The organism is Levilactobacillus zymae (genome assembly GCF_032190635.1).
Classification (GTDB): domain Bacteria; phylum Bacillota; class Bacilli; order Lactobacillales; family Lactobacillaceae; genus Levilactobacillus; species Levilactobacillus zymae_A.
Genome location: NZ_JAVLAS010000001.1, coordinates 1,499,033 through 1,729,718, shown reverse-complemented (window position 1 = coordinate 1,729,718; position 230,686 = coordinate 1,499,033). Strand labels below are relative to the sequence as shown.

Annotated in this window: 228 protein-coding genes, 1 other RNA gene, 4 pseudogenes, 1 CRISPR repeat array and 2 riboswitches (1 of these 236 only partly in view); of the genes and pseudogenes, 97 read left to right on the top strand and 136 right to left on the bottom strand. The window is 51.8% G+C overall.

The features are described from left to right. Positions 1-473: the final stretch of an RsmF rRNA methyltransferase first C-terminal domain-containing protein gene (locus RI501_RS08050; protein WP_313821544.1), read on the top strand. The gene continues 898 nt to the left of window position 1, outside the view; the window shows 473 of its 1,371 coding nt (coding positions 899-1,371); the start codon falls outside the window, past its left edge; its stop codon occupies positions 471-473. 134 nt (positions 474-607) lie between these two features. Here the strand turns inward: RI501_RS08050 and RI501_RS08045 are convergent, their stop codons facing one another. The 5 genes from RI501_RS08045 to mvk all read right to left on the bottom strand — a co-directional run bounded on the left by RI501_RS08045 (position 608) and on the right by mvk (position 5,371). Continuing rightward, positions 608-1,171 (bottom strand): hypothetical protein, encoded by a 564-nt coding sequence (locus tag RI501_RS08045; RefSeq protein ID WP_313821543.1) that lies wholly within the window; start codon positions 1,169-1,171, stop codon positions 608-610. A gap of 79 nt (positions 1,172-1,250) precedes the next feature. Further along, positions 1,251-2,285: a type 2 isopentenyl-diphosphate Delta-isomerase gene (fni, locus tag RI501_RS08040; RefSeq protein ID WP_313821541.1), complete on the bottom strand. Its 1,035-nt coding sequence runs from the start codon at positions 2,283-2,285 to the stop codon at positions 1,251-1,253. A gap of 13 nt (positions 2,286-2,298) precedes the next feature. Continuing rightward, positions 2,299-3,372: a phosphomevalonate kinase gene (locus RI501_RS08035; protein ID WP_313821539.1), complete on the bottom strand. Its 1,074-nt coding sequence runs from the start codon at positions 3,370-3,372 to the stop codon at positions 2,299-2,301. Positions 3,373-3,452: 80 nt separating this feature from the next. Beyond that, complete coding sequence (gene mvaD, locus RI501_RS08030) at positions 3,453-4,427, bottom strand: diphosphomevalonate decarboxylase (RefSeq protein ID WP_313821537.1); 975 nt, start codon at positions 4,425-4,427, stop codon at positions 3,453-3,455. Continuing rightward, positions 4,427-5,371, bottom strand: a complete 945-nt coding sequence (gene mvk / locus RI501_RS08025; protein WP_313821535.1) for a mevalonate kinase — start codon at positions 5,369-5,371, stop codon at positions 4,427-4,429. Before mvk ends, mvaD begins: the two co-directional genes overlap by 1 nt. Before the next feature lie 274 nt (positions 5,372-5,645). On the opposite strand from mvk, the gene RI501_RS08020 reads away from it, so the two are divergent. The 4 genes from RI501_RS08020 to RI501_RS08005 all read left to right on the top strand — a co-directional run bounded on the left by RI501_RS08020 (position 5,646) and on the right by RI501_RS08005 (position 11,055). Further along, the gene (locus RI501_RS08020) at positions 5,646-8,489 is read left to right on the top strand and encodes a helicase C-terminal domain-containing protein (RefSeq protein WP_313821533.1); all 2,844 of its coding nucleotides are present in this window, start codon (positions 5,646-5,648) and stop codon (positions 8,487-8,489) included. Between the two features lie 45 nt (positions 8,490-8,534). Beyond that, a complete protein-coding gene (locus tag RI501_RS08015) occupies positions 8,535-9,038 on the top strand; it encodes a cell wall elongation regulator TseB-like domain-containing protein (protein WP_313821531.1) in 504 nt (167 codons plus the stop codon). A gap of 18 nt (positions 9,039-9,056) precedes the next feature. Continuing rightward, entirely contained in the window at positions 9,057-10,238 is a 1,182-nt protein-coding gene (locus RI501_RS08010; protein WP_313821529.1) for a pyridoxal phosphate-dependent aminotransferase, read from the top strand. Between the two features lie 61 nt (positions 10,239-10,299). Continuing rightward, positions 10,300-11,055: a DnaD domain-containing protein gene (locus RI501_RS08005; protein WP_313821527.1), complete on the top strand. Its 756-nt coding sequence runs from the start codon at positions 10,300-10,302 to the stop codon at positions 11,053-11,055. Positions 11,056-11,554: 499 nt separating this feature from the next. Here the strand turns inward: RI501_RS08005 and RI501_RS08000 are convergent, their stop codons facing one another. Then, positions 11,555-12,829 (bottom strand): ISL3 family transposase, encoded by a 1,275-nt coding sequence (locus RI501_RS08000; protein ID WP_313820033.1) that lies wholly within the window; start codon positions 12,827-12,829, stop codon positions 11,555-11,557. 182 nt (positions 12,830-13,011) lie between these two features. Between RI501_RS08000 and cas3 the strand changes: the two genes are divergently transcribed. Next, positions 13,012-15,852, top strand: coding sequence for a CRISPR-associated helicase Cas3' (gene cas3, locus RI501_RS07995; protein ID WP_313821525.1), 2,841 nt, complete (start codon positions 13,012-13,014; stop codon positions 15,850-15,852). Then, the gene (locus RI501_RS07990) at positions 15,845-16,426 is read left to right on the top strand and encodes a type I-E CRISPR-associated protein Cse1/CasA (protein WP_313821523.1); all 582 of its coding nucleotides are present in this window, start codon (positions 15,845-15,847) and stop codon (positions 16,424-16,426) included. Before cas3 ends, RI501_RS07990 begins: the two co-directional genes overlap by 8 nt. An 18-nt stretch (positions 16,427-16,444) precedes the next feature. Here RI501_RS07990 and RI501_RS07985 read toward each other — a convergent pair whose 3' ends face one another. After that, the gene (locus RI501_RS07985; protein ID WP_313820033.1) at positions 16,445-17,719 is read right to left on the bottom strand and encodes an ISL3 family transposase; all 1,275 of its coding nucleotides are present in this window, start codon (positions 17,717-17,719) and stop codon (positions 16,445-16,447) included. Positions 17,720-17,871: 152 nt separating this feature from the next. Between RI501_RS07985 and RI501_RS07980 the strand changes: the two genes are divergently transcribed. The 7 genes from RI501_RS07980 to cas2e are packed head-to-tail and all read left to right on the top strand — an operon-like array spanning position 17,872 to position 24,014. Continuing rightward, positions 17,872-19,053 carry a type I-E CRISPR-associated protein Cse1/CasA gene (locus tag RI501_RS07980; protein WP_313823173.1) on the top strand — a complete coding sequence of 394 codons (1,182 nt, stop codon included), beginning with the start codon at positions 17,872-17,874 and terminating at the stop codon, positions 19,051-19,053. A gap of 9 nt (positions 19,054-19,062) precedes the next feature. Beyond that, complete coding sequence (casB, locus tag RI501_RS07975; protein WP_313821521.1) at positions 19,063-19,680, top strand: type I-E CRISPR-associated protein Cse2/CasB; 618 nt, start codon at positions 19,063-19,065, stop codon at positions 19,678-19,680. Then, complete coding sequence (gene cas7e / locus RI501_RS07970; protein ID WP_313821519.1) at positions 19,680-20,753, top strand: type I-E CRISPR-associated protein Cas7/Cse4/CasC; 1,074 nt, start codon at positions 19,680-19,682, stop codon at positions 20,751-20,753. Before casB ends, cas7e begins: the two co-directional genes overlap by 1 nt. Continuing rightward, positions 20,734-21,459, top strand: a complete 726-nt coding sequence (cas5e, locus tag RI501_RS07965) for a type I-E CRISPR-associated protein Cas5/CasD (RefSeq protein WP_313821517.1) — start codon at positions 20,734-20,736, stop codon at positions 21,457-21,459. The genes cas7e and cas5e overlap by 20 nt, the downstream gene beginning before the upstream one ends. Before the next feature lie 15 nt (positions 21,460-21,474). Continuing rightward, positions 21,475-22,146, top strand: a complete 672-nt coding sequence (gene cas6e, locus RI501_RS07960) for a type I-E CRISPR-associated protein Cas6/Cse3/CasE (protein ID WP_313821516.1) — start codon at positions 21,475-21,477, stop codon at positions 22,144-22,146. Positions 22,147-22,152: 6 nt separating this feature from the next. Continuing rightward, on the top strand, positions 22,153-23,100 hold the full coding sequence (cas1e, locus tag RI501_RS07955) for a type I-E CRISPR-associated endonuclease Cas1e (RefSeq protein WP_313823171.1): 948 nt from the start codon (positions 22,153-22,155) through the stop codon (positions 23,098-23,100). Continuing rightward, positions 23,100-24,014 (top strand): type I-E CRISPR-associated endoribonuclease Cas2e, encoded by a 915-nt coding sequence (gene cas2e / locus RI501_RS07950; RefSeq protein ID WP_313821514.1) that lies wholly within the window; start codon positions 23,100-23,102, stop codon positions 24,012-24,014. The genes cas1e and cas2e overlap by 1 nt, the downstream gene beginning before the upstream one ends. 29 nt (positions 24,015-24,043) lie before the next feature. Continuing rightward, positions 24,044-27,490: a CRISPR direct-repeat array (repeat unit 28 nt; unit sequence GTATTCCCCACATGTGTGGGGGTGATTC). A gap of 41 nt (positions 27,491-27,531) precedes the next feature. On the opposite strand, the gene RI501_RS07945 is transcribed toward cas2e, so the two are convergent. From RI501_RS07945 to RI501_RS07935, 3 genes are all read right to left on the bottom strand, one after another. Continuing rightward, positions 27,532-28,461, bottom strand: a complete 930-nt coding sequence (locus tag RI501_RS07945; protein WP_313819825.1) for an IS30-like element ISLpl1 family transposase — start codon at positions 28,459-28,461, stop codon at positions 27,532-27,534. Between the two features lie 257 nt (positions 28,462-28,718). Continuing rightward, the gene (locus RI501_RS07940; protein WP_313821512.1) at positions 28,719-29,642 is read right to left on the bottom strand and encodes a hypothetical protein; all 924 of its coding nucleotides are present in this window, start codon (positions 29,640-29,642) and stop codon (positions 28,719-28,721) included. A gap of 123 nt (positions 29,643-29,765) precedes the next feature. Next, positions 29,766-30,098 carry a hypothetical protein gene (locus tag RI501_RS07935; protein ID WP_313821509.1) on the bottom strand — a complete coding sequence of 111 codons (333 nt, stop codon included), beginning with the start codon at positions 30,096-30,098 and terminating at the stop codon, positions 29,766-29,768. A 414-nt stretch (positions 30,099-30,512) separates the two neighbouring features. Here RI501_RS07935 and RI501_RS07930 point away from each other — a divergent pair, with 414 nt between their 5' ends. Continuing rightward, positions 30,513-31,355: a metallophosphoesterase family protein gene (locus RI501_RS07930; protein WP_313821507.1), complete on the top strand. Its 843-nt coding sequence runs from the start codon at positions 30,513-30,515 to the stop codon at positions 31,353-31,355. Positions 31,356-31,543: 188 nt separating this feature from the next. Here the strand turns inward: RI501_RS07930 and RI501_RS07925 are convergent, their stop codons facing one another. Then, complete coding sequence (locus tag RI501_RS07925; protein WP_313821506.1) at positions 31,544-33,196, bottom strand: peptide ABC transporter substrate-binding protein; 1,653 nt, start codon at positions 33,194-33,196, stop codon at positions 31,544-31,546. Positions 33,197-33,719: 523 nt separating this feature from the next. Here RI501_RS07925 and RI501_RS07920 point away from each other — a divergent pair. Next, entirely contained in the window at positions 33,720-35,318 is a 1,599-nt protein-coding gene (locus RI501_RS07920) for a cation:proton antiporter (RefSeq protein WP_313821504.1), read from the top strand. Between the two features lie 38 nt (positions 35,319-35,356). On the opposite strand, the gene RI501_RS07915 is transcribed toward RI501_RS07920, so the two are convergent. After that, positions 35,357-36,490, bottom strand: a complete 1,134-nt coding sequence (locus RI501_RS07915; protein ID WP_313821502.1) for an MFS transporter — start codon at positions 36,488-36,490, stop codon at positions 35,357-35,359. A 252-nt stretch (positions 36,491-36,742) separates the two neighbouring features. Here RI501_RS07915 and RI501_RS07910 point away from each other — a divergent pair, with 252 nt between their 5' ends. Continuing rightward, on the top strand, positions 36,743-38,716 hold the full coding sequence (locus RI501_RS07910) for a TetM/TetW/TetO/TetS family tetracycline resistance ribosomal protection protein (RefSeq protein ID WP_313821500.1): 1,974 nt from the start codon (positions 36,743-36,745) through the stop codon (positions 38,714-38,716). A gap of 87 nt (positions 38,717-38,803) precedes the next feature. On the opposite strand, the gene RI501_RS07905 is transcribed toward RI501_RS07910, so the two are convergent. Together RI501_RS07905 and RI501_RS07900 are read right to left on the bottom strand one after the other, a co-directional pair. Continuing rightward, a complete protein-coding gene (locus RI501_RS07905) occupies positions 38,804-39,418 on the bottom strand; it encodes a hypothetical protein (protein WP_313821498.1) in 615 nt (204 codons plus the stop codon). 207 nt (positions 39,419-39,625) lie between these two features. After that, positions 39,626-40,435, bottom strand: coding sequence for a hypothetical protein (locus RI501_RS07900; RefSeq protein WP_313821497.1), 810 nt, complete (start codon positions 40,433-40,435; stop codon positions 39,626-39,628). Positions 40,436-40,713: 278 nt separating this feature from the next. Between RI501_RS07900 and RI501_RS07895 the strand changes: the two genes are divergently transcribed. After that, positions 40,714-41,193 carry a GNAT family N-acetyltransferase gene (locus RI501_RS07895; RefSeq protein ID WP_313821495.1) on the top strand — a complete coding sequence of 160 codons (480 nt, stop codon included), beginning with the start codon at positions 40,714-40,716 and terminating at the stop codon, positions 41,191-41,193. 81 nt (positions 41,194-41,274) lie between these two features. On the opposite strand, the gene RI501_RS07890 is transcribed toward RI501_RS07895, so the two are convergent. Next, on the bottom strand, positions 41,275-43,626 hold the full coding sequence (locus tag RI501_RS07890) for a transglycosylase domain-containing protein (RefSeq protein WP_313821493.1): 2,352 nt from the start codon (positions 43,624-43,626) through the stop codon (positions 41,275-41,277). Between the two features lie 39 nt (positions 43,627-43,665). Next, complete coding sequence (gene recU / locus RI501_RS07885; protein ID WP_313821491.1) at positions 43,666-44,271, bottom strand: Holliday junction resolvase RecU; 606 nt, start codon at positions 44,269-44,271, stop codon at positions 43,666-43,668. Between the two features lie 188 nt (positions 44,272-44,459). Here recU and RI501_RS07880 point away from each other — a divergent pair, with 188 nt between their 5' ends. The 11 genes from RI501_RS07880 (at position 44,460) to RI501_RS07830 (ending at position 51,020) form a co-directional block, all read left to right on the top strand. Continuing rightward, positions 44,460-45,029 (top strand): SLOG family protein, encoded by a 570-nt coding sequence (locus RI501_RS07880; RefSeq protein WP_313821489.1) that lies wholly within the window; start codon positions 44,460-44,462, stop codon positions 45,027-45,029. Between the two features lie 54 nt (positions 45,030-45,083). Then, entirely contained in the window at positions 45,084-45,437 is a 354-nt protein-coding gene (gene gpsB / locus RI501_RS07875) for a cell division regulator GpsB (protein WP_057730074.1), read from the top strand. 18 nt (positions 45,438-45,455) lie between these two features. Continuing rightward, an RNA gene (gene rnpB / locus RI501_RS07870) (RNase P RNA component class B) lies at positions 45,456-45,831 on the top strand. Positions 45,832-45,970: 139 nt separating this feature from the next. Then, positions 45,971-46,183 carry a hypothetical protein gene (locus RI501_RS07865; protein WP_057730072.1) on the top strand — a complete coding sequence of 71 codons (213 nt, stop codon included), beginning with the start codon at positions 45,971-45,973 and terminating at the stop codon, positions 46,181-46,183. Positions 46,184-46,509: 326 nt separating this feature from the next. Further along, positions 46,510-47,658, top strand: coding sequence for a THUMP domain-containing class I SAM-dependent RNA methyltransferase (locus RI501_RS07860; protein WP_313821486.1), 1,149 nt, complete (start codon positions 46,510-46,512; stop codon positions 47,656-47,658). A 2-nt stretch (positions 47,659-47,660) separates the two neighbouring features. Continuing rightward, complete coding sequence (locus RI501_RS07855; protein ID WP_057730069.1) at positions 47,661-48,044, top strand: HIT family protein; 384 nt, start codon at positions 47,661-47,663, stop codon at positions 48,042-48,044. A gap of 142 nt (positions 48,045-48,186) precedes the next feature. After that, positions 48,187-48,309 carry a hypothetical protein gene (locus RI501_RS07850; RefSeq protein WP_313821483.1) on the top strand — a complete coding sequence of 41 codons (123 nt, stop codon included), beginning with the start codon at positions 48,187-48,189 and terminating at the stop codon, positions 48,307-48,309. A 74-nt stretch (positions 48,310-48,383) separates the two neighbouring features. Beyond that, complete coding sequence (locus RI501_RS07845) at positions 48,384-48,611, top strand: hypothetical protein (RefSeq protein WP_313821481.1); 228 nt, start codon at positions 48,384-48,386, stop codon at positions 48,609-48,611. A 191-nt stretch (positions 48,612-48,802) separates the two neighbouring features. Then, on the top strand, positions 48,803-50,149 hold the full coding sequence (locus RI501_RS07840; RefSeq protein ID WP_313821479.1) for an ammonium transporter: 1,347 nt from the start codon (positions 48,803-48,805) through the stop codon (positions 50,147-50,149). A gap of 115 nt (positions 50,150-50,264) precedes the next feature. Next, positions 50,265-50,453: a hypothetical protein gene (locus RI501_RS07835; protein ID WP_313821477.1), complete on the top strand. Its 189-nt coding sequence runs from the start codon at positions 50,265-50,267 to the stop codon at positions 50,451-50,453. Positions 50,454-50,546: 93 nt separating this feature from the next. Beyond that, positions 50,547-51,020 carry an 8-oxo-dGTP diphosphatase gene (locus tag RI501_RS07830; protein ID WP_313821475.1) on the top strand — a complete coding sequence of 158 codons (474 nt, stop codon included), beginning with the start codon at positions 50,547-50,549 and terminating at the stop codon, positions 51,018-51,020. A 642-nt stretch (positions 51,021-51,662) separates the two neighbouring features. Here RI501_RS07830 and RI501_RS07825 read toward each other — a convergent pair. The 3 genes from RI501_RS07825 to RI501_RS07815 all read right to left on the bottom strand — a co-directional run bounded on the left by RI501_RS07825 (position 51,663) and on the right by RI501_RS07815 (position 53,240). Then, positions 51,663-52,049, bottom strand: coding sequence for a hypothetical protein (locus RI501_RS07825; protein WP_313821473.1), 387 nt, complete (start codon positions 52,047-52,049; stop codon positions 51,663-51,665). Beyond that, positions 52,036-52,317 carry an AbrB/MazE/SpoVT family DNA-binding domain-containing protein gene (locus RI501_RS07820; protein ID WP_313821468.1) on the bottom strand — a complete coding sequence of 94 codons (282 nt, stop codon included), beginning with the start codon at positions 52,315-52,317 and terminating at the stop codon, positions 52,036-52,038. The genes RI501_RS07825 and RI501_RS07820 overlap by 14 nt, the downstream gene beginning before the upstream one ends. A 257-nt stretch (positions 52,318-52,574) precedes the next feature. After that, positions 52,575-53,240: a CPBP family intramembrane glutamic endopeptidase gene (locus tag RI501_RS07815; protein ID WP_313821465.1), complete on the bottom strand. Its 666-nt coding sequence runs from the start codon at positions 53,238-53,240 to the stop codon at positions 52,575-52,577. 188 nt (positions 53,241-53,428) lie between these two features. Between RI501_RS07815 and RI501_RS07810 the strand changes: the two genes are divergently transcribed. Both RI501_RS07810 and RI501_RS07805 read left to right on the top strand, forming a co-directional pair. Beyond that, positions 53,429-53,953, top strand: coding sequence for a TetR/AcrR family transcriptional regulator (locus RI501_RS07810; protein WP_313821463.1), 525 nt, complete (start codon positions 53,429-53,431; stop codon positions 53,951-53,953). 102 nt (positions 53,954-54,055) lie between these two features. After that, positions 54,056-54,658, top strand: a complete 603-nt coding sequence (locus tag RI501_RS07805; RefSeq protein WP_313821461.1) for a nitroreductase family protein — start codon at positions 54,056-54,058, stop codon at positions 54,656-54,658. Positions 54,659-54,726: 68 nt separating this feature from the next. Here the strand turns inward: RI501_RS07805 and RI501_RS07800 are convergent, their stop codons facing one another. Beyond that, positions 54,727-54,939, bottom strand: a complete 213-nt coding sequence (locus RI501_RS07800) for a hypothetical protein (RefSeq protein WP_057730052.1) — start codon at positions 54,937-54,939, stop codon at positions 54,727-54,729. A gap of 282 nt (positions 54,940-55,221) precedes the next feature. On the opposite strand from RI501_RS07800, the gene RI501_RS07795 reads away from it, so the two are divergent. Then, positions 55,222-56,346 carry an NAD(P)/FAD-dependent oxidoreductase gene (locus tag RI501_RS07795; RefSeq protein WP_313821458.1) on the top strand — a complete coding sequence of 375 codons (1,125 nt, stop codon included), beginning with the start codon at positions 55,222-55,224 and terminating at the stop codon, positions 56,344-56,346. Here RI501_RS07795 and RI501_RS07790 read toward each other — a convergent pair. Next, complete coding sequence (locus RI501_RS07790; protein WP_313821456.1) at positions 56,322-56,738, bottom strand: ribonuclease HI family protein; 417 nt, start codon at positions 56,736-56,738, stop codon at positions 56,322-56,324. The genes RI501_RS07795 and RI501_RS07790 overlap by 25 nt on opposite strands. A 25-nt stretch (positions 56,739-56,763) precedes the next feature. On the opposite strand from RI501_RS07790, the gene RI501_RS07785 reads away from it, so the two are divergent. The 3 genes from RI501_RS07785 (at position 56,764) to RI501_RS07775 (ending at position 59,900) form a co-directional block, all read left to right on the top strand. Further along, positions 56,764-57,183, top strand: coding sequence for an EbsA family protein (locus RI501_RS07785; protein WP_313821454.1), 420 nt, complete (start codon positions 56,764-56,766; stop codon positions 57,181-57,183). Then, positions 57,183-58,847, top strand: coding sequence for a formate--tetrahydrofolate ligase (locus RI501_RS07780; protein ID WP_313821452.1), 1,665 nt, complete (start codon positions 57,183-57,185; stop codon positions 58,845-58,847). The genes RI501_RS07785 and RI501_RS07780 overlap by 1 nt, the downstream gene beginning before the upstream one ends. Positions 58,848-59,078: 231 nt before the next feature. Beyond that, a complete protein-coding gene (locus RI501_RS07775; RefSeq protein ID WP_313821450.1) occupies positions 59,079-59,900 on the top strand; it encodes a hypothetical protein in 822 nt (273 codons plus the stop codon). An 81-nt stretch (positions 59,901-59,981) separates the two neighbouring features. Here RI501_RS07775 and RI501_RS07770 read toward each other — a convergent pair whose 3' ends face one another. Both RI501_RS07770 and proB read right to left on the bottom strand, forming a co-directional pair. Then, the gene (locus RI501_RS07770; protein ID WP_313821448.1) at positions 59,982-61,226 is read right to left on the bottom strand and encodes a glutamate-5-semialdehyde dehydrogenase; all 1,245 of its coding nucleotides are present in this window, start codon (positions 61,224-61,226) and stop codon (positions 59,982-59,984) included. Positions 61,227-61,251: 25 nt separating this feature from the next. Next, on the bottom strand, positions 61,252-62,049 hold the full coding sequence (gene proB / locus RI501_RS07765; protein WP_313821446.1) for a glutamate 5-kinase: 798 nt from the start codon (positions 62,047-62,049) through the stop codon (positions 61,252-61,254). Between the two features lie 389 nt (positions 62,050-62,438). Here proB and RI501_RS07760 point away from each other — a divergent pair, with 389 nt between their 5' ends. Then, entirely contained in the window at positions 62,439-62,660 is a 222-nt protein-coding gene (locus RI501_RS07760) for a hypothetical protein (RefSeq protein WP_313821444.1), read from the top strand. Between the two features lie 91 nt (positions 62,661-62,751). Here the strand turns inward: RI501_RS07760 and gap are convergent, their stop codons facing one another. Then, positions 62,752-63,771, bottom strand: coding sequence for a type I glyceraldehyde-3-phosphate dehydrogenase (gap, locus tag RI501_RS07755; RefSeq protein WP_313821442.1), 1,020 nt, complete (start codon positions 63,769-63,771; stop codon positions 62,752-62,754). Positions 63,772-63,883: 112 nt separating this feature from the next. Here gap and RI501_RS07750 point away from each other — a divergent pair, with 112 nt between their 5' ends. After that, entirely contained in the window at positions 63,884-64,705 is an 822-nt protein-coding gene (locus tag RI501_RS07750; RefSeq protein ID WP_313821440.1) for a helix-turn-helix transcriptional regulator, read from the top strand. Between the two features lie 79 nt (positions 64,706-64,784). Then, the gene (locus tag RI501_RS07745) at positions 64,785-66,068 is read left to right on the top strand and encodes an APC family permease (protein ID WP_313821438.1); all 1,284 of its coding nucleotides are present in this window, start codon (positions 64,785-64,787) and stop codon (positions 66,066-66,068) included. 76 nt (positions 66,069-66,144) lie between these two features. Here the strand turns inward: RI501_RS07745 and RI501_RS07740 are convergent, their stop codons facing one another. Beyond that, a complete protein-coding gene (locus RI501_RS07740) occupies positions 66,145-66,786 on the bottom strand; it encodes an FMN-dependent NADH-azoreductase (RefSeq protein ID WP_313821436.1) in 642 nt (213 codons plus the stop codon). A gap of 341 nt (positions 66,787-67,127) precedes the next feature. Between RI501_RS07740 and lspA the strand changes: the two genes are divergently transcribed. The 5 genes from lspA to RI501_RS07715 all read left to right on the top strand — a co-directional run bounded on the left by lspA (position 67,128) and on the right by RI501_RS07715 (position 72,880). Then, positions 67,128-67,595, top strand: coding sequence for a signal peptidase II (lspA, locus tag RI501_RS07735; RefSeq protein WP_313821434.1), 468 nt, complete (start codon positions 67,128-67,130; stop codon positions 67,593-67,595). 2 nt (positions 67,596-67,597) lie between these two features. Further along, positions 67,598-68,521, top strand: coding sequence for an RluA family pseudouridine synthase (locus RI501_RS07730; protein ID WP_313821432.1), 924 nt, complete (start codon positions 67,598-67,600; stop codon positions 68,519-68,521). 144 nt (positions 68,522-68,665) lie between these two features. Continuing rightward, on the top strand, positions 68,666-69,199 hold the full coding sequence (gene pyrR, locus RI501_RS07725; RefSeq protein WP_313821430.1) for a bifunctional pyr operon transcriptional regulator/uracil phosphoribosyltransferase PyrR: 534 nt from the start codon (positions 68,666-68,668) through the stop codon (positions 69,197-69,199). A gap of 31 nt (positions 69,200-69,230) precedes the next feature. Then, positions 69,231-70,304 (top strand): carbamoyl phosphate synthase small subunit, encoded by a 1,074-nt coding sequence (locus RI501_RS07720; protein WP_313821428.1) that lies wholly within the window; start codon positions 69,231-69,233, stop codon positions 70,302-70,304. A 2-nt stretch (positions 70,305-70,306) separates the two neighbouring features. After that, a complete protein-coding gene (locus RI501_RS07715; protein ID WP_313821426.1) occupies positions 70,307-72,880 on the top strand; it encodes a carbamoyl phosphate synthase preATP-grasp domain-containing protein in 2,574 nt (857 codons plus the stop codon). 66 nt (positions 72,881-72,946) lie between these two features. Here the strand turns inward: RI501_RS07715 and RI501_RS07710 are convergent, their stop codons facing one another. Next, positions 72,947-74,665: an NFACT RNA binding domain-containing protein gene (locus RI501_RS07710; protein WP_313821423.1), complete on the bottom strand. Its 1,719-nt coding sequence runs from the start codon at positions 74,663-74,665 to the stop codon at positions 72,947-72,949. 263 nt (positions 74,666-74,928) lie between these two features. On the opposite strand from RI501_RS07710, the gene RI501_RS07705 reads away from it, so the two are divergent. The 4 genes and pseudogenes from RI501_RS07705 (at position 74,929) to RI501_RS07690 (ending at position 78,841) form a co-directional block, all read left to right on the top strand. Continuing rightward, a complete protein-coding gene (locus tag RI501_RS07705) occupies positions 74,929-75,360 on the top strand; it encodes a MarR family winged helix-turn-helix transcriptional regulator (RefSeq protein ID WP_313821421.1) in 432 nt (143 codons plus the stop codon). Positions 75,361-75,373: 13 nt separating this feature from the next. Further along, a complete protein-coding gene (locus RI501_RS07700) occupies positions 75,374-76,678 on the top strand; it encodes an alkaline phosphatase family protein (protein WP_313823169.1) in 1,305 nt (434 codons plus the stop codon). Next, positions 76,665-77,912: pseudogene (locus RI501_RS07695) on the top strand (MFS transporter). Before RI501_RS07700 ends, RI501_RS07695 begins: the two are co-directional and overlap by 14 nt. A gap of 62 nt (positions 77,913-77,974) precedes the next feature. After that, a complete protein-coding gene (locus RI501_RS07690; protein WP_313821419.1) occupies positions 77,975-78,841 on the top strand; it encodes a DegV family protein in 867 nt (288 codons plus the stop codon). 211 nt (positions 78,842-79,052) lie between these two features. On the opposite strand, the gene RI501_RS07685 is transcribed toward RI501_RS07690, so the two are convergent. Together RI501_RS07685 and RI501_RS07680 are read right to left on the bottom strand one after the other, a co-directional pair. Next, positions 79,053-79,382 (bottom strand): type II toxin-antitoxin system RelE family toxin, encoded by a 330-nt coding sequence (locus RI501_RS07685; protein WP_313821417.1) that lies wholly within the window; start codon positions 79,380-79,382, stop codon positions 79,053-79,055. A gap of 3 nt (positions 79,383-79,385) precedes the next feature. Next, positions 79,386-79,700, bottom strand: a complete 315-nt coding sequence (locus RI501_RS07680) for a type II toxin-antitoxin system Phd/YefM family antitoxin (RefSeq protein WP_313821415.1) — start codon at positions 79,698-79,700, stop codon at positions 79,386-79,388. A 522-nt stretch (positions 79,701-80,222) separates the two neighbouring features. Continuing rightward, positions 80,223-80,320, top strand: a riboswitch (THF riboswitch). A gap of 33 nt (positions 80,321-80,353) precedes the next feature. Here RI501_RS07680 and RI501_RS07675 point away from each other — a divergent pair. Beyond that, the gene (locus RI501_RS07675; RefSeq protein WP_313821413.1) at positions 80,354-80,893 is read left to right on the top strand and encodes a folate family ECF transporter S component; all 540 of its coding nucleotides are present in this window, start codon (positions 80,354-80,356) and stop codon (positions 80,891-80,893) included. A 354-nt stretch (positions 80,894-81,247) separates the two neighbouring features. Beyond that, the gene (locus RI501_RS07670; protein ID WP_313821411.1) at positions 81,248-81,679 is read left to right on the top strand and encodes a GtrA family protein; all 432 of its coding nucleotides are present in this window, start codon (positions 81,248-81,250) and stop codon (positions 81,677-81,679) included. 67 nt (positions 81,680-81,746) lie between these two features. On the opposite strand, the gene RI501_RS07665 is transcribed toward RI501_RS07670, so the two are convergent. The 4 genes from RI501_RS07665 to RI501_RS07650 form a co-directional block, all read right to left on the bottom strand. Next, entirely contained in the window at positions 81,747-82,802 is a 1,056-nt protein-coding gene (locus RI501_RS07665) for an AI-2E family transporter (protein ID WP_313821409.1), read from the bottom strand. 128 nt (positions 82,803-82,930) lie between these two features. Beyond that, positions 82,931-83,452, bottom strand: a complete 522-nt coding sequence (locus tag RI501_RS07660) for a VanZ family protein (protein ID WP_313821407.1) — start codon at positions 83,450-83,452, stop codon at positions 82,931-82,933. Positions 83,453-83,658: 206 nt separating this feature from the next. Beyond that, complete coding sequence (locus tag RI501_RS07655) at positions 83,659-84,273, bottom strand: NUDIX hydrolase N-terminal domain-containing protein (protein ID WP_313821405.1); 615 nt, start codon at positions 84,271-84,273, stop codon at positions 83,659-83,661. Next, positions 84,266-85,048 carry a DeoR/GlpR family DNA-binding transcription regulator gene (locus RI501_RS07650; RefSeq protein WP_313821403.1) on the bottom strand — a complete coding sequence of 261 codons (783 nt, stop codon included), beginning with the start codon at positions 85,046-85,048 and terminating at the stop codon, positions 84,266-84,268. The genes RI501_RS07655 and RI501_RS07650 overlap by 8 nt, the downstream gene beginning before the upstream one ends. Positions 85,049-85,333: 285 nt before the next feature. On the opposite strand from RI501_RS07650, the gene RI501_RS07645 reads away from it, so the two are divergent. From RI501_RS07645 to RI501_RS07635, 3 genes are all read left to right on the top strand, one after another. Next, a complete protein-coding gene (locus tag RI501_RS07645; protein ID WP_313821401.1) occupies positions 85,334-86,185 on the top strand; it encodes a GRP family sugar transporter in 852 nt (283 codons plus the stop codon). A gap of 327 nt (positions 86,186-86,512) precedes the next feature. Continuing rightward, positions 86,513-87,379, top strand: a complete 867-nt coding sequence (locus RI501_RS07640; protein WP_313821399.1) for an alpha/beta hydrolase — start codon at positions 86,513-86,515, stop codon at positions 87,377-87,379. Between the two features lie 174 nt (positions 87,380-87,553). Then, on the top strand, positions 87,554-87,808 hold the full coding sequence (locus RI501_RS07635; protein ID WP_313821397.1) for a hypothetical protein: 255 nt from the start codon (positions 87,554-87,556) through the stop codon (positions 87,806-87,808). A gap of 9 nt (positions 87,809-87,817) precedes the next feature. Here RI501_RS07635 and RI501_RS07630 read toward each other — a convergent pair whose 3' ends face one another. The 4 genes from RI501_RS07630 to RI501_RS07615 are packed head-to-tail and all read right to left on the bottom strand — an operon-like array spanning position 87,818 to position 90,644. After that, positions 87,818-88,198, bottom strand: a complete 381-nt coding sequence (locus RI501_RS07630) for a helix-turn-helix domain-containing protein (protein WP_313821395.1) — start codon at positions 88,196-88,198, stop codon at positions 87,818-87,820. A gap of 20 nt (positions 88,199-88,218) precedes the next feature. Beyond that, positions 88,219-88,983 (bottom strand): ABC transporter permease, encoded by a 765-nt coding sequence (locus RI501_RS07625; RefSeq protein WP_313821393.1) that lies wholly within the window; start codon positions 88,981-88,983, stop codon positions 88,219-88,221. 25 nt (positions 88,984-89,008) lie between these two features. Next, on the bottom strand, positions 89,009-89,767 hold the full coding sequence (locus RI501_RS07620; protein WP_313821391.1) for an ABC transporter permease: 759 nt from the start codon (positions 89,765-89,767) through the stop codon (positions 89,009-89,011). Beyond that, complete coding sequence (locus tag RI501_RS07615; protein WP_313821389.1) at positions 89,757-90,644, bottom strand: ABC transporter ATP-binding protein; 888 nt, start codon at positions 90,642-90,644, stop codon at positions 89,757-89,759. Before RI501_RS07615 ends, RI501_RS07620 begins: the two co-directional genes overlap by 11 nt. Positions 90,645-91,046: 402 nt before the next feature. On the opposite strand from RI501_RS07615, the gene RI501_RS07610 reads away from it, so the two are divergent. The 8 genes from RI501_RS07610 (at position 91,047) to topA (ending at position 99,647) form a co-directional block, all read left to right on the top strand. Then, positions 91,047-91,967: an IS30-like element ISLsa1 family transposase gene (locus RI501_RS07610; RefSeq protein ID WP_011373852.1), complete on the top strand. Its 921-nt coding sequence runs from the start codon at positions 91,047-91,049 to the stop codon at positions 91,965-91,967. Positions 91,968-92,209: 242 nt separating this feature from the next. Next, on the top strand, positions 92,210-92,776 hold the full coding sequence (locus RI501_RS07605; protein ID WP_313821387.1) for a hypothetical protein: 567 nt from the start codon (positions 92,210-92,212) through the stop codon (positions 92,774-92,776). A gap of 444 nt (positions 92,777-93,220) precedes the next feature. After that, entirely contained in the window at positions 93,221-93,802 is a 582-nt protein-coding gene (locus RI501_RS07600) for a hypothetical protein (RefSeq protein ID WP_313821385.1), read from the top strand. A gap of 343 nt (positions 93,803-94,145) precedes the next feature. Then, positions 94,146-94,289: a hypothetical protein gene (locus RI501_RS07595; RefSeq protein WP_313821383.1), complete on the top strand. Its 144-nt coding sequence runs from the start codon at positions 94,146-94,148 to the stop codon at positions 94,287-94,289. 519 nt (positions 94,290-94,808) lie between these two features. Continuing rightward, the gene (gene ylqF / locus RI501_RS07590) at positions 94,809-95,675 is read left to right on the top strand and encodes a ribosome biogenesis GTPase YlqF (protein ID WP_313821381.1); all 867 of its coding nucleotides are present in this window, start codon (positions 94,809-94,811) and stop codon (positions 95,673-95,675) included. Continuing rightward, positions 95,668-96,465, top strand: a complete 798-nt coding sequence (locus RI501_RS07585) for a ribonuclease HII (protein WP_313821379.1) — start codon at positions 95,668-95,670, stop codon at positions 96,463-96,465. The genes ylqF and RI501_RS07585 overlap by 8 nt, the downstream gene beginning before the upstream one ends. Before the next feature lie 43 nt (positions 96,466-96,508). After that, positions 96,509-97,402: a DNA-processing protein DprA gene (dprA, locus tag RI501_RS07580; protein WP_313821377.1), complete on the top strand. Its 894-nt coding sequence runs from the start codon at positions 96,509-96,511 to the stop codon at positions 97,400-97,402. Positions 97,403-97,535: 133 nt separating this feature from the next. Next, positions 97,536-99,647 carry a type I DNA topoisomerase gene (topA, locus tag RI501_RS07575; protein ID WP_313821375.1) on the top strand — a complete coding sequence of 704 codons (2,112 nt, stop codon included), beginning with the start codon at positions 97,536-97,538 and terminating at the stop codon, positions 99,645-99,647. A gap of 85 nt (positions 99,648-99,732) precedes the next feature. On the opposite strand, the gene RI501_RS07570 is transcribed toward topA, so the two are convergent. Beyond that, positions 99,733-101,016 carry an ISL3 family transposase gene (locus RI501_RS07570; protein ID WP_010620868.1) on the bottom strand — a complete coding sequence of 428 codons (1,284 nt, stop codon included), beginning with the start codon at positions 101,014-101,016 and terminating at the stop codon, positions 99,733-99,735. A gap of 219 nt (positions 101,017-101,235) precedes the next feature. On the opposite strand from RI501_RS07570, the gene xerC reads away from it, so the two are divergent. The 4 genes from xerC (at position 101,236) to RI501_RS07550 (ending at position 105,133) form a co-directional block, all read left to right on the top strand. Beyond that, positions 101,236-102,171: a tyrosine recombinase XerC gene (gene xerC / locus RI501_RS07565; RefSeq protein ID WP_313821374.1), complete on the top strand. Its 936-nt coding sequence runs from the start codon at positions 101,236-101,238 to the stop codon at positions 102,169-102,171. A gap of 21 nt (positions 102,172-102,192) precedes the next feature. Continuing rightward, complete coding sequence (gene hslV, locus RI501_RS07560; RefSeq protein ID WP_057730879.1) at positions 102,193-102,735, top strand: HslVU peptidase proteolytic subunit; 543 nt, start codon at positions 102,193-102,195, stop codon at positions 102,733-102,735. 17 nt (positions 102,736-102,752) lie between these two features. After that, positions 102,753-104,168 (top strand): ATP-dependent protease ATPase subunit HslU, encoded by a 1,416-nt coding sequence (gene hslU, locus RI501_RS07555; protein ID WP_313821372.1) that lies wholly within the window; start codon positions 102,753-102,755, stop codon positions 104,166-104,168. Positions 104,169-104,257: 89 nt separating this feature from the next. Continuing rightward, on the top strand, positions 104,258-105,133 hold the full coding sequence (locus tag RI501_RS07550; protein WP_313821370.1) for an aldose 1-epimerase family protein: 876 nt from the start codon (positions 104,258-104,260) through the stop codon (positions 105,131-105,133). A gap of 50 nt (positions 105,134-105,183) precedes the next feature. Here the strand turns inward: RI501_RS07550 and plsY are convergent, their stop codons facing one another. After that, positions 105,184-105,810: a glycerol-3-phosphate 1-O-acyltransferase PlsY gene (gene plsY, locus RI501_RS07545; protein ID WP_313821368.1), complete on the bottom strand. Its 627-nt coding sequence runs from the start codon at positions 105,808-105,810 to the stop codon at positions 105,184-105,186. A gap of 259 nt (positions 105,811-106,069) precedes the next feature. Here plsY and parE point away from each other — a divergent pair, with 259 nt between their 5' ends. The 5 genes from parE to RI501_RS07520 all read left to right on the top strand — a co-directional run bounded on the left by parE (position 106,070) and on the right by RI501_RS07520 (position 113,009). Beyond that, on the top strand, positions 106,070-108,040 hold the full coding sequence (gene parE / locus RI501_RS07540; RefSeq protein WP_313821366.1) for a DNA topoisomerase IV subunit B: 1,971 nt from the start codon (positions 106,070-106,072) through the stop codon (positions 108,038-108,040). A 20-nt stretch (positions 108,041-108,060) separates the two neighbouring features. Continuing rightward, a complete protein-coding gene (gene parC, locus RI501_RS07535; RefSeq protein WP_313821364.1) occupies positions 108,061-110,511 on the top strand; it encodes a DNA topoisomerase IV subunit A in 2,451 nt (816 codons plus the stop codon). 135 nt (positions 110,512-110,646) lie between these two features. Further along, positions 110,647-111,606: a LysR family transcriptional regulator gene (locus tag RI501_RS07530; RefSeq protein ID WP_313821362.1), complete on the top strand. Its 960-nt coding sequence runs from the start codon at positions 110,647-110,649 to the stop codon at positions 111,604-111,606. Between the two features lie 38 nt (positions 111,607-111,644). Next, a complete protein-coding gene (locus RI501_RS07525) occupies positions 111,645-112,580 on the top strand; it encodes a manganese-dependent inorganic pyrophosphatase (RefSeq protein WP_313821360.1) in 936 nt (311 codons plus the stop codon). 171 nt (positions 112,581-112,751) lie between these two features. Further along, on the top strand, positions 112,752-113,009 hold the full coding sequence (locus RI501_RS07520; protein WP_313821358.1) for a hypothetical protein: 258 nt from the start codon (positions 112,752-112,754) through the stop codon (positions 113,007-113,009). An 89-nt stretch (positions 113,010-113,098) separates the two neighbouring features. On the opposite strand, the gene RI501_RS07515 is transcribed toward RI501_RS07520, so the two are convergent. Both RI501_RS07515 and RI501_RS07510 read right to left on the bottom strand, forming a co-directional pair. Then, on the bottom strand, positions 113,099-113,947 hold the full coding sequence (locus RI501_RS07515) for an alpha/beta fold hydrolase (RefSeq protein ID WP_313821357.1): 849 nt from the start codon (positions 113,945-113,947) through the stop codon (positions 113,099-113,101). A 198-nt stretch (positions 113,948-114,145) separates the two neighbouring features. Continuing rightward, positions 114,146-114,520, bottom strand: coding sequence for a hypothetical protein (locus RI501_RS07510; protein ID WP_313821355.1), 375 nt, complete (start codon positions 114,518-114,520; stop codon positions 114,146-114,148). Between the two features lie 267 nt (positions 114,521-114,787). Between RI501_RS07510 and RI501_RS07505 the strand changes: the two genes are divergently transcribed. Further along, a complete protein-coding gene (locus tag RI501_RS07505; RefSeq protein WP_313821353.1) occupies positions 114,788-115,831 on the top strand; it encodes a zinc-binding dehydrogenase in 1,044 nt (347 codons plus the stop codon). A 69-nt stretch (positions 115,832-115,900) separates the two neighbouring features. Here the strand turns inward: RI501_RS07505 and RI501_RS07500 are convergent, their stop codons facing one another. The 5 genes from RI501_RS07500 to RI501_RS07480 form a co-directional block, all read right to left on the bottom strand. Continuing rightward, positions 115,901-116,668, bottom strand: coding sequence for an alpha/beta hydrolase (locus tag RI501_RS07500; protein WP_313821351.1), 768 nt, complete (start codon positions 116,666-116,668; stop codon positions 115,901-115,903). Positions 116,669-116,824: 156 nt separating this feature from the next. After that, entirely contained in the window at positions 116,825-117,493 is a 669-nt protein-coding gene (locus RI501_RS07495; RefSeq protein WP_313821349.1) for a chloramphenicol acetyltransferase, read from the bottom strand. Between the two features lie 9 nt (positions 117,494-117,502). Beyond that, a complete protein-coding gene (locus RI501_RS07490; protein WP_313821347.1) occupies positions 117,503-117,883 on the bottom strand; it encodes a GIY-YIG nuclease family protein in 381 nt (126 codons plus the stop codon). 2 nt (positions 117,884-117,885) lie between these two features. Next, a complete protein-coding gene (locus RI501_RS07485) occupies positions 117,886-118,128 on the bottom strand; it encodes a DUF2087 domain-containing protein (RefSeq protein WP_313821345.1) in 243 nt (80 codons plus the stop codon). Between the two features lie 5 nt (positions 118,129-118,133). After that, positions 118,134-118,862 carry a DUF2087 domain-containing protein gene (locus RI501_RS07480; RefSeq protein WP_313821343.1) on the bottom strand — a complete coding sequence of 243 codons (729 nt, stop codon included), beginning with the start codon at positions 118,860-118,862 and terminating at the stop codon, positions 118,134-118,136. A gap of 218 nt (positions 118,863-119,080) precedes the next feature. Here RI501_RS07480 and RI501_RS07475 point away from each other — a divergent pair, with 218 nt between their 5' ends. From RI501_RS07475 to RI501_RS07460, 4 genes are all read left to right on the top strand, one after another. After that, on the top strand, positions 119,081-119,653 hold the full coding sequence (locus RI501_RS07475) for a matrixin family metalloprotease (RefSeq protein WP_313821341.1): 573 nt from the start codon (positions 119,081-119,083) through the stop codon (positions 119,651-119,653). A gap of 143 nt (positions 119,654-119,796) precedes the next feature. Further along, on the top strand, positions 119,797-120,270 hold the full coding sequence (msrB, locus tag RI501_RS07470; protein ID WP_313821338.1) for a peptide-methionine (R)-S-oxide reductase MsrB: 474 nt from the start codon (positions 119,797-119,799) through the stop codon (positions 120,268-120,270). Beyond that, positions 120,263-120,790, top strand: a complete 528-nt coding sequence (gene msrA / locus RI501_RS07465) for a peptide-methionine (S)-S-oxide reductase MsrA (RefSeq protein ID WP_313821336.1) — start codon at positions 120,263-120,265, stop codon at positions 120,788-120,790. Before msrB ends, msrA begins: the two co-directional genes overlap by 8 nt. 36 nt (positions 120,791-120,826) lie before the next feature. Beyond that, positions 120,827-121,270, top strand: a complete 444-nt coding sequence (locus RI501_RS07460) for an NUDIX hydrolase (RefSeq protein ID WP_313821334.1) — start codon at positions 120,827-120,829, stop codon at positions 121,268-121,270. 1,898 nt (positions 121,271-123,168) lie between these two features. On the opposite strand, the gene RI501_RS07455 is transcribed toward RI501_RS07460, so the two are convergent. The 6 genes from RI501_RS07455 to RI501_RS07430 all read right to left on the bottom strand — a co-directional run bounded on the left by RI501_RS07455 (position 123,169) and on the right by RI501_RS07430 (position 127,794). Then, a complete protein-coding gene (locus tag RI501_RS07455; RefSeq protein WP_313821332.1) occupies positions 123,169-123,558 on the bottom strand; it encodes a MerR family transcriptional regulator in 390 nt (129 codons plus the stop codon). A gap of 16 nt (positions 123,559-123,574) precedes the next feature. Next, on the bottom strand, positions 123,575-124,198 hold the full coding sequence (locus RI501_RS07450; RefSeq protein WP_313821330.1) for a flavodoxin: 624 nt from the start codon (positions 124,196-124,198) through the stop codon (positions 123,575-123,577). A 138-nt stretch (positions 124,199-124,336) separates the two neighbouring features. After that, positions 124,337-125,362 carry an alpha/beta hydrolase gene (locus RI501_RS07445; RefSeq protein WP_313821328.1) on the bottom strand — a complete coding sequence of 342 codons (1,026 nt, stop codon included), beginning with the start codon at positions 125,360-125,362 and terminating at the stop codon, positions 124,337-124,339. Between the two features lie 215 nt (positions 125,363-125,577). Further along, positions 125,578-126,564 (bottom strand): aldo/keto reductase, encoded by a 987-nt coding sequence (locus RI501_RS07440; RefSeq protein WP_313821326.1) that lies wholly within the window; start codon positions 126,562-126,564, stop codon positions 125,578-125,580. A gap of 97 nt (positions 126,565-126,661) precedes the next feature. Beyond that, complete coding sequence (locus tag RI501_RS07435) at positions 126,662-127,315, bottom strand: NAD(P)H-binding protein (RefSeq protein ID WP_313821324.1); 654 nt, start codon at positions 127,313-127,315, stop codon at positions 126,662-126,664. 2 nt (positions 127,316-127,317) lie between these two features. Then, positions 127,318-127,794 (bottom strand): flavodoxin family protein, encoded by a 477-nt coding sequence (locus tag RI501_RS07430; protein ID WP_313821322.1) that lies wholly within the window; start codon positions 127,792-127,794, stop codon positions 127,318-127,320. On the opposite strand from RI501_RS07430, the gene RI501_RS07425 reads away from it, so the two are divergent. Further along, on the top strand, positions 127,787-127,930 hold the full coding sequence (locus RI501_RS07425; RefSeq protein WP_313821320.1) for a hypothetical protein: 144 nt from the start codon (positions 127,787-127,789) through the stop codon (positions 127,928-127,930). The two genes, RI501_RS07430 and RI501_RS07425, sit on opposite strands and share 8 nt — an antisense overlap. 11 nt (positions 127,931-127,941) lie before the next feature. Here RI501_RS07425 and istB read toward each other — a convergent pair whose 3' ends face one another. From istB to RI501_RS07400, 5 genes are all read right to left on the bottom strand, one after another. Next, entirely contained in the window at positions 127,942-128,679 is a 738-nt protein-coding gene (gene istB, locus RI501_RS07420; RefSeq protein ID WP_048734105.1) for an IS21-like element helper ATPase IstB, read from the bottom strand. An 11-nt stretch (positions 128,680-128,690) separates the two neighbouring features. Further along, positions 128,691-129,908 carry an IS21 family transposase gene (gene istA / locus RI501_RS07415; protein ID WP_048734103.1) on the bottom strand — a complete coding sequence of 406 codons (1,218 nt, stop codon included), beginning with the start codon at positions 129,906-129,908 and terminating at the stop codon, positions 128,691-128,693. 261 nt (positions 129,909-130,169) lie between these two features. Beyond that, a complete protein-coding gene (locus RI501_RS07410) occupies positions 130,170-130,619 on the bottom strand; it encodes a flavodoxin family protein (RefSeq protein WP_313821319.1) in 450 nt (149 codons plus the stop codon). A 25-nt stretch (positions 130,620-130,644) separates the two neighbouring features. Then, positions 130,645-131,373, bottom strand: coding sequence for an SDR family oxidoreductase (locus RI501_RS07405; RefSeq protein ID WP_313821318.1), 729 nt, complete (start codon positions 131,371-131,373; stop codon positions 130,645-130,647). Between the two features lie 35 nt (positions 131,374-131,408). Further along, positions 131,409-132,107: an alpha/beta hydrolase gene (locus tag RI501_RS07400; RefSeq protein ID WP_313821316.1), complete on the bottom strand. Its 699-nt coding sequence runs from the start codon at positions 132,105-132,107 to the stop codon at positions 131,409-131,411. A gap of 26 nt (positions 132,108-132,133) precedes the next feature. Between RI501_RS07400 and RI501_RS07395 the strand changes: the two genes are divergently transcribed. Then, positions 132,134-133,063 carry an IS30-like element ISLpl1 family transposase gene (locus RI501_RS07395; protein WP_313819825.1) on the top strand — a complete coding sequence of 310 codons (930 nt, stop codon included), beginning with the start codon at positions 132,134-132,136 and terminating at the stop codon, positions 133,061-133,063. Here RI501_RS07395 and RI501_RS07390 read toward each other — a convergent pair. Both RI501_RS07390 and RI501_RS07385 read right to left on the bottom strand, forming a co-directional pair. Next, complete coding sequence (locus RI501_RS07390) at positions 133,029-133,364, bottom strand: alpha/beta hydrolase (protein WP_313821314.1); 336 nt, start codon at positions 133,362-133,364, stop codon at positions 133,029-133,031. The genes RI501_RS07395 and RI501_RS07390 overlap by 35 nt on opposite strands. A gap of 111 nt (positions 133,365-133,475) precedes the next feature. Further along, the gene (locus tag RI501_RS07385) at positions 133,476-134,066 is read right to left on the bottom strand and encodes a TetR/AcrR family transcriptional regulator (protein WP_313821312.1); all 591 of its coding nucleotides are present in this window, start codon (positions 134,064-134,066) and stop codon (positions 133,476-133,478) included. 544 nt (positions 134,067-134,610) lie between these two features. Between RI501_RS07385 and RI501_RS07380 the strand changes: the two genes are divergently transcribed. Next, entirely contained in the window at positions 134,611-135,636 is a 1,026-nt protein-coding gene (locus RI501_RS07380; protein WP_043023465.1) for an IS30 family transposase, read from the top strand. A 474-nt stretch (positions 135,637-136,110) separates the two neighbouring features. Here the strand turns inward: RI501_RS07380 and RI501_RS07375 are convergent, their stop codons facing one another. Next, positions 136,111-136,236, bottom strand: coding sequence for a hypothetical protein (locus tag RI501_RS07375; protein ID WP_313821310.1), 126 nt, complete (start codon positions 136,234-136,236; stop codon positions 136,111-136,113). A gap of 146 nt (positions 136,237-136,382) precedes the next feature. Continuing rightward, positions 136,383-136,961 (bottom strand): TetR/AcrR family transcriptional regulator, encoded by a 579-nt coding sequence (locus RI501_RS07370; RefSeq protein ID WP_313821308.1) that lies wholly within the window; start codon positions 136,959-136,961, stop codon positions 136,383-136,385. 142 nt (positions 136,962-137,103) lie between these two features. Between RI501_RS07370 and RI501_RS07365 the strand changes: the two genes are divergently transcribed. After that, on the top strand, positions 137,104-138,585 hold the full coding sequence (locus RI501_RS07365) for a DHA2 family efflux MFS transporter permease subunit (RefSeq protein WP_313821306.1): 1,482 nt from the start codon (positions 137,104-137,106) through the stop codon (positions 138,583-138,585). Position 138,586: 1 nt separating this feature from the next. Then, on the top strand, positions 138,587-139,165 hold the full coding sequence (locus RI501_RS07360; RefSeq protein ID WP_313821304.1) for a DUF4811 domain-containing protein: 579 nt from the start codon (positions 138,587-138,589) through the stop codon (positions 139,163-139,165). 130 nt (positions 139,166-139,295) lie between these two features. Here the strand turns inward: RI501_RS07360 and RI501_RS07355 are convergent, their stop codons facing one another. Beyond that, positions 139,296-140,297 (bottom strand): NADP-dependent oxidoreductase, encoded by a 1,002-nt coding sequence (locus RI501_RS07355; protein WP_313821302.1) that lies wholly within the window; start codon positions 140,295-140,297, stop codon positions 139,296-139,298. A gap of 115 nt (positions 140,298-140,412) precedes the next feature. Here RI501_RS07355 and RI501_RS07350 point away from each other — a divergent pair, with 115 nt between their 5' ends. Beyond that, positions 140,413-140,955, top strand: coding sequence for a TetR/AcrR family transcriptional regulator (locus tag RI501_RS07350; protein ID WP_313821300.1), 543 nt, complete (start codon positions 140,413-140,415; stop codon positions 140,953-140,955). A gap of 201 nt (positions 140,956-141,156) precedes the next feature. On the opposite strand, the gene RI501_RS07345 is transcribed toward RI501_RS07350, so the two are convergent. Further along, entirely contained in the window at positions 141,157-141,852 is a 696-nt protein-coding gene (locus tag RI501_RS07345; protein WP_313821298.1) for a DUF3658 domain-containing protein, read from the bottom strand. 217 nt (positions 141,853-142,069) lie between these two features. On the opposite strand from RI501_RS07345, the gene RI501_RS07340 reads away from it, so the two are divergent. Beyond that, positions 142,070-142,255, top strand: a complete 186-nt coding sequence (locus RI501_RS07340) for a hypothetical protein (RefSeq protein ID WP_313821296.1) — start codon at positions 142,070-142,072, stop codon at positions 142,253-142,255. A 489-nt stretch (positions 142,256-142,744) separates the two neighbouring features. On the opposite strand, the gene RI501_RS07335 is transcribed toward RI501_RS07340, so the two are convergent. From RI501_RS07335 to RI501_RS07320, 4 genes and pseudogenes are all read right to left on the bottom strand, one after another. Next, positions 142,745-143,212 carry a flavodoxin gene (locus RI501_RS07335; RefSeq protein WP_313821294.1) on the bottom strand — a complete coding sequence of 156 codons (468 nt, stop codon included), beginning with the start codon at positions 143,210-143,212 and terminating at the stop codon, positions 142,745-142,747. Positions 143,213-143,251: 39 nt separating this feature from the next. Beyond that, positions 143,252-144,133: pseudogene (locus RI501_RS07330) on the bottom strand (LysR family transcriptional regulator). A gap of 258 nt (positions 144,134-144,391) precedes the next feature. After that, positions 144,392-144,988: an NAD(P)H-binding protein gene (locus RI501_RS07325; protein ID WP_313821291.1), complete on the bottom strand. Its 597-nt coding sequence runs from the start codon at positions 144,986-144,988 to the stop codon at positions 144,392-144,394. A gap of 14 nt (positions 144,989-145,002) precedes the next feature. Further along, positions 145,003-146,040 carry a zinc-dependent alcohol dehydrogenase family protein gene (locus tag RI501_RS07320; protein WP_313821289.1) on the bottom strand — a complete coding sequence of 346 codons (1,038 nt, stop codon included), beginning with the start codon at positions 146,038-146,040 and terminating at the stop codon, positions 145,003-145,005. A 204-nt stretch (positions 146,041-146,244) separates the two neighbouring features. Between RI501_RS07320 and xerS the strand changes: the two genes are divergently transcribed. The 4 genes from xerS to RI501_RS07300 all read left to right on the top strand — a co-directional run bounded on the left by xerS (position 146,245) and on the right by RI501_RS07300 (position 149,766). Next, positions 146,245-147,309, top strand: coding sequence for a tyrosine recombinase XerS (gene xerS / locus RI501_RS07315; protein WP_057730946.1), 1,065 nt, complete (start codon positions 146,245-146,247; stop codon positions 147,307-147,309). Positions 147,310-147,330: 21 nt separating this feature from the next. Continuing rightward, positions 147,331-147,822 carry a GNAT family N-acetyltransferase gene (locus RI501_RS07310; protein WP_313821284.1) on the top strand — a complete coding sequence of 164 codons (492 nt, stop codon included), beginning with the start codon at positions 147,331-147,333 and terminating at the stop codon, positions 147,820-147,822. A 12-nt stretch (positions 147,823-147,834) separates the two neighbouring features. Continuing rightward, a complete protein-coding gene (locus RI501_RS07305; protein WP_313821282.1) occupies positions 147,835-148,068 on the top strand; it encodes a hypothetical protein in 234 nt (77 codons plus the stop codon). Between the two features lie 408 nt (positions 148,069-148,476). Beyond that, a complete protein-coding gene (locus RI501_RS07300) occupies positions 148,477-149,766 on the top strand; it encodes a replication-associated recombination protein A (RefSeq protein ID WP_313821280.1) in 1,290 nt (429 codons plus the stop codon). Between the two features lie 163 nt (positions 149,767-149,929). On the opposite strand, the gene RI501_RS07295 is transcribed toward RI501_RS07300, so the two are convergent. The 6 genes from RI501_RS07295 to RI501_RS07270 all read right to left on the bottom strand — a co-directional run bounded on the left by RI501_RS07295 (position 149,930) and on the right by RI501_RS07270 (position 154,579). After that, complete coding sequence (locus RI501_RS07295) at positions 149,930-150,784, bottom strand: aldo/keto reductase (RefSeq protein WP_313821279.1); 855 nt, start codon at positions 150,782-150,784, stop codon at positions 149,930-149,932. Positions 150,785-150,801: 17 nt separating this feature from the next. Then, positions 150,802-151,404, bottom strand: a complete 603-nt coding sequence (locus RI501_RS07290) for an NAD(P)H-binding protein (RefSeq protein ID WP_313821277.1) — start codon at positions 151,402-151,404, stop codon at positions 150,802-150,804. A 1-nt stretch (position 151,405) separates the two neighbouring features. Further along, complete coding sequence (locus RI501_RS07285; protein ID WP_313821276.1) at positions 151,406-151,846, bottom strand: nuclear transport factor 2 family protein; 441 nt, start codon at positions 151,844-151,846, stop codon at positions 151,406-151,408. A gap of 123 nt (positions 151,847-151,969) precedes the next feature. Continuing rightward, positions 151,970-153,424, bottom strand: coding sequence for an MFS transporter (locus tag RI501_RS07280; protein WP_313821274.1), 1,455 nt, complete (start codon positions 153,422-153,424; stop codon positions 151,970-151,972). A gap of 13 nt (positions 153,425-153,437) precedes the next feature. Then, complete coding sequence (locus tag RI501_RS07275; protein WP_313821272.1) at positions 153,438-153,815, bottom strand: nuclear transport factor 2 family protein; 378 nt, start codon at positions 153,813-153,815, stop codon at positions 153,438-153,440. A gap of 179 nt (positions 153,816-153,994) precedes the next feature. Next, positions 153,995-154,579 carry a TetR/AcrR family transcriptional regulator gene (locus RI501_RS07270; protein WP_045806506.1) on the bottom strand — a complete coding sequence of 195 codons (585 nt, stop codon included), beginning with the start codon at positions 154,577-154,579 and terminating at the stop codon, positions 153,995-153,997. A 225-nt stretch (positions 154,580-154,804) separates the two neighbouring features. On the opposite strand from RI501_RS07270, the gene RI501_RS07265 reads away from it, so the two are divergent. Next, entirely contained in the window at positions 154,805-155,071 is a 267-nt protein-coding gene (locus RI501_RS07265) for a type II toxin-antitoxin system Phd/YefM family antitoxin (RefSeq protein WP_045806507.1), read from the top strand. A 1-nt stretch (position 155,072) separates the two neighbouring features. Beyond that, the gene (locus tag RI501_RS07260) at positions 155,073-155,330 is read left to right on the top strand and encodes a Txe/YoeB family addiction module toxin (RefSeq protein WP_045806508.1); all 258 of its coding nucleotides are present in this window, start codon (positions 155,073-155,075) and stop codon (positions 155,328-155,330) included. A 112-nt stretch (positions 155,331-155,442) separates the two neighbouring features. On the opposite strand, the gene RI501_RS07255 is transcribed toward RI501_RS07260, so the two are convergent. Next, a complete protein-coding gene (locus RI501_RS07255; RefSeq protein WP_313821266.1) occupies positions 155,443-156,270 on the bottom strand; it encodes an NmrA family NAD(P)-binding protein in 828 nt (275 codons plus the stop codon). Between the two features lie 131 nt (positions 156,271-156,401). Here RI501_RS07255 and RI501_RS07250 point away from each other — a divergent pair, with 131 nt between their 5' ends. Together RI501_RS07250 and RI501_RS07245 are read left to right on the top strand one after the other, a co-directional pair. Further along, positions 156,402-156,800 carry a TetR family transcriptional regulator gene (locus tag RI501_RS07250; RefSeq protein WP_313821264.1) on the top strand — a complete coding sequence of 133 codons (399 nt, stop codon included), beginning with the start codon at positions 156,402-156,404 and terminating at the stop codon, positions 156,798-156,800. 3 nt (positions 156,801-156,803) lie between these two features. After that, the gene (locus RI501_RS07245) at positions 156,804-156,959 is read left to right on the top strand and encodes a hypothetical protein (protein ID WP_313821262.1); all 156 of its coding nucleotides are present in this window, start codon (positions 156,804-156,806) and stop codon (positions 156,957-156,959) included. 71 nt (positions 156,960-157,030) lie between these two features. On the opposite strand, the gene RI501_RS07240 is transcribed toward RI501_RS07245, so the two are convergent. From RI501_RS07240 to RI501_RS07210, 7 genes are all read right to left on the bottom strand, one after another. Further along, the gene (locus RI501_RS07240; RefSeq protein ID WP_313821260.1) at positions 157,031-158,437 is read right to left on the bottom strand and encodes a serine hydrolase; all 1,407 of its coding nucleotides are present in this window, start codon (positions 158,435-158,437) and stop codon (positions 157,031-157,033) included. A 155-nt stretch (positions 158,438-158,592) separates the two neighbouring features. Continuing rightward, positions 158,593-158,721, bottom strand: a complete 129-nt coding sequence (locus tag RI501_RS07235) for a hypothetical protein (protein WP_057730965.1) — start codon at positions 158,719-158,721, stop codon at positions 158,593-158,595. Positions 158,722-158,843: 122 nt separating this feature from the next. Then, positions 158,844-161,030: a Tex family protein gene (locus RI501_RS07230; protein WP_313821255.1), complete on the bottom strand. Its 2,187-nt coding sequence runs from the start codon at positions 161,028-161,030 to the stop codon at positions 158,844-158,846. Positions 161,031-161,199: 169 nt separating this feature from the next. Next, positions 161,200-162,084: a proline iminopeptidase-family hydrolase gene (locus RI501_RS07225; protein WP_313821253.1), complete on the bottom strand. Its 885-nt coding sequence runs from the start codon at positions 162,082-162,084 to the stop codon at positions 161,200-161,202. A 53-nt stretch (positions 162,085-162,137) separates the two neighbouring features. After that, positions 162,138-163,058, bottom strand: coding sequence for an IS30-like element ISLsa1 family transposase (locus RI501_RS07220; RefSeq protein WP_011373852.1), 921 nt, complete (start codon positions 163,056-163,058; stop codon positions 162,138-162,140). Positions 163,059-163,142: 84 nt separating this feature from the next. Next, positions 163,143-164,522 carry an APC family permease gene (locus RI501_RS07215; RefSeq protein WP_313821250.1) on the bottom strand — a complete coding sequence of 460 codons (1,380 nt, stop codon included), beginning with the start codon at positions 164,520-164,522 and terminating at the stop codon, positions 163,143-163,145. A 425-nt stretch (positions 164,523-164,947) separates the two neighbouring features. Continuing rightward, positions 164,948-165,541: an NAD(P)H-dependent oxidoreductase gene (locus RI501_RS07210; RefSeq protein WP_313821247.1), complete on the bottom strand. Its 594-nt coding sequence runs from the start codon at positions 165,539-165,541 to the stop codon at positions 164,948-164,950. Between the two features lie 94 nt (positions 165,542-165,635). Here RI501_RS07210 and RI501_RS07205 point away from each other — a divergent pair, with 94 nt between their 5' ends. Further along, positions 165,636-166,226 (top strand): Crp/Fnr family transcriptional regulator, encoded by a 591-nt coding sequence (locus RI501_RS07205; RefSeq protein WP_313821245.1) that lies wholly within the window; start codon positions 165,636-165,638, stop codon positions 166,224-166,226. Between the two features lie 108 nt (positions 166,227-166,334). Here the strand turns inward: RI501_RS07205 and RI501_RS07200 are convergent, their stop codons facing one another. The 6 genes from RI501_RS07200 to RI501_RS07175 all read right to left on the bottom strand — a co-directional run bounded on the left by RI501_RS07200 (position 166,335) and on the right by RI501_RS07175 (position 171,186). Further along, positions 166,335-166,727 carry a type II toxin-antitoxin system death-on-curing family toxin gene (locus RI501_RS07200; RefSeq protein WP_313821243.1) on the bottom strand — a complete coding sequence of 131 codons (393 nt, stop codon included), beginning with the start codon at positions 166,725-166,727 and terminating at the stop codon, positions 166,335-166,337. Further along, a complete protein-coding gene (locus tag RI501_RS07195; RefSeq protein ID WP_313821241.1) occupies positions 166,727-166,978 on the bottom strand; it encodes an AbrB/MazE/SpoVT family DNA-binding domain-containing protein in 252 nt (83 codons plus the stop codon). Before RI501_RS07195 ends, RI501_RS07200 begins: the two co-directional genes overlap by 1 nt. A gap of 213 nt (positions 166,979-167,191) precedes the next feature. Further along, on the bottom strand, positions 167,192-168,184 hold the full coding sequence (locus RI501_RS07190) for a D-2-hydroxyacid dehydrogenase (protein WP_313821239.1): 993 nt from the start codon (positions 168,182-168,184) through the stop codon (positions 167,192-167,194). A gap of 2 nt (positions 168,185-168,186) precedes the next feature. Continuing rightward, positions 168,187-169,386, bottom strand: coding sequence for an aminotransferase class I/II-fold pyridoxal phosphate-dependent enzyme (locus tag RI501_RS07185; RefSeq protein ID WP_313821237.1), 1,200 nt, complete (start codon positions 169,384-169,386; stop codon positions 168,187-168,189). Between the two features lie 357 nt (positions 169,387-169,743). Then, positions 169,744-170,166, bottom strand: coding sequence for a hypothetical protein (locus tag RI501_RS07180; RefSeq protein ID WP_313821235.1), 423 nt, complete (start codon positions 170,164-170,166; stop codon positions 169,744-169,746). A gap of 213 nt (positions 170,167-170,379) precedes the next feature. Next, positions 170,380-171,186, bottom strand: a complete 807-nt coding sequence (locus tag RI501_RS07175) for an aldo/keto reductase (RefSeq protein WP_313821233.1) — start codon at positions 171,184-171,186, stop codon at positions 170,380-170,382. A gap of 319 nt (positions 171,187-171,505) precedes the next feature. Between RI501_RS07175 and RI501_RS07170 the strand changes: the two genes are divergently transcribed. From RI501_RS07170 to RI501_RS07150, 5 genes are all read left to right on the top strand, one after another. Further along, positions 171,506-171,982: an FMN-binding protein gene (locus RI501_RS07170; RefSeq protein WP_313821231.1), complete on the top strand. Its 477-nt coding sequence runs from the start codon at positions 171,506-171,508 to the stop codon at positions 171,980-171,982. Between the two features lie 3 nt (positions 171,983-171,985). Beyond that, on the top strand, positions 171,986-172,645 hold the full coding sequence (locus tag RI501_RS07165) for an FAD:protein FMN transferase (protein WP_313821229.1): 660 nt from the start codon (positions 171,986-171,988) through the stop codon (positions 172,643-172,645). 81 nt (positions 172,646-172,726) lie between these two features. After that, complete coding sequence (locus tag RI501_RS07160; protein ID WP_313821227.1) at positions 172,727-173,575, top strand: iron reductase; 849 nt, start codon at positions 172,727-172,729, stop codon at positions 173,573-173,575. 9 nt (positions 173,576-173,584) lie between these two features. Beyond that, a complete protein-coding gene (locus RI501_RS07155; protein WP_313821225.1) occupies positions 173,585-173,995 on the top strand; it encodes an FAD-dependent oxidoreductase in 411 nt (136 codons plus the stop codon). Positions 173,996-174,057: 62 nt separating this feature from the next. Continuing rightward, the gene (locus tag RI501_RS07150) at positions 174,058-174,483 is read left to right on the top strand and encodes a cytidine deaminase family protein (protein WP_313821223.1); all 426 of its coding nucleotides are present in this window, start codon (positions 174,058-174,060) and stop codon (positions 174,481-174,483) included. A gap of 135 nt (positions 174,484-174,618) precedes the next feature. Here RI501_RS07150 and RI501_RS07145 read toward each other — a convergent pair whose 3' ends face one another. The 18 genes and pseudogenes from RI501_RS07145 to RI501_RS07060 form a co-directional block, all read right to left on the bottom strand. Next, entirely contained in the window at positions 174,619-175,869 is a 1,251-nt protein-coding gene (locus RI501_RS07145) for an ATP-binding protein (protein WP_313821221.1), read from the bottom strand. Between the two features lie 278 nt (positions 175,870-176,147). Then, a complete protein-coding gene (locus RI501_RS07140; protein ID WP_313821219.1) occupies positions 176,148-176,570 on the bottom strand; it encodes a preprotein translocase subunit SecB in 423 nt (140 codons plus the stop codon). Further along, a complete protein-coding gene (locus RI501_RS07135; protein ID WP_313821217.1) occupies positions 176,570-177,130 on the bottom strand; it encodes a helix-turn-helix domain-containing protein in 561 nt (186 codons plus the stop codon). Before RI501_RS07135 ends, RI501_RS07140 begins: the two co-directional genes overlap by 1 nt. Before the next feature lie 44 nt (positions 177,131-177,174). Continuing rightward, the gene (locus RI501_RS07130; protein ID WP_313821216.1) at positions 177,175-177,519 is read right to left on the bottom strand and encodes a hypothetical protein; all 345 of its coding nucleotides are present in this window, start codon (positions 177,517-177,519) and stop codon (positions 177,175-177,177) included. Positions 177,520-177,661: 142 nt separating this feature from the next. Beyond that, positions 177,662-178,126 (bottom strand): annotated as a pseudogene (locus RI501_RS07125) (IS30-like element ISLsa1 family transposase); the annotation flags it as partial. 9 nt (positions 178,127-178,135) lie between these two features. Next, positions 178,136-179,065, bottom strand: coding sequence for an IS30-like element ISLpl1 family transposase (locus RI501_RS07120; protein WP_313819825.1), 930 nt, complete (start codon positions 179,063-179,065; stop codon positions 178,136-178,138). A gap of 96 nt (positions 179,066-179,161) precedes the next feature. Continuing rightward, positions 179,162-179,629: pseudogene (locus RI501_RS07115) on the bottom strand (IS30-like element ISLsa1 family transposase); the annotation flags it as partial. Between the two features lie 110 nt (positions 179,630-179,739). After that, a complete protein-coding gene (locus RI501_RS07110) occupies positions 179,740-180,909 on the bottom strand; it encodes an IS256 family transposase (RefSeq protein ID WP_313819991.1) in 1,170 nt (389 codons plus the stop codon). Between the two features lie 134 nt (positions 180,910-181,043). After that, positions 181,044-181,403 (bottom strand): hypothetical protein, encoded by a 360-nt coding sequence (locus tag RI501_RS07105; RefSeq protein WP_313821214.1) that lies wholly within the window; start codon positions 181,401-181,403, stop codon positions 181,044-181,046. A 54-nt stretch (positions 181,404-181,457) separates the two neighbouring features. Continuing rightward, the gene (locus RI501_RS07100; RefSeq protein WP_313821212.1) at positions 181,458-181,952 is read right to left on the bottom strand and encodes a hypothetical protein; all 495 of its coding nucleotides are present in this window, start codon (positions 181,950-181,952) and stop codon (positions 181,458-181,460) included. Positions 181,953-182,006: 54 nt separating this feature from the next. Beyond that, complete coding sequence (locus RI501_RS07095) at positions 182,007-182,729, bottom strand: hypothetical protein (RefSeq protein ID WP_313821210.1); 723 nt, start codon at positions 182,727-182,729, stop codon at positions 182,007-182,009. A 58-nt stretch (positions 182,730-182,787) separates the two neighbouring features. Continuing rightward, positions 182,788-183,258: a hypothetical protein gene (locus RI501_RS07090; protein ID WP_313821208.1), complete on the bottom strand. Its 471-nt coding sequence runs from the start codon at positions 183,256-183,258 to the stop codon at positions 182,788-182,790. A 115-nt stretch (positions 183,259-183,373) separates the two neighbouring features. After that, entirely contained in the window at positions 183,374-184,159 is a 786-nt protein-coding gene (locus tag RI501_RS07085; protein ID WP_313821206.1) for a CAP domain-containing protein, read from the bottom strand. 190 nt (positions 184,160-184,349) lie between these two features. Further along, the gene (locus tag RI501_RS07080; RefSeq protein ID WP_313821204.1) at positions 184,350-185,402 is read right to left on the bottom strand and encodes a DUF6287 domain-containing protein; all 1,053 of its coding nucleotides are present in this window, start codon (positions 185,400-185,402) and stop codon (positions 184,350-184,352) included. Between the two features lie 486 nt (positions 185,403-185,888). Further along, positions 185,889-186,110 (bottom strand): YozE family protein, encoded by a 222-nt coding sequence (locus RI501_RS07075; RefSeq protein WP_313821202.1) that lies wholly within the window; start codon positions 186,108-186,110, stop codon positions 185,889-185,891. A 14-nt stretch (positions 186,111-186,124) separates the two neighbouring features. Then, entirely contained in the window at positions 186,125-186,742 is a 618-nt protein-coding gene (locus tag RI501_RS07070; protein ID WP_313821200.1) for a YpmS family protein, read from the bottom strand. Positions 186,743-186,757: 15 nt separating this feature from the next. Next, positions 186,758-187,681, bottom strand: coding sequence for a GDSL-type esterase/lipase family protein (locus RI501_RS07065; RefSeq protein ID WP_313821198.1), 924 nt, complete (start codon positions 187,679-187,681; stop codon positions 186,758-186,760). Positions 187,682-187,752: 71 nt separating this feature from the next. Beyond that, positions 187,753-188,604, bottom strand: a complete 852-nt coding sequence (locus RI501_RS07060) for a DegV family protein (RefSeq protein WP_313821196.1) — start codon at positions 188,602-188,604, stop codon at positions 187,753-187,755. A 138-nt stretch (positions 188,605-188,742) separates the two neighbouring features. On the opposite strand from RI501_RS07060, the gene trhA reads away from it, so the two are divergent. Continuing rightward, positions 188,743-189,384, top strand: a complete 642-nt coding sequence (gene trhA, locus RI501_RS07055) for a PAQR family membrane homeostasis protein TrhA (RefSeq protein WP_313821195.1) — start codon at positions 188,743-188,745, stop codon at positions 189,382-189,384. 46 nt (positions 189,385-189,430) lie between these two features. Here trhA and RI501_RS07050 read toward each other — a convergent pair whose 3' ends face one another. The 13 genes from RI501_RS07050 to RI501_RS06990 form a co-directional block, all read right to left on the bottom strand. Beyond that, complete coding sequence (locus RI501_RS07050; RefSeq protein WP_313821193.1) at positions 189,431-189,922, bottom strand: dihydrofolate reductase; 492 nt, start codon at positions 189,920-189,922, stop codon at positions 189,431-189,433. Between the two features lie 11 nt (positions 189,923-189,933). Then, positions 189,934-190,884: a thymidylate synthase gene (locus RI501_RS07045; protein WP_313821191.1), complete on the bottom strand. Its 951-nt coding sequence runs from the start codon at positions 190,882-190,884 to the stop codon at positions 189,934-189,936. Positions 190,885-190,899: 15 nt separating this feature from the next. Further along, on the bottom strand, positions 190,900-192,795 hold the full coding sequence (locus tag RI501_RS07040; RefSeq protein ID WP_313821190.1) for an ABC-F family ATP-binding cassette domain-containing protein: 1,896 nt from the start codon (positions 192,793-192,795) through the stop codon (positions 190,900-190,902). 20 nt (positions 192,796-192,815) lie between these two features. Then, a complete protein-coding gene (locus RI501_RS07035; RefSeq protein ID WP_313821188.1) occupies positions 192,816-194,024 on the bottom strand; it encodes a CCA tRNA nucleotidyltransferase in 1,209 nt (402 codons plus the stop codon). Between the two features lie 303 nt (positions 194,025-194,327). Then, complete coding sequence (locus tag RI501_RS07030; RefSeq protein ID WP_313821186.1) at positions 194,328-195,593, bottom strand: tetratricopeptide repeat protein; 1,266 nt, start codon at positions 195,591-195,593, stop codon at positions 194,328-194,330. 108 nt (positions 195,594-195,701) lie between these two features. Then, positions 195,702-195,977, bottom strand: a complete 276-nt coding sequence (locus tag RI501_RS07025; protein WP_011667553.1) for an HU family DNA-binding protein — start codon at positions 195,975-195,977, stop codon at positions 195,702-195,704. A 239-nt stretch (positions 195,978-196,216) separates the two neighbouring features. Continuing rightward, positions 196,217-197,524, bottom strand: a complete 1,308-nt coding sequence (gene der / locus RI501_RS07020; protein ID WP_313821184.1) for a ribosome biogenesis GTPase Der — start codon at positions 197,522-197,524, stop codon at positions 196,217-196,219. Between the two features lie 116 nt (positions 197,525-197,640). Further along, positions 197,641-198,954: a 30S ribosomal protein S1 gene (gene rpsA, locus RI501_RS07015; protein ID WP_313821182.1), complete on the bottom strand. Its 1,314-nt coding sequence runs from the start codon at positions 198,952-198,954 to the stop codon at positions 197,641-197,643. A 73-nt stretch (positions 198,955-199,027) separates the two neighbouring features. Further along, positions 199,028-199,714, bottom strand: a complete 687-nt coding sequence (gene cmk, locus RI501_RS07010) for a (d)CMP kinase (protein WP_313821180.1) — start codon at positions 199,712-199,714, stop codon at positions 199,028-199,030. Between the two features lie 33 nt (positions 199,715-199,747). Next, a complete protein-coding gene (locus RI501_RS07005) occupies positions 199,748-200,359 on the bottom strand; it encodes an SAG1386/EF1546 family surface-associated protein (RefSeq protein ID WP_313821178.1) in 612 nt (203 codons plus the stop codon). A 60-nt stretch (positions 200,360-200,419) separates the two neighbouring features. After that, entirely contained in the window at positions 200,420-201,859 is a 1,440-nt protein-coding gene (locus RI501_RS07000) for a RecQ family ATP-dependent DNA helicase (RefSeq protein WP_313821177.1), read from the bottom strand. Next, complete coding sequence (locus RI501_RS06995; protein ID WP_313821175.1) at positions 201,837-202,901, bottom strand: helix-turn-helix domain-containing protein; 1,065 nt, start codon at positions 202,899-202,901, stop codon at positions 201,837-201,839. Before RI501_RS06995 ends, RI501_RS07000 begins: the two co-directional genes overlap by 23 nt. Before the next feature lie 101 nt (positions 202,902-203,002). Continuing rightward, positions 203,003-203,581, bottom strand: a complete 579-nt coding sequence (locus RI501_RS06990; RefSeq protein WP_313821173.1) for an ECF transporter S component — start codon at positions 203,579-203,581, stop codon at positions 203,003-203,005. 213 nt (positions 203,582-203,794) lie between these two features. On the opposite strand from RI501_RS06990, the gene RI501_RS06985 reads away from it, so the two are divergent. Next, positions 203,795-205,069, top strand: coding sequence for an ISL3 family transposase (locus RI501_RS06985; protein WP_313820033.1), 1,275 nt, complete (start codon positions 203,795-203,797; stop codon positions 205,067-205,069). A gap of 110 nt (positions 205,070-205,179) precedes the next feature. Further along, positions 205,180-205,300, bottom strand: a riboswitch (FMN riboswitch). A gap of 67 nt (positions 205,301-205,367) precedes the next feature. Here the strand turns inward: RI501_RS06985 and RI501_RS06980 are convergent. From RI501_RS06980 to dnaG, 19 genes are all read right to left on the bottom strand, one after another. After that, positions 205,368-206,093 carry a pseudouridine synthase gene (locus RI501_RS06980; RefSeq protein ID WP_313821171.1) on the bottom strand — a complete coding sequence of 242 codons (726 nt, stop codon included), beginning with the start codon at positions 206,091-206,093 and terminating at the stop codon, positions 205,368-205,370. Next, on the bottom strand, positions 206,069-206,683 hold the full coding sequence (scpB, locus tag RI501_RS06975) for an SMC-Scp complex subunit ScpB (RefSeq protein ID WP_313821169.1): 615 nt from the start codon (positions 206,681-206,683) through the stop codon (positions 206,069-206,071). Before scpB ends, RI501_RS06980 begins: the two co-directional genes overlap by 25 nt. Further along, entirely contained in the window at positions 206,661-207,440 is a 780-nt protein-coding gene (locus tag RI501_RS06970) for a segregation and condensation protein A (RefSeq protein ID WP_313821167.1), read from the bottom strand. Before RI501_RS06970 ends, scpB begins: the two co-directional genes overlap by 23 nt. After that, positions 207,394-207,789 carry an N-acetyltransferase gene (locus RI501_RS06965; protein ID WP_313821165.1) on the bottom strand — a complete coding sequence of 132 codons (396 nt, stop codon included), beginning with the start codon at positions 207,787-207,789 and terminating at the stop codon, positions 207,394-207,396. Before RI501_RS06965 ends, RI501_RS06970 begins: the two co-directional genes overlap by 47 nt. A gap of 57 nt (positions 207,790-207,846) precedes the next feature. Further along, positions 207,847-208,743: a site-specific tyrosine recombinase XerD gene (gene xerD, locus RI501_RS06960; RefSeq protein WP_313821163.1), complete on the bottom strand. Its 897-nt coding sequence runs from the start codon at positions 208,741-208,743 to the stop codon at positions 207,847-207,849. Between the two features lie 20 nt (positions 208,744-208,763). After that, positions 208,764-209,654, bottom strand: a complete 891-nt coding sequence (locus tag RI501_RS06955; protein WP_313821161.1) for a CvfB family protein — start codon at positions 209,652-209,654, stop codon at positions 208,764-208,766. Between the two features lie 184 nt (positions 209,655-209,838). After that, positions 209,839-211,596 carry a pyruvate kinase gene (pyk, locus tag RI501_RS06950; protein ID WP_313821159.1) on the bottom strand — a complete coding sequence of 586 codons (1,758 nt, stop codon included), beginning with the start codon at positions 211,594-211,596 and terminating at the stop codon, positions 209,839-209,841. Between the two features lie 251 nt (positions 211,597-211,847). Beyond that, positions 211,848-212,576: a transaldolase gene (locus RI501_RS06945; RefSeq protein WP_313821157.1), complete on the bottom strand. Its 729-nt coding sequence runs from the start codon at positions 212,574-212,576 to the stop codon at positions 211,848-211,850. A 93-nt stretch (positions 212,577-212,669) separates the two neighbouring features. After that, a complete protein-coding gene (gene dnaE, locus RI501_RS06940) occupies positions 212,670-216,011 on the bottom strand; it encodes a DNA polymerase III subunit alpha (RefSeq protein WP_313821155.1) in 3,342 nt (1,113 codons plus the stop codon). Positions 216,012-216,147: 136 nt separating this feature from the next. Then, positions 216,148-216,843 carry a glycerophosphodiester phosphodiesterase gene (locus RI501_RS06935; protein WP_313821153.1) on the bottom strand — a complete coding sequence of 232 codons (696 nt, stop codon included), beginning with the start codon at positions 216,841-216,843 and terminating at the stop codon, positions 216,148-216,150. Positions 216,844-217,161: 318 nt separating this feature from the next. Continuing rightward, positions 217,162-219,771 (bottom strand): ATP-dependent chaperone ClpB, encoded by a 2,610-nt coding sequence (gene clpB, locus RI501_RS06930; RefSeq protein ID WP_313821151.1) that lies wholly within the window; start codon positions 219,769-219,771, stop codon positions 217,162-217,164. A gap of 139 nt (positions 219,772-219,910) precedes the next feature. Further along, the gene (gene pepT / locus RI501_RS06925; RefSeq protein ID WP_313821149.1) at positions 219,911-221,152 is read right to left on the bottom strand and encodes a peptidase T; all 1,242 of its coding nucleotides are present in this window, start codon (positions 221,150-221,152) and stop codon (positions 219,911-219,913) included. 55 nt (positions 221,153-221,207) lie between these two features. Then, positions 221,208-222,014 (bottom strand): Nif3-like dinuclear metal center hexameric protein, encoded by an 807-nt coding sequence (locus RI501_RS06920; RefSeq protein WP_313821147.1) that lies wholly within the window; start codon positions 222,012-222,014, stop codon positions 221,208-221,210. Next, the gene (locus tag RI501_RS06915; protein WP_313821145.1) at positions 222,001-222,708 is read right to left on the bottom strand and encodes a tRNA (adenine(22)-N(1))-methyltransferase; all 708 of its coding nucleotides are present in this window, start codon (positions 222,706-222,708) and stop codon (positions 222,001-222,003) included. Before RI501_RS06915 ends, RI501_RS06920 begins: the two co-directional genes overlap by 14 nt. Positions 222,709-222,895: 187 nt before the next feature. Continuing rightward, positions 222,896-226,153, bottom strand: coding sequence for an MMPL family transporter (locus RI501_RS06910; protein WP_313821144.1), 3,258 nt, complete (start codon positions 226,151-226,153; stop codon positions 222,896-222,898). Between the two features lie 47 nt (positions 226,154-226,200). Further along, positions 226,201-226,707 (bottom strand): RrF2 family transcriptional regulator, encoded by a 507-nt coding sequence (locus RI501_RS06905; RefSeq protein WP_313821142.1) that lies wholly within the window; start codon positions 226,705-226,707, stop codon positions 226,201-226,203. Between the two features lie 217 nt (positions 226,708-226,924). Then, the gene (locus RI501_RS06900) at positions 226,925-227,329 is read right to left on the bottom strand and encodes a YxeA family protein (RefSeq protein ID WP_313821140.1); all 405 of its coding nucleotides are present in this window, start codon (positions 227,327-227,329) and stop codon (positions 226,925-226,927) included. A gap of 174 nt (positions 227,330-227,503) precedes the next feature. Continuing rightward, entirely contained in the window at positions 227,504-228,634 is a 1,131-nt protein-coding gene (gene rpoD, locus RI501_RS06895; protein WP_371862390.1) for an RNA polymerase sigma factor RpoD, read from the bottom strand. Positions 228,635-228,644: 10 nt separating this feature from the next. After that, entirely contained in the window at positions 228,645-230,480 is a 1,836-nt protein-coding gene (gene dnaG / locus RI501_RS06890) for a DNA primase (protein WP_313821138.1), read from the bottom strand. Positions 230,481-230,686 lie beyond the last annotated feature (206 nt).

Sequence of the window (230,686 nt, the reverse complement as noted above, 5' to 3'; positions counted from 1 at the left end):
GTAAGGCCAAGGGCCGGGCCCAGCTGGGACAGAAATTGTCTAGCGACCAGCGGCAACGCTGGCAGGCCTTTGCCCAGGAAGTCCTGGGAACGGTGCCGGCCGGCGACTTGGTCACGGTCAAGGACCAGCTATTCTTAGCGCCTAGTGACCTGCCGGACCTGAAGCACGCGCACGTCTTTCGACCGGGCCTGCACCTGGGTACCTTCAAGAAAAATCGGTTTGAACCGGCCTACGCCTTGGCCCTGGCCAGCGACCCGCAACACACGGCCCACACGCTGGCCATTGACCTCGACCAGTGGCAACAATGGGTTCACGGGGACGCGTTAACGCTGACTGCGGCCCCGGCCAAGGGCTGGTACCTGCTGACCTGTGACGCCCAACCCGTGGGCTTCGGCAAGGTTGTGGGTTCGACCGTGAAGAACTTCTTCCCCAAGGGATTACGGTTCACGGTGTACCCGGAAGACTTACAATAAAGCAACAGACAACTCATACGATTAAAAATCCGACCAGACTGATGAAGCATCAGTTTGATCGGATTTTTGAGTAACGTGGGCCCCGCTTAATTTGTCAAATGGTGGCATTGCGCGGTCAGTGAAATCGCTAAACGTTAATCCACCTCTTCATCCACCTGCTCTTGGTGAGAGGGTGGTTTGAGCGGCAGCTTGGCTAGGTCGTGTTGGTCCCACAGGGTCACATGTAGTTGGCGGGCGACTGCTCGTAATTCTGGTGAGATTGGGTGAGTAGTGGCAATGATTACCTGGTCCAGTCCAAGTTTCTGGCGGGCCTGGGCGTTTTTTTGCATCTCAGCTAAGCGGAGGTCGCCACAACAACTAAACCCAACCAGATGTTGGCGAACATCCATCATGTGGACGTCTACGAGGAAATTTAGGTTAAAACGAGAAAATGGGCGTGTGTCAGAATAACCCAACCAAGCCAGCTGACGCAGTAGCCGTTTTTCTAGGGCGCGCCCTTTAAGGGTGGTATCAGTATGGTAAGGCGGCATGGGTTTAACCCAGCGAACGTGTTTACGCCAATAGTCAAATGTGAGTCCGCTGACGATGCCGAGGACGATTGTTAGAATAAATTGCCAATGCATGACGGCCAGAATGAAGATGAAGGCGACCGTGAGTGTGCCCAGCAGACTACCGGCTAGTCCAAATAAGTATCCCATTCAATAATTTCCCCCAAAATAGTATTGCAGATAGAAAACGACCAAGGCACCCGGAATGGGCGACCTTGGTCGTGTCGGTTTAGATTAAGTGGCGCTGCTGCCGGTAACTTTCGAGTTCCGGTGAGAACAGTAACGGTTGGCGCTGCAGCTCGCGGATGGTTTTGACGCCAAGCAGCGTCATGATGGTGCGCAGGCCGGTCTGCCAGTCCAAAAGCAACTGCACCGTGGTGGCTTCGTCGGTCTTCAGCAGGCTGTGCAGGATTTGTCCGGCGCTGCCGACCACCGTGGCCCCCAGGGCAAACGCCTTGGCGATGTCTAACGGCTGGCGAATCCCGCCGGTGGCAATCGTGGTCAGGTCCGGTACCCGTTGGGCCTCCAAGAGGGACTCGACGGTCGTTTGGCCCCAACCGGTTAGGTAATCAAATTCCTTGGCAGGTCGGCGGAAATTCTCGATGGTCGCGAAGTTGGTGCCGCCGCGGCCGCCGAGATCGACGTAACGCACGCCCACGCTGACCAGTTGGGCCAACGTTTCGTGCGCCATGCCAAAGCCGACCTCCTTGACGATGACCGGGACGTCTAAGGCCGCCACGGTCTCACCAATGCTGTCGAGCCAGTGGAAACTGCGGTCGCCCTCGGGCATCACCAGTTCTTGCGCGGTGTTAACGTGGAGTTCTAAGGCGTCCGCCGCCAAGAGGTCCACGACCCGCTTGGCTTGGGCCACGGTGTGTCCGGCCCCCAGGTTGGCGAAGACCAGGCCGTCGGGATTATTTTCTCGCAGGGGCGTGAAGGTCGCGATGGCGCTGTCGTCCTGTAAGGCGATGCTTTGCGATCCGCTGGCCACGGCCAGACCGGTTCGAGCGGCGATGCGGCCCAACTGGGCGTTGACTGCGCCCGTGCGGGGACTGCCCCCGGTCATGGCCTCGATCAGCAGGGGCACCGGTAACGTCAACGGTCCCAACCGAGTGGTCAGGTCCGTGTCCGCCACGGCCATTTCGGGAAGACTTTGGTGCACGAACCGTAATTGGTCAAATTGACTGGTCGCTTGCGGCGTATAGAATTTCTCAGCTAAAGAGAGGTGTTCGTCCTTGCGGTGGGCGTGGCGTGACAGTACCATAGCGGTTTGCTCCTTATTCGATAACGTGGTGGACGTTTAATTTTAGCGGTTCAATGCCGCGTTGTTCCCAGTCGTGTAAGAGGTGCGCGAGGTCCTTGGCGGCGTCGATGATCACGATGCCGCAATCGCCACCGCCGGCCCCGGAAGACTTGGCCGCGCCGCCGAGTTCGACGGCCGTGTCACACATGGTTTTGAGTAACTTGGTCTCAATGGTGACGTGGCTGAGGTGGGCCAACTGGTTCAAGAGTTGTCGGTTAACGGTGATTTCGTGTTGGATGGCGGTTAAATCACCATCGTGAAACCCTTGGATCATTCGGTGCAAGCAGGCACGGCTGTCTTCCAGAAAGGCGTGGTAACTGCGGCGCTGCGTGGCCTTGAACAGGGCGATGCGGTCGACTAGGTGGGAGGTTGACGCGGGGGTGCCCGTCCAACCAATCATGAGCCGCAGGGGGGCGGGCGGCGTCAGGAGCTCAATCTGTAAGCCGGGCCAATCGGTGTTTAACAGCTCGGTCAAACTGAGTTCACGCCGTGCGGAGGCTAACCAGTCGCGGTCAAAGGCGCGGTAGGCGATCCAGCCGCCATAGACGGAAGCCGCGATGTCGCCCAACGAGCCGTTGCCCTGAACGTCCAAGTGCGCGATGGCGGCCAGCTTGAAGAGTTGGTCCTTGCTTAATCGGATGTCGTAGAACTGGCAGAGAGCCTTGACGGTGGCCACGGTCACCGCGGCCGAAGAGCCCAGCCCGTATTTTTTACCGTCGGCACTATCCAGATCACTGTTGACGTTTAAATGGTAGATGCCCAGCGGCTTGCCCAGTGATTGGGCGTATTGTTCGGTCAGGTGAATGGCCGATAAGATGTAGTGGAAGGGATTGTCCCGGTTGTCAAAAACCAGTTCGCTTCCCTGGCGTTGCCAGTAGAGGGAATTCTCTTGGTATTGTTTGGAAGCGATGCGGCCGTAGTCGTGGCTGGGTTCGATGGTCACCGTGACGAATTGGTTCAAGGCAACGATAATGGCCGGATATCCCGGCTCGACAACGGCGTATTCGCCGGCAATATAGAGTTTTCCGGGTGCTTGGGCGGAAATCAAAAAATCAGGTCCCTTCTGCCTGCGACACAGTGTCGCCAATAAATAGATAAGTTTGGAAATTTTTATGGAGCTGACCGGCATTACCGCCAGCTGAGTCCCGGGCCGGGATGGGCCACGATGACTTGCTCGGCGCCTAGATCTTGGCGGAACCGGGCGGTAATGGCGGGGAGGTCGGCGACCTGACAGAAAATCTTGAGGTTGGGACCGGCGTCTAACGTGTAGTAGCAGGCCACCCCGGTCGCGCGTAGGTCGCGTACCGTTTGCATGGCCTGGAGGGTCGCCCCGTTGAAGTAACTGTAGGCGGGGTTGGCACTCAGGGTTAACGCGTGCATCCGCATGGCGTTAGTCTCTAAGATTTCCCCGACCGTGGTGAAGTCTTGGTCTAAAATCGCGGGCTTGATGACGGCTAAATCGTGGGCCACGACTTGCTTCCAAGCGGGGTAGTAGGGCGACGTGACCACGCTAGTTTGCATGCCCTGCCGCGAGCTAACCTTCTTGCGGTGGGGATCTAAGACCAACGCGACCATGGCAATCGGCCAGGTCACCGGATCGATCAGGGGTTCGGCGTACGAACTGGCATCGTCGTGACCGGCGTGCCATTCAACGAACCCGCCAAAAATCGACCGGGTAGCCGAACCAGACCCCCGGCGCGCGAGCCGGGAAAGGTCGCGGGAACTCAGGTCTAAGCCGGCCGCACGACTGGCGGCCCCGGCTAACGCGGCAAAAGCGGAGGCCGAAGAGGCGAGGCCCGCCGCCATGGGCACGTGGTTGGTAGAACTGACCCGCGCGAAGTCGGCGCGGTTGGCCTGAGCGCGCACTAAGTCGAGCACGTGGCGGACTTTGCGGCTCGCGTGCTCGTCGAGGCGGACTTGGTTGACGGTGACCTGGTCGGCCGTTAAGGTCGGGTCAAAGGCCACCGTGGTGTCCGTATAAAATTGATCAAGGGTTAAGGATAAACTGCTGGTTTGGGGCAACATCAACGTGGCGTCGGCCTTGCCCCAGTACTTGACCAGTGCAATGTTGGTGTGGGCCCGTGCGGTGACGGCTGTGGTCATCATGCTTCCTCCTTATGGTGAAAGGTTTCGGTCCAGGTGGCCGTGGCCCCGGCCGCTAAAACGGCTTGTTGGACGCGCACGGCACTGGCCTTGGTGGCACACAGGGCGATGAGGCAACCGCCCATACCGCCCCCCGTCAGTTTAGCGCCTAAAGCACCAGCTTGCAACGCAACTTGAATCAAATGGTCCAGTTCGGGCGAACTGACACCTAACCCGGCTAATTGGGCCTGCGCCTGGGTCAGCGCGCCACCGAGTTCGGTGATGGCCCCGGTCGCCAGGTAATCACGCGCGGCGTAAGTCAGTTCACCTAACCGTTCAATCTGATGAGTGGTGACCTGCGGAAAGACCGTCTTGCGCCGGGCGACGGCGGCGACAGCCTGGCCGGTTTGACCCTTGACGCCACTATCGGCGATCACCAGGTAGCCGTCGAGGTTAAAGGGAATCTGACTGATGACCTGGTGCGGGAGCAACCAAATCGGGGTGGCCGAGCTGGCCGTGGCCGCATCGATGCCGCTGGGATGACCGTGGGTGATCTTTTCGGCAATCGCCGCGGTGTCCAATAGCGTTTCTCGCGTTAAGGGATGGTCAAAGAAGTCGTACATGGCCCGGGTGATGGCCACCGCCACGGCGGCCGAAGACCCCATGCCCCGTTCGGCAGGCAGATCACTGGTGATGGCCATGTGAAACGGGGTGTTGTGGCCGTGAAACCGGTCGAGTAGCGTGGCAATCAGTTGGACCTCGCCGGCCAGATGGTGGTTTAATTGAGCGATGGGCCCGTCAAAATAGCGGCTGGCCATGGTTTGCCCACTGGGGATTTCGGTCATTACCACGCGGGTGGTGACTGAGGGGAGCGGGAGCGCAATGGCCGGTTGACCATAGACGACGCTGTGATCCCCGAGAAGAATAATTTTGGCGTTACTAACGCCTCTGCCCGTTCTACCCAAACTAATCGCTCACTTTCTTGTTCGAATTAATCTACCAGAATATCATACTCTACTGATTGTTATTGCGCTAGTTTTGCCGGTCAAAATCACTGAAAGTGTAAAAAAATTAACGTTTTCTATAAGATTTGAATCGAGCCCGGGACGCTTTTTGACTAGGAAAACGCTAAATTTACCAGCCACGGGCTTTGGCGGCCAGATGCGTAGCGCTGGGGTGCAAAGTGGTGTATCATAGTGCCAGTTATAATCGCATTTGTGCAGAAATTGGTGAGCAGACATGGATCAAGACACGGTCTACGCGGTTGTTGATATTGAAACGACCGGTACCAGTGTGCAAGATGGCGATCGCATCATCCAAATTGGGTGCGTCTTCGTCCAGCATAATCAAATTATTAACCACTTCACGACTGACGTGAATCCGCTCCGCGAGATTCCGGCGGCCATTTCCCGTCTCACGGGCATTACCAACCAGCGGGTGCGTCATGCGCCGTTGTTTGATGACGTTGCGGGGACCCTTTACAGCTTATTAACGAATACGGTCTTCGTGGCGCACAACGTTAACTTCGATTTGCCGTTCGTCAACGCCGAATTGGCCAGAGTCGGGTATCCCGAACTCGACATCGAAGCTGTGGACACGGTGTCTTTAAGTCAGATTCTTCTGCCCACGGCGCCCAGCTTTCGGTTGCGCGATCTGAGTGGCTTTTTCAACATTGAACACGATAATCCCCACTCCGCGGATAGTGATGCCTCGGCCACGGCCGAACTCTTCATCTTCTTGTTCCGGCGGTTGCGGGCCTTACCGTTGGTGACCCTCCAGCAAATGATCGACCTGCAGGCGGATCTGCCACGACAAACGGCGACCCTGTTTCGGGTGGCTCAGGCGCTTAACGCGCAAAAGCCGCGCAAGTTACCGGACTATCTGTACGTTAAGAATGGGTTGGCACTAAGGCAGACGGCAACCAGCACGCCGACGCCCTTAACGGCCCCAGCTAAATACCCCAAGACTAAGAAGCAAAAGCAAAAGCTGATGCCGGAAAACCTCGAATGGCGCCCGGAACAAGCGAAAATGATGAATTACATCTATAATAACTACGCTCATGGCGATCAGCACCCGGTCAAGCAAATGGTGGTGGAAGCCCCGACCGGGATCGGCAAGAGTCTGGGGTATACGCTACCGATGGCCTACTTGGGGCAGAACGGCCAACCGGTGGTGATTAGTACGGCCACCACGTTATTGCAAGAACAATTAATGGAACAAACCTTACCTTTATTACGACAGATTGTGCCGTTTCCCGTTAACGCCACGGTGGTTAAGGGGAGCCGACACTACCTGGATTTGCAGCGCTTTGCGGTCACGTTAGGCTTAAACGAAAGTTCCAAGCAGACCCAACTGTTGAAGTTACGGTTGCTGGTGTGGTTGACCATGACCACCACCGGGGACCTCGACGAACTGCATCTGGCCACCTATCGGGCACCGTATTTCCAGGAAATTGTTCACGAGGGCACCGCCACGGCGGATAACCCGTTTTATGACGACGATTTCTTACGACGCCGCGACCAGCAGTTGGCCCAGGCCCAGTTCGTAATTGTCAACCACGCGTACTTGAGCGAACACGCCACGGCGCTGGGCAACCAACTGAAGCACCCTTACCTGGTGATTGACGAGGCCCAACACTTACCCGACAGTACCCTGCGGCAACGACGGACCAAGGTTAAGTTTGCCCAGATCTTAAACGAACTGCACCATATTCAACGCGATATTAGCCGCGAGATTGGGCCGAGTCTGTTAACCTTATTTGACGGTGACCGCGCCACCCAGCAGACGTTACAGCACTTATTGCGGAGTAGCCAACAAATTGAGAAGGCCCTGAACACGGTGGTCAACCAACTATTTCTCAACTTCCTGGCGGCTAAACGCGGCAACGCCCAAAATACACCCATCGAGGAACTGGTGGCGACCGCCGACTTGGCGCAAAACGCCCACGACCTGCAGGCCACATTGACGCAGATTGCCCACGGCGATACCCAGTTGTTAGTCCAACTGGGCGTGATTCGCCAGCACTTCGACCAGCAACGGGAACGCTTTGTCGCCTCCCAACGGTACTTGTTCGAGCAGTTGGACACCCGGGTGCACCTGGTCGACGAACGGTTGCAGCGGTTATTAGCCATCTTTAATGAGGCCACCGCGCCAAAATCTAGTAGTCTCTTTTGGGTCACCATCAACCACGTCGGTGACCGGGGGAGCTTGGAACTGGCCAGCGGTTTACTGGCCACGCAAGGGTTTCTGCGTCAACAAATCTACGCGGCCTTTCAACCGGTGTTATTGACCGGAGCCACGTTGTTTTCGTCGGGGCGTTCACAGTACGTGATCGACCAGTTTGACTTGGACCGCGAGGCGACCGTGACCCACCGGATGCGCAGTAGCTTCGACTACGCCAACCAGGCGCAATTGCTCTTGGCCGACGCGGGGCCGAATCTCAGCCGCGTGGCGCCGGACGATTACGTGACCTACCTGACTAGTGCGTTAACGCAACTGGCCGGCGCGGTCCACAAGCAAACGTTGATTCTGTTCAATTCGTTAAACGTGATCGAACAGGTTTACGAGCAGTTGACCCGGCAACCGGAATTCGCCCAACGCGAGATCTTAGCCCAGGGCATTAGCGGGAGTCGCGAACGGATCACTAAACGCTTCGTGACCGGCCACGACTCGATTCTTTTGGGAGCGGCCAGCTTCTGGGAGGGCATCGATCTGCCGGCCGACCAGTTAGAGTTACTGATCGTGACCCGGTTACCGTTCGACTCGCCCGACCGGGTCTTCGTCAAGGCCAACTATGCACGACTAGAGGCCGCAGGCAAGAACCCGTTCTATAACGCGGCTCTGCCGGCAGCCACCTTAAAGCTGCGCCAAGGGGTGGGCCGGCTAATCCGGACGCCCAACGACCGGGGGACCGTGGTCATCTTGGACCAGCGCCTGGTTGAGCGGCAATACGGGCAGAGTATCTTGCGGGCCTTACCCGCCGATTTACCCCGGGTGACCGGGGACGTGGGGACCTTGACGCAGGCACTGATTAAATTTTTTGAAAAAACGCCGGCTACGCCCGTGACCCCACCAGAAATTTGATATAATTAACGCAGATTGAACACAAGGGAGTACGATGGTAAATTGATGAGACAACAGTACCAACGGCGCCGCCGACCCCGGCATTGGGTTTTATTGGGGGTTCTGGTGGTGATTCTCGTGTTGCTTTTGAGTGGCGGCTACGCGATTCATAAGGCAACCCATCCGTTTAACCAGGCTCAGACGCGTGCCGAGAAAATTGCACGCAACTCGGGACATTTGACCAAGACTACGCAGTTCTACTGGACCAACCTGGATACCACCTACTATACGGTGGCGGGCACCAATAAGGCCAAGCAAAGCGTCTACGCCATTGTGCCGCAGTCGGGCAAGAACGTGACGGTGCTGAAGCAAAGCGACGGGCTTTCACGGAATGCGGCCTTACAGAAGGCCTGGCAACGCAATCCCAAGAAGGTCTTATCGGCCGCATTGAGTATCTTTAACGGCAAGCCAGCTTGGCAGATCAGTTACCTGAGTAAGAGTGGTAAATTATGCTACCTCACGCTACAATATAGTAATGGGAAAGTGCTCCAACAAATTTCGAACCTTTAACTCATGAGGAGGGTGCCTATGAAACAATTAGCCCAACGAGCCAGAGCCGTCCAGCCCTCGGCTACGTTACAAGCGTCACAACGCGCCAAGGCTTTGACCGCTAGCGGGGTTGACGTCATCAACTTGGGGGTCGGTCAGCCCGATTTCCAGACGCCAACGGCCATTAAAAAGGCCGCCATTCAGGCCATTGAAGCCGACCAAGTCGACGGCTATACCGCAACGACCGGGATCGCTCCGTTACGTCAAGCGGTGGTGGACCACTTACAGGCGGCTCAAGCTGTGACCATCACGGCTGATCAAGTGGTGGTGACGACCGGAGCCAAGATGGCGTTATACGCGTTGTTCCAGGTCCTGTTAGATCCAGGCGACGACGTATTGTTACCGGCGCCTTACTGGGTGAGCTATGCCGAACAGATTCGTTTAGCGGGCGGTCACGTCTTAGAGGTGGCCCCGACGGCAACTCTGAAGGTGACCCCGGAACAGCTCGACAGTGCCGTGACCCCGGCCACCAAGGCCATCGTCTTGAATTCACCGCAAAACCCGTCGGGGGTGGTCTACACGCCGGCTGAGTTAAAGGCCATCGGTGACTGGGCCGTGGCTCACGATTTATGGATCGTGTCCGACGAGATTTACGGTGATCTGGTCTACGATCGGCCGGCACCGGAACCGTCGATGTTGACGCTTAGCGACGCGATTACCGCCCACACCATCGTGATCAACGGGGTCTCCAAGACCTACGCGATGACCGGTTGGCGGATCGGCTGGGTGATTGGTCCGAAGGCCGTCACGGCGGCGTTGGGCAAGGTGCTCTCGCACATGACCGGGAACCCGGCGGCGGTCAGTCAGTACGCGGCGTTAAACGCGTTGACCGGCGACCAGGCGTCCGTGGCTAAGATGAACGCCAGTTTCCAGGAACGGCTGGATACGATTTATCCGTTATTGACGGCGCTACCTGGCTTTGCGTTACCAGCCAAGCCACAGGGGGCCTTCTACCTGTTCCCCGATGTGCAAGCGGCCATGGCCATCAAGCACTGCACCACGACCAGCGAGTTCGTGACGCGGGTGCTAGAAGAGGCCCACGTCGCGGTGGTGCCGGGCGAGGCGTTTGGCTTGCCACACCACATCCGCATGAGTTACGCGGCGGACCGCGAACAATTGTTAACGGCTATGACGCGGTTAAAGGAATTTATGCAAAGTTAAATCAAAAACGGTCGAGTGCCTAATGGGCTCGACCGTTTATTATTAGGAAAGGATGACACCGATGGATGAGTTTACACGACGGTATTTACAGGCGGGGCAGACTAGCGTGGCCAACTTCTTAATTGACCACTTTCAGGAGGTGGGGATGACCACGGATCAGCTGTTGGTCTACCTGCAATTGAAGCGCTGGCTGGATCGCGGCGATTATCTGCCCGAGAGTGACGTGTTGGCCCAGAACCTGGGGTGGGACACCAAGCGCGTCTTCGAGGTGCTCCACGAGATGATTGCCCAGAAGCTGATGACCATCAACACGGTGACCAACGACCAGGGCCAAAAGGTTGACCGTTACGATTTCCAGTTGTTAGCGGAGAAGCTAAGTCACGTGCCGGACGCGGAGGCGACCCAACCGACGCCGGCGGCCACCACGGACTCGACGGCGCCGACCAGCGCCACGGCGGCCCAGCCGGCGGTTAACCCGGATTCGCAGCGTGCGACGGTGTTTAACCAGATTGAAACGGAATTCGGCCAGATGTTATCGCCGATTCAGATGGATACGGTTAGTCAGTGGCTGGACGTCGACTACTATAAGCCGGAGTTGATCCAATTGGCATTGCGCGAGGCGGTCTTAAACCAGGTGTACAACCTGAAATATATGGATCGCATCCTGCTGAACTGGGAGAAAAAGCACCTGACCACGGCGGCCCAGGTGCAACGCGAACAGGAACGCCAACACCCGCGGCGCAAGACCGGTGGGGATGGTGGTGCGGGGGATGCGACGATCCCGGACGTGCCGATCTTTAAGTTGACGGATGATTAGGGAAAAGGGTTAAAAACTAGATGGTTCGTTCAAAATTAATTTTTGAGCGAACCATCTAGTTTTTTAATCATTAAGGGCTTAAGGGCGAATTCTCTGGGGAAGGAGTAGTAGACGCTTGCTCTGGTCAATTGAAAAATGCTAAAATTGCAGTATTCCTCACTGCTGTGAGGGTGATCCGTTGTATTAGATTTTTGTTAATTGGTTGTGTTTTGTATTCCCCACGGATGTGGGGCTTTATATAAGACAACTTGTAATAGGTATTTGATAAATTGAAATAATTTGACTATTGGAATTATCGTGGTAAGATAAAGTTGTTAATTGATTTAAAGTTATTGATTACACGTAGAATACGCTTACATTTTAGTGATGCTCAATCCTTAAAGATTAAGCAATGGTCCCAAATTGATGTTGTTGCGGTCTCATGAGCGGAGGGTAATACGATATGAACAGAAATTGGTTCTATGTCAACTGTTGTTGGTAATTCCATTTATAAAATTGTCTAATCCTTTGAGATTAGGCAATTTTTTTTGAGCCCAAATGCCAGATGAATCCTTAATCTAAAGCTTGTGAAACAGCCAAAGCCGTACGCAACTCGCTTTATTACCTTGATTTTGTTATTAATACCCTCCATTGGACCATTTGAGAATTCATATCTCAATGCATTATCAACCGATTCTCGGTTCTCAACCAGTGCGTTCAACGCCTTCGTCATTTCTTCTGAGCCATTGTCTTTTCCGTCTAGAACTGTTTCTAGTCGAGCGATGTCACGGTACCTAACGGCACTCATGACCGTCTGTAACTGGTTATATGCTTCGCGTAATTCTTCGTTGATATCAAGAAGATATTCGACTACGCTATTCTCAGTTTGGCTTCCAGGAATGTTAGTGTAATTAGAGTACTTCTTTAAGTCCAACTTCTCGTTGGGCTTAAAGAACAGTCGCCAGTAACGCTTTAAAGCCTTATATTTCATGTTTGAAGGCGCATAGGATTTCATGATACGAATCCTTACTCGAGTGAATCCCCGCATCACGGAGTTAACGATGTGGAACCGATCGGTTACCACAATCGCATTTGGAAAAATAGATTCAGCTAGTTTGGGATAAGTGTAGTTCATATCTGTCACAATGACTTTGACGCTTTCTCTAGCTTTCTTCGTATAACGTTTAAAGTAATTCTCCAAATCATAGAGTGTCCGCGATTCCAGAATGTCCAAGAATTCACACCGAATACCATCCATAAATACAAAGCTCATGGATCCCTTTGCGTCTTTGGTAGACTTGACCTCATCCATGTTAATTACAGCCGGTAACCAGTCAAAACGCGTTTTGACGTTGCCCTGATAGCTTCTCATGATTCGCAGGACCGTTGTACTTGAGATGCTTAATTCGGTAGCGACATGACGCATCGAAACTGTTTCACTTAATTTTAGAAAACAGGCAAGTTTGCTTGTGTTAGAGATGGTGTGGTTTCGTTGAACTAGTGGTGTTTCCGCAAGAAAGTATTGTAGGCAGTGCTTACACTTGAAGTCCCGCTTTTTAAGATGAAGCTGGACATCCCGTTCGGCAGTTCGAGGCAATTTAACATTGGCCCAGCGCCAGCCATATTTGATAATACTTTTTTGGTTTAAGACACCACATTTGGGGCATGCTTTTGGACGATAGTCCAAAATTGCCTGCACTTTAAGTGGGCCCATCATTTCCAAGGGGTTCATCACTTTTAACTTTTTGATGTTGGGGTCTTTTATCCCCAGGATAATTTTAGTATCATTAGTCATAGGATATAGTCACTTTCTCTTTCTTGAAATGTGGTAGTGGATGGATATAGGTCTGCGACTATATCCCTTTTTTGTACATTTTTTTACATTCTTTGATTATACAAAAATATCCGTTGCCAGTAATCAAATTCATTTGATTACCAACAACAGATATTTTAGAACCCAGAAATTTACCGGCAGATGTGACTAGCCTTTGGGCTAAAAAGAATACAGAAAATGGAGAGCAAAAATGGGCCCCCTTAATTGTACACCTGGTCGATACTTCAAACGTGATGAATTGGCTATATTACCATTGGCTGGACGAAGGACAACGGCAGTTTTTAACGACCACGTTACCAGACGAAGAGATACAAAAACTGGTTAAATTTCTCGGCTTCTTTCACGATTTTGGTAAGGCCACGCCAGCGTTTCAGACCAAGAAGTCTTACGATGGTAATCGGTCTTTGGATGCCGAATTATTGGAATTATTGAGTCGACACGGGTTTGCCGATTTAACGAACTTGGTGTTAGCTTCTCCCCAAAAATCTCCGCACGCATTGGCGGGTGAGGCCTTGCTAGAAAGTGACCGTTTCAACGTTCCAGCAGCCATTGGGGCCATTATTGGTGGACATCATGGTAAACCGGGACGGTGGGCGCCCAAACGGCAGCTAAAGGACTACCCAGCCAATTATTGTCAGATTGATGGTATCCCAGACGATCTGCAAGAGCGGGAACGTGAACGGCGGATTAAATTAAACTGGGAAGACGTTCAGCAACGATTATTTGATTACGGATTAGAGTTTGCGGGCTACCAGGATGCCACGGAAATTCCGACGGTGAATCAGCCCCAGGCCGTCATCTTAGAGGGCCTCTTGATTATGGCCGATTGGCTGGCTTCGAGTGAATATTTAGACGCCGCGCAGACTATCCCGCTGTTTCCGTTGATTCGGTTGGATGAGTCTTATCAAGATGTTGATTTAACGGCCCGTTACCAACACGCCATTCTAACGTGGAAACGTACGGATAAGTGGGAATCCCACCAAGTGGCGGTAAACGACAGTCAGGATCCCAAGCAACACCGCGACCCTTATTTTGACCGCTGGGGTTTCACGGCCCGGGACGTACAGTTGATCATGACCCAGGCTATTCAAGCCACGACGGACCCAGGAATGGTGATCGTTGAGGCTGGCATGGGGGTGGGGAAGACCGAAATCGCGTTGATTGCCGCCGAACAGTTAGCCGCTAAAACGGGTAGGAATGGGGTCTTTATGGGGCTTCCGACTCAGGCGACGACTAACGCCATGTTTAGCCGGGTGGTGGCCTGGGCCCGCCAGCTGGCCAATGCCGAGGGCAAAAAGCTACCAATTAATTTGATGCACGGGAAAAAGCAGTTTAATCAAAACTTTCAAAATCTTCCGGATGCAGCAAACGTGTATGACCATGACCAAGTGGGTCACCAATCTGAGACCAAGGCCCAAAGCGAAGCCGGGGCGGTGGTCGTGAATAATTGGTTTTCGGGGAAAAAATCGATTTTAGCGGACTTTACGGTAGGAACGATCGATAACTTGCTGTTGATGGGACTCAAGAAGAAGCATTTGTTCCTCCGCCACCTAGGGTTTAGCGGCAAGGTCGTCATTATCGACGAAGTGCATGCGTATGATGCCTATATGAATAGTTACCTATATAAAGCAATTAATTGGTTAGGTGCCTATCATGTACCCATTATTGTTTTATCGGCAACGCTTCCCATTACTAAACGCAACAAATTGATTTATGCCTACTTGAAGGGAAAATATGGGCGCCACTACAAAAAAGGGTTACAAGCCCCAGCCGGTTGGGATCAAGCCCAGGCTTATCCCTTGTTAACCTTGGCAGATGGTCAGATGATTAAGCAAACAACGGATTTTAATCAGCGTCAAATATCGAACACCACGGTCCAGATTCAACGACTCGATTTAGACGATGCCACCTTGATCAAAGCCGTCATGACAAAGATTCAAGCTGGTGGAGTGGCGGGAGTGATCGTTAACACGGTCAAACGAGCTCAGGCATTAGCCAAGTTGGTTTTAGCTGATCCGGGTGACGTTCAGCTGATGGTCCTGCATTCAGCCTTTCTCGCCCCCGATCGGTCTAAACAAGAACAAGCGCTACAACGTGCGATCGGTAAGGGCGGGACCCGACCGAAGAAGTTGATTGTGATTGGAACGCAGGTGCTGGAGCAATCCCTAGATATTGATTTCGACGTTTTGTACACTGATATCGCACCGATGGATTTAATTCTCCAACGAATTGGCCGGTTACACCGGCATCGAATTACCCGGCCGGCAGCGTTACAGCAACCGCAAACTTTCATTTTAGGGATACAGGGACCGGGCGATTACGGAGATGCCAATGAGGCCGTTTACGAAAAGTACTTACTCATGAAAACGGACCACTTCTTAGATGAAACGGTAACCTTGCCTCGGGACATTTCTCAGCTGGTCCAAAAGGTGTACGACCCAGCGACCGATAGCGAAGTGTCTGAAATTGAACCGGCCAAGGAAGACTTTGAGGATGATCGTGATCGCGAAAAAGCCCGTTCCAAGGTCTTTCAAGTGGCCCCACCCAATTTTAAGGCGGGGCAAACCATTCACGGATGGTTAGACTGGGATGACCAAAGCTTAGATAAGGATGAACAAAATGCCAGTGCGGCGGTCCGGGATATTCAGGAGTCAATCGAAGTGGTCTTAGTGCAACATACGGCTCACGGTGACTGTTTGCTCGATGGGCGACCATTAAATACCGTCAAACCGCAAGAAATTGCCGAACAGGTGCTGAGGTTGCCGGCGGCGGTGACGCCCAGAAGCTCAGTGGTGGCGCAAGTGATCACGACGTTGGAGCAGCGAACGGGGGACCAATTTGCCGATTGGCAATTAAGTCCTTGGTTACGTGGGGCGTTGGCCTTATCGCTAGATGACCAGGCCGCGACAACTCTGGGGAGGTGGTCTTTAACGTATTCAACGAAGCTCGGATTGAGCTATGAAAAGGAGGATGAGCATGATTGAGCAACATTTTAACCTGACAACGGATCCGTGGATCAAAGTGATTCGGCAAGATACTAGCCAGGAAACCAAAGTGTCATTGATTGAGCTTTTTGCCCACGCCCAGGATTACCGCCAATTAGCGGGTGAAATGAAATCCCAAGATTTGGCGATTCTACGCCTGTTACTGGCAATTTTAACCACGGTGTATTCACGATTTGATGCCGAGGGTGAAGCCTATAGCTGGTTGCAACTTAACGACGATACATTCCAAACCATTGACGTGAATCCGGATGATGATACCGAGGAATCGGAAATGGCAGACGACTTGTTGGCCACCTGGACCCAAGTCTATCAGACGGGACATTTTTCTGATATCGTGACCCGCTATTTACAACGGTATGCTGATCGGTTTGACTTCTTTGGCGACCATCCCTTTTATCAGGTCACGACCCAGGATTACGATGCGTTGGTTCCCGCTAATAAGCAGGTGGCTAAGGGCAAGGGTCGGGTGGCCGTTAAACAGTTAAACCGACGGATTTCAGAGAGTGCGAACACCCCCGCTGTTTTTGGGTTCTATGTCAACTGTTGTTGGTAATTCCATTTATAAAATTGTCTAATCCTTTGAGATTAGGCAATTTTTTTTGAGCCCAAATGCCAGATGAATCCTTAATCTAAAGCTTGTGAAACAGCCAAAGCCGTACGCAACTCGCTTTATTACCTTGATTTTGTTATTAATACCCTCCATTGGACCATTTGAGAATTCATATCTCAATGCATTATCAACCGATTCTCGGTTCTCAACCAGTGCGTTCAACGCCTTCGTCATTTCTTCTGAGCCATTGTCTTTTCCGTCTAGAACTGTTTCTAGTCGAGCGATGTCACGGTACCTAACGGCACTCATGACCGTCTGTAACTGGTTATATGCTTCGCGTAATTCTTCGTTGATATCAAGAAGATATTCGACTACGCTATTCTCAGTTTGGCTTCCAGGAATGTTAGTGTAATTAGAGTACTTCTTTAAGTCCAACTTCTCGTTGGGCTTAAAGAACAGTCGCCAGTAACGCTTTAAAGCCTTATATTTCATGTTTGAAGGCGCATAGGATTTCATGATACGAATCCTTACTCGAGTGAATCCCCGCATCACGGAGTTAACGATGTGGAACCGATCGGTTACCACAATCGCATTTGGAAAAATAGATTCAGCTAGTTTGGGATAAGTGTAGTTCATATCTGTCACAATGACTTTGACGCTTTCTCTAGCTTTCTTCGTATAACGTTTAAAGTAATTCTCCAAATCATAGAGTGTCCGCGATTCCAGAATGTCCAAGAATTCACACCGAATACCATCCATAAATACAAAGCTCATGGATCCCTTTGCGTCTTTGGTAGACTTGACCTCATCCATGTTAATTACAGCCGGTAACCAGTCAAAACGCGTTTTGACGTTGCCCTGATAGCTTCTCATGATTCGCAGGACCGTTGTACTTGAGATGCTTAATTCGGTAGCGACATGACGCATCGAAACTGTTTCACTTAATTTTAGAAAACAGGCAAGTTTGCTTGTGTTAGAGATGGTGTGGTTTCGTTGAACTAGTGGTGTTTCCGCAAGAAAGTATTGTAGGCAGTGCTTACACTTGAAGTCCCGCTTTTTAAGATGAAGCTGGACATCCCGTTCGGCAGTTCGAGGCAATTTAACATTGGCCCAGCGCCAGCCATATTTGATAATACTTTTTTGGTTTAAGACACCACATTTGGGGCATGCTTTTGGACGATAGTCCAAAATTGCCTGCACTTTAAGTGGGCCCATCATTTCCAAGGGGTTCATCACTTTTAACTTTTTGATGTTGGGGTCTTTTATCCCCAGGATAATTTTAGTATCATTAGTCATAGGATATAGTCACTTTCTCTTTCTTGAAATGTGGTAGTGGATGGATATAGGTCTGCGACTATATCCCTTTTTTGTACATTTTTTTACATTCTTTGATTATACAAAAATATCCGTTGCCAGTAATCAAATTCATTTGATTACCAACAACAGATATTTTAGAACCTGTTTTTGCCCCGAAGACTGGGGAACTAAAGAATCAATTATCGGTGGATGAACTGATACGGTGGATCATTACTTATCAGAACTTTACGGGGGTCACGGATAAAACCAAAGTCGTCACCACTGAAAAGTTTTCGAATCCCGCGGGCTGGCTGTACCGGTTAGGCCCCGTCTACGCGCAGGGACAGACGATCTTTGAAACCTTAATGTTAAACCTGGTTTTAGTGGGCGATAAGTTGGACGTTACGGCAGTTCAGCGGCCGGTGTGGGAATTTTCAACGGTGCAAGATTATGTGACCGAGCGCAAGAAGCAAGCTAAACCGACTAATTTAGCGGAACTCTATACGGCCTGGTCGAGAATTCTACATATTGAATGGGTGGATCAACAGCCTAATATCTTTAGTGCGGGAATTCCCATGTTTGCGTCAGAAGATACGCTGATCGAACCGATGACCACTTGGCGGTGGGATAAGAAGGAAAAGCAGTTCAGACCCGCCGTCAAGGGATTACGGTCACTGGGGATCTCGATGTGGCGAAATTTTGGTCAGTACGTTAAGGTCAACGACGAAAAAACGGAGCGGCAACCAGGATTAGTTGATTGGTTACAGAGATTGAAGCACCAAGAAAACACCGTGATTGCTGATGACCAGCCCTTGACCTTGGCCTCGGTCGCATTAGTTAGTGATGGGAATGCGACGTCTCAATCTCCGGCTGCAGAAGTGGCTGATGACTTGCAAATGCAGGCGGACGTGCTATTTGATCCGGAAATCGAAGACCATTGGCCGGTCAGAATTGAAGACGCGGTTGAGGTGACTCAGAATGTTGGGACGGATTTTTATCACTTCGCCGCGGATATCGCGCAGATTCGCGATATTGACTCGCGCGACTTTGCGGGGAAATGGAGTGCACAGTTCTACGCAAGTTTAGATGCACCGTTTAAAGACTGGCTGGCGCAATTAACGGGTCATGATAACCGGGAAGTCAAAATCAACGACTGGAAGTTGCAGTTGCAAAGCCTATTACGTCAAGCTGTACAAGCCGTCCTGGAAACCAGTTCACCGCGCGATATTACGGGAATTAAGGACAGCAAGGACCGACCGTTCAATATTTTTACGGCGCAGAGTCGCTTAAATTACAACGTACACAGGCATTTGAACCTAACTAAGAAGGCGTGATGACGATTTATGGAAAATAAAGCAAAAAAAACGGTTGAGGAGACAACGGATACCATCATCCGGGCGCTTTATCGTGAAGGTAATCCGAATAAAGCGGTATTGGCGAGCCTGAGAAGTACCACCACGTTGACCGGTCACCGGGCACAGGCGGTTTGGCCCATCATGCTGGCTGACTTGGACGAAGGAATGTTGAGTAAGACCGGTCAACCCACCTATGCGGAAACGGCAATCTTTGCCGCGTTGCGGTTTTACGCTATCCAACAGCAAGGGGTTGAGGGTCACATGGTTTACGGCTCCGCTAAGGCTAAAGACGAAGATGACAAAGGTGTTGCGTTGTTCAAGGCCCTAGCTCAGTTACGAAGTCAAGAGGGCCAGCAAGTGGCCTTGGATCGCCGAGTTCGCGCTGTGCTGGAAACAACGAATATTACGAGCATGATCAATTCGTTGTCCCATTTAATTAGCATTTTAAAGTCCCATAATCGGGGACAAAAGATTGATTACGCGGCCCTAGCTCAGGACCTGTATAACGCGCAGTGGGGGAACCGTCAGGCAAATCAGGTTCACCTATACTGGGGACAGCAATACTACTGGAATGGTTCTACGACAAATGAAGGGAAGAAAAACTAATGACTGCTAAAAACTTATACCTGGACATCAACGTCTTACAAACGGTTCCATCTTCTAACTTAAACCGGGATGACACGGGTGCCCCGAAGACGGCTCTGTACGGTGGTGTGACGCGAGCACGGGTTTCTTCACAAAGCTGGAAGCGCGCCGTCCGCTCAACTTTCCGGGAAGATAACGTTAACGTGGGAACGCGGACTAAGGAAGCCGCACAATTATTGGTCAACGAACTGAAGCAACAAGACACTACGTTAGAAGACGATGTGGCGTGGGCTAAGACTGACGCGGCCTTTAAGGCGGCGGGCGTTAAACTGAATAAAGAGCATGAAACGGGTGCCCTGTTACTGATTAGTCGCGGTCAGCTTGAAAAATTAGCCCAGTATTTACTGGCTAACGATGATCTTGATAAAAAAGAGATCAAGAAGGTCCTAAAGGGTGATCAATCCCTAGACTTAGCGTTATTTGGTCGCATGGTGGCCGATAATCCGGAACTAAACGTGGACGCAGCGGCGCAAGTTGCTCATGCCATTTCTACGCACGAAGTGGTTCCAGAGTACGATTACTTTACGGCTTTGGATGATTTACAAGGCGAGGACGAAACCGGTGCGGCCATGCTGGGGAGTATTGAATACAACTCATCGACCCTTTACCGTTACGCCAACGTGAACGTGAACGAATTAGTGCACAACTTAAATGCGGAAGATGCGGTTCACGGTGTTGCTGATTTCATTAAGGATTTCCTCTTGTCAATGCCAACGGGGAAACAAAATACGTTTGCCAATAAGACCTTGCCGAGCTACGTACTGATCACGTTGCGACCAGATACGCCGGTTAACCTGGTCTCGGCCTTCGAAAAGCCGGTGGATTCACGTGATGGCTACGTTGCCGCTTCAATTGACCGGTTGGAAGCAGAGTATCAAACGACCCAACAATTTGTCGACACGCCACGGTTGAACGTGGTCCTGGGAAAGGCTGATTCTCAAATTGGTGAAGTGGCGACGAACTTAGCTGACTTACTTAGCAAGGTCACCGGCAGCTTGACGGAGGCGATTCAGGATGAAGACACTAACGCTTAGACTGACAGCGCCCTTACAATCGTATGGAAATCAGGCGACCTTTGAACGCCGAACTTCTGGCGATTTTCCGTCCAAGAGTGCCGTTATTGGGATGATTGCGGCGGCCCTGGGTTACCGCCGCGACGATGATCGCATTCTGGCACTCAATGACCTGGTCTTTGCGGTCAGAGTGGACCAGGGAGGCAAACCCCTGACTGAGTTTCAAACGGTTGAGTGGAAGCAGGGTACCCGCAAACTGACGCATCGAGATTATCTCCAGGATGCCGTTTTTATGGTGGCCGTGGGGAGTGAGGATGAAGCCATGATGACGCGGATTTATGAGGCCTTGCAACATCCTAAGTTCCAGCTATTTCTTGGTCGCCGGGCCAGCGTTCCCGCGGGGGTGCTACAAATTCGCGAATTTGCCGATCAGACACCGCTTGCGGTTTTAAAAGAGCTGGCTTGGCAAGCCTCGGATTGGTACCAAAAACGGTATACCAAGTGGCATCCTCAGGCGACGACCGTGACGCTAGATATGTATGCGGATGCGGCGCTACTACCAAATAAGCATCAGGTCATGGTCAGAGACCGGGTGGAGTCATTTGATCAACGTGATCGCCGCTATGGGTTTCGACCGTTGGCAACGGAACGGGTAACGCTGCCCAATCCACTGCTTAAAGGTGTTGACCAAGTTGCCACGGAACATGACCCGTTTAGCGTACTTTAGAAGGGAGTTAGCTGTATGTATCTATCACGAGTTGAAGTGGATAGTCGTAATCGTCAAAAAATAAAAGACCTAACTCACTTAGGCGCTTACCATAATTGGGTTGAACAGAGTTTTCCGAAAGAGATTGCCCAAAAGGAACGTCGCCGCCACCTTTGGCGACTGGATAACTTGGGGGGCAAACAATACTTACTAGTTCTCAGCGAAGAGAAGCCGGATATTCAAAAATTAGTGACCTACGGGGTTACTGGTACGGCCATGATCAAAACCTATGATTCATTCTTGGATAGGATTCAGACGGGTCAGATTATGCAATTTCGATTGACGGCTAATCCTTCGCGTAAGATTAGTCGTCCAGGTCAAAAGCAGGGACGGGTTGTGCCCCACATTACGGTAGACCAGCAACGAAATTGGCTGATTGAGCGGGCTGCGGCGAGTGGGTTTGAGTTAGTTCAACAAGAAATCGTTGATGAACCCAAGGCTCCTGTCAGCCGAGCGTTTGATATCGTTGCGCGGGATTGGCCAGTATTACACCATAAAAAGGAACGCAATGTCCGCCTTAGTCGGGTGACCTTTGAAGGCCTTTTACGGGTAACGGACGTTGAAACGTTTAAGACTACGTTAACGCAAGGTCTCGGTCGCGAAAAAGCATTTGGAATGGGCCTAATGACGGTAATTCCAGAAAGGTAGCGGATGATGAAAAAGAAAATTGGCGCTAAAAAGCCCGAGCTATCCGAGTTGGGACGAGTCCGCGACCGGATTTCTTTTCTCTATCTGGAGCACGCTAAGCTAAACCGTCAAGACAGTGCCATTCAGGTATTAGATCAACGGGGAATTGTCTGTATTCCCGCAGCGATGATTAGTGTTTTGATGCTCGGCCCCGGTGTGGATGTGACTCATCGGGCGATGGAACTCATTGGCGATTCGGGAACGGGAGTCGTATGGGTCGGTGAACAGGGTGTGCGCGAATACGCTCACGGTCGTGCATTGAACCATTCGTCGCGGTTATTACAAGCCCAAGCTAAGTTGGTCTCGAATCAACGTTCTCGTGTGGCCGTTGCCCGCAAAATGTATCAGATGCGCTTTCCTGATCAAGATGTGTCTGGCCTAAGTATGCAGGAGTTGCGAGGCAAGGAAGGCGCTCGCGTCAGGAGTGTGTATCGGGAACAATCCCTAAAAACGCACGTTGCGTGGACGCGACGGACTTACGATCCTAATGACTTTGAAGCGGGAACGCCGATTAATCAAGCGCTGACCGCAGCTCATCAAGCTTTGTACGGACTGAGTTATAGCGTTATTGCGGCCTTGGGGGTCTCACCCGGCTTAGGTTTTGTGCATACGGGACATGATTTGGCCTTTGTGTACGACTTTGCGGATCTGTACAAGGCGGATACTTCGATTCCAGTGGCCTTTCAAATGGCCGCCAAGTACGGTGAAGACAAGGATATCGGGTCGAAAACGCGTTTGGCGATGCGCGATGTGTTTCGCAATGGCAAGCTGTTAGCTCGGATGGTCGCAGATTTAAAAACCTTGATGGGCGTGACCGACGAGGTTGATGAGGCCGATTTGGTTAGTCTGTGGGACGATAAGCTGGGCCTACAAAGGATGGGCGTCCAGTATCAAGAAGTTGGTGAAGATGACTGATGATTGTGGTGACGTTAACTAAGGTTCCCGCGGCGTTACGGGGGGATTTAACGAAATGGACCCAAGAAATTCAAACCGGCGTCTATGTGGGTAACGTTAGTGCGCGGATTCGTGACTTGTTATGGGACCGCATCGTACAAAATATTGGTCATGGTGAAGCCACGCTGGCTTATAACACCAATAGTGAGTTGGGCTACACGTTTCGAACGACACGTCAAGACCGTCAAGTTGTAAACTATGACGGGGTTCCCTTGATGATGCATTTGAAGCACCCGAAGACACCGATAAAACCAGGGTTCAGTAGCGCTGCTAAGTTCCATCAGGCGAAAACCATGGCTCATCGACGCCGAGTACAGAAAGCGGTAGCGTCTGTCGTAACGAAGGCGGTTCAAACACTACCCCCATTGGTGGTCTTGGACCTCGAAACCACCGGACTCAAGAGTGCACAGGACCAAATTATGTCGATTGGTGCGGTAAAACGTAACGCCAACGGTCAGGTGGAATTGTTTCAACGGTTGATTCAGATTGAGGGAACGGTACCGTCAAAGATTACGGCACTGACCGGGATAACGGCTGAGCAGTTACAGACTCAAGGCGTGGCTTTAGCTACGGCATTGAAAGACTTACGCGAGTTTGTTCAGGACCTGGTAATTGTTGGGTACAACGTTGGCTTTGATGAAAAATTTTTAAACGTTGGTTATCAACTTGTTGAACAACCAAATTTGACGAATACTTTTCGCGATTTAATGCCAACGGTGAAAAATGTTCAGGAATTTTTAGATAATTACCGATTGCCGACGGTTTTGGAACAGTATAAAATTCAAAATACGAATCCGCATCATGCGTTAGCCGACGCTCAGGCGACCCTAGCCTTAGCGGACAAGTTAATAAAAAACGGTGATTTTCGAATTTAGGAATGCTGGTTTAACGGGATTTGTTTAGTGTATTCCCCACATGTGTGGGGGTGATTCTAATAAGGAAGATCGTATTTAACAGCATCAGCTGTATTCCCCACATGTGTGGGGGTGATTCTAATAACAAATATTCATTTCCGTAATGAGAATCGTATTCCCCACATGTGTGGGGGTGATTCTATCAGCTTCAGACAAGCCCCCTTTCTCATTGTGTATTCCCCACATGTGTGGGGGTGATTCTCCTTTGTCCAGTCTTGATGACATCTCCCGTGCGTATTCCCCACATGTGTGGGGGTGATTCCTGTTATCATCTTATCATACTATCATAGAATAGGTATTCCCCACATGTGTGGGGGTGATTCTAAGAAAGAGCTAGACTATGTCGATGTTTCCCGGTATTCCCCACATGTGTGGGGGTGATTCTATAATCATAGATAAGAAAAGGAAGTTATAACAGTATTCCCCACATGTGTGGGGGTGATTCTCCAAGACCGGTAATATTTGAACTCCCAGAATGGTATTCCCCACATGTGTGGGGGTGATTCTAGAACGATTATATTGCTGGATTAGTTCGCCAAGTATTCCCCACATGTGTGGGGGTGATTCTCATATTAAGGAGGAAAAAAATGATTAGTAATAGTATTCCCCACATGTGTGGGGGTGATTCTAGAATAATCAACAACTTTTTGAAATTCTTTTTGTATTCCCCACATGTGTGGGGGTGATTCTTGAAGACTTTATGATTATCTTTGAACCCTGGGGTATTCCCCACATGTGTGGGGGTGATTCCCATAGATAAGGAAAGGGGATCTTAGAAATGAGGTATTCCCCACATGTGTGGGGGTGATTCCGTTTCCCCGTCCTGAGTATCGACGCGGTAATCGTATTCCCCACATGTGTGGGGGTGATTCTTCCAAGCTGTTATCTTTAATTTCACTCATAGTGTATTCCCCACATGTGTGGGGGTGATTCCAAAACCCCAGCATCACTGCTAGGGCCGTTTGGGTATTCCCCACATGTGTGGGGGTGATTCCAAGTACCAGCGACCGGAGTTGTACAAGTATAAGTATTCCCCACATGTGTGGGGGTGATTCCGATGTGCCGGAAACTTCTAACTCCGGCCACCTGTATTCCCCACATGTGTGGGGGTGATTCTGCGGCATTACTTCACATCTCCCTCCGTAGTGGGTATTCCCCACATGTGTGGGGGTGATTCTAATGATCGATTAATTGAATACCATCGTCTTCTGTATTCCCCACATGTGTGGGGGTGATTCTCGTCACCTCAATCACCTCATCACTTGTTTCACGTATTCCCCACATGTGTGGGGGTGATTCTGAATATTATGGAGTATCCGCTAAGTGGCATGAGTATTCCCCACATGTGTGGGGGTGATTCCATGACAATAGGCTGCTCACCATCATAGACAGTGTATTCCCCACATGTGTGGGGGTGATTCCTGAAAAGGCTTCATCATCGAAAGCTAGTTCAAGTATTCCCCACATGTGTGGGGGTGATTCCGAAGGCCAGTTTGAGACGACTGTTTCCTTGGAGTATTCCCCACATGTGTGGGGGTGATTCTTCGCGGTCAAATAAAAATTTAACTAGAGCTTTGTATTCCCCACATGTGTGGGGGTGATTCTACCACGAACAGCCTGTGAGGATGGATTACCTTGTATTCCCCACATGTGTGGGGGTGATTCTTAAGGCAACGCCTCTCAGTGGCACAGCCACTTGTATTCCCCACATGTGTGGGGGTGATTCTAAAACATTTGATACTCCTAATGATAGAATAGAGTATTCCCCACATGTGTGGGGGTGATTCTAGAAAAAGGGATATAGGGATAATTCTATTTAGGTATTCCCCACATGTGTGGGGGTGATTCCTAGGGGTCAATTTTCTCGGTTTTTTCCACTTTGTATTCCCCACATGTGTGGGGGTGATTCTATCTGCGGCAGATAAAAATATTACTGGCCTTGGTATTCCCCACATGTGTGGGGGTGATTCCTATCCAAGCGGTTACAGGCTGCTTATGTTAAAGTATTCCCCACATGTGTGGGGGTGATTCTCCAGAAGAGATCGAAGTGACTAATATTCCGTTGTATTCCCCACATGTGTGGGGGTGATTCACAGATAAAGCTACGAAAAAAGAGAATAAACCTGTATTCCCCACATGTGTGGGGGTGATTCCGGATGTGCATCACGATCATGAAAAATGACCACGTATTCCCCACATGTGTGGGGGTGATTCGGCATTACGGGTAATCTCTATACTAAACGGTGGGTATTCCCCACATGTGTGGGGGTGATTCTATTATCAGCGATATTTTTTTGGCACATAAGAATGTATTCCCCACATGTGTGGGGGTGATTCTGAACAAAATTGCTAAAGGAGTGACTAGTGTTTGTATTCCCCACATGTGTGGGGGTGATTCCATTGAGTCGTCAACATCGGCACCGGTGTCTTGGGTATTCCCCACATGTGTGGGGGTGATTCCGGCAGAACCAATGCAGGTGGCGCTGGTAACTAGTATTCCCCACATGTGTGGGGGTGATTCTAGTTGGAACTCAGGCCCACAATCGACTAATGGGTATTCCCCACATGTGTGGGGGTGATTCTGGCACTAGGTAAAATATTAGGTCAGAAAGGAGGTATTCCCCACATGTGTGGGGGTGATTCTACCGGCATGCCGCAACTCTTTAGTTTCTGCCAGTATTCCCCACATGTGTGGGGGTGATTCCAACTAGGCGATAATGAAAGCCCATTTAAGCAAGTATTCCCCACATGTGTGGGGGTGATTCCAGATGACGCGCCCAGGCTCTAATTGCACTGGCGTATTCCCCACATGTGTGGGGGTGATTCCTTGGCGTTGCCTCTTGAGTGCGTTGATCCGCTGTATTCCCCACATGTGTGGGGGTGATTCTGACATCCTTGAAATCATCTCCAGAGGCCACAGGTATTCCCCACATGTGTGGGGGTGATTCCTAGTGACTAAGACGATTAGCAAAGCTTGGAAAGTATTCCCCACATGTGTGGGGGTGATTCTATACGATCCTGGTCAAGTAGAAGATACCAACAGTATTCCCCACATGTGTGGGGGTGATTCCGATCGGCCACCAACCTTGGGGAGTGTGTCCACGTATTCCCCACATGTGTGGGGGTGATTCTAGCCAGACTAGAAACTCAATCCGATTATTTTAGTATTCCCCACATGTGTGGGGGTGATTCCATTCATATCCCAGAATCCTCCTAGCTTTTCGGGTATTCCCCACATGTGTGGGGGTGATTCCCAGAAGTGCGCACTTCTCATCCTTTACGCCAAAGTATTCCCCACATGTGTGGGGGTGATTCCGATTGTGACATTGTATCGACTCGACATTTTCGGTATTCCCCACATGTGTGGGGGTGATTCTAATCCTGATAAGCAAGTTGACCGAATGACTGAGTATTCCCCACATGTGTGGGGGTGATTCTTGTGGTAAAAATTAATCTACGCTTTAGGTAGATTGCAAATTTAATCCGAATTTTTGGACAAATTGGTCAGCATAACCTGATACGGTGTTTGCCAGTCGAGTATTTTAAGCGGTCGCTGGTTAATTTGGAGTAACGTCGTCGTTAAATCTTGAGCACTAATGTGCTCAAAACGAGTCCCCTTAGGATAAAAATAACGTAAATTCCGATTAAAGCGTTCATTACTACCACGTTCAGCTGGCGTATAAGCATGACAGTAATAGGTCTTAATACCATATTGTGATTCAAATGATACTAGCCCACTAAACTCAGTACCACGGTCCACAGTAAAACTGTGCACCGGTCCATTAAAAGTTGTTAGGAACTTAGTCAGTGCTTCATTAACACTCGCTGTCGTTCGATCTTTTAACCGGTATGCCCAAAGGAACCGTGATTTTCGATCGATTAAAGTTAATAAAACTGCCTTACTATGCCCACGAGGACCAACGACTGTATCTAGTTCAAAATCGCCGATGCGATTACGTTGATTAATCATCATGGGACGCTGTTCAATTGATCGCCCCAAAGATTGATTATATTTGGATCGTTGGTCAACGTTACGCCGTTGGCGTACGCCATGTTCAGGTAGATCATTCAAGGAGAAATCAATTCTCCCCTGATTTAGCCAATTATAAATAGATTTAGTAGCTAGTTTAAATTCGTGAGCAATCATTCCTGGTGACCAGCTTAGACGTAAATGGTTGAGAATTTTTTGCTTTAACTCATCGCTCAGCTTAGTTTTCCGACCACATCGTGATCGCTTGTATTCGGCATCTGTTTGTGCTAATTCAGCCTGATAAGGTTGACATCGAGATAATTCATAAGAAATTGTTGACGGTGATCGGTTCAGCCGAACGCCCATTTGGATATTGGACAGCCCTAGTTCACAAAAGGTTTCGATTTTAATTCGTTCGGAATAGGTTATACTAGACAAAAGATCAGCTCCTAAAAGATGGGTTTGTGGTAAACACCATTTTAAAGGAAGCTGATCTTTTTTGTCCGAACAGCGTTCGGATTAATTTTACAATCTACCTTTATCATATGTATTCCCCACATGTGTGGGGGTGATTCCCGCCAATCGTCACGGCCATCAAGTCTCATCTCGTATTCCCCACATGTGTGGGGGTGATTCTATCGACTTAGATAACGCCAATCAGATTTTGCGTACTTCTCACACATAAGGGACTAACCTCACCCCGTTTCCACCGTGCATTTTTGTTCTCGTAGCCACTCATTAGCCACCTCTTCAAAGAACCGCCGGAAAGCCACATAGGCGTAACCTTGCCAGAAATTGCGATTTTTACGGTAGGCCGCGGGAATGATGCGGGCAACCGCTGTGTGCAGATTTTCAAGCAACACCGAGTTATTCTCTAATCGCGTGGCTGATTGGCCGAGGCTACCTAGCTGAGTTTCGGCCATGCGACAGACCGCCGCTTTGGCTTGGTAAATCACCCGTGCCATCTCATAGAGTCGGGCGTGGTCGTGATCGGCTAAAGCCGCCATCAGCTGAGCGGTCGCTGCGGGGATACCGCCCACGGTCGTCAATGACCGCGTTAAGTTCGTGAATTCTAAGCGGGTGAGTAATTTTTCAGACGATTGGTCAGTGAACTGAGCTGTCCGAGATGAGTCCAATGCCGGTTGGTTAGCACCAGTTGAATTTGACGGGGCGGAAGTATGAAGGGGCTGGCTCGTATTAAGCGTCTTAACTGTGCTTTTAAAAGATTGGTTTAAAGTCAAGTGATTAGCTGGCCAAAATGACCAATCTGGCTGCGCCAATTTGTCCTGGTGGGCGTAAAGCCAGCCTTCCATTTCGGGCAAAAAAAGGCAGTCGCTAGCATTTCGCCGGTGTTTTTTAAGCAAAAGTCCCATTTTCTCTAATTGATCGTAGGCCCGTTGAACGGTTCGCGGGCTAATGAAGTAGTTAGTCGCCATTTCGGGTTGAGCGTAATTAGCGAAATAGGCCTGCCGAGATGCGTCAAAAAAACGGTGGCCCTGCCGGCGACTGGAAAACATTCGATCGATGAGGGCGCTATAAATGACCGCCAGGGTCGGATTGAGCTGGTGTTTTTGAATAAGATTCAGGCGTAGCGCCACGTACTGCGTCTTGATTAGCATAAAAAATCCTCCGAAAGTTTTAGGGTTATACCCTTACTAACGAAATTTCGGAGGATTTTGTCACCCCCAAATAAACAAATAAACCACCAGTCCGCAGACCAGTGGTTCGTCAGTAAGCTAAAGTTAGTCGGCCGAGCCAATCAGTTGTCCGCGAACGATGGCATCCCGTTGTTCGTAGGCTAATTGCTGCACCGGCGTTCGCGGTTGATTCTCATCAACGGGTGTTAGCGTAATCGTTGAGACCTGCGAGCGGCTATCGCGTAGTGGCGCTAAAGCTTTCAGGCCGCCATCCGCTTGTGGGATCAGCGTATAGTGCCGGCCTCGTAGCGTTGCGAAGTAGGTTTCATAATCTTTGGGTTCTAGGTATTGAGGTACCAGATGGACCACTTCTCCTGTGGCGTGTTCGACAAAAGAGGGGTCAATCCAAAATGCATGGGCTTTTAGTTGTTCCTCCATGGTCATACTTCCCTTCAACTTCATATCATTTAATTTGTACCTACCCTTAGTATAGCTAACTCAGTCCTAAGTCACGAGCAAACGGACTTGGGGCCTAACTTTTTAGCCTATTTAAGTTGTTTACGCCGATTAAGTTGGTCGTTTAATTGGTGAGCGGTAAGTCGAGAATGCCCATAGAGGCCTAACCAGACCAGCAGGTAAATCACTGTTCCTTTCACGGTTAGCCGTGTGTTAGCACTAGGCAACTTGATTAGGTTATTAACTTCTTGGATGACATGCCATGGGCGATCGCTGCGCGGATGGGCGTTTGGTCCCCGTTGACCATGTCGATGTTTGACGACTCACCGAGAAAAATGGGGGCAAAGTGGCCTACTAACCCGCGAGTTGTGGCAAACTAGGGGGTGAGGTGTTGACATGACAAAAATTGCGTTAATTTCAGACGTGCACGGTGACGTCACGGCGTTAAGGGCCGTGGTGGCCGATGCCAAGCGGGCTGGCTGTACGGTTTTCTGGTTGCTGGGAGATCTCTTTCTGCCCGGGCCCGGCGCCCACGACCTGCTAACAATTCTGAATCAACTGCCACTTGCCGCGTACGTCCGGGGAAACTGGGAAGATAACCTCTTAGAAGCCATCGACGGACCGATTCAACTGGCCCGGCCGCGTAAAATTTATCTGGCGATCCTGGGGGATTACGTGCGCGCCCAACTGACGGCAACCGACATTGCTCGTCTACACCAACTGCCCCTGGTTCAGACCCGGACGGTGGACGGATTGACCTTTCAACTAAGCCACAACCTGCCTACCCAAAATTGGGGCAAGACGCTGCGGCCGGTGGGTGACCAGCCAGCTTTCGACCAGTTGGCGGGGCTCACGGCGGACGTGGCCGTTTACGGCCACACCCACCAGCAGCTAATGCGCTGGAGCAGTACCGGACAATTGATTATTAATCCCGGTACTGTGGGGATGCCCTATCCCGACTGGCCCCGCTTCACGGCAGACCTGCGTGCCCAGTACGCTATCGTGACCACGCACGGTGTGACACTGCCCACCGTTGATTTTCGTCACGTGGCCTACGATGTTGAAACGGAGTTGGCCTTGGCACGTGACCGACGATTACCATATCTTACGATGTACGTCCAGCAACTGCGCGAGGGGATGGTGAATACTCACGACGCCACGGCACTAACGCAGTTGACCACTCGACTAGGGTATCATCAACGTTTGCAGGAGATTTTAAAGCGACTCCATCAAGAGTGACACCTGAAAGCAAAACTTGTCTGCGTCTTCAGCCATTTTGCAACTAGGGCGTTGAAACGCACGCTTAAAGGTATTGTTTGCTCTTTCACGCTAAAAACGACCATTATTCCGAAAATGGGAATAATGGTCGTTTTTAGCGTGAAGGCGCATTCACCGAAGATCTCTTGTTTCGTTCTATTTTTTGGACATTAAGCCTGCCCCATGTAGGCGTGGGTGAAGTCAAACGGCACACCAGCGGGGTTGTAGATGATGCCCTTAACGGTCGTGCGCAGGAGTTGCGACTTGGCTTGCTGGAACAGGGGAATCGTAGCCTGCTGGGTCATAAGGACCTTTTCGGCGGCCACCAACTTTTGCCAACGGACGGCCGGTTGGTTGCCGTCCTGGTTATCGGCCTGGTCCATCAACCGGTCGAATTGGGCATTCTTAAAGCCGGTAATGTTGTCACTGGTGTGCGAAAGGTAGTTGTCCAGAAATTCGTTGGGGTCGGCCATGACGGACTGCGCGCCGCTCAACGTAAGCTGGTAATTCCCGGCGCTTTGCTGGTTGATCAGTTGGACGTAGGGCACCGCCTTGACCGCAACTTTGACGCCCGGTAACTTTTCCAGCGAACTCTGAAGAAATTCGGCTGTCTGCTTGGTGGCGTCCACGTCGCCCACCGACAGCGTGAGGTGTAACTGGTGGGTGTGGGTGGCCTGGTAGCCCTGTTTCAATAACGCCTTGGCTCGGGCGAGGTCGTAGGCGGTCGCCGACTGGACCACGGCCTCGCGACTAAAGTCCTCGCCAGTTTTAGGGTTCTTGCCCATCCCCACGGGCACCAACCCGCTCGAGGCTACCGAGCCGTCCTGTAAGACGTTTTTGACCAGCTGTTGACGGTTGATGGCCGCCGATAACGCCTGGCGAATTTTGACGTTCCGCAGGGCCGGCACCTTCTTTTGGTTGAGGTCCAGGCGTTGGGTGCCGGTGGGCAAGCGTTTAACGAAATTAGGATTGTTCAGGTTATTTTTGACCTGCTGGCCACTCAACAGCGTCTCGTCGGCCTTCTTGGCGGTGAACAGGTTGTAGCTGGTGGTGGTACTTTCGTTGACCTGGTAGTTGATGGCGGTCAGATGGACGTTCGCGTGGTTCCAGTAGTGCGGGTTCTTTGCCAGCGTCCAGGTCTTGCCGGTCCCGTTCCACTTGGTCAGTTGGTAGGGCCCGTCGGAAACCACGCGCGCCGACGACGTCCCGTAACGACTACCGTACTTGGCGACCACCTTAGCGTTTTCCGGGTAGAAGAGTGGCCAGGCCAGGAGGGTCTTCCAGTAGGCCACCGGCTTAGTCAGGTTAACCACCAGCTGGTACTTGCCCTGTGCGTGGATTCCCAGCGCACTGGCGGGCAGCTTGCCGGCGTTAATGGCCTTGGCGTTGACCACCGGAAACAGGTAACTTTGCATCTGCGCGGCCGTCTTGGGCGTCAACGTCCGCCGCCACGAATACACGAAGTCCTGGGCCGTGACCGGGTCGCCGTTGGACCAGCGGGCGTTGTGCCGCAGGTCGAAGGTGTAGGTCTTGCCGCCGTTAGATAGGCGGGTGTGCGTGGCAAGCGCCAGTTGGGGCTGGCCCTTAGCGTCTAAGCGGTACAGACCCTCCTGGGTGTTTTGTAACATGGTGAAACTCACGGTATCGGTGACCTTGGACAGGTCGGACGTGGAGAGTTCTTGGATCTCCGTCCAGTTTAACGTCTGGTTGGCCGCGTACTTGCCATGGCCGTTGTGACCGCTGGCCTGCTGCCCACACCCGGCGAGGGTCAAGAGTCCCAGCGCCGCCAAACTAAGGTATAACTTATGTTGAATCTGAACCATGAACGCCATCTCCTTTGCAAACTAAAAAATCGTCGCCATGTTGCGTAAACATGAGGACGATTTCCCGTGGTGCCACCCCGCTTTGGACTAGACTCACGCCCAGCCGCTCCGTAACTTCTGTTGCCAAAAGTCGGTGACGGTAACGGGTCACGGCGTCGGACGACCAGCTGGCACCGATCGTTAGCTCTCAGGTTCATCTTCGATTAACGGCCGGGGACCTCCTTTGCAGCTACCGGAGGCTCTCTTGGCGGGGGCGGTTAACGTACTCTTCCTGATCTCGCGTTCAACTGTAAAACTTGTTCCTTACGGTAGGCCGGTTACGGCCGGGTGTCAACGCCAAAAATTCGGTAAGGGTCTGAACTACTGGGGCCGCTGGAACGGACTACTATAGAAGACTGATGTATAAATCATTTAATATGTTTTTTTGCCGGACTGCCCCAAGGCCTTGCATCCCCGGGATGAGCGGAGGTGTGGTATATTTTAGTTAATTAAGTATCCATGTTATCAAGGGGGACGCCTGTCAATGAGCCAAATGATTTCAACCTTTATTCTGGTCCTGGTCGCCGTGATCAGTATCTTTCTGTCCCAGGCCTTTCCGCGCATCTCGGTCAGCTACATCAGCCTGGTGGGCGGGGCCATCATTTACCTGATCCCGGCGTTGGGACACCACGTGGCGGCGTTTAACTCGGACATCTTCATCGGGATGGTCGTGGCACCGTTACTGTTTTTCGAGGGGCAGGCCACGCGGTTAAACGCGGTGGGCCGCGAATTTCACCATATCCTGCAAACCACCGTGGTCCTGGTTATCCTGTGCCTGATCTTAGCGGGCTTTGGCGTCTGGGCGGCCGCCGGGGTCAGCCTGCCGCTGGCCTTCATCTTAGCGGCCATCAGCACGCCCACCGACGCCACGGCCATGGAGTCGGTGCCGAATGGCCTGCGGAGTCCGCAAAAGGAGGGGGTCTTCCTCAAGATGGAGTCGCTGTTTAACGACGCCTCCGGGATCATCCTGCTGAACATGGCCGCGCTGTGGTACGTCAACGGCTACATCAACTACCAAGAAACCATCGTCGACTTTTTGATTTCGGCGGTCGGCGGGGCGTTGTTCGGGTTCGTGGTCGCCTGGGCGTTGACCCTGTTTCGACAGCTGTTGATGCGGACCTCGTACAACCCGTTAAACGCGCAGATCCTGTTGTACGTGATCACGCCGTTCGTGCTGTACTACGCCTCGGAGGCCATTCGGGTCTCGGGGATCATCGCCGTGGTCTGTGCCGGGTTGGTCAGTAACGCGGAGGCCCAGCGTAGTCGGTTGTTAAACTCGCGACAGATTCACCTGGGACTCGACTTGGAAGACATGATCACCGAGATCTTTAACAGCATCGTCTTCGTGGTCCTGGGGTTCATGTTCCTAAAAATTATCGCTGATGACCGGATGACTACGGACTCGCTCAACTGGTTGATCATCGGTGTCCTACTGTACGTAATCAACGTGGCGGTCCGGTACGCCTTTGGTCGCTTGCGGCTCCACTTCAGTAACCGGTCCGGCTGGATCTTTGCGCTGGGCGGAGTCCACGGGGCCGTAACGTTGGCGTTGGCCTATACGCTGGCCGACATGCCGGTACAGCACGGCGATTTCAACCTGGTGCTGATGGCCGAAAGCACGTTGATTATCTTAAGCTTGTTGGTACCAACCGTGGTCTTTCGGTTCATCCTGCCTAAGGACGTGACCAACCGGGACGCGGCCCAGGAGTTGGACCAGGTACGCGCAACCATGGTGCACCAGGCCATCGAGACGGTCCAGAAGATGTACCTGCCACCCAACGTCAAGGCGTCCGTGATCTTTGACCTGCAATCGCAGAAACAAAAGACCCGGGTGCGCGACTTCACCAAGGCCTGGCTGGAGGTGGTCCGACACCCCGACTTTACCGGCGCCGAAAAGGAACTAGAGATGCGGGCGTTCATCACCGCCTTCGCCCAGGAACGGCAATACCTAGACATGATTTCGCAAAGTGAAGTTAAGTATCAGGACTTCGTTTTCCAGCTGTATAACGAAGTCCTGCTGGCCGAATCGCTGGTGATTGGCCCGGCCATTGACCGGCACGAGGAGGACCCGAACGATATTTAACCGCTAAACGCGTTGCTGACTGACCGGTAACGCGTTTTTTAGCGACTTAGGTGCAAGCCCACCGTGAGGGTTAACCCACTGAGGAGACCCAGCACGCCTAAAACGGGTAACCAGGTCTGGGTCACGTCGTGCAGGTTTCCCAAAATCACGGGGCCCGCGGCGGCCAGCAAATAACCCACGGATTGAGCCAGGGCCGAGCGGTGGGCGACCGTAGTCACCACCGCACTACTGGTGGCGATGAGGTTTAAGGCCAGACTGAAAATCAATGCGGCGGTAAAACCCAGTACACCGGCGGCGATCCACCAACCGGCGCCTGGCCAAAACAGACTGAGAAGTCCCACCAGATACCCACCCCCCAGGCCCCAGAGCAAATGGCGCGGGTTGGTCACCCAGTTTAAGACCAGCGCGGCGGGGATGCCCACCAGTTGGAAGACGGCCAGCAAGTTGCCGGCCTGCGTGGTGGTGGCGCCCAGGGCGTAGAAAATGTCGGGGAGCCAGGCAATCAAACTGTAGAAAATCAGCGATTGTAGGCCCATGAACACCGTTAATAACCGGGCGGTGCGGTCGCGTTTCAAGAGAGACAATGGGTTTCCGTGTTCGCTCGTGGTGGGGGACTGACGAGACGGCCGCGGGAATTTGACCCAGAGGGCCGCGACTAAGGTAATGGCGGCGGGCAACGCAAAGCTACGTAAGACGGCCGCCCAGCTCCAGCGTTGGGCCAGCGGCATCACCAGGGCGGTGCCGCAAGCGGCGACCACGTTCATGGTGACGGCGTAGGCACTGGTCAGCCGAGTCGTGGCGGCGGACGACGAACTGGTTTGCGCTACCATGATGGGTACCAGCACGTTCAACCCGGCGATGGCGAGCCCAATCAGGAGGGTGCCGCTCAACAGCCAAACGACGTTGATTGGACGTAGGAAGTTAGCAAGCACCAGCAGTCCGGTCAACGTAATCAGCAAGGGCTTAGCGCCGAACCGCTGGTGTAACCGCGGCGTGAGAAGCGCTCCGCCGGCAAAACAGAGTAATGGCAGGGTGACCAGCAGGGCGGTGGTGGCGCTGGTCACGTGTAGCGCCCGTTGGATGGCGCCGAACAGAGGCGTAACGGCGGTGACGGCTAGGCGGAGGTTCATGGCGGTCAGTAGAATTAAAGCAGTTTTAGCATTTTTGAACATAAAAAAGACACTCCTTTAGGCTCTTCCAGCCTAGCAACAGTGTCTACTAGTAACATGACGAACGCACGGTTCGCTATCGGAATTGATTTGATGAGGTGAGTATACCCGAATCGGGGCGGCTTGACAACCGTGAATTTAGCACTAGGTCGGGACGTAAGCGGTTAAAAGTGTCGCAATCGCGGGGAATCTGCTAAACTAAAATGAGAGTTCTTTTTTATGAATCGATTAATTAAACTTAAAGGAAGTCATGCTATGACACACATCGTAACGGGCATCGTGGCCCACGTCGATGCCGGCAAGACCACGTTATCCGAAGCGCTCCTGTACCGCTCCGGGGAGTTACGCCAACTCGGCCGCGTCGACAACGGGGATGCCTTTTTGGACCCCGATGAGCTGGAAAAACAGCGCGGCATCACCATTTTTTCCCACGAAGCCAATCTTCAGTATCACAATTTGAAGCTGACCATGCTGGATACCCCGGGACACGTGGACTTTGCGGCCCAAACCGAACAAGTCCTCAGCGTCTTGGACTATGCCATCCTGGTGGTTTCGGGCACCGACGGGATTCAAGGCTACACCCGTACCCTGTGGCGCTTGCTGGCGCGCTACCACGTACCGGTCTTCATCTTCTTCAATAAAATGGACGTGACCGGCACCGACCGGGCCCAAGTTTTGGCCCAGCTCCAGGCCAACTTTGCGGCGGGCTGCCTCGACTTTACCGCCACGGACGGGTTGAGCGAGGCGACCATCGAAGACGTGGCCTCGCAAGACGATGACGTGCTGGCCGACTTTTTGGAGACCGGACAACTTAGTGACGACACGGTCCGGCAACTGATTCAACGCCGCGAAGTCTTTCCGTGTTATTTCGGGTCGGCGCTAAAGGTTGACGGGGTCGATGCCCTGCTGGCGGGATTGGACCACTGGACCGCCGCCACGGCGTATCCCGCCGAGTTTGGCGCGCAGGTCTTTAAGATTTCGCACACGGACAAGCACGAGCGGCTAACCTGGGTGCGGGTGACTGGCGGTGAGCTCAAGCCAAAAGACGTGGTTTTGGGCGACCAAAAGGCCAACCAACTCCGTCAATATAATGGTGAAAAGTTTACCGCCCAACCGGTGATCCACGCCGGCGAAGTCTGCGCGATTCCGGGACTGACCGCTACCCAACCGGGACAGGGCCTCGGCAATCAAGCCAACGCCGAAACGCCGGCCATGCAACCGGTGCTGACCTACGCGTTGGACCCGCAAGCCGAAGATCTCCACGCCTGTTTGGCCGCGTTACGCGAGCTGGAGGATGAGGACCCGCAACTGCACGTGTCGTGGTCCAGTCAGCTACAGGAATTACGCGTCCAGATTATGGGCGACGTTCAACTGGAAATTCTGCAACAGATTTTGGCGGATCGTTTCCACCTGACCGTGGGCTTCGATGCCGGCAGCATCCTGTACCGTGAGACCATCACCCACGCCGTCGAAGGGGTCGGGCACTTCGAACCCTTGCGGCATTACGCCGAGGTCCACGTGCTGATGCAGCCCACGCCGCGCGGTAGCGGGCTGACGGTGGCGGCCGACTGTAGCTTAGAGGTTCTAGGGAAAAACTGGCAACATCAGGTTTTGACCAATTTACAGGCCAAGACCCAACTGGGGGTCTTGGTGGGTGCGCCACTGACCGACGTGCGAATAACCCTGGTCACGGGTCGCGCCAGCATCGTTCATTCGGTGGGCGGAGACTTCCGCGAGGCCACCTGGCGTTCGGTCCGGCAGGGGCTGATGATGTTGAAAACGCAAAACCAGTGTCAACTGTTAGAGCCCTGGTACCGGTTCCGCCTCGAGGTGAGCCAAGACCAACTGGGCCGCGCCATGAGTGACATCCAACGCTTGCACGGCGAGTTCGATACGCCGGATAGCACCCCGAACGCCGCGGGCCTAGTCGCCTTGACCGGGGTGGCCCCGGTCAGTGAAATGCAGGGGTATTCCCAAGAGGTCCGGGCTTACACCCACGGACAGGGTCAGCTGGAATGCCTAATCGACGGCTACCGGCCGTGCCACAACGCCGCCGAAGTGGTGGCGGCTCAGGCCTATGATCCGGTGGCGGACTTGCCGAACACGCCGGATTCGGTGTTCTGTGCCCACGGCGCCGGCTATCCGGTCAAGTGGGACCAGGTCCCATCAATGGCCCACGTGCCGTACGAGTATACGGGCGCGGAATTGGACCAGTTACCATCAGCTTAAAGCTAAAAATCACGCTTAAGCGGCCGTGACCGTTTAAGCGTGATTTGAGGAAGCACTGTCTCGCCGCCTAGGCGCCGGGATGGTGCTTTATTTACGCGAGTTTTCTTCGGTAATCCGGACAAACTTATCCTTGTTGAAGAGCTTGCGGTAGGCCAGTGGGTGCAACCGGGCGATCCAGAACGTATAACCGAAGCTGGTAAACGAAGCTAAGGCCCAGATAATCCAGCTGGTGTGCGACCCATCAATGAACCGACTAAAGCTAAAGAGGTCGGCTATGACTTCTTCTAGAAAAACGTCCCAAATTTTGACCGGGGTTAGGGGTTCGTGAAGATAGAGGGCTTCAATCAGGATTTGCACCACCAGGACGAGCAACCAGCCATACAGGTAATGCCGCCCGCCCTGAGCGGTGATCACTTTTTTGTATAGGGGCACTTCCTGGCCGGTGGCATCCCGGAAAAAAGTATTGGACGTTTCTTCCAAACGAACCTTGGTGTGACTGGCTTGATAGTAACCAATCGCGATGGAAAATAGAATTAAGCCGCCAACAATCAAGAGGTTAGTCCGGTTGAAAACAAACGTATTGAAAAATTGATAAAGCGTGGAAAGTGGAATAATCCAGAAACTGATACGGGTAATCTTACTGAATTCAAATTGGTCGTGAATGAAATAAATTAAAATGATTGCGATAATAAACGATGTCATACTCACGTCATCCCCTTGTTAAATGATCATAGCATATTTATTTCATGAGGAGGCTTTAATTTAAACATGATGAATTTAATTTTGGCGTGCGGCGCTGGAATCATTAGTCACAAAAAATCCCCAGAGTACGAGTTTTTTCATGAAATTAACCCGTAAATAAACGCTCAACCTCCCAAGTGCCGGTACTTGGAAGGCTGAGCGTTAGGATTATGCGGTTGGCTGCAGGTAGATGAAGACGGCTCCTTGATTGATACCTTCATCGGTTTCGGTCGTGTGAATAGCGACCCCAATATGCCAGCCCGTAAACTTGGCGCGCTGGTTAGCGGGATACCCCGCCGCACTGAGCAGACGCGCGTACTGGCTAGGATCGATGTGTTGTTGATTAGCGGTATTGACGCTTTGCAGGCGAATCAAGCGTCCACTCGCACTCGTGGTGGGACTTTCCTCACCATCCGTGGTGTAGGCGGCTTGCCCGGCCGCTTGGACCAGGTCCTGGTCATTTACGGTCCCAGGAAAGAGTGATCGGATAGTCGCTGCGTAGGCCGGTGCGTGTTGAATGTCGTACAGGTATTGCAGGTCGTCGGGGTCTAAGTCGTTGGGGTCCACCGTCGTGGTCGTCTGCTGGGTAGTGGCTGGTGTCGACGTGGTGCTTGGCTTGGCAACGCCTTCTTTAAGGTACCCGCGCCAGATCCAGCCTTGCAAGGTACCGTCGGCGCTAGTGACGTGATAGTAGATAGCCGCAACGTGCTTATCTTTTTCGTAGAGCTTCTCGTGGGCGTCGGTATACCAGGTCACCGTCGCGGCGTTATTGCCGTAACGTAAACCGAGGTGCTTAGAGTACCGTGCCCCCCGGGTGGCCGTCATGGCATGGCGGCCCATAGCGCGGCGCCAAACTAGCCGGACCGAGTTCGATCGTTTAGCGGAGTATTGTGAGCTAGCAGCGGCCGGTGTGGCGAGTCCGGCCCATAACCCTAACCCGACGCTGGCGGCTAGGGCCCCCTGAATCAATTTTTGCATGAAAATCATCCTCCCGTGAATCTAAGTTTAGTCTACACTTTTGCGGGCTTAGTGATTAAAAAATTGACTATTTTATGAAAATGTTTATAGACAATATTGCGTTACCAGCCGATCAGTACCGGATTTTAGTCGCCAATTTAGTAGACTAAAGCAGAACAATATGGTTAATCTCGTACTTGTGGAATCGTTACGGTCAGCCGCATTGAAACGGGAATGTGGGGCTTTCTTTACTCACTGATAGTTGCTAAACTAACCCCATGAAGAAAGCGAGGGGTTTCATGCAAATTCGTCCCATCCAACCGGCCGATGATTCGGCCCTGTACCACATCATTCAAACGGACCTGCAAGCGGCGGGTCTGGCGCTACCCGGGACGGCCTACTATGATCCGGAGTTGGCGACACTCAGCCAATTCTACGCTGCCCAGGCCAACCGGCAGTATTTTGTGGTGGTCAACGCGCAACGGGTCGTCGGTGGGGCCGGAGTAGCGGCCTATGACGCAGCACATGGCGTGGCGGAGCTGCAGAAGCTGTACTTGCGGGCCGATGCGCAGGGGCAGGGTCTAAGTTACCAGCTGATTCAGCACGTGGCAGCCTTTGCCCGACAGGCCGGGTACCGCCAGCTGTACCTCGAAACACACCACCGGTTAGCCGCGGCCCTGCACGTTTACCACCGGGCTGGTTTTCGCCCGTTACCGGGGCCGCTCCGGGTGGCCGAACACCCGACCATGGACCGATTCATGCTCAAAGACCTGATTTAACGTGCTGCACGAAACGGCAAAACGGACCACTCAGCTGACCTGTAATGGTCAACTGGGTGGTCCGTTTTAAGTTGCGGCTAATTAACTTTCCGCGTCGGACGCAGCATTAGTGTGATTGTTGGTATCATCCTTAGTAGTGGATGTGGCCGAAGACGTGGTCGTGGAAGATGAATTCGTGGTACTGGTGCTGTCCGTGTTGTCGTCGTCACCGCCAGTCGGCTTTTGTTCCGTACTAGAGGATTCCTTCGACGTACTGGACTCAGTGGTGCTTGACGTGGTTCGCGAACTCGAATTCGTGGTGACCTGACCATTACTGCTATAAGCCGAGGAACTGGTCGTATTGGTCGAGCCATATTGACTGGTTGCCGTGGTGTCGGAGACCGTACCGGCGTGACCGGTCACATAGTACTCGGTCGTGCCGTTTTGCTTGGTCGCCGTGACGGTGCTCGGGGCCGTCCAGTCGGAGTTGGGACTCTGTTGCGCTAGGTAACTCATTTCGTACTTATAAATTTCTTGTGCAATCGAGGTCTGAGTTTCACTGACGTAGTGGCCGGTCTGGAACTGCTTATCGTAACCGGTCCAGACGGAAATGGCGTAGTTCTTGGTGTAACCGGTGAACCAAGAGTCCATCGTGGCACCATCGGGCACCTGATCGGCGTAATCGTCTGGGTAGGAGTCCGTCCCGGTCTTACCGGCTTGATACAGTCCGGAAATGGCGGCGGAACGACCAGAACCGTTTTCGTTGGTGATGACGTCCTTCATCATATCGGTCAACATAAAAGCGGTCGCACTGGACATGGCCTTGCTTCCCGACGAGGCGTAGTTGTGGGCCTTACCATCTTGGGTGACCACCTTGGAAACCAGGTACGGCTTGTAGTAGGTTCCCCCGTTAGCGAAGGCAGCGTAAGCCGCGGCTTCCTGTTCAGAGGAGATGTACAACCCGATCCCGTTTTGCAGGGTCAACGTCTTGTCAAACGACATTCCGAGGCCCTTCAGGAAGGCCGTGGCCTTCTTGATCCCCACGTTTTGTAGGGTCCGCACGGCCGGAATGTTCCGGGATTCGTACAGGGCCTTACGCATGGTGATGGTCCCTTGATACTTACGATCCCAGTCGTACAGGTTCTTCGTGGTCCCGGGATAGGTAAACGCGGTATCCTTGACGGGTTCGTAGGTCGGGTAGTAGAGGTGCTCAATGGCCGGCCCGTAATCCATTAACGGCTTAGCCGTCGACGCACTGGAACGGTCGGTTTGCACGGCCCGGTTCAACCCGAAGGTGACGTTACCGGTCTTCCGGCCCCCAATCATGGCGACGACCTTCCCGTTATTCGGGTTCACAATCGTTGAGCCCACCTGGAACTTACTGGACGGGAAGTTGACGTAGTTGCTGGTATTGACAATGTTGTACAGGTGCTTTTGGGCACCCATATCCAGGTTGGTGTAAACTTTCAATCCCCCGGTCGTGGTGTTATAGCCCTTGTCCTTCAATTCTTGGTAGACCTGCTTTAAGTAGGCGTCGACCACCTTGGTGGTGTGCGCACTGGTGGCACTGGTCAACGAGTGGTCCTTGACTAACCCGGTCGAAATGCTAGTGGCCTGGGCTTGTTGGGCTTGCGCACTGGTAATGACCTTGTTTTTGGCCATGGATTGTAAGACCAGGTCCCGGCGCTTCTTGGCGTATTGCGGGTACTTGATCGGATCGTAACTGACCGGTGACTGCGGCATCCCGGCGAGTTGGGCCAACTGCGCGAGGTTTAACTCAGTTAGCTTTTTACCGTAGTAGTATTGGGCGGCCGTCTGCATCCCGTAGACCCCGTTACCCATGTAGACCTTGTTAATGTAGTATTCCAAAATCTGGGGCTTGGAGTAGTCGTGGTCGACCTTTAGGGCTAACCAGGCTTCTTGGGCCTTACGCTTTAATGTTCGGTCGGAAGCGGCGGTCGAAAAGACCGACAACTTAACTAGTTGTTGTGTCAGGGTACTGCCACCTTGCATTCCCAGTGACGAGCCGGTGACGTTGGCGAAGGCGGCCCCGATGATCCGCACGGGATCAATCCCGTTATTTTTGTAGAAACGGCGGTCTTCGGTGGAAACCACGGCCTTGGCCAATAAGACCGGAATGTTTTTGGCCTTAACGTAGGTGCGGTTTTGTGCGCCGAGACGGGAAATGACCTTACCGTCGGCGTCATAGACGCGAGTCGAAGCGTCACTAGACAGGGCACTTTGCGAAATTTTCGGTGCACTTTGCGCGTAGTAGAAGAACAACCCCGCTCCGGCTAATAGGCCCAAAACTACGATGGCGACCAGGACGTATAGGATCCGGCGAAAGGTCCGCCACCCGTTGCGACGGGGTTTTTGCGGGCCAGCGGCTGGTCGTTGCTGCTCGGCAGCACGGCGACTCATGCGGGTTTCCCGCGGTTCATTGTGACCAGACATGGTAATCTCCTTTGTGTAGTAAACGTAGTCAGGGTGCGATTAGGCGAACAACTGATCTACGGCCTTTAGGTAAGGAATTAAAGGCTGAATATGCGGGGTAATCAGGATCCCGTGCGCCGCAATCTCGGTGTAGGGAATGGACTTACGCCCGCCGGTAGCTTGATCATCCCAGAAGGTGAAGAGGTCTTCTGCACGGTAAAGGTAGACCTCCTGGTGAGCCACAAACTTAATAATAGCAAAACAGATGCCACCCTGCGCGGTGCAAGCGCGGAAGTGGTCAATTTGGTGCTGATGGAAGTTTTTCAGGGGAAACGCGGTTTTGTTGCGGGTTTCCTTAGCATCAAAGTCGAGATACCGTCCCTGATAAACGCCATTGTAATCGGTCGTCGATGCGGTGCTAAAGTAGGCCTCTTTAATCACCGCGGCACTGCGCTTCGGGTAATCGACTTTGACAATCCGAATGGGGGTCGGCTTCTTGTGCACGACCGCAATGCCGTGCGTTTCATAGTAAACATTACTTTCGTTGAGCGCTTCTTCCAACGACATGCCCCGCTTACCGTAGTTGGTATACGTATCGGAAAAGTGGGTGGCGTGGGTGGTTGCCGGCGCTCGGTAGGCATGCCCATTGGGATACCGGATGGTCATGATGCCTCACACTCCTTCGTGTTGCTGGCCCAGTTATTGACATTATACCAAGCTCACCTCAAAATAAAAACTCTAAACCGCACGTCCCCGTCGTTTCACCGGGAATCGTCCCTTATCAATTGCCCCCCGGGTGGTTTTTCGCTACACTAATAGGTAGAAAGTAAATTTGTGATAAGGTGGGTGATGGCGTGAGTCGTTTATGGCTGACGGGGTATCGAAGTTACGAACTGGGCGTTTTCGGCACCGAAGACCCGAAACTACTGGTCATCAAGGCAACGCTTAAAAAATTATTGATCGAAAAGATTGAAAATGGCGTCGATTGGTTGATCACGGGCGGCCAATTGGGCGTTGAACAGTGGGCAATCGAAGTGGGGCTGGCTTTAAAGGCAACCTACCCGGAGCTGAAGATTGCGATGATGACGCCGTTTGCGGAATTCGGCAGTCAGTGGAACGAAAACAACCAGGCCGTTTACGGGCAGTTAGCCAGCCGGGTGGATTTTCACCAGGCCGTTAGTAGCCAACCCTATCGCGGGCCCCAACAATTAAGAAACTATCAAGAATTTATGCTGACCCACACGGACGAAGCGGTCTTGGTTTATGATTTAGAGGTAAGTGGGAAGCCCCAGTACGATTACCGGGCAATCGACCGGTACCGTGAGCGGCATCCGTACCCCTTAACCTTGATTGATATGGATTGGTTACAGGAGAGTGCCAACGAGTATCAAGAAAATTTAAATAATAGTTCCCAAAATGACTGAAGACTGGTATTATTAATAGTGCCGGTTCGATAAGACAACGAGGTGTAGTGATCGATGGAAAACGTTAATTTTACTCCTAAAGAAATTTTACAAAAGCAATTTCGGCAAAAGATGCGTGGCTACGATCCTGACGACGTGGATAGCTTTTTAGACAACGTCATCAAGGACTACGACACCTTTGTCAAGGAAAATCAACGGCTTCAAGAAGAAAACGAACGGTTGTTGGCTAAGGTTGACGAACTCACCAAGCAAGTGCAGGTGGGTGCCAGCCAACCCCAAACCACAACGGCCAGTCCAGCAGCTTCGAATGTCACCAACATGGACATTTTAAAGCGGCTTTCCAATTTGGAACGGCACGTTTTCGGTTCTCAATTAGATAATGATCCAAACGAGTCACATCGTTTGTAGAATTATAATGACGGTGTAAATCCTGGGTAATTGCGGTCGGCTTATGTCGGCTGAGGAAAGTCCATTCTCGCACAGGCTGTGATGCCTGTAGTGTTCGTGGTCGGTGAAAAAATAAGCCGGCGGGCGTGCTTTGCACGTTACGGCGGGGAAAAACGGCTAAGGCTGCGGCTATGCCTGAGTACCCCTGAAAAGTGCCACAGTGACGATACGTCTAGGGAAACCTAGGCGGTGGAACGCGGTAAACCCCTCGAGCGGGAAACCCAAACTTTGGTAGGGGAGCTTCACGTAAGGAACCGAACGATGCGTGGGGCAGACAGAAATGTCTGAGATAGATGATTACCGCTGGACGCTAGCTGCCTGAGTTAGCGGTCAGTACAAAACATGGCTTACAGGGATTTGCACTTAGTCAGGTGGTGGGAGCTTGCTCCCACTTTTTTTATGCCTAAATTTATAGGACCTTCGGCTATGCCTTAACGGGTGATCTATGCTACCTTAACGCTAAGTGTTTCCAGCATAAGGGGTGGCAGTGAGTGATGAAAACGAGTCAGAAGGTTCAATTAGTTTTACAACACATGGGCAATAATCCGTACCAGCTGGCCCAGGCGACCGGGGTGCCGGTCAAGCTGATCAATAATTTACTTTGGCATAACCTGGCGGCCGGGGATATCACCTTAGCCCAGGCCGAACGCTTGGCCGATTACTGGGACCAGCTGACCAGTGCCGCCACACGACCGGCGGCAAAGTAGTCTTGAGGAATGGTAGCTAGGTGGCTGCCGTTCTTTTTTTAACCAAAATTTTCGGGGAATGGTGGTCAGTCCCGCCATTCAATGATAGGATTATCCTAGGTCTCCTCGAAATGGCCAAAAGTTAGGGTCTAATCAGAGTGGGACAAAGGGCGGTTAGCTGGTGAGCATTAACGACGTCAGGTGGATAATCCTGGGTTGGGATTGTCTGCCTAACGGGGTTAAGCGGAACCTGGTGCTCTTTGGCGCACGTTTCGGCACCATTTTGAACTGATAAAAATGTCTGGTTCGAGCCAGACGCTTTGAGGAATGCACAACAGGAGGACAATATGGAAAAATTTCATTTATATGCGGCCACCGCAGCGGGCGTGGAAGCCTTAGCGGGTCGCGAATTACGGGACCTGGGGTACCAGACGCAGGTCGAAAACGGGCGGGTGCGCTTTGACGGCACCATCGCCGACATCTTAAAAACGAATCTCTGGCTGCGGACGGCCGACCGAATTCGGATCATCGTGGCCGAATTTGACGCGGTGACCTTTGACGAACTCTTCGAAGCCACCAAGGCCGTGCCGTGGGACCAATTCTTACCCATGGACGCCGCCTTTCCGGTGGAAGGCCGGTCGCAAAAGTCGCAACTGCACAGTGTGCCTGACGCCCAAGCCATCGTCAAGAAGGCCGTAGCCACGAAATTAGCCGCCATCTACCACCGGCGGACGCGGTTGCCCGAAACCGGGGCGACCTATCCACTGGAAGTCATGATCAACAAGGACCACGTCATCTTGACGTTAGACACCACCGGTCCGAGTCTGTTTAAGCGTGGCTACCGGGTTGGCAAAGGGGGCGCGCCCATCAAGGAAAACATGGCCGCCGCGTTGATCGCGTTGACCAGCTGGCACGCCGACATGCCGTTCGTCGACCCCGTGTGTGGCTCCGGGACTATCCCCATCGAAGCCGCAATGATCGGCCGGAACTTAGCGCCCGGCTATAACCGCGACTTTCTCTGCGAAAAGTGGGACTGGATCCCTAACGAACTCAGCCGCCAGGTCCGCGCCGAAGCCGACGAAAAGGCCGACTACGACACGCCGCTACAGATCTTTGGGAGCGACATCGACGGTAGTATGATTGAGATCGCCAAACGTAACGCCGCCGAAGCGGGGCTGTCGCAAGACATTACTTTTAAACAGCTAGCGGTTCAGGACTTCACGACCGACCTGCATCACGGGGTCATCGTGGCCAACCCACCTTACGGGGAACGGTTGAGCGACCAAGCCGGCGTCCGCGCGTTGTACAAGCAGATGGGGCAGGTCTTTAAGCCCCTGACCGATTGGTCGAAGTACATCTTGACGGCCGACCTGGAGTTCGAACACTTCTACGGGCAAAAGGCCACCAAGAAACGCAAACTCTATAACGGGGCGCTGCGGACGGACTACTTCCAGTTCTGGGCCCAGCGGAAACCCCGGCACAAGGCGGCGCATTAGCCATGCGACAACCAGACTGTGTCTTTTGTCAGAAAACGGATCTGGTACTGGAAAATGACTTGGCCAAGGCGTTTTGGGACCTACATCCGGTCCGCAAGGGGCACCTGTTGATCGTGCCGAAGGACCACTACGCGACCTACTTCGACGTGCCGGTCAAGACCCGCCAAGCCATGGATGACCTTTTGTTTCAGGCCAAGGCCTTTTTGGACCAGCGGTATCAGCCGGCCGGTTACAACGTGGGGATCAACGTCAACCCCGCCGGCGGCCAAACGGTGATGCACGCCCACATTCACCTGATTCCGCGTTACGTGGGCGACGTCAAGGACCCGCGGGGCGGCATTCGCAAGATGATCCCGGCCGCAGTTCGGCGGCATTTCACTAAATAAATGACGCAAAGGTCTAACTTCTTAGAGGTTAGGCCTTTTTGGGGTGGTCCGGTGGGAGGATCTTTGGTAAAATAGTTAGGGAACCCAAAACTAAGAGTTCTTGATTAATGATAAAAATATTTATTATAGGGGAGAACCACACATGCTTTCATTCTATAGCTATAGCCAACTGATCTTTAACGCCTTATTACCGTATCCAGAGTTGATCCGCTGGACGGCGCAGGCGACCGACCAGGCCAGTCATGATAATAATATTAATAATTAATCATCCGTGCAATTTCTGCTAATTTTGGGTACAATTGGTCTGTACCACAAATTAGAATTCATGGGGGAAATGGCATGACTGGCGTTTATGGGGATATTCGCTTTATTTTGGAGAGTTCGTTGTTGAACACGGAGTTGAGTCGGCTCACGGGAATCTCCGCGGATCAGTTTAAGGCGTTACGGGAGCACCGGATGGCCGTCACGAGTCTGACGTTGGCCCAGGCGGAAAAGCTGTGCGCGGTCCGCGAAGTTGTGGCCATCTACGAGGAGAAGTACCATCAAGCTTGTTGGGAGTCGGCCTAGGCCAATGACCGGCATGTGAGAAAAAATTACATAAAATAATAAAGGGGCTACAACTACTGATATTTTAGCAGTTGTGGCCCCTTTCTTTGTTAAATCATCTATCGAATGGCCGTCAAAAATGAAAAACAGCATGACAAACCGTCATTTTGGTGTTAGAACTTATTACATAAAGAGCAGAGAGGGCGTTGCGAATGAATCTGGCAAATACGGCATTTGTGTTAATTGCGAGTATCTTGGTCTTATTTATGACTCCCGGGTTGGCCTTCTTCTACGGTGGTCTGGTCACCGAAAAGAACGTGGTCAACACCATGTTATCCGTCTTTATTATGACGGGGGTCGCGATTGTGTTGTGGATCGCCTTGGGCTATACGCTGGCGTTTTCCGGGAACATCTTGGGCGTTGTGGGCAACCTCAAACACATTTTCATGGCCGGCGTCAATCTGGGCGGGCTGACCGCCACGAAGATTCCGATCGGCGACTATTCCCTATTTCAAATGATGTTTGCGATCATCACGCCGGCATTGTTCGTTGGGGCGATCGTCGGTCGGACACATTTTAAGTTCTTACTGGCGTTTTTGATCATGTGGTCCATCTTTATCTATTACCCGATGGTTCACTTGGTTTGGAGTCCGGACGGCTGGTTAGCCAACTTGGGTGTGCTAGACTTTGCCGGCGGGACCGTCGTGCACATCAACGCCGGGGTCACGGCGCTGATCTTATCCATCTGGTTGGGACCGCGCCTTAAGGTCGACAGCAAGAACCACTACAACTTACCGTGGGTCTTACTGGGCACGACCATTCTGTGGATCGGCTGGTACGGCTTTAACGCCGGCAGTGCGCTAGCCGTGAACAACGTGGCCATGCAAGCGGCGATTACCACCACGGTAGCGACCGGTGTATCGATGGTGGTCTGGATGATCTTAGACGTCTGGACCACCGGCAAGCCAACGTTGGTCGGGGTCTGCACCGGGACGTTGTGTGGGCTGGTCGGGATTACCCCGGCGGCCGGCTACGTCACGATTCCGGGGGCCATGGCTATTGGGGCAATTGCCACGTTAGCCAGCTATAGCTTCATCACGTTACTCAAGCCACGACTGGGCGTGGACGACGCGTTGGATGCCTTCGGGTGTCACGGGGTTAGCGGCATCGTCGGCAGTATCTTGACCGGGGTCTTCGCCACCAAGTCCGTTAACTCGGTCGTGACCACGAACGGCTTAGCCTACGGTGGCGGTTGGCACCTGTTAGGAATTCAGTTGCTGGCGACGGTCTTTACGATTGCCTTTGTTGCAATTGTGGGTAGCCTGTTGATCTGGATCTTGAAGCAGTTTATTCCAATGCGGGTTAACGCCGTTGAGGAACGCCAGGGCTTGGATGAAGGCGAGCACGGCGAACACGCCGATTACACCATCAGCCTAAACGCCAAGCTAAGCGCCTTTACCTCCGATCAAGAAAAGTACGCCCCAGAGTTTAGGGGGCAACTGGAACGGTTGCACCATGCGAGTCAACCGGCGGGGTCAAGTCTAGACCACCGTTCGTAAAACGTTAGTTTAGGTTTCATTAAGATTGGCGTGGAAGTTTGCAACTCCTCGGCGAATTTGCTACCCTGTAAATGTGGTTGGGGCCACAAATATTCGGGGAATCGGGGGAATAACTATGAAAAAAGATACTTTGGTTTTAATTGTGATGGTAGTGCTGTCAGTTCTGTTGTTGAGTCTGGTACTGATGAAGTCGCTGCTTTGGGCCGTCGGCTTTCCGGTTGCGTTCGCGGCACTGGCTGTGCTGTGCTACGGTGGCGAAGCCCTGCTCATGAAATCTAAAAACAATAATCAACGTCAAGCTTAAACTGAACGTCAAAATAAGGGAGGCCCGTGAGCCTCCTTTTTGTTTACCCGGAAACTGATATAATGGAAGAAAAAGCTTAGAGGAGTGGTTCAGATGTCCCGAACGCAACCCGTCGAATTAGTCACCATGGTCTTGGTGCGTGATCCCCAAACCAAACAAGTGCTGGTCGAAGATAAGGTCAACGTACCCTGGAAGGCCGGGCATAGTTTTCCCGGGGGACACGTCGAGGTCGGCGAAAGCGGGCTCAGTGCCGCCATCCGCGAGGTCCGCGAAGAAACCGGTTTGGTCTTGACCACCGCCGAATTCTGCGGCACCTGCGAGTGGTTCGACGTGGCCGGGGGCCGGCGCAAGTTGGGACTATTGTACCAAAGCGACCAATTCACCGGGGAGTTGCACGCTAGCACGGAGGGCCGGGTGTACTGGTTGCCCGAAAATGAACTGACGGTTGAAAACAGCGCCGAAAGCCTCTTGACGTTACTGCGGGTCTTTCGCCGCGAAACGGCCGCCGTGGTCAGCGAACAGTGGGACGGCGAACTACACGAGGATACGGGGACGACCCGCTACTGAGGTACGGGGATGCTCTGACGGTGCTTAAATAACCTATTCAGGCATTTGGAGACATTGATTCCTAAATATCGATTATTAAAAGTTGGCCCTAGAAATCGTTTAACGGTTTCTAGGGCCAACTTTTAGTTTGTCACGATATTGGTTGTTAGTTGTGAATGATTACTATGCTGGGGAATGAATACATTTTCATGATAGTTAAGAAGGGTTGTATGATTTACCCTGGTAAAGCACTAACCTAACTAGTAGGAGGAGCAGACTATGAAAAAATGTAAAAAGTGCCTTAGTAGTTGGGGTGGGCATGTTAGGGGCTACTACCGTTATGGCTTCAGCTAACAGTCAGTATTCGGCTGCGCGTTCCAATTCGGTTAAGTTGGTCTGGCGGAAAAGCATGGGCCGTCACGCCTTACCGGCAACACAAGGTGCACGTTATTCTCAACATTTGGGGATTAAATATCGACTAAAAGGCGTCGGTTGACCGCCAAACCGACATTTTTAAATCGCCCTTGACACCGATACGTGCCAAGACGATGCTTGTGTTTACACTACGGCCGCAGAGTAGTTATTGAAGACTGAGCTTATTTTTGAATCTACCAATTAAAACGACCTTAGAAATCCTTTTTGATTTCTAAGGTCGTTTTTTCGTCACTTTTGTTGGTTACGCCAAGTTGCTAAGAACTCCTGTAGACCTAATTGATCATTTAGAGTGAGTTTTCCAATAGGATGTTGTCGCAAAATTGCTGAAATATTAATGGAGTAGGCACGACCGACATCAATGTATGACTGTTTTTTCAGTCCGGCAGCCAGCCAATCATTAATTTTGTAGTAACGCGCTTGAATGGCGGGCGTTTTAGTGGAAAATTTACTCGTACAGTGAAAAACGATTGCTCGGTTATTTTTGAGTAGTAGTACCAGTGCCGGTCGATTAAAATGCTTGACTTGGCCTTTTGAGGTCATGGTGTAGGGTAGGTGAATCATGATCGAATCGTTTAGTTCTAAGTTATCAAAGGACGCGGGGCTAATCGGGATCATCACCCTTCATCCATTTATAGAATTCCGGAGATTGACTTTTATCAAAATTACCATTTTCGTCAATGTCAACGTTCTCGGTGGGCAACCCTTTGATTAAGTCATTCCAATCAAGCGGCTTGGCTTCTAAAGTCATAGAACCATCGGCAGCAACGGTTAGCTGTAGTTCGTCGCCTGATTTTAAGCCTAGGTCATGTCGCAGCTGGGCAGGGAGGACCATCTGACCTTTGCTAGACAGTTTAATACGATAACTGGTTGGTTTGTTTAACATGGTGCCAACCTCCTATTTTGTTTTACGTCTTACTTCCTACTTCTTACGCTGAGCATATAATGATTAGCGCCAAAAATCCAGAAAAATAACAGGAAGAAGGACTCGCAAATCTGTGGGATTTATCTAACCATCCTTCTCAGAATTATATTTGGTTAACCAATAAGACTTAGCTATAAAAAAGAATTGTCCCGCTAAATGATTGAAATCGTTTAGCGGGACAATTCTTTTTTTGATTGACTTCGATAATGAGTGCCAGCTTACGCGAATAACGTGACCAGAATATCCCAGGTCATGTGGACGACGATGCCGGGCCAGAGTGACCGACTCTTGGCGTACAACCAGCCGAAGAGGGCACCCAGTAGGGCAACGGAGACCAGGTTACTGAGCCAGGCCGTGGGACTCATCGGCGGAATAGTGGTGAGGTAACGGGGGATGTGCATCGCGGTGAAGGCGATGGCCTGAATGGTGTTGGCCCAAGCGAAGCTGGTGTGTTTAAGCAGGGCGTTTAAGAAGTACCCCCGGAAAACGAACTCCTCGGTGATCCCCACGACCACGAAGTAGCGGCCCCAGTACTCGGACAGAAAGCTATGACTGACGCGTAGACCGTGGTGGGCGAGCCAGAATTGGCCGAGCAGGTAGATCACGATGACCCCCCAGACGAGGTAACCGGCCGTGAAGTGCCAGTTGGGCCGCCACTGATCTCGTGGGGCGATGGCGAGCGTTTGGGGCTGGGCCTGATGGATGAACCACCAGCCACCGCCCAGCCAGACGACTAATTTGATGGCATCGAGGGTCAGCTCTTGGGACCAACCAGACAAGTGGTGCTCGATGGGGGAATTGATGACGACCTGGACCACTAACCAGGTGAGCCAGAAGCCCGCGAATTGCCAGGTTAAACGGCGACGAGAAACGATTTCAGACATAAGGACGACTCTTTTCTAATAGGATGATTACCTTCATTGTAAGCCCATTCAGTGGTTTAACGTGTAAAAAAAGCGTAAAGGTTAGCTAAAAGCAGCCTATGTTATCACTGTTTACATTTAATGTGAACAGTGATAATATAGGCTTAAAATAGTGATGGCATCAGTGTTAGCCTAAGGAGGGCGTTAAGATGACCAAACAACCGTATCACCGGGAAAACTTAGCCGCGGTAATTCAGCAGCGCGCCCGGCAAGAACTTGAGACTGCTGGCGCGGACCAAATATCGCTCCGCCAGTTGGCCCGTTTCTTGGCGGTGACGCCCGCGGCGATTTATCGTCATTTTCCCGACAAGGCCAGTCTACTGGCGACGTTACGGGCGGAGATCTTAGACGAGGTGGGGGCGGCGTTGCGAGCGGGGGTGTTGGACTCACCGGACGCGACCACCATGCTTCAGCGTTTAATTGCTAACCTGTTGGCCTATCAGCAGGACCACCCCCGCGCGGTAGCCTTCGTGCTAACGGCGCCCTGGCCGCTGCCCCAGAGTCTTAAGACGGTCTTGACCTTGTGGGGTGCTCAGGCGCAGGTGACTGTGGCGCCCGACCAAGTAGCGGCGGTGTGGACCTTTTTACTCGGCGTGTTATGTCAACCGCCCGCGACCTACACCGGTGAGTGGGTCCAACAACAGGTCACCCAACTTTTACGACCCGCAAGTTAAAATCCTTTACTTTCAAAAAGTAAGTTGATATGCTAGATTCACACCAGAGATGTTCTGCTGGTTAAACTAAAACTTAATTCTAAAAAGTGAGGACTTTACCTAATGAAAACCCAATTAATTGATTTAGCGAAACAACGTCGAAGTATCTACGCCTTAGGCCGCAACGTGACCGCCACGCCGGACGACTTAACGGACCTGATTAAAACCAACATCAAGTTGGCGCCAACGCCGTTTAACAACCAGACGACCCGGGCCGTGATCCTGTTCAACCAGGCCCACGACCGACTCTGGGACATCGTGCACGACGAACTACGTAAGGTGGTCAAGGACGATGATGCCTTCGCCAAGACGGCGGACAAGGTCAACGGCTTCAAGGCCGCGTTTGGGACGGTGTTGTTCTTTACGGATACCGCCGTGGTCAAGCAATTTGAGGACAATTTCCCACTGTACGCCGACAACTTCCGTGACTGGTCGGAACAGGCGCAAGGGAACGCGCAATTCGCGGTCTGGACGTCCTTAGCGGAAAATGGCTTGGGTGCGAACATTCAACACTATAATCCACTGATCGATGACCAGGTGCGGACCGCCTTTGATATCCCAGCGAGCTGGCAACTACGGGCCGAAATGGACTTTGGGTCCATCGAAGCGCCGGCGGGCGACAAGGACTTCATGGCCGATGCCGACCGGTTCAAGGTTTTCAAGTAACTTAAAGTCAGTCAAAAAGGGGCGTCACCAACACGAAAACGTGAAGGTGGCGTCCCTTTTGCGTGGACTCAATACTTTTGATCATAGTCCCAGATGCCGTTACAGATAGCGAGAAACTGCTTTTGGGTCAATTGCGGTTGACTCTTCTTGATGGTGCTCAGCGCCGACAACATCAGCGCGCTTACGGTGCGGCCCTCATCGAGGGTGGACGCCAATTTGACGTTGCCGTCGTCATCGGCCGTTACGGTAATCGAATACTTGGCGGAATCGGCTTCAGTCATGGTAGACACTTCCTTACAGGTTGTTAGAATTACTCTTAGTCTAACACGTTTACTGGTTGAAACTATTATAGGAAGTTTTCACCGTGGAGCTGGGGAGAACGCGGAGCGCTAGCCTGAAGATGACCGGGAGTTTAAACAAACTTAAACGCTGCTGAACCGGCCAATCGTGCAGTTTTCACCGCTTTTTCCCCCAACCCCGGACAGAATCGTCGTCGCCGCCAAAGAAGTTATGCTAGAATGAAAGCGAGTGTCAGATTGGCGGTATAAGGAGGTCGAATTTAGATGCAAAAACGAATTGCAATCATCGGTGGCGGCATCGTGGGCGCGACCGCGGCGTACTATCTCAGTACGTTACCGGGCGCCCAACATGTACAGGTGACCTTATTCGATGACGGGAACGGCCAAGCCAGTAAAGCGGCGGCCGGGATCATCTCGCCGTGGTTGTCCAAGCGCCGTAATCAGCGGTGGTATCACTTGGCTAAGGATGGGGCGGACCTGTATCCCCAATTGGTCCACGATGCGCAGCTAAGTACTGAGGTCTATCAACAGACCGGGACCATCGTCACCCGCGCTGCGTTACCAGACCTGGAAGCCCTAGATGCTTTGGCCCAGGAACGACGCAAGACTGCTCCCGCGATGGGCACGGTCCAACAGTTGACGGCCCAGGAAGTTCAAGCCAAGGTGCCGTTACTGACCAACCCACAAGCCGGGGTCTTCCTCAGTGGTGGGGCAAGAGTCGACGGCGGGGCCTTAGTTGCGGCACTGCTAACCCAGGCTAGTCAACGCAACCTGACCGTCCGACACGAACGCGTTCAGCTGGACGCTGACGAGAACGTGGTGACGTCGTTAGGCGCGCAACAGTTCGACCGGGTCATCGTCGCGGCCGGTGCCTGGTTACCCGAATTACTGAACCCGCTGCACGTTCGGACCGATGTCCGGGCTCAAAAGGGCCAGTTGATCGAACTGGCGGTTAAGGATTACCCGCTACAGGAGCGGATGCCCGTCTTGATGCCCGAAGGCGAACGGGACTTTGTGCCGTTCGGCCACGGGAAGTTAATCGTCGGGGCCACTCACGAAGACGATAAGCACTTTGATCTGAGCCTAGACGCCGCGGTCACGGCCGACCTGTTGGCCAGTGCTCAACGCCTGATGAGTGGGTTGACGGATCAGAATATTACCGGTGTGCGGGTCGGCACGCGGGCTTATACCAGCGACTTCGCGCCGTTTTTCGGTCCGTTACCGGAACACGAGCGTTTCTTAGTGGCCTCCGGGTTAGGCTCGTCGGGTTTGACCACCGGCCCACAGATCGGACGGTTACTGGCCGGCTCCGCGTTGTACGGCGGGACACCGGATTGGAGCGAATACGAAAAGCAGCTGACCACCTACTTAACGTCTTCTCTGGCGTGAAGGGCCTGGTTGGCTAGGGTGTGAGCGCCCAGGTTTTGTTTCTCGGGTACCCACTGCGTGAGGACCAATTGAAAGGGTCGTTGCGCGGCCAAGAGGGCGTCGACCTGCGGCTGATAATGTTTCGCGTACCGTTTTTCCAGACTCTGGCTCACGATTTGACTATCCGTGTAAAAGAGCACGGTGGTCGTGGCGCACTGGGCGCCTAAATCGTGAGCCAGTTGCGTAAAGGCCAGGGTGGCCACCTCGAACTCGGCCAAATGATTGGTCGTCGCGGTCAAAGCAATGCCGTGTTGGGTTTGGTGGTGGTCATGAATCAAGAGAATGCCCCCCGCGCTTAACCCGCTTTGCGGTTGGGTGGCGGCATCCGTATATAATGAATACAAAGGAATCACTCCTTTTTGTGAGGTGTTGTAAGTCATGATAACCCAAGAACGTCGGTTTTTGTACCAACCCAACCCCATTAGCAGCGTCATTAATTGGAGCTGGACGCTGATTGTCCTACTCATCGGCGCTATTTTCTGGTTGGAAGTTACCCATTTTAACTGGATTACCTTAGCCTTCTTCGTGGCCTTTGCGGGCCTGTGTTGGCTAGAGATTCACTTTCGCAATATCACCATGGCCCACCAGGTGCTGACCGTCAGCACCGTCTTGAATCACCGTCACCTGGTGATCCCACTGCGACAAATCAGTAGCGTGACCCTCTCGCGGTATCGGTTAGGTATCGTCGCTCAGGGCCGCATCTATCAATTTTTATTACCACGTAACTCGGCCATCGAGTTGGCGAGTCTGATTCAGACCGCCATCGATCACCCGCATTCTGAGGAGGAATCAGTTTAATGACCTTGAACACAGATATTGCGATTTCCCAAGCCACTCCGTTGGAACCGATCGAAAAGATTGCTGCCAAAGTCGGTTTAACGCCCGAGCAGATCGACCCTTACGGCCATACCAAGGCGAAAATTAACCTGCCCCTGACCGGGCAACACCAGTTGGGTAAACTGGTCTTGGTCACTTCGATCAACCCTACGCCGGCCGGTGAAGGCAAGTCGACGGTGGCCATCGGGTTGGGGGATGCCTTAAACCTAATTGGTCACAAGACCGTCTTAGCCTTACGGGAACCGTCCTTAGGCCCCGTGATGGGCTTAAAGGGGGGTGCGACCGGGGGTGGCCACGCCCAGGTGGTCCCGATGGAAGACATCAACCTGCACTTTACGGGCGACATGCACGCGTTGACCGAGGCTCACGATACCCTAGCGGCTCTGATTGATAACCACATCCAACAAGGAAACGAATTACATTTAGACCCGCGGCAGATCGTGTGGAAACGCGTGCTCGACATCAACGACCGGGCCTTGCGTCAAACCGTGATTGGCTTGGGCGGCCGGACGTCCGGCGTGCCGCGTCAAGACGGGTTCGACATCACCGTGGCCAGCGAATTGATGGCGGTGTTGTGTCTGAGTGAAGACCTGACCGACTTGAAGCGCCGGGTCAATCGCATCCTGATCGGGTATAACACCGACAAGGAACCCGTCACGGTCGGTGACTTGAAGGTCGGCGGGGCGATCACCCTGCTCCTCAAGGACGCCATCAAGCCGAACCTGGTCCAAACGCTGGAACACAACCCGGCCATTATCCACGGGGGGCCGTTCGCCAACATCGCGCACGGCTGTAACTCGGTTCTAGCGACCCAAACGGCGCTGAAGTTGGGCGACTACGCCGTCACGGAAGCCGGTTTCGGGGCCGACCTCGGGGGCGAAAAGTTCATGGACATCAAGACCCCCGTCTTAGGCAAAACGCCGGACGCCGTGGTCATCGTCGCCACGGTCCGGGCGTTGAAGTATAACGGTGGCGTCAAGCGCGCCGATTTAGAGACCGAGAATTTGGCAGCCTTAAAACAGGGAAGTGCCAATCTCTTACGGCACATCCACAGCATGCAACAGTACGGTGTGCCGGTGGTTGTAGCCATCAACCGCTTCACTAGCGATACCGACGCGGAGATCCAAACGTTGACCGACATCGTCAAGGCCCAAAACGTGGCCGTGGCCACCACGACCGAATGGGCCGATGGCGGGGCCGGGACCACCGATTTGGCCGAAGCCGTGGTCAAAGCGGCCAACCAGGAAAGTCACTTTACGCCGTTGGTTGAACCGGGCACGGACCTGTTAACGCAGGTTAAGGCCATCACCCAGAAGATTTACGGGGGCGCCAAGGTGGAACTGTCGAGTAAGGCGCAACGGCAATTGAAGACCTTTGCCAAGCGCGGCTGGGACCACTTACCGGTCTGCATGGCCAAGACCCAGTACTCGCTGACCGACGACGCCCACCAGTTGGGGGCCCCGACGGACTTCACCATCCACGTGCGCGAATTCTCGCCACGCTTGGGGGCCGGCTTCGTGGTCGCCTTGACCGGGAACGTGTTGACTATGCCGGGCCTGCCGAAGCATCCGGCGGCGCTCGACATGGACATCGCGGCCGACGGGACGATTACGGGACTGTTCTAAAATTAGAGTGATTAAAAAAGTGGCATCCTGTTGTGGATGCCACTTTTTTAGGTTGTCGAGTTGACAGATGGTTTTAAGGGGAACTTTAAGGGGAACTGACCGGTAGCGATACTGATATCCAGCTCAATTATGACCCGCAGCCAAACTAATTTTGCCTTTTCGTGAGCTGACTAGCGACTAACGGCTAAACTAAGGTTGTTAAAAATATTAGAGATGAGGAGAATTAAACACATGACCCCAAAAACAATGTTCAAAGTCATCGCCCTGGCGTCCCTGCTCGTGGCCCTAGGCGGCATGTTTCCCAGTCAGGCCCAGGCCAAAAGTTACCAGATTGGCGGCCAGGTGGTTCAAGATTATGACCTTAACAATTATAAATATTATAAGGTCAAACGCACAACTCCAGTAGTGTTTCTCTACGCCAACAACACCAAGAAGACGCGGCAACTCGCCAAAGGCACCGTCGTCATTGGAAATAAGTTCAAAGGGTCGGCCGTCGAAAAGCCCGCTATTAGCTTTTATTTAGGTCAGCTTGATTATAAGTTTCTAAATAAAGGGCGGCCGAAACACGTCGAGCTTTTGTCCACCAGTGGCGCGATCGGGTCAACTCGGCCACAGGATTACCAACGCATTGCCCGGCCCGCTTATTTACCGGCGCTGAGTCTGGGGACCTTGCGGCAGATGAAGTTTACGACCAATCCCAATCAAGATGACAAGGTTTATTCCCAGTTAAAGATTACCAGTAATGGTTTCACCGAGTTCACCCGTTTTAAAAACCCGAACGCCGTTAATGGGGACCAACGGCCACAGTTTCAAGTCAAGATTCAAAAGGCTACTAATCGGGGCAACACGCGTCAGCTCTACTTTGCTCAAAAGGTCCCTGGCTGGGGGATGCAGCGGGTCCATCAGAGCGGCAAGCTGAAGTATCGGTTGACCGTCGTTAATCAGCACCGTCCATTCCGCACGGACGGCGACCCGGATGACCCGAACACGCTTTTTTGGAGTCGGTACACGGTGGGTGGCAAGACCCTGGTCACGATTATTGGGCAACCCTGAGGCCGATTGCAGGATTAAGGCGTTAAACGAAAATGGCACCGTCAACCGGAAACGGGGTGACGGTGCCATTTTTAGTTCGCGTCAGGCGCGAACCTGGCCGTCGCCGTCGATCACGTACTTGTACGAGGTCAATTCGGCGAGGCCCATCGGTCCACGGGCGTGTAATTTTTGGGTCGAGATGCCGATTTCGGCGCCGAAACCAAACTCGAAGCCGTCGGTGAAGCGCGTCGAGGCGTTGAGGTACACGCAGGCCGCGTCGATCCGTCGCTGGAACAGCTTGCCGGCGCGGTAGTTGTTGGTGACGATGGCCTCGGAGTGGTGGGTGGTGTACCGGTTGATGTGTTGAATGGCGGCCGCCTCGGAGGGCACGACCTTGATGGCGATAATCAAGGCGTTGTATTCCGTTGCCCAGTCGGTGGCTACCGCGGGAATCACGTCGGGGACGATGGCGCGAGTGGCCGCATCCCCCCGCACCTCGACGCCTTGGGCGCGCAGGGCTTGGACGATGGTGGGCAGGTAGTCCGCTGCGATGGCTTGATGGATCAGGAGCTTTTCGGTGGCGTTGCAAACGGCGGGGTGCTGGACTTTGCCGTTGACCACGATGGCGGTCGCCATGGGCAACTCGGCAGCGGCATCGACGTAAACGTGGCAGTTGCCGGCCCCGGTCTCGATGACCGGAACGGTGGCCTGGCGCAACACGGTCTGAATCAACCGGGCGCTACCGCGAGGAATCAGCACGTCGATGTAGTCGGTCAGTTGCATGAATTTGGCCGCCGTTTCGTGGCTGGTGTCTTGGAGGAGCTGGATGGCGTTGGGGTCGATCTGAGCCGCAGTCAGGGCGTCGCGCAAAATCGTGACTAAGGCAAGGTTGGACTGAAGGGCTTCCTTACCGCCGCGGAGGATTACAGCGTTCCCCGTTTTAAAGCATAGGGCCGAGGCATCGACCGTCACGTTGGGCCGGGCCTCAAAGATCATGCCGATGACGCCCAGCGGGACTCGTTGCTTGGCGATCAGGAGACCCGCGGCGTTACGCCAGGCGTGATCGACGTTACCAATCGGGTCGGGTAACGCCGCCACCTGCCGCAGTCCGGTGGCCATGGCTTGAATCCGCGCGGGGGTCAGACGTAAGCGGTCGACAAATTTGGCAGGAACTTGGGGGTTAGCCAGGTCGTGAGCGTTGGCCGCCAGGATGGTGTCCTGGTGGGTCAGTAAGGCGTCGGCCATGCGTTGCAGGATCGTGTTCTTCTGGGGGGCGGTCAGGTCGCCGAGTGCGAAACTGGCCGTTTGGGCGTTTTGGCCCAGAGTTGCTAAATCAATGGTCGTCATATCAGTGCCTCCTTAGGCGTCGGGGTTAGCCAAACAGGGTGCCGACGGAATCGCCAGCTAGGATCTTGAAGATGATGGTGGGGTCGGCCCCGTTGGCCAGGATCATCTGACCGTTGGCGGCCAACATGCGCTCGGCCGCCTTGAGCTTGGTGACCATGCCACCGGTGCCAAACCGACTCCCACTACCACCGGCGAGGTCGTCGATGTGGTCGTCGATGATGGCGATGTGGGAAAGTAATTTAGCCGTACTGGTGGCCTGGGGGTTGCCCGTGTAAAACCCGTCGATGTCCGACAACATAATCAACAGGTCCGCCCCGAGGTTGGTGGCGACGATGGCCGAGAGTTGGTCGTTATCGCCGAACTTGGTCTCGTGGTCCAGTTCGTCTACCGCCACGGTGTCGTTTTCGTTAACGATGGGGACCACGTTTTGGTGTAAAAGCGACGCAAACGTGTTCAAGACGTTACGGTGGCTCTTGGGATAGGTGAAAATGTCGCGCGTTAGGAGAACCTGACCCACCTTTTGTTCGTAGGTGGCGAAGCGTTCTTTATAGATGGCGATGAGTTCGGTCTGGCCGATGGCGGCGATGGCCTGCTGTTCCGGAATGGCCTGGGGACGTTGGTGATAGCCCATATAGTTCAGGCCGACCCCGATGGCCCCCGACGAGACCAGGACGACTTCGCGGCCGTGATGGCGCAGGGCGCTGACCACAAAGGCCAGTTGGTCGATGGCCCGCAGATTGATGGCGCCGTCGGGATAGACCAGGGTGCTGGTGCCGACCTTGATGACGATGCGGTGGGCGGATAACGGTTGACGTGTTGACATGACTTGCCACCTACTTTTCGAGAATTTGGCGTTGCGTATGACTCATATCATTGCCCACTTGCGGCGAAAAAACAAGTCTCATTTTTTCAGTGCTGGGGGTGTCGTCGTGAGGAGTGGTCATCACTTCCTGAGGCGGTTGCTAAACGCCGAATTTAAGGCGAACTAGCGATTTTTCCTCGGAAGACCAGACAAACGCCACGTTTCCGGGTAAACTAGGGGTAACGAAACTAGCGTAAAGGAGTCGAAAGCCGATGGGACTGAAAATCATAGGCGCCATTTTAGTCGCGGTGTTCGGTGGGGCGGTTACCATGGTCACGATTATGGCCTGCGAGAAGTTCGCCCGCCAGCTGATTGCCTAACGGGACCTGGACTCGAATTCGTTAACGGCGTTGGCACTGACCATCGGGCTCATTGGGCTGGACGGGGCCGTGCTGATTCTTGCGTCGCTGGGGCTGTGGGCGTTAAACGTCGAAAGCTTTGGCTGGGCGCAGCGGACCCGCAACGTTTACGTAGTCCTAGGCCTGGGCGGGGACTCCGCCCTGGTGACGTTGGGCATTCTTTACCAGACGTTGAAGCAACTCTGGGGCTACTTACGACGGGACCGTTCATAAAGTCTGGTTCTCTGGTAAATTGATTAGTCCTTGGGGGAATAATAAGTTGAAAAAAGGGTGCCGGTTGAGCACCCTTTTATAATGAGTATGGTTAAAGTTGGGCTAAGTGCAGTAACGTTCGAATCAACTGGCAAGTAAACCCGTATTCGTTATCGTACCAAGCCACGGTTTTGATCAACTGGGTCGTCCCAGCTGTTACGACGGTGGTTTGCGTGGCGTCAAAGATGGAACCGGCTGGGTTGCCCAAAATATCGCTCGATACAATTTCGTCAGAAGTCCAGGAAAATCCCGGATTGGTCTGAGTATACGGGTAGAGATGTTGGTTGACTTGTTCCGCGGTGAGATGGGGCGTCTGGACGACGCTAACCAGTTCGGTCAACGACCCGTCAACCACCGGTACCCGTTGCGCGTGGCCGGTGAGTTTGCCAGCTAGCCGTGGGAGCACTAACCCAATGGCCTTAGCGGCACCCGAAGAATGGGGGATAATATTGGTGGAAGCGGTGCGATTTGCCCGGCGGGTCTGACTGTGGGGACCGTCCAGAATCGTTTGTGATGCGGTAAAGGCATGAACGGTGGTCATGGTTCCTACAATTAGCTTAAACTCGGCGTCGAGTGCCGCGGCCATGGGGGCGAGACAGTTGGTGGTACACGACCCTGCCGAGACCAGATGATCGTTCGCCGTTAACGTTTGATCGTTGACGCCCGCCACGATAGTTTTCACATCGTCACCGGCGGGAGCCGAGATCAAGACCCGTTGGGCACCAGCAGCGAGATGGGCTTGGGCCTTGCGTGCCGAGGTATAGAACCCGGTACATTCCAGCACGATGGTCACGCCGTCCTGGGCGACCCAGGGAAGGTGGCGCGCATCGGCCTGTGCGTAGACGGGGATTTCTTGGCCGTCGACCGAAATTACCGTAGCTGTGGCCGTGACGGTTCCCTGGAAGCGGCCGTGTGTCGAGTCGTATTGTAGAAGATAAGCTAGCATGGCCGGATCGCTCAGGTCGTTAATCGCCACGACCTGAACATCGTGGGTGTCCCGTAATTCCCAAAGCCGCCGGAAAGCCAACCGACCAATGCGGCCAAAGCCGTTGATTCCGATTTTAATTGTCATCATAGTGACCTCCTAAAATTTAAGTACGGTTATAGTATCGTTGCTGGAGACACGATTAGGTAGAGTGAGGTGACCCTAGGATCAGTTGTCCTAGGCTGAAAGGAGTTTACACATGAACGAACAGGTTTTAGGCCATTTTTTACGGTATAAACGCACCACGGCAACGCTGAACGATTTTGACATTACGCCCACCTCCCGGCGAAGAACGCCGGGATTGACGCGCGATGAGGTTTCCGCGTTAGCGCACGTTAGTAGCGACTGGTACACTAGAATCGAGCAGGGGCGGGCTAAAAGCCAGGTATCCCGCGAGGTCCTACTATCCCTCTGTCAGGCCCTGCGACTTTCGAACGCCGAGACGCACTATGTCTTTCATTTAGCGGGACAGTTACCACCGGCGCTGGCGACCACGGCTAAGGACTTAACGGATTTATTAATGGCGCAGCTCCCCCGGCCGGCTTACGTGTTGGGCGCGCATTTTCAAATTGAACAGACCAATCCAAGTTATGCCCGGTTGTATCAATTTACGCCGGCAGTAACGGCCCTCGAAAATAATCTGATTTGGCATTTGTTTCATCAGCGCGCCTGGCGGCAACTTTTTCAAGATTGGGACCAAGTGGTTGCGACTCAGGTGGCTCGTTTTCGGCAGGTCTACAGTCAAGATGCGTCGGCGGTCGACCTGTACCAAGTCTTTCAAGCCGTCCAAACTGACCCAGCTTTTCAGAGGCCCTGGCAACGGCTGACCGTTGCAGATTTGACACCTCAACGCCTGTTATTAAACAGTCAATGGGGGAACCTATATCTTGTAGAGACACCCTTGATTGTGCCGACCACCCAGCAAATCGTCATGATTCAAACGCCAGGGGATGCGGCAACGGCGACCCGGTTAGCACGAATTAATGCGCGTGATGGGGCCCACTCCAATCGTTCAAGTTGACGCCAGGGGCTTCCTGGATAATAATTAATTTCGTCACCGGTTAAGCCAGTGATGGGAGTTGATTAATTTAGGAGATGGTATGGTGAAAGCCAAGTTTGGGATGCTCAGTGTGATCTTACTGGGCATCAATTCAATTATTGGGTCAGGAATCTTTTTATTGCCGGGTCAAGCGGAAAAACTGATTGGACCGGCCAGCATTTTAGTCTTTATTTTCGATATGTTACTGATCATCTCCATCGCGTTGTGCTACGCCGAAGACGCAACCTATTTTCAGGAAAACGGGGGGCCGTACCTCTACGCCAAGGAAGCCTTCGGCAATTTTGTGGGCTACGAGGTCGGTTTTAGCGTCTGGGCCATCAGTATCATTGCCTGGGCGACCATGTCTAACGCCTTTACCACGGCACTAGGAGCCATCTTTCCGGTTCTTAACCAGCCGTTGTGGAAGGACCTGATGATTTTAGCCTTGCTAGGGACCCTGACGCTGATTAATGTTTCGGGGGTAACGCTGACTAAATTAGTCAATAACGTGGTCACGATTGCCAAGTTGATCCCGTTACTGATCTTCGTGGGGGTCGGCGTCTTCTTCATCAACGGCGCGCACTTTACGCCGTTCGTGGTAACCACCGGTAGCTTTGGCGGTTCGTTTGGGTCCGCGGCCATTTTGATTTTCTACGCCTTCACCGGTTTTGAAGCCTTGGCGATTGCGGCGCAGGAATTTCGGAACCCGCAACGCACGATTCCGTTGGCCATCATCGTGGTTTTAGCGGTCGTGGCGTTACTCTACATCCTGATTCAGGTGGTCTCCATCGGGGTTCTGGGGCCGCAGCTGGCCACCAGTAGCGCGCCGATTCAAGACGGCCTGGAACGGATGATTGGCCCGGCCGGCAAAACGTTGGTGGCCGTAGGAACCATCGTGTCGATCTTAGGGATTGCCACGGCGCAGTCCTTCTACCTGCCACGGATCGGGGCATCGATGGCCGATAACGGCGTGATGCCCAAGATCGTCGGCTACCGCAACCGGCAAAACGTGCCCGCCGTGGCCATGCTGATCTCGTTTGTGATTGCCTATCCACTGGCGATTTCCGGGACGTTCCAGACGTTAGCGGCCATTTCGGTGGTGTCGCGCTTCGCCCAGTACATCCCGACCATCTTGGCCGTCTTGATTTTTCGGCGGCGCAAGGTTCAACAGGGCAGCCACTTCCGGGTGCCGTTCGGGCCGGTCTTACCCGTCTTGGCGGTCCTAGTCAGTCTCTGGCTATTGTCGAAGGCCTCGGTCTTCCAGCTGGTCATGGGGCTGGGGTGCCTGGTCATCGCCATGCCGTTCTACTGGTTCTTGGAACGCGGTCGGCGCTCTACTCACTAGTAAGTACGAAAAACACGTTTTCCGGGTCCGCCACGGCGGTTGGAAAACGTGTTTTTTAAATTCGGAAAGTTTCAGATTAGAAGTTACGTCCCGCTTCTTCGGCGCGGCTGAAGGCCTTGGCCATGATATCAGGGGCATTCGCTGGGTCATGATCCATGCCTTCGGCGTAAACGCCGGTAAAGTCGTCCACGCCCATCACGTGCAAGACGGCTTGTAAGTATTGGTGACCTAAGTCTAGGTGACTGAGATCTGGGCCGCCAGCGGTTCCGTGATAGTCGCCACCGGAGGTCTGCAAGTGAATGGCCTTCTTGCCCGTTAAGACACCGGCCATGGTCCCTTCCTGGGTGTAGTGGAAGGTGTCCGGAATTTGCATGACCATGTCGAGGTAACTCTTCATTTCGGTTGGCACAAACAGGTTGTACATCGGGTTGACGAAGACGTACTTATCGGCGGCAACAAATTCGTCGATCCAGGCCTGGCGGGCGGCCTTATACCGTTCTTCGTTGGGATTTAGCGGTTGAGTAACCAGGGCCTTATTGTAGATGGCCACGGCAATCTTATCCAACGGGAACGGCATGTATTCCGAGACGTTGTGTTCGATGATCTGGTCTTCGGGATGCGCGGTGCGGTAGGCCGTGATAAATTGCTGGTAGAATTTATCCGTCGTTGAATAGGTTTTCGTTTCAGGGTGAGCATAAATTACTAATACTTTAGTCATTAATAACTCCTCTTTTCTTAACGATAAGTTAATTATATCAGTAAGCGCTTACATTATAAAGCTATCTGGTTAGAATTTTCAGGTTGGGGGCGGTGTCTGACACCCGAGGGTCTAGCGAAGAGACCGCAAGGGGGACCGTGACGCCCTTGTGACGAGTGGCTTTCATGGCCTTCAACCAGCGTCGAGAAGCCGTGAAAGGTGGAAAGGGAAAACGAGTTGCCGGATCAGTCGCTCCGGTCGAGAAGTTTACCGGTGAAATTGCCAGGTTAAGGCCGCGGGAAGGCGTTTTTTCTGGTATACTTTTAGCCAATGACTAAACTCAAAAGGGGGGATTTCGGTCCATGCTGATTTTTGATTCCATTCTGATTATCGTGTTAATCGTGATCGACCAACTGATTAAACACGCGGTGGTGGCCAATATTGCGTTGGGGGGCCAGCATCCGGTCGTTAGCGGCGTCTTCTCGCTGACCCATCTGCGTAACGACGGGGCGGCCTGGAGCATCTTACAGGGCCAGATGTGGTTCTTTACCGTGATTGCCATCGTGGCTTTGGGGGTCATGGGCTGGTTTTTCTGGCGCTACCGGCACCAAAAAGACCACTGGATCGACGAACTGGGTTTGGCCTGCATGATGGCCGGCACGGTCGGTAACTTCATCGATCGGCTGACCCAGGGCTACGTGGTCGACATGTTCCAACTTGATTTTGTGAATTTTCCAATCTTTAACTTTGCGGATTCCTGCCTGACGGTGGGGGTCATCTTGATTATGATCGGCGTCTTTTTGGCCGATCGACGGGAGGCTAACCAATAAACATGGACATTAAAGAGTTTACGGTGGATCAAAAATTACGGCTCGATAAGCTGGTAGCGGTCAAGGAACCCGAGATTTCCCGGTCCCAGGCCAAATCAGCCATCGAAGCCGGCCAGATTACGGTCGACGGTCAGACGGTGCGGCCTAAGGACGTGGCAGCCGTGGGAGCGCTGGTGCGCATCGCCTTACCGGACCCGCAGCCGATTGATCTAACGCCCGAGGATATCCCCTTAGACATCGTTTACGAAGACGACGACGTGATCGTGGTCACTAAACCCCAGGGAATGGTGGTCCACCCCGCGCCGGGGCACCCCAACCACACGTTGGTCAACGCCCTGCTGTACCACAGCCCCTTATCGCAAATTAACGGGGAGCTACGGCCCGGCATCGTCCACCGCATCGACAAGGACACGTCGGGCCTATTGATGGTGGCTAAAAACGACCACGCCCATCATAGCTTATCCGACCAACTCCACGCCAAGACCAATCTGCGCGAGTATCTGGCCATCGTCCACGGGAACTTTAAGGAAGATGAGGGCGTGATTCGCGCGCCGCTCGGCCGGTCACCCAAGGACCGGAAGAAGCAGGCCGTCGTAGCCGATGGGCGGCCCGCCGTGACCCATTTTCGGGTGTTGGAACGCTACAGCGACTACACCCTGATCGCCTGTCGCTTGGAGACCGGGCGGACTCACCAGATCCGTGTCCACCTGGCCTACATCGGCCATCCGGTCGCCGGCGATCCGCTGTACGGACCCAAGAAGACTTTGAAGGGCCACGGCCAATTCCTACATGCGCGCGAACTGGGCTTTAAGCAGCCCACCACGGGTGAACAACTGGACTTTACCTGCCCGGTACCGCCGATTTTTCACGACACCGTCCAACGCTTACGGCGCCAAGCGGGATTGCCGGTTGACAAAGCCATTTAGTTTTTTTATGCTAAACTTAATATCAAACGATATCAAACGGGTTTGCCGGTAGTTGGGCGGGCGGGTTTCTTCACCATTTTTGCCGAAGAAGCCCGCCCGTTTCCCTCACTACGACCAACCTAAATTTTCGAGGAGGACAATATAATGCCAAAGGTAGTTGTCGACGCAATGGCCATGCAACGGGCCTTAACCCGGATTACATACGAAATTATCGAGCGAAATAAAGGGGTAGACGACCTGGTCATTCTAGGAATCAAGACCAGAGGCGTCTATTTGGCGCGCCGGATTGCAAGTCGGTTACAACAGTTGGAAAACGTGACGGTGCCGGTCGGCGACCTCGACGTCACGCCGTATCGCGACGACATCGAACACGATGCCCAGACTGAACCGGAAGTGACGGCGACCAACATCGACTTTCCCGTGGCCGGTAAGAAGGTCATCTTAGTGGACGATGTGTTATACACCGGGCGGACGATTCGAGCGGCCATGAGTGCCGTGATGGCCTTAGGGCGGCCCAAGAGTATTAACCTGGCCGTTTTAGTCGATCGGGGGCACCGCGAGCTGCCAATTCGCGCCGATTTTGTGGGCAAGAATATTCCCAGTTCTCAGCGCGAACGGATTAAAGTCTCCGTCAGTGAGATTGACAATCGCGACGCAGTGGAAATCTTAAAGGCGTAAGCACCTAGCTAGATAAAGGGGCCGATGTGGCATGGCAAAACGTTATTTAATTTTAGAAGACGGCTCGGCTTACGCGGGTGAAGGATTCGGTGCCGGAGCAACCACCAGTGGTGAAGTCATCTTTAACTTGAATCTGTTGGGGTACCAAGAAACGATTACCGATCAGATCTATCACAACCAGATTATCATCTTCGCCCAGCCGGCCATTGGCAACGTGGGCATCAACCACGATAGTTACGAATCCATCCTACCTACGGCTAAGGGGATGGTCGTCCGTGACTTGACCAATATCTCGACGAACCGGCTATCGCGCCTATCGCTCGACGAGTTTCTCCAGCAACACAATATTCCCGGTATCAGCGGCATCGATACGCGTCACCTGATTCGTAAGCTGCGTCAGGCGGGACCCATGAAGGGCAGTATTGTCGACGTGGCCGACGCGCACGCCTTCGACCAGTTGAACGCCACGGTCCTAACCAACCGGCAGGTCGATCAGGTCGCCACGCCCAAGCCGTATTCCAACCCGGATACCGGTAAAAACGTGGTGGTGATTGACTTCGGGTTAAAGCACGGAATCTTGCGGCAATTGTCCGAACGGCGCTGCAACGTCACGGTGCTGCCGTGGACGGCTAGTGCCCAGGACGTCTTGAACCTGGATCCGGACGGCGTCTTATTGTCCACGGGTCCCGGCTCACCGTTAGATCTGGGGACCGGCGTACTGGACATGATTCGCGAGGTGCAGGCCGAGATTCCGTTGTTTGCGATCGGCCTAGGCCACGAGTTATTCGCCCTGGCCAACGGCGCGGAATTAACGGCATTACCGGTGGAATACCACGGCAGTAGCCACCCGATTCGCCGCATCATTACCAACGATGTCATCTACGCCACGCAGGGCCAGGGGTACGCGGTCCTAGCGAAGTCCATTGACCGCGACCGGCTGATCACCACCTACGTGGACCTGATCAACGGCACCGTGCAGGGGTTACGACACCGGGACTTTCCGGCCTTTTCCGTGCAGTTCTTCGCGGATGGGGCTCCAGGTCCCCACGAAAGCCGCGACCTCTTCGATGAATTTATGGAAGCGATGACCTCACGGGAGGGATAGACTTGCAAAACTGGGATCAGTTACAAAAAGTGTTAATTATTGGCAGTGGGCCCACCGAGATTGGTCACGAGACCGAGCTAGATAGTGCGACCGTGCAGATTTTGACCGAGTTTAAGAAGCACGGGGTCCGCACACTAGTGATCGATAACAATCCCTTCTCGGTCGCCCTAGAAGAGATTCAGCCCACCAACATGTACGTTCAGGCCGTGACGACGGCTAACGTGCGCCACATTCTCGAAAAGGACCACCCCGATGCCATTTTACCTACTTTGGGTGGACTGCGGGGGCTGCGCATCGCCCAAGAGCTCCAGGAAAACGGGGACTTGGGGCGCTACGAGGTTGCCGTTTTAGGGATGCCCACCAGCACACTCGAACAAATCAATAATCCGGCGGCGCTAAACGCCACTCTCAAGGAAATCCACGAACCGGTGATTGAAGCGCAGGTCGTGCAGACCGAAGACGAGGCGTTGGGGCTGGTTGAGGCGATTGGGTTTCCCCTGATTGTTAAGCCGGTTGCACCGCGGGTCGATACCAACCGGACCATCTGTGAAAATGTCGACGACATGCTAACCGCGCTCAGCCAAGGTTTTCAACAGTCGCGGTTCGACCAGTGCACCCTAGAGCGGAGCGTAGTCGGCTATAAGGAAATCGAAATGGTCGCCATTCGTGACCGGGTCGATACGGAACTCTTGATTAGTGGTCTCGAAAATATCGACCCCATCGGGATTCACTCCGGGGACTCCATCGTGGTTAGTCCGCCGCAAACCCTCAACGACCGGGAGTACCAGGATCTCCGGGATGCCACTTTTCGGATTGCCACGGAACTTAACGTGGTGGGTATCCTGCACGTGCACTTCGCGTTGAACCCGGCCAACCAGCACTTCTACGTGACCAAGGTGGCGCCGTACTTTACACGCGGCGTGACCCTAGCGGCCCGGACCGTGGGGTATCCCGTGGCCATCGTGACCGGGGAGCTCCTGTTAGGCCAACGCTTGGTCGACGTGAAGCTGCCCAGTCGTTACGTCAAGCAAACGGCCATTATGGAACCCATGAACGATCACATCAGCGTGCGGATTCCGCTCTGGCCGTTCCAGGAAGTGCCCGACGCGGATCAACACCTGAACACGGCCATGAAGGCGGTCGGCTCGACCGTGGGGATTGGTCGTTCGGTCGAGGAAGCGATGCTCAAGTCGGTCCGCAGCTCGCAGTTCTCACCCAGAGACGTTTTACCCTCCGTCAGTAATCTGACCGACGGCGAGATGATTAGCCAGTTGATTCACCCCCTGGCAAACCGGATTTTGGTCCTCATCGAAGCGTTACGGCGCGGATATTCACCGGCCGAACTCAGTGAACTGACCAAGATCGATCCGTTCTACTTCGTGAAGCTACAACACCTCTTAACCATTGAAAAGCAGATTCAAGAAAATCCGCTGGATCTGGCTACGCTGAAGCGGGCGAGGTACTTTGGGTTTGGGGACGGGATGATTGCCCGCATCTGGCAGACCGATACCGCCGAGATTCGACGGTTGTCGACCACCGCTAAGCTGGAGCCGACCTACAAGATGATCGAACCCACGGCGGGGGAGTTTCCCGAGGATGCCAGCGGCTACTACAATACGTTCGAATACGAAAATGAAAGTCAGCCACTCGGCGACCGAACCGCCTTGGTTCTGGGACGCGGGGGGAACCAACTGGGATCCAACTCGTCGGCCGAGTACTTCACCACCGAGATGCTTAAGCAACTCAAGCGTGCGGGATATCACACCATCCTGATGAATACCAACCCGAACGCGGTGGGGGTCGCGCCCGAATTCTCTGATAAGCAGTACGTCGACCCGATTCAGTTGGGGGATGTGCTGAACGTGATTCATCTAGAGCACCCCGATATTGTGATTGTCCCGGGGAACCGCCACTACCTGACGCGGGAACTCAAGAAACTCGATTTGAACCTCCACGTTCTACCACCGGATCAGGAAACCGCCGATCAGTTACCAGAGATGGCCACAATTGGGGTCAGCTTGTTCGTTCACGAGCAGCAAAAGGTTGCCATCGGGGTGATGGATTTGATTGCCCCGGGGATGACCCAAAACCTGGCCCAGATCACGGCCTTTCGGATGCCAGCGGAACTACCCAAGGCCCAGCGACTGAACCTGGTTGAGGCGGCCAAAAAAGCCGTTAGCGAACGCCAGGTCCGCGGGATGGTCCAGGTCCTGTTCGCGCCCAAGAGTGCCACGTCTAAGCAGTTGGTCTGTGTCGGTACCCGGCCGACGCGGTTGACCGAGATGGCTTTTCTCAGTAAGGTCACGGGAATCAACTGGGTGCGCATGCTGACAAGACAACACATCGAAACGCTCGATCCCGCCGAATTGGCGGCCATCAAGATCGACCTGAACAGTAAACGGGTGGCCTTGATGAACGCGGCGTTCCCGTTCCGGCAGCTCCACGTCTTGAACCGTCCCGGGACCACCGACCAGGAAGTCGGGGCAACGATTGCCTTTGGGTCCAGTGAGGCGTTAAAGCTAAACAATTTGAGTGATACGGCCGAACTGGACCGAATCATCAACCGTACAATTTAATTGGTCAATACAAAAAGGGCATCCACTCGCGTTCTGGCGAGTGGATGCCCTTTGATGACGGCATACTTATTTAGAATTGTTGGCCATTAATTGGTCGACCAAGGCACTTTCGGGAGTCACGAAGACCGTCTTTTGCCCGGTGAAAATCACGAAGCCGGGCTTAGCGCCGTTGGGCTTGTGAATCCGTTTAACCGGTACATAGTCGACGGGCACGGTGCTAGACGCACGAGCCTTACTGAAGTAGGCGGCCAGGTTAGCCGCCTCCAGGATGGTTTGCTCGCTGGGGTCGGCGGCGTGCACAATCACGTGTGAGCCCGGCATATCCTTGACGTGCAGCCAAATATCGGTGCGCTTGGCCGTGTGGAGGGTCAACTTGTCGTTTTGCAGGTTGTTCTTCCCCACGGAAATCTTGGTGCCATCGCTGGCCGTGAACTGGTCGGGTTTACTGATCTGTTGTTTCCGCCGCTTTTTGGCCTTTTTCTGATGGTCATGGTCGCGGAGGTAGCCGCCTTGCTGAAGTTCCAGGCGAATGTCAACCAGGTCTTTTGGTGCGGCCAATTCAATCTGGGCCATGATGTTGGCGAAGTAATCGACGTTGGCCTGGGTCTGTTCAATCTGCGTGGTTACGTAGCTGACCGCATTTTTGGCCTTTTGGTAGCGTTTGAAGTATTTTTGGGCATTTTGGTTGGGGGACAGCTGGTTGGACAGAGCAATCTTCAGCGGCTTTTCGTGGTCGTAGAAGTTTGGCAGTGTCACAGATGCGTCACCGCGCTTCACCTGGTACAGGTAAGTCGTTAAAATTTCGCCCTTAACCCGGTACTCGTCGGCGTTGGCCGTTTCGGCTAAGGTTCGCTGCAATTTTTTCAACTTATTGCGGTTCTTCTTCAGCTCGTTACGAACCACCCGAATCAAGACGCTACCTTGTTGTTGGACCCGGTCTCGTTCGGCCTTATCCTGGTAGTAGGTGTCGAGTAGTTGGCTCAGAGTCGTTGCGGTGTGTTGTTGACCCTCGGCCGGGTACGGGAAGGCCGTGAAACTGGTCTTGCCCTTCGGCGACACGGTTAACGTGGGTTGCGGATCATTGAAGCGATCAAAGAACGTTGTGAAGTGTGCGTTGACGTCGCCGGGTTGGTGCAGGGCACTGGCCAATGCGGCGGCGGTGTCCTTACCAAGTCCCTGGTACTGGTGCTGCAAGGTCCCCGCTAAAACATCGCGGTTCGGGAACTCGCGGATGGTGGCCGCTAAATCGGCCCGTGGCCCGGCAAACGGGTCGTCGAGGTCCTGCTTGGGGGGCGTGATGTATTGCGCACCGGGCAGGAGTAGCCGATAGCGGTTTTGGTCGGATCCAACGTGCTTGATCGCGTCGAGGATCTTCCCGCTGGCCTGGTCGACCAGAATGACGTTACTGTGGCGGGCCATGATTTCCACGATCAAGTGGAGTTCTTGCTGATCGCCCAGTTCGTTACGCGCCGTGAAGACCAGGTGAACGACCCGGTCGTTAGCGGCTTGGGTGACGCCCTTTAAGATGGCGCCTTGCAGGTACTTACGTAGAATCATGGTAAAGTTCGTGGGTACCGGGGGATTGACGTAGGGAATCTCGGTGACTTGAATACGCGCATAGGTCGGGTTGGCCGACAAGAGGATCGGGTAGTTGTGCCCATTAGCGCGAATGGTTAAGACCACTTCGTTAGCGTAAGGTTGGTTAATCTTGCTGACCCGCCCGGTGGTGACGGTCTGCTGCAGCTCGTGAACCATGGCGTGGGTGAAGGATCCATCAAAGGACATCGAATCACACCTTTCTAGGTAATTAATTTTGGGTTAGTCGTGACGTGGACTGGACTAAGCGGATTTTATGGGGACCACTGCTCGCCAGAATTAGGGGAACCCACGTCAGCGTTCAAAAAAGCAATACATCCTAAAGTATAGCGATTGTGGGGCTAAAGCGCAAAGAAGTTTCCTCGCGAAAAAGTTTCCATAATTCCGGTTGAATTAGTGCTTGTGACGGCCAAGGAATCCGCTGTATAATGCAACCAAAGGAGTGAGGGCAGTTGAAATCCAGTCTAGCAGCCTTAATGACGGTCACCAAGGCGCAACAAACCTTGTTACAGCGGATGGCCAAGCAGCATCACTTAACGGTTTCAGAGTGGCAACTTTTGGACCAGATCGGTGGGGGTGCCAACACCCAAGAAATTCTCGCGCAGCAGACTCGGCTGGACACCTCGACGCTTAGTCGGCAACTCAAGGGGTTGGTGACTAAGGAAATGGTCACCAAGGAAGCCGTGGGACGTGATAAACGTCAACTTGTATACAGCATTACCGCTACGGGAACCGAGACCGCCGCGGCGATCAACACCGCGTTTGAAGCGCTAGCGGACCAGGTTTTTGAACACTGGTCGGCCGACGAACGCAACTTATTACAAATCTTATTAAACCGGTTAGCGAAAAGCATGGATCGACAACGAACCATGTCAGCGAAGTAAGGAGTGAAGCCATATTCAATCACGATTAGTCGTCATTTCTTTAGACGCCATGGGTAGTCGGGACCTCGATGACCATCTCGACGAGTTACCCAACCTGCGTCGCCTGGTGGTCACGGGGACTAGGGTTAAGCGAGTCCGGGGAATCTATCCCACGTTAACCTACCCGTCCCATACCACGATTATTACGGGTCAGTATCCGCGAGAACACGGCATCATCAACAACACAAAGCTACAACCCCAACGTCAATCGCCGGATTGGTACTGGTACCAACGCGACATTGAGGTGCCAACCCTCTACGACTTAGTGCGGCGACAGCACCGGAAGACGGCGGCCTTTTTGTGGCCGGTGACCGCGGGCAGTCGTATCAGTTATAACCTGGCCGAAATCTTTCCTAATCGGATCTGGACCAACCAGGTGTTGGTTTCGCTGAAAGCCAGTAGTCCGGTCTTCTTACTTCGGATGAACCAAAAGTACGGTCACCTGCGGCGGGGCATTCAACAACCTGAATTGGACGACTTTATCACCGCCTGTGCGGCCGACACGCTCTATACTAAGCGGCCGGCCCTTACGTTGATCCACCTGGTCGATATGGACAGTATGCGCCATCGCTATGGCGTGCGCTCGACTGAGGCACTGGCGGCGTTAAAGCGGTTGGATGCCCGGGTCGGCAAGCTGATTGACGCCACGATTGCGGCCGGTACCTTTAGCGAAACCAATTTTGCGGTGTTAGGCGATCACTACCAGATTAACGTGGATCACATGATCCACCTGAACCAGGCCTTTGCGCAACGGGGGTGGTTGACGCCGACCAAGGACGGTACGGTCAAAAACGATTGGCACGTCTGGGCTAAGTCCTGTGACGGGTGCACCTACGTCTATACCCGCAACTTCGCCGACGGGGCGCATTTAAGGGAGCTATTGGAAACGACGCCGGGCGTCCAAACGGTCTACACCGGCGCCGAAGCAGCCCAACGGGGGGCCGATCCACAGTGTCAGTGGTTGGTTGAGGCGCAGGCCGGTTACTACTTTACTGATGAGACCAACCGGCCGGCCGTGGTGGAAGCCGTCGATCCGGCTAGCTTGGGTCAACCGGACCGCTATCACGGGGTTCACGGATACGATCCGGATAAGTCGGATTACCGGACGACGCTGGTGCTTGCTGGGCCGGCCATTCGTGCGGGTCACACCATTGAAACGGCAGACCTGGTGGACGAAGCCCCCACGTTTGCGCGGCTCTTAGGGGTACGGTTCCCCGAACCGTTGCCGGGTCACGCGTTGACCGCGGCGTTCAAGGGGGTCCACCATGCAGCTGAGTAAAGAACAGTGGAGTTGGGTCTTCTACGACTGGGCCAATTCCGGGTACGGCATCATCGTGACTACCGCCGTGCTACCAATTTACTTCAAGGGGGTCGCCCAGGCCAGTGGGGTTACCGCGGCCAATGCCACGGCCTTCTGGGGGTATGCTAATAGCTTAGGGACGTTACTAGTCGCCGTACTAGCCCCGTTTCTGGGGGCGTTAGCTGACTATCCCGGATTTAAGAAGCGACTTTTAACGGGCTTCACCACGTTGGGGATGCTGATGACGCTGGGTCTGGCACTGTTGCCGCCCAACCAGTGGCAGTGATTATTGGTGATCTACGTGTTGTCGGTTTTGGGGTATTCTGGCGGAAACCTATTTTACGACAGTTTTTTGACCGACGTCAGTACCGATGAGCAGATGGATCAACTCTCCAGCACCGGTTACGGTTTTGGGTATCTCGGGGGCGTCTTAGCCTTTATTTTATTTATGATCCTCGAGTTAACCCACGGTTTTGGCCACCTATCGAGCACGGCGGTGGCCCGCTGGGGCTTTGCGCTAGCCGCCGGATGGTGGGTGATCTTCTTCATTCCGCTCTTAAGAAACGTGCACCAACGACACGCACTTTCCGCTACCCCGGCGCCGTTGAAGCAAAGTTGGGCGCGGGTCTGGCAGACCGTGCGGCACTTGCGCCAACACCGCCAGCTGGCGTGGTTTTTAGTGGCGTACTTCTGCTACATTGACGGGGTGGATACCATCTTTACCATGGCCACGTCGATCGGCCTGGACATCGGCATTACTAGTACCACGCTCATCATGGTGTTGTTGGCGGTACAATTAGTGGCCTTTCCGTGTTCCATCTTCTACGGCTGGTTGGCCCAAAAGACCAGCGCCCGCACCGGAATTTTGATTGCCATTATTGTTTATTTGATTATCTGTGTGGACGCCTTACGCCTGAACACGGCCAACGACTTCTGGTTGCTGGCCATTCTGGTCGGGACCAGTCAGGGCGGTATTCAGGCGCTCTCCCGTTCGTACTTTGGTCGGCTGGTTCCCAAAAACCAATCCAGCGAGTTCTTCGGGTTCTATAATATTTTAGGAAAATTCTCCGCCGTTCTGGGGCCCGTGTTAGTCGGGGTAGTCACCCAACTAACCGGGCAATCGCGAATTGGCGCGGCGTCGTTAGCGCTCCTGTTCTTGGCCGGCTTAGTCGTTTTTCTAGCGTTGCCCAGACTGGCAGCGGACAATTCCTAGTCCTTATAAGGGTTTTATGGTATTCTAGGGGATAAATGAAAGTGAAAAGTAGGTGTAAGAACATGAAGATTGCTGTGGTCACCGATAGTACCAGCTATTTGTCCGCAGAAGAGGCGGAACGTTATCAGATTCACGTCGTTCCGATTCCGGTGATCATTGACGGCCGTTCCTACGATGAAGGCGTTGATATTACCACTGAGGAGTTCTATGACTGGCTACGTAATTCCAAGTCATTCCCCAGCACTTCGCAGCCACCCTTGGGTGAGATGATTAATCTCTACAACCAGTTGGCGGATGAAGGTTACGATACGGTGATTAGTATTCACTTAGCCAGCACGATTTCTGGCTTTGTTAACCAATTAAAGAACTTAGCACCCACGATTGACAACATCCGGGTGATTCCTTACGATTCACAGATTACGGTCAAACTCATGGGCTATTTAGCCATCGAAGCATCCCGGATGGCGGCCAAGGGTGCCACCCCCGAAGAGATTCTGGCGCGGCTAGACGATTTACGGTCGACCATCGGGGAGTATTTCGTGGTCGACGACTTGCAAAACCTGGTGCGGGGCGGGCGGTTGTCCAACGCCTCGGCCTTTATCGGCAGTGTCTTACGAATCAAGCCGTTACTGACCTTTGACGACCAGACCCACGAGATCGTGGCCTTTGAGAAGGTACGGTCGCGCAAGAAGGCCTTAGCCCGCGTGGAAGACCTCTTCGTCGAGGCGCAGGCCAAGGTCGATTACCCGTTGAAGGCGTTGGTGATCGATGCCAACGATCCCGACGGTGGGGCCGCCTGGGCGGCTAAGATTACCCAGCAGTACCCGGACATTCCCGTAGAACGTTCCTATTTTGGACCGGTCATCGGGGCGCATCTGGGCGAAAAGGCGTTGGCGTTAGCCTGGATTAAGGACTACGAACGCGCTTAAGCATTGATTAATCCAGTGAATCCAATTAAAAGCAGGAAGGACATTCTCGATTGGAGGATGTTCTTTTTAATGCTCACCAGCTGCCTTTTGGCGCACGTTTCGACACTAAATATTCGGAGACGCTAAAGAGCCTGGGGCTTCTGTCCCAGACTCCAAATATCATAGAACCTAAAAAATGGGCCCCCTTAACTGGGAGCCCATTTTCGCTAGTTTAGCTTCGTTTTTTGGATGGCAACTTTTTGATGCGTTGTTCGGCTAAATGATAAACTTTTTTGTCTTCACGTTTGCCAATAGCGACAATTTCAATAATTTTAATCTGCTGATTTTCTTGGGTAAAAATAATTCTGAGACCGGCCCTTTTATGTTTCAGCTTATTGAATCCTGCTAAGGCACCGCGTAGTGGCTGCCCTGCCTGCATCCCCCGCAGACGAATTCGGTTTAGGGCTTTATCAATCAAAATTTTTTGGGAACCGTCAAGATGATCATAATCACCCTTGGCAGACGCTAGATATTGAATTTGGTAATATTGATTTTCGGTCATGACCTATTCCCAGCCATCATTGGGGTCAATCTTAGGCCTTGAACTTGCTAGGGCCTTACCCCGAACCTGTTCATCAGTAAAAGTGGGTTCTGCATGATTCTTACGTTCTAAGGCTTTTAATTCGAGGAGTTGATCTTGCAGCGCTTCGTTTTCCTTAACCAGGTCTTCATAATCGGCAACTGATAGAACCACGCCAGCGGGGGTATTTCGATTAAAAACGTAAACCCCGGTATTAGTAGCTTGGGCTTGATCAAAGACATTTTTGGGTGACCGTTTGAGTTCGCTAATATTACTAGTTGGAACATCTAAGATTTTCATGTTCTCAGCTCCTTTTAAGTACATAATATATCATCAATTATAGTTTTTTAAAAGTCTTTTGAGCTGTTGAAAAGAAACTTCAACGTGAATCTCCAAGTTTAAATAGTCAATTCAGTCTCAGAGGGGGGACTTCGTTATTAAACAAGATAATTTTAAGAACTAGCCCCCCTTTAACTAGGAGTCCATTGTTGATAGTTTGACTGAGCCATCAACGAATAAAATTCTTTCGTTGAATCAAGGCATTTTGTTTTTGACTAGCGCATAGTGATATAGGGCGGCGTAACCGTCTTGTGTGTTAGAATCCGGTTCGTTTACAACGGCCAAATGCAACTTTTCCAGATCTTGTTTGAGGGCCCAATCGAAGATCTCTTGGACGACCCCAGGCCAGAACGCCGCTCCCCAATCATTTTACATTGTGCAAAATGAAACTAGTGTGAAAACGCGTCGTTATAATAATTTAAATAAGCAATTGGGCTGGTAATCTCGTCGAAATATGGTATGCTTGTCTTCGTAATTAAAATTTACGGAGTAGGCAATAGGGCGTTAAGTGCTGGTGGAACGCAATGTGAACACCGGACGAAGGACACGTGGTCCGCGATCTTATTGCCGCATTGGCCGCAGCGATGTGGCAACTCCCTTAGGAGATGTCTGAAATGAAGACAATGGTAAGAACCCAGCTACCCAAGCTGGACACGTTGAGTATGGTCACGATGGGCTTATTGATGGCGGTGCAGCTGGTAGTCAGCCGCTTTACCATCAGTAACCAGTTTATGCGCTTGAGTTTCACCTTCCTGGTGGCCGCGCTATTGGCCAAGTGGTTTGGCCCGTGGTGGGGGATGATGACGGCGGCGTTAGTCGATATCGTGGGTACGCTGATGACCGGGGGCCCGTATTTTGTCGGGTTTACCATCTCGGCCATCGTTGGTTCGCTGATCTACGCGCTGTTCTTCTACCGGCAACCAATCACGTGGTGGCGCATTATCGTGGCGCAACTACTGGTGGTCGTACTGGTCAACATCGGGCTCAATTCCGAATGGCTGGTGATCATGTACCACACGCCACTTTGGGGCATTTTACCCGTGCGGTTAATGAAAGAGGCCGTGACCACACCGATTCAAATCGTGCTGTTGTACGTGGTGTTGAAGAGTCACGTGATTCAAAACCTGGAACACCGCTTAAAAACGAAAGCTTAATTTAATGCATTAGCCGTGAGGGGTTGCCGAAAAAGGGGTAGCCCTCACGGCTTTTTTTATGGAATGATGACAGCTTAAATATTAATAAAATTACTTTAACTTAAATCAACCAACCCGACCACCACTCCCGCCACATCTTAAAACTGGCCGCAACACCGAACCAAGTCACTAAGGTCGAGCTACCCAGGGGCGGCATATGCTACACTGGTAAGTACCAGTGGTAGGTCAGTGGCCTATCCAACCTTTAAGTTTTTCTAGTATCCCGACGCCTTGGCTTGTACTTCTGGCGAGAGTTGGGTATAACGGACTAGGAAAACGGATAACCGGATTTTATATTCAGGGGGAGACACAACCATGAAACGCTTAGCACAACTGTATGCCCAATATAAGGACGTTATCGCCTACCTGGTCTTCGGGGGCCTGACCACGTTAGTCAACCTCGTGGTTTTCTTCATGACGGCCAGTCTGTGGCACTGGAACTATCAAATCGGGGTGGCCGTGGCTTGGTTCGTCTCCGTGTTATTTGCCTATCTGACCAACCGGGTTTGGGTCTTTCATTCCCACTTTACTACCATGCGTGCGTTGGGTCGCGAAATCGTATCGTTCTTCTCCGTGCGGGCACTGACCCTGGTGATGGACGAAGGCATTATGTGGATCGGGGTTTCCTTACTCATGCAAAACGAAATGTTGACGAAGTTGGTGGACCAGGTGGTCGTGGTCTTAGCTAACTACTTCTTCAGCAAGTGGTTAGTCTTTCGTAAGACCAAGGCGGCTGCGAAAAATTAAAGCTGAAACGTTAAAATCCCGTTAACCAAGACCGCAGAGGGTCGGTGGTTAACGGGATTTTTTGATGTTATTTAGATATTGAGACGGGTTTCTTCGGTTGGTGCGGTTGCTTGGGCGTCGTGAGCTGGACGTCAAAGACCTTCAGGAAGAAGGCCACCAACGGCACGCCGACGATCAGGCCCCAGGTGCCAAAAATCTGCTCGCTGACGATCAAGGTGATGAAGGTCACGAAGATCGGTAGGTTGGTGGCGTTGGCCATCAAGCGGGGGTGCAGGAAGTAGGATTCAAACAGGTGCACCAGAATCACTAAGGCTAGGACTTCCAAGACCCGTAGCACGCCGCCGGTCACGAAGGCGATGATGGTTAGCGGAATCAGCGAGATCAGGACCCCGGCCACCGGAATTAAGCCCAGGAAGAACACGGCGATTCCTAAGATCAGCAGGCTCGGCATGTGCAGAATCCAGAGGCCTAAGACCATCAACACCGTATTAATGGAACAAATCAACAGCTGAGTTTCAATCACGGTCCCGAAAATTTGGACGAAACTGAGAATTAGATCGCCCATCGGTACGAACAACTTCGCGAAACGACTCTTAGTAAAGGCGTGGACGAAGCGTTGGAGTTGGGCCTTGGTCAGGTTAAAAATAAAGCTGAAGAAGAACGCCAACACGATGGTTTCGACCCCGGAACTCAACCGGGAAAGTTTGCCAATGCCTGAGGTGAAGAGCGTCTTACTGTTGCTGATGACGGACGCGTTTTGGGTGAGGTTCTTGATCACCTTCTTGGCCGACGTTTCCAGCTGTGGGTAGGTTTGAATCAAGCGATTGACCGCGTGTGGCAGGTTTTCCACCTCATCGACTAGCGGGGGAATGATCTGGGCGAAAGCCGCCACTAAGATGCCTAGAAAAATTAGGTACACCAGCAGGGTCGCCAACAGATGTCCCAGATGTAGATGGCGTTCGATCCCCATGATGGCGGCATTAGCCAGGTAAATAAAGATCACCGTAAACAACGCCAGTGACAGAAAGCCCCGGGCAAACCACGCGATGATGATCAGGAGTACTAGTGCCAGGTAATAGGCCGTTAACGGGTTTTGCCAGGCACGTTTTAAACTAGGTAACATGCAAACATCCTCTCCAAAGCAGGTAATACGTTGAGTTTACGCTGGGTGCTGTTGGATTGCAACTACGTCAAAAGCCCCGCCGGTCGAGCTGACCGACGGGACTTTTGTGAGTTGTCGTTAACAAGGGACTAACTGGCCTGAGCGGCGGTCAGCTTGCGTTGGCGCACCGGTCTGAAGTGGTAGTACAGGGCCACTAAGGCGCCGCCCACCAAGACACCCAGCATGTTGGCTAAGACGTCGTTGATGTCGCTACTGCGGTTGATCAACCAGTGATGAGACAAGACGTATTGCAGGGTTTCGATGCTACCGCCGACGAAGAACCCGAAGAGGGTCACGCCGATCAGCGGTAGGCGCGGCCACAGCCATTTGACCAGCAGGCCGAGCGGCAGGGTCATTAGGATATTTTCGGCAAAGCCTAAGTTAAACAAGTCGAGTTGGGTCAAGTTCACACGCCCCGTGCCGGGCGGCATGATATAGACGGCTGTGCCGGTAAAGGCTAAGGGGGTGAACACGATAGCGGCTAAACCGGTTAAGTAGCCTAAGGTGATTAAGACAAACCAACGATGTTGTCGATTGACCACCGTGGTCAGAATGGTCAGGCCACTTAGACTGGCCACAAGTAAGATGATGAGTAAGGGTTCCCAGCGCATATAACCACCTCCGTTTGAGAATTGAGATCAGCGGGTAACTGAATATGCTTCTCATACTAGCGCAGAAAACGCGCGAACAACACCTTTTGGGGCTGGTCTTTACGGTTTCTTTGGGGGCTTAATGAAATCACAAGGTCGTGGTCACGAAAACATCACACTTTTACGGGAATTTGGTGCCGCAACGCGCCTAACGGGGGAACGGATAACTAGTCGGTTCGGCTAAGCACCTGGGCGCGTTGCGCTTGCATCAGCGTGGTCAACTGTTCCGGTGTGGTCCGGTTTAACGACAACGGCGGCAGGGCGTCTAAGTCGAAATAGCCGATCCGGTCGACCTCCATGCTGGGCTCGAAGTGGCCCTCCAGCGGCTCGCACGCAAAGACTAACTTGTAGAATTGGGCGACCTGGGGGATGTCGGGGCGCTGGGCCGTGTCAAAGATGTGTAACAGGCCACGAGTCCGCACGGCCAGTCCCGTTTCTTCACGGACCTCGCGTTCAACGTTTTCTCGGGGCGAATAGCCGACGTCCGCGTAACCGCCGGGCAGTGCCCAGGTTTGGGTGGGCACGTCTTGTACTAGCAAAATGCGGTCGGCTTTTAGGATCAACGCGCGTACGTCGACCTTGGGCGTCACGTACCCGGTGTCTTGGGCCAGCGCCGTTTTCAACTGAGCCACGTTCACCTGGGGATTGAGGGCCATTTGTTGTAGAAGAAAGGCTTGGAGTTTTTGGTAGCGGTCCCGGTCGAACGGGTCCTGGGTAAACGCCAGACCACTTTGAATCAGCGCTAGCATGTTGCGTTGGGTGGTTAGTAGGTCGTCAGTCATGATTAGTAGTTCCTCCTTCAAGGACCACCAACCGGTCCGCCGGAATCTGGGCGGCAATTTCGGCCGGTAAGGGTTGGTCGGTCACGATGGTGGCGAAGTCGCTGGGCTTAAAGAGCCGAAAGTTGTGGGTCACGTTCACTTTAGTGTGGTCCACCAGTAACATGAGCTGCGTGCTTTGTTGCTTGAGGGCGGCCTTCACGGCGATGTCGTCTTCGTAGGCGTAGTACACCCCGTCAGCCGTCAAACCCGCGCAACTCAACACCGCCGTCTCAAAATGAAACTTGGTGAGGTCTAAAATGCTATCGGGGCCCTGAACGCACCGCTGTTCGGCGTTGAGCGGCCCGCCCAGAATGCGCGTGCGGTAGGCGGCATGGCGCAGGGCTTGGTCGGCCACGTCGAGCGAATTGGTGACCAGTAGGCCGGGAGCCGCGGATTTAGTAGTCAGGTATTGGGGGAGACAGGTCACCGTGGACGAAACGTCGAGAAACAGTAACCGTTGGCCGGCTAACAGGGTGCTGGCCCGTTTTGCCAAGGCGCGCTTGATCGTCAGCAGGTCGTTTTGCCGGTCCAGGTACTGGTCCAGCTTATTAAAGGTGTTGGGCAGGCTGATGCCGCCGTAGTTGCGTTCGGCTAACTGGCTATCGGCCAACTTGATGATGTCGCGGCGGGCGGTGTCCCGGGAGGTGCCGGTGAGGGCCATGATATCGTGGAGGCTAAGCGTTTGGCGTTGCTGCAAGTGGGTCATGATTTGGGCGAGGCGGGATTTTTGGGTCATTAAAATCATCTTCTTTGCATCAAATTAAGCGTTTATTACATAATAGCTTATTATGACTTAAATGCAAATACTAGCCCTCATTACCCAACCAACAAAATGGGAGCGGAAAATGCGATTTTTTGTTAATTTGGCAGGTTTCTTTTGTGTCGTTTTTAACCCCGCGTTAGTTGGGACGCCGCAGAAGTCAGGTTATAGTGGATCTTGAAAGTCTAATCAGGTCATTGGTTAATGGAAAAAATAGCATAGGTATTGAGTGGTGACGCTGCAGAAAGGGTGTGTGGGTGTATGGGAATTCTAATGGCATTAATTCCGGCACTGGGTTGGGGGATACAACCGCTGATTGCTCGCAAAGTTGGGGGTAGCCCTACCAATCAGATTCTAGGTACTGGAATGGGGGCCGGCCTGGTCGGTGTGCTGGTGGGACTCTTGGCGGGGAGCGTTCACGGGCTGAACTTTTGGTTGAGCTTTGCAGCGGGCTTCCTGTGGGCCTGGGGCGAAGTCGGACAGTTCGTAGCCTTCACCCGCATCGGGGTGACCCGCACCATGCCCATTTCCACGGGCTTGCAAATCGTCGGTACGTCGCTGATCGGGGTGTTGATTTTTGGCGAATGGGCCGGGACCACCGCCCGGTTACTGGGGACCATCGCCATCATTTTAGTGGTGGCGGGGGTCGCGCTAACCGCGATCACGGACACTAAAAGCACAGGGCGATCTTCGTTAATGTCCGGGTTGGCAATTTTAGTGCCGACCACCATCGGGTATTGGGCCTACAGCGCCTTACCCAAAACGATCCATGCCGCGGGAATTCAACTCTTCTTTCCCGAGATGCTGGGAATCTTGTGTGGGGCGTTAGTCTACGTCTTCTGGCAAACTAAGGGGCGAGCTTTCGCCGAACCGGCCAGTTGGGGCAACGGCTTGATTGGGTTGGTCTTTGGCCTGTCATCACTGGCCTACATTTTTGCGGCCCAGGCGGCTGGTATCGCCACGGTCTTCGTGATCACCCAGCTGAGCGTGGTGGTTTCGACCTTAGGGGCCATCTTCATTCTCCACGAAAAGAAGAGTTCCCGGGAGTTACGACTGACCGTTAGCGGCTTGGTGCTGATTGTAGCGGGGAGTATTTTAACGGCTACCCTGTGAGGGCCATTGCAGATAAGTAAAAAGGCCGATCCACGTCCCATCAAATTAGGGAACAGATTGGCCGTCAGAAGCTTGTGGCAGTTAGTTTTTCACGTAGGTGGGCGAACGACGCCATGGCGACCAACAGAAAGATCGACCGGATTAACGTTAGACGATCTTGCATGGTCATTACCATTCTGGGCCCATCCCCGAGACCGGTTACCCATTCACGGGGGACTAACTGAGAATTTTTCAAAATAACACTAGCAGGGGTGATAGCGTGACGCCCGATTGAATTCGCCGTATACTAAAATGAATAAATTAATGGTGAGGGGAGTCATCGTCACGATGTTATCACGATTACGCGACCGCCGTTTCTGGCTCGGCCTGGGAATGTTGATGTTACTGGTGTTAGGGGGGTGTGCGGCGCGGGGGAAAACGGGCCCGCAAGCCAGCACCACTAAACTCGACGGGGCCAAATACGTCCCAACCTTGTTCTTTCACGGGTATGGGAGTAGTGCCAACGCCGAGATGCCGATGATTCGCGCCGCGCAAAAGGCTGGGGTGACCCGCACCGTCCTGCACGCCACCGTCGCTAAGGACGGTCACGTCAGCTGGCGCGGTCGGTTTCAGGCCGGTGACTATCATCCCATCGTGGCGGTCCAATTCACGGCTAACCGCGATGGCGATTATCAAACCACGGCTAATTGGGCCAAAAACGTGATCACCGGGTTACAGAAAACCTACCACATCACCCGGTTCAACCTGGTGGGGCACTCGATGGGCAACATGGCCATGGCCTTTTACCTGCTGAAGAACGCGCAGAATAGTCACTTGCCACAACTGCAGCGGCAGGTCGACATCGCCGGACATTTTAACGGCATCCTGGGGATGAACGACGAGCCCAACCGGATGAAATTAACGGCGGCGGGGAAACCCACGAAGATGGACCGCGACTACCAGCAATTACTGGCGTTGCGGCAACGCTATCCGCGCCAGACCCGGGTACTCAACATTTATGGCGACCTGAACAACGGCACCCATTCGGACGGACGCGTCAGCAACGCGTCGTCCAAGTCGCTGCGTTATCTGGTGGCCGACCGGGCTAAGTCGTATCAGGAACGCCGCATCGTGGGGGCCAACGCCCAGCATAGTAAGTTACACGATAACGCCCAGGTCAACCGCTTATTGATTAAGTTCTTGTGGCAAAAGTAGTTAAAGAATCGGGCCTCGCAAATTAATTGCGGGGTCCGCTTTTTTAGTCGGTTCGGTTTGTGATAGCAACAATTAGAGAGCAAAGCGCCTCCCAGATGACATCATTGTACCTGAGAGGCGTTTTGCGTTGGTCGGTAACTTTCGGTATGCTGGATCTAGAAGGGGGATGGCACCATGAACGCGCTGACTAAGATTAAAGGCCTGTTGTGGGGCGTTCGGCTGGTTTACGTGATTACGTTGATCTGGGTCATTGCCGACCTTTGGCGGTTGAACAGTAACACCAGGATTTCTGGCACATTGTTTTTCCTTATTGGCTTTCCGGCCGTCACCCTCGAGAACCAGCGAGAAAAGTTGGAACCGGCATACGGGGATACGTTAGGGTGTGTGCTGTGGCGGTTTCTGTTGTTCCCCTGGTTTTGGGTGATGTGAGGACGGGAGTTAATGTATCGACGCCGCCCAGAAGATTGAAAAGAATCCGATGATAAAAGCCAGAATCACTAGGACCCACCAATAACCGGCCAAAAAATCCCAAAAGTTCATGTTGCCGAACCGGCGCACGTAACGGTTCCGCTTGGGATCGAATACGAATTCACTCGTATCGACCTTTGAGTCCTGCTCGTCACGACCAAAAACTAGTGTGTCGAGGCTGACGTTAAAGATATCGGTTAACTTGATCAGGTTTGTCAGGTCGGGCGTGGAGTCTCCGGATTCCCATTTGGAAATGGCCTGGCGGGTCACGAATAACTGACTAGCTAGGTCGTCCTGGGTAGTATTCGTGGCTTTTCTAAGTTTTTTGAGTTGTTGGGGAAATTGATTCATGGTGATAACCTCCGGCGGCGTTAAAAACGCTTTTTTCTAAAGATGAGATACCCACTCACGACAAAGAGCCCCGTGTAAAGTAAGGTACCTAGTAAAAGTTGTGAGTTTTGCAGGTGACTGGTGGCGTAATAGGTGGTGTAGTTGTAGTACTCCCGCGTTAAGTTGGTCATGTTAAAGGGATTCCAGCGCAACAACCATACGCCCCGGTTGGCCATCAGCAGATTAGACGACACAAACTGGCCCATAAAGACCACGAGTAGACTCACGCTAATGACGACTGCATTATTATTAATCAGGCACGAGAGCAGAAAAATTAGGCTAATGATCAAGGTGGTGGTCACAACGTCTACCGCCATGGTTTTGAGCAGGTTTTCCCAGAGCGGCTGGTGGTAAAGGTAGACGGTTGACCAAGCGACGGGGCGATTAAGGGGCGTTTGGCACAGGAGCATTGTCCATAAGATAGCAACGCCGTGCAGGAAAACGTTGTACCCCAGAATGACGATGTATTTGGCGAGGTACACGTCTCGTTTGGCGGGCGCCTTGTACAGTAAAGTTAAGATGGCGTGATTTTGAAATTCCATGGAGAAGGTAGTGGCGCCGACCACGACTAAGATCAGCATGAGCCAATCAGGGGCATCGTAACTAGTGGCCATTGACAATTTAGTTTCATTATACCCTATTGTGTAGCCGGTCATGACCATCAGAACGAGGAGAATGATGGGCGCTAGCCAAACGATTTTGCGGTGGCGGAGCTTGTAAAACTCCTGTTGTAAACTGAGTCGCATTTGAATTTCCCTCCTAACGGTCGATCTAAACTGGCCGTTTTTTAAATAGCCAGTACCCAATCAAGATAAAGGCCACGGTATACAGCAGGGTGCCGCTGATCACCTGCCCGTTACTGAGGTGTGAAATGGCTGCGTAGGGCGGGTTGGCTAATTGTTGGGTAATAAAAATCATATTCAGCGGGTTCCACCGAATCAGGGCTACTTGGGCGGCAAAGGCGTGCATAAAAGCCACCGAAAAGCCCGCGCCCATGAACCCCAGCGTCAGCCCGATGCCAATCACAATCGCGTTACTTTTAACGAGGGTAGTTAATAGTAAGGACAGGGCGACGATGAATAACGTATAGAGGAGTGTCCCCAACACGTTACCGCTTAATAACGCGAAAAGCGTCTGGTGATGGGCGACGGGGTGGAACCACCCGTAGCGGTGACCCACAAAGATTGTTTTAAGGACGACCGTAAACATTGTCGCCAGTCCCGTGAGGACAAGACTGTAGAGCCAAAGCACCAGTAGCTTAGCCAGATAAACTTGGAATCGCCGTGGATGTTTAGCGACTAGTAGGATAATCGTGTGCTGGCGGTATTCCATTGCCAGAAACGCTGAACTAACGGCAATCATAATAATCGTGACCCACTGAACGGCCCCAAATTCGAAAATGAGTTGCGTGGGGGTAATCGGCGCAGTCAAAGCACTATAGCTCATGAGCACCAGTAAGGTGAGTAGGCCGTAAACGGGCGTTTTTTGCCGCGTGAACTTGAACAGTTCTTCTTTGAGGCTAGTTTTCATGAGCGGCCTCCCGTTGTTGCGCCAAAATGGCGACTACCGTTTGTTCCAAGTTACGCTCAACGGGGGCTAATTCTTCTAAGTAGATGTGGTGGGTGGCCAGCAGGTCCTGTAGCGCAAAGATGGTTTCCCGGCGCACGGAGAAATAGGACTGGTGAGTTGTGAATGAAATCCGTTGGGCTTCCAGCAGTTGACGTGTCTGCTGCGGGGCGGTAGTGCGAAATTGGTAGTTCTGATGATGCAATTGATTAAACTGGTCCAGGGGTTGATTGACGATGAGTTGGCCGTGATTGATCAGAATGACCTGGGTCATCACCCGCTGGAGCTCGCTTAAAATGTGGCTGGAGATCAGGAAGGCCGTTCCCTGAGCGGCGTATTGGTGAATGAGTTGGCGGACGCCAATGGTGGCTTCAACGTCGAGACCGTTCATAGGTTCGTCGAGAATGATCAATTGGGGGTGGTTAAGAAAGGCAATGGCAATCCCCAGCTTCTGTTTCATCCCTAGAGAATACCCCTTGGCTTTTTGCCGAATATAACTGTCCATTCCTAGTGTGGTAATTAGTTGTTGCCGGTCGGTCGGGTCCTGGGAGTAAAGTTCTAAATTTTGCAGTCCGGTCAAAAAGGGGTAGATGGCGGGGTGTTCAATGAGGGCGCCTACACGCCGCAATGCCTGGTGGTCCGTTTCGGTGACCGGAGCTTGGGCGATCTGAATGGTGCCACTAAACTTGGTCAATCCTAGAATCGTTTTCATCAGCGTAGTTTTGCCGGCCCCGTTAGGCCCAATTAAGCCCACGATGCTGCCGGGGGCAATCGTAAAGGTGATGTCTTTGACAATGGGTCTTCGCCGAATATAAGTTTTAACGTGCTGAACAGTTAACATGAGCGTTTCCTCCTAACCGTAGTCAATGTTCTAAATCTACTATCGATTAGTGGGAGCGCTCCCACAAGCAACTAAGTTAAAGCATTTCGCAAATAGCAAGTTATTTTCGCGCAACTTGAGTGCACCCAAGGGGGGTTAAAGGTTGCTATACCGGGGGTTACTGCGGTTGCGGGGCGAATGTCACACGAATACTCAATTAAAGACAGGTGGGTCGTTTTTAATCTGCAATTAAACTTAATGCTGCAGATTATTGAACCTAAATTCGATTGAAACAACTGGGTTCTTTCATTAAATTTTTAGGCAAGGCAAATTCTATAATTAATCCGAACAGAAATTAAAAAGCCCAAAGCAATCACTTACAATGGTAGTAGCTAATTCCAACCAATATAGGGAGTGATTACTTTGGGTACATCTACTTTATCACGTTTTCAACGTGGCGCACTAGCACAACTGGTCAATGAGGGGAATAAATCTTACCAAGTAATGGCTGACGCCTTAGGCGTCGCCAAAGCTACGATTAGCTATGAGTTGGACCGGGTTAAACCTTATGATCCAGAATTAGCTCAGCAAGATGCAGATCGCAAAAGGCGGAATTGCGGTCGTCGTTCGATGCTGACGGCAGCATTAGCGACTTTAATTACCAATCACTTACGATTAACCTGGTCACCAGAAACCATTGCGGCCGCTTATAACTTGAGCACTGCGTCAATTTATAATTGGCTTAATCGTGGCTGGCTCCCCTTCAAATTGACTGATCTACCCAATCGGAATGTCCGCCAGCACCGAGTGAGCGAAAATCGTGGGAAATTTACAAGTGGGACTTCCATCGAACAACGGCCAACAACTGTTAATCAACGGTTAGCTTTTGGTCATTGGGAAGTAGATACGGTGCTTTCTAGTCGAAGTGAGTCACGATCATGTCTGGTTACATTCGTAGAACGTAAGACCCGACTTCTATGGGCCATCAAAGCCCCTAATAGAACGGCTAAGGCTCTAAACACCGCCTTTGGCAAGTTTATGGGGGCCTTCGGTCCCCAAGTAAAATCCATTACTGTTGATCATGGTAAAGAGTTTGCCAATTATCAGGCCTTAGAACAGGATTATCAGATCAAAGTTTATTTTTGCCATCCATATTCACCATGGGAGCGAGGTTCCAATGAATATTTTAATAGACGGTTACGCTGGTTCTTCCCGAAAAAGACCAATTTTAGCCAAGTAACGACTGATGAGATCCTAGCAGCACTTGAACTAATTAATCAACGACCATTAAAAATACATCATCAACAGACTGCCATTGAAAGATTCCGGGCTTGTTCGGATTAAACTTGTAATTTGCCTTAAAAATAAAAAACATGGTAAGTGGCTAATTGGCGGTCTCGAGCGAATGACGGACTACAACACCGTTTACAAAGTGGTTAAGCATCACGGAAAAAAAGCGCTAAAACTTCTCACGTACTCAGATATTCACACAGGGGATGTCTCAGGAGATAATTATTATTACAAGAAATAACTGTCAAGATCACGGGGAATGTTCTGAAAATATGGAAAAAAGGGAGTAATGACGGATGAAGAAAATGAACAAGGCTATCGCCTTAATGGGCGTTGGGTTGATGTTGGGTGGTACCGGGATTGGAACTTTAGGTGTTAATGGAAACACCGATAATGTGATGGCACAAGCGGCCAAGAAAACTGGATATAGTCGAATTTCTAAAGATGCTATGAATAGTCGCTATCAATATAAAGTTGCTAATAAAAAAGGTCGAGTTTATTCTATTAGTGGTCCATCTAAGAATGTAAAATTAAAGACCATTCATTATTTAAAGAACTATAAGACTAAAAAGTGGACTCGAACTAAAATCACTCAAGTCAAACACAATGGTAGTTGGATGGTTTATTACTATATGAAATCTAATGCCAAAAATAAGGCAGCCGGATGGATTAAATTAACCGATATGCAAGTAACTAGTCCTAAGCCCGGCAAAGCTACTAAGCATGAAGCCGCCGATTTTGATACTTGGTATAAAGGTTTATCAAAATCTCAACGCGGATACTACAGGTTAGCGGCTCAATGTGGCCCATTTACACTTAATTATAAAGGCGAACAAGTCCCACTTCAAAATCTTAGCTACTAATATTCAGTCAATGACCCGACCGATCATTGGTTGGGTCATTTGTCGCGCAAATCGCTATTATCATATGGGGCGCTCCCGCCCCACCCCCACTAGTTCTGTAAAACAATTGATTTTTCTTGGCTTCAATCGTTTTATCACTCGTTAGATCCGCTTGTTCTCCGACACTGTTCTCGTTCACCCCGTCTCGCAATTAGCAAGAATCGGCGAATTTTCATCCAAGGACTTGTCGGACCTAGTGTCTAGTGAAGAGCACTGATTTAAAGGCTCAATTACCCTGTACCTTGATGATGCCACCTAGTCCTAAACAACCGGTTAGAAGAAGGTTAGTAGTTATGGAAACCATTCAAGACTATAAAAGTGAAATCCTGGTCATTAACGTGAGAATAGATACATAGTAGGAAGGGAACGTCCTGAAAAACATGATGAAAAAGGGAGTAATGCCGCATGAAGAAAATGAATAGTGTTATCGCCTTAATGGGTGTTGGGTTAATGCTGGTTGGTACCGGAATTGGCACGTTGGGTGTTAATGGAAATACCGATAATGTGACGGCTCAAGCGGCCACATTAAAAGGTCAATATTCACGACGTACTAAGTGGAGTTTAACCCCAACCCATAAGTACTATAAGTATAAAGTTCGAAACAAGAAAGCCCACACCTATACGATGACGGGACCATATAATAATATCAAATTGAAGACCAATCACTATTTGGGTAACTATACCAAGAATTCATGGAAGCGTACTAAATTCACGGCAGTTAAACACAATGGTCATTGGATGATTTGGTATTATGTGAAGTCCAATGCTAAAAATAAGGCCGCGGGTTGGGTTAAATTAACCGATATGCGAGTTTATAGTCCAAAACCTGGGTATAAGAACGGGTCATCACTTCCTGATTTTGATACATGGTTTAAGAAAGCCAACCAATCGCAACGTGATTATTATGCAGGACATGAATTGGCACATGAAGCGACTGAATACGATGCAGATGGTAATATGGTTCCAATGGACACAATGATATATTAATATTTCATCCAACAACCCAACCAATCATTGATTGGCTGGGTTGTTGGTCGCGCGATTCGCCTACGCGAATCGCTATACTCATGGGGCGTTCCCGCCCCAAACTCCCACTAATTTCTGTAAAACGATTAATTTTTCCTATTCTCAATCGTTTTGCCCGTCACTTCTTAGACCCGCTTGTCTACCGTCGCTATTCCCGTTATACTAACCTTAATCACTTCGTCTTGCGTTTAGCGAGAATCGGCGAATTTTCATCCAAGAATTCGTCGGCCCTAGTATTGGACATGTCTAGTGAAGAGGACTGATTGACGATGACGGAATTAACGCTATACCCGATGATATGACCTTGATTCAATTGACGGGCGATATTCGGTTGTTAGCTAGTAATTCGCAGACTCATGACTTCTTATTAACGATTGGCAGTCGCGGTTTGACCACCGGCTGTTACACGTTGCCGGAAATCAAAGCCGTCTTACAACAGGATGAATAGTCGTGGCTCACCGATTTACCACTGCCCCGACTCATCTTTGATAACCGGGTTTTAATTCGCCCCATTCAAGATTTAGCACAGGCCACCCGGATAGTGATTCACGGGAGCTAAGATTATAAAGGTGAGATCCCGGAATATTTCGCCCATTACAATGATCATCCGTTCTTGCTCATTGTAAGGGGCAGCTGAGGGGGATTAAGCCGACACACAAATTAGTCCGGATTAGTTTCTCTTTGAGGGGTTCTGGTATTGGAAACAACACAGCTATCTTAAATAGTGTTAAAAATGGTAAAATGGGATTGTCAATTAATTCCGTTTTACCTTTTTCGTTAGAGTCGTTGACGAAAAAGGCTAAAATAACGAATTTCATTTTAAAAGCCATAGCTTTACTGAAAAGTTAGTGTGCATTAAATTTTGTGCCCAATTTGGAATGGCCACATGGCACAAATTGGGCACAAAATCGTATTTTACAATAAGACAACGTGCTAGAAACGTTGATATTACAAAGGAGTACAACTTATGAGTACCATTCAATGGTTCCCCGGCCACATGGCCAAAGCGATTCGGCAGATGGAAGAAAACGTCCACTTGGTCGACATCGTCTTCGAACTGGTCGACGCCCGGATTCCCGCGGCGTCCCGTAATCCGGAAGTTACCCGGATCAGTCAACACAAACCGCATTTAATCATTTTAACCAAAAAGGATCTCGCCGACCCGCAACAGACCGCGGCCTGGCTGGCCTATTATCATGCACAAGGCCAACCGGCGATCGCCATCGATTCCCGGGCCAACGTGACGCCTAAGCAGATCACCAAGCTTGCGCTAAGCATCTTGGCCGATAAACTGGCTAACGAGCAGGCCAAGGGGCTCAAAGAACGGCCCGTCCGTGCTATGACCGTCGGTGTCCCCAACGTGGGGAAGTCCACGTTACTAAACCACCTCGTGCGGCGTAAGGCCGCCCAGGTCGGCGACACCCCCGGCGTCACCAAGGGTCAACAATGGCTGCGGTCCAGCAATCACCTGGAACTGCTCGATACGCCGGGGATCCTATGGCCCAAGTTCAAAGACCAAAGCATGGCCCAAAAGTTGGCGTTGACCGGTGCCATCAAGGAAAAACTGTACGCCAAAGACGACGTGGCCCTGTTTGCCTTAGGGTTCTTCCGCCAGTATCACTCCGCCGCCGTACAGGAACGTTACCGGCTAACCGCGGCCGACCTCGAGTTAAGCGACGTGGACCTGTTACTAAAGATCACCGCTAATCTGGGGATGCGCGACGATTACGAACGGGCCAGCGAACGCTTGATTTTAGACGCCCGGCATAAGAAACTCGGCGGCTTTACGCTGGACCGAGCCCCCAAGGCCGGAGACGGTGACGGCAATGCCTAAAGCCACCGGCGAGTCGACTCCGAAGCGTCCCAGTCTGGCGCAATTGCGCCAAGACCTGCACGACGTGACCACGGCCACCGACGCGCGGTTGACGTCCTTACAGGCCGATCCGCGCAAGGGCGCCCAACAACTCTACCAGCAGATCCAACGGCGGTTGGCCAAGCAGGCCGAGGCCGAGGCGGCCTTTCAACACCGGCTGTATTACGAACGGCGACTCTGGCAGGCCGGACAACTGGTCGCCGGGATCGACGAGGTGGGCCGCGGGCCACTGGCCGGGCCGGTGATTACCAGCGCGGTGATCCTACCGCCGGACTTCGACGTGCCGCTGGTCAACGATTCCAAGCAACTCACGGCCAAGGAACGCGAACGACTCTACCCGATCATTTTGGACCGGGCTCAGGCCGTTAGCATTGGCGTGGCCAACCGGGAACTGATCGATCGGTTGAACATTTACCAGGCGACCAGGGTGGCCATGCAGCGGGCCGTCTTGGGGTTAGGACTGGCGCCCGACCATCTGATCGTCGATGCCATGCAAATCCCCGTAGCGCTGCCCCAGACGCGGCTGATTAAGGGTGACGCCAAGAGTGCCAGCGTGGCGGCGGCCAGCATCGTGGCCAAGGTCTACCGCGATCACCTGATGGCCAGCTACGATCGTCTCTATCCGGGGTACGGCTTTGCGCAAAACGCCGGGTACGGGACCGCCGAGCACCTCGCCGGCCTCCGGAAACTGGGGGTCACCCCGATTCACCGGCGGAGTTTTGCCCCGGTTCGTCAAATAATGACCGACTAATCACGGAGTTACTCCTAAAGCTAATCCTTAGGAGGTGGGCGAATTGCCCTTAACAGCCCGTGATTTTTTATTGCGTTTTCCCTTAATAGCTGGTGTCGGTCGGCATAGTGCGTTGGTCTGCTGGCGGTGGCTGGTCGATCATCCCCAGCTGTTACCCCTGACGCCCGAAACCCTCGATTACCTGTTAGCCGCCGTCCATTTGCCGGCTAAACGGGCGATGGCCCTGCGCCGCCAGCTGTTCACCGACGTCCTGGCTCACGCCGTGACGGCCAGCTTGACCCGGTGTCGGGCGGTAACGCTGGCGGATCGCCACTACCCGGCATTACTGCGTGAGATTTACGAACCGCCCGTGGTCCTGTATTTTCAGGGGAGACTCGACCTGGTCACCCGGCCGCCGCTAGCCGTGGTGGGGTCGCGGCACCCCACGGACTACGCCTTTCGGGCCATGCGCCAGCTCTTACCGGCCGTCAGTCGTCAGGGGGTCTGCCTGATCTCGGGGTTAGCCCAGGGGGTCGATACGTTGACCCACCAGGTGGCCTTAGCCCACGGGGGGACCACCATCGCGGTGGTGGGGACCGAGTTGGGGCGCTGCTACCCGGCCAAGAACCGCGCGTTAATGGATCAATTGTGCCAAGCCCACCTGGTGGTCTCGGAGTACCCCTGGGACGCCAGGGGAGCCAAGCACCATTTCGTGGAACGGAATCGGATCATTGCCGGATTATGCCAAAGCGTCCTGGTGGTGGAGGCCGCTCACCATTCTGGGTCGCTAATCACGGCCAATTTTGCGTTACAGGAGAACCGTAACGTCCTGGCCGTGCCGGGCAATATCGACGGGAAAAATTCGGTGGGGACTAACGAATTGATCCTCGCGGGGGCCAAGCCCATCCTTAATTCGGAACATATAATGGAAGAACTTTTAGTTGACAAGCGCCCCTGACTTGAAATATCATGTGTGGGATTATAGTGAAAAGATTCGCGAGCCTGTCACTCGCCGGATAAATAAATGCGTTGGGCTGAGTAACCCCGGTATCAGTGGGGTCCCGTCCAACCTTTTGAGGGAGTAATGCGCATTGCCAACCAAGGCGAAAACTAAAACCAGCACCCATAAACGAAAAAAAACGCAAAAAAAATTGGTGATTGTGGAATCACCCGCCAAAGCCAAGACCATTGAAAAGTATCTGGGGCGGACTTACAAGGTGGTCCCGAGTCTGGGTCACGTGCGCGACCTGCCGAAGAGTTCCATGGGCATCGATTTTGACCACGACTACGATCCCCACTACATCTCCATTCGGGGGAAGGGCGACGTCATCAAGGGCTTGCGGTCAGAGGCCAAGAAGGCCAAGGCCGTTTACCTGGCGTCTGACCCCGACCGAGAAGGGGAATCGATTGCCTGGCATCTCGCCCACATCTTGAACTTAGACGTGACGGATAAGAACCGGGTCACCTTTAACGAAATCACCAAGGACGCCGTCAAGGAAGCCTTCAAGACGCCGCGGACCATCGATATGGATTTGGTCAACGCCCAACAGGCGCGCCGGATTCTGGACCGGTTGGTGGGGTACTCGATCTCACCACTGCTGTGGAAGAAGGTCAAGAAGGGCCTGAGTGCCGGCCGGGTTCAATCGATCGCCTTAGCGCTGATCATTGAACGGGAAAACGAGATTAAGGCCTTTAAGCCCGAAGAATACTGGACCATCGACGGAAGTTTCAAGAAGGCCCGGCATCAATTTGACGCCAGCTTTTACGGCTTGAAGGGGAAGAAGCACGGCTTAAAGGATAACGCCGCCGTGCAAGCTATCTTAAGTCAGCTCGACAAGAGTCAGGCCTTCGACGTCACCAACGTGGTACGTAAGGAACGGAAGCGTTCCCCGCAACCACCGTTTACCACCAGTTCCATGCAACAGGACGCCAACCGGAAGCTGAACTTCCGGACGCGTAAGACCATGATGGCCGCCCAACAGCTCTACGAAGGGATTAACCTGGGTAAGGAAGGCACGCAGGGGCTTATCACCTATATGCGGACCGACTCCACCCGGATTTCGAGTTTAGCCAAGCACGAAGCTTCGACGTTCTTACACGAAAAGTACGGAGCCGAGTACGCGGCGACCAAACCCATCAAGGGGAAGCTGCCTGAAGGCGCCCAAGACGCCCACGAAGCCATCCGGCCGACCTCGGTCTACCGGACCCCGGCCAGCCTCAAGGATCGCTTGAACCGGGACCAATTCCGGTTATACCAGTTGATCTGGAACCGCTTCGTGGCCAGTCAGATGACCAACGCGGTGATGGATACCATGGCCGTGACCATCGAACAAAACGGCGTGACCTTCCGGGCCAACGGGTCGAAGATGAAGTTTGAAGGGTTCTTGAAGATCTACAAGGACGGTAAGGAAAAGGATAACCTGTTACCCGACCTCGAAATCGGCGACCAGGTTACCCTGGCCAAGACCGATCCGGCCCAACACTTTACTCAGCCGCCGGCACGCTACTCCGAAGCCAACCTGATTAAGGCCTTAGAAGAAAACGGCGTGGGCCGGCCCTCGACCTACGCGCCAACGCTGGATACCATTCAACGTCGGTACTACGTAAAGCTCGTCGGTCGGCGGTTTGAACCCACCGAGTTGGGGGAGATCGTCGATAAGATTATCAAGGACTACTTCCCCGACATCGTCAACGTGGGCTTCACGGCCGACCTAGAAGACGAGTTGGACGGCATCGAAGCCGGTAAGCAGGACTGGGTCAAGGTCGTCGACAACTTCTACAAGCCATTTTCCACGGAAGTCGCTCACGCCGAAGACGCCATCGAGAAGATTCAGATTCGCGATGAACCCGCTGGTTTCGACTGTGATATTTGTGGGGCCCCAATGGTCATTAAGATGGGGCGTTACGGGAAGTTCTATGCTTGTTCACGCTTCCCCGATTGCCGCAATACCAAGCCGATCGTCAAGGAAATCGGCGTGACCTGCCCGGTTTGTCACCAGGGCCAAGTCATCGAACGCAAGTCCAAGAAGAACCGGATTTTCTACGGTTGTTCGCGTTATCCGGATTGTGACTTTGTCTCCTGGGATAAGCCGGTCGGCCGGGATTGCCCGAAGGACGGGCACTACCTGGTCTTAAAGAAGATCCGCGGCGGCAGTCAGATTGTCTGCCCCAACGGCGACTACGAAGAAGCACCTCAGAAATAAATGCCAAAAACGTAAGCCCGCGGGGTTTACGTTTTGGCTCTTTGTCAAATCCTGTTGATAGATGAATTTGGGACACTGTTAGAAGTTATGCAACTTCTAACAGTGTCTTTTTGTTTGGTTTGGTTCTCATTTGTTGTAATTTAACTCTTGAAACTAAGTGGTGATAATTTCGGAAACCGAAGGCAGTTCTTTGAATTTGCTTAATCATTCTATTGATCCCTTCAATTGGACCATTAGAATACTTTGATTCACTGGCATTGAGGACTATTTCAAGATTCTTTTTAAATGTGGTTAAAACATCTTTCATTTGCGAGCTAAGCTTATCGTTGTTATATAAATATTGAACAAGACCATCTTTGTCGTGATTTTTAAGACATATCATAATGCCTTGCATGGCGTTATAAGTATTTAACAGTCTTTCATCAACATCTAGACCTAACTGAACTCTTTCGAGTTGAGTTACTTGTTTCCTAAGGTGTCGATCGAAAAATGTTTTTTTAATCTCAAGCTCATCGAAGTGTTTTAAATAAAGTTTCCAGGAGAATTTAAGCATCCGATATTCCTTGGATTGTTTCTTGTATTCTTTCATAATTTGAACGCGACTTTGGTTAAAAGATCTAGTCATCATCGCAACAATATGAAAACGATCGACAATTATTTTGGCATTTGGAAATACCAATCTGGCGATATCTTGATAGTAACTATTAAGGTCCAGAGAAACTGTCTTTACTTGCTTTCTAGCGGTGCTGTCAAACTTATTAAAGTAATCAATAATAGTTTGTTTAAAGCGATCCGGTAGGATCTGTTGAATTTCATGATCACCATCACCGTTAATACAAAGAAAGTGGAAATCGCCGCCAACACCACGAAATTCATCCATAGATAAGTGCTCAGGTAAAGAATGATAATTTCTCCGAAATAGATCATCATAGTTGTCTAAATAGCGACAAACGGTACTGGGAGAAACACTATTATCTAAAGCAATACTAGTCTGAGTACGATCATCCTGAAGATGCATGAATATTTTTTGTCTGGTAGCTTTGGAAATATTACAATACTTATTGACGAGGTCTGTTGTTGCCATTACCGAGTTTCCACAATTTTTACAGATTAATCGTTCTTTATGAAGTTCAAGATAGACGGGCTCACTAGCGTTGGCCGACGGATATGAAACGCGTGACACATAGTGTCCGTTATGACTAAAGTTTTCAAAACCACATTGAGGACACCTTGTATAAGTGGCTTTTACATTGGCAACATAGACTTTAGCAGGTTTTGATTTTATGAATTGATGCTTATAACTGAAAAAAATAACATTTGGGTCTTTAATACTGAGTGAAAATTTTATATTATTATCTATAGGGTTCATGGTTTCTCACATCCTTTGATGATGCTGTAGTGGGTGGATTTTTTTGTGTGTGGGGACCTGTGGGCCTCTTTTTTTTTCAAAAAAATCCTGTTAATAGATTACCACATTGGTAGTTCATCAACAGGAAAAAGTATAGAGCCTACGTTTTTTGTGGTTTAACGAGTTAGTTGTGTTTTCAGAAATCGTTTGCTAGCATTACAGGTGCGGGAGGGATGTCCAGTGCAAGACGAGATCAATAGATTTATGACCTACCTGCGCGGTGAACGGCAGTATTCGCCCGAAACCGTCAAGGCCTACCATGAAGACTTACACGAATTTTGTGAGTTTCTCGCGGCTAACGGCGGGACCAAGCCTTGGGGGCAGATCGACCAGCTTGATGTCGAGGTCTACCTGAGTCACCTGTACGACCAGCACTACGCGCGGACCACCGTTGCGCGGAAATTGTCCACGTTGCGGTCGTTATACCATTTCCTGTTGAGCAACGGGGAGGTCACCGACGACCCGTTCGCCTACGTACGGCTGAAAAAGCACCAGGATCACCTGCCGCGCTTCTTCTACGAACGGGAGATGACCGCGTTGTTCACGGCGGCAAGCGAAAACCCCAACGCCCAGTTGGCCACGCGCGATTCCGCGCTCCTCGAGGTGCTGTACGGCACGGGGATGCGGGTCAGCGAGTGCGTTAATCTGACGCTAAGTGCCGTGGACTTCGACAACCGCATGATGCTGGTCGAAGGGAAGGGCAACAAGGAACGCTACGTGCCGTTTGGCCACTACGCCAGCGACGCACTGCAACGGTATTTCCAAGTCGCCCGCACGCCACTAATGACCCAGTACCAGCAGGACCACGATTACGTGTTCGTGAACCACCGGGGCCAGCAATTGACCGCGGCCGGGGTCACCTACCTGCTCAACCAGATCATCAAGCGCAGTACCTTAACCACCGACATTCATCCCCACATGCTGCGGCACACGTTTGCCACGCACCTGTTAAATCGCGGGGCGGATCTGCGGTCGGTCCAGGAACTCCTGGGTCACAGCAGTCTATCGACCACCCAGATTTACACGCACGTCACACGCGAACATTTGCAGCGGGACTATCGTCAGTTCTTTCCGCGAGCGACCGAAGCTAAAGAGACTAAACCAAAACAACGTTAATGAGATAAGGAGACGGAGCATATGCCAGTAAAATTTGAAGCCACCACGATTTGTGCCGTGCGGCATAACGGGCACAACGCCATGGCCGGTGACGGACAAGTCACCATGGGAGAAAAAGTCATCATGAAGGGCACCGCCCACAAGATTCGGCGGATCTATAACGACAAGGTGGTCGTTGGGTTTGCCGGCAGTGTCGCCGACGCCTTCAACCTGGAAGAAAAGTTCGAAGGCCAACTCAACGAATACAGTGGCAACCTCCAACGGGCCGCGGTCGAACTCGCTAAGCAGTGGCGGTCGGACCAAGCTTTACAAAAGTTGGAAGCCTTACTGATCGTCATGGACAAGGACGAGATGTTACTGGTCTCCGGGTCCGGCGAAGTCATCGCCCCCGACGACGACATCTTAGCCATCGGGTCCGGCGGGAACTTCGCGCTGGCCGCGGCCACCGCGTTGCACCACCACGCGCCCGACATGACGGCCAAGGAAATCGCCGAAAGTGCCATTCACATTGCCGGTGGGATCGATATCTTCACCAACGAAAACGTCATTTCAGAAGAACTCTAAGAAACGAGGGATTGATTGTGGACGCCATTAATAAAACACCCAAAGAAATCGTTAGCTTACTCGACCAATACGTGATTGGCCAAGACGCCGCGAAAAAAGCCATCGCCATCGCCCTACGCAACCGCTACCGGCGGATGCAACTGGACCCGGCTATGCAAGAAGAAGTTTCGCCTAAAAACATGTTGATGATCGGACCGACCGGGGTCGGGAAAACCGAAATTGCCCGCCGGTTAGCTAAGATCGTCCACGCACCGTTCACCAAGGTCGAAGCCAGCAAGTTCACCGAGGTCGGCTACGTGGGTCGCGACGTCGAATCGATGGTCCGGGACCTGGTCGAGGTGGCCGTGTCCATGGAAAAGAAGGACCAATTCAAGAACGTCCGTGCCGACGCCGTTCAAGCTGCCAACAAGCGGTTGGTCAAGTTATTGGCCCCGGCGAAGAAGAAGGAAAACAAGAACAATAACGACTTCGCCAACATGATGAACATGTTCTCGCAGATGCAAAACGGCCAGACGCCAACCATGCCTAACCAGCAGGATGAAGAGGTCACCGACGATATCCGCAACGAACGGTTATCGCTGTCCGACCAGCTGAACAAGGGCTTACTGGAAAACCACATGGTCGAAATCGAGATGGACGACCCGCAACAGGCCAACGCTACCGATAACAACATGCTGGGCCAGATGGGCATCGATTTGAACGATACCTTAGGGTCCATCATGCCTAAGAAGCGCATCAAGCGCACGGTCACGGTCGCCGAAGCCCGCGAAATCCTGGTCGCCGAAGAATCCGAGAAGTTGGTCAACAACGCTGACATCAACCACGACGCCATCCAACGGGCCGAAAATACCGGGATCATCTTCTTAGACGAAATCGATAAGATCGCCAAGGGCAGCAGCCAAAACAGCGGTGACGTTTCCCGTGAAGGGGTTCAACGTGACATCTTACCGATCGTCGAAGGGACCCAGGTCAAGACCAAGTACGGCACGATCGACACGGACCACATCCTGTTCATCGCCGCCGGGGCCTTCGCCGAATCCAAGCCCAGCGATTTGATCGCCGAACTGCAGGGGCGCTTCCCAATTCGGGTGGAACTCAACGACCTCAGCAAGGAAGACTTCGTCAAGATCTTGACGGAACCCAACAACGCGCTGGTCAAGCAATACATTGCCTTGATCGGGACGGACAACGTCAAGGTGACCTTCACCATGGAAGCCATCGAACGGATCGCCGAACTGGCCTTTGAACTGAACCACGAGAACCAAAACATCGGGGCCCGGCGCTTACAGACCGTCCTCGAAAAGCTGTTGGAAGACCTGTTATACGAAGGACCGGACATGGGGACGGGCGACGTCACCATCACCGAAAACTACGTCAACGACAAGATTGGCGACATCGTTCAAAACAAGGACCTGTCCCGCTACATCTTGTAAACCGCTAAATTGCTAAACCGCTTTTTGCCAAGTCCCCGGTCGAATCAGGTCGGGGTTTTGGTCTACATAATTGTTGGGAGGAACTTACCATGTTAACCCTAAGCAATACCTATCTTACCGTTTTAATCGACCCGCAAGGCGCCGAACTCACCAGCGTCAAGGATAACGCCAGTCACCTTGAATACATGTGGCAGGCCAACCCCGTCTACTGGGGGCGGCACGCGCCCATCCTCTTTCCGATTGTTGGCCGGCTACAGGACAACCAGTACCGCGTTAACGACCAGACCTACCACATGACCCAACACGGCTTCGCTCGCGACAACGCCTTTCGGTTATGGTCACGAACCACCACGTCCGTGACGCTCCGCTACGCCAGTGACGACCAGTCGCGAGAAAAGTACCCGTTTGACTTTGCGTTGACCGTCAAGTACGAGCTAGTTGACCACCAGCTACGGGTCCACTTCACGGTCGATAACCCCAGTGACGCCGAGCTGCCATTCTCACTGGGCGCGCATCCCGGGTTTAACGTCCCGCTGGGGAACGTCTTTAACCGGTTCGAGGACTACCAGGTCACGGTGGCACCTAAAAAGGTCTACTCCCGCGTCCCGCTAGTCGGTCCGTACAGTGATACCGGCCATCCCGTGCCGTTGGACCTGACGCAGCCGTTAACCCTAGACCACGAGTTGTTTGCCCACGACGCGCAGGTCTTAAGTCTCGACAATCATGAGACCACGGTCATGTTAGGCACCCCGCGTGATGAACACGGCGTGGCCCTGACCGTCAAGGCACCGTACCTGGGCATCTGGTCACCGTACCCGAAGCAGGCCCCGTTCGTTTGTCTGGAACCCTGGTGGGGTCTCGCCGATGACGTGCACGCTACCGGCGAGTTGGCCACTAAGGTCGCCATCAATCACTTGGCCGCGCACCAGAGCTTCGAAGCTGGGTATCAGGTCACTTACTTTTAAACCAAAAAAAACGCCACCCGCGGGGGTGACGTTTTTTGGTCGTAATCAGTTTAGGATTTCGTCTGGCGTTGCTTGTAACCGCGGCCGAAGGGGACCATCGATTCGGTGCCCTGCCGGATGCGTTGAATGTTACTGCGGTGCCGGTAGAAGACAAAGATGGTCAAGATCACCGCGATGCCCGTTAAATAAATATCGTGGAAAAAAAGTGAGATGATCATGATCAGGGTAAAGGCGATCATACTGGCCAGACTGACCATGCTGGTCCAGTAAATCAGGCTGACCCACAGTCCCGCGGCGATGACAAACATCAACGGGTTGTAGGCCAGGAGCATCCCCGCCGAGGTCGCCACGGCCTTGCCACCCTTAAAGTGATTAAAGATTGACACCGTATGGCCGAGAATGGCGAACAACCCGAAGAGTAACGGGGTGGCCGTCCCCAGAAAGGTGGTGACGTGGCCCCAGGTGGGCAGCAGCGTCGCGACGGTCCCCTTAGCGATGTCCAGAATCATGACGGCCGACCCGGCGTAGGGCCCCAACACCCGGTAGGTATTGGTGGTTCCGATGTTGCCGGAGCCGGCCTGACGAATATCAGTTTTAAAGAAAGCCTTACCAACCCACACCCCGTTGGGAATTGCGCCCAGCAGATAGGCTAGTACTAGTAAGCTCACGAGTTTCACAGTGCATTCCTCCGCTCTTATGCGTGGCATCGGGCCATTGGCCGCGACGTCGATTAAGCTGATTTATATTTTAGCATGTTTTATCTCGAACGCCAATAATCTAAGAGTTGCTAGGCAGTTCAGCGGTCGCTGTGGTATGATAATGTGGTTATGGCTACTCCCGGCGGGGCTTTGACCCCTTTCATTGAACATACGTTCGTGTTGCGGTAAACTGGGAGTACGCTAAAAAAGAGTTTGGAAATGAAAGGGAGATTTACGTATGGCGAAAGCAAAACCAAAATATGACGACTCCTCCATTCAAGTCTTGGAGGGGTTGGAAGCTGTTCGTAAACGTCCGGGTATGTACATCGGTTCAACCGACAGTCGGGGCCTGCACCATTTGGTCTACGAAATTGTCGATAATGCCGTGGATGAAGCCTTGGCCGGTTACGGGAAAGAAATCAACGTGACTATCCATGCCGACAATAGCATCACGGTCGTGGATCATGGTCGGGGGATGCCCGTGGGGATGCACGCCTCCGGGATTCCGACCCCTGAAGTCATCTTAACGGTCCTGCACGCGGGAGGGAAGTTTGGCCAGGGCGGCTATAAGACCTCCGGTGGTTTGCACGGGGTTGGCGCCTCCGTGGTCAACGCCTTGTCGAGTGCCCTAACCGTCACCATTGTGCGGGACGGCGTGCGTTACCAAGAAAAATTTGTCGACGGGGGCCATCCCCAAGGTACGCTCAATAAATTAGGCAATACGCGGGCCCATAACGGGACGACTTTGACCTTTAAACCCGATAGCAAGATCTTCACCACCACGGTCTACAACTTTGGGACCTTGGCGGAACGGTTGCGCGAATCGGCCTTCCTGTTAAAGGGCGTCAAGATCACCCTGACCGACGAACGGGCCGGCCAGGAACGCGAAGAAGCCTACCACTTCGAAGACGGCATCAAGGAATTCGTCAGTTACCTCAACGAAGATAAGGATACGTTAGGCGACGTCCTGTATTTTGATGGTAAAAAAGACGGCATCGAAGTCGAGGTCGCCGCGCAATACAACGACGGCTACACGGAAAACCTGTTATCGTTCGTCAACAACGTTCGCACCAAGGACGGCGGAACCCACGAAGCGGGGATGCGCAGTGGCTGGACCAAGGCCTTTAACGAATACGCCCGCAAAGTGGGCATCTTAAAGGATCGCGATAAGAACCTGGAAGGCTCCGACTTAAGAGAAGGGCTGTCCGCCGTTATCTCCCTACGGATTCCCGAAAACCTCTTACAATTTGAGGGGCAGACCAAGGAAAAGCTGGGCACGCCGGAAGCGCGAACCGTCGTGGACGGGGTCGTGGCCGAACAGCTAACCTATTTCTTAATGGAAAACGGCGACTTCGGGAAAATGTTGATCTGCAAGGCCACGCAGGCCCGCCAAGCCAGAGAAGCCGCCCGCAAGGCCAGAGACGAAAGCCGCAACGGTAAGAAGCATAAGCGGCACGAACGGTTATTATCCGGGAAATTGACCCCCGCGCAGTCCAAGAACGCAGCCAAGAACGAACTGTTCTTAGTCGAAGGGGATTCCGCCGGGGGCTCGGCCAAGCAAGGCCGTAACCGGAAGTTCCAGGCCATCCTACCGTTACGGGGGAAGGTCTTAAACACCGAAAAGGCCAAGTTACCAGACATCATGAAGAACGAAGAAATCAGCACCATGATCTACACCATTGGGGCCGGGGTCGGCGCGGACTTTGACATCGACGCCGCCAACTACGACAAGATCATCATCATGACCGATGCCGATGACGACGGGGCCCACATTCAGATCCTGTTACTGACCTTCTTTTACAAGTACATGCGCCCGATGATCGACGCCGGCCGGGTCTACATCGCCCTGCCACCGCTGTACCGGATCCAACGGACGGGGAAGAAAGCCACAATCGACTACGCCTGGACCAACGACGAGCTGGTCGCTAAAACCAAGAAGATCGCCAATCACGGTTACCACCTGCAGCGGTTCAAGGGGCTGGGGGAAATGGATGCCGAACAGCTGTGGGAAACCACCATGGATCCCGATAACCGGACCTTGATTCGCGTGCAAATTGACGATGCGGCCTTAGCCGAACGGCGGGTTACCACGTTAATGGGCGACAAGGTCGAACCACGGCGCAAGTGGATCGAAAATAACGTCCAATTTACCTTAGAAGACGACGACCAGGATTTCTTAACGGGCGCCGAAACTAAGGGTCAATCCTAGGGTGAAAGGAGCAATCAGTCGTGAGTGAAGGACAAAAGATTCAAGAACTAACGTTGGAAGAGGTCATGGGTGACCGCTTCGGTCGCTACTCCAAATCCATCATTCAAGAGCGGGCTTTACCGGATATTCGTGACGGGTTAAAGCCCGTTCAGCGTCGCATCCTGTTCGCCATGAATAAGGATGGGAACACCTACGATAAGGGGTTCCGTAAGTCGGCTAAGTCCGTCGGAAACGTCATGGGGAATTTTCACCCCCACGGGGACAGCTCGATCTACGAGGCCCTGACGCGCATGAGTCAGGACTGGAAGGTCCGCGAACCCTTAGTGGAAATGCACGGGAACAACGGCTCGATGGACGGGGACCCGGCGGCCGCAATGCGGTACACCGAAGCCCGTCTCAGTAAGCTATCGGGAGAAATGTTACGCGATATCGATAAGGATACCGTCGACATGGTCTTAAACTTTGACGATACGGAATACGAACCGACCGTCTTACCGGCCCGCTTTCCCAACCTGTTGGTCAATGGCTCGACCGGGATCTCGGCCGGCTATGCCACGGAGATTCCGCCGCACAACCTAGGTGAAACCATCGACGCGTGCGTCTACCTGTTGAGTCACCCCAAGGCCACACTGGCCGATTTGATGGAATTCGTGAAGGGTCCCGATTTTCCGACCGGCGGCATCATTCAGGGGAAAGATGGCATCGTCAAGGCCTACGAGACCGGCCGCGGCCGCATCGTGGTCCGCTCCAAGACGGCCATTGAACCACTCCGGGGGAACAAGAGTCAAATCACCGTCACCGAGATCCCTTACGAGGTCAACAAGGCCCAATTGGTCAAGAAAATTGACGAAATTCGCCTGGGTAAAAAGGTCGAAGGCTTGGCCGAAGTCCGGGACGAGACCGACCGCGACGGGTTACGGATCGCCATCGAGCTCAAACGCGACGCCGACGCCCAAGGAATCTTGAACTACCTGTTTAAGAACACCGAGTTGCAGGTGACCTACAACTTCAACATGGTGGCCATCAACCACCAACGCCCCGAGCACGTGGGCCTCAAGGCCATTCTATCCGCCTACCTGGAGCATCAGCAACACGTGATCACCCGGCGGACCAAGTACGACTTACAGAAGGCCTTGGACCGGCAACAGATCGTCAGTGGGTTGATCAAGGCGTTATCGATCCTCGATCAGGTCATCAAGACCATTCGGGCGTCGAAGAACCGTAAGGACGCCCGCGATAACCTGGCGGCGGCCTACGACTTTACCGAAAAGCAGGCCGACGCTATCGTGGCCCTACAATTGTACCGGTTGACCAACACCGACGTGACCCAGTTAGAAGCTGAAGCGGCGAAGCTCGCCGCGGCGATTGAAACCGATCACAAAATTTTGGCCGATCCTAAGACCCTAAATGCCGTGTTGCGTAAAGAGTTAAAGGCCGTGGCCAAGGAATACCGGAATCCGCGCAGGACCACCATCGAAGACCAGATTGAAGACTTGAAGATCAAAACGGAAGTCACGGTCGCCGACGAAGAGGTCATCGTCATGGTCAGCCATGACGGTTACCTGAAACGCTCCAGCATCCGGTCGTACACGGCCTCGGATGCGGCCGAAAACGGCTTAAAGGATGAGGATTACCCGATCTTCATGGAACAGCTCAGTACCCTCGATCACCTGATGATGTTTACCAATCAGGGGAACTTAATCTACCGACCGGTTCACGAGATTGCCGACGTGAAGTGGAAGGAAACCGGGGAACACATCAGTCAAGCCATTGGCCTGGCACCCGACGAGGAAATCGTGGGCACCTTTGCCTTCAAGAGTCTTAAAGAGACCGGGCACTTTTTAATCGCTACCAGTGACGGGTACATCAAGCAGACTGCCTTTGACGCGCTCACGCCGGGACGGACCTACAAGAAGCGCGCCGCGGTCTACGAGAAGCTGAAGCACCCAGACGCGCGGGTTGTGGCGGTCACCTACCTGGCCGATCCCGATGATCAACGCGGCATCCTGCTAGTTTCCAAGAACGGCTACGCCTTGCGTTACGCCATCGACGAAGTCTCGGTCAACGGCGCCCGGACCACCGGGGTACGGGCCATGGACTTACGCAACGACGATGAGGTGGTCAACTTAGCGCTGGTCACCGACAACGATACCATCGCCTTAGTCACCCAACGAGGGGCCTTTAAGCGCCTGGCAATGAAGGAATTATCCGTTACCAGCCGAGCGCGCCGCGGGGTCTTGATTCTCCGGGAGTTAAAACGCGAACCACACCGTGTGGTCGACTTCCTCACGATTCCGAGTGGCAATCCCGCCCTGGAAATCATCACCAGTCGCGAACGGACGCACGATGTCATCCCGACGGAGCATCCCCTCAGTGGCCGTTACGCTAACGGGTCGTTTGTGGTCGACACGGACGTGGAAGGTACTCCGGTCCAGTTGCGGGTTAAACCCACGGAGTTGGTCCTGAATTAAGTGTTCATGAATGTATTTATAAGCAGAATTATTTGCGCTTTCCCGAAATCCAGGCTATCATTATGATTAATGGTAACCATTAGACTGATAAGTGCGCCGAGGTTCCTCGCACCCCAGTCATAAGGAGTAAGCGCGATGAAGACGAAACAGGAAAGTATCTTTTCTTCCAAGACCTTAACGTATTTTTTACAGTTGGCTGAGACCATGAACTATACGCAGGCCGCTCAGATTTTGGGGATCACCCAACCCGCATTGACCCAGCAGATCAAGAAGCTTGAGCGTACGGTGGGGGCACCGTTGTTCTATTCCGTTGGGAAGAAGTTGCGGTTGTCAGATGCCGGGTACACCATGCTGGCGGCAACCCATAAGATTTACGGGATTCTGAACCAAGCCACCGATGAGATCCAGCAGGCCACGAGTGCCACGCAAGGAGAAATTAACATCGGACTCCTGGCTTCGATTGAAGATGCGGTCTTTGAAGACTTTGCCATTCGGTCGTACCAGAATAACCCAGGGATCCGGATTTCTTTTCACATGTTAACGCGTAAGGAGATTTGGGAGCAGCTGGAAAACAACCGTATCGACCTGGCCATCATGTATCTGCCGGACGATTCGATCAAGAATTGGAAGCCTTACGAATCCAAGAAGATCATTTCCGACGACCTGCTGTTCATCCACCACGATGAGCAGTTGGCCAAGAAACGCCGGGTAAAGTTTAAGGACACCACGACGGGAGCCTGGGTCATGTATCCGGAGGGGTATTACCTCAACCAGACGCTGCACGAAGCCTATAAGAATCAGCTGGCCGACTTTCCGAAGAGTGTGGCGAACTTCACCACGCCAACCCAGTTGTTGCAATTTTCGATGCAGACCCTGGCTTCCACGGCGCTCCCAAATTCTTTCATGATCGGTCAAGAGGCCTTACCAACAACCTGGACGGCCCATTTTGATCCCAACATCCGCTTTGATTTAGCCTTTGTCTTCCGCAAGGGTAAGGCGGAGATCCCGCGAATTAGCCATTTTTTGGCCCAGTTCGACCGGTACTTGCATACCGATGACTATATCTCGCGGCTTAAACAATTGCGTAACAACTAAGCACCATTCAAACTATCTCGTTAAAGGAGTTTTTATCCATGAGTAAAGTATTGATTTTTGGTCACCAAAACCCGGACACCGACGCCATTGTGGCGGCTAAGGCGTTTGCTTACTACCAAAGCCAAAAGGGCTTAGACGTTGAAGCCGTTGCCTTGGGCGATCCGAACATGGAAACTAACTACGTGTTAAACCACTTTGATGAACCGGCTCCCCGGGTTGTCAAGACGGTGGCTAACGAAACCGACCACGTGATGTTGGTCGACCACAACGAAGCCCAACAAAGTGTTGCCGACCGCGACCAAGTCACTGTTGACGCCGTCGTCGATCACCACAAGATTGGTAACTTCGAAACGGCTGCCCCGTTATACTACCGGGCCGAACCCGTGGGCTGCTGCAGCACGATCTTAGTGGAAATGTTCAACGAAGCTAAGATCGAAATCCCAGCGAAGTTGGCGGGCTTGATGTTATCCGCCATCATTTCGGATACGTTACTCCTGAAGTCGCCAACCACGACCGACGTCGACCGCGAAGCCGTGCGTGAATTAGCCGAAATCGCCGACATCGACGTCCAAAGCTACGGGATTGCGATGTTAAAGGCCGGCACTAACTTGGCCGCTAAGAGTGACCAAGAATTGATCGACGCCGATGCCAAGTCCTTCGACATGGCTGGTAAGAGCGTGCGGATCGACCAAATCAACACGGTTGACTTACAGGACGTCTTGGACCGGCAAGCCGGCATAGAAAAGGCCATGGCTGCCGAAAACGCCGACAAGGGCTACGACCTGTTCATCGCCTTGGCCACCAACGTCTTGACCAGTGACTCCGAACTCATCGTGGTGGGTGACGATGCCACTCGGGCTGCCGTGGAAAAGGCCTTTAACGTGAAGTTAGCGCAAAACCGGGCTAGCTTACCAGGTGTTGTTTCCCGGAAGAAGCAAGTGGTCCCACCATTGACCGCCGCTTTCGAAGGCTAAAAGTTAATCGTTAACGTTTAATCCGACGCCTATCAGACCATTGTGTCTGGTAGGCGTTTTTGGCGTTGGTTATGAAAGTCACTAATCTGGCGGTGGCGTCCAGGTCGCCTAACGCTCGCGGATGTGGTCTACTAGAGACCCAGCCAGAAGAAGCAGGGAGGAGCTGGGGCCATGCCCACAATGATCTATCTGGTGGCCAACCATGCCGGCGCCGACTATTTCGTGCCCGTCGATCGCCGGGATGGCCGACAGGTGGCGCGAATCGAACGTCCCCGTAATGCACGGGGCGATGCCGACTTTGTTTACGGGGAGGTTGCGACCAATACCGCTGCTCGAAAAATCGTGCGTGAGCAGCACTACGCTGCCCCATTTGAACGGCAGTTTTTGGCACAGATTCACGATTTCTTTCAGCGCCAGGCCACCAATTAACGAGTTGATCGTCCCTTGCGACGACTGATTGACTCAAAAGAGTCCCCCTAACGGCTAATGACTAGTCGTCGGGGGGACTCTTTTTGGGCTTAGGCCCGCTGTAAACGTTCTAGGATGGCCGCACTGGTCGCCACTGGGCGTTCCTCCGGTAACCAGTGGGCGCTGTTCAGAACCACGAACCGGTAGTCGGCCGTCACGAACGCGGCGGTTTTCTGGGCCGCGGCCGCACCCAAGAACGGATCGTGGCGACCCCAAACGTAGGTGGTTGGCACATGGATCAACGGATCAGGGACCGTCGGTTGATGGGGCACCAGCATCCCGCGGTACCAGTTCACGGGACCGCGCAAACTCGCGGCGGTAGGAAAGGCGGCCAGTAACGCGGTGGTGGCGGTCGCGCTTAACCCGGAAGACCGGAGCTGGTGCGGCAATAACCGGTAAGCTAACCAGTCGCCCATCCGGGGTACTTGAAAGGCGCCGATATAGGCACTGTTCAGCAGCTGGGTCGAATGCCGGTACGCCCAGACCAGTGCTAACGGATGGGGCGTGGCAAGGATGGTTAGGGAACGGAGCTTAGCGGGAACTAACTGAGCGAGTTTCCACGCCAAAAAGCCGCCCCAGTCGTGACCCACCACGTGGACGCGGGCGAGATGAAAGTGAGTGATTAGGGCGGTCAGGTCGCCCACCAGATGAGTCGTGGTGTAGGCTTGCCGGCCCGCCGGGGTCGCGGTGGCCGCATACCCGCGCATGACGGGAACCCAGGTCTGATACCCGGCTGCGGTGAGCCGCGTCACCACGGCGTTCCAGCTGGCTGCCGTTTCGGGGAAGCCGTGGAGGAGTAAGACCGCTTCTCCCGTAACCGGTCCGTGCCGGTAAACGGGGAGCGTCAGGCCGTCGTGAACGTAGGTCAAGCGTTGTCCCAGGGGCGTTACCAATGACATGTGAACAGGACTTCTTTCTATCGGAGATCTGCCATTACTGTAGCACTTCTAGCCGGTGACGCACAGGGTAAAAACAAAAGGGTCCGGGACAAAAGTCTCAGACTCCTTTTCGTCTTCGTCTCCGAATATTTGGTGTCGAAACGTGCGCCCAAAGGCAGCTAGTTCCGCTGAACGCCTTTTGTCCCACTCTCATCACAGTTAATGCGCCACCCGCTGGTATTTTCGGCCCAGGACGTAGAGTGCGCCGCCCTTGAGTTTGAAGGTCGTCTGACGGAACTTCTTGGTGTGCGCGGTACGCTCCTTGACCAGGTAGGTGTGATCGCCCAGATAGCGGTACCGGGCGGAGCGCCCCTGAGTCCCCGTGTGGCCGTTGTTCACGAAGCGTAAGCCGGTCTTCTTGATGCGGACGGTGTAGTGCTTTTTACCCTGCCGGTAGCGCCACGTGCCCCGGGCCTTCGTGGGCGTCCCGGTGCGCCAGGTCGCTGCTTGGACGGCCGTGGGGACGGCACTAACGGTGAGACCGAGTAGTCCGCCAAGCAGCCCCAGGCCAGCTAACGTGAGTTTTAGTTGCATTTAAGATTCCTCCCCCATAAATTAACCTTAGTATACGCCCGTTAGGCGACTTCACGGGAAATTAGTCATCCTGGGCGTTCTCGGGTGCCGATGAATGCGCCGACCGGGAATGAAGGCCTTTTCACGGACTTTTAACTATTAGTCGGCTATAATTAAACGGTAGCTGGTATGTTCATTTAGCATACCAATATGCTTAAAGGGCATTTACCGGTGAGGACCCCGAGTCCTTATAATTGAGTTAATCAACCTAAAGGGAGGATTTTTTCTATGAAAGCAGCAGTTTTTGCTAAAGCCGGTCAAATGGTAGTCAACGAGATCGAAAAACCCACGATCCAACAACCCGACGACGTGATTATTCGCGTGGTGCGGGCCTGTGTCTGTGGGTCCGACCTCTGGGCCTACCGGGGATTAGACGACAAGGCCGCCGATTCCGAAAACTCCGGTCACGAATCGATCGGGATCGTGGATGCGGTCGGTGACGCCATCACCACGGTCAAACCCGGCGACTTCGTCATCGCCCCGTTCACCCACGGCTGTGGCCACTGTCCGGCCTGTCTCGCGGGCTTCGATGGCGTGTGCCAATCCCACACGGATAACTTCAGTAACGGGAATCAAGCCGAATACGTGCGGTTCCAACACGGTCAATGGGCCTTAGTCAAGGTGCCGGGGCAGCCTAGCGATTACAGCGAAGGCATGTTAAAGTCTTTGCTGACCCTTGCCGACGTCATGGCCACCGGTTACCACGCCGCGCGGGTCGCGCACGTCAAGGCCGGAGACACGGTGGTCGTCTTGGGTGACGGTGCCGTGGGTCAGTGTGCCATCATTGCTGCCAAGATGTTGGGCGCTAAGCAAATCATCTCTACCAGTCGGCACGCCGATCGGCAAGCTTTGGCCAAGGAATTTGGCGCGACCGCTAACGTGGCCGACAGAGGTGACGACGCGGTCAAGCAGATCATGGCGCTGACCAACGGTGCCGGGGCCGATGCCGTGCTCGAATGTGTCGGCACGGAACTGTCGACCGAAACGGCGATGCAGGTTGGCCGTCCGGGAGCCGTGATTGGCCGGGTCGGCTTACCACACACCACCAAGATGGACGTGACCGCTCCGTTCTACCACAACTTTAGTTTAGCCGGCGGGCCCGCTTCCGTGACGACCTACGATAAGCAACGCTTACTTAAGGCCGTTTTAGATGGTCAAATCAATCCCGGGAAGGTCTTCACCAAGAGCTTCTCGTTGGATCAGATCGACGCCGCCTACCAAGCCATGGCTCAGCGTGAGGCCATCAAGTCGTTTGTCGTGGTTAGTGACTAAATTGCATCGTTCATGCTATTGAAAAACCGCCGCTTCCTGTTCTCGGGAAGCGGCGGTTTAGCGTTCCACCTATTTTTCAGCCATCACGGCTTGGACGGCTAGGTCGATCACCATTTGGCGAGCGGCACCGTGGAAGCCGTGATCGGCCCCCGGTAAAACGTGTAAGGTGGCGTTGGGGTAAACGTCGCGGTAGTGCTCAGAAGCTTGTAAGGCCACTACCTGGTCCTGGTCACCGTGCAGCAGGGTCACGGGACCGGTGTAACGTTGCGCCACTTCGTAGATGGGGAGAACCTGGGCCGAACGAATATAGGCGCCCCCCACGGCCAGGTGTTCCCCTAGCGTAATTGGCACCGTGTCCGGCACGTGGTGGGGGTCGTAGGTGACGCCCTGCAGGACGCCCCGTTGCGCATCGGTCTTTAAGGTGGCCGCCGGGGCCATTAATACCACGTGTTGGACGTCTTCGGGATAAAGCCCGGCCAACATGCTGGCGACGACGCCCCCCTGTGAATGGCCCATTAAATAAAGGTGATGGCTGGTCGGTAAGTGGCGAGCATACCGGAGGATCGCCTCCGCGTCGGCAATCTCGTTAACCACGGTCATGTCCTGAAAGCGCCCGTCGCTTTGTCCGTGACCGTTAAAGTCGAACCGTAACGTGGCAATCTGGTGGGCAACGAGCTGGTTACTGAGTTGGTAAAGTAGCTGATCCGGTGTCATCCCCCGGTTCGACGTGAACCCGTGCATCAAGATGGCGAGGCGATCGGTCGGGGCGTCTGGGCGGGTTAACGTCCCCCGAAGGGTTAATTGATCGCGGGTAATGGCAATGGCTTGTTCTTTCATCACAGATTCCTTCTTTTTTAAGCGTAGTGGGTGTTCCGTCTCAAACACCGATACCTTCACCTTACCGCCAAAATGCGGTCAAAAGCAATGGTCAGATGATGACTGACTCTCCGATAGACCCAAAAGCGCCGTTTCTCATAGGAAACGGCGCCTGAGCTAGCCTAGATAGGTTGCGGGCTGCTGACACATGGCCTGCAGCTCATTTAACAGGGCACTGGCCTGATAGCCATCGCTAACCGCGTGGTGGACGGTCAAGGATAGCGGCAAGGTCGTCTGGTCGTTTGAAGTGGTAAACTTCCCGGCCTGGAAGACCGGCGTGTAGGTGGTCAAAGGGGTAAAGGGCAATGGGGTGTAACTGGTAAAGTCCAACCAAGGCAGGCTACCAATGGTAAACAGATTAGCCGACTGGGGGGCCTTGGGCATGGGACCGGCAACGTCGCCGTACTGGTCCAGGTCGGTCAGATAGTTTTGATAAAAGGTGGTAAAGAGCGGATCGTAGGCCGTCCACAGGTTAGAGATCGTGTGGTCGGGGTGGATCACGGTATACGAGGGATGTAACACGTCGTAGATCACCAGCTGCTGAGTTTGAGACTCACGGACCACCCGAAACTCGGGATGCCGCGTTAATAAGCGACTAATTAGATAGAGGTAAACGGCGTTGAACTTCACGTGGTGGGTCCGACTCCAAGCCAGCGTGGCGGTAATGTCTAAGGTCACCGTCACGGTAAAGCCCATGGGCGCCATCTTAGTAAAATAGTAGAAGTATTCCCGGCGCGGCCAGGTGGCCATGTCGATCGGGGTAAAGTTGGTATTTAAGGTTGTCATGGGGGTCTCCTAATCTTGGTTGTCGTACGCCCAGCGTAAGGGGCGGTGGTTATAGCCCCGGTCGTCGAAGGGGGTCAATTTCCGTAACCATTTATCCTGCAAGGTTTTGAGCGTCTGGCGCATATTGACCACGTCGGCGGCATCGGCCTTCCATAGAACCGTATAGGTAAAGGCTGCCGCACCGTCTTTTAACCAATCGGTTTGTAACGGTGTGCCGTGGTAGAAATTTTGATTCAAATTCAATTGGTAATACCCCCACCGGTTATGCAGGTTCGCCACGGTATCGATAAAGATCTTGTGGTTACGGGTATTTTCAATCTGGATCACGCCGTAATAGGTGGGCGCAAACTTATACGCCGCGCGTAGTCGTTGTTTTTGTTGATCGTTCATAGTTAAGCGGTCCTTTCTGGAGCCAAGCGCCAATAAGCCGTACCGTCTGGTGTGCGTGCTAAGAAATGATAGTCAATGAGTAGGCGCCGTAGCAATGCGTAATCGGCATAAATTGGGCGTAGATGGTCGTTGATTTGGGATTCGGTGAAGCGTTGGCCGTCGGGGATGGTGCTGGTGACGCGCGCTAAGGTGGTCAGTAGGCGTTTTTGTTTTCGCGGCAAGCGCGTTAACTGTAATTCGGGCATTGTGGTCAATCCTTTCGAGTGGGGATGGTCCGCCAATAAGCGGTCCCATCCGGGGTTCGCTGTAAAAAGTGGTATTCAATCAGGAAACGCCGCACCATGGGGTAGTCAAAGTAAATTGGCCGTAGGTAGGCGTTGATCTGGGGTTCGGTAAATTGTTGATGGGCCGGAATTTCATCGATAATGCGGGTCAAGATGACGATGACGGCCTTTTGTTTCTTGGGCCAACGTTTGAGCTGTAACGGGTCGTGGGTAAAATCAAAGTAGCGTTGTAGTATTTTAGCGGACTCATCTTCGGTGATGAGCCAGCGGTCATCGGGATCCTGCGGGTGTTGGGGCACGTCCAAGAGTCGTTCGTGGGGATCGGTTTGGGCAAAAACGGCCTGATAGGTCGCCAGATAGAGCTTGGCTTGCTTCGCCTTTTCTCGAAAGGTGAATTTTTGGTGCCGAATGGTCGCCGCACTCACCCCGGTCTGCTCCGCGAGTTCACGGTCTTTAATTCCCGTGGCAAAGGCCTTTAGTAGGTCACGTTGCTTGGCCGTCAGGGTGTTATAGCGGCTATCGGTGTCGATGAGCGCCGTTAAGGCCCCGCCGTGTGCCGTTGCCAAATGCTGCTGAATCGTGGTCGCCGCGGTACCGGCTGGCCAGGTCAACTCGCAATACAAGCACGAGGGCCGTTGTTCTACCAGCGTCCACCCACGTTGTAAGTCCGCTAGGGTTAATTTCGTTAAATCCATACTGATCACTCCCAATGCTCCTGAGTTTACAAGTGTTGATTAAATCTGTCAACATTTTTATTTTCGTTGACTAAAATAATCAACAGTTTTAGTTGTGTGCATGACATTTCCGTTTGCTTTCGCGAAAGCGGTTTCAACTTAACGGCGAGTTAAATCCTGCTACAATGTGGGGTGATGGTAGCCGCAGGAGAACCCCTTGAGTGAAAGAGGGAGTTATCATGCGCAAGATAACTTGGGTACGGACCTTGATTATCTTTATTGTGTCGTTAGGTTTATTTGGTGGTACTGGCGTGACCAACGTCGCTGCCGCGTCCGTTACGCCGTTTGGCGCGCAACGGTTTGCTCACGATCATGCCACTTACGTGATCACCACCAAGTCCACCTATTACCGCGACATCTGGCAAGACGCGATTCGAGCGTGGAACAAGACCGGGGCGTTTAAATTCGAACCGGGCACCAAGCGCAACGCCCAGATTGATTTGGACACGGATTCACGGCGTCAGGCTGCCGAGATGGGGGACAACGTTGGGGTTACCCAGTACTGGGCCGAACACAATGACCTGATTGCCGTGATTAGCACGTTGAATCCAGAATTGATGAACGCTTTTGACTATTCTCGCGCGGACCAAGAGCACGTAGCCGAACACGAATTAGGCCACGCGATGGGGTTGAATCACAATCCGTCAAAGGACAGTGTCATGTACTACCGTGACCGGTCCGTGGGAATTCAGAAGGTCGATATCTTAGGGGTTGAAGAACGGTATCACACCCCAGCTGGGGAATCGGATTAACTCATAATGGGAACGCTTGACTCTAGGGTCGAGCGTTTTTTTCTGGGAAAATTTAGCGGGTCAAATAGTTGCTATTTGACCAAAAGCTTGTACACTAAGAGTAGCACTAATTAGTTGTGCGCAATTGATTAGGAGGGATTTTTATGACGCAATCAGATCAACCAACACCGACGGAAGCCTTAAAGCAGCGGTTAACCACCGAAGAATATGCGGTTACCCAACACGCGGCGACTGAACCGGCGTTTACCGGGAAGTACGACCAATTTTTTGAACCTGGTATCTACGTGGACGTGGTGAGTGGCCAACCGCTCTTTAGTTCCACGGATAAATACGATTCCGGGTGTGGGTGGCCGGCCTTTAGTCAACCCATCGACCCGCAAAGCGTAGTGGAGCACACGGATCACTCGTTTGGCATGGTTCGTCAAGAGGTCACCAGTCGGGACGCCAACTCCCACTTGGGGCACGTCTTCAACGACGGTCCTGCAGAACGTGGCGGATTGCGGTACTGCATTAATTCAGCAGCCCTTAAGTTTATTCCGGCCAGTCAATTAACGGCCGCGGGATACGGCGATTTTAACCAGCTGTTTACATCCCAAGGGGGTGCTCAGCATGACTAAAGCAACGGTGGAAACGGCAATTTTTGCCGGCGGCTGTTTCTGGTGTATGGTGAAGCCGTTCGACACTCAACCCGGTATCAAGGCGGTCGTGGCTGGTTATACGGGTGGTCACACGGTTAATCCCACGTACGCCCAAGTCGCTTCCCATACCACGGGCCATACGGAGGCCGTTAAGATTACTTTTGACCCCCAAATCATCAGCTATGCTCAGCTCGTCGATATCTATTGGCGTCAGACCGATCCTACCGATGCCAGCGGGCAATTCCAGGATCGGGGGGACAGTTACCGGCCCGTGATCTACGTTAATGGCCCGGCTCAACGGCAAGTGGCGGAAGCCTCTAAAGCCCAATTGGCCGCCAGTGGCCAATTTGACGCGCCCATCGTGACCCAGATTGAAGCGGCCCAGCCGTTTTATCCGGCCGAAGATGAGCACCAGGATTTTTATCGCCGCAACCCCTTACGCTACCAGATCGAGGAAATGGGCGGCCGCGAAGCCTTTATTCGGCAAAATTGGTCCTAAAGTCTGCTACACTGGACTTTAAGGATGGTGATGTGGATGGGTTACGTTTTAGACTTGCGACAAATGGTTGGACCACGGCCGCTGATCGTCGTTGGCGCGGCAGCCATGGTCACGCAAGCGGAACACCTATTGCTGGTAAAACGCCGAGATAACGGGCTTTGGGGCCTGCCAGCGGGTTCTAAAGAGCTCAACGAAAGCTTGGTCACGACCGCCATACGAGAACTTCACGAAGAAACTGGTCTCCGTGGTCAACAACCGCGGCTGTTAGGTGTGATTAGTGGGTCGCAGATGCAGTATCAATATCCCAACGGTGATCAGATTGATTCGGTGACCACGGTATATCGGTTGCAAGTGACCGGAGCCACCAAAACCAGTAATGAGACCAGTGACGTGCGTTATTTTGAGTGGCAGCAGTTACCAGCCAAGTTAACGCCAATTACCAGGCGCATTTTAGAGGAATTGGATTGGAACCAACTTTAAACGTTCAGTTAAAATCCGTGAGTCAGTGAGAAAACTGGCCACGGATTTTTTGTTTGAAATGAGCTGTAAGTTGAACTCGGCATGATGACGGCGATGAAAATGGTGGCTAATTGAAATCAGACAAGCTTTGGGAGTGCCAGCGGTGTAAATTTACTACTTTTGATAATATATATTATGTAAAGTAGTAAAAGAAAGTTATTTTCGGTCGGATTTAGGGCCAGCCCTCTTGGTACCATGTATGTCTTTTTTGCTTGGCATCCATTCAGTTGCTTTTTCTGGTCATCTCAGCCGTAATTATTTTTGGTTGCAACTGTGAGCCATGTCCGGACAAGTTTCGGGTTCTATGGCGCAAGATGTGTGGGACAAACCTGGTCGCAAGATCAACTCACCGACCGAAGCCACGTGGTCGTTAAATTCAGATAAACCACAAAATTACAGGCGTTGCTGAGCGCATTTAGACGCAGAACTACCCATCTAAGATGTGAACGTGTCGTCAGAATCAACGTCTGTGATGTCAACTGAGCTAAACACCGTGCTGACGGGATTTACGAGCTGTTGCCTCAGCAGTCACGGTAAATATGAATTCATTAGCTGCTGCCGGCGTTAAGAACATTGATGGTTGTCGCAGCATTAGCGGTTCACGCAACCGCCAATCAGGCTAAAATTAGTAAGTCGGTTGTCGTGAATAAAACCAGTGTTGCAGCCAGAGTTGAACCATGTTGAAGCACTTAAGCTACGTGATTTCAATTGGTTTGATGGTCAGCTGTAGCTATTCTGGTTAAATGATATATTATGGTAGAAAGTTACCAGATTTTGCCACTGAAACTGGCTATAAACGCTGTTAAATCAACGATTGTAGTGAATTTGGTGACCAACAAGACTGTCCCAAATATTCGTTTAAACTTGGTGGTCATGAGCCATTTATTAGGCACTAGTGATTACCAGCTAGGAGCTGACTTCTTCAAGGGACCGGGAAAAGTTTTCGACGACTACTTTCATTAAAATGTGGATTTTAAAGACACTATTAAATAAGACTAGTTGACCTAAGTTTAATCGAATAACTATTGTTCAAGGAAAGTAAAGTTATGATAATTTGTAATGAAATTTCTAGAATCACCCTTTCTACTAGCACGGGGACATTTTTATTGAATACCTATTTTATAAATAACCTTTATTTCCTTTTTTGATTTACCCTGCTCACTGCTAAGAATTGAATAAATGTGATGATATTTTAACATTCGGATTTTGAGATAATTAATTAAAATATTTCCTCTTTAGTACCTGCCACCTGCCTACTTACCCTTTCTATTTGTCATTTCACATAAATTATTATCTTCTGAGTACTAAAGTCCCCTCTCCGTAATCCTTCTTACAGGATATTGTTGAAAAATCCATAGCTCACTTTCAGTTCGTATTGTGACTACCTTGGGAATTGGCGAACCTTCTATATGGGTTAAGCTTTCTAACGCTTTATTTAACAAATTTACTTGCTGTTTCTAGGGTCTGTCTTAAAACTCGATCACCGATTTAAGTGATCATCCATTACCCTTTACTGAAAAGAATCCAGTTTATTTATTGTTATAACTCGTATAAGCTGGAGGGCCAGTCAGAAGTGGGCTCAGGGGTGAAATTTGTGTTGGCCGGTGTCCTTTGCCGGCCTAGACAAAGGTCGGTCTTCAAGACCTGGGCTATGGGCTTGAAGCCGTGCCCACCCCGTTCCAGCCCGTTTCTGACTGGCCCGGAGGCGCTGAATACTCAAAATTAGTCTTTTAAGACAGGCCCTAGAAATAATAAAGATGTCCTTTCAATATTGGCTTGTATGCCAATATTGAAAGGACATCTTTATTTAGTCGTTAGTGACTTTTAAGAAAAATAAAACGCAAGAATGTACTTAGACGTCACTTATCGTCTAATGCTAATTTCTCTTTTTCATAGTTTAACGTGTGATCCTCGAAGTGATCGATTTTAAATTGGAGATAATTTACGGTCTTTTGAAGTTGGGCAATTTGTTCCAGCATAGCGTCACGTTGGTCGACTAAAAGACTTTTTCGGACGTCGTTAGAGGCATTGCCCTCACGGTATAATTTCACGAATTCAATCAATGACTCAATTGACATACCGCCGTTTCGTAAAACCTGAATGTAATAAACCCAATTAAGATCTCGTTCGGAGTAGTCCCGATAGCCACTAGCATTACGCTTAATTTCGGGTAGTAGCCCTATTCGTTCCCAGTAACGTAAAGTATCTTTAGAAACGTTAAATTCTTTACTGACACCATTAATGTTCATACTGACCCTCTCATTTCTATTTTCTGACTAGCTTATTCTTGACCAAGAATTTCCTTAAATGATCGTTATTCGTATACCGAATTCCCTTAGCCAGCTTGGCGCCATCTCTGTTAGTCATTTGCCGTAAATATGGCATTGAGCTACTAATTGGTGACGCCATACTGGTAGTGAAAGGAACAATCGCTTTTTGCTTGAAATTTGCCGTGTCAAACAACGTATGAATAATCATTGGTGGTTGTCGCCACCAAGTTGGAAATCCAATATAAATCGTTTTGTATTGAGCTAGATTCGGGAGCTTATTTGCCATTGCCGGATGGGTGTTGGTTGCCAGCTCTTTTTTAGCAACCTTGACTGCTGCATCGTAGGTTGAAGGATAGGCTTTCCGGGGACGAATTCGGATGATATCTGCTCCAGTATCTCGTTGCAGGGCCATCGCAGCCTTTTTAGTATTTCCAGAAAGCGTAAAGTACATAATTAATTGACGGGATTTTCCCGTTGGTTTCTTGTTTATAACCGCATGAGTGCGATTCATACTTGTTTTCCCGCCACTCGAGCTTTTGGCTTTAGAATAACCCCCACCAATTAAGATAACAACCCCTATGAGAATCAAGGCTGTTATGGTGATGGACAATTTTTTCATAGTTTATCATACTCCTATTTAAGGTACCGACAATTTTATTTATTTGGGTCTTAAAACCAGTTCCACAGCGTTTATTTAAACAAAGGGCCCCAAGGAGTTAGTCCTCGTGACCCTTTGAAAACGATGCTATTTTTGAAATTAGAGCCGGGTACTCAAGAAATCCAGCAGCTTGTTGAGCTCTTGTTCGACATATTCTGGCTTCCAATAAGTCTCAATGTGGTGTGCGCCGGGAATTAAGAATAATTCCTTATCCGTCGTACCAGTTGCGTTAGCATAGGCTTTTTCGGTCAAGTAGAATGTATCAGCTTGTGATCCCGCCATCATCAATAATGGCACGTTAATCAGATCCATGTTGACAGAAGCATCAAAAGTCATTAAATTCATGAAGCTGCTTTGCGTGTAGACAAACGTTGACTTTGGGTGAGCATGGGTTTGGGCGTAATAATCATAACCTTCACGATATAAATCGTATGGCAGTTTAGCGGCTTCTTCAGGTGTCAATTTCTTTAAGTCGGCCGTGTAGTCAACACCTTCACCACGTACTTCCTTTTCACGGGCTTCAGAGGCCTTCTGCAGTCGTTCCTGGATTGTGTTGGCCTCGGAGTCCATGAATCCATTCCGACGAACTAAACCTGAATTAAACGCGGATAACGTCGCAACAACTTTAAACCGCTTATCGGTTTGTCCGGCACGTAATGTGTAGCCACCACCACCGCAGATTCCAAAGGCAGCCATGCGATCATAATCAACTCCAGGGAACAGTGATAACGCATCCGCCATACCGTGAATATCTTCAACCCGGTATGCTGGATTATCGACCATCCGGGGTGATCCTTCAGAGGCACCTTGGAAAGAAGCATCAGCGGCAATTGCAATATACCCATGTTCAGCTAGCCGCTGTGCAAATAGACCGGCAACTTGTTCCTTAACCCCGCCGTTTGGATGAGCGACCGTTAAAGCTGGGTATTTTTTCTTTGGATCATAATCGGCTGGTGTATAGACGTTAGCAGCAATCTTCAAGCCATTTAAGTTGTAACTGATTGGGTGAATATTCACTTTACCAGGTTCATTTTTGGTAATGGCATCCTGGTAAACTAATCCCCAGGGGTTATCGTTAATTTTAGGTAAATCTTCAACAGCAACTTCTTGTAATTTCATCGTCATAATTTTAAATCTCCATTTCGTTAAATATTTTAGTGATATCTCTTATCTGTGATAAATCATAATCCTTGAAGTGAACTCCAACGCAAGCACCTTATCGAAATTATTTTAATAAGTTTAAAGCTCAATACTTTGGGAGCTGCTCAACAACATGAATACAGAATAAACCTTGGAGCTAACTTCAACGCAAGCGAAATTCACAACTTATTTTGATTTTTTTATAATCCAGCACGCTTGGCTAATTCAGGGGTATATCGATTGCCAATAATCTGAATTTGATCAGCAGCCTCTGTAATACTAGCTAGTTCGTCAGCGTTAAAGACGATTTTTTCTGCACCCAGATTTTCCTGTAGTCGTGAAAGCTTAGTGGTACCAGGAATTGGCACAATCCAGGGTTGCTGTGCTAGTAGCCAAGCTAGCGCAATCTGGGCCGGTGTTGCTTGTTTACTTTTAGCGATTCGCTTCAATAAATTTACTAGCTTCATGTTGGCTGCTAGAGCATCCTTTTGAAAACGTGGCAATTTTCGGCGGCCATCGTTTTGAGTAAATTCCGTATCCAGATCCACCTTACCCGTTAAAAAGCCCTTTCCTAACGGGCTAAAGGGAACTAACCCGATACCGAGTTCTTTTAAAGTTGGAATCAGTTCCTTTTCGGGTTCTCGGGTCCAAAGTGAGTACTCACTTTCAACAGCATTTAACGGCTGAATAGCATTGGCCTTTCGAATCGTTTGAATACCAGCTTCTGATAGCCCCCAGTGCTTGATCTTTCCAGCCTTAATTAGGCGACCCATGGTCTCCGCCACGTCCTCAATTGGTACCTGAGGGTCCACCCGATGCAAGTAATACATGTCGATAGCATCGACCTGTAATCGTTCTAGGGACCCTTCAACCGAAGCTACTAGGCCACGTGGATCACCATCTACTACCTGCTTACCATCAACGATCTTGATTCCACCCTTAGTCGCAATCGTAACTCGATCATGATAGGTCTTGAAGGCTTTTCCTAATAAGCGTTCGTTCGTAAAAGGCCCGTAGACCTCTGCTGTATCAAAGGTTGTTTCGCCTAACTCTACAGCTTGTTGTAACAACCGAATCATGTCCGCTTCAGTTTTTGGTTCGCCATAGGCAAAACTCATACCCATGCACCCCAGGCCAATGGCATCGACAGTCAGTGGACTGGTACTACCTAGTGTTCTTTTATTCATAAAGGTCCACCCCTTTCAGGCGTATTCATAAATAACGCTTTCCAAATGAGTTTTTAGCGCTATTAATAATCTCCAATATAATTCGTCGTTTAGTCTTTTAATAAACCGGGCGAGTTTCTCCTTCAGTGCTAGGATCAGCCATACCAATGCTTGTACGGCTATATTTCGTTGGCTCAGCGATAATCTGTAAAATAACGTCTGCAACACTTTGTCGCGAACCAGAGACACCGATATACGCCTCATTCTTACCCGTCACTTGATAATTGATTTCATTTCGATCGTTTAGCCATGGTAAACGAAGAGTTGTGTAATCTAGTCCTGAACCTTCTAGTAAGCGATCTGAGATAACGGCAGGCTCCATTCCATGACTAATCATTTCGGCATTCCAGCGACCAAACTCTCCACCAACTTCTTGATAAATCCCCAATACATTTGTAGAAATAACGCGCTGGACATGCTTTGCCTGCATACCCTGAATAACGTTATTAGTAATCCGGTTTTGAGGATCATGATCGACGACTCCTACAAAAACCAGGTCCTGATTTTCCATGGCCGTGCTTATCGACTGTGGATCGGTAATATCGCCTTCAATTAATGTTACACGTGGATTATCCGTGTATTGAGCTAACCGGGACGCATCACGTAAGAATAGAGTTAAGTTGATTTGATCAAATTTTGGTTCATTAAGAATTCGTTGTTCAACAATCCGAGCGATTTGACCATTCGCAGCTAAAATCAATACATTTTTCATTGTTATTTCTCCTCCGTCTGGTGAAGCCATGTCTTAAACTGAGTCGTTGTTTTTTCAATCTCAGTATCTTTTACCGTATAGTCAGATAAAATAGTTGTAGAAACTGGCGTCAGCTTCTGTAAGACTTGTTGCGCCGTGCCGGCACCATATCCCGCATGCGTTGTAAATTCCGCGACCTTTTTGCCGCCCATTTGTTGGCCAAATTGTTTCAGAAATGTTTGCATGGGGTTAGCCAGCGTCATACACCAAATCGGACTCCCGAATAGTACGAGATCATATTGTGTGAAGTCCGGTAAATCCTCAACGCGTAAGTGAGGTAAAGCCCCCGCTTGTTCTTGATTTGCTCGACTGACCGTAGCCTCATAGTCTGTAGGATAAGGTGTTTTGACCACTAATTCATAACTATCTGCGTGAAGGACAGCCTGTGCAATTCGGGCTTGGTATTCAGTATTTCCACTATGAGAAAAATAGATGACCAATGTTTTAGCATCTTTTGTAATGAAACGGGTTGGAGATACCGTTAAATTAGTATCTTGGCCATCGGAAACTGCGCCACGCCCTTTAGGTGTCAATAGCGGCGTAGAAATGTTGGAAAATGGCGGTTTAAAAATGTAGGTTTTTGGCGGTTAGTTTGTTGCTTTTAGGCGGTATGATTTTCCAGTTATCTTGATGATATGGGAATGATGAACTAAGCGGTCTAGAATGGCAGCGGTGACTGTTGGATTCTTGAAAATCTCGACCCATGTTGAAAGCTCGCTATTGCTAGTAATTATCGTTGAGTGTCGTTCATATCGCGCATTAATTAACTGAAAAAGAAGGTTGGCTTCGTCATGTTCTACTGGTAAATAGCCGATCTCGTCGATAATCAATAAGTCATATCGTGCATAACGGTTAATACAACGGTCTAGGGCGCCCTTCTCGTAAGCCGTATGCAGCCTTAGTAAGAGGTCATGACAGTTGATAAATAGGGTTCGTTTTCCTTGCTGACAGGCCGCCATGCCTATTCCAATGGCTAGATGCGTCTTACCGACGCCCGGACTACCGATAAAGACTAAGTTTTCTTGTTTCTCCAAGAACGCTAAGTCGCTAAAACTCTTTATTTTCTGCTGATTAATACTGGGCTGAAATGAGAAGTCAAAAGTTCTCAAAGATTTATTCTGGGGGAACCTTGCTCGTTCAACTATTCGTTGAACTTGACGTTGTTCTTGCCATTCAAGCTCCACGTCAGTGAGCTTAAGCATAGCCTCTGTAAATGAGAGTTCTTGCTCGTTGATTTGATCAAGAAAGTTTGGTAAGTACGCATGCATCTTGGCTAAACCCAAAGTATCTAAGTTGGTCATTAATTCCTGGAATTTACTATTCATTTATTTACTCCTCACACTTCGTCATATTGAGATAGATGTTCTGCGATAAATGCCTTAATTTCTTGATCATTCCGACCTTTAAGGAGGTCGGATTTTAGGATTTGAACGCGGTCATCCTCATGATAATTTAAGGCTTGAGTCGTAATGTCGTGCGAACGGATTGGTTCTCCGTTATAATAGATTTGAAGTTGGCGTGCATTATCAGATAGTTCAATGTTGACTGTCCGACCTATGTAACGCGGATCTACAGAGTACTTGCACTTACGGAAGTTAACCATCGATTCCTTCGATACGACACGGGTAATGTCTTCTTCGAAGAAGGAATCTAGCAGGTTAGCCGGTAGTTCGTGGAGGTACTCTTTTTCTTCGTACTCAAATTTATCTAAAGGAACTTGGTTCGTTGATTGTGACACTTCGTGATTTAAATCATCGCAGAGTTCATCGACGATATGAATCAAATCTACGCCATCATCGAACTCATAATTATATGGCCGGAGACGTTCGATGGTTCGTGCCAAGGCTTCCACGACTCCTTTTGTTTGTGGCCTTAACGGCCGACAAGCAATTGGTTTATAACCGGCATCTTGACAGAATTGTTTAAATCGTTCGTTGAACACGGCCCTTCCAAAATTAGACTTTGAGTGATCAACGACTTGCTTCATGTTATCGAACCAGATTTCATGAGGAACGCCACCAGTTGCTTCGAAGGCATCATCTAAGCAACTGAACAGGGTATCCTGACTCCGATCGAAGACTAACGTAATGAATTTCAACTTTGAAAATGGTAAAACATACAGGAAGACATTGAAGTGATGTGGCTTCCCATCGCGTGAATATAGCGTCATTTCTTCCTTCCAATCCACTTGAGCTGATAGTCCAGGCGTGTGTTCAACACGTATTGTAGCTTTATGAACTTTTTCTTTTTTGAGACCGGCGCAGTAGTTACGGACAATCGTGTATTGGCCAGTAAATCCCTTCTTCTGAATGAATTTGAAGATAGCCATCGCTGAACAGTTAAGCTCAATCTTATCTTCAATAATGTCTCGGTAAGCGTCAAGCTTACTGGGACGCTTAGTCGTTTTCTTCAACGCTATTGGGGCTTGGGCCTCTTGAAATGCTCGTTTGGCGGTGCGGTAATCAACCCCGTATTGTCGGGCTAGGGCAGCGTAGTTAGGCTTTAAATTATTTTTCACGTAAGTCTGCACTCCTTCTCGAATATCGTATCTCACATCGATAACCTCCTTGGTTCCAATGTGATTTATGATATCAAAAAATGTAGGAAAACCGACAATTTCTAATTGCCATTTTCCTACATTTTACGACCGCCATATACACTTTAGGTAATTTCATATTCAATCTGATCGACTCCTTTTGCTTTAATCAATAATGAAACTATAAACCTTGGAGTTCACTTCAACGCAAGTACTAAATCAAATCTTTTTAAAGAATAGTGATACAAAAAGGGCTCGGTTATTTACCGGGCCCTTGAATTAGTTGTCTAGAATGGCTGTTATTCGCGAAAAGTTCGTACTATTAGCAGCTACCTTATTAATCACTGTGGGTGAACTTAAATATCGCCGAAGGGTTTGACCACAAGTACCAAACCCGACCATGAACTTATCACTTGTGAAAGTAACACGTGCATAGGTGTGCTTTAGTTGTTTCAAAAAAGACACGACTGATCGTGGTAAATCCGCATACCAGATGGGCGATACCAAGATTAATACATCGGCCTTTGGATCTAGAGAAAGCGGCTGGATAGGAACCTCAACATGGTGAAAGCGCTCATGTTTAGCTTGCGCCGTTAATTCGTTGTAGTTCATGGGATAATCCTCAACTGGTATGATTGGAACTGCTGAGGTCCCATAGTGCCTAGCAATATTCTCAGCCAAACGTTTGTTATGACCGCTATTTGAAAAATAAACCACTTGAGTGTTCATTCATACCCACCTCACTGTTTAATAGCTACCAGGCGATTTTCCCAGATTCACTGATTAATTGTCCGGAAGGGCCATCGGCTGGTAAGGTCGCTAGTTTGACCACAATTTGGGCACCTTCGGCTACACTACGTGGCGCATTAAATCCATTTAAATCCGTGGCAGTCCACCCTGGATCGGCTGCATTGACCTTAATTGCTGTGCCCTTCAATTCTCTAGCAAACATGACCGTTAACGCGTTAACGCCATTCTTAGAAGCCGCATACGCTGGATTGATGGGTGCACCCTCGATGGGGTGACTTTGCCAGTTTAGAGATCCGACTGAAGAAGATAAGCTGACGATACGGCCTGCCTTTGCCTTACGAATCAAGGGCAACATAATTTGCGTAACAGCAAAGCTCCCAAAGAAGTTCGTATCAAAGGTCTGACGTAAAACATCGACACTCACGGTACTTGGAAGTTCATCATCCGGCAGTGCGATGCCAGCATTATTTATCAAGACATCTAATTTTTGATACGTATTGGAAATTTGATCTGCTGCCCGTTGAACTGTTTGCTGGTCAGTGACATCAATCTCTAAAGTATCGGCAACAATGTCTAATGCTTTCAGTTGTTCTACGGCAACTTGGCCCCGTTTTACATTTCGACTCCCAATTAATACGACATATCCTTGCTGGCCTAATTCCTTAGCAGTTTCGAATCCAATACCGCGGTCAGCTCCCGTAATCAGTGCAATTTTTCTAGTTGGCTCTGTCATGGCTAATCAATCCCTTTCCGTTTTTTTCTTTAAATTTACAGGTTGGCCTTAAAGAAAGCGGCTGCTTTTGCGACTGCTTGGTCGACATATTCCGGCTTGTCATAAAGATCGACGTGGGTCGCACCTTCAATCGTAAACAATTCCTTATTCTTAGAAGCTGCCTTTTCGAGTAAATCTTCTGAGAAGCGTAGCGTGTCAGCGTTTGTACCGGCAATCATCAGAATAGGTTGGGTCAAGTATTTGTCAGCAAACATGAACGTTGAAAAGTCTGTCATCTTGTCAATCGACATCATTGATACTTGGTTCGTTGAACGTGGGTGTTGACCACGAGGCGTCCGATAGTACTCATGAGCTTCTTCCAAGGTATTTGGCATACCAGCCGTTACTTCTTCTGGAACAAACGTCCCATAGATTGGGTCGGCGCCATTAGCTTCACGCGTCCGTTGATTTGATGCCTCTTCCAACAAAGCCAATTGGGTTTCAACTGGTGTTTTACCGTCAAAGCCGTCACGAATCCATGATGCAGGATCACTCATACTAGCGACCGCAACTGCTTTGATTCGCCGATCCGTCATAGCCGTGTGCATGGAATAACCAGCACCAGCGCAGACACCAAATTGACCAATTCGTTCGTTATCGACGTAAGGCAATGTGGTTAAATGGTAGATTGTAAAATTAATCCGAACGCTGTTCGGACAAAAAAGATCAGCTTCCTTTAAAATGGTGTTTACCACAAACCCATCTTTTAGGAGCTGATCTTTTGTCTAGTATAACCTATTCCGAACGAATTAAAATCGAAACCTTTTGTGAACTAGGGCTGTCCAATATCCAAATGGGCGTTCGGCTGAACCGATCACCGTCAACAATTTCTTATGAATTATCTCGATGTCAACCTTATCAGGCTGAATTAGCACAAACAGATGCCGAATACAAGCGATCACGATGTGGTCGGAAAACTAAGCTGAGCGATGAGTTAAAGCAAAAAATTCTCAACCATTTACGTCTAAGCTGGTCACCAGGAATGATTGCTCACGAATTTAAACTAGCTACTAAATCTATTTATAATTGGCTAAATCAGGGGAGAATTGATTTCTCCTTGAATGATCTACCTGAACATGGCGTACGCCAACGGCGTAACGTTGACCAACGATCCAAATATAATCAATCTTTGGGGCGATCAATTGAACAGCGTCCCATGATGATTAATCAACGTAATCGCATCGGCGATTTTGAACTAGATACAGTCGTTGGTCCTCGTGGGCATAGTAAGGCAGTTTTATTAACTTTAATCGATCGAAAATCACGGTTCCTTTGGGCATACCGGTTAAAAGATCGAACGACAGCGAGTGTTAATGAAGCACTGACTAAGTTCCTAACAACTTTTAATGGACCGGTGCACAGTTTTACTGTGGACCGTGGTACTGAGTTTAGTGGGCTAGTATCATTTGAATCACAATATGGTATTAAGACCTATTACTGTCATGCTTATACGCCAGCTGAACGTGGTAGTAATGAACGCTTTAATCGGAATTTACGTTATTTTTATCCTAAGGGGACTCGTTTTGAGCACATTAGTGCTCAAGATTTAACGACGACGTTACTCCAAATTAACCAGCGACCGCTTAAAATACTCGACTGGCAAACACCGTATCAGGTTATGCTGACCAATTTGTCCAAAAATTCGGATTAAATTTGCAATCTACCAAATAGTCGATGGCGCATTTGATATCTTCCACCCGTTCGTAAGGAGCTTCCAACTGACGTGGTGTACCGCCACTTTCACCTTGATGTGACGTATCAAAAGCTAGTGCGATGAATCCGTATTTGGCGAGTCGTGAACCATAGTTGGTTGCAATCTGTTCCTTAACGGCACCAGCAGGTGAAGCAACTGGGAAAGCTGCGTATTGTTGGGCCTCATCAAAATCATCAGGAAAGAATAGGATTCCGGCCATTTCATGTTCATTGTTCTTAAAAGTTACTTTCTTTTGCATCATAATTTCTCCATTCTGTTGGTTAGCTATATTATTTGCGAGAAAAAGATTGTCGCAGACAGTTTCTATAATAATCGAATGAACGTTCATTATAGTGGTAAAAGGAAAGTGCTACTTTTTAATAGCACTCCAAGCTAGTTCAATCAAAGACTTAATCCGTACGTCAGTAAACTCAAATTCTCCTCTAAAATAACGTTTTGCTGCTTCAGTAATCGGCGGTTCAATGTAGGCAAACAAAACATCATCGTCTACGTTTTTAAAAACTCCTTCCTGCCGTCCTCTTTTTACAAGTTGATACATCGGTGTAAAATAATTATTGGCTTCCCGATCATCTAATTCACTCATATAAGGTGAATTAGTGAACTGTTGCAGAAATAAGAAGGCTTCCTTATTTTCCCGAATATAATCAATATAATTACGAATCACTTTGGCAAGACTGGCTTTAATGTCCATTCCATCGGTGTCTGCAAACATTTTAGCACCCATTTTTTGTTTGGTATCGAGGTATAGCTTCTTCAACATATCATCTTTATTTTCAAAATACACATAGATCGTTGAAGGAGAAACACCCGCGTGCTTCGCAATTTTTGACATCGGTGTTGCTGAAAAGCCGTCTTTATTTAAGAGAAGAATAGTTGCCTGATAGATAGCCTCTTTTTTACTGTTATCTTTATATCGCATGTCTGTATAATAAACGGTCATTCGATTATAGTCAACCCAAAACTGCAACTTTTTTGTTGGCTCGATCTTTTTGATTGTATAAAACGCTGATGAATCAGCATTTATCTTGAAAAAATATTTTTAAATATCGGATTCAGAACGGTAGCTTCACTCATCTTATAGTTCACCGGAGTATTAAAAGATCCAATGATTTGCAACAGTTAAGTCACCAGGTGGGAGTATTGAACAGACTAAGCCCTTCGATTATAAGCAACACAAAAATTATAATGAGAATAAAGCTGATTGATTATCGACTGCGCTTAGCTGAAAGTTCGCTTTTTAAAAATATGCTTTGTGGAAGTGTTTGTGAAACGAAATAATAAATATCCTTTTGACTGTCATAACTTTACTTTCGTTTCTACCAGTTGGCATAACTTTACTTTCCCTGAACATGATTATTTTGCTTACCTCGATTTAAAATTGAAGTGCAACACCTGCTCTACTAGACCAGTTCTTTATTCAGACTAGTCAAAAAGGCCATGAAGACCTATTCTTAATTCACCACAAACAAGAAAGAGGTATCTTCATGACCCGAATTAAGAATATCATATCTAATCAGTATCACCAACTCAATTTAGCTGAACGTGGTCGAATTGAAGCCCTAAGGGGCTTAGATTGGTCCATCCGCCGGATTGCCAAGGCTCTTCATCGTAATCCCAGTACGATTTCGCGTGAATTAAGACGGGGGACAACAACACAGATTAACGCTAATACTCGTATCTTCGAACAGTCATATCTGGCGGAAACTGGCGAAGCAGTTTATCGTAAGCACCGGCTAAACAGCTGTTATCGTGGACTCTTTGATCACTGTCAAACCTTCTGTAATGCTTTGGTTACAGCTTTAAAAGCTCGCCCCAGAATGCATAGTGTGGATACTTTTGTTCACCAATTCAAGACTAATTACCCAGGAGTTGTCTGTCCCTCAACACCGACGGTGTATCGATACATTGATGACCAGCGTTTAACTATCCGTAATTCAGACCTACCAGCTAAACTCCGTCGCCGAGTCAAACGTCCCGGAACAAAGCATCACCGAATCAATAAGAAGAATCTGGGCCATTCAATCGAAGAGCGTCCCACTGTGGTTCAAGCACGTCAAGAGCTTGGACACTGGGAAGGTGACTTGGTCAAAGGTAAACGAGTTGAATCTGAGCCAGCATTAATGACTTTGACTGAACGTGTTAGTCGTTTAGAAATCATCGTTAAACTTCCCAATTATCATGCCGACACTTGCTTGAAAGCCCTCCAGAACACCTTATATGACTATGGAACTGAGTACTTTAAAACCATTACTTTTGATAACGGTGCCGAGTTCTCAAGCTTGAGCCAAGTGGCGGGAACGGACATCTACTTTGCCCATCCTTATTCACCATGGGAACGCGGAACCAATGAGAACACTAACGGCCTTTTGCGCGAGTTCTTCCCGAAGGGTAGATCCTTGGTTTTGGCCTCACTCATTGATATTCAGCTGGCTCAGGATACCTTAAACAACCGGCTGCGGCGTTCATTAAACTATCGTTGCCCAGCCGATCTAATGCCTGAACTAGCTTAGCAACTAGACCACTTCTAAGAATAGATTCTTAGTGTTGCACTTGATTTGACAATTGAGGATTATTTTGCTTAACAAAAGTAAAGTTAATGAAACTGTAGCATCTCCTGAATGACTGATACGGATTACATTGGTTAAATGTTTTGTGTTGATAATCTTTCCTCTATTTTCTTTCCCTTGCTCATTGCTAAAAATTAAATCAATGGGAACTTTTTCCTGGTTCTCCCCAATTGTCAGCTTACACAGATTATCCTCTTTTGAGTGCTCAAATTTCCCTTCAGCCATTCTTCTTTAGCAAAACAAGTCTTCTCGCCTCTTTCAAATTCAAATCAGGTTCAAAAACGGAAAAAGAATCCAATTCGTACATTAATTGAGCTCTCGGATTACTTCACTAACATGGGTTGATAAAACATTCATATCTTTAATTAAAGTTAGCCTACTGGGCATTGGCAATAGTCACCGTTATTGACGGAAGTCTTAACCGTTTCCCTTAGTTGCTAAGTAGTAGATGATAGTGGTTGTCTTGGAACTAGCCACCGTTTTAACGATAACTTTCTTCAAGTTGGTCTTAGCCAGGTGAGTATCAACCTCGGTCTCCTTCATCACAGTTCCTTCAGTGGGACTAAAGAAGTCATCCTTTCAAAGCCTATAACGAGACTTTATCCAAATGATTTACTGTTCATCGATACCGGAAATTAATTCCTAAGAATACGTATGCTTACATTGAAGTCTGAACGCACGATTCATTCCTAAGATCCACGATGTAACGAGGTGACAAAGCCTCTAAAATAAATGTCGTTCAACTGCTGCGCCAGTTTCTCCGTGGATAGTGAACGGTTCGGTGACGTTTGGTAACGGATCGTCTGAATGAATAAATTGGCGAGGTATTGCTCGATTAATTCCGTTCCTGCCGTTTTCTTGACGGTTGACTTAGTTGAACCGTAAAAAATCGCGGAAAACATCTTGGTCAGTTTGACCTCAAATAAGCGATCACCGTTGGGACCCAGAAGGACCGCCATCTGTTTAGCCATCGTTGGTTCATCAAATACCCCTAGCAGGGCTGTCAGTTGGTCAACGGTTACGTCAACTCGTCCGTTCAAATCAGCTACTTCGTGATAGTGAGCTTTAATGTCGGTAATTAACCGATCTTCAATAGTCTCCAACAAAGCATACTTGTCATCATAGTAGCGGTAGAAACTGCTGCGGTCGTAATGCATAGCCTCGGTCACGTCGCGAACAGTAATGGTTTCAAACTTTTTAACCGTCAACAATTGCAATAGTGCCGTCTCAAATTGATTTTTAGTTGCCGCTTGTTTTTTCGAGTACATGATAGCCCCCTATTTCCCTAATTTTACAACAAAATCCGTCATCTTGTTGTATTTACAACGTAATGACGGATTTTGTTGTAGCAATGCCGTTACGAGACGGGTAGCCTCAAGGGTAATCAATCCATTGAGGAGGTCATGACCCGTGTCACAGGATATTCATGGAAAAACGTATCACGCAACAGTCATTCTTATTATCACGTTGACGACCACTTTTGCCGGATCACTCATGCAGACGACGATGGCAACCGCCATGCCAGCCCTCATGAAGGCCTTCCAGATTAGTTTCAGCACCGCGCAACAGGCTACAACCTGGTTTTTATTGGTTAATGGTGCGGTTGTTCCGCTTTCAGCGTATTTAGCGATTAAATTTCCGACCAAGTGGCTCTTGCTGGGGTTGGATGTGCTCTTATTGGCAGGGATGCTGATTTCTTACGCTGCACCGTCCGCTACCAATGACTGGTGGCTCTTCATTACCGAGAGAATCATGGCCGCAGCCGCTTTTGGCATTCTGCTACCTCTGATGCAAACGATTATTGCGACCATTTTCCCGCCCAAACAGATGGCGGTCGCCATGGGACTTTCAGGGCTCGTGGTGGGCTTAGCTCCCGCCTTAGGTCCCATTCTTTCGGGGTGGATTTTGAGTCGTAACCACCGACTTTTCGGGCTACTCATCCGTCATTCCTGGCGTAATATTTTCTTGGCTCCGCTTATCTTGGTAGTCTGCATGCTGATTCTCGCCATTTTCCAGATGAAGGATGTGCTGCCTAATCGAGCCGTCCCGCGTGATTTCACCTCACTAAGCTTATCCCTAGTCGGCTTTTCGAGTCTCCTGCTGGGTCTAACTAATGTGGCCACGGTCGGGTGGTGGAACATCCCCAAGGTTCTCGTCCCTGGAATCGTCGGCCTGCTCCTGATTTTCGTCTTTATTCGTCGCCAGCTTCGGCTGGACATCCCCTTTCTAAACGTTCGGGTTTTCTTGAATAAGGCGTTTACGCTTCCGACCGTTTTGGTGGTGCTGGTCATGATGGCCATGTATGGCGTTGAAATGATGTTACCAACGTATCTTCAAAACATCTTAGGCTTAACGCCCTTCCAGTCTGGTGTGACGTTACTAGGTGGTGCTTTATTTATGGGCGGGCTTTCCCCCGTTTCCGGATTTTTGTTTAATCGGGTGGGCGTTCACCGGTTAGCCCTTTTCGGGTTTAGTCTGCTAACGCTGGGGACCCTGCCCTTTGCGTTTATCACGCCCACGACTTCCGCGAGACTCATTGCCATCATTTACGCACTCCGCCTCATTGGGATTGCTTTGGTCATGATGCCGCTAACCATCAGTGCGATGAATGCTTTTCCCCAATCAATGGCTGCCCACGCCAGCACCGCTAACAATATGGCGCGTCAGTTAGGGGCCTCCGTTGCCGTTGCACTGTTGTCTTCCGTGACACAGAACATCGTCAGTCAGCACATGCCCACCGGTCAGTTGAAGGTAACGAATCCGTTGACCTATGCTGGTCAAACCCTCGCGGCGTCGATGGCTGGGTTTAGGATATCCTTTTGCATTGGGTTGGCCTTTGCGGTAGTTGGTCTAGGGGTGGCGTGGTGGCTAAAGCCTAAGGGGGAGAATTAATATGCTGATTGCCTTGATCATTGGATTAACTGGTTTAACGTTTATGGCCTGGTTCCTGATTCGTTCGCCAAAATTAAGCCAGCTAGCCGGAACTCTCACACTGTTCTTGTTAGCTTGCTGTATCGGGGGCCTATCCGCCAATTTAGCTGATCATTGGGGGATGCGCCCCCGAACCACGGTCCAGACGACCCATCGAATTTATTCGGCGGGTCCAGCGACCATACCGAACAACCTTCTCATCGTTCGCCGCCTGGGGACTCGGGCTCAGAATTACGTGCTTATTTACCGTACAACGGCGACTCAATCCCAACCACAACCACACTTTGTTCCTGACCAAAAGCAGCTAGTAACAGCAACGAAAAAGCGCGCGACTTTTCGCCGTCAAGCAGTTAGCCGCCCCAGCGTGACCACTACCCGGCGAGAATGGGTGTTTAAGTCGGCCTTCTATGCCCGGCTTCTCGCCTTCGACCACAATAATCATCAACTAATTAGTGAACGAACAACCGTCACGGTACCGCTGTCTTGGCACGTCTTAACGACCCAGGAAGCCCGTAAAGTGGCTCGACAGACACCACATTAAAGCAAAAAAATGGACTCCAACACGACCTCACCCGCCGTTAGCGTGGTGCCAGGATGTTGGGGCCCGTTTTTGCTTTAGGACTGATGGACCATCTGGTAATAGCGATGCTTAGAATCTTTTCTGTGGTCCGTTAAAATTCAATCAGGACCTTTCCCTTAGGATGCCCGGTCGTCACCAGGTCTAGTGCCTGGTTCGCCTCATCCAGCGTGAAGACATGGGGGTCAATAGCCGGTTCGAGGTGGGCCTGAGTCACCAGCTTGGTGACCTCGGCCAATTGGGCGCCACTACTTTTCACGAACAGGAAACGGTAAGCTACGTGGTGTTGCCGGGCCTGCTGGTCCACCTTCCGCCCGACCAGAGAAAACGCGAGCGTCTGCCACCACGCAAAACCGTTCCGTTGCGCAAACTCCCGATTGGGTCCCGTCTTGAGGGACAGCAACGTGCCCCCTGGCTTCAAGACGGCCAGTTCGTGCGGTAACTCTTTTGGCCCTAACGTGTCCAGGACGTAATCGACCGGGGCTAATCGGTCCCAGTAGTTTTCGGTGCGGTAATCAAAGTATTGATCTGCACCTAACCGCAAGGCCCCCGCTTGGCCCCGCTGGTTACCACTGACCGCCACGGTAAGCCCAAGCTGTTTAGCCATGGGGATGGTTAATTGCCCTAGCGACCCGGAGCCGCCGAGAATCATCAGCCGTTGTCCCGGCCGGGGCTTTAGGATGTCGTGAAAGGCCTGGTAGGCGGTTAGACCGGCCAGTGGAACGGCCGCCGCGTGGGCAAAATCCAACTGACTGGGCATCCCCGCGAGTTCGGCTTGATCGATGGTCAGATACTCGGCAAACGCCCCAATCTTCGCCAAGGGCATCCGGGCGTAAACCGCATCGTTGGGTTTAAACGCGGTCACGTTGGCGCCAACGGCCTCAACGATTCCCGAAAATTCGTTGCCCATGGTTAACGGGAAGCGATATCCCTGGAGTACCCGCACACTGCCGGTACCGATGAGGGCCTCTAACGGATTAACGGCCGCGTATTTGACCCGGACCAGGACTTCGTTTGGTTGGGGCACGGGCTTCGGAATATTCCGTACTTTAAGTTGGAAATTTTTATCGTACTTGTCTAACTGCGCTGCTTGCATCTCGGCACCTCGCTTATGATCAATTTAGTTGCTTTTACGTTGGCCTTACTCTAAACTAAAAAGTAACAAAAATCAAATAAAGTTACTTTTTTTAGAAAGAAGCAGGTGCTTAACGATGGCCAAAACCTCTAAACAACAAATCATAGCCGCGGCCGAGGCCCTCATCCTCGCACAGGACAATGCCGAAATCTCACTGGCCCAGCTCAGTGCCGAATTGGGGATCACCCACGGCGCGTTGTACAAGCATTTTCCCAATAAACAGGCGCTCTGGACGGCCGTTGCGGCGGCCTGGTTTCAGGACGAAATTCTCAACCGTCTTAGTATTCCACAACGAGGCTCCCGTCAGGAGCGGTTACACGCCTGGCTATGGGCCTTCGTCAACGCCAAAAAGGACGCCTATAATTCCGATTCCAAGATGTTTACCCTGAATACCAAGTATATCGACCAAAATCCGGCCGCCCTTAGCCAAGTTCTGCAGGGCGCCTACGCCCAAATGAACGAGATTCTAGGCTTACCAGCAGACGATTACGACCACGCCGAGATGATTCTCGCCACGTTTGCTATTTTTACGTTGCCCAACTTTAAAAGCTCTTGGAACGACGCCGAATATACCGACCGGTTTGAGGCCATTTGGAATCTGATCAAGGGCGGCGTCTAACTAAATCGTGCAGACAGACCACTAGCAGGCCTTGGTTAGACCTTAAAATGGTATTCAGAGTGAGCGCTAGGCAATTTTAGCAGCATCCCGCCTCATTTTCTTTTAAATCAAAATGGACGACAACTATTGGCTTTAACGGTCCATAAGTTGTCGTCCATTTTATTATTGTTTTAACTCAGTGCCGGTTTGATAACCATCACCTTACCGCGACAATTGATCCAAACGATACAAGTACCACCAGTCGGGAACGCCAATTGGGTACTGCCCCAACGTTTCGCCCACGATGCGAATTGGTGACCAATCTTGACCAGCCGGTCGCACCAGCAGACCGTCATAGAAGGCTTCATCGACCCCGATGAGGTGGCCGTTGACCGTGGCTCTAACCGGTGCATTCTCCGCCAATAGATTCGCCCACACGTACTCGTAGACTTGGCGGTCGGCTAACGACACGTCCTTGGTCGTGGGCAAATATTGGGGAATCTCGTCAACACCGATTTCACCGAGGTTCGCCCATTCCCGAAAGCCCAAGGTTTCGCCAATTTTTGGCGCCGTCATGGGTACCTTCACCTGAGATAATTGATTGAGGTGGCCCTTGAGTTGGTCACATAACCAATAAAAACCGCTCAAATCATCGGGCGTTTCACTCCACCAGACGCGCAGCGGTTCTCCCGCCGCAATGGCCGCCTGAACTTCCTTAATTTTCTGGACGCTGGTGCTAAAATAGTCCGGGCTCGTCGCATCCTGGTCGTACTGAGCCTTTAAGGTCCAAAAGGGCGCCTGGGCGTTTTCAAACCGATACAAATCTCCCAGTTGAAGGTCTAAGGGCAAACCAATGACGGGTTGGTGCAGGGCTTGGGCGAGATTACTTGCAAAACTTTCGTTAAACGTGATTTCCATGAGGTAACATCCTTTCGGGTCAGTGTGCTGTTCTCATTGTCGCGTAACCGGTTACACCTGACAAGCCTCGGGTGGCCATAGCGATGCGTTTGAACCGAACAGCTGGGCGCCGGGCAGGCCCCCGCCCCGTTTTCTACTATAAATATAATGAGAATGGGTCCGCAAACGAAGCATGTTATAATTACCATACAGAATGGATGCTGAGAAGGTCATTAAAATGCTCGATAGACGTTTTGACCAAGAAACTTTTGCCTGGGCGCTTAAACAGGACCTAGAAGATCTACGACTAGCAGTTGTTAAAGCAGCCGATCCCCAAAAACAAGCTGTTTACGCCGTCCTCTATGATTATGCTCTGGCAAAAAGACAAGATAAATTGATTGCCCAAAAGCGTTTTGAACGCTAATGACTCAGTTCAAATATATCTTGATTGCAGGTGTGAGTGGCGCGGGGAAATCTAGTCTGTACAGTTTACAACCCAGGACCGTTAAAGGAACTCGACGAATCAACAAGGCGGCCATGGAGTTGTGCCAGAACTGATTACGAAACGGTTCCGCCAATCACTGCTTAACTTACCGATAATTGCGGCTCAATGTGATGAGATAATGATCTACGATAATACAAAGCGGTTGGCGCTCGTGTACAATCAGCTAAAACAACGGGTGTCCTATAATCGCTTGGTTGAATACCCCTGACTGCATGATGTGGCATCACAAATACCATTCTAAACTTGATATTGACCAGAGTACTGCTGAAGATGGCAGCCTCTTTTTTGAATCGATTTAACAAGAAAAACGCCCGCCATTCCGCCGAATGGACGAGCGTTTTTCAAGCTTAAACAACCTCAATTGACAACGGATTTTCGGCATTCCATGAACCGCGTTAGCCCAGCCGCCTACCCCGTAACGGTGCGGACCCAAGCGGCTAGCTGATCTGCGGACTGCCCGTGGAACTCGAGTCCGGGTTTCACGGTCGCCTGGTTCACCAGACTGGCAAAGTCCTGTTCATATTGGCCAGCGGTCCCCGCGTCGGTGTAGAACGGCGCGACGGTGCCCGTGTACGTGGCTAAATCCGTCAGTAGGTGTCGCACCGGCGTGGCGACCATCGCACTCCAAACGGGACCGCCAATCAGAATCGTGGCGTATGGCTTAAAATCGGGTAATGTGTTGGTTAACGGCGGCAACGCTCCCGTGCGGAGCTGGTCCTTGGCAATATCCGAAGTCGCAAACATATCGCTTGGGAAGGTCTGACTGGGGACTGTTAGTTCAACGACGTCCGCAGCCACGGCGTTCGCAATAGCCTGGGCCGTGCGTTTAGTCGTGCCAGACCAGGAGTAGTACATAATTAGTGTTTTATTAGTCATACATATCATCTTTCCATTGAGAATTAATTAAAAGTCAACTTATACAAAATTCCGTTTCAACATTTCCGCAAAGCTCTCGATATAGTACCCCGAATTGTCGGCCTTCTAGTAGGCGTAATAATTCTGCCGTAATGGACGCCCGCCCTTAACTAACGGAATCAGCTTAACGATGGCGTGATCCAGCTGGGCTTGCGTCCGGCGGTTAATGACCAAGTAGCCCTGGTTGGCCGCAATCAACATTTGGGCCTCATCGTAGGTCTGGGCCGAAACAAAGTCGCTCTGGACACCCAAGATTTCTCGGTAATACGCCTCTTCCGACGGTGCTGGTTGCGGGTTGGCACCAAGCAGGATGCAGGGTAAGTCAGCCAGGTCGGCGCTTTCGATTTGGTCAGTCGTGACGGGGAGACCCTGATTGACCGCCACCATGAAGTCGCTGTCCGTCAAAAATTCATTTTGGTACTCGTTAGACAGTGCCCGGCGTTGGTCGGCAAAATTCAAGTCGATTTGACCGGTTCTTAATAACTCGTAGAGGTCCTCGTGGGTGCCACTCGTGATGGTGACCTTGACCTGCGGGAAGGCTTGGGTAAACTGTGCTACCGTTTGAAGAAATTCGGTGGCGCCAAAACTCCGCAGATAACCAATGCGCAAGTTAACGGTGTCTGGCTGGGCAATTTTAACGGTTTGGTTCACCAGTTGGTCCACGTCGGCCAAGATGACTTGACTATGCGTGTAGAAGTACTGCCCCGCCGCCGTGACCGCAAAGCTCCGCCCCTGCCGCGTCAACAGCTGAACACCCAGGTGGTTTTCCAATTCCTTCATTTGCTGGGAAATGGCGGATTGGGAAATATGACAGTCGACGGCCGCCTGAGTAAAACTATGATTTTTAACGATGGCGATAAAGTACTGCATCTGTTGGAACATGGGCTACACCTCAAGTTGGTTTTTCTTAATTATAGCAACCTTTTAACGGGTTGCGTTTTTTAGCTACTTAGAGAACGCCCAGTGAGCAGCTAGCGGCCGTAACCCATCCTCAGCATAACCTCTTTGGACATTAGCGGGTTTACAGTCCTTCTTAGGAACGAAAAAGGCACGGTTTCCCGAACCTTTCTCAGCTTTTGGTGTTTTAGGCCTACATTGTTAGGAGCAGCATTAAACTCAACTAATGTGGGTCGTTACGGGCTATTTCGTATTCAATCCCACACTGTCGTGGGCGTAGTAGCCATCATCTGCGATGGCTCGTTTAACAAAGTCGGCAATGGAGCTGATCGACACGTCATGCCCGCCAAAGGGGTCGCCCTTGCGCGTGACTTCATAATTAACGGGACCGCTGGTGAACCAGCCCGGCCGAATCACGGTGTAGGTCAAGTCCGAGGTTTCCACCACGTCAGCGGCTTCCCGGTACGGGCGTAAGACACCATTATGATTCAGGTTCCCGTTACTGCCAACGGAAGCGGGAATTTCGTTATAGATGCCCATTGACGTGATAAACAGCAAGCGTGAGACCTGGTTACGGTCCATCGCCGCCACAATCTTACGGGCAAATTGACCTAACGGGCCGCTCAGAGCGACAAAGACGGCCTCTTGGTTGGCCAGCGCCCGGTCTAAGTCGGCATCGTTGGTCGCATCCCCGGCGATCACCGTTTCCCGGTCACTGGGTTGGAGCCGGCCGGTGCTTCTGGCAAACAGGGTCAACTGGTCATCCGTTTCGTTCAAAAGAGTTTGACGCACGGCGCTCCCAATGGTTCCCGTGGCCCCAATAATCAAGACATTTTTCATCAGGATAGCTCCTTTTAGTCGCTGACGACTAACAACGACTTGATCGCCTGTCGGTGGTCCATGGCTTCATAGGCCGCTTGAACTTGGTCCAGGGTGAAACGCTGCGTGAAGACCTTGCCGGGATGAATATCGCCCTTAAGGACGGCATCTAATAAAATCTTCCGGTCGTCGGACGTCACGGACGCAATGCCGCCTCGCAGCCCAATGTTCTTCCAGAACAAGTTGTTGGTATTCATTTCTGACTTTTTGGGGACCCCCACGCGCCCGACAACGGCTCCGGGACGGCCAACCTTAACAGCGGTGTCAATGGATTGCTCCGTTCCGACACATTCGAGGACCGCGTCGGCACCAGCACCGGTCAAGGCCATCACCTTGGCCACGGCTTCGTCCCCGCGTTCGGCGATAATGTCCGTGGCCCCAAATTCCTTGGCTAAGGCTTGGCGGTCGGCGTGGCGGCTCATCGCAATAATGCGCTTGGCGCCCAATAACTTCGCCGCAATCACGCCACATAGGCCCACGGCCCCATCACCTAGTACGACAACGGTGTCATCTTTTTTCACTTCGGCGCTGGCCGCGGCGTGGTAACCGGTCGCCATCACATCTGCGAGAGTTAAAAGGTTGTTTAACATTTCGTCGGAGTAATCGGCGGGTTGGCCGGGAATCTTGACGAGTGCCCAGTTGGCGTTGGTGAAACGCAGGTATTCGCCTTGGTAGCCCCCGTTGCCCCCCGATTCTTGGTTCAAGCAATCGCCGTCAAAACCCGCTAGGCAAGCGGCACAATGACCACAACCGTGGGTGAAGGGGGCAATCACGAAGTCGCCGACTTGTACGTCCTTGACGTCCGTCCCCACGGCATCGACGACCCCAATGGCCTCGTGCCCGGTGGTTGAACCGGCTTCACGTTGGGAAATGCCGCGGTACCACCATAAATCGGAACCGCAAACACAGGCTCTTACAATTTTGATGACGGCATCCGTGGGTTTTTGAATTTCGGGTTTGGCATAATCCTTGACGACCATTTTGCCGGGGGCCATAAACGTTGCTGCTTTCATTTTAAAATCTCCTTCATTGTTAGACTTAATTGATAGATCCTAGTTTACCCGCTCAACGCTCAGCCACCAATTCCAAATAAACTAGTCATTCATTAGTTTTACTTATGGAAGGTTGCCCACAAGCTTCCAGAACCTTTGGTTGTCATCCCCGCCGGTTTCTTGGTATCATAAAGCCATTAGAACAAACGTTTGGAGGCCCGGTTCATGGAAAAACAACACTACTTAAAATTGATCGATGAAGAACTGGCCACCGCGCCCTGGTTCGTGCAAGAGTACTACCAGGCCAAGGCCACGATTCCCCTGTCACCGGCCACACTGTACCAGTACCTCACGGAGTTTCGCCGCTTCTTCACCTGGCTGATTCAAGAAGGCCTGACGCCGGCCAAACAACCGGCCGACATCCAACTCGACGTCCTGGCTCATTTGAAAAAGGAAACCGTGGAGTTATACAAGTCCGCCCTGTTGAACCAGACCAAGGCCAACGGCGCCCCGGGGAGTCGGTCACACCCGACCATCAACCGGTCGTTAAACGCCCTGTCGTCGCTGTTCAAGTACCTGACCGAAGATACGGAAGACGAGCACGGCGAGGCCTACTTCGACCGCAACGTGATGCATAAGATCGCCCTGGTGCGGACCAACGAGACCTACGCCACTCGGGCGGCCAACCTCAAGACCAAGCTGATGCTGGGTAATACCGACCACGACTACCTGGCCTTCATCGACGAGAAATACGAAGCGCAACTGACCCCAACGCAAAAACGCTACTTTCGGCGCGACAAGGTCCGCGATTTAGCCATCAACGCCCTCTTACTGGGGAGTGGTCTGCGGGTCTCGGAAGCCGCCAACGCGGACCTGCGGCATTTAAACTTGAAGACCAGCACGATTGGCGTGATTCGTAAGGGCGGCCAACGCGATACGGTGCCGATCGCCCCCTGGACCATGCCCTACATTCAGGCCTACGTGGACCAACGCGCCGCCCTGTATCACGCGGCGCCCGGGGACCGGGCGTTATTTTTGACCATCTACCGCGGTCAGGCATCACGCATGCAGGCCAACACCATCGAAAAGATGGTCGCCAAGTACTCGGCGGCCTTCAAGGTCCGCATCACGCCGCATAAGCTGCGGCACACGCTGGCTTCGAAGCTCTACCTGGCCACTAAAAACGAGCAACTCGTGGCCACCCAGCTGGGGCAAAATTCGACCAGTGCGACCGGGCTGTACACCCACATGATCGATGAGGAGCAGCGGGATGGGTTGAAGAAACTGTAACCCCCAAAGGAGCCCAGTGACATGCCAACGATTGAAATTCGGTATTCCAAACCACAAGATTTACCCCAACTGTTTGCTATCGACCAAACCATTTGGAATACGACCAACAGTCCCGGGCCCATCCGCCTTAAAAGTCTGGCGGCTTATCGGCAACATTACCCCGCGGGCAGTCAATTGGTCGCCGTGCGGGGCACTCAGGTTCTGGGGATGATTTCGTGGAACCCCCAGTCGCCCTACCCGTCAATGCACCGTACCTGGAATATCGGGATTGGCGTGGCCCAAACCGCCCAACATCAGGGCGTCGGTAGCCAGTTAATGACCGCTTTGAAAACCGAAGCGCGCCGGCAAGGGATTCATCGCATCGAATTAAACGTTTTGGCCACCAATCTGGCCGCTCGCCAGTTCTACGCACAACAAGGCTTTCAAGTTGAGGGACGGGCCAGAGACGCGTTTTATTTGAACGGCCACTACGTTGACGACTATAGTTTGGCTTATTTGGTTGAACCGTCATAGGGAAGAAACGTGATGAAGATGCCTAAGACCAAAGATGTTTCGCTGGAATTCACCAATAATCAATACCGGCAGATTAAAACCATGGCTGATTTTCACGGTGTTACGGTGCCTACGTATCTGCGGACGGCCATTTTGGCCCGAACGGCGGACGATACGGATTGCCGCGATGCCATGGCTAACCTGAAAGCGAGTCGCGGTGAAACGGTTTCTAGTAACGATATTCGCCAGTGCTTAGGGTTAGGGTAACCGCGGGTACAAAATAAAAAGATCGCCTGAATGCTGATTTCAGGCGATCTTTTATCTATTTAGTGCCAGCATGCCAACTTAGTTTGAGCGACGGGGCAATTGTGGAGATACCGCTTTATCGGCCGCCTTCTGCTGCTTAGTTTGTCTGGCCGCAACGGCTCGAACGAGTTGCCCATTTTGTTTTTTCAAACCCCGCTTTAATCTCAGAGGCCTGTAATTTCTGTTTCAAAAAATCATCAAATTTAACGTTAGTCGTCTGACTACCCCACTTTAATGGTTATTTCCATGGCGCCAGCTTAACCCTTCATTTTCCCCTGCCCAAGCGAGCCAAAATCAAATCAAGACTGGCGGTTCGTGCTATGCTAATCCTATAACTTACGGTTAAGACAACCAGAAAGGAGCCTTCAATTGGCCTTTAACACCCCTCTCGCCGATCAGCTGCGACCCCAATCATTGGATCAGATGGTGGGACAACCCGCTCTCTTAGACCCCGGGCAGCCCCTGCGCCAAATCATTGACCAACACGTGAACATTCCGCTAATTCTCTGGGGTCCCCCGGGAACCGGTAAAACCAGCTTGGCCCGGCTCATTGCCGCTCACAACAAGTATCCGTTCGTCGCGTTTAACGCCTCGACCGAAAATAAGGCCAAGCTCACGGACGCCATCGCCGGATACCCCCATCAGTCGTTCGTCTTGCTGATCGACGAAATTCACCGCATGACTAAGACGCTGCAGGACTTTCTTTTGCCCCACCTGGAAAACGGTCACGTGATGCTGATTGGGTCCACGACCGAGAACCCCATCATGTCCATCGTTCCGGCCATTCGCTCCCGCTGCCAAATTTTCGAATTTCAACCACTCGACGAGGCGGCCATTAAGACCACCTTACAACGGGCCGTCACCACGGTTTACCAGTGGGATGACGACCAGGTCGAAGCGTCCGCCCTCGACCTGATTGCCACCGCGGCCGATGGAGATCTCCGGGTAGCCTTAAACATCCTGGAGACCCTGCACGCCATCGACGGCACCAAGCTCACCGTGGCGGCCGTTCAGCATTTTGCCCGGCAACAGCATTTCAGTTACGACCGCAAGGCGACGAAACATTACGACTACCTGGCCGCCTACTCGGACTCGATGGCCGGCTCGGATACCGACGCCGCCCTGTACTACTTGGCGGTCCTCCTCAAAAACGATGACCTGCCCTCAGTGGTCCGCCGTTTACGGGAGATTCCCTACACCTATATTGGCCTGGCCAACCCGCAACAGGTCACGCAAATCGTGGTCGCTGCCAACCAAGCCGAAAAGGTGGGCATGCCCAAGGCCAAGTATCCGCTAATGTTTGCCACGATGCTGATGTGTATCTCGCCCAAGTCCGGGTCGTTTGATGAGACCTGGGCGCAGCTGGACCAAGATACCGAGCACCCGAACCTGCACCCGATGCCCCGCGGCCTGCGCGACATGCATTATAAACATTCGGAAGAAATCACGGGCGGCGGCTTGATCGACAGTCCGTTTCAGCAACCGCACCAGATTGCCCAGCAAAACTACATGCCCCAGGGTCTCGAAGGTCGGCAATACTACCACCCCAAGGATAATCAGAACGAACGGAAACTGGGCGCACAGTACTTCAAGCTTCACAAATTTATCTATGGTAAGGATTATCGAGATCAAAACCGGAACAACTCTCCGAAATCCTGATAGTTGGGTGAATTGGTCGTGAGTTACCAGGTTAGTGACGGTTGACTAAACGAAAATTTAATCACAAAATACCTCTTTGCATTTATTTAATGGTTACTAACCAATCAATAAACGTTAAGAGGTATTTTTTAGTGAGTAGAAGTGGGGTAACCGACTAATCTACCTAATAATTGAACTTGAAACTTCCCAGTTGTTTAACTGCTTCTGGATCATGGGCATTACCGAATAAACTTTGCTTTTCGTCCAACGCGGCCATGCGGTGCATCTCAGTTGCGGTCAGTTCGAAGTCGTTGATTTGAGCGTTTTCCTGAATCCGCGCAGTGTGCACGGACTTAGGAATTACGACAATCTGACGTTGATTCAGCCATTTTAAAATGACCTGACCGTTAGTTTTACCGTGAGCCGTCGCGATAGCTTGAATTTCGGGATTAGTGAAGACGCCCCGTTGCCCCTCGGCAAACGGTCCCCAAGCTTCTGGAACAATATCGTGGTCCAGAAGCCATTGAACCCGTTGCGGTTGCTGATAAAATGGATGGAGTTCAATCTGATCAACAGCGGGCTTAATCTCGTTGTGCATCATCAGGTCTTGCACCCGATCATTTTCAAAGTTGGCAACCCCTAAGGCCTTCAGGCGGCCATCGTGGTAGGCTGCTTCCATGGCCCGCCATGAGCCATAAACGTCGCCCAATGGTTGATGAATCAAGTAGAGGTCCAGATAATCCAGCCCCAAGCGATCCAAGGACGCCTGAATAGCGGCCTTAGTAGCTTCTTCACCGGCATCTTGAATCCATAACTTAGTTGTCACAAAAATCTTATCACGCGGGATGCCACTTTCGCGAATGGCGGCGCCCACTGCACGTTCGTTACCGTACGCGGCAGCCGTGTCAATCAGGCGATAACCTTGTTGTAGGGCCGTTAAAACGGCCTGTTTGCAGTCTTCGAAGTCGGGAATTTGGAAGACGCCAAATCCCAGTAAGGGCATTTTGAGACCATTGTTTAACGTGAGTTCATTTTTCATTGATTGTATCTCCTCTTCTATTCTGGTGTATTGATGCCGACGCTAGCTTGGTTGTCTAGCGTTGAGTCGTTGATTAAACGAATCACGTAATCCGCGATGCTCTGACGCGAAACATCGTGGCCGCCAAAGGGTTCTCCCTTTTGCGTAATTTCGTAATTGATGGGACCGTTAGTGTACCAGCCGGGACGGATGATGGTGTAGTTTAAGGACGACTGTTCGATCCGGTCAGCCGCTTGCCGGAAAGACTTCAAAATGGGATTGTGGTATGGCTCCGGTGAGTCGCCCAACCACGCCGGAATTTCTTGGTAAATGCCCATGGTGGTGATGAAAATCAGTCGGTGGACGTTGACCCGTTCCATGGACGCCACGATATGTGTGGCAAAGTTGGCCATATCACCACTCAGTGCCACAAAGACGAAGTCCTGGCCGGAAATGGTCTGATCTAGCTGGTCATCATCTAAAACACTGCCGGCGACTGCTGTTTCTCGCTTAGCGTCCAGCTTGAGTCGATTGGCCCGCCGGGAATAGAGGGTTAAATGGACGTCGGTTTGTGCCAACATCATTTTTCGCACGGCCCGGCCGATTGAACCGGTCGCCCCAATAATTAATCCATTTTGCATGTTAGTGAACCTCCTCCGTATGCCAGATAAAGTTGGAATTACGTTCGGCAATGTACCACTGACCATCAATCTTTTCGTACTGGTCTTGATAGCGCACGCCTTCGTTAGTGGTGACCGCTTGTCCTTGGTCGTTGGTCTTAACCAGAGTTACGTAATTGTAGGCAATACCATCCGCATGGGTAGCGTCTTTAAAACTAACGGTTTGTTGACCACTCATGTGAAAGACAGCGGAATAGTCATCCATGGAAGAACTAAAGGCGTTTAGAATGGCCTCCCGTCCGTCTAGTGTAAACGTGACCTCACCATCATTGATGATATTAACGCGACCGTTCGGGGTGAACAGCTGAACCTGCTTGTCATTTTCCTTGGTGTCCGAGTAATTAGAAAATAAATCAACAAGTTCCTTCAAAGCTAACCGATCTGCGATTTCTTGAGTATTCATAATTTGTAACTTCCCTTCTTGATGACAATGTCATTATCTCGTGAATTGAGTTCTGAAAAAATGGTCAATGATTTTGATACCGGGACTTATGCCCCGCTTTTGATGGAAACGACGCTTATTGTTTTACCGGGGTTGTTTGGCGGGTTCTTTCCGGGTGAGGTTGATGAAAATGGCTAAAATGACGAGGACCAAGCCAATCCCCATAATCAGATGCAAACCGTTGAATAAAATGGTCCGTAATTGGGGTAACAGGGTTTGAGGTAAATGACGAGCTGAGCTAGCGTCGGTCAATTGGTTCATCATCCGCGTGGTGAGCCGACCTCCGACCTGACTAGCCGTGCTTAGACTCAAAACTGCCCCAAAAATGGCGGACATAAACGTCTGGCCCAAGGTTCTAAAAAGTAAGCCGAATGTGGTTGAGACGCTAATTAAGTCTTGCCGTACACCGTCTTGTAACGACACCTGCATGGGGATAAAGGCCAGCCCCATTCCCAGGCCGTTAAAGCCCCCACTAACCAACAACCACCAATAAGGAGCGGATTGGGTCGCCAGTGTCATGGCGACTGCTGACAATAAAACGCTAAGACTGCCTAGCATGACGATGCGTTTGTAAGGAAGCTTCTCCATCAGGTGCGCCGTGTAGCGCGTTCCAATAAGCAGTAGCACGGACCCGGCAATTTGAGTCAGCCCCCCGTAAGTCGCGTTGGTTCCTAAGAGCCCTTGCGCCCACATTGGCGCGTAAACACTGTACCCGATGAAAAAGCCGTTAATTAAGAACATGATGACGTTCTGGGATTGAATCTGCCAGTTTTTTAGTAGTTCAACGGGCACTAAGGCGTGGGTTTGATGTTTTTCGATGTGATAGAAGACGCCCATGAGCACTAAACCGATGATGACCAACACTAGTGTTTGACCGATATTGGTCGCAATTGAGTCACTGGCGAATAACAAGACGACCAGAGTCGCAATCAACAGGCCGGAACCTAAATAATCGAAGCGGTTTTGTGTGGCCGCACGATTCCCTTCACGGTAGGAAAATTGTAAAAGGAGTAATGAAATAATCCCGATGGGTAGGTTAATGAAAAAGACCCAGTGCCACGAGAGCGTATCGACCAACCATCCCCCGATTAGTGGTCCCACAACGGTCGATAAGGTGTAAAATGCGGTCACCCATCCTAAAGCACGGGCCCGTTCAGCTGGGTTGGCGTACAGATCGGCGTAAATGATGAACGGAATCGAGACCATTCCCCCGGCACCAATTCCCATGAAGGCTCGGGCGACGATTAACATCAGCATGCTGGTGGACAAGCCGCCGACCAACGAACTAACAATAAAAAGAATCACTGAAATCTGAAAAGTTCGTTTGTTGCCAATCGCTTCACCGACGCGGCCCCATAAGACCGTGGTCACCGCCGTTCCCAGTAAAAAAATAGAGCTGATCCAACCAATGAGTCGAATTCCGTTAAGGTCGCTGGTAATGGCCGGTAAAGCCGTATTAACGATGGTGGCGTCTAAGCCCCCCATAAAGTTCGCAATGAGTAGCGCGATGGTCGCGATAGCCATTCTTCTTTTTGTCATGTTTCCTCCTTAATTAATACATCGAGGCGTGAGCTTCAATAATTTGCCAGCCGTGTGGTCCTTTAGCTAACTTGACTTGCGATTGTAACGGCCAAGTGTTGCGGAACCCGTAAATGCGGGCATCTAGTTCGTTACGCACAATGACCTGAGCCTGATCACCCGTCACAGTAGCCTGAAACAAAACCTCCCGACTGCTAAAATAATGCATTCGGCCTAACCGAATCTGGCGTAACCACTCCGTCTTACTTTGAACTTGTCCCGTAATGTGAAAGAACTTGGCATTCGGGGCAATGACCTGATCCAGTAACGCTAAATTCTTGGTGAGCATCCCTTGAACCTGCTGGTGAACTACCTGAGTGACCGCTTGTTCTTCATTAAGTTGTATTGACATTTCTGATAACCTCCGTGATTTAGTTGATGGCTTTATTATGCAAGGAACCCCACGGCAAAAAAATGGGCACTCTTTTTCAAAGCGAGACATATGCCACCCTTTTGAGGAATGTGACGCATAAAACTACCAAAAAACGGTGATTATCGAAAAAATTCGATAATCACCGTCTGAACGGCCATCTATTTAGTTAAATTCAAATACTGAGTTACCCCACCTTGCATCAATGCCGTGGCTGCCCGAATCACATCGGCTAACGGTTCGACTCGCCCGTTGGCCACCCAAGTGGTGTAAACCTTTAGCCCAGTCTGTTCCACAAAATTCAATAAAATTTGTTTTTGCCAGTCGGCTAATTGGTTAAATTCCGGGGATTGTCCCCAGGTTTTAGTCATCACATCATTGATCATTTGTTGCCGAATGCCCACGTAAGACCCCACCGTGCAAGTGGTAATTCGGTCGTAAGCCTCGCCTTGGCTGGCAGAATAGGTAAAAAAGGCTGCCACACTCTTGGCCAAATCACGTGGGTAGCGTAAATCAGCAATCTCGTCGAGGTAGGCCTTCGAGTACTGAGCCTGTAGCTCACGGAGGAGATCGTCCAACGTCGGATAGTAACGGTAAAACGTCTTTTTATTGATCCGTGCTAACCGCGCGAGCTCGGTCACGGTAATTTTTGAATAGTCTTTTTCACAAATGAGTTGTTTAAACGCATCGTAAATACTGGTAATCGTACGCTGAACGCGTAAATCCTGATAGTCATTAACCTGCATTCGATTGACCTCCTAATGAACTTGTCAGGTCAATTATATAGAATGGACGGTTTGGAAGCTAGTTGAGATTTGTTGCCTGCTGTCATTAAAGAATTGTAAGCATTCTACAAATCAGAAAGTCTCGAGGTTGCGGATAGAGTTTTGACTAACTTATTATCAAGCTAAAAAGTTGTTTTTGGTTCGCATGGACTGTACAATATAGCGTACAGAATGGAGTGATTTCGAATGGACGCTGTTAACTACACAAATTTTCGGCAAAACCTCAAATCCTTTATGAAGGCGGTCAATGAAGACTCCGAACCACTGATCGTCACCACTAAAAAAGGAGAAGATGACGTTGTGGTTTTGTCTAAAGACGATTACGATGCGATGACCGAGACCGTGCGCATTCTTTCGAACCAACCCCTAATGGACAAGATTAGGCGCGGGGATGCCCAATTTGCCAAGGGGCAAGGCAAACAACATGCCCTCATAGACCCCGAGGATGACTGAGATGGGAATTTATTGGTCAGACGATGCTTGGCAAGATTACAGGTACTGGCAAGACCAGGGTGACAAGAAAAAAATTCGCAAAATCAATGCGCTGATTAAAGACATTGCTCGTCACCCTTTTTCGGGACAAGGTAAGCCTGAACCCCTCAAACATGAGCTGACCGGCAAGTGGTCGCGGCGGATTACCGGCGAGCATCGGTTGATTTATCGGATCGAAGATGACACGTTGTATTTATATTCGGCTCGCGATCATTATTGATCACAATTTACGTACTTCAAAATTGTAAATAGCCAGTAAAGCGGCCGTTGAGAGCCGCCTTACCGGCTATTTGTGCGATAACGATTTAAACCATCAGGAGTCGTGGCGGTGGTTAGAGAATCGTGCGGATAGCGTCCACCAGTGAATTCAACGGATGGCCGAGGACCGTCTCGAAGGTCGTTTGGGTGACTGCCGCTTCCCCGTTGTCCCCGTGCTGAACGTACGCTTGCATGGCAGTTTCAAAGTTGGTGGCGGTGTACGGGGCTAACCAGGCCTGATAAGTGGCCGCATCGACCTGTTGAACGCTTAGTGGTTGCCCCGTGGCGGTGGCTAACGCGTGCGCAAGCTCCCGATGGGTAAAGGCATCCCGTCCCAGTTCCACGACCGCACCAAACTGAGGATTGGCAATCACCCGCGCGGCGGCCTCGGCGTATTCCTGACGGGTGGCGTAAGAGACTTTCCCCTGACTGAGGGTGTCGTAAACGCCCGTTGCCAAAGCTGCCTTGAAGGGATTCGTTTCCATCTCAAGGTACCAGCTATTTCGGAGAAAAGTATGCGGGATGCCCGTTGCGGTAATCAGGGCCTCCGTTTGACGGTGGTTCTGTTCTAACCCGACCTTGGGATAGGCAATGCCGTTAATGCTGGTATAGGCGATGAACCCAACATTAGCCTGTTGAGCCGCGGTGACCACGTTCGCCTGAAGTTCAGCCTGGGGCACCGAGATGAACAAGAGACGGTCCATCCCCGTCAGGGCCGTGACCAGACTGGCCGGTTCCGCGTAGTCTCCGCGACGGGCGATGACCCCCTTTTTCGCCAGTTTTTGGGCCGCTTGCGTGCTGCGGGCCAGCCCAAACAGTTGCGCTTGTGGGGCGAAGCACTTGAGATAATCGATCACATAAGTTCCCAGTTGTCCGGTAGCGCCTGTAATAAAAATATTCATAAGACCAAGACCTCGTTTCTAATAGTTGAGGCCATTATGCCGCTGAGAAGACCAAGTCGCACCTGATAAAATTGACTATCCGCCAAGAAACTTTATAGAATACAGTAAATGACAAACAAGGAGGGGTTAATGTGGCACTGAAAACGCTCAGTCAGCGGGCCTTTGCGACGGCCCTAGAAGACCTTTTACGCACCATTCCCATGGAACGGATTCGGGTGACCCAGTTGGCCAAGCTGGCGGGGGCGACCCCGCAGGCTTTCTACTACCACTTTCGGGACAAATACGATTTGGCGGCCTGGATCTATCTTCAGGATTACGCTGCCGTCGTGGCGGACGAGCCGCAATCCTTTAGTCCCCAACAAATTGACCGCATGATGGCTCAGTTTGAAAAACGCAAGACTTTTTATCAACGGGCCTTCACCGATAAGTCGCAAAATGCCATTGAGGGGTACGTCAACCAGCATAGTTATTCAATGGCGCAAGCTGCCGTGGAACGGCTACAGGACGGTCGTCCCCTGACCACGCAATAGAAGATGGCCATTCGGTACCATCAATACGGCGTCATGGGGCTGTTCAAAGATTGGATCTTTGAGCGTCTCGACATGAGTCGGTCCCAACTCGCCGAATTCCAATACCAACAGACCCCGGACTTCTTGAAACGGGCGTTATCGCAGCAAAGTTTCACTTAAACGCTGAGCAAATTTTTTACGTTGTCATGATGGCGCAAGGAATTGAAAGATTTTTACTAGTAATAACATTTTCAATAAACGATTTTCTGCACGTGCTCGGCAATCCGCGCGATCCGGGGGTAACCACTAAATCCATGTTGGCCGCGGCCCCAAGTCAAAATAGCTAGCAAGTACCGTTGGCCGTTGGGCAGCGTCACGATGCCGGCGTCGCCATTGTTGTCGTTCAAGAACCCGACCTTATCCCGCACGACCGTCCCCTTGTCCGCTCTGGCCACCCCCGTGGGGATGCCGCGGCGATAGACCTGCCGTTTCATCAAACTTAAGATGAAGGCCCGGTCTTGTCGGTTGTTGAAGGCCTGCTGCCCCAGCTGGAGGTCCTTTAAGACCTTGACCAGGCTGTTCGCCGTGGTCCGCGAGGCGCGCACCGCACTGAATGGGTGGCCGTAATAGCCCTGTGACGCTACCCAGTGGTTAATGGACGTTCGGCCGTGGCGTTGCAAGACGCTGACCGGGTAATCGTTGGCCGACTTGACGATCATCCGGGTCATCCCCGCCCGGTTCGCGCGGGTCCAGGAGAACCGGTGCCGTTGTTTGAGGTGCATCAAATACGCGGCGATGTAAAGCTTGTAGGTACTGGCGGACGTGGTGACGTGACTGCCCCGCGCGTTAACGGCCAGTTTTCCCTGCCGGTAAACCGCCGCGTGTGACGCCTTGGCCGCGCGGCTGCCCTTGACAGGACTAAGGTTATAAAAGGCGACTGCGGCGGTCCCATCCTTAGTCACCGAGTTGAGGTACTTCTGGAGCTTGGCCTTAATGGCGGCTTGGTGGTGCGCCACGTTGTAGGCGGTCCCGCGTTTCAAATCCGCTTGCCAGACCCAGCCGGTGGTCTTCCCGCTGGTGACGTGCAGGTAGGTATAGGCCTTCCCGGCTTGGTAATAGGTCCGGCGCTGAGTGACCCGGTAGGTCTTGTCCCGCTGCAAGCTTGCCCGGGCTTGCCAATGCCGCCGCTGCCCGACCAGCCGATAAACCTTGCGAGTCGGCACCGGGGCGGTTTTAAACGACTTCACGACCACGTAGTTTTGGGCCTTAACGGCTTGCGGTGCGGTCGTCTGGTAGGTGCGGCCCGCTCGCAGATTAGTGGCGGCCGTCCACCCTTGTACGCCATCTTGGGCGCTGCTTATGTAGAGATACCGATTGGTCTGGCCGGTCGCGGTGGGCACGTCGGTTTGGGCCGTGGCCGTCCAGGTGGTGGGCGTGGTTTGGTCTAACGGGTGAGCAGCCGTCATCCCAGTCGCGGTCAGGTCGGCGAGTTGCCCGTCCTTCACGGCGTAATACGCGGTGGGCGGTAGCGGCGTGACCACACTAGCCGCCTTCGCCGAGGTGTTAGCGCTACCAATTAACGACATTAACCCCAGGAGGACGCCTATGATGAGGGCCCCGCCGCCCCGCAGTCGGCGGTTTCTCTGCTTGGCATTCATAATTATTTCTCCTTTTTAGCTGGTCTAGCTGTTGCTAAATTCATTATACGTTATCTGGGCGCTAAAGAACATGCCGCCCGTAACTGCCGATCCGGGGGCTCGCCAAAAAAGGACCAGCCGTGCCCCGACTGGTCCTACTGGAACTGATTTTAGCCCTACTTGTTGAAAATCTTGGGGCCCTTGCGCATGTTCTTGCGGTCGTTTTTGGCCGCAGTGTGTTGCGTGTTATGGCCGTTTTGCTTCTTCTTGGCAATGAGCGCCAACATTTTTTCTTTTTCCGTCATTCAATCTTCACCACTTTCTGGGTCGGTTGGCGGTCTTAGACGGCTAACGCTTGCGCCGCCCTAACGCCAAGGCTTTCTATTTTAACAGATTACCGCAATCAACGGGCGATTTAATGAAAAATTTAGGCCTGGGGCGCCTGCCGCATGGTCAACTGGATTCGCTGCCGCTGTTCGTCGACACTCAGAACCCACACCGTTACCACGTCGCCGATCGTGACCACCGTGCTGGGATCACTGACGTAGTGGTCGGTCAGTTGCGAAATGTGGACCAGGCCGTCCTGCTTGACGCCGATGTCCACGAACGCCCCAAAGTCGACTACGTTGCGGACCGTCCCCTGGAGTTCCATCCCCGGTTGCAAGTCCGCCATGGTCAAGACGTCCTGCCGTAACAACGGCGCTGGCATGCTATCCCGCAAGTCACGGCCGGGTTTACTGAGGCCGTCACAGATGTCGGCCAACGTCGCGGATCCCACGTCGAGTTGGGCGGCCCACTGCGCGCGGTTCAACTGCGCCAACTGTTGCTGCAACTTGGGCGTGCCGATGGCTTGGGGTGTGACGTGTAGGTCCGTCAAGAGTTGCCGGGCGACCGGGTAGCTTTCCGGGTGAATGTCCGTGTTGTCTAACGGGTCGCTCCCGGCGATGATCCGCAGAAAGCCCACGGCCTGCTGATAGGCCTTGGGTCCTAAGCGAGGCACCTTTTTCAGGGCTTGCCGGTTTTTGAAGGCCCCGTGGTCGTTACGGTAGGTCACGATGTTTTGCGCGGTGGTCGCCGTTAGCCCGGAGATGTGGGTCAAAAGTTCCGGGCTGGCCGTATTGACGTTGACGCCGACCTGGTTGACCGCCGTTTCCACCACCCGGTCCAGCTGTTCGTCGAGAGCCTTTTCGGGGACGTCGTGTTGGTACTGCCCCACCCCGATAGCTTTAGGGTCGACTTTGATCAATTCGGCTAAGGGGTCCTGTAGGCGCCGCCCGATGCTAACGGCCGAGCGTTCTTCGACGTGCAGGTCGGCGAATTCGGCCCGCGCGTTGGCACTGGCCGAATACACGGAGGCGCCGGCTTCGTTGACGATCACGTAATAGACCGGGTAATCCAGGGTCTTAAGAATATCGCTGACAAACTCCTCAGATTCCCGGCTGGCGGTCCCGTTGCCGATGGCGATCATTTCGACGTGGTACTGGGCCAACAGGCGTTTGAACTCGGGACCAGCCGCGGCGCGTTGCTTGGCGCTGGCGGGCTTGTGCGGGTAAATCACCTGCTTGGTCAAGAACCGGCCGTTGGCGTCCATGATGGCCAGTTTACAGCCGGTCCGGTACGCCGGGTCGAATCCCATCACGACCTTACCCTTCAGCGGCGCTTGCATCAACAGGTGGTATAAATTATTGCCGAAGACCTGAATGGCATGGGTATCGGCCGTATCGGTCAGTTGGCGGCGTAGTTCGCGTTCGATGGCCGGACCTAAGAACCGCTTGTAGGCGTCGGCAAACGCGGCCGTGATTTTAGCGACGGCCGGACCGCGGTGTTGCCCGACCAACCGAAAATGCCCGTATTGTAAGATCGACGTGGGATCCACGGCGATGCCGACCGTGAGGACCTTTTCACGTTCCCCGCGGTTGACCGCCAGGACCCGGTACGGTGGCAGTTGTTTTAACGGCTGGTGGAAGTCGTAGTAGGTGGCGTAGACCTGTTGCTCATCTTCGGCGTGCCGCTTGAGCTTGCTGGTGAGTTCGCCGTGTTGCCAGGTGTAGCGACGGATCCATTCCCGAAAGGCGGCCTGCTCGCTAAACGTTTCGGCCAGGATCTCGTGGACCCCGGCCCAGACCGCGGCGACATCCGGCAGGTCCTGGTCTGTGTTTATAAACGTGCGGGCCCGCTGATCGAGGCCCCCTTGCGGAAAGGTCAGCAGCCATTGGGCTAAGGGTGTCAACCCGGCTTCACGAGCCACGGTGGCCTTAGTCCGGCGCTTTTGTTTATAGGGTAAGTACAAGTCCTCGACTTGTTGTAAGGCGGTCGCTTGGGTCAACTGCTGCTTAAGTTGCGGGGTGAGTTTCCCCTGCTCCGCGATCAACTTCAGGACGTCTTGGCGGCGCTGGTTCAATTTTTGGAGTCGGTGGGCCTGGTCTTCGATCTCACGAATGGCGACCTCGTCCAACGTCCCGGTGCGTTCCTTGCGGTAACGGGCGATAAACGGGACCGTGTTGCCCTCATCGAGCAGGGTCAAGACGGCTTGAATCTGTTGTACACGATACTGGTGTAATTGCTGGTGAACCGGTTGGGAAAGGTCCGCCAGCGTGGTGGTTGCGGTTGCCATAAGGTGCCTCCGATACTGATTAGTTTAGTCAAACGATAGGACTATCTTACCACAGGAAGTCCTGGCACTGGCCGCATCAAAATTAGGCCTTCCGGTCGCGGATGACCGAAAAGCCTAATTTACTCGTCATTAACATCGGCATCATGCGTTACAACTGCTGCTTAATCGCCTAATCGTTTTGTGGTGCTACCGCTTGAAGAAAGTGCTCAATCGCCGCAAAATAATCTTGCTGGTCATCCCAGATGGAGAAGTGACTCCCCTGCGGACAAATGTGGGCCGTTCCGTGGGGCAACCGCTTGGCCATGGCCGTGATCACCGCCGGATTCATACTATCGTACTTTCCGCCTAAAACCAGCGTAGGAACCTTGATCTGCGGTAACCGATCACGAATTGACCAGGTCTTTAGGGACCCCGTAATCGTAAACTCGGTTGGCCCCTGAAGGGTGACGTAAACCTGTTCATTTAGGCGGTCAAACGACCGGTTAACCGCATCCGGCCAAGGATCACACCGACAAATGCAGGTATGATAAAGCTTCAAGACCAGTTCCTGGTAATGGGCATCATCGGTCTGATTAGCCGCCTCTTTTGCCTTCATGTAGGCCACGTCAGCGGGAGCCATCGCGTCTCGCAGCTGATTAATATACGTTTCATAGTCGTGCAGATCGTCAACCATGTTGGAATCAATCAGGCCGCTCAGGTGCTGCGGATACCGGATGGCGTATTCCATGGCCAACATGCCTCCCCACGATTGCCCGTACAAGATAAAATTATCGAGTTGCCAGGCAGCGCGGACATCTTCTACTTCGTCACAGAATCGCGGGATGTTCCATAAGCTCGGGTCATCTGGTTGATCAGAGTAATACGACCCCAGTTCTTCCACGTAAATAATCTGAATGGGTTTTCCCTGAATAAAGTCGGAGAAGGGTTCTAGGTATTCATGCGTCATCCCGGGCCCGCCGTGTAACAACAGTAACTTAATTGGGCCCTCGCCCTCGCAGCGAGTCCATACGGCGTGACCATCCCTCAAGCGAACAATTCTAGTTTGATTCGACATTTAAATCAGCTCTCCTTTTTGATAAAAATAACGCTCACTGGCAAATTACAAGTTTAATCCGAACAAGCCCGGAATCTTTCAATGGCAGTCTGTTGATGATGTATTTTTAATGGTCGTTGATTAATTAGTTCAAGTGCTGCTAGGATCTCATCAGTCGTTACTTGGCTAAAATTGGTCTTTTTCGGGAAGAACCAGCGTAACCGTCTATTAAAATATTCATTGGAACCTCGCTCCCATGGTGAATATGGATGGCAAAAATAAACTTTGATCTGATAATCCTGTTCTAAGGCCTGATAATTGGCAAACTCTTTACCATGATCAACAGTAATGGATTTTACTTGGGGACCGAAGGCCCCCATAAACTTGCCAAAGGCGGTGTTTAGAGCCTTAGCCGTTCTATTAGGGGCTTTGATGGCCCATAGAAGTCGGGTCTTACGTTCTACGAATGTAACCAGACATGATCGTGACTCACTTCGACTAGAAAGCACCGTATCTACTTCCCAATGACCAAAAGCTAACCGTTGATTAACAGTTGTTGGCCGTTGTTCGATGGAAGTCCCACTTGTAAATTTCCCACGATTTTCGCTCACTCGGTGCTGGCGGACATTCCGATTGGGTAGATCAGTCAATTTGAAGGGGAGCCAGCCACGATTAAGCCAATTATAAATTGACGCAGTGCTCAAGTTATAAGCGGCCGCAATGGTTTCTGGTGACCAGGTTAATCGTAAGTGATTGGTAATTAAAGTCGCTAATGCTGCCGTCAGCATCGAACGACGACCGCAATTCCGCCTTTTGCGATCTGCATCTTGCTGAGCTAATTCTGGATCATAAGGTTTAACCCGGTCCAACTCATAGCTAATCGTAGCTTTGGCGACGCCTAAGGCGTCAGCCATTACTTGGTAAGATTTATTCCCCTCATTGACCAGTTGTGCTAGTGCGCCACGTTGAAAACGTGATAAAGTAGATGTACCCAAAGTAATCACTCCCTATATTGGTTGGAATTAGCTACTACCATTGTAAGTGATTGCTTTGGGCTTTTTAATTTCTGTTCGGATTAATTATAGAATTTGCCACTTACCCCAGTTGGCCAGTCCCCTGGTCGTGGGCTTGGCCTTAATGGTATGATGAAGCCCCATCAACACGCCCACTAGCAACCACACGATGACCACGTACGGATACAGATTCATCGGGTACTTGGGAACCGGGTAGAGATTGCTCCACAACGGAAAAACCAAGATGAGTAGTCCCACGGCCGGTAAGATAGCGTGCTGCCAGATGGAAAAGTGTAAAGTCGTGCTCCGGTGAAAGTAAAAGAACGTGCCGACGCAGACCAACATATAAACGATCAGTAAGCTTAGGGCCCCGATGGTCGCTAGACTCGCATAAAGCTGTTCCGGACCAAACGGTATCCCAATCAAGGCATAAAGGATTAAACAAATCACGGCCACGGTATTGACCGCATTCTTAGGACTGTTCAACTTGACGTCAAATTTCCCCAGTCCTCGCGGCAGATAACCTTGATTACTGAGGGCAAAGAACATAAAGGCACAGGCGTTTAGGCTCCCTAAATAAGCCGCAAAGCAACTCATCAGGGTCGCCAGATCAATCACGGTGGCCATTCCGTTGCCCAGATAGGTGACCGCTAACGTGTTTAAAGGCGCGGAGGCCGTCGCGAGATTCTTCACGTGGGCAACGCCAAATCCGATGACTTGCGCATAACTGACAAAGACGTAAAAAATCGCCGCCCCAATAATCGTGATTAAGATGGCGCGGGGCACCGCCTTTTTAGGTTCACGGGCCCGCACAGCGACGGTACTGGAGCCTTCAAAACCGGCGAAGCACAGAATGGCGTAAACCATCCCTTGGCCCACCCCCACCGTGTTATGGTGTTCGATAAACGGCTTAGCCGATAATGGGGTCTTCAATAGAATAACGACCGAGAGAAACATCACGATGCAAACGGAAATAATTTCAGCAACTAACGCAATGCGACTGGTCAATTTCAGGCCAAAGAACATAATGAACCAAACCAACAACGTAAACACAATCCCTAAAAAACTGGGCGCCACGTGTAGACCAAAGTGGCTTAAAAACGTACTGCCAAAATCAGCCGTCAGCCCCGCCGTCCCGGCCGAAAAACAAATATAGGTCAACGTTAGCGCCCAGCCGGTCATAAACCCGGCCCGCTCACCTAAAGCCTCACGATTATACGCGTAGACGGAACCTTCGTTGGCAATCTGCCGTGATAGCTGCGCAAAACACAGACCCACTAACAACAGGGCCAACGCCCCAATTAAAAATGAAATTGGAATATTGACCCCCGCAACCGAAGCAGCCGTCGTGGTATTAAACGCCATCGCCCCGGTCGGAGCCACCGTCGCAATCGACAGCGCAAAGACTTCGATCATCGAAATTTTCTTCGAATCATCAGGTACCATTCGCATCAGCTCCCAACATAAATCAAGGAAAATGAGAATATCTCGTTTTCTTTAATGAGATATTAATCTATTTCTAATTGAAATACAATGGCTTACGGTTAACTTTTTTCAAAAAGTTTAAATTGTTTGAAAACAGACCGCAAAAGGTTAATGAACGTCTTTTAACTAGCTCCTTAACCACTTAAAGTGGCCCTTTCGCCTAGTTTGGTGACTAATCGTGAACCAGAATTCACCAACATTTGAAAATTAAGCGCATAATAACGATAGGTTAGCTTTAAGCTGGTGCTTCGTGGATCTCGCTAATGCCAGTTCCATTCTGTGCGCTCAAAGCCATTCCTGCTGCTCCCCATTCACCAGCCGGACCGGTCTTTCGGCGCTCACCCAAAAACGGGCCCCGCTATCCGGCGCCCGTTCGATAAAGTCAGTTATTTTAAGGTGAAGTGAGCTAGTAGTTGTTGTCGCTGAGCTAACGATTTTTTCTCGACCTGAGCGAAGTTTTGCCACCGCACGTGCCACAGCCGGGTCTTATAAAACGTCCCGCACCGGAGTGCCTTGATCAACGGGGCACCGAACACCCAGCGGTACGCCCAGTTGGGTGTGCTCATGGTGGTGATGATCCGAATCTGGGGGTGCTTGACCAGTTTCGTTTCCATCGAGGGGGCCGCGTAGAGTTGCCCCTTGGCGTAGACCTTATCCAAAAAGCCCTTGGTCATCGCCGGCATGACCTCCCACCAGACCGGAAACATGAAGATGATCTGGTCGGCCGCTAACAGGCGCTGCTGATAATCGGCCACCTGGTCGTTGACCGGCTTGCCCTGACGCCAACGGCCCAGCTCGGCCACCGACATCACCGGGTCAAAGCGGTCGGCGTGCAGGTCGATCAGATCGACTTCTTGGTGCTGCACTGCAAGTTGTTGGGTGACCTGGCGGGCCAACGCCGCGAGGAAGGCCCGGTGGTGAGGCACGTTTTCACTGGCCGCAGCCGTGTCGGGATGGTCAAAGATAATCACTGTTTTCATAGTTAAAAGCCCTCTTTATCGAATTTGATGGCTTTAGTTTACCCGCGGGCCCCCGGTCACGCATTAACAAATGTTAAGGGATGGAGTGAAAACCATGGCAATTGAATTACCCGCCTATTTACGGGCCCAGTTTCCCGAGTTAGCGGCGCACTGGACCAGCGTTCAATCTAAATTTAAAACGGATTCAATCCCCGCCCAGACCACGTTACTAGCGGCCGGCGACGTGGCCACCAACCTCTATTTGATCGTTCAGGGTAGCTTGCGCATGTGGCGGACCACCGCCAGCGGCCGGGACATCACGTTTCAGTTTTTCTTCGAGAACCAACCCGTCGCGTCGTTTGAAAGCTTCTACCTGCAGCGCCCCAGCGAATCGGCGATCACCAGCCTGGAACCCACGACGCTATTGGTCTTATCTAAGACGGACTTCGATACTCTTCGGCAAGCCTACCCGGAATTCGAAACCAGCCTCAATCGGTGGTTGTGCGAGCGGTTCATGGCCTACCGTCAACGGGTCTACACCCAGCTGCAAAGGACCCCGACCGGGCGCTATCAGGCCTTGGTCGCCGACAATTCCGAGGTGCTCGATCGGGTGCTGCTCCACGAGATTGCGACCTACCTGGGGATGACGCCCGTGTCGTTGAGCCGGATTCGCTCCCGGTTGGGTCGGGAAACGCCACCAGAATAAATTTAAACACGCTACCCTGACGGTTTCGATAACGTTGGGGTAGCGTGTTTAGCTTACAGTGATGAGTGAAATTAAGGCCCCGCTTTTGCGTAGATCTTATAAATCAAATCATCTTTGTTTTAAGTGCGTCGCAATCGTTTGAAAAACTTGGTCATAATCTAATTGGCCATCCTCCAATTGGGCAACCATTAAAGCAAAATCATTTAAGTCAACAATCGAAAAAGTTAAATCATAGTTATTTAACCGCGCCATAACCGATAAAGCCAGGACTGCGGTCCGTTTATTCCCATCAGCAAAGGGATGTAGATTGATGATTTTGATGAAAACGATTCCTAGTTTTTGAGAGAGCTTGGGATAGGCTTCGGTGCCAAAAAATGATTGACGCGGTAAGGCCTCGATTGAGCCTAATCCCTTAGCATTTCGAATTTGTGAGACTTGATTTGACGCCGAAAGGACCTTTTGGTTGAGTTGAACGAGTTCATTCGCTGATAAATAACGCATTATTCGTCGCCCTTACGAAGCATTTCCAAGGTTTCGTGATACTTATCAAATGAGTAGTTCATGGCTTCCACAAAATCAGGATCCGCATTCTCCAGTTTGGTTACCAAGAAGCCCTGGTCAGTGGGCACGATTTGGACTTTTGAATCAGTGGAAAGTGCCATTTCGTCAGCAATTTTCTTGGGAATCGTCATCCCAATAGAATTGCCAACCTGAATGACGTTTCGCTTGAGATCATCTTTGACATTATCCATAGTTATTAACTCCTTTCACCAGGCATGCCTGTTTAACTGAAGCATCAATTTAATCTACATTTTAATGTTATAACATTGAATGTCAACTGTTTAGCATTCCCTTGACACAAAGCATATATATCGTTATAACTTAAAAATAATTCTTATAGATCGATTAACGTGCAAAGCCCCACCCCAAGTCAGCGTTTAGGGGTGGGGCTCATGATGTTTGATTTAAATCGTGTGGTCGCTGGTCCCGCCCTGCACGATAGTCAACACGTCATCGAGACTGATGTCGACCATGTTCTTGACGGCCAGGTTGGTGTAAAAACCCACGTGCGGGGTGATCATCACGTTAGGCATCTGCATCAACTGGGCGATCAACGGGTCTTGTAATATGTCGTCGGAGTGGTCCTGGTTAAATAACGCCGCTTCGCCTTCGACCGTGTCGAGCGCCGCCCCGGCCAGTTCCCCGGCCTTTAAGGCGGCGACCAAATCGGCCGTCACGATGACCGGTCCCCGTGAGGCGTTGACCACGAAGGCGTCATTTTTCATCTGCTTGAACGCCGCCGCGTCCAGTAACCCCTGCGACGTGGGGTTCAGGTCCACGTGGAGGTCCACCACGTCGGCTTGGCGCAACAGGTCTTCTTTCGTATCCACGTAGGTTAACACGTCCGTTAATTCGGTGTGGTGGACCGGGTCAAAGGCAATCACCTTGGCGCCTAACCCGTGAAACAACCGGGCGGCCACGCCCCCGATGCGGCCGGCCCCGATGATGCCGACGGTTAACGAGCGAATCTCGCGGGCCTGCAGCCCGGCCCACTGGAAGTTCTGCTGGCCGATGCGCCGGTCGAACAGTTCCAGGTTGCGAATCAGCCGCATGGTCTGGGCGACCGCCATTTCGGCCACCGAATTCGGAGAATAGGCCGGCACGTTGGTCACCGTTAGCCCGGCCGCCTTGGCCGCCGCCACGTCGATGGTGTCCACCCCGGCGGTCCGGCTGGTCAGTTGCTGAAGGCCCCAGTCGGCCAACTGCTGGTAGACGCTGGGGTCATCCCCGATGGCGCTACGTTGTTGGATGATTAGACCGTCATACCCTTGGACCAGATGCGCCGTATCCGGGTGAAACTCCAAGTCGTTGGTATCGACCTGGACCTGATGCCGGTCCGCCCAGTCGTGAATGGCGGCCTGTTCGTCGGGCCGTACGCTGTACATTAAAATTTTCATCGTTACGATTCCTCCTTGGTTAAGCCCTTCGCCGCCACGTAAGCCGTCATCCGCTCGACGGCCGTTTTCAAGTCGGCCATGGAAGCGGCGTAACTGATCCGCACGTAGCCTTCCCCACCGGGGCCAAACGAACTCCCGGGAATCAACGCCACGCGGGCCTCGTGGGCCAGTTCGCGACAGAAGGCCATACTGTCTTGCGGCAGGCCAGCCGGAATCTTACTGAAGAGGTAGAACGCCCCTTCCGGCTTCGCCGACTTGAACCCAATCTGGTCCAGCGCGGCCACCAGGTAATCGCGGCGCGCCTGGTATTCCTGTTTCATTTTTTGTCCGTCATCGAGACCGTTAGCCAGCGCTTCGGTCGCCGCAGCCTGGGCGTTCGTGGTGGTCGACGTGATCGTGAATTGGTGAATCTTGCCCAGTTGGGCTGTGATGGCCTTTGGCGCACACATCAGACCAATCCGCCAACCGGTCATCGCGTGGGATTTGGAGACCCCGTTGAGCAGAATAGTTTGGTCCGGTAGGTATTGTGCGATCGACACGTGGGTCGCCCCGTAGGTCAGTTCGCTGTAGCTTTCGTCGGATAAGACGAAGACCGGCTGATCGGCCAAGACAGCGGCTAACGCCTGCAAGTCGGTGGCCCGGTAAGTTACGCCGGTCGGATTCGACGGAAAGTTGAGCACGACGGCCTTGGTCTTGGGATGGGCGGCCAAGGTGGCCTTTAGCTTTTCGGGCGTTAAGACGAACCCGTCCGCCGACGTGTCCATGAAGACTGGCACGGCCCCGTTGACCTGCGCCACGGCGATGTAGAGTGGGAAAATCGGCGTGGGGATCAGGACCTCGTCGCCAGGATTTAAGATCGACGTTAACGCCGTGTAAATTCCCTCAGTGGCCCCGGCCGTGACGATGACTTCGGTGGCCGGGTCGTAGTGTAGGTCGTATTTGGTGGCTAAGAAGTTCGCCGCGGCCTGCCGCAACGCCGGCGTCCCGTTAGACGGTGCGTAGTGGCTCTCGTTGTTTTCGATACTGCGAATGGCGGCCTGTTTGACGTGTTCGGGCGTATTGAAATCGGGTTCGCCCAGCGTCAAGCGGACGATACCGGGGATGTTGGCAATTTCGGCGTTGAAGGCCAAGATGTCGGACGGTTGAATTCCGGCGATGGCACGATTCATGTGGTGGGTTAAGCTTTCGGGACTAATGGACATAAGCATTCCTCCTCAGATTGTGGATCAATGGTGGCAGCAATATGATCAATAAAAAACACACCCTTAGCTGGTTAAACCAAGGGTGTGTTGCTTAAAAATCCGATAATGGCACCCCTGGATTGAAATACATCCATGGGCGTTGGGACCTCACAAAAAACTTTTGGCACGCCGCATCGATGCAAAGCACAGAATCGTGTTTGCACCTCAGTAGCGGGCACAAACACTAGCGAAAATACCAAAAGGCGAAACGCGAGTTACCGTTTAACGTGATTCCCAATAATGTCATATGATGAGCTCCTCATTAATTCTTAATCTAACTATAATGTTCTGGTTGGCCCCTGTCAAGGCCGGTTAAGGTTAACCGGGATTGATCTGGTCGATGCCCTTGATTCGCAGGTCGGCCAGACTCGCCAGTGGTTCGGGATAACGCATAATGAGCCGCGTTAAGCCTTGAACTTCCTTGACCTGCAGCATTTGGCACTGAACTAAAATGGCCACGTCGGCGTCAAATTCGCCCCGGTCGATGCCGTCCCAGTCGTGCGCGAAGGTGTCGTCGTGGACCACCGCGTACGGAACGTGGGTCTTCTTGGTGGTCTTGTTACCGTACAGGGCGTGAAACAGGATGACGCCCCACCGCCGACCGGCTCGGGCGGTCAGCGTCGCAAACTTCTCGGGGTCGGTCTTTTGCACGTTGGCCGGGCTGACCGCGATAAACGACGCGTTGGGGTCCGGGTTGATGGTCTTCAGGTAGGCAAAGTAATCACGATATTTTCGTTGCATGGGTAAGGTCCTCTCTTTTGGTAAAGTGTTAGTTCTTTTATAGCAGGTTTTAGGGGGCGCTGTAAAGGGCTGGATTGGCAGAGAAGAAAATGATGACTAAAATTCTAAACCGTAGTCAAACTGAGCCCAAATCATGTCACCCAAAAACGAGCACCGCCCAACCTGATAACCATATCAGGTCGAACGGTGCTCGTTGACTAACGTTTAAACGGTTTAGTCGTAGTTTAAATGCTTATCTTGGTCTAAGCCGTTGATTTCCTTGATTTCATCGGCGGTCAGGTTAAACCCAGAGATTTCAAAGTTTTCCTTGACCCGCGCCGGCTTCGAAGACTTCGGGAAGACCACGAAACCAGTGTCGACTTGCCACCGCAAAACGATTTGGGCCGGCGTCTTGCCGTACTTAGCCGCTAACTTGGTAATCACGGGGTCCTCTAGGATCAAGTGACCGTGACCAATTGGGGAATACCCTTCGTTGACGATGCCGTTGTCCGTGTCGAACTTGCCCAGTGCGGCTTGGACCTTGTACGGGTGCCGTTCGATTTGGTTGACCATCGGCTTGACCTTGGCCATGGCGAAGACCTTTTCCAGTTGGTCTTGCGAGAAGTTAGAGACCCCGATAGCCCGCACCTTCTTTTGTTGGTAAAGGGTTTCGAGGGCGCGCCAAGTGTCTAAAGTCAAGTCGAAGTCTTTTTCGTTTGGCCAGTGGATCAGGTACAGGTCCAGGTAGTCTAATTCCAGGTCGCTTAGCGTCTTGTCAAAGGCGGCTAAGGTCTTGTCGTAACCTTGGTCGGCATTCCAGACCTTCGACGTGATGAACAGGTCGGACCGGTCCACGCCGGACGCCTTGATGGCCGCACCCACGGCGGGTTCGTTGCCGTAAATGTGCGCACAGTCTAAATGCCGGTAACCGGCATCCAAGGCGGTCTTGATGGCCGCGGGGACGTCCTTACTGTCGATTAAGTAGGTCCCGAATCCTAACATGGGGATGGTGACGCCGTTGCTTAACTGTGTCGTTTCCATGAAATTACCTCGCTCTTCAATATTTAAGTCCTGATACATACGACCATGATACACCACCGCGAAAGCAGTTTCATGGATTTCGCTTCTATCGGTGGAAATTTCATGGCGGGAACCGCGCTTAAGCCTAACCGAACCTTAAAGTTCCCGGTCACGAAACGCCTCCTGGAAAAAGCGCGCAACGCTAGCGCGCCGTAAGTCTCTTGGCCACTCCCAAGTCCCCCAAGGATGAGAACTCACCTCTTTCTTAACCTTTCGACCACACTTTGGTCACAAACACTGATTAGACTACGAGTCAAAAGATCAAGGGAGTGTTTTGCTGATGAAAAAAATAATTCCAGGAATTCTCTCAGTTGCCGTTGCCGGAGCCGTGGCCCTCGACGGTTATTGGCTTTTCGTGAAGGACCACGTCACCGCCGCCACGGGTAATCAGGTCCAATCCAGTGCCTCGTCCAGTTCAGCAACCAGCTCGTCGCAAGCGTCTAGCGCCAACACTAGGACCGCCACCAGCGGGACCTACAAGAACGGCACCTACACGGGCAAGGCTACGTCCACCCAATGGGGCGACGTCCAGGTCCAAGCCGTCATCAAGAACGGTAAAATCACGACTATTAACGTCTTGGAATACCCCAACGACAACCAACACGACAAGCAGATCAACAGTCAGGTTTTGCCGACCTATAAGGCCGAAGCGTTGAAGAAACAAAGCGCCAAGATTCAACTGGTCTCGGGCGCTAGCGAGACCTATAAGGGCTTTACCGGGTCCCTGCAAAACGCCTTAGACCAAGCGGAGGTGTAGCTCATGATAACACACACGTTTACCTTAGAAGCCATGGCCATGCCGTTTACCGTTAAACTAAAAGCCACCCCGGCGATGGGCCTTTCCACCCAACGCGTGGCCACTTACCGCCAATTGATTCAGCAGGAACTCGACCGGCTGGATCACGAGTTTTCTCCCTTTCGTTCCGATTCGTTGGTCCGCCGGTTCGCTCGCCAAGAGCTGACGGCACCCCAACTGACGCGTGACTTTCAAACCGTCTACGGGTGGGCCGTGCGAGCGCAAGATCAAACGGCGGGGGCGTTCAACCCGTTTTTTGCGGGCCATTACGATCCGACCGGTCTGGTCAAAGGCTGGGCCATTCAACGGGTCTTTGAGCAGTATCTCCAGCCGGCGCTGACTCGTGGCGACCTGGTGGCCGCGGCCATCAACGGCGCGGGCGACGTTCAGACCGGCGTGGCGCCCGGGAGTCCCTTTTACTGGCGGGTCGGCATCGAAAACCCGCTGGACCCGACCAGGCCCACCTACGCCTATCGCCTGCAGAACGCGGCCGTGGCCACGTCGGGCACCCGCCAGCACGGTGACCATATCGTCCGGCAGGCACCGGCCTCGCTCCAACAAGCCACCGTGGTCTGCCCCACCCTGACGCCGTGCGATGGGCCGGTCGCGCTTTTTAGCCTTTAGCCGCCAGCACCAGCTATCGGGGCTTTTGGTGACCACCGGCCCGCACGCCCAAATGGTTCGCATCGAGGGGGGGCGTCAGCCATGACGCCTAAGTTATCTTATCTGCGGGGCTTGATCTGGGCCGTGATTCTTTTTCTCCTGCCCTTACCCTTGATTCAGGCACTCGCGTTGGGGTTACCTTCGATTTACGCCGGTGAGGCCTTCGCCATTCAGTTGGGATCCATCGCCTACGTCTGGTGGTTGGCCGCCGTGTATCTGGCGACGCGTCCCCGGTGGCTGGACCGTTTGATCGGCCTGCCCAGCCTCTACTTTATTCACGGCCTGCTTAGCCTGTTGGCCTTAGTGCTAGCCTACTTCCACAAAACCCAGACCTCCTCGTTCGGGTGGATCAAACGCACCGGCGATTGGGCCTTTGACCTGTTCGTCGCTCTGATGGCTTATTCGTTGATTTTTCTGGCCGGTTGGTTGACCAGTCGGTCGCGATTGTTGACCCGGCTAAAACGGCAACTCGAGCGGCTCTTTCATCATGAACTATCTATCTGGCTGCACCGGCTAAACCTGGTCGCTTTAGCGTTGGTGTTCGTTCACGTACAGCTGATTGGGTACGTGACCAGCATCACCAGCTACATCTGGTTGTTTAACGGTTACACGATTGTCGTGGCGGGCGCGTACCTCTACCAGAAGATTACCCACGTCTGGCGCTTACCGGCCGCCAAGCTGACGGCTAAACGAAAATTGGCGCCCAATTTTTACGAATTTACGCTACAGGTCCGCCATCCCCACCAACTCACGGTGCACCTATTCGTGAACTTTCCGCACCACGACGGGTTAAAGGAACGCCACCCGTTTTCGGTGGTCAATGCCGTCTCTGAGGACGGGCAAATCGTGCTCGCCATTCGCGGCGACGGGGACTTCACCCGCCAGATTTAAACGCTCGCCGTGGGCGCCACCGCCCGGTTGGAAGGCGGGTACGGTCGGTTTGCCCCGACGATTCAAGAAAACGCCCACGACCGGTTGGTCCTAGTCGCCGGCGGTTCCGGCGTGGTGCCGATGCTGGCCATCATCGCGGCCTTCCCCACGAAACCCATCACGTTGTACTACACGGCCCACACGGCGGCCGCACTGATCTACGCCGATGAACTGCGCCGATTAGCCCAACAGCGACCGCAACTGACGGTCCATTTACAGGTCGGTCGGTTCCCCGTGGCGACCACGGTGGCCCAAGTCGTCGCGCCGAATACCACCTACCTGCTATCGGGCCCCCGACCCTTGGGGCACGCCTGGACGCAAGCGTTGTTCCAGCAACACGTGGCGGCCAACAAGGTGTATTACGAGGAATTCACGTGGTGAGCCTTGTCAGGACCAACGACGCTATGGTAATTTAAGCGTAAACCTTAAAGGAAGTGCCGCTCATGGATATCTGGGAACAACTGTACCAAGCAGCTAAACCGCTCTACCACCCCGAGGACGTCAACCAATTCATCTACGCGCATAACGTGGTGTGTGCCTTACAAAGTCAATCCGGGCAGATTTACACCGGCTTTTGCGTCGAGAGTGCCTGCGGGGCGCTCAACTTGTGCGCCGAACGGGTGGCCTTACTGGACATGTTCACCCATAGCGGCGAAACGCAGGTCCAGCGCATCATCTCGTTTCGGGACACGGCCCCGGCCGGCGTCGGCGGGATGCCCTGTGGCGTTTGCCGCGAGGTGTTGCTCGAATTCAACCCGGCTAACCGGGATACGCAGATCATGGTGGACTATGCGACCCGCCAAACTATCACGCTAGACGAGCTAATGCCGAAGTGGTGGGGCCCGGCGAAGGCGCGGACGCCAGATTAAGCATCAAACTAACTGATGAAACGACAACCAGGCACTCAATTCTTCTCTTAAAGAGGAGAACTGAGTGCCTGGTTTAATTTTAAAATCGAGAATTTCTTTCCTGTTTTTAGAGACTTCGGGTGAGGTTCCGTTCTCCTAATCATTTTTCTTTAGTAATAATTCATCCTTATGTTCCCGAACATAGGCTTTAAACATGGGGTCCTTAAACTGCCAAGAATTACGATCATTACTCAGAATGTCAAATTTAGCACTTTTTAATTGTGTTAAGGCCGGACTAATCGTATTGGCCTTTTTGTCATCGGCATCCCGGAGTTCATTTACCGCTCTTAAAATGTCCTGAATCGTCATTTTGGTCCGATCATCATTCGCCATGGCATACAGAACGTAATTTCTAACCGTAGTTTTAGTGCTCGTTTTATTCTTGGCTTTATTTAATTGTTCTTCATAATCAAGTTCATTGACCTCAAACACCTCGTGAATAGCATCCTCAGTGTACCGGTCCCGAATAACCTGGCTCCCATCATCCACTGCAGCATACCCCGTTTTCTGGCCAAGCTCGTGAACGACCTTACCAATACCACTCGCAATATATGCCGTTTTCTCAACCTGCTTAATCGAGCCACTCAACTGGGCCTGTTGCCATCCCGTTTGAATAATCTTTTGGCTTTCATGGGCGTTTAAATAAGGTACTGAAATCGTGGCCAGCCGACTTTTTAACGACTCAACGTCGTGCCATAACTGTTCAGCCGTGGTCGCAATCCCCACAAAAACAATTTTGGCGTAGGACTGTTCATAGTTTACGGCATCATCAGACATATTTTTGGCGATTTCTGCCAACCGAATTCTTAACTCGTCGGCCGTCCCCGTTAAATTCTCCATATCATCAACCACGAGAATCGTGTTTCGTTTAAATAACGCTTCCTCCAAGATTGTAAAGTCGTCGGGTCCTGTATATTGCTCCCGGATATCCTGCTGAATTTGTTTCTTTTGTCCACCTAAATTAGCAGATACCCAATTAATAATCTTTAACGCGGCACTTGTGTTGACACTCGTTTCTTTTGTCTCCACGGATTGGACCATCCGTGTTAATTGTAGTTTGTAGGCAACCTCAGCGATAAAGCTTTCTACAGTCGTGGTATTAGTCATCGTGACGCGAATACTTTTCGTCTGGTAACGCGTCTTTAATTTTTCCAGATTATCTAGCACCATACTAGTTTTGCCAGCACCCGTTGGCCCATAAACTAATACCTGACGACCTTGCTGAGCAAATTCTCGAAAAATTGTCCGATCGAGAGGACCACGATCTACATAGTTATTAGTGGCCGGTTTACTAGGGGTAAACCACTTAGTTAACTCGTATTCAGTTTTGGAACTATCCCATGTCATCCATGTCCCTCCTTAAATTTAAGCCCATTATACCATGATTTTGGCGAGTATAGCGGCGAGCCTTCATCGCTGATCCAGAAAGATAATATGATGTCATCCCCATCACGCTAACCCTAACCGTTTCTCTTTTTGCCGGTTTCAGTTTTTCTCGCTGGGTTTTCGCCCAACTGTTAGGGGCCAGGCGCGGACCACAACTGACTAATCAACGCCTAACACAAACCAAGTACCCGACAGTCCCTTTGAAACGGACGACTGGATACCTGGTTTAATTTTTTTGCCTAATCGGCCGTCTTCGCAGACTGCGCCTGTTCCTTTAAGACCTGGGTCACATCAATGGTCGGTAAGATCAGCGCTGGATAATCGTTAGACGCATTAGTCAAATTTGAAACCAACGCCCGCACATACGGGTATAAAATTGCGACAGCATTATTTCTGATCAGTGTGTCCACGCCTAGCCCAGCACGATCTTGGCTGGCGTGGTACAAGAATTCACCCTGAAGCTGAACGACGACCGCAAACGGATCGTGCGCTAAAGTCCCAACGTGGACCCCAAGCAGCACGTTGATTGTGTCACCTTCAAGGGTGGTGGTCACGGTCAACCGCGGTTTTAGGTCAAGCGGTCGCCCCGTGGTCTTAAACTTTTTGTTTCGCTGATAACGTTGTTCTTCCACCGTATAGCCTGTAAATTCTAAAGCCGGCATTAGGCCATCCCTCCCGAAAGTTTACCAATTTCAAAGTAATTCGTCCGACCCAACTCATGCGTCATATAAGTTTGGCGTCTAGGCTTTAAATTTTCAATCGATCGTGCTGATAGCGCCTGGGTCAACAGGGTCCCCGGGTCTTGGGGCGCCGGGTAGGCGGTCAAGAAGCCTTGTTGCTGATAATCCTGCTGGGCCTTTCTAAAGGAAATTTCTTGAGAAAGCGTCTGGATACGCTTATTGTTTTCAATCTGAGAAAGTTTGGCATAGCTGAGGCCTAACCGACGTGCAAATTCGCGCACGGATAAGCCTAATTGATGGCGGAGAGTCTTAATCTGCTGGGGTTGTAGGTACCCTTTTCGCGCTCGATAAGCCGTAAAAATACTTCTGAAATTTTCGTTAGGATCGTTAAAGTCTAACCACAGTTCGCCATCTGCATCTTGCCAATAATGAGTGCGCACCAGGAGATCCTTAACGTCTTTAATCGGGACAACTTCATACTGCCAAACTTCAGTGTAATCGCCCGTCGTTTCGGTCTCCGGATTAAAAAAAGTTTTCTTCATCGTTAAATTTCTCCCCGTTAAAAGTTAAGGTATTGTCACCGACATCATCTAAAGGGATAGTGTAGCGGATAGGCTGCCGGATGGGCTGAAATCCAAAAAACGATGTGGTGTGCCTTAAGTTGAAATTTCAAATAACACTCAGTCGCGTCTAGGACCATCCCAAAAATCCAAATATCACCGGGAATTGGTGGGTGATGGTTATCCTTTTCCGGTCCACTAACGTAATCTTGCCAGGCAATCCCCGCGTAGATTTCATTTAGAATTTCATCTGCATCAATTCCTAAAGTAGCCATCGCCATCAAATTTTTACCACGACGACTAATTCGCCACTTGCTTTTGTCATGTTTAATCTGGTCAATTAGCTGCTTAAGTTCAGTTTCTCGAACCATTTCAAATAACCCACAATCGGAATTTCTCCTAGATTTAGTTTAGCACGTCATGTTACCTCTGGGAAACATGACGATTAACTACTGACAAAGAGATCATCCGGATTATTCAAGACAATATTTTATGTTGCGGCAAATTACAAGTTTAATCCGAACAAGCCCGGAATCTTTCAATGGCAGTCTGTTGATGATGTATTTTTAATGGTCGTTGATTAATTAGTTCAAGTGCTGCTAGGATCTCATCAGTCGTTACTTGGCTAAAATTGGTCTTTTTCGGGAAGAACCAGCGTAACCGTCTATTAAAATATTCATTGGAACCTCGCTCCCATGGTGAATATGGATGGCAAAAATAAACTTTGATCTGATAATCCTGTTCTAAGGCCTGATAATTGGCAAACTCTTTACCATGATCAACAGTAATGGATTTTACTTGGGGACCGAAGGCCCCCATAAACTTGCCAAAGGCGGTGTTTAGAGCCTTAGCCGTTCTATTAGGGGCTTTGATGGCCCATAGAAGTCGGGTCTTACGTTCTACGAATGTAACCAGACATGATCGTGACTCACTTCGACTAGAAAGCACCGTATCTACTTCCCAATGACCAAAAGGTAGATTGCAAATTTAATCCGAATTTTTGGACAAATTGGTCAGCATAACCTGATACGGTGTTTGCCAGTCGAGTATTTTAAGCGGTCGCTGGTTAATTTGGAGTAACGTCGTCGTTAAATCTTGAGCACTAATGTGCTCAAAACGAGTCCCCTTAGGATAAAAATAACGTAAATTCCGATTAAAGCGTTCATTACTACCACGTTCAGCTGGCGTATAAGCATGACAGTAATAGGTCTTAATACCATATTGTGATTCAAATGATACTAGCCCACTAAACTCAGTACCACGGTCCACAGTAAAACTGTGCACCGGTCCATTAAAAGTTGTTAGGAACTTAGTCAGTGCTTCATTAACACTCGCTGTCGTTCGATCTTTTAACCGGTATGCCCAAAGGAACCGTGATTTTCGATCGATTAAAGTTAATAAAACTGCCTTACTATGCCCACGAGGACCAACGACTGTATCTAGTTCAAAATCGCCGATGCGATTACGTTGATTAATCATCATGGGACGCTGTTCAATTGATCGCCCCAAAGATTGATTATATTTGGATCGTTGGTCAACGTTACGCCGTTGGCGTACGCCATGTTCAGGTAGATCATTCAAGGAGAAATCAATTCTCCCCTGATTTAGCCAATTATAAATAGATTTAGTAGCTAGTTTAAATTCGTGAGCAATCATTCCTGGTGACCAGCTTAGACGTAAATGGTTGAGAATTTTTTGCTTTAACTCATCGCTCAGCTTAGTTTTCCGACCACATCGTGATCGCTTGTATTCGGCATCTGTTTGTGCTAATTCAGCCTGATAAGGTTGACATCGAGATAATTCATAAGAAATTGTTGACGGTGATCGGTTCAGCCGAACGCCCATTTGGATATTGGACAGCCCTAGTTCACAAAAGGTTTCGATTTTAATTCGTTCGGAATAGGTTATACTAGACAAAAGATCAGCTCCTAAAAGATGGGTTTGTGGTAAACACCATTTTAAAGGAAGCTGATCTTTTTTGTCCGAACAGCGTTCGGATTAATTTTACAATCTACCAAAAGCTAACCGTTGATTAACAGTTGTTGGCCGTTGTTCGATGGAAGTCCCACTTGTAAATTTCCCACGATTTTCGCTCACTCGGTGCTGGCGGACATTCCGATTGGGTAGATCAGTCAATTTGAAGGGGAGCCAGCCACGATTAAGCCAATTATAAATTGACGCAGTGCTCAAGTTATAAGCGGCCGCAATGGTTTCTGGTGACCAGGTTAATCGTAAGTGATTGGTAATTAAAGTCGCTAATGCTGCCGTCAGCATCGAACGACGACCGCAATTCCGCCTTTTGCGATCTGCATCTTGCTGAGCTAATTCTGGATCATAAGGTTTAACCCGGTCCAACTCATAGCTAATCGTAGCTTTGGCGACGCCTAAGGCGTCAGCCATTACTTGGTAAGATTTATTCCCCTCATTGACCAGTTGTGCTAGTGCGCCACGTTGAAAACGTGATAAAGTAGATGTACCCAAAGTAATCACTCCCTATATTGGTTGGAATTAGCTACTACCATTGTAAGTGATTGGGTGTGTCAAGAATCTTGTGTAAACTCGTCTTTGTATGACTAGTCTTCTAAGTTAGTTTACTCAAACATTGAGTCGAAAGTGTCCCGGCAACTGGCAAAACCGCGATGCGTCCGATTGGTATTGCGGTCGTTATAATCTAAACACTGAGTGACGGTAAACCTTGCTAGAGAATCCTCGTTTGGAAATTGTTGCTTCTTCCTGAGATTGGATTTGAAGACCTTGTTAAAAGATTCGATTAGGTTGGTTGAGTAAATACTATGACGAACGGCCTTGGGGAAAGCGTAATAGGTAAATAAATTCTCCTCTTGCGCAAGCTTCTTAAGGCTAGGATACTTTTTACCCCACTTATCGATAAAAACCGTTAAGGCTTGTTTTGCAGCTACTGCCGTAGCTGATTGGCGAACATCACGAAAGGCATCATTGATCGGCTTACGGTCACTGACCCGAACCTTGGCTGTAAAGTTACGAGCTACATGGACGAGACAACGCTGGAGCTTTGCTTTGGGAAAGTATTGTGTGACTGCATCGGTTAAGCCAATGACACCGTCGGCCACAAATAAAAGGACTTGCTGGACGCCTTGGTCTTTGATTGTTTGGAGTTGTTCCTCCCAGATAGTCTTTGATTCGGTTGGTGCGATAGTGTAGTTGAGAACTTCCTTACGTCCATTGGGACGAATGCCAATCATGATGTAGACCGCTTCGTTCTCCACCGTATCCCGCCGTAGATGCACGTAAGTCGCATCGACGTACACGACTGCGTACTTATCAGCTAACTTTCGCTGATGGAAACGTTCGACCTGTTCGGCCACATTCTGCGTAATGTTCGACATGGTGGCTGGGGTGTAATAGCTGCCGTACATCTTTTCCATCAGTTCGGCAATTTCTTTCGTCGTAATTCCCCGACGATACAGATGAATGACCATATCTTCCAGGCTGTCAGTCCGTCGCTGATAACGATCAATCGTTTGTTGCTCAAATTGACCTGCTCGGTCCCGTGGGACCTGAACGGTAATCTCACCGTATTTTGTCGTCAATTGGCGTTCATAAACACCGTTACGGTAATTAGTAGCTTGATCTGGACGTTGGTATGCCTGGTAGCCTAGGAAGGCTGTGAGTTCAGTTTTAAGCAAGCCATTAACGGCTTGCTCAACGGCCTGACGAATAATTTCACCAACATCTTCCTTTTTCGCTAGTGCTGACATGATTTCTGTGCTAAGCTCATTCATATGGGAACGTCTCCTTTGTGATTGTGGTGTAGGTACCTTTAATCATACAGGGAAGACGTTCCCTTTTCTATTACATAAATGAATCAGCGTTTACACAAGATATTTTACGCTCCCAAGTGATTGCTTTGGGCTTTTTAATTTCTGTTCGGATTAATTATAGAATTTGCCTTAACTAATAAATCACTATGCTTTTTGTTATCCCAAGACGCTTTATTTCCGCGCCAAGTAAGCTCAGTCCTAAACTTACCGTTTGGATATTCCTTAAATTTGTACGCCACCGCATATTTAGTGATTTTTAATTCACAAAGCAAAGGGGTGAGATCCTTATCCTCTTTGTCCCAACGTTGAAGACAATCCCACGTTCCTCTAAGGGACTTGGGCGTCGTGGTTTTAGTAAAACGGGTCTTCGCACTAGCGGAGGTTGAGCCACCAATTAGAAGAGCCAAAATCAGCGTTAATCCTAACAATAAAAGTTTCTTGATGCGGTTATGCATGATCATTACCCCTTAAGAATGAAAACTACCTGTTTCTCGTCGTCCATTAATCCCCTACGCCATCCGCTTCAATTGAAACGACAAGGGCATCACATAAGTATGCTTTGTCTTAAAATGGGTGTATACTGCGGGTTTTTCATCCGTACTTTGCACGGGTTCCACGAGGACGCGGTGCTTCTTGCCGTTAATCTTCTTGGTATAGGGAACGTAAGACACCGCCGCACTCAATCCACTAGACGTCCGCTTACGAAAAGCATAACTCGTGTATTTATGTTTTTCTGAGAACTTCGTAATATTCAAGCCTGAAAACTTGTCTAGCTTTTGCGTGGTGAAGCCGTCGCTAAATTGGTGCTTCTTGATCACGACCTTATAGAAGCCCTGACCCTTGTAGTAGTGGTACCAAGTTCCCCGCATCTTCTTGGGAATAGTCTTGACCGTCTTCATTTTGACGGCGGCCTGGACCGTTACCGTATGCGTCGCGCCAATTCCGATGACGGCGGTAACCAATAGGAGCAGGGCCCAGATCATCGGTTTTAATCGTTTGTTCATCACATTTTAGCTTCTTTCAGTTTAATTTGAACGATCGATATGGTGATTTAAAAATTACTTCCGTGACAAATAAAAGTCCGAATACATCACATCTCGGGGAACATCCCCGTCGACACCCGCGTCGCACATATAGCTGGTATTGCCAGCGTATTCATTGCGTTCTCGCGTAGTTAACAGCCGATAAACCTGATCGACCTCATAACTTCTATCAGGATCCTTCAACAGACGGGCGCGGGAAATCCGTTTTTGTTTCGGACTAATTAACCGTAAATCGGTCAATTTGACCCAGCCACTGACGTGTTTCTTCGATTTAACGAAGTAGTAAACCTGCCACTTTCCTCGATGCTTAATGAACGTATACTTGGTACGCGTCCAGGTGGTGTGTTTATAATTTTTTAAGTGGTGGGTCACCTTAAGTTTCGTGTTGGCAATGTAAGGCTCCCGGTTAATGTCGTCGGGGCCGCTCACCCGAAACATGTTCCCCTTAGGATTAGCCACCTTGTACTTATAGCGACTACTAAACGCTGCCTTACTCTGCCGCCGGTAACCCTTGTAATTATAGTTACTGGGTGCCAACAGTTTTAACGAGGTGCCACCAAAATCGTCGTACGCGTGCCAGTCCTTGAAATTTCCCTGACTATCGTAAATGCTCTTGTCATAGAGACTAACCGTGGGCCATTTGGCGGCCACTGCTGGCGTTGTGTCCGTTGTCAGAGCCCAGGTCCCTAGAAAACCGGTAGCGACAACTAGCCCCAATATAGTGCTAAGTTTATGCATAGCTTGATTTCTCCTTTATACCCCACCACTAGGTATGCTTGTCAGCCGCAGGCGATGTCTACTTTTTAACTTTGTAATAATAGGTATATGAGCCATCTAAAGGTGACGCGACGGCCAGCGTCTTCTTGCCGTGGTGCATGACCGGCTTTAGATCAATGATCCCGGCATAGGTGTAGTTTTTCTTAGTCACTTTAGGTTGGATGTGGTATTGCTTAAGCCGATAAATGTAAGCTATTTCGTTGATGTCTTTTTTCGGGAAATGAATGGTCTTAACCTTCTTCCCCTTAACCCGGACAATCATTGAGTAGGAGTTCTTATTGAACTTATAGGTCCAGTTAGCGTTGTACTTCCCCTTGTAATACTCTTTGTGTGATTTTTCCTGCCAGGTACCCCGCATGGGCTTCGGGAACGAGTTGTAATCCTTATAGCCCTTATTCGCCGAAGCCGTTGCTGCTTGACCGCCTAATACCCAGGCGCTCCCCAATCCCAAACCAATTGCCAATGCTAAACTCACGTGTTTAAGTTGCATTCTAAAAGTCCTCCTCATGATAATTTCTGCTGGTACTTTCCACCGTCTAACCATGTCTGGTTGTCAGCTGTGAACTTCCTGGGCCATGGCCGACGTCTGCTTCCTTAAATGATGATTAGTTGTGGTTGACCACCACGAACATGTAGATCTTTTGGCCGCGTTGGGTGCCGCCAAAGCCAATGTGGGTGTGGGTCTTACTAAAGAGGTATGGTTTTGCCCCGTAGTCGATCCAGCGATCTGTTAAGCCCATCCAAGCATTCATACTGCCTTGGCCCCACTGTGCCCCGTTCTGATAGTGAATGATGGGGTTAGCCTTAGGCGCAAAGTAGTCGTTATAGAACCAGCCGGCGTGGGGTGTGTGCTTCAAATTTGGTTTGAAGTGTTTACCCAGCTTGGGCATCCGGTTACTGTTATATTGCGCCACTTTATTGAGCTTGGTGCTGGCCTTGTACGGTTTTAACCCCCGCTTTACCCGTTCCTTGTTCAAGACCATCAAGGCGTTCTTCCGGTAAGCCGCAACACTATACTTGCCGTAGCCCCACTGGTTACGCACGTTGGTCCTCTGCACGTAACCTTTGAGTTGCCCGTTCTGGGAGATCAGGTAGTTCAACGTCGCCGTCTTGCCGTTGGCTTGGCGAACCTTCACCTGCTGGGTGGCGTAGAACTTGGTGTAGAGCGACTTGGTCAAGTGATGCGTCTTGTGCGTGAGCTGAGGCGTGCTGTACATCCAACCACCCTGAACGTGGACCTTATGCTTTTTCTGGTAGGTCGTGGTGGTGAGGACCTTAGCCGCCTTGGTTTTGGCCGCTGCCGGGGTGGTCCCCGTCACGGCTAGGCTCAGGCTCATCGTGGTGACGCCTAATAAAACCATTGTGGAACGCAGTGCTGTTTTAACTGTCATGCTAACTTCCTCCTAGTCCTGAAACTGACTTAGCACTTATAAGCATGCTGCCCTGAAATTTAAGCTTTTGGCCGACCGGAACTTCTCTGGCTGCCCCGGGGCCGTTTTAGCCGTATGTAGAGGTCGGAGCTAGACCGCTTTCCCGTTGGCCCCCCGGCGTTTCTCTGGTCATCTCCCTTCACCGTAACCCTTATTCGCGGTAGTACGCCTGACTGCGGTAGCCGCCCTGGCCACCACCTTCGATCAACCGATCACGCGACGTATCCGAGTTATCATCCGTCGACAGCTGAACCCCCTTGGGCACAATTCCCAGGGGCGCAAAGGTGGCACCTTCGGCCTTGGGATCAAAAATCCCCAGGCCGCCCTGGATGGCGCCATCTTGGACCGTGCCGGTTACGATGACCCGGGGATGGCCGTTCTGCAGGGGGCCGCCCACCACGACCCCCTGGGTGGCCGCCGCCGAACTTCCGGCTGGTCGTGCTTGAACTTTACTCGTCACAATTAGCGTCTGGTGATTGTGCGGGTTACGCCAGGTACCCACCAGACTGCTGAAGTCGTTACGCGCGATTTGCTTGACGTTGAGCAGTGTCGCCGCAGTCGTTGCCGGGTGTGCGGGACGTTGCGCGTAAACCTGCGTGTAGGAATTATTACTGGTCCAGATACTGATCAGGTTTTGGGAACTATGGGCCCAACCAATTTCCTTCAAAAAAGCGTCGCTAGAGCCCTTGGGATAAAACGTCACGGTCCAATTAATGGCAGCATGTGCTGCATCTGACATCTGGGCTTCTAAGGCGTGGTCAGGCGTCGTTTTAAACACGAGTGGGTGATTTTGCTGGTCGGCGGTTAAGGTTTGACCCGCGAGTTGCACCCCGTCGGCGCGGATGCGGTTGGCGGTGACGTCGAGCTTAGTGCCTAAAACGCTCTGGTAGCTAATCCCGGTCCCATCGTGTGGGTTGACGCCGGTCACCACCTCATCCCAGGTCCCGGCTAAGCTCCGATAATCCCCCCGTTTAAGCTGGGCGAAGTTCATGACTTGCTTGGACGGGGTGGCCGGATGCTGTCTGGCCACTGAACTGGTGGTCGTCGTTGAGGTGGGTTTACTCGACTGACGAGTTGAACTGACCCGACTCGTGGCGCTCGACGAGGAAGCCGTCGGCGCGGCCTTTTTAGTGGACCCACACGCCGCTAAGGTCCCTAAGGCACTCCCGACAAGGGCGATGGTTGTTAAGTGTTTAAGGTTCATCTGCGAGATACTCCTTTAAGTGCCGCACTATATTTTGAGACTAAGTGACCGGTTGCCTAGAAGATCCGTTACTTGCCCGGATCAACGTCTGCTCGTTGACCCTTTAAACTAAATTGGTTTTACGCTGGAGTTGGGCGATTCCGGCCGAGACTGTCATGACGATCCTGACAGATTAAACCTTTACCCGATTTAATCGTTAGCAGAATCGACCATTAGGCCGGATTAACCCCACCAGGCGCGCTTTAACGGGAATCCGTCATCAACCTGGTTTTTTGATGATCTGTTAGCTAAACTATGTATATGCTCAAAATACAGCTAATGTTAGTATTAAGTATAATTAATATTAATAAGAATTTATAAAAATGTCAATATAGCGTTTACTTTCTCCGCTTGTTTCTGGTACGCCCTTGCCCTACCACGAAAAAACACGACCACCCCCGGCGGGATGATCGTGTTTTTAGTCGTGCTGTTTGGTCAATTCTTAAGTTACGCCAGAAATTCCTGGTAGAGCCGCCACGCGTCGTCGAAGATGGTCATCGACGGCAGGTAGCTCGCATTTTCCTCGAGGTACTTGGATAGGTTATCAAATTCGGTTTCTTGCTTGGGAAACGCACTATCCAGAAAGGCATTGTTCGCAAATGTCGCCACCGGATCGTAGCTTTCTGGGTTACGTTGCGTCATCAGAAACTGATAAAACGTTTTGGGCATAGTGAGCCTCCTGACTACTTGGCGGGAATCCGGGCCTGGAAGACGAACTTCCCGGGGCCGGATAAATCAATTTGCTTGGCCGCATACGACAACTTTTTGCCGTTCCCAATCCGCGTCAGGTGCAGCGTCATGGTTTTCTGACCACTATCCATGGCCACCCACTTAGGCAGCGGGTAGTTCTTCGCGATGTAATTCATCACGAAGCTCACGGGTACGGGTAGCGAGCCGATGGATAGTTTCTGGGCGGTCAGTTTAACGTCACCGTTGGCCAGCACCGTGGGCTTAAAGAGCAACGCGAAGTTCACGTTGGCCCCCAAAACCTCGGTTGAGCCCGTCAGCATGGCGTGATCGGTCACCTGAAACCGGTACTTTAACGATTGGCCGGACAACGACTTGTTGATGTAGTAATCGGCTAAGGCGTTAACTTGTTTCTTATTTAACGTGATGTTCACGTTGGTGGTCTCCCCGCTGGCCGGTTGGGCCGTTGCGGCCACCTTCGTCGGGGCTAACGCTTTAACCCCGACGAAGACAAAGCCAATCACGATTAACGTGACTAACGTGATGACCCCCGTTTTCCACCAGTTCCGTGTGGTGGTCGGTTGGGGATTGGACCGTTTGGGTTCTTGTGTCATAGATGCGCAACCTCCTTATTTCCGCAACCACTGTTGGTGAGCCTGCATTTTAGCAAATAATTTCTGGGTCATCAACCGGTACCCCTTGGCGTTGGGGTGAAAATGGTCTGCCGGCGATAAATAATCGTTTAATTCTTTACTGCTGTCGCTCGCCAGGATTTGTTTCTGGAAGCTTGCCAGGGATAGTTCCCCGTCGTTTGATTTTTGGGCCGCACGCTTCAAGCGCGCCTGCTGAGTCACGGATTTGAATTGCCCTACCGATAGATCCCGGTTGATATCGACCACGTATAAGCGTCGTTGCAGGCGCACCGTCTGCTTGGTCTTGGCGTTCCAGTTATCCACCGCATCCGTGATCTGCGTCAGGTTCGCAAAGTAAACGTAGATGGGATTATAGATGGTAAATAGATAGATGGGCGCTCGCGGATTATACCGGCGTACCGTGGCCAATAGGCTGGTTAACTTTTTAGCGTAGGTCTTCTCGGCCTGGGTGAGTTGCTGGTTCAACTGCGACTGCTGGTTAATCGTAACGTTTTGGGTCAACGTTTGCAATAAGTCGTTCCCCCCCACCGTCAGGGTAATGGCCTGCGCTTGGGTGACCTGGTGTTGCATCTTGTCACTGTTGACCAACCGCTTTTCGATCTGATCACTGCGGTCACCGGCTAGCCCGTAATTATGCATGATCACCTTTACGTGGTCGGTTTGCCGAATCTTGGTAGCAATTCGTTCGGTATAGCCGCCCTTTTTCTGTTGGTCACCGACGCCTTCGGTTAACGAATCGCCTAAAGCCACTAACCGCACCGTCGACCGTCGATTGGTCGTGGGCTTAGTAGTTTGGACGGTCCGCGTGCCGGGATGCCAGTAGGTGAAGGCCACGATGACCACCAACACGACGAAGAGCCCCACACCTAGCCACCGGCCCAAATGTTTGGTTTTCTTCACAGGTTTAACCCCCTCCATAAAGAAAAAGCGGTGACTAAGGCCACCCCTTTTCTCGTGATGCGTGTATCGTCTTATTTAGTGGGGTCCGTGTAGTACATCAAGGCAAACGCCCCAGGGCCCCCGTGCGTAGCGATGATGGGCACCGTTTCACGCACTAAGATGTCTTTGTTCGGTAAAAATTCGTGGATGTGTTGCTGCACACTGGCCACGCTATCGTAGGCTTCCACTTGGGAAATTCCCACCGACATGATGTCCGGTGTTTGTTTCATCTGATCGTAGACCTTGCTAAAGTACCGGTCGATGGTCTTCATGCCCCGACCCTTCGCGCGGATCTTCAGTTGGCCCCCAGTGACTTCCAGGACCACCTTGATGTTCAGCAGCGCCGTCAGCATTCCTGCGGCGCGACCCAAACGGCCCCCCTTGAGAATGTTTTCCAACGTGACGATACCCATGAACAGGTGCGTGTTATTCCGCACGGCATCGGCCCGTTGCAAGATGGTCGCCTTGTCGGCCCCTTCGGCCGCTAACTTCGCCGCTTCGATCACTTGAAAAGCCAAGGCCTGGTCGGTGAACTGACTATCGACCACGGTGACGTCGGTCTTCGATAAGTTCGCCGCCTGTTCGGCCGCGTGAATCGTGCCACTGATGGCTTCTAGCATGGTAAAGCAGATCACACTGCTCCCGTCCGCACCGAGCTTATCGAAGGTCTCGACGAACGAGCCCAACGGTGGTTGGCTGGTCTTCGGCAACGTCTTCGAAGTTTTCATTTTATCGATAAATTCTTTATTCGTAATCGACTCACGTTCCACGTAGATCGTGTCGTCGATCATCACCGTCAGCGGTACGATGGTGATGTGGTAATCTTGGATCTGTTGGTCGGTTAACCCGGCCGATGAATCCGTGACGATTTTAATGTTAGCCATGGAGATCCCACTCTTTCTGACCAAAAATTTGGTTTATGCTACAATATGCGTAATGAAACATACGGTAACAGTATAGCAGAATTATCTGCTTTTTTCAGCTGTCGTCCCGTAAATCGCTTAATTTAAGGAGGATGTTCATTGAAACCACCGCGTAGTCGCACCTATAACATCGTTAATGAAGTCCTCAACGCCGTGACCCACGGCATTGGGGCCGGCCTAAGCATTGCCGGATTGGTAATCCTATTGCTCCAGGCCCACGCCAAGGGCGGTAGCTTACGGATGACCACCTTTGCCGTTTACGGCGCCATTATGGTGCTGTTCTACTTGGCCTCGACGCTCTTTCACAGTTTGGTCTTCACCAAAGCGTCGCACGTTTTTCAAATCTTTGACCACTGCGCCATCTACCTGCTGATTGCCGGCACCTATACGCCTTATAGCTTACTGGTGATCGGGGGCTGGCTAGGCTGGACCATGTTCGGGGTGATCTGGGGCATGGCCGTCTTGGGCATCATCTATAAGGCCATCTGGTTGGGGCAGCACCAGATTCTGTCCACCATCATCTACGTGGTGATGGGCTGGATGTGTCTCCTCGGGATCAAACCCCTGTATGCGGGCTTGGGGCCCGTGGGCTTTGGCCTATTATTCGCCGGGGGCGTCGCCTTCACGGCCGGGGCCATCCTATACAGCTTCAAGGGGGTCCCCTTCGGCCACGTCATCTGGCACCTTTTCGTCATGCTGGGAACCGGCCTGATGTACTTCTCCATTCTGTTATACGCCTAGACGACATAAAAGGTCGCTCACGTGCTTACGTGGGCGGCCTTTTAGTTTAGCGACGTTCAAACTGTTCAAAAACGTAATCGTAGGGATTATCGGCGTCGCGGACCCCCACCTGTTCCCCAATCTTGGTAAATTGAGCGTAGTCGATGGCCGGCATCCGAGTATCGCCAGGAAAGTCGGCCGCGATGGTGGTCCGGTATAATCGGTCCACGTCGGCCATTAACCCGGTAAATAGCTGAGCGCCGCCAACCACGTACAGCAACTCGTGTGGGCGGGCGGCGGCGTATTGCCGCACGGCGTCTAACGAATTCAGCACCGTGACGCCCGCCGGAAACTCCCCGGCCGGTCGGTGACTGACGACCACGTTCGTCCGGTGCGGTAGCGGACGGCCAAACGACGCGAAGGTTTTGGCGCCCGCAATCACGGTATGTCCCGTGGTGGTGGTTTTAAAGTAGTGCATATCGGCCGGCAGGTGCCAGGGAAGTTGGCCCCGGTACCCAATCACGCCACCACGACTTTCGGCCCAAAGATAGATCAACATGCCAATTCCTCCTAAACGGCGACGGGGGCCTTAATCGCGGGTGCCGGATCATAACCGGTCACCTTGATATCAGCCATGTCGTAGTCAAAAATACTGGATTTGTCCGGATTAAGCCAGAGTTGCGGTGCGGCCTTCGGGGTCCGCGCCAATTGCGTTTTGACCTGGTCGAGGTGGTTCTGATAGATGTGGGCATCCCCTAAGGTGTGCACGAAATCCCCGACTTCTAGCCCCACCTCTTTGGCAATTAACGACGTCAGTAAGGCATAACTAGCGATATTAAACGGTACACCTAAGAAGATATCGCCACTGCGTTGGTACAGTTGACAACTCAGTTTACCGTCGTTGACGTAGAACTGGTAGAGCGTGTGACACGGCGGTAACGCCATGGACGGCACGTCGGCGGGATTCCAGGCCGACACGATCATCCGCCGGGAATCGGGATGCGTTCGTAAGGTCTGAATCACGTTGGCTAACTGGTCGATGGTCTCACCGTTGTGCCCCTGCCAAGCACGCCACTGACTCCCATATACCAACCCCAGGTCCCCGTAATGATCCCCGAAGGCTTGGTCGGTCAAGATACGGTCGCAGAAAGCCTTTTTTTCGGCCTGATACTGCTGGTTGAAGGCGGGATCGACTAAGGCACGGCGGCCAAAGTCGTGCATGTCGGGGCCGTGATAGTCGGGGCTATCCACGTACCGTTGAAAGGCCCATTCGTCCCAAATGTGGTTATGGTGCTGTAACAGGAACCGAATATTGGTGTCTCCGCGTAAGAACCATAAGAGTTCCGACTTAATCAGCCCAAATGGGACCTTCTTGGTGGTCAGTAACGGAAACCCTTCTTGCAGGTTAAACCGCATCTGGTACCCGAAGAGACTGACGGTCCCGGTACCCGTACGGTCGGTTTTGGCGTGGCCCTGTTCCAGGACCGTGCGTTCTAAGTCTAGGTAAGCATCTTCTAACATTACCGTGAGTTCCCCCTAATCCGTGGCGTATTCGCTGAGGTATTCCCAACGAGCGACCTTTTGATCTAATTGCTGATCTAAATCATCCAATTGTTGTTGTAAATCCGCCAACTTATCGTAATTGGCGCCATTTTCGTTCATGTCCTTTTGAACGGCAGCCTTCTTGGCTTCCAGACCGTCGATGACACCCTCAATGCCTTCCCACTCCTTTTGTTCGGCGTAGGTCAGCTTGACCTTCTTCTTAGTGGTCGCTTTAGCGGTCGCGGCTGGTTTCGGCGCGGCTTTCGGCTTCGGCGCGGCGGGCTTATGGGCCTGCTGCTGAGCGGTTAGGTAATCGCTGAATTGACCGGAGTACCGTTCAATCTGTCCGTTACCGTCAAAGATTAACAGACGGTCGGCCACCTTATCCAGGAAGTAGCGGTCATGGGAGACCGTGATAACGGTCCCGGCAAACTGCGCGATGTAGTCTTCTAAAACCGTCAGGGTGCTGATATCCAGATCGTTAGTCGGTTCGTCCAGTAAGAGGACGTTCGGCTGTTCCATCAACAACTTCAGTAGATACAATCGGCGCTTTTCGCCCCCGGAGAGCTTGCGAATTAATGTGCCGTGCATGAACCGGGGGAATAGGAACTGTTCCAATAACTCGGTCACACTGACGGAATTGCCCTGCTTGTCGGTGACGTTTTGCCCAACCTCTGAGAGGTAGTTAATCATCCGTTTATCTTCGGGGATCGGTTCGATCTGCTGGGTATAGTAAGCCATTTTCACGGTTTCCCCCACGTCGATGATGCCGGAATCCAGGGGCAACTTTCCGGCAATCACGTTGAGGAGACTGGACTTGCCGGCCCCATTTTCCCCACTGATCCCGATGCGCTCGCCACCCTGAATCAGGTCACTGAAGTCCTTTAGAATCAGGTGATCGCCGAGTTTTAAATTAGCGTCTTTGAGTTCAATGACCTTCTTACCTAAACGCTGCTGTCCTAGCGAGATGGAAACGTTTTGTTGGACTTGGCGGGTGCCCTGTTGACTAGCCAGTTCGTGGAACCGGTTGATCCGCGCATTTTGCTTGGTTGACCGCGCCTTAGCACCGGCCTTCATCCAAGCTAGCTCTTGTTGATAAAGGCGCTTAGACTTCTGTTCCGCATCGGCTTCCTGGGTAACCCGTTCTGCCTTTTCCTGCACGTAGGCCTGGTAGTTTCCCGGGTACTGATACAATTTTCCGAAGTCCAGTTCCCAGATTTGGTTGGCCACCTGGTCTAAGAAGTACCGGTCGTGGGTAACGACCAGTAGCGCTCCCTTGTAAGACGTTAAGTATTGTTGTAACCAGGCAATGGAATCGAAATCCAAGTGGTTGGTGGGTTCGTCTAACAGGAGGAGATCCGGTGATTGGATCAGCACTTGGGCCAACCCAACCCGCTTAACTTGTCCCCCAGAAAGCGTCTTGATGGATTGCGAGAGATCCGTAATCTTCAACTGCGTTAGGATCGTTTTCACGTCGCTTTCGGCGGTCCACGCATCTTCTTCGTTCATCTTGGCTTCGGCATCCAGGTAGCGCTTTTGGGCTTTAGCATCTTCAGGATGTTGCCCGTAAGCGGCCAGCGCCGCTTCGTATTGGCGAATGGTCACGAAAACGGTCTGATCCCCGGAAAAAACGGCGTCCATGACCGTCAAATTTTCATCTAGGTCGGGCTTTTGGGTTAAGTACCCAATGGTGTAATCCTTGGGCGTACTAATGGTTCCGGTCTGGTCGTTATTCACCCCGGCTAGGGTGTTTAATAGGGAGGTCTTCCCACTACCATTGACCCCGATTAACCCGATGCGGTCGTGCTCGTTGATGATGAAGTTTAAATTATCAAATAGTGTTTTTTCACCGTAAGTCCGGTGTAAATTTTCCGCTCGTAAAGTTTGCATAAGTTTTCGTCACTACTCTCTCATTTCGAATTCGCTAAAGCTAAGGCCTGCGTCAATAACGCATCCTTGTGGTTCACCACTTGCCCCGTGACGACCTGGCGTTCAAGGGCGGCCAACAGTTGTCCCAATTGCGGGCCCGGTTGAATGCCCGCCTGCATGAGGTCTTTACCGGTCAAGGCCACCTCACGTTTTTGCTGAATAGGTAACGCGGCAACGTCCTGTACCAAACTATCGGCCCGGTCCGCAGCGCCTAAAATCACGGCCGCCTCGTTGGCCAATTTAACCCGACTGGCCCCACAACGGTAGAGCTCCCAGGCGTCCAGAGTCCGGGTCTGGAGAATTCGGGCCGCAGTCATGACGGCTTGAACGTCCGTGGCCACCTGATTGGAGGTCTTCCAGTGTTTCAAGAAGGTGGTCGTCTGGTCGTGATCCAACCCAAAGCTTAAGCCTAAAACGGCCCAAGCCGTAACCTCACAGCTCACACCGTGGGTCAGCCGCTGGGTGAGCTGCGTTAGGGCGGTCTCTTGGTGCTCGAAGTCCGGACAATACCGCCAGAGCTGAGTGGTGAGTAAGCTGGTCAACCCCCGTTGCGGTGTTTGACCCATTAGCAGCTTTAATAATTCCACCTGAATCCGTTCTACCGCAATCTTAGCCAACAGAGCCGCATGGTCGGCCATGGCCTTTTCCGTAGCGGGGACAATCTCAAAGTCCAGCTGACTAGCGAACCGAACCGCTCGCATCATCCGCAAAGCGTCTTCGTGGAACCGCTCCTGGGGATCCCCTACGGCCCGGATACGACGATTCCGCAAGTCGCTCAAGCCATCGAAAAGATCGATCACTTCCCCGTTTTCTCGCATCGCCAGGGCATTAATGGTAAAATCGCGGCGCTTTAAGTCTTCTGCCAGCGATCGTACGAAGGTCACCTGGTCGGGGCGCCGAAAATCCGTGTAGGTTGATTCGGAACGAAACGTGGTGGTTTCGTACCCCGTCCCGTGGTCCAAAATCATGACGGTCCCGTGTTCAATGCCGGTATCCACCGTGCGCTTAAATAAGTGTTTAATTTCGTCGGGATAGGCACTCGTGGCAATGTCAACGTCGTGGATCGATTTACCTAAAATCGTGTCCCGAACGCTACCACCCACGAAGTACGCCTCGTACCCCGCCCGTTCAATGGTTTGTAAAACCGGCCGGGCCAGTTCGAAGTCCCGTGGTAACTGTTTTAGTTGCATACCGTCTTCCCCTTCTGCCAAATTCTCGATAAGTCTTCCTCTGTCAGTTTAACAGATTCCTGCAGCGAATTGAATGCTAAGCGCCGGTTGATCCGGTTACGTAGTAAGTTTTAGTTACGGTTTAATTGTTTAAAAAGGAACTGGGTTTGGTCGGTTTAGTTTCTAGGTTGGCAACCGCGGGTTGGGCGGTTGCTTGGTTAGAAAGTTATAAGTTAAAGTAATTTTTATTTTATAACTTCACTTGCAAATTTCTAACAAAAAAGAACCGCCGCCAGCTCAAGGCGTCGATTCCTGCGTGATTCGTTAATTTTCGTCTTGATACCGATCCCATAAAGCGGCCATTTCGGCATCGTCCGGGACTAACTGGACGTAGGCTTGGAGCAGCTTACGGGCCTGTTCGTTGGCCCCTTCTTCCCGGTAGAAGTAAATTGCGGGCTTCAAAAAGTCCGGCTGATCCATGAAGAACGGTGCCGTCGCGTCGTAGGCTTGACGAGCTTGCGCGTAATTTTCCTGGTGCTGAGCCGTAACGGCCAGGTTCCAAAACAACTGCGGATCGGCCCCCTCGTCCTTCAGGTACGGCTGGACCAGCGCTAGGTTCTCGTCCCAACGCTCTTGTTTAACGTAGAGGTTACTCAATTGGATAACTGCACTGAGATCGTCGGCATCCAGGTCGTGCCCCTTTTTCAGGTACCGCTCGGCCAACTCCTCGTCATCCAATTTAGTGGCCACGTGCGCCGCCTGCAGCCACAGCTTTTCGTTGTACTGGTCGACGCCCAAACCCTCCTGCAGCGTCGTTAGGGCCTCTGGTAGGCGATTTTCGGCCTCGAGCGCCTGCCCCAGATACGGATACAGCGATGTATAGTGTGGATCGCTGTCCTTCAGTTCGTCGAATAGGTGAATGGCCGCCGGTCGTTCCTGTAACTGCAGGTAGGTGAAGGCCGTTTCGAACTTCACGTCAGCGGTCATATCGCCCGGATGAATCTGCTTTAGATAGCCGATGGCCTGCTCAAACCGGCCGGCATTAGCGTAGGCCACTCCTAGCCGCTCTACCAGGTTCACCCGCGACAACGTAGTGGTTCCCGCCGTGATGAGTTCCAGATATAGCGGAATGGCCTTGCGAAATTCCCGCATGGTGAAGTATAGCTCGGCCAACGCAAAGGTAATCACCGGTTCATTAGGCGCCAACTTACGAGCCGTTAGCAGCTTCTGTTCGCTGACCTCGAAGAGTTCCTGGGTCTGGTACAGATCAGCTGCCACCATCAACGCCTGCACGTAAGCCGGTGAATCCGGCCGCACCTGGTTCAGGTAGTCTAAGGCCTCATCGTTTTTATCTTCATCGATAGCGATGTCGGCCAGATTCGTGCGTAATTCGTCTTCGTCCGGGTACTTTGTTAAGAGCTTCTCGTAAATGCGCCGGGACTGATTCAAAAAACCTAAGGAGTACAGTTCTTCGGCCAGGCTGAACAAGGTATCGTCATCGTCGTGGCGTAATGCCAGGGCGTATTGCTTCTTAAAGTCATCCAGTTGTCCTTTTTCCAGTTGATCCAACGCGGTTTGTGCGTAACTCATCTGTATTTTCAGCCTCCTCAAGGTTGCTCATGGGTTGAAGCTTAATGGTAATAAAAAACCAGTCCGTCGACCGGACTGGCCCTTTATCCATTAAATAGTTAATTATAATTATTTAACAGCATCCTTTAAAGCTTTACCTGGCTTGAATGCAGGTACTTTGCTTGCAGGAATTTGGATTTCTTGTCCAGTTTGTGGGTTACGGCCCTTACGAGCTGCACGTTCACGTACTTCAAAGTTACCAAAGCCGATCAATTGAACCTTTTCGCCTTTAGCCAACGTTGCTTGGACAGAATCGAAGACTGCATCAACTGCAGCCGTTGCGTCCTTTTTAGTTAAGCCAGTTGCCGTTGCAACATCGCTAACCAATTGTGCTTTGTTTGCCATTTTGAATTCACCTCCTGAACAGAAGATTAGATGTAGGCCATCTAGTGATCATTTTTGAGTGGTCCAAAAATGATGAAACAAATACGGGGAAACCGCATCATTTCTTTATCAAAGATAGCACAGGAAGCCTTATATGACAAGGGATAACGCCATTTTTTAGCAATTATCCTTGAACTTTTTGTGATTTTTATCATTTTACCCGATTTTTGGGCAAAAGGTTGTTATCACGGGGTTCGCCGTTACTTCCGGGCCCGTTCGATCAGATGCAACGGTGTCCCTTCGAAATCGAAGTGTTCACGAATCTGATTTTCCAAGAAACGCTCATAGGAGAAGTGCATCATCTTCGGGTCGTTGACGAAGACCACAAAAGTCGGGGGTGCCACGGCCACCTGTGTGGCGTAGTAGACCCGCAACCGTTTCCCGTTGTCAGATGGCGTCGGATTCAACGCAATCGCATCCATGATCACGTCGTTCAACGTGGCCGACTGGACCCGTTGATTGTGGTTGGCGGACACTCGTTTAATCAACGCCGGTAACTGCGCCAAGCGTTGCCCGGTCTTGGCTGAAACGAACAGAATCGGCGCGTAACTTAGGTACTGGAATTCCGCCCGAATCAGATTTTCAAAATCCGTCAACGTGTGATTGTCCTTCTTCAAGGTGTCCCACTTATTGACCAGGATAATGATGCCCCGACCCGCTTCATGGGCGTAGCCGGCCACCCGCTTATCCTGTTCGCGAATTCCTTCTTCGGCGTTTAAAACCACTAACACCACGTCGGAATCGTCAATGGCGCGCATGGCCCGCATGACACTATACCGTTCGGTGTTTTCATAAACCTTGCCGCGTTTCCGGATCCCGGCCGTATCGACCATGGTGAACCGAGTATCGTCCGCCGTAAACTTAGTATCCACGGCATCGCGGGTCGTTCCCGCAATGTTCGAGACAATCACCCGTTCCTCGCCCAACATGGCGTTCACTAACGAGGATTTACCCACGTTGGGTCGGCCAATCAGACTAAAGCGAATCGAGTCGTCGGCTGGCGCCCCGTCTTCGGTGGGGAACTCCTTGATCACCGCATCCAGCAGATCTCCTAGCCCCAAACCATGGACCCCGGAGACCGGGTACGGATCACCAAACCCGAGAGCGTAGAAATCGTAGATGGTTTCACGCACTTCCGGATTATCCGCCTTGTTAACGGCCAAAATGACGGGCTTCTTCGACCGGTAAAGAATCTTAGCAACCTTCTCGTCGGCATCCGTGATCCCTTCCGGGGCACTCGCCACGAACACAATCACGTCCGCCTCATCGATCGCAATTTCAGCTTGTTGGGTAATCTGGGTGAGAAACGGTTCATCACCCATGTCGATCCCCCCGGTATCAATCATCCGAAATTCCGTTCCCAACCATTCGGCTGGTGCATAGATCCGGTCACGCGTTACCCCGGGGGTGTCTTCGACGATGGAAATCCGTTCACCGGCAATTCGATTAAACAACGTCGACTTCCCTACGTTGGGGCGGCCAACAATGGCCACTACGGGATAAGCCATCGTAAATCCCTCCTTTATTTGTTTACCTTGCTTACATTTAATGACAGAAAAAGGGCCAGAACGCAACCCATTCAAGTTTCGCTCTAGACCCCTTTTGAACAACAAGCTAATCTAAATTAGTCCTTGTCGTTTTCCTGGTTTTCGATATCCTTTTTCAGGCTGTCCCCAATCAGGTCACCTAAAGAGAAGCCGGTGCTTTCTTCTGGGGCGTTAGCCGTCGAAGTTTCAGCAGAGTTCCAGTTGTTCCGCCGTGGACGAGAACCACCGTTGTTCCGGTTGTTCCGAGGACGACTAGCGTTACCGCCATTGTCGTGACCTTCGTCACCAGATTGTGGCTTTTCTTCCAAGGCCTTGATGGACAAAGCTAAACGGTGATCGTTTGGCCGAACATCTAAGACCTTAACCTTGATTTCTTGACCAACCTTCAAGACGTCAGCTGGCGTCGCAATGTGTTGGTGTGAAATTTGGGAAATGTGAACCAAGCCTTCAACGCCAGGGAACACTTCAACGAAGGCCCCAAAGCTCGTCAAACGCTTAACGGTTCCGTCTAAGACGCTACCTTGTGGCGCCTTGTCTTCGATCCCGTCCCAAGGTTCTGGTAAGGTTTGCTTGATGGACAGTGAAATCCGGTCACGTTCTGGATCGACGGACAAGACCTTAACCTTAACTTCTTGGCCCACCTTCAGAACGTCACTAGGCTTTTCAACCCGTTCGTAAGCAATTTCGGAAACGTGAACCAAACCGTCCACGCCACCAAGGTCAACAAAGGCCCCGAAGTTCGTCAAACGTGCAACCTTGCCTTCAACCGTGTCACCAGCTTGTAACTTCGCCATGATTTCTTCCCGTTGAGCAGCCCGTTGCTTTTCAACAATGGCCCGGTGGGACAAGATCAAGCGGTTTTCGCTAGGTTCGATTTCCACGATCTTAAATTCAAGGGTTTGACCCTTAAATTGTGACAGGTCTTCAACGAAGTGATCCGAAACCATAGATGCTGGGACGAAACCCCGCACACCGGCGTCAACCACTAAACCACCCTTAACCACTTGGGTTACTGGGGCCGTCAACGTGTGACCAGCTTCGAATTCCTTTTGAATGTCGTCCCAAACCTTACGGGCTTCCAAACGACGTTGCGACAGCAAGTAGCTCCCGCCTTCTTTATCGTTACCGATACGTGAGATTACGACGAGGTCTAAAACGTCCCCGACTTTAATTACTGATTTAATATCATCAACTGGCTTCGTGGACAATTCCTTCTTCGGAACGACCCCTTCGATTCCAGTTTCACCGATCCCAACAATTGCTTGTTGATCGTCGTCGATTGCTAAGATTTCACCCTTAACAACATCGCCGACCTTCACGTTATCCACGTTATTCAACGCGTTCAGCAAATCATTGTTATCATTGTTTTGACTCGTGCCATTTTCACTCATGCGAATATTTCCTCCTTGCGACAACTCTAAACACCATTTTATCTGATTATAGCGATAAAAGCTAGTAAAATGCCTATTTCTGTCGCATTTCTTTTTCTTTAATAATTTCGGCGATCCGATCCGCCACCTGTTCAATCGATAAGGCAGTGGTATCTAAGCGAATCGCATCCGCCGCTTGGGTTAACGGGGAAACCTTCCGGGTTGAATCCTTGCGGTCCCGTTCCTCGATCTCGTGCTTAAGCGTGGCCAATGGCGTTTCAATGCCCTTAGCGGCATTATCCTTTAACCGTCGTTGGGCCCGTTCTTCCACACTCGCTACCATAAAGATCTTGACCTCGGCGTGCGGTAAAACGGTCGAACCGATATCTCGACCGTCCATCACGATGCCGCCAGCATCGGCAATTTGTCGTTGCCGTGCCGTTAATTCCGCCCGAATGGCGGGTAATGCAGAAACTTGGGAGACCGAGTTGGTCACGTCCGGTTGCCGAATAGCCAGCGTCACTTCCGTATCATCCACAAACACCTTTTGGGTCGGCGTCCCGGGTTCAAACCGGATCGTGATTTGATCGAGTAGTTGCTTAATCGTGGCCTCGTCGTCTAAATCCGCGCCAGCCTGCAACGCCTTCCACGTAATCGCCCGGTACATTGCCCCGGTATCGCAATAAATATAATGAAAACGTTGTGCCACAATTTTTGCCACCGTACTCTTCCCGGCAGAAGCCGGTCCGTCGATTGCCACCTGTAACCCTTGCTTAGCCATAACCACATTAACTCCTAATCTAAGTATTTAATCTTACCGAACTCGTAACCGTTGTCCCGGATGAACCGTGGCACCGGACGATAGGCCGTTTAATTCTAATAATTTTTGTTCCGAGATGCCCGCATTCGTGGCAACCCGATACACCCCTTGCCCCGCTTGGACCGTGGTGTACTTCTTACCCGCAGTACTAGTGGTTGAGCTGCTACTCGTGCTGCTAGCAGACGTCGCACTGGTCGCCGTCGTTGCCGAGGTAGCCGAAGAACTGCTAGTCGCCGTTTCCGTCGAACTAGCAGTCGTCGATTCTGTTTTGGCACGGTGTTTAGACGCCGTTGCCGCTTTTTTATGATGACTGCTGGAACTAGCGGCCTTCTTCGACGAAGAACTTGAACTTCCGGCGGCCACCTTTTCCGTATTTTGGGGCCGGTTAACCGAACTTTGCCGAGCTAACCCATATACCAATGAAGCCGCCGCAATCACGATGATAATGGCCACCAAAATAACGGTCACCATGGTGTTACTATGATTTTGTCGCCGCATTTTCGTTCGCGACAGGTTTCCCTGATCGTCCCGATCATCAGCAAACGACTGTTCCCACGGCCGCGACGTTTGCTCCTTGGGCGTTTGCTCGTCACGTTTCTGACTCATCATCTAACCTCCCTGAAAAACTTTCACCCGTAATCATACCATACTCCCTACCCGAATTCCTTAATTATTGGATAAAAATAGCTGACGTAGCTGGGTGAGCCAATCCGGCTGTGCTGCCGCCGAAGGGCTCTGCGCTTGGGGTTTTCGCTGGAGGCCCAACGCGGCCAAATCCAACGGCACCGACGCCGGGGCACAACACTGCTGATCGTGGGTCGGCGCGGATTCATTAAAAGCCGCTAGCCAGCTGGTCCGTAAACACCGTTGCTCGTGTACGTAAGCCAACATCTGATCGAGTGCCCGGGCGCGTTCTCGCTCCCGCCGCTCAAACAGCGCTTGCACGGCGGAAGCCGAGATTCCGTGTTGCTGGTAAAAGGTCAATAGGGCAACGCCCGGATCATCTTGACTGAAGGCCTGCGGGTGCGCGTAGAATCGCTGAATCGTGGCGTCATCCGGGCGATTGGCCTGATTTAACGTGAGGGGGAGCCGTTCGTCACCTGGCGCGTAAAGGAGAACCGCCAGACTGGGTTGCCCGTCGCGGCCCGCACGCCCCATCTCCTGCGCATAACTCCCCAGATCGGCCGGCAGATGATAGTGAATCACGTAGCGCACATCGTTTTTGTCAATCCCCATGCCAAAGGCGCTGGTGGCACAAATGATGGCCAGATCTCCCTGCATGAATTGTTGCTGAATCTTAAAGCGATCTTCGCTGGATAGCCCGGCGTGGTAAGCCGCCACCGTTAGCCCGGTCTGGTCGCGCAACCACTGGGCCGTTTCACTAGCCAGCTGCTTACTTGAAAAGTAGATCACCCCGGGAAAGACTAACTGGGTCACCAATGTTAACAAGCGCTCGCGCTTAGCGGCCTGGTTAGCGACGTGCTCCACATCTAAGAAAATATTCGGCCGGTTGATCGATTCCGTCACGACGGTGGGCGTGGTGCGCAACTGTTTGGCAATTTCTCCTTGAGTCGCTTGATCGGCCGTGGCCGTCAACATGAGGATCAACGGGCGCTCCAGCTTCTCGCGAATCGCCCCCAATAATAGGTAATCGGGGCGAAAGTCGGGGCCCCATTGCACGATACAGTGGGCTTCATCAACCACCAATAGGCTTAAGGTCAATTGCTGTAAGCGAGCCAACATTGCCGGTTGGGCCAGCATTTCTGGGGACAAAAATAGGAATTGATAACGGTCCAGGTGGTTTAAAATGGTTTGCCGTTCCCCGAAGCTGGTCAACGAGGTGATTGCCGCTACCCGTCGAAACCCGGCTAACCGCATGCGGTTCACCTGGTCGGTCATTAGTGCCAGTAACGGCGACACAATCAACACACACCCGGCATGCCGGTACCCATACAATTGATAAATCAGCGTTTTCCCCGCCCCGGTTGGTAGCACTGCTAGGGTGTCTTGACCCCGTTCTAGCGCGGTGAGGGCCGCCGCCTGTCCGGCACGAAATTGCGAATACCCAAAGACGGCTTGCAAGCTAGTCGTGAGGGGTTCTGCCATGGCGCTCACCTTCCTTATCCCGTAAAATTGCAAAGAGTCGAAACGTAAAGAAGTCAATCTGTTGCTGTAGCTCGGTGGGTAACGCGGTATACTCCCAATCATCCAGTTGTGCCGGCAGGACCGCTAAGAGCGCTTGTCGCGTTTTAACCGGTAAGAGTCGTTCGTACGGCAAAGCCGTGACGGGTAGCATGATAGCGGCCTCTAAGAGGTGCTCACGTACGGTGCTCGGCTTGATTTGTCGTTGGGTGGCGACCTGATCGAGAGTTAACGTCGTGGTGGTTACCGCCGTCAGCGTGGCCTGGGCACTACGCGTCACCGCCGTTTGCCAGGCCGGGGCCAATAAGGCGTGCAACGGATGATCGACCTGCCGGGCATCTTGCGCAATCTGAACCACGCCGTCCACGTGGCGTAAGTAAATCTCCCAGGGGGTCTGGTGTAGCTGTTGCGCCAGTTGTTGGTCGGTCAGTCCCGGATGCTGGTACCCACTAAACCCGGCCGTAGTTACCAGTGCCGTAACGGTCGGAAGTCGTTTTAGGCTGCCGGTCAGGGCCGTCAAGACCTGATCGGCGAGGTCCGGCGCTTTAGCCTGATGAAACCACTGCCGCACGGCCTGCTGGGTGGCAAGATCCGTGGTTAAGGGGTAGTACCGTGCCGTTTGGTGGGCGTACTGCGAGACCACCTGGACGCTCAGCAGTAGCCGCTGCCGGGCCAAGTTTAACGCCACCTGCGGCCAGACCGCTTGTGTGACCGGCTGTACCGTTGCTGCTTGGTTTCGTTGCGCCACTCCCAGCGGCGTTAACCGCAGCTGCGGTTGCTCGGCTGGCGTCCAGGTCGCCAGTTTGTGGGTCACCAGGACCTGAGCCACGGCATCGAGGTCGCCACGTGCCAACTGCTTATCCAGACTTAACAGATAAAGTAAGCCGTAGCGTTGTCCCCAATACAGGGTTGAGACCGTTTTACGCCCCCGTAATAAATTTTCAATCACCCGTAACCGCCGGGCTTGGCGGTCACTCAGCAGGTGTAATAAGTCTTGCGGATTCACCACCAACGCTCCTCTCGTCTCCATTGTCCGTTATAGTTTACCATACTCAAAAAGGGACCGCCCAGCGACGGTCCCCTTATCAGTAATTCGTCATTAACGCGTTAATTTTGGTGCCGGGCTAACCAATCTCCCAGCCGCCGATTCACCAAGATGAACAGGACGCCCAAGACGATCCCCTTCACCAGGTTAAACGGAATGACCCCCAGCAAGATCAGTTGGTTCACGGGTAACCCCAGCGACATCCCCCAAACCTTGAGGTACAGTGGCGTGATGATCCACCAGTTAGCCAGGGATAAGACCACCGTCAGACTGACCGTGCCCCCGATCACCGCGACGATTTGCCGGGACAGTGTGTGGGGCTTACCTTTCAGGAGCGCATTGATTGGCAAAACAAAAGCCAAATCGGCAATAAAGGCGGTCAGGACTCCGATAAAGTTCACGATGTCCATGCCCGTGGAGACAAAATACAACAACTCTTTAACGGCCGCAATCAACACGGCCCCGCCTGCCCCGAAAATACTCATTCCCAGCAAGACCACGAGATCACTCAGGTCTAACTTCATGTACGGTACGATCGGAATAATGGGGATGGAGATAAACATTAATACGTAAGCCACCCCAGCAAAGAGCGCCATTTCCACCATGGCCCGAACGCCCAGTCCCTGTTGACGATTTTCCATAATCCGGTTCCTCCTTGCGGTCATCTCAAACGACGCGGCCACGAAAAAAGGGTTCTAAAATATCTGTTGTTGGTAATCAAATGAATTTGATTACTGGCAACGGATATTTTTGTATAATCAAAGAATGTAAAAAAATGTACAAAAAAGGGATATAGTCGCAGACCTATATCCATCCACTACCACATTTCAAGAAAGAGAAAGTGACTATATCCTATGACTAATGATACTAAAATTATCCTGGGGATAAAAGACCCCAACATCAAAAAGTTAAAAGTGATGAACCCCTTGGAAATGATGGGCCCACTTAAAGTGCAGGCAATTTTGGACTATCGTCCAAAAGCATGCCCCAAATGTGGTGTCTTAAACCAAAAAAGTATTATCAAATATGGCTGGCGCTGGGCCAATGTTAAATTGCCTCGAACTGCCGAACGGGATGTCCAGCTTCATCTTAAAAAGCGGGACTTCAAGTGTAAGCACTGCCTACAATACTTTCTTGCGGAAACACCACTAGTTCAACGAAACCACACCATCTCTAACACAAGCAAACTTGCCTGTTTTCTAAAATTAAGTGAAACAGTTTCGATGCGTCATGTCGCTACCGAATTAAGCATCTCAAGTACAACGGTCCTGCGAATCATGAGAAGCTATCAGGGCAACGTCAAAACGCGTTTTGACTGGTTACCGGCTGTAATTAACATGGATGAGGTCAAGTCTACCAAAGACGCAAAGGGATCCATGAGCTTTGTATTTATGGATGGTATTCGGTGTGAATTCTTGGACATTCTGGAATCGCGGACACTCTATGATTTGGAGAATTACTTTAAACGTTATACGAAGAAAGCTAGAGAAAGCGTCAAAGTCATTGTGACAGATATGAACTACACTTATCCCAAACTAGCTGAATCTATTTTTCCAAATGCGATTGTGGTAACCGATCGGTTCCACATCGTTAACTCCGTGATGCGGGGATTCACTCGAGTAAGGATTCGTATCATGAAATCCTATGCGCCTTCAAACATGAAATATAAGGCTTTAAAGCGTTACTGGCGACTGTTCTTTAAGCCCAACGAGAAGTTGGACTTAAAGAAGTACTCTAATTACACTAACATTCCTGGAAGCCAAACTGAGAATAGCGTAGTCGAATATCTTCTTGATATCAACGAAGAATTACGCGAAGCATATAACCAGTTACAGACGGTCATGAGTGCCGTTAGGTACCGTGACATCGCTCGACTAGAAACAGTTCTAGACGGAAAAGACAATGGCTCAGAAGAAATGACGAAGGCGTTGAACGCACTGGTTGAGAACCGAGAATCGGTTGATAATGCATTGAGATATGAATTCTCAAATGGTCCAATGGAGGGTATTAATAACAAAATCAAGGTAATAAAGCGAGTTGCGTACGGCTTTGGCTGTTTCACAAGCTTTAGATTAAGGATTCATCTGGCATTTGGGCTCAAAAAAAATTGCCTAATCTCAAAGGATTAGACAATTTTATAAATGGAATTACCAACAACAGTTGACATAGAACCGAAAAAAGGCCTCGCCGCAGAAGGGCAAGACCTTGTTGATTACGTCAGGATGCGTAAAGAGCAACGTCCCATCTTCTGCATACCAGACTTTACTGTCGGTTTCGGAGTTACACCGAATCAACCACGTTGCCGTGGGTCGCGGACTTTTACCGCCGGTCGGGAATTCCACCCTGCCTTGAAGATGAACCTCTATTTTATTACAAGTTTAATATACAAACTCAATCCGAGTTTGTCAAGCTTTTCACTTGATTGCCTTATTCTGCCAGTCCCGTTAGCCGTTTTAATTCCTTTAATTCTTCGGGCTTTAGGTGGCGGGAATCGCCGGACTGCAATCCCTTCAGTGTCAGGAAACCGTATTGCTCACGCTTTAACTTTTCCACGGGAAAGCCCACCGCAGCCAACATTTTTTTCACCTGGTGGTTACGACCTTCGTGAATCGTCAACTGCACGATGGCCGTTTTCTTCTTCTGATCATAGCTCAACATTTTAGTTTTAGCCGGGGCATACTGTTCTCCCTCGACGGTGACCCCTTGCCGTAATTGACGTAAGGCATCGTTAGTGGGTACGCCGGTGACCCGGGCCACGTAGGTTTTTTCCACCTCGTAGCGAGGGTGAGTCAACCGGTTAGCCAGTTCCCCGTCGTTGGTCAGTAGTAGTAACCCCGACGTATCGTAGTCCAGCCGCCCCACCGGGTAGATCCGTTGGGGGACGTTTTCAATCAGATCCACAACGGTTTTGCGCTGCTTGTCGTCGTGAGCCGTCGAGATCACGCTCCGCGGCTTATACAACAGCATATACACGGGCGCTTCGGTGGTAATCGGGACGTTATCGACCAAAATGGCGTCGTGCACCCCAACCTTGGTCCCCAGTTCGGTCACCACAGTGTTGTTAACCTTAACGTGACCGCTAGTGATCAATCTTTCGGCCTGGCGCCGGGAGGCTACCCCCGCGTGGGCTAAGACTTTTTGGAGTCGTTCCATGTCGTGTCATCTCCTGAATTTAATTGCTGATTAAAGGCCTGTAAAAATAGGTCCCCGTCGTCATCGGTTTCGCTCGGCGTGGCCGCCTCCGGTAACGGCGGCAGGTCACTGAGCTGCTTTAAGCCAAAGTAGTCTAAGAAGTAGTCGCTGGTCCGGTAAATCTTGGGCCGGCCCGGTTCATCCAGCCGCCCGGCCGGTTCAACCAAACGCCGGAGCACCAGTTTTTGCACCGTCGAGGCGCTTTGCACGCCCCGAATCTCGTCAACTTCGATCCGGGTGATGGGTTGCCGGTAAGCGATAATGGCCAGGACCTCTAACGAAGCCGGCGATAGCGTGGTACTTAACGGACTTTCAAAGTACCGTTGGATCACATCACTAGCCGCGGCCTTGGTGACCAACCGGTAGGTGGTGTCGTTCACCATCAGCTCCAGCGCCGAATCCTCATCGGCGGCGTACTTCTCGGCTAACCGTTCGAGGGTCGCTAAAATGGCCGGGCGTAATAACCCGGTCACGGTTGCGAGGTCCGCCACGGTCATCCCCTCGTCTCCGCTCACAAACAATAGGCTTTCAATCTGTGCCAGTGGCGTCATATTGTTCTCCCCCTTCCATCGCGTTAATCTCCAGGGGCAAGAGCCGGCTGGGTTGATGGAGAACTACCCGTCGTTGTCGGGCCAATTCAAGCACCGCGAGAAAGGTGGTGACCACCTCGTCAAGAACCGGTGTGCGGCCAAATAACCGCTCAAAAGTAATGGGGTGCCGCAACCGGGCCAGCCGGCTCAGCACCGTTTGCATCTGTTGCTTAATGGTAAAGTGTTCCGATTCCACGTGCTGCGTCACCGGCTGGGCCACATTGGCTCGGTGGGCCAGTCGGACTAGCGTGGCCTGTAAGTCGAGGGTCGTGACGCCGGGAGCCACGGTCAACGGCGTATCGGCCGGGACCGGCATGGCCGGCCGGGTGAAGTGCTGTTGCCGCAACAAGGCCCGATCCTTTAACTCGGCAGCCGCCTGCTGATAGCGCTGGTATTCAACCAGTTGGGCGACCAAATCGGTGCGGGGATCGTCCGGTTCGTCTTCGTCGACGGGATCAACCGTTTGTGGCTTTGGTAACAGCAGTTTGGCCTTAATGGCCATCAGGTTGGCCGCCATCACGAAGTACTCACCGGCAACGTCGAGTTGTAGCGTCTGCATCTGGTGTAAGTAAGTCAGATACTGGCTGGTAATGGTTGTAATGCGGATATCGTAAATATCCATTTCGTTGGTTTTAATTAAATGTAATAACAGGTCTAACGGGCCCTCAAAGTCACTGACCTGAATCAGTGGCTGGCCGGTCGAGGTGGTTTTGTCCATGGTGAAATTCCCACTTTGCAATAATCTGTGATGTGGCGAGGGTTCCCATGATGCGTTGTTGGGGAGCCATCGTCGCGAGTTGATCGAGCATCTGCCACACGTTCGCCGTGGACTGCTTATCGGGCATTAAGCCCACCAGTCGCACAATCACGTAGTTACTTTGGCGCTCGGTGCCCAGGACCCCGGCGAAATCGTCGTACTGGTCCTTCCATAAAAACAGGGTTCGGTCATCGCCTCCCTGATACCAAGCTAATTCGCGTTGCAAGCGATCCCAGTCCTTAAAACTGGGGAGCAGGCTCATCAGCCCCATCGCAATCTTTTGATAGTCACTGCGATACTTGAGTAACATGCTTTCCCTCCGTTTTCACGTCCACCCACCTTACCACACTTCGATACGAACCACAAACTACGCTCGGGGATGGTATTGATCGTAAACCGCCGCCAAGCGTTTTTTCGAAATGTGGGTATAAATCTGGGTGGTGGTAATATCCGCGTGCCCCAGTAATTCCTGGACCACCCGCAAATCCGCGCCGTTTTCTAAAATGTGCGTGGCAAACGAATGCCGCAGGGTGTGGGGGGTGACGTCCTTATGAATATCGGCTAAGGCCACGTAATGCTTGATCTTCTGCCAAATGGCCTGCCGGGTTAGACCACCCCCGTGTGCATTAAGGAAGAGGTACGGACTGGTCCGTTGTTTGAGTAAGAGCGGCCGACTGGTCTTTAAGTACTGCTGAACCCAGTCACTGGCAACGTCGCCAATCGGGACGATGCGTTCTTTATCGCCCTTCCCCAAGGTTTGCAAAAGCCCCATCTCGAGGTGTAGGTCGCCTAGCTTCAAATGAACTAATTCGCTAACCCGCAAGCCGGTGGCATACAGAACTTCCAGCATGGCCCGGTCCCGCAGCCCGTATTTGTTAGCGGTATCCGGGGTGGCCAGCAGCCGATCGACCTCCGCAACCGTTAAAACGGCCGGCAGATGTTCGGCGCGCTTGGGGGCCGCCACGTTGGCCATCGGATTGGCCGCCAGTTGATGAGTCTGCACCAGATAACGGTAAAACTTGCGCAGGGCTGATACCGCGTGAATCACGGAGTTGCGGGATTTCCCTTGCTGGGTCAGGGCCGCCAGGTAGGCCATCAGTTGCGACCGGTCGACCGTTAAGAAGCTTGCCACCCGTTGTGTCTGTAGATACGCGGCCAGTGCCCGTAGTTCTTGGGCGTAACTGGTCACGGAATTGACCGCCAGCCCTTGTTCGACCGTCAAGTAGTGGGTAAAGTCCGCAATCGCGTCGTTAAAGGTCGCCATATGCCCGCCTCCCAAAGGGGTTAGTCCGTCGCTTCGTCCGTCGACTCTGTCGCGGTCTTGAGCCACAGCTGACCGTCGTGTTGCGTGATCTTATCGGCCTTTAGCAAGTGACCGATGGCGCGCTTAAACTGGCCTTTACTGATTCCGAAGTAGGCCTTAATGGCGGCCGGCGAACTCTTGTCACTAAATTCCAAGTGTCCCGCTTCGCTGTGTTCCAGGGCCGCCAATAACATGGCGGCATCGTCGTCGATGGCCTCGTAGGCCCGGGGCTTGAGCGACAAGTTCAACGTACCATCATCGTGCACCCCAATCACGCGGGCTTGGACTTGGGCGCCCAAGCGTGGTTCAACTTCCCGTTCACTGGGATGAATGAAACCTAGTTCGTAGTGGTCGGTCATCACCCGGGTGCCCACCAGTTTGTCTTGATATACCGTGGCCGTCACGTTGGCATTTTCCATCCGTTTCTTCGCCGGTTGGGTGATGGCCTGGAAGATGTCGGTATCGGCCAGCACCCCCCAAAGTCGTTGCTTGTTGTCTTCACGTAGCGCAATCAATAAGCGGTCGCCCTGCTGAGGCCAAAGCTCCATCATGCTAGGGAGATCGTCGAGCGACACCACCATGTCCTTATCGGGTAAGCCGATGTTGACAAAGACCCCTAGCGTCCGTTGGCTACGCACCACCGTTCCCCAGCCGTAATGATCCACCTGCACCTGGGGGGCCTCCCGGGTGATGGTCAGGTGGTGGTCCTCATTTTCGTAGGCAAACCCCTTAAACGTAGCGCCGGCTTTCAAGGGTTTCTTAATTTCGCTTTTGGCTAGCCGAAACGTGGTGCCACTCGCCTGTACGAAGTAATCCGTTTCGTTTTCGTCGGTGACACTACCCGTGATCACTCGTCCTAATAGTTTATCCATACTATCCTCATTTCTCCTCGACCATTGCCGAGGCTCCGTTCTCAAAGTCACTAACTTGTATTTTACACGGAAACCGCCCAACTAGCGAGGGACCTGGCCGAAATTTTGTAGGGAATTTAAACCCACCACCAAAAAACGGACCCACCAATTGGCGAGTCCGTTCCATTAAATTTAATCTTTAAGCTTAAAGCGCGTTGGAAGCACCGTGGTAAACAATGCCTCGACGGGAATCAACGGTAATCAATTCGCCATCAGAGATCTTGTCACTGGCACCCGTAGCACCAACGATGACCGGAATCCCCATGGAGATTCCCACTACGGCAGCGTGAGAAGTCAACCCACCGTTTTCAACGATCACGGCACTGGACTTTTCGATTGCTGGCAAGTAGTCCTTGTCGGTGTTCTTAGCGATTAAGATGCCACCTTCAACCACCTTAGCGTTAGCTTCGGCAGCGGAGTTGGCGATGATGGCCTTGCCAATCACCGTGTCGTCACCGACACCTTGGCCTTGAACTAACTTGGACCCAATTAATTGGATCTTCATCAGGTTCGTGGTCCCACGTTCGCCAACTGGCACACCAGCGGTGATCAGAATCAAGTCGCCTTCCTTAGCTAAGCCGGTTTCAACGGCCTTGGCAGCAGCCAAGTCGAACATTTCATCGGTGTTAGCTGGCTTTTCGGTCACGATTGGGTAAACGCCCCAGTTAACCATCAAACCACGACGAGTCCGGTCGTCAAAGGTAACGGCCAGGATGTTGGCGTTAGGCCGGTACTTGGAGATCATCTTAGCGGTGTAGCCACTTTCAGTCGCTGCCACGATGGTCTTAACGCCCAATTCGTTGGCAACCCGGGCAACGGAAGCACCGATAGATTCGGTCACGTCACCGTTGTCAAAGTTGATGTTATCGCGACCAAATTCTGGCAAGGCGTTTTCTGCCTTGATGTCGATCCGGTTCATCGTCGCTACGGCTTGAACTGGGTATTCACCGTTAGCACTTTCCCCAGAAAGCATGGTAGCGTCGGTCCCATCAAAGACGGCGTTGGCCACGTCAGAGGCTTCAGCACGCGTAGGACGTGGGTTTTCTTGCATGGAGTCCAACATCTGGGTTGCCGTGATAACTGGCTTACCTAAGATGTTGCACTTCTTGATTAAGGCCTTTTGAACCAACGGTACGTTTTCCGTTGGGATTTCAACCCCCATGTCCCCACGAGCAACCATTAACCCATCGGAAACCTTGATGATGTCATCAAAGTTGTTGATTCCTTCTTGGGATTCGATCTTCGGGAAGATTTGGACGTGTTCCATGTGCTTTTCTTCGAGTAATTCACGGATGTCCATGACATCTTGTGGCTTACGTACGAAGGAAGCCGCGATAAAGTTGATTTCGTGATCCAAACCAAACCGAATATCGTCGGAGTCCTTTTCCGTGATCCCAGGCAAGTTGATGGAAACGCCAGGTGCGTTAACCCCTTTACGGGAGCCCAAGACACCGTCGTTTTGAACCTTCACAACTAATTCCTTAGTCGCATCGTCCTTCTTTTCAACGACCGTGTCTAACAGACCGTCATCGAACAGTACGTGCCCGCCTTCGTGGACGTCATCGAACAGACCTGGGTAAGTAACCGCGATCTTTTCCTTCGTCCCTTCAAGGGAAGCATCCATGGAGATGCGGAATTCGTCACCAGTGTGGAAATCAAGCTTCCCGCCCTTTTCAACGGTCGTCCGGATTTCAGCACCCTTCGTGTCCAGCATAATGCCGACAGTCTTACCAGTAATCTTTTCAGCCTTGTGGACGTTTTCCAACCGGCCAAGGTGTTCTTCGTGATCACCATGGGAGAAGTTGAACCGGAAAATGTTGGCGCCGGCTTCAATCAACTTAACGATAGTATCAACGTCAGTACTTGCAGGACCAAGGGTACTTACGATCTTGGTTTTCTTCATTAGAAAAATCTCTCCTTTAGAATTGGCACGAATCCAATCCGCCGAGTGCAAATCTCGGCAGACCAAAAGCTTCGGCACAAATTTGATTCCAAAAGTATTTTAGCACTTTTAAAAATTTATGTCTGCTATGTTCCCTGAATTTCAGCGACTTTGTAGCCAAATTCTCAAAGTAAGCGTTTTCGATTGACACTTAAATGATAGATTGATGATTAAGGTTAGTTATTAATTATAGTTAGATAATCTAACGCCACTTAGACCGTCTTTAAACTCTCCGTCGGAATAGTGAAGCCCAATTCCGCAATATCGGCGTCGAAGGTCTTCACCGTGTCCACGGAAATCTGGAAGGCATCCTTCCCAAACTTCGGTAACTTAGCCAAAATCTTCGGTGGTACCGTAATAATGTCACAACCGGTCTGGTCGGCCTGCACAATGTTAAAGACTTCACGGGTGCTGGCCCAGAGCAGTTCCACGCCCGCCTTGGTGTGACAAACTTTTGCAGCTGCCCGCATCAACGGCAGTGGATCGACCCCCGTATCGGCCACGCGACCGGCAAAGACCGACACAATTCCCCCGGTTTGTTCGTCTAAGGCCGCTACGGCTAACTTGACTTGGTCTAACGTCGTGATGGCCGTCACGTTCACCTGTACCCCGGCTTGCGATAATTTCGTAATCACGTCCGTGTTATCTTCACCGGTCGCCCGAATGATGGGCACCTTTACGGCGACGTGTTGCCCCAATTTAGCTAGGACCTGGGCTTCCTTTAGCATCTGGTCCGGCTGGTTGGCGAAAACTTCAAAACTGATCGATTGATCCGGGAACGTGGCCACGGCCTCTTGGGCAAAAGCCAAATAATCCGTGATCCCCGCCGCCTTCATCAGGCTAGGGTTCGTTGTAAAGCCTTGGACGACTCCCTGAGCAGCCACCTGTTTCATGGCAGATAATTCGGCACCATCTGAGTAAACCTTCACGTTGAGTTGCATGAAAAAACCTCCAGAACTATTTTTTATTAATCATTGGTACAATCGTACCAAAGCCTTCGTAAATAGTCTAGAGGTATTTTTAACTAAATTGGTCTACCCATTTTTAAAAACCACATTTTTCCCGCCCATGAGGGTTTCTAATGAGTCTTGCAACCGCGCATCCGCCCGGAGCCACTGTCGCTGTGGCAACACCCGCTTTTGATCGGTCTGGGGTTGATACACGATAACCGGGACCGGACCCTGATTTTGGGTCAATAACTCGGCGAGTTGGGTGGCCACGCGCTGATTATCGTGCTGAGCATCCACCCGAATAAACCACCGGGGGCCAGCCAGTAACGTGGCCGGCACGGCCGGTTGCGGCGCCAATTGTAACTGGTTAGCAACTAGCTGTAGCCCCCGTTTACGTTCTACCTTGCCCTGAACCACGAGCACCTGCCCCGTCTTTAACCATTCCGCTGCGCGCCGGTATTGGTTGGGAAAAACGGTGATGCTCAGATCGGCAGTCTCGTCACTAACTGTCAAAAACGCCATGGGTTCTCCGCGCTTGGTCCGAATCTTACGAATCCCGGTCACGTAAACCACCACCGTGGCCTGAGTCACACTGCTTAATTCGCTGATGGGCGTGGCGTGCCGTTGCTGCCGTAAGTCCCGGTACTGTTCGACCGGGTGCCCGGAGAGATAGGCCCCCAAGACGGCCTCCTCCTGGGTCAATTTCGTCATCAGATCAAAATCTGGTTGTGGTTTAACTTTCGGTGCCAGGGCCGTGAAGAGTTCAACGTTATTCCCCGATAGTTCGACGGTACTTAAAAATTCGGGAATGGCCGCAATCAACTCTGCGCGGTTGTAGCCGAAATGATCGAAAGCCCCCGCGTAAACCATGGCATCGAGTAGGTCTTCCTTGCGATACTTAGCCGCGGTGCGCTCCAGAAACTCGTGAAGCATCTTGAACGGTCCGTGTTCGTGGCGCTCGGCCAAAATGGCACGGAGAAAGTCGCGTCGAACCCCCTTGATTGAGCTAAGGCCGAAGATAATGGCCTGGTCGTGCAGATTAAAGTAGGCCGTTGAGCGGTTAATGTCGGGGGGTAAGATGCTTACCCCGTGGCGTTTGGCTTCGGTTAAATACAGCTTGGTCTTTGCCGGTACGTTGATCACCGAATTCAATAGGGCCGCATAAAAGGGCCCCGGGTAATGGGCCTTCAGGTAAGCCAGCTGAAAAGCCAGCTTGCTATAGGCCACCGCGTGAGACCGGTTAAAACCATAGTTGGCAAAACGGTCCATGTAGGCAAAGACTCGTTGGGCGACGTCCGGGGCGTACCCCCGCTTTACGGCCCCGCGGACGAACTGCTTTTGCATCGCGTCCATGGTCTGCTTTTTCTTCTTACTCATGGCTCGCCGCAACAGGTCGGCTTCCCCCAGGGTAAAGCCCCCCATGGTCGAGGCCACTTGCATAACCTGCTCCTGGTAGACCAGTACCCCGTAAGTTGGCCCCAAGATGGGCTTTAGCGCGTCGGCCGCGTAGGTCACGGGTTCCTGACCGCGCTTACGTCGAATAAAGGTGTCGATATTTTCCATCGGCCCTGGCCGGTACAAGGCGTTGACCGCCGCCACTAACTCAAAACTGTCCGGCTGAAGCTGGCGTAAGACCCGCTTGATACCCGCCGATTCAAACTGGAAAACCCCGTTGGTTTCTCCCTGGGCGAAAAGTTTGAGGGTCGCCGGGTCATTCAGATCGATCTGATTAAGATCAAGTTTTTGACCGGTTTGCTTCTGAACCAACCGCAAGGCGTTCGCCAAGATGCTCAGGTTCCGTAGCCCCAAAAAGTCCATTTTTAATAACCCCACGGCTTCCACGGTATCTTTAGGATACTGGGTCATTAACAGACCCTCGCTGCCGGGTTGTAAGGGCACCAAATCGGTCAATTGTCCCTGACTTAACACAATGCCGGCCGCATGGGTTGAATAATTGCGGGGTAAGCCTTCCAACCGTTGCGCGGTCGCAAACAACAATTGATTACGGTCGCTGTCGGCAACCAGGTTTCGTAGCCGCTGTGACTGTTGGTAAGCGGCCTGAAGGGTGATGTGCAGCTGGTTAGGAATGGCCGCACTCCAGTCGCTCATCTCGTAGGGGCTAACCCCCAACACGCGCCCCACATCACGTAACGCCGCCTTAGCCGCCAAGGTCCCGAAGGTGATGATTTGAGCGACCCGTAGATGGCCGTACTTATCATGGACATACTGGAGAACTTCTTGACGCCGATCGTCGGGAATGTCCAGATCAATATCGGGCATCTGGGCCCGTTCCTCGTTTAAAAACCGTTCAAATAAAAGATGGTAGCGCAGCGGATCAACTTCGGTGATGGCCAAGACGTAGGCGACCAACGAACCGGCCGCCGACCCCCGCCCCGGCCCCGTTTGAATGTGGGTGCGGCGTGCAAAGTTCATCACGTCCCAGACGATTAGGAAATAGTCATCGAACCCCATCCGATGAATCACACCTAACTCACGCGCTAAGCGCTCATGGTAGGCCTTAACGTCCGCGTCCGGTTGCGTTTGTAACCGGGTGGCCAGCCCCTGTTCGCACAATTGGCGCAGATAGACCTGTGAAGATACCCGTTGCGGCGTTGGAAATTGCGGGAGTTGCGGCTGTTTAAAGCGCAACGTGACGTTGGCGGCCGCTGCCAACCGCTCGGTAGCGGCCACAGCATCCGGCAGTTCGCGGTAACGATTAACTTGATCGGCAGCCGGAACTAACCAGTGTTGACCTAGTTGTCCTTGAGCGGTCAGCGGATCGGTGATGGTCTCACCAGCCGCAATGGCGCGTAACACGTTAACCGCAAACTGGTCTTCGCGATTCAAATAGTGAACCGGGCTGACCGCCACCAAAGACGTGTTCGTCTGCTGCGCCAATTCCTTTAATCCCGTTTGGACGGCCACGGGCATGTCCGGCGCAATTCCCAGATACAGGCAATCGTCGGGGACCCACCGCCGTAATTGGCTCACGACCTGGCCCGCCTTGGTGGCGTCTTCTGCCGCTAATAATTGATGAATTTCGCTATTTGCCGGGGCAATGACGTCCACGTGGGTTAACCACTCGGTCTGCTGCGCCAGATTCACCGGGGCTTGGGCAACCTGGTAGGCCGTACTCAGTTGCATGAGATGCTGGTAACCCGTAAAGTCACGCGCGATAAAAATCCAGTCCATGGCGCTGTCACCCGTCACCACCACGCCCTGGGTGCTGAGGGTCAAGCCTAACAACGGCTTAATGCCGGCCTGTTGACAGGCGTTGTAGAAGGCCACCGTGCCGTACATCACGTTTTGATCGGTTAGAGCTAACGCCGTGTAGCCCCGTTGCTTCGCCGTTTGGACCAATTCGGTAATCCGATTGGTACTCTGTAATAAACTGTAGGTGCTCAAGACCTGTAATGGCACAAACACGTCGCTTCTCTCCTTTCTTACTGTTCTTTATTATACCAGAAAATCCCCACCGTTCTGGTTTAACGAACGCCTGTTCAACCACGATTTAAAAAAATAGCGATCCCGCCGTGCTAGCGGATCGCCAAAGTCCAACTGCTTATTTAACCTGTAATACCCGGTCACGCAACCGGCGCATCGTCATAAAATCATCGGTAAAGATACCGGCCACGGGTTGAGCAAACAACTCACAGGCTAGCCGGGGGTCGTCAACCGTCCAGATACGTTCCGTCACAGCAGCGTGTTGGTAATGCCTTAAATGCAGCCCACTAAGATGTTGATTGGCCACAAAAGCTGCCGCGTTCACCACCGGATGATCGGCTAACCAACAATAGGATTCGTCGGGGGCCAATGATTGGCAGGCCCGTAACGAAGCTAACCGAAACGACGAAAAGATCACGGGACGCGCCAAAGAAAAGTCACGTAGCGTTTCTAAAACAATCTTTTCAATTCCCGGATACCGTACCTGGTTGGTCTTAAATTCCAGGTTTAATTGAACGTCACGTTGTCCCACCAATTCCAAGAGCTCCACCAGGGTGGGGATGGCCTCTCCCCGCGCCAAATGAAACCGGCGTAATTCCGCTAACGTATACTGCTTCAACCATCCCGTACCGTCGCTGGTCCGCTCCAGGGTTGCGTCATGGAGGATCACGGGGACGCGATCCTTAGTCAGCTGCACGTCAAACTCCAACCCGTCAATGTGGTGATCTAGCGCATAGCTAAACCCCACCAAACTATTTTCGGGAAACCGGGCTGGATACCCCCGATGACCAAAAATCGCCGTTTTTATCGTCATTTACTTTTCTCCTTAGCTAGTCTGATCCGCGCCATTGGACCACGCGGCGAATCATCTTCAGTGTAAGGACTCCCTGTAAAGGACACGTATATTCCCTGTAAATGCTGTGTATCATTTTTTTGATACTCCGCCCTCGGCCGCCTAATGGGGGCGCTCTAACGTAAAAGGTGACCGTGATTTCCGAATTGGAATCACGGTCACCTTTTAAATCAACTGTCTTTAGCGGCAAGCTTCGATACCTAGTTGAGATCCATCAGCTTAAAACACGATCAGGGTAAAATCGCTCCCAATGGTGGTTCCCACTCTCGGGCGGTACCGCTAATCTTTAGCCGTCACCTGCACGCTATGCGTAAAGCTCAGGTGATCGTCGGCAACGTCAATCGTAATCAGACTGTGCGCGGGAATCTTCCCGGCAATCAGTTCCTTAGCCAGCGGCGTTTCCACGTGCATCGTGATAAAGCGTTGCAGTGGCCGGGCCCCGTACGCCGGCAGGTAACCCGCCTTGGCAATCCAGGCTTGGGCGGCTGGCGTAATCGTCAGATCCAGTTGTTGGTCGTGCAAGCGAGTCGCCAGGTGGCCAATCAGCTTGACCACGATTTGTTGGACGTCGGCCAGCGTTAACGGCGTGAACATGATGGTGTCGTCGATCCGGTTCAAGAATTCCGGCCGGAAGTGCGTCTGCAAAAGTCGGGCCACCTGTTGTTGGACCTCGGGCTTAATGTGGCCTTGGTCGTCGGTCCCCTGTAAGAGAATATCCGACCCCAAGTTCGACGTCATGATCAGAATCGTGTTCTTGAAGTCCACGGTCCGCCCCTGACTATCGGTCAGCCGGCCGTCGTCTAAGACCTGTAGTAACAGGTTGAAGACGTCGGGGTGGGCCTTTTCCACTTCGTCAAACAGCACGATGGTGTACGGATTGCGCCGGACGGCCTCGGTCAGTTGACCACCCTCTTCGTAACCCACGTAACCGGGGGCCGCACCGACCAAGCGCGACACGGATTCCTTTTCCATGTACTCACTCATGTCGATCCGTACCATGTGGTCTTCGCTGTCAAACAGGTTGGCGGCTAGCGCCTTGGCTAGTTCGGTCTTCCCGACCCCGGTCGGCCCTAAGAAGAGAAATGACCCCAACGGCTTGGTTGGATCTTGCAGACCGGCGCGCGACCGTAAAACGGCGTCGGCCACGGCACTCACGGCCTGATCCTGGCCCACGACCCGGTCGTGCAAGCGGTCGGCGAGTTTCAGTAGCTTTTCTCGTTCGCCCTGAACCAGCTTGGTAACCGGAATGCCGGTCATTCGACTGACCACAGCCGCAATTTCGTTAGCCGTGACGGACTCGGACACCAGCCAGTGCTTCTGTTGGTCCTGAGCTTCTAGGCCCGCCAGTTCCTTTTCCAAACGGGGAATCGTGCCGTGTTGCAACTCGGCGGCCTTGGTCAGGTCGTATTGGCTCTCGGCGGTGGTCAGGTCGCGCTTGGCCTGATCCAGTTCGGTCTTCTTGTCACCTAGTTGGTGAATGGCCGACTTTTCGTCGTTCCACTGCGCGCTCAACCGGTCGACCTTTTCTTTGGTATCGGCCAATTGCTTCTTCAGTTCCTGCAACCGGGCCTGCGACGCCGCATCGGTTTCCTGCTTTAACGCGGTCTGTTCAACTTGCATCCGCATCATTTGCCGCCGGGCCTGATCCAGTTCCGTGGGCGCCGAATTCATTTCCACCCGGATGGACGCCGAGGCCTCGTCGACCAGGTCGATGGCCTTATCGGGCAAGAAGCGGTCGGTCAGGTAACGGTCGGACAGCTTGGCCGCGGCCACCAGCGCGTTATCGTGGATCCGCACCCCGTGGTGAATTTCGAACCGTTCGCGAATTCCCCGCAGGATGGTGACGGTATCTTCCACGCTGGGTTCGTTAACCACCACTCGTTGGAACCGCCGCTCGAGCGCCTTGTCCTGTTCCATGTACTGACGGTATTCGTCGAGCGTCGTGGCCCCAATCAGGTGCAACTCACCACGGGCTAGCATGGGTTTCAACAGATTACCGGCATCCATACTGCCCTCGGCCTTGCCGGCACCCACGATGTTGTGGATTTCGTCGATAAACATAATGATCTGCCCGTCACTCTTGGTGACTTCCTTCAAGACGGCTTTCAAGCGTTCCTCGAATTCCCCCCGGTACTTGGCCCCGGCAATCAGGGACCCCATATCCAGGGAAAAGATGGTCTTGTCCTTCAGGTTATCGGGCACGTCCCCGCGCACGATCCGTTGGGCTAGTCCCTCCACGATGGCGGTCTTGCCGACCCCGGGTTCTCCGATCAGAACCGGATTGTTCTTGGTTTTGCGTGACAAGATCCGGATCACGGCCAAAATTTCGTCGTCCCGGCCGATAATCGGATCGATCTTACCGCTACGCATGGCCTTGACCAGGTCGGTCCCGTACTTTTCTAAGGCTTTATACTGGTCTTCCTGGTTCTTCGAGGTCACCCGCTCGCCCCCGCGGAGTTGGTCGACGGCCTGCTTGAGGCGACTCGTGGTCAACCCCCGCTGCTTCAAGTAGTCGGTCAGACTTTCACCGGTCAAGTGCATCACGGCTAAGACCACCGTGTCGATGGCCAGGTAGTCATCATGGTACTTTTCACGGAGCTGATCCGCTTGTTGTAAAAGTTCGGTTAAATTATTGGAGAAGGTTTGACCGTACTGAACACCGCTACCGGTCACCTGACTAATCCCGTCTAACTCCCGGTCAAGTTCGGCGTCCAGTTGTATGACGTCGACACCCGCATCTTGAAATAATTGCCGGGCCAGTTCTCCGGGTTGGACGAGAAACTTAAACAGGTGCGCGACCGTGACGGCCTGGTGCTTGCGAGTCACGGCAATGCGTTGCGCTTCGCCCAGTGCGTCGGTCAAAGCTTGAGTCATTTTTTCTGGGTCCATGAGGATTCCTCCGTTTCAAATTTAGATTAAATATTGCGACTAAAAAAGAGGCAACCCACGGTCAACCTCAATTTTCATTCATATTCTAACTGATTTTAAACTAAATTCAAAATAATTTGACCAATTTTGACTAATTAATTTAAGCCTGCTGTTCCGCCAAAGAAACGATCTTGATCAAAACGTCGGTGGCCTTTTCCATAGTCTGTTCGGAAACGTACTCGAACCGACCGTGCATGTTTTCGCCCCCGGCAAACAGGTTCGGCGTTGGCAGACCCATAAAGGAAATTTTTGAGCCATCGGTTCCGCCCCGAACCGGGAAGATCAACGGCTGAATGTCGAGCTCTTCTAAGGCTTGCTTGGCCAGGTCCACCACGTGCATGTCCTTCTCGAGCACCTCACGCATATTGTAGTACTGATCCTTGATGGTGACCTGAACGCGATCCTGTCCGAAGGCTTGGTTTAGTTGATCGGCCACGCCCTGGAAGAGTTGCTTGCGGTCTTCGAAGATCTGCCGGTCGTGGTCGCGGATGATGTAGCTTAAGTGCGCCGAATCCACGTCACCGGTTATGCTGTACAGGTGGAAGAATCCTTCACGCCCCGCCGTATTTTCCGGTCGGTCATGGACCGGTAACTTCGCGTGAAAGTCCATAGCAACCTGCGAGGCGTTGACCATCACGCCCTTGGCCTCGGCGGGGTGCACGTTAGTCCCGGTAATTTCCACCTGGGCGTCCGCCGCATTAAAGGTTTCGTATTCCAATTGACCCAGGGGACCACCATCGACCGTGTAGGCGATATCGGCCCCAAAGTCGGCCACGTCGAAATGATCCGCCCCGGTCCCGATTTCTTCGTCGGGACCCAAGCCGATTTCAATCTCACCGTGTTTGATTTCCGGATGTGCCAACAGATACTCCGCGGCCGCCATAATTTCGGCGACCCCGGACTTGTCATCGGCCCCTAACAAAGTCGTGCCGTCGGTCGTAATCAGGGTGTCCCCTTGGTAGTTCTTCAGGTTCGGGAAGACCGCCGGGTCCAGCGTGTACTTACCGGCGGCGTCTAGCTTGATCACGGAATGTCCATCGTAGTTTTCCACGATTTGGGGTTGAATGTGTTCACTGTTAAAGTCCGCGGTATCGAAGTGGGAAATGAACCCGATCTTGGTCACGTCCTTGTCGGTGTTCGCCGGCAGCGTCGCGTACACGTAAGCCGATTGCGGGTTGATGTGCACGTTTTGTAAGCCAATCGCGGTCAGGTCTTGCACCAACCGGTTGGCAAATTCGGTCAGGCGCGGCGTCGACGGAATCGTCGTCGAGTGGGGATCCGAGCGGGTATTGACCTTCACGTAGTCCAAGAAACGGGGAATCAGGTTTGCATACTTTGCCAAAAAAATCACTCCTCAACTTAATTTAATCACATGGTTAGTTTACACGCCGGTCCGGTTAAAGAAAAGTAAACGGGTCGGTGTTCAGGGCCGTGGCTTGAATGGCAACGTCCCAGTTATTTTCGCCGGCCCAGGTGGTAAAGAGCTGGGTCAGGTGGGGCTGACAGATACTTTCGATGTGGTGGCCGGGATCGATCACGCTCAGCCCCGCCGCCAGCATGTCGTGGGCCGGATGATAGGACACGTCACCGGTCACGTACACGTCGGCGTGGTGTTGTAAGGCTGCGGGATAAAATTCACTGCCACTGCCGCCTAAGACGGCCACCCGCTGAACGGGAGCCGCCGGGGTGTGACTGATCAGCCGCAAACCGGTCAAGCCGAAGACCGTTTTACAGTGCTCGGCAAAGGCCCGCACCGTGGTAGGCTGCGCTAGCTCGCCCACCCGGCCCATGGTCACCGCCGGCGTGGCGCCCTGACCGTTGCTGGGAACCAGGCCTTCACAGTTTTGCAGGCCCAACGCGGCGGCCAGCCAATCGTTCATCCCCCCCGGGGCGCTGTCCAGGTTAGTGTGAGCCGCATAAACCGTGATGTGGTGCGCTAAAATCGTGGCGTACATCTGGTTTTGCGGTACCCGCAAGTCCAGCGTCTTGGCCGGGTGAAACATCGCCGGGTGGTGCGCAAAAATGAAGTCGGCGCCTACGTCAATGGCCTCTTGGACCGTTTCCGGCCGGACGTCTAGCGTCACCAGGATCTTATGCACGGGGGCGTCTAGGTCCCCTAATTGTAAGCCCGGGACGTCCCAGGGTTCCGCCCAGGACTTCGGGGCAAACTGTTCGAAGCGTTCCACTAACTCACGCGCGCGCATGGGCCAAGACCTCCTCAATTTGGTGTAATTCGGCGGTCAACGCCGCCACCTTCTCCGTAGGCACCTGCTTGGCTCCCTGCATCTGTTGTAAGACCTCGCGGGTGCGTGACGCTTCGTGTTGCCACTTAGCGATGAAGGCGTCATTAGGCGCCGCCAGTAGGAATGGCCCGAATCGTAACTCGTCGGCCGTGTAACTGACCGCTTCCGTGGTCCGGTCGGCGACCAGCACTTCGTAAATATGGCCGTCTTCGGCTAAGATCTCTTCGGCAACCAACTTAAAACCGTGGGTCATCAAGAATTGCCGAATCTGATTGGCACTCACGTTCGGCTGAAGCACCAGTCGGTTAACCCCCGTGAGACGGTCAAAGTCCTGGGTCAAAATGTTAGTGATTAACGTACCGCCCATCCCCGCAATGGCAACGGTGTCGATGTGGTCGGTCGGTTCGATGGCCCGTAACCCGTTGGCCAATCTGGCGGTCAGCCGGTCGCTAAAACCCTCGCGTTGGATCTCATGTTGGGCGTTTTCAAACGGGCCGCGCACCACCTCGCCGGCCACCCCGCCTTGAATCACGCCCCGTTTTAAAAGATTTACGGGGAGGTAGGCGTGGTCGGTCCCGATGTCGGCCAACCGGCTTCCCTGGGGAATATAGTGGGCCACGGTCGCTAGGCGCCGTGATAAATGGTCTGCATCCATGTCGTAACTTCCTCTCTATCTTGACTGCTTATGGTCTAGTATAAGCTAAGTCGCGCGTTTTAGATACCCACCGCCGATGGGGCTAATTAGAAAAAAGGTAGCTGGTTTTCCGACCACTTCAGTCGCAAAACCAGCTACCTTCAAGGGCCGCCCAATTTTCAGGCGTTCCCGTTATTTTTTAACGCAACTACTCTTTTTTCTCCGCTTCACGGGTTTCGGCATTCGCGTGCCGAGCAAGCCCGGAATACGGGTACGGGTAGGTAATCTTCATGACCGCGGGCATCACGATTGGCAACAGGATGATCAATAAGACAATCCCTAAGATCACGGCCAACGCGATCTGAATCAGCGTCATGACGCCGGATGGAATCAACGCGGCAAACGTCCCACTCAAGATGATGCCGGCCGAGATGACCACGGTCCCAATGACCGTAGCGGCCTGAAGCATCTTGGTACTCGTAGCCCCCGGTTCGTGCAGGTACTCCCGGTACTTGCGCATCAGGAAGATCGAGTAATCAACCCCCAGTGAGATCAGCATCACAAACGTGAAGAACGGCGTGTTCCAGGTCAGCATGTTGGTTCCCAGAATTGGCTTAGCCAACCAGTGAACTAGCGTTAAGGCCCCGGAGTAGGCCAGAAGCAAAATCCCTTCGATCACGATTGGTTGAACTAGCGAACGGGTAACCACCATCAGAGCGATAAAGATCCCAGCTAACATGATGATGACCGTGCGGGTAAAGTCCCCGGACGCCATCTCGTTGATGTCGTTGGTCTGTGACGTGTTACCCCCGAAGGCCACCTTGGCATTCCCCAAGCTCGTCCCCTTCAGTGAACCGGTGACGACCTTTTCCAGTTTAGGCAGGCGCGCCATCGCGGCCGCGGAACTCGGATCATCGTCTAAGACCACCGTCAGCTTGGTCAACTTCTTGTTCGGTGACAAGTAAGTCTTCAACGCCGGGGCAAACGACTTGCCGTGTAATTGCTTGGTCGGGATGTAGAAGGTTTGCGCCGCCGCGGACTTTTGTAAGCCCTTGAGGTAGCCGTTCGCCGACCCAACCCCACTCGATACACTGGATAAACCGGTCGTTGCCGACCCTAAGCCGGCCTTCAACGTCGCCAGTTGCTTACTCATCGACGCTAACTTAGTTGCCATGGTTTGGTTACCACTGGCCACTTGACTAGCCCCGGAAACTAACGTCGGCATCTGCCCGTTAATCGTGGTCATGGCACTTTGCAGTTGACTCGTCGCACTAGCCAACTGACTAGACTGCGAACTAGCCGTTTGTAAGGCGGTCGCCGCTCCCGGCAGAACCACGTTAGACTTCTGGGCTAAGGTGGCCACAGCGCTTTGCAGTTGACTCGTCGAGCCCTGCAGCGTTTGTAACTGACTGGCAACGCTCTGATCCGCGTTACCGATGGCCGTCGCGTCGCTGCCAATCTTAGTCAATGAACTGGACAACGTCGACTTCAGTTGTTGTTGGGCGGCCGCCTGCTTGGCTAAGACGCCAGCCAAGACTTGCTGCTGCGTCGCGGACAACGGAGCTCCGGCGGCGGTAAAGGCCGCGGCGACACTCGAGGCCGAAACGGACGGTAGGTTGCCCATTGCGCCTTGGATGTTGCGCAATTGGGTCGCAATGTCTTGCGTCTGACTCCCAATGGTGGTCAGTGAACCGGTGACGCCGCTGGCACTAGTTGAGCTCCCGGAAACCTGGGTGTTCAATTGTTGAATCGCGGCATTCAACTGCGGTAGCGCCGACTCTAATTGAGCCAATTGCGCTGCTTGTTGTCCGCCCGAAGCCGAAGAGACCTGGCTGTTCAACGAGTTAACCCCGGTTGAGACCTGCGAGATTGCCGATTGAAGTTGCTTAGTCCCACTGCTGACCTGTTGGGCCCCACTGGCAAGCTGTTTGGCCTGACTCACGGAGCCGGAAACGTTTTGTTTCCCCAGCTTATTGTTGGCGGATTTGAGGCCCTTGTTAATCTTGTTGACCCCTTTTTGGGCCTGCACTAAACCAGTGGTGACCGAACTCATCTGGTTACGAACGTACAGTTTCTTGATGGCTTTCCCCCCGGGTTGGGTGACAGAGGCCACGGTTTTGACCCCGTCGGATTGCTGCAATTGCTTAGTCAGCCGATCAATCAAAAGGAGCGACTTTTCATTATCTAATTTATGATTACTCTGGATATAAATCGTCGTCGGTTCGGCCGTCCCCTTGGAGAAGTGTTGCTGGACGACCTTGAATCCTTGTTTGGCGGGCACGTTGTCGCCAATTTCGACCAGGTTATCGTAATCCAGCGTCCCGTGCGAGGTCAGGGCCAGTGGAACAAAGACAACGCCGACCAGAATCAACGTGATGACGGGGCGAATCATCGAATGCTTAGCCATGTTGTGCCAGAGCCGGCTATCGCCCTCACCCTGGAACTGCTTAACCGGCCAAAACATTTTTGGCCCGCAAATTGCCATGAAAAACGGGTTTAATGTTAACAGAACCGCTAGTAAGACCACGACCCCGACGGCAATGCCGACCGCGGAACGGTACAGCGAGAAGTTGGCAAAGCCCAACACACTCATCCCGATTAAGACCGATAACCCGGAATACAGCACCGTGCGGCCCCCAATTCGGATGGCCTCCTTAGTCGCGGTATAGCGGTCCTTACCGTTGGCTAACCGCTCACGGAACTCGTTATACAGCAGAATGTTATAGTCGGTCCCAATCCCAAACAACACGATGACGATGAAAACTTCCGTGAAGTTGGAGAACGGAAAGTTAAACCGGTCCACCAGGTTGGCGACTACGGAAATCGACGTAATCACCGAAACCGCTACGGTCAGTAAGGAAAACAGGGGCGTGATCGGCGACCGGAAGACCAACCAGAGAACTAAGAAAATAAAAATAGCAGCAATAATTTCGGTCTTCTGGACCCCGGCCTGCGTGGCATCCGAGAAGTCTTGGTTCAAGACATCTGCCCCGGTGACGTAGGTGGTCACCCCACTGGTCTTAGCCAGCTTGGTGATCTCTGAACGAATCGTCGTGATAGAATGACTCGACGACTTGTGAACGTTCAACTGTAGCAATTGGGTACTCTTATCCTTAGAGATCAGTTGCGAAGCGGCCGTAGAACTATCACTAGCCGCCGTTATTGAGCGGATTTGATACTGATCCTCATGATTTTTAATCCGCTGAATCGTTTTATCGATAGCGGTGTTCTGGTGACCCGTTAACGCCGAGTCACCGTTGTTAAAGACCACAACCACGGCCGTGGTCCCCCGTTGAGACCGCCCCCACTGCTTTTGCATGTTGGTGGCCCGGGTACTCTGATAGCTGCTCGGGACGGTAATTTGCCCCTTGTCGGCAACTAATTTACTCATATTGGGAATCGTGAGGACGGCTAGTAAGACAATGACCAACCAGCCGAGCACGTTCCAGATATAGTGCTTATTCATCGAAAAACCTCCTAAAAATTCAATTCTCTCGTTGATGGCTGCTGACCTTACCGGGTCAACCAGCGCGTCCAGTCCAACTGTAAAGCCTGACATCCATCCGTTGGTAAGACCGCGCCAATCGTTAGTGACGCCAGCTGTTGGCGGTAGCGTTCCTCGGCCTGGTTAAAGACCGCTAAAACATTGGCTACCGGGCGTTGGTCGCGAAAATCTTTCAGCTGAAAGGTCCGCATAAACTCAGCCTTATGGTCTAGCCCAAACACCTTGTTAACCAATCCCGTGTTCTTAATAAACGGCTGACGCCCCTCAATGGCATCGAACACGTCTAGTAAGGTAATGTGCTGGGGATCCTTAGTTAACACGATCCCCCCATCACGTCCCGGCACGGTTCGCACGATGCGCGCACCGGCTAGCTTTTGAACGATCTTTTTCAGATAACTGGTTGAGATCCCTAGCCGTTCAGCCACCAAACGGCTTTGCAATGGAATCTGACGGTCCTGAATCCCTAATAAGGCGACGATGCACAAAGCCTGCTCTAAACTCGGTTTAGCTTTCACCGAAAGGTCCTCCTTTCCCCCAAAATCAATTCACATTTAAACAAGACACATTATATCCCCTTTACCCTAAAATTCAAGACTATTTACTCAATAAAACACCTCTATTAGCGATTAATTTTTCATGTAAACGATAACAACCAAAAGTCACCTGACTTAGCGGATAATGAGTAACTAAAAAACGAGTTTAGCCGCTTTAGCCGCCAAACTCGCTTCAAGATTACGCCATTAAAATATTCTGCCGGACCCCACTCGGCACGTGCTCACGGGCCACCGCCTGCCAGGATTCAACGTTTTGACCCTTCGTGCGAATCGCCAGGTATTTCCCCCGCTTCAATCGCCACTGTGCATCGAAAGTTACGGTCCGGGCTTGGCCCTTCGCGTTATACGTTACTAGCCGATATTCATATTCCTTCTCGCCCGCTCCCCCGGTAAATTCCCGAACGGGCTGAACACTAGTTGCGGTATAGACGGTCTCTGTCGTCACCAACGGGTTAACGTTATCGATGGCCATGGCGATTTCGGAACTGCGATTCTTGGTCAGACTCGGTAAGACAACCGCACCACCTATCAAAATACCGCCTAGGACCGCCATTGTCGTCACTAACTTCCCCAAAATTTTCATATTTTTTACTCCTCTACATTGGTTAATTACTCAACTAACTAACTGACTATCATAGAATACCGGATTTTAATTCCTCTGTCAATTAAAAGTTGATCGGCTCATTTTCCTTAAGTGAAAGTTTAAAATTAGCAAAAAAAAAACGCCAACCAGCCCGAGCTGATTGGCGCGTTTTATTTATTCCAAGAAATCTTTTAATTGCTTGCTCCGAGATGGATGGCGCAACTTCCGTAGTGCCTTGGCTTCGATTTGCCGAATCCGTTCCCGGGTGACGCCGAAGACCTTGCCGACTTCTTCCAAAGTCCGCGTCCGGCCGTCGTCTAAACCAAACCGTAATCGCAGCACGTTTTCTTCCCGGTCGGTCAAGGTATCCAGCACACTTTCGAGTTGTTCCTTGAGCAGTTCGTAAGCCGCGTGATCGGCCGGACTCGTCGCGTCTTGGTCTTCAATGAAGTCTCCCAGGTGCGAATCGTCTTCTTCCCCGATTGGCGTTTCCAACGAAACGGGTTCTTGGGCAATCTTCAAGATCTCCCGCACCTTTTCGGTTGGCATGTCCATTTCGGCCCCAATTTCTTCCGGCGTTGGTTCCCGCCCTAAGTCTTGGAGCAGTTGCCGTTGAATCCGGATCAACTTATTGATGGTTTCAACCATGTGAACCGGAATCCGAATGGTCCGCGCCTGATCCGCAATCGCCCGCGTAATCGCTTGACGAATCCACCAAGTCGCGTACGTGGAGAACTTAAACCCTTTCCGGTAGTCGAACTTTTCAACGGCCTTCATCAGTCCCATGTTCCCTTCTTGAATCAGGTCCAGGAATTGCATCCCCCGACCTACGTAGCGCTTCGCGATGGAGACCACCAACCGTAAGTTGGCTTCGGCCAATTCTTGCTTGGCCGCTTCGTCACCCTTTTCGATCCGTAAGGCTAAGGCCACTTCTTGGTCCGCCGTTAACAGGCTGACCCGCCCAATTTCCTTCAGATACATCCGCACGGGATCGTTAATCTTGACCCCGGTGGTGGTAGAAGCTTCCTTTAATTCTTTCTTTGAAACCGCCTTTTGAGCTTTAACGGCCCGTGGGTCTGGTTCACCCTTTGCGTCGACCACGCTAATTCCGGCATCGGAAATCGTCTCTAATAACTTATCCATCTGCTTGGCATCCAGCGAGTAAGGTGAAGCCACCTTATCAGTGAGTTCATCGTACGTCATGTGGCCGGCTTTTTTGGTGTTCTTAATTAATGCCCGCACCGTTTTGTTGTATGCCTTTTGATCAAACATTGGTTGATCCGTGGTCTTTTTTGCCATTAAAATACCCCCTAGACTAAACTTGTTTGTTTGCCTGTCGTTGTTGCTCCAACTGCACAATCTCGATAACGAGTTGGCGCTGTTGGGCCGCATCGCCCAGTCGCGATGCCTCCGTTAGTGCACGTTTCTTCGCGCGAAGCTGCGCATCTAACGGGGCCTCATCCATAATGACCTTCAAATAGTCATCAATTTCTCGCGGGGTGACCGCCGCTAAAGAAATGGTCGATTCCAGTTCAATTACCAATTGCTGGAGTCGTTCTTCCTGAATGAAATCGGTAAACTGGGCACTTTGGTACGCTTGGTGTGTTTGAAAATAACCCTGGGCCAGGGTGTAAATCACTTGATAATCGTCGTGCACGAAACAAAAACCGGGAACCTGGCTAACCTTGGTCCAGACGTTGCGGTCGTGCAACAACCAATACAGTAATTGCCGTTCCGCCCGTTCTAGCCGTGTCAGCGGCCGCCGTTGTTGGTGCACGGTGGCGGGTGCCGTTAAGGGTGCCGGTGTCGCAACGTGTTGCCGTTCCTGTTGGGCCGCGGTGCTTTGTTGTACCTGCTTCAACTGGGCGACCAGTGCCGACTTATCTAAGTGGAACTCATCGGCCAGCTGATTCAGATATAGGTCTAACGCCACCGGTTCGTTGACCTGCGCGAGTAACGGCATCACGTCGTTGAGGTAAGCCAGCCGTTCACTGTCGGTGTCCAAGGCCCGGTCACGCCGTAAATACCGCAACTGAAAGCGGATGGGCGTTTCCTTGGCACTTTGCATCACTTGTTGAAAGGCCTCGTCACCGTGCGCGCGCCGGTATTCGTCCGGGTCTTGACCCTCGGGTAACTGAATAACACTAATCTGCAGGTGACTGTGCTGCTGTAACAGACCAATGGCCCGCTGCGTCGCCCGTTGCCCCGGCGTATCGCCGTCGTAACAGACGTTAATCTTATCCGTGGTGCGTTCAATCGCGTAGATCTGTTCGGTGGTCAAACTGGTCCCCATCGAAGCAATCCCGTTGTGCACCCCCGCTTGGGCCGCCGAAATCACATCCATATACCCTTCAAATAACGTGACTTCGCCAGCTTGGCGAATGGCCGGTCGGGCCAAATCAAAGTTGAAGAGTAACCGACTCTTGGTAAAGAGTGCCGTTTCGGGACTGTTCAAGTACTTGGGCTGATCCTCGGTCTTCTTCAACACCCGTCCGGAAAAGGCTGCCACGTGACCGCTCGCATTGCGCAGCGGAAACATCACCCGCTCGGTAAACCGGTCGCGTAATTCCCCCTGCGTATTTTCAATGAAAAGCCCACTTTGGCGTAACAGCTGATAATCCGCCTGCCGTTGATCAAAGAACGGTTTTAACAACCGTTGCTCCGGCGCAAATCCCAACTGATATTGCTCAATGGTGTCGTCCGTTAATCCCCGCTGATGCAGGTAATCTAACGCTGGCTGTCCCATCTCCGTATTCACCAAGATATGGTGGTACAACTTCGCCGCCTGTTCGTGCAGTTCAATCAGTTGCCCGGTCTTGGAATCTACGGCCGGTGCATTGGCTTCTTCTCGGTATTCAGTATCGAGATCAACGTGACTAAAATCGGCGACCTTAACCACGGCCTCCCGAAAGCTCACATGCTCCAGTTCCATCAAAAACTTAAAAACGTTACCGCCCCGTCCACAGCTAAAGCAGTGAAAAATCTGCTTATCTTCCGAAACAGAAAAAGATGGTGTTCGTTCCTCGTGAAAGGGACACAAACCAAAGAGATTTTTCCCGGACTTCTTTAACTGAACATACTGACCAACCACATCAGCAATGTTGGTCGCAGTACGGACGGTTTCAATGACGTCTTCCGGAATCTTCGCCATCGTAAGCCCCCTTCCGCGTTAAGTCCCGCACGCTAGCCTTGAAAAGTCGCACCCCGGGAACCCGAAAAGTGCGACTCTTTGATTGGAATTCGTGCGTAGAAATACATGATATATAATACCACGAAGCCGAAAAACGGCCAAGCAAAACGCTTAACTTTTCGCCTGATTCCTGTTAAATTGATAGTTTAAATTATTATAGTCGGCCG

Excerpts from the sequence above, each read along its gene's own strand:
- RI501_RS08045 (WP_313821543.1), bottom strand. The coding sequence starts at position 1,171 with ATGGGATACTTATTTGGACTAGCCGGTAGTCTGCTGGGCACACTCACG.
- fni (WP_313821541.1), bottom strand. The coding sequence starts at position 2,285 with ATGGTACTGTCACGCCACGCCCACCGCAAGGACGAACACCTCTCTTTA.
- mvaD (WP_313821537.1), bottom strand. The coding sequence starts at position 4,427 with ATGACCACAGCCGTCACCGCACGGGCCCACACCAACATTGCACTGGTC.
- RI501_RS08020 (WP_313821533.1), top strand. The coding sequence starts at position 5,646 with ATGGATCAAGACACGGTCTACGCGGTTGTTGATATTGAAACGACCGGT.
- RI501_RS08015 (WP_313821531.1), top strand. The coding sequence starts at position 8,535 with ATGAGACAACAGTACCAACGGCGCCGCCGACCCCGGCATTGGGTTTTA.
- RI501_RS08010 (WP_313821529.1), top strand. The coding sequence starts at position 9,057 with ATGAAACAATTAGCCCAACGAGCCAGAGCCGTCCAGCCCTCGGCTACG.
- RI501_RS08005 (WP_313821527.1), top strand. The coding sequence starts at position 10,300 with ATGGATGAGTTTACACGACGGTATTTACAGGCGGGGCAGACTAGCGTG.
- RI501_RS08000 (WP_313820033.1), bottom strand. The coding sequence starts at position 12,829 with ATGACTAATGATACTAAAATTATCCTGGGGATAAAAGACCCCAACATC.
- RI501_RS07990 (WP_313821523.1), top strand. The coding sequence starts at position 15,845 with ATGATTGAGCAACATTTTAACCTGACAACGGATCCGTGGATCAAAGTG.
- RI501_RS07985 (WP_313820033.1), bottom strand. The coding sequence starts at position 17,719 with ATGACTAATGATACTAAAATTATCCTGGGGATAAAAGACCCCAACATC.
- casB (WP_313821521.1), top strand. The coding sequence starts at position 19,063 with ATGGAAAATAAAGCAAAAAAAACGGTTGAGGAGACAACGGATACCATC.
- cas7e (WP_313821519.1), top strand. The coding sequence starts at position 19,680 with ATGACTGCTAAAAACTTATACCTGGACATCAACGTCTTACAAACGGTT.
- cas5e (WP_313821517.1), top strand. The coding sequence starts at position 20,734 with ATGAAGACACTAACGCTTAGACTGACAGCGCCCTTACAATCGTATGGA.
- cas6e (WP_313821516.1), top strand. The coding sequence starts at position 21,475 with ATGTATCTATCACGAGTTGAAGTGGATAGTCGTAATCGTCAAAAAATA.
- cas1e (WP_313823171.1), top strand. The coding sequence starts at position 22,153 with ATGAAAAAGAAAATTGGCGCTAAAAAGCCCGAGCTATCCGAGTTGGGA.
- cas2e (WP_313821514.1), top strand. The coding sequence starts at position 23,100 with ATGATTGTGGTGACGTTAACTAAGGTTCCCGCGGCGTTACGGGGGGAT.
- RI501_RS07940 (WP_313821512.1), bottom strand. The coding sequence starts at position 29,642 with ATGCTAATCAAGACGCAGTACGTGGCGCTACGCCTGAATCTTATTCAA.
- RI501_RS07935 (WP_313821509.1), bottom strand. The coding sequence starts at position 30,098 with ATGGAGGAACAACTAAAAGCCCATGCATTTTGGATTGACCCCTCTTTT.
- RI501_RS07930 (WP_313821507.1), top strand. The coding sequence starts at position 30,513 with ATGACAAAAATTGCGTTAATTTCAGACGTGCACGGTGACGTCACGGCG.
- RI501_RS07925 (WP_313821506.1), bottom strand. The coding sequence starts at position 33,196 with ATGGTTCAGATTCAACATAAGTTATACCTTAGTTTGGCGGCGCTGGGA.
- RI501_RS07920 (WP_313821504.1), top strand. The coding sequence starts at position 33,720 with ATGAGCCAAATGATTTCAACCTTTATTCTGGTCCTGGTCGCCGTGATC.
- RI501_RS07915 (WP_313821502.1), bottom strand. The coding sequence starts at position 36,490 with ATGTTCAAAAATGCTAAAACTGCTTTAATTCTACTGACCGCCATGAAC.
- RI501_RS07910 (WP_313821500.1), top strand. The coding sequence starts at position 36,743 with ATGACACACATCGTAACGGGCATCGTGGCCCACGTCGATGCCGGCAAG.
- RI501_RS07905 (WP_313821498.1), bottom strand. The coding sequence starts at position 39,418 with ATGACATCGTTTATTATCGCAATCATTTTAATTTATTTCATTCACGAC.
- RI501_RS07900 (WP_313821497.1), bottom strand. The coding sequence starts at position 40,435 with ATGCAAAAATTGATTCAGGGGGCCCTAGCCGCCAGCGTCGGGTTAGGG.
- RI501_RS07895 (WP_313821495.1), top strand. The coding sequence starts at position 40,714 with ATGCAAATTCGTCCCATCCAACCGGCCGATGATTCGGCCCTGTACCAC.
- RI501_RS07890 (WP_313821493.1), bottom strand. The coding sequence starts at position 43,626 with ATGTCTGGTCACAATGAACCGCGGGAAACCCGCATGAGTCGCCGTGCT.
- recU (WP_313821491.1), bottom strand. The coding sequence starts at position 44,271 with ATGACCATCCGGTATCCCAATGGGCATGCCTACCGAGCGCCGGCAACC.
- gpsB (WP_057730074.1), top strand. The coding sequence starts at position 45,084 with ATGGAAAACGTTAATTTTACTCCTAAAGAAATTTTACAAAAGCAATTT.
- RI501_RS07865 (WP_057730072.1), top strand. The coding sequence starts at position 45,971 with ATGAAAACGAGTCAGAAGGTTCAATTAGTTTTACAACACATGGGCAAT.
- RI501_RS07860 (WP_313821486.1), top strand. The coding sequence starts at position 46,510 with ATGGAAAAATTTCATTTATATGCGGCCACCGCAGCGGGCGTGGAAGCC.
- RI501_RS07855 (WP_057730069.1), top strand. The coding sequence starts at position 47,661 with ATGCGACAACCAGACTGTGTCTTTTGTCAGAAAACGGATCTGGTACTG.
- RI501_RS07850 (WP_313821483.1), top strand. The coding sequence starts at position 48,187 with ATGCTTTCATTCTATAGCTATAGCCAACTGATCTTTAACGCCTTATTA.
- RI501_RS07845 (WP_313821481.1), top strand. The coding sequence starts at position 48,384 with ATGACTGGCGTTTATGGGGATATTCGCTTTATTTTGGAGAGTTCGTTG.
- RI501_RS07840 (WP_313821479.1), top strand. The coding sequence starts at position 48,803 with ATGAATCTGGCAAATACGGCATTTGTGTTAATTGCGAGTATCTTGGTC.
- RI501_RS07835 (WP_313821477.1), top strand. The coding sequence starts at position 50,265 with ATGAAAAAAGATACTTTGGTTTTAATTGTGATGGTAGTGCTGTCAGTT.
- RI501_RS07830 (WP_313821475.1), top strand. The coding sequence starts at position 50,547 with ATGTCCCGAACGCAACCCGTCGAATTAGTCACCATGGTCTTGGTGCGT.
- RI501_RS07825 (WP_313821473.1), bottom strand. The coding sequence starts at position 52,049 with ATGATCCCGATTAGCCCCGCGTCCTTTGATAACTTAGAACTAAACGAT.
- RI501_RS07820 (WP_313821468.1), bottom strand. The coding sequence starts at position 52,317 with ATGTTAAACAAACCAACCAGTTATCGTATTAAACTGTCTAGCAAAGGT.
- RI501_RS07815 (WP_313821465.1), bottom strand. The coding sequence starts at position 53,240 with ATGTCTGAAATCGTTTCTCGTCGCCGTTTAACCTGGCAATTCGCGGGC.
- RI501_RS07810 (WP_313821463.1), top strand. The coding sequence starts at position 53,429 with ATGACCAAACAACCGTATCACCGGGAAAACTTAGCCGCGGTAATTCAG.
- RI501_RS07805 (WP_313821461.1), top strand. The coding sequence starts at position 54,056 with ATGAAAACCCAATTAATTGATTTAGCGAAACAACGTCGAAGTATCTAC.
- RI501_RS07800 (WP_057730052.1), bottom strand. The coding sequence starts at position 54,939 with ATGACTGAAGCCGATTCCGCCAAGTATTCGATTACCGTAACGGCCGAT.
- RI501_RS07795 (WP_313821458.1), top strand. The coding sequence starts at position 55,222 with ATGCAAAAACGAATTGCAATCATCGGTGGCGGCATCGTGGGCGCGACC.
- RI501_RS07785 (WP_313821454.1), top strand. The coding sequence starts at position 56,764 with ATGATAACCCAAGAACGTCGGTTTTTGTACCAACCCAACCCCATTAGC.
- RI501_RS07780 (WP_313821452.1), top strand. The coding sequence starts at position 57,183 with ATGACCTTGAACACAGATATTGCGATTTCCCAAGCCACTCCGTTGGAA.
- RI501_RS07775 (WP_313821450.1), top strand. The coding sequence starts at position 59,079 with ATGACCCCAAAAACAATGTTCAAAGTCATCGCCCTGGCGTCCCTGCTC.
- RI501_RS07770 (WP_313821448.1), bottom strand. The coding sequence starts at position 61,226 with ATGACGACCATTGATTTAGCAACTCTGGGCCAAAACGCCCAAACGGCC.
- proB (WP_313821446.1), bottom strand. The coding sequence starts at position 62,049 with ATGTCAACACGTCAACCGTTATCCGCCCACCGCATCGTCATCAAGGTC.
- gap (WP_313821442.1), bottom strand. The coding sequence starts at position 63,771 with ATGACAATTAAAATCGGAATCAACGGCTTTGGCCGCATTGGTCGGTTG.
- RI501_RS07750 (WP_313821440.1), top strand. The coding sequence starts at position 63,884 with ATGAACGAACAGGTTTTAGGCCATTTTTTACGGTATAAACGCACCACG.
- RI501_RS07745 (WP_313821438.1), top strand. The coding sequence starts at position 64,785 with ATGGTGAAAGCCAAGTTTGGGATGCTCAGTGTGATCTTACTGGGCATC.
- RI501_RS07740 (WP_313821436.1), bottom strand. The coding sequence starts at position 66,786 with ATGACTAAAGTATTAGTAATTTATGCTCACCCTGAAACGAAAACCTAT.
- lspA (WP_313821434.1), top strand. The coding sequence starts at position 67,128 with ATGCTGATTTTTGATTCCATTCTGATTATCGTGTTAATCGTGATCGAC.
- RI501_RS07730 (WP_313821432.1), top strand. The coding sequence starts at position 67,598 with ATGGACATTAAAGAGTTTACGGTGGATCAAAAATTACGGCTCGATAAG.
- pyrR (WP_313821430.1), top strand. The coding sequence starts at position 68,666 with ATGCCAAAGGTAGTTGTCGACGCAATGGCCATGCAACGGGCCTTAACC.
- RI501_RS07720 (WP_313821428.1), top strand. The coding sequence starts at position 69,231 with ATGGCAAAACGTTATTTAATTTTAGAAGACGGCTCGGCTTACGCGGGT.
- RI501_RS07710 (WP_313821423.1), bottom strand. The coding sequence starts at position 74,665 with ATGTCCTTTGATGGATCCTTCACCCACGCCATGGTTCACGAGCTGCAG.
- RI501_RS07690 (WP_313821419.1), top strand. The coding sequence starts at position 77,975 with ATGAAGATTGCTGTGGTCACCGATAGTACCAGCTATTTGTCCGCAGAA.
- RI501_RS07685 (WP_313821417.1), bottom strand. The coding sequence starts at position 79,382 with ATGACCGAAAATCAATATTACCAAATTCAATATCTAGCGTCTGCCAAG.
- RI501_RS07680 (WP_313821415.1), bottom strand. The coding sequence starts at position 79,700 with ATGAAAATCTTAGATGTTCCAACTAGTAATATTAGCGAACTCAAACGG.
- RI501_RS07675 (WP_313821413.1), top strand. The coding sequence starts at position 80,354 with ATGAAGACAATGGTAAGAACCCAGCTACCCAAGCTGGACACGTTGAGT.
- RI501_RS07670 (WP_313821411.1), top strand. The coding sequence starts at position 81,248 with ATGAAACGCTTAGCACAACTGTATGCCCAATATAAGGACGTTATCGCC.
- RI501_RS07665 (WP_313821409.1), bottom strand. The coding sequence starts at position 82,802 with ATGTTACCTAGTTTAAAACGTGCCTGGCAAAACCCGTTAACGGCCTAT.
- RI501_RS07660 (WP_313821407.1), bottom strand. The coding sequence starts at position 83,452 with ATGCGCTGGGAACCCTTACTCATCATCTTACTTGTGGCCAGTCTAAGT.
- RI501_RS07655 (WP_313821405.1), bottom strand. The coding sequence starts at position 84,273 with ATGACTGACGACCTACTAACCACCCAACGCAACATGCTAGCGCTGATT.
- RI501_RS07650 (WP_313821403.1), bottom strand. The coding sequence starts at position 85,048 with ATGACCCAAAAATCCCGCCTCGCCCAAATCATGACCCACTTGCAGCAA.
- RI501_RS07645 (WP_313821401.1), top strand. The coding sequence starts at position 85,334 with ATGGGAATTCTAATGGCATTAATTCCGGCACTGGGTTGGGGGATACAA.
- RI501_RS07640 (WP_313821399.1), top strand. The coding sequence starts at position 86,513 with ATGTTATCACGATTACGCGACCGCCGTTTCTGGCTCGGCCTGGGAATG.
- RI501_RS07635 (WP_313821397.1), top strand. The coding sequence starts at position 87,554 with ATGAACGCGCTGACTAAGATTAAAGGCCTGTTGTGGGGCGTTCGGCTG.
- RI501_RS07630 (WP_313821395.1), bottom strand. The coding sequence starts at position 88,198 with ATGAATCAATTTCCCCAACAACTCAAAAAACTTAGAAAAGCCACGAAT.
- RI501_RS07625 (WP_313821393.1), bottom strand. The coding sequence starts at position 88,983 with ATGCGACTCAGTTTACAACAGGAGTTTTACAAGCTCCGCCACCGCAAA.
- RI501_RS07620 (WP_313821391.1), bottom strand. The coding sequence starts at position 89,767 with ATGAAAACTAGCCTCAAAGAAGAACTGTTCAAGTTCACGCGGCAAAAA.
- RI501_RS07615 (WP_313821389.1), bottom strand. The coding sequence starts at position 90,644 with ATGTTAACTGTTCAGCACGTTAAAACTTATATTCGGCGAAGACCCATT.
- RI501_RS07605 (WP_313821387.1), top strand. The coding sequence starts at position 92,210 with ATGAAGAAAATGAACAAGGCTATCGCCTTAATGGGCGTTGGGTTGATG.
- RI501_RS07600 (WP_313821385.1), top strand. The coding sequence starts at position 93,221 with ATGAAGAAAATGAATAGTGTTATCGCCTTAATGGGTGTTGGGTTAATG.
- ylqF (WP_313821381.1), top strand. The coding sequence starts at position 94,809 with ATGAGTACCATTCAATGGTTCCCCGGCCACATGGCCAAAGCGATTCGG.
- RI501_RS07585 (WP_313821379.1), top strand. The coding sequence starts at position 95,668 with ATGCCTAAAGCCACCGGCGAGTCGACTCCGAAGCGTCCCAGTCTGGCG.
- RI501_RS07570 (WP_010620868.1), bottom strand. The coding sequence starts at position 101,016 with ATGAACCCTATAGATAATAATATAAAATTTTCACTCAGTATTAAAGAC.
- hslV (WP_057730879.1), top strand. The coding sequence starts at position 102,193 with ATGCCAGTAAAATTTGAAGCCACCACGATTTGTGCCGTGCGGCATAAC.
- RI501_RS07550 (WP_313821370.1), top strand. The coding sequence starts at position 104,258 with ATGTTAACCCTAAGCAATACCTATCTTACCGTTTTAATCGACCCGCAA.
- parE (WP_313821366.1), top strand. The coding sequence starts at position 106,070 with ATGGCGAAAGCAAAACCAAAATATGACGACTCCTCCATTCAAGTCTTG.
- RI501_RS07530 (WP_313821362.1), top strand. The coding sequence starts at position 110,647 with ATGAAGACGAAACAGGAAAGTATCTTTTCTTCCAAGACCTTAACGTAT.
- RI501_RS07525 (WP_313821360.1), top strand. The coding sequence starts at position 111,645 with ATGAGTAAAGTATTGATTTTTGGTCACCAAAACCCGGACACCGACGCC.
- RI501_RS07520 (WP_313821358.1), top strand. The coding sequence starts at position 112,752 with ATGCCCACAATGATCTATCTGGTGGCCAACCATGCCGGCGCCGACTAT.
- RI501_RS07515 (WP_313821357.1), bottom strand. The coding sequence starts at position 113,947 with ATGTCATTGGTAACGCCCCTGGGACAACGCTTGACCTACGTTCACGAC.
- RI501_RS07510 (WP_313821355.1), bottom strand. The coding sequence starts at position 114,520 with ATGCAACTAAAACTCACGTTAGCTGGCCTGGGGCTGCTTGGCGGACTA.
- RI501_RS07505 (WP_313821353.1), top strand. The coding sequence starts at position 114,788 with ATGAAAGCAGCAGTTTTTGCTAAAGCCGGTCAAATGGTAGTCAACGAG.
- RI501_RS07500 (WP_313821351.1), bottom strand. The coding sequence starts at position 116,668 with ATGAAAGAACAAGCCATTGCCATTACCCGCGATCAATTAACCCTTCGG.
- RI501_RS07495 (WP_313821349.1), bottom strand. The coding sequence starts at position 117,493 with ATGACAACCTTAAATACCAACTTTACCCCGATCGACATGGCCACCTGG.
- RI501_RS07490 (WP_313821347.1), bottom strand. The coding sequence starts at position 117,883 with ATGAACGATCAACAAAAACAACGACTACGCGCGGCGTATAAGTTTGCG.
- RI501_RS07485 (WP_313821345.1), bottom strand. The coding sequence starts at position 118,128 with ATGCCCGAATTACAGTTAACGCGCTTGCCGCGAAAACAAAAACGCCTA.
- RI501_RS07480 (WP_313821343.1), bottom strand. The coding sequence starts at position 118,862 with ATGGATTTAACGAAATTAACCCTAGCGGACTTACAACGTGGGTGGACG.
- RI501_RS07475 (WP_313821341.1), top strand. The coding sequence starts at position 119,081 with ATGCGCAAGATAACTTGGGTACGGACCTTGATTATCTTTATTGTGTCG.
- msrB (WP_313821338.1), top strand. The coding sequence starts at position 119,797 with ATGACGCAATCAGATCAACCAACACCGACGGAAGCCTTAAAGCAGCGG.
- msrA (WP_313821336.1), top strand. The coding sequence starts at position 120,263 with ATGACTAAAGCAACGGTGGAAACGGCAATTTTTGCCGGCGGCTGTTTC.
- RI501_RS07460 (WP_313821334.1), top strand. The coding sequence starts at position 120,827 with ATGGGTTACGTTTTAGACTTGCGACAAATGGTTGGACCACGGCCGCTG.
- RI501_RS07455 (WP_313821332.1), bottom strand. The coding sequence starts at position 123,558 with ATGAACATTAATGGTGTCAGTAAAGAATTTAACGTTTCTAAAGATACT.
- RI501_RS07450 (WP_313821330.1), bottom strand. The coding sequence starts at position 124,198 with ATGAAAAAATTGTCCATCACCATAACAGCCTTGATTCTCATAGGGGTT.
- RI501_RS07445 (WP_313821328.1), bottom strand. The coding sequence starts at position 125,362 with ATGACGATGAAATTACAAGAAGTTGCTGTTGAAGATTTACCTAAAATT.
- RI501_RS07440 (WP_313821326.1), bottom strand. The coding sequence starts at position 126,564 with ATGAATAAAAGAACACTAGGTAGTACCAGTCCACTGACTGTCGATGCC.
- RI501_RS07435 (WP_313821324.1), bottom strand. The coding sequence starts at position 127,315 with ATGAAAAATGTATTGATTTTAGCTGCGAATGGTCAAATCGCTCGGATT.
- RI501_RS07425 (WP_313821320.1), top strand. The coding sequence starts at position 127,787 with ATGACCAATGTTTTAGCATCTTTTGTAATGAAACGGGTTGGAGATACC.
- istB (WP_048734105.1), bottom strand. The coding sequence starts at position 128,679 with ATGAATAGTAAATTCCAGGAATTAATGACCAACTTAGATACTTTGGGT.
- RI501_RS07410 (WP_313821319.1), bottom strand. The coding sequence starts at position 130,619 with ATGAACACTCAAGTGGTTTATTTTTCAAATAGCGGTCATAACAAACGT.
- RI501_RS07405 (WP_313821318.1), bottom strand. The coding sequence starts at position 131,373 with ATGACAGAGCCAACTAGAAAAATTGCACTGATTACGGGAGCTGACCGC.
- RI501_RS07390 (WP_313821314.1), bottom strand. The coding sequence starts at position 133,364 with ATGCAAAAGAAAGTAACTTTTAAGAACAATGAACATGAAATGGCCGGA.
- RI501_RS07385 (WP_313821312.1), bottom strand. The coding sequence starts at position 134,066 with ATGACCGTTTATTATACAGACATGCGATATAAAGATAACAGTAAAAAA.
- RI501_RS07380 (WP_043023465.1), top strand. The coding sequence starts at position 134,611 with ATGACCCGAATTAAGAATATCATATCTAATCAGTATCACCAACTCAAT.
- RI501_RS07375 (WP_313821310.1), bottom strand. The coding sequence starts at position 136,236 with ATGAAGGAGACCGAGGTTGATACTCACCTGGCTAAGACCAACTTGAAG.
- RI501_RS07370 (WP_313821308.1), bottom strand. The coding sequence starts at position 136,961 with ATGTACTCGAAAAAACAAGCGGCAACTAAAAATCAATTTGAGACGGCA.
- RI501_RS07360 (WP_313821304.1), top strand. The coding sequence starts at position 138,587 with ATGCTGATTGCCTTGATCATTGGATTAACTGGTTTAACGTTTATGGCC.
- RI501_RS07355 (WP_313821302.1), bottom strand. The coding sequence starts at position 140,297 with ATGCAAGCAGCGCAGTTAGACAAGTACGATAAAAATTTCCAACTTAAA.
- RI501_RS07350 (WP_313821300.1), top strand. The coding sequence starts at position 140,413 with ATGGCCAAAACCTCTAAACAACAAATCATAGCCGCGGCCGAGGCCCTC.
- RI501_RS07345 (WP_313821298.1), bottom strand. The coding sequence starts at position 141,852 with ATGGAAATCACGTTTAACGAAAGTTTTGCAAGTAATCTCGCCCAAGCC.
- RI501_RS07340 (WP_313821296.1), top strand. The coding sequence starts at position 142,070 with ATGCTCGATAGACGTTTTGACCAAGAAACTTTTGCCTGGGCGCTTAAA.
- RI501_RS07335 (WP_313821294.1), bottom strand. The coding sequence starts at position 143,212 with ATGACTAATAAAACACTAATTATGTACTACTCCTGGTCTGGCACGACT.
- RI501_RS07325 (WP_313821291.1), bottom strand. The coding sequence starts at position 144,988 with ATGAAAAATGTCTTGATTATTGGGGCCACGGGAACCATTGGGAGCGCC.
- RI501_RS07320 (WP_313821289.1), bottom strand. The coding sequence starts at position 146,040 with ATGAAAGCAGCAACGTTTATGGCCCCCGGCAAAATGGTCGTCAAGGAT.
- xerS (WP_057730946.1), top strand. The coding sequence starts at position 146,245 with ATGGAAAAACAACACTACTTAAAATTGATCGATGAAGAACTGGCCACC.
- RI501_RS07310 (WP_313821284.1), top strand. The coding sequence starts at position 147,331 with ATGCCAACGATTGAAATTCGGTATTCCAAACCACAAGATTTACCCCAA.
- RI501_RS07305 (WP_313821282.1), top strand. The coding sequence starts at position 147,835 with ATGAAGATGCCTAAGACCAAAGATGTTTCGCTGGAATTCACCAATAAT.
- RI501_RS07295 (WP_313821279.1), bottom strand. The coding sequence starts at position 150,784 with ATGAAAAATGAACTCACGTTAAACAATGGTCTCAAAATGCCCTTACTG.
- RI501_RS07290 (WP_313821277.1), bottom strand. The coding sequence starts at position 151,404 with ATGCAAAATGGATTAATTATTGGGGCGACCGGTTCAATCGGCCGGGCC.
- RI501_RS07285 (WP_313821276.1), bottom strand. The coding sequence starts at position 151,846 with ATGAATACTCAAGAAATCGCAGATCGGTTAGCTTTGAAGGAACTTGTT.
- RI501_RS07280 (WP_313821274.1), bottom strand. The coding sequence starts at position 153,424 with ATGACAAAAAGAAGAATGGCTATCGCGACCATCGCGCTACTCATTGCG.
- RI501_RS07275 (WP_313821272.1), bottom strand. The coding sequence starts at position 153,815 with ATGTCAATACAACTTAATGAAGAACAAGCGGTCACTCAGGTAGTTCAC.
- RI501_RS07270 (WP_045806506.1), bottom strand. The coding sequence starts at position 154,579 with ATGCAGGTTAATGACTATCAGGATTTACGCGTTCAGCGTACGATTACC.
- RI501_RS07265 (WP_045806507.1), top strand. The coding sequence starts at position 154,805 with ATGGACGCTGTTAACTACACAAATTTTCGGCAAAACCTCAAATCCTTT.
- RI501_RS07260 (WP_045806508.1), top strand. The coding sequence starts at position 155,073 with ATGGGAATTTATTGGTCAGACGATGCTTGGCAAGATTACAGGTACTGG.
- RI501_RS07255 (WP_313821266.1), bottom strand. The coding sequence starts at position 156,270 with ATGAATATTTTTATTACAGGCGCTACCGGACAACTGGGAACTTATGTG.
- RI501_RS07245 (WP_313821262.1), top strand. The coding sequence starts at position 156,804 with ATGGCCATTCGGTACCATCAATACGGCGTCATGGGGCTGTTCAAAGAT.
- RI501_RS07240 (WP_313821260.1), bottom strand. The coding sequence starts at position 158,437 with ATGAATGCCAAGCAGAGAAACCGCCGACTGCGGGGCGGCGGGGCCCTC.
- RI501_RS07235 (WP_057730965.1), bottom strand. The coding sequence starts at position 158,721 with ATGACGGAAAAAGAAAAAATGTTGGCGCTCATTGCCAAGAAGAAGCAA.
- RI501_RS07230 (WP_313821255.1), bottom strand. The coding sequence starts at position 161,030 with ATGGCAACCGCAACCACCACGCTGGCGGACCTTTCCCAACCGGTTCAC.
- RI501_RS07225 (WP_313821253.1), bottom strand. The coding sequence starts at position 162,084 with ATGTCGAATCAAACTAGAATTGTTCGCTTGAGGGATGGTCACGCCGTA.
- RI501_RS07215 (WP_313821250.1), bottom strand. The coding sequence starts at position 164,522 with ATGGTACCTGATGATTCGAAGAAAATTTCGATGATCGAAGTCTTTGCG.
- RI501_RS07210 (WP_313821247.1), bottom strand. The coding sequence starts at position 165,541 with ATGAAAACAGTGATTATCTTTGACCATCCCGACACGGCTGCGGCCAGT.
- RI501_RS07205 (WP_313821245.1), top strand. The coding sequence starts at position 165,636 with ATGGCAATTGAATTACCCGCCTATTTACGGGCCCAGTTTCCCGAGTTA.
- RI501_RS07200 (WP_313821243.1), bottom strand. The coding sequence starts at position 166,727 with ATGCGTTATTTATCAGCGAATGAACTCGTTCAACTCAACCAAAAGGTC.
- RI501_RS07195 (WP_313821241.1), bottom strand. The coding sequence starts at position 166,978 with ATGGATAATGTCAAAGATGATCTCAAGCGAAACGTCATTCAGGTTGGC.
- RI501_RS07190 (WP_313821239.1), bottom strand. The coding sequence starts at position 168,184 with ATGAAAATTTTAATGTACAGCGTACGGCCCGACGAACAGGCCGCCATT.
- RI501_RS07185 (WP_313821237.1), bottom strand. The coding sequence starts at position 169,386 with ATGTCCATTAGTCCCGAAAGCTTAACCCACCACATGAATCGTGCCATC.
- RI501_RS07180 (WP_313821235.1), bottom strand. The coding sequence starts at position 170,166 with ATGCAACGAAAATATCGTGATTACTTTGCCTACCTGAAGACCATCAAC.
- RI501_RS07175 (WP_313821233.1), bottom strand. The coding sequence starts at position 171,186 with ATGGAAACGACACAGTTAAGCAACGGCGTCACCATCCCCATGTTAGGA.
- RI501_RS07170 (WP_313821231.1), top strand. The coding sequence starts at position 171,506 with ATGAAAAAAATAATTCCAGGAATTCTCTCAGTTGCCGTTGCCGGAGCC.
- RI501_RS07165 (WP_313821229.1), top strand. The coding sequence starts at position 171,986 with ATGATAACACACACGTTTACCTTAGAAGCCATGGCCATGCCGTTTACC.
- RI501_RS07160 (WP_313821227.1), top strand. The coding sequence starts at position 172,727 with ATGACGCCTAAGTTATCTTATCTGCGGGGCTTGATCTGGGCCGTGATT.
- RI501_RS07150 (WP_313821223.1), top strand. The coding sequence starts at position 174,058 with ATGGATATCTGGGAACAACTGTACCAAGCAGCTAAACCGCTCTACCAC.
- RI501_RS07145 (WP_313821221.1), bottom strand. The coding sequence starts at position 175,869 with ATGACATGGGATAGTTCCAAAACTGAATACGAGTTAACTAAGTGGTTT.
- RI501_RS07140 (WP_313821219.1), bottom strand. The coding sequence starts at position 176,570 with ATGCCGGCTTTAGAATTTACAGGCTATACGGTGGAAGAACAACGTTAT.
- RI501_RS07135 (WP_313821217.1), bottom strand. The coding sequence starts at position 177,130 with ATGAAGAAAACTTTTTTTAATCCGGAGACCGAAACGACGGGCGATTAC.
- RI501_RS07130 (WP_313821216.1), bottom strand. The coding sequence starts at position 177,519 with ATGGTTCGAGAAACTGAACTTAAGCAGCTAATTGACCAGATTAAACAT.
- RI501_RS07110 (WP_313819991.1), bottom strand. The coding sequence starts at position 180,909 with ATGAATGAGCTTAGCACAGAAATCATGTCAGCACTAGCGAAAAAGGAA.
- RI501_RS07105 (WP_313821214.1), bottom strand. The coding sequence starts at position 181,403 with ATGCATAACCGCATCAAGAAACTTTTATTGTTAGGATTAACGCTGATT.
- RI501_RS07100 (WP_313821212.1), bottom strand. The coding sequence starts at position 181,952 with ATGAACAAACGATTAAAACCGATGATCTGGGCCCTGCTCCTATTGGTT.
- RI501_RS07095 (WP_313821210.1), bottom strand. The coding sequence starts at position 182,729 with ATGCATAAACTTAGCACTATATTGGGGCTAGTTGTCGCTACCGGTTTT.
- RI501_RS07090 (WP_313821208.1), bottom strand. The coding sequence starts at position 183,258 with ATGCAACTTAAACACGTGAGTTTAGCATTGGCAATTGGTTTGGGATTG.
- RI501_RS07085 (WP_313821206.1), bottom strand. The coding sequence starts at position 184,159 with ATGACAGTTAAAACAGCACTGCGTTCCACAATGGTTTTATTAGGCGTC.
- RI501_RS07080 (WP_313821204.1), bottom strand. The coding sequence starts at position 185,402 with ATGAACCTTAAACACTTAACAACCATCGCCCTTGTCGGGAGTGCCTTA.
- RI501_RS07075 (WP_313821202.1), bottom strand. The coding sequence starts at position 186,110 with ATGCCCAAAACGTTTTATCAGTTTCTGATGACGCAACGTAACCCAGAA.
- RI501_RS07070 (WP_313821200.1), bottom strand. The coding sequence starts at position 186,742 with ATGACACAAGAACCCAAACGGTCCAATCCCCAACCGACCACCACACGG.
- RI501_RS07060 (WP_313821196.1), bottom strand. The coding sequence starts at position 188,604 with ATGGCTAACATTAAAATCGTCACGGATTCATCGGCCGGGTTAACCGAC.
- RI501_RS07050 (WP_313821193.1), bottom strand. The coding sequence starts at position 189,922 with ATGTTGATCTATCTTTGGGCCGAAAGTCGTGGTGGCGTGATTGGGTAC.
- RI501_RS07045 (WP_313821191.1), bottom strand. The coding sequence starts at position 190,884 with ATGTTAGAAGATGCTTACCTAGACTTAGAACGCACGGTCCTGGAACAG.
- RI501_RS07040 (WP_313821190.1), bottom strand. The coding sequence starts at position 192,795 with ATGCAAACTTTACGAGCGGAAAATTTACACCGGACTTACGGTGAAAAA.
- RI501_RS07035 (WP_313821188.1), bottom strand. The coding sequence starts at position 194,024 with ATGCAACTAAAACAGTTACCACGGGACTTCGAACTGGCCCGGCCGGTT.
- RI501_RS07030 (WP_313821186.1), bottom strand. The coding sequence starts at position 195,593 with ATGAGTTACGCACAAACCGCGTTGGATCAACTGGAAAAAGGACAACTG.
- RI501_RS07025 (WP_011667553.1), bottom strand. The coding sequence starts at position 195,977 with ATGGCAAACAAAGCACAATTGGTTAGCGATGTTGCAACGGCAACTGGC.
- der (WP_313821184.1), bottom strand. The coding sequence starts at position 197,524 with ATGGCTTATCCCGTAGTGGCCATTGTTGGCCGCCCCAACGTAGGGAAG.
- rpsA (WP_313821182.1), bottom strand. The coding sequence starts at position 198,954 with ATGAGTGAAAATGGCACGAGTCAAAACAATGATAACAATGATTTGCTG.
- cmk (WP_313821180.1), bottom strand. The coding sequence starts at position 199,714 with ATGGCTAAGCAAGGGTTACAGGTGGCAATCGACGGACCGGCTTCTGCC.
- RI501_RS07005 (WP_313821178.1), bottom strand. The coding sequence starts at position 200,359 with ATGAGTCAGAAACGTGACGAGCAAACGCCCAAGGAGCAAACGTCGCGG.
- RI501_RS07000 (WP_313821177.1), bottom strand. The coding sequence starts at position 201,859 with ATGGCAGAACCCCTCACGACTAGCTTGCAAGCCGTCTTTGGGTATTCG.
- RI501_RS06990 (WP_313821173.1), bottom strand. The coding sequence starts at position 203,581 with ATGGAAAATCGTCAACAGGGACTGGGCGTTCGGGCCATGGTGGAAATG.
- RI501_RS06985 (WP_313820033.1), top strand. The coding sequence starts at position 203,795 with ATGACTAATGATACTAAAATTATCCTGGGGATAAAAGACCCCAACATC.
- RI501_RS06980 (WP_313821171.1), bottom strand. The coding sequence starts at position 206,093 with ATGGAACGACTCCAAAAAGTCTTAGCCCACGCGGGGGTAGCCTCCCGG.
- scpB (WP_313821169.1), bottom strand. The coding sequence starts at position 206,683 with ATGACGCCACTGGCACAGATTGAAAGCCTATTGTTTGTGAGCGGAGAC.
- RI501_RS06970 (WP_313821167.1), bottom strand. The coding sequence starts at position 207,440 with ATGGACAAAACCACCTCGACCGGCCAGCCACTGATTCAGGTCAGTGAC.
- RI501_RS06965 (WP_313821165.1), bottom strand. The coding sequence starts at position 207,789 with ATGTTACTCAAGTATCGCAGTGACTATCAAAAGATTGCGATGGGGCTG.
- xerD (WP_313821163.1), bottom strand. The coding sequence starts at position 208,743 with ATGGCGACCTTTAACGACGCGATTGCGGACTTTACCCACTACTTGACG.
- RI501_RS06955 (WP_313821161.1), bottom strand. The coding sequence starts at position 209,654 with ATGGATAAACTATTAGGACGAGTGATCACGGGTAGTGTCACCGACGAA.
- pyk (WP_313821159.1), bottom strand. The coding sequence starts at position 211,596 with ATGAAGAAAACCAAGATCGTAAGTACCCTTGGTCCTGCAAGTACTGAC.
- RI501_RS06945 (WP_313821157.1), bottom strand. The coding sequence starts at position 212,576 with ATGCAACTCAACGTGAAGGTTTACTCAGATGGTGCCGAATTATCTGCC.
- RI501_RS06935 (WP_313821153.1), bottom strand. The coding sequence starts at position 216,843 with ATGACGATAAAAACGGCGATTTTTGGTCATCGGGGGTATCCAGCCCGG.
- clpB (WP_313821151.1), bottom strand. The coding sequence starts at position 219,771 with ATGGACCCAGAAAAAATGACTCAAGCTTTGACCGACGCACTGGGCGAA.
- RI501_RS06920 (WP_313821147.1), bottom strand. The coding sequence starts at position 222,014 with ATGCGCGCGCGTGAGTTAGTGGAACGCTTCGAACAGTTTGCCCCGAAG.
- RI501_RS06915 (WP_313821145.1), bottom strand. The coding sequence starts at position 222,708 with ATGGATGCAGACCATTTATCACGGCGCCTAGCGACCGTGGCCCACTAT.
- RI501_RS06910 (WP_313821144.1), bottom strand. The coding sequence starts at position 226,153 with ATGAATAAGCACTATATCTGGAACGTGCTCGGCTGGTTGGTCATTGTC.
- RI501_RS06900 (WP_313821140.1), bottom strand. The coding sequence starts at position 227,329 with ATGAAAATTTTGGGGAAGTTAGTGACGACAATGGCGGTCCTAGGCGGT.
- dnaG (WP_313821138.1), bottom strand. The coding sequence starts at position 230,480 with ATGGCGAAGATTCCGGAAGACGTCATTGAAACCGTCCGTACTGCGACC.